We start from the raw sequence: 230,686 nt of genomic DNA, 5'->3' as shown, positions 1-230,686 counted from the left end.
CGACGGCCGGTCCGGAACGATCTCCGGGGAACGTGTTCGCGAGCACCCTCCAACGTCTTGTATTGTTTGCGGCGGAGGATTCGCCTAGTGGCCTAGGGCGCACGCTTGGAAAGCGTGTTGGGGGCAACCCCTCACGAGTTCGAATCTCGTATCCTCCGCCATTGCTCTCACCGGGCAATACGTCGAAGGCCCCCGCAGCTTGCTGCGGGGGCCTTCGACGTTGATGGTCTTCTCAGTTCTGGTCTCGCCTTGCCGTCGCCGGGGCGAGTCACAGGACATCGCCTTCACTCAGAAGCGGGTTTCTGCCGACTCAGGACGCAAGCGTCCCCCGCGATCCACCATTCTGGGTCTCGCCCATGCCATCGACGCCGGCACAGCCATCACGGTCGAGTACGTCGCCGCCTCAAACAACCGAACCGTACGTACCCTCAGCGAGCTCGTGCTCGACCCGCCCTACCTGTATGCGTGGTGCCACCTGCGCGACGACGAACGGGTCTTCACCCTCTCCCGCATCCACGGCGTCATGCCCGGGTAGCCGGGATCCGCGTCGTGGCTCGGTGTTCGGCCGGCCACTGCGGCGATGCCCCACGACCAAGCGCTGCGACGAGCCGCCACTACGATCGCCGACCATGGACTGGGTCGAGCGCACCGCACAGTTGAGGCAGTGGACGAGGAGCGGGACGCGGGCTCCGCACAAGCCGTTGCTGTTCCTGTACGCGCTCAGCCGGTTCCAGCAGGACGCCGATGACGAGCTGCGGTACAGCGCCGTGGAGGAGGACCTGCGGGGACTGCTCGCCGAATACGGTCCTGGTAACCGGACGACGCCCGCCTATCCCTTCCATCACATGGTGAGTGACGGCGTGTGGGAGGTGCGCACCGAGCGCGGGCCGGGCAGCCCCGGGACCGGGGTCAGGGAACTGCGCGCAACCGGCGCCGCTGGGCGGCTGACGCCGGAGCTAAGGGCGGCGCTGCGGCGGGAGCCGTCTCTTCTCGGCCGGATGACACGGGTGCTGCTCGATCTGAACTTCCCGCCCTCCCTCCACGGCGAGCTGTGCGAAGCCGTCGGCCTGGAGCTGGAGGAGGCCGAGACCGCACTGCTCTCGGCCGCGCGCAGGCAGCGGGACCGGCGGATGCGGGAGATGGTCCTGACGGCGTACGAGTACCAGTGCGCCTTCTGCGGGTACGACGGCAGGATCGGCGCGGTGCCGGTCGGGCTTGAGGCCGCCCATGTGCGCTGGTGGGCGTTCGACGGACCGGACGACGTCGAGAACGGGCTGTGCCTGTGCTCGCTGCACCACAAGCTGTTCGACAAAGGCGTACTCGGTCTCGGCGAAGGCCATGGCAAGGGCCACCGCATCCTGGTCTCGCAGAGCTTCGTCGGCCACAGCACCGCCGCCCGCGAGCACGTCATCGCGCTCGCCGGCCGTTCGCTCATCGGCCCCCAGCCGGGCGTCCGCCCTATCGCCGCCACCCACCGTTCCTGGCACGCCAGCCAGGTCTTCTACGGCAGCCCACGTCCCGCCACGACCGCCTGACCGCCGACCTGGCGGTCACGAGAATTGCACTGGTAAGGAGCGCGATACCAAGAGTATGGTCGCTTATATGGCGACGAAGAAGGTAACGGTGACGATTCCCGAGGATCTCTTGGACGAGATCCGTGCGGAGGCGGCAGAACGGGGAATGTCGGCGTACGTCGCCGAGGCGCTGCGCTTCAAGCGCGACCGGGACCGACTGCGGGAGCTGTCGGACTGGCTGCAGGAGGAACACGGTCCTCTCACCGAGGAAGAGCGCACCACAGCGTTCGAGGAGTTGGAGGGCCTCGACGCCGAGCATGAGCGCCGGCGCGCCACCGGAACGCACGGCGCCGGAGAAGCCGCGTGAGGAAGCGGTCCGGCGAACCCGGGCAGCGGCCGCTACGCGTCTTCGTACTCGACTGCGAAGCCCTGTCCCTGGCCGTACGCGGCGACCGGAAGATGATCGCGTGGCTCGACCTCGCAGCCCGGGGTGAAGCCGAGGTGGTCACGTCTCCGATGACGCTGGTCGAGGCGTACGACGGCAGAACCACGGAGCAGCGCTGGGACTGGGTACTCTCCCGGCTCGAAGTCGCTGACATCGGGAAGGACGAGGCCCGCCAGGCCCGCCGCCTGCTGGCGGATGCCAATCTGCACGGCCACAAGTACGCGATCGACGCGATGCTCGCCGTCATCGCGCGCCAGCAGAAGGGGCAGGTCACCGTCTTCACCTCGGATGTGGACGACCTGGAGAGGTTGGTTCCGGAGTCGATCGTCGTCAAGAAGGTATGACCGGCCTCCGGCCTCAGTTCTGTATTGCCATCAAGGCCCGCGAAGGCGCGGTAGCGCGCTGGGCACGAGGGGGCAGGCGACGCACGCGCGGACAGTCTCCTCCGGGCGGGCCGAGGCCCGGTGGTGCATGGCCCACAGCCGGGCCTGAGTGGTACAGCGGATCGCAGCAGGTGTCCGACGGCCCATCCGTGGTCTCAGTTCTGGTCTCGTTCGCCTACGTACGGGGCCGTCCAACAGCCCATCCGTGTTGGGGGCAACCCCTCACGAGTTCGAATCTCGCATCCTCCGCCATTGCTCTCACCGGGCAATACGTTGAAGGGCCCCACCGCTTGCGGTGGAGCCCTTCGACGTTCCGGTCTCAACGAGACTCTTCGGAGCCCTTCGGTCCGCTCGCCTCGGTCTCCTGAGCCACTTCCACGCGGTCCACCGCACTGCGTCGTCGAGGATGCCGACCGCCCCGTGTCGGTACCGGGCCACTGACGGGCCGCCCCCTGGCGTCACGCGGACAGGACGTCGTCCTGCGCGACTTCTCCTTGCCCTCAGCCAGAAGCGCGCGCACCTCGCCCCACACGCGGAGTACGTCCCCGACTCCGGCGAGCAGCAGTCGACCCTGAGCCAGTAGGCATTTGGCGACCATCAAGGCAGCCATCGACCAGGAAACTGCAGCGAGCCATCACACGTCTCCCAACCGACGTGTGTCGGCGCCATCAGGCAGGGAGGCGCCTTGATACATCAAGAGATATACTTGCGGTACCAGCTGATATATCCGGAGGTGCCTCATGAGTCGCACAGTGATCGACCTCGACGACGAGCTGCTGGCCGACGTGGCTCAGGCGCTGGGGACCGGCACCAAGAAGGAGACGGTCAACACTGCCCTGCGCGAGGTGCTCGACAACCGTCGACGGGCTCTCGCTCTGACTCGGCTGCGGGCTGCAGCGGGCGAGGGCGCGTTCGATCTGGAGGTCTTCGAGGACAAGAGGGACTACCGGCGGTGAGCGCGGCACAGTTCCTGATCGACACCAGCGCGCTCGCCCGATTCTTCCGCGACGACGCCGAACAGTACGGATGGGATCAGGCCGCCACGGCAGGGCTCATCGCGACCTGCCCCGTCACCGAGCTGGAGTTCTTCTACAGCGCCCGCTCCGCCGCAGACCGTGCGCGCGGCATCGAGGACATGCGGCTGCTGTTCGGCTGGGTGCCCGTCGATGACCGCGCGTACGACCGCGCCTGGCAGGTTCAGGAGCTGCTGACCCAACGCGGTCAGCACCGCAGCGCGGGAACTGTTGACCTCGTCGTCGCCGCCACCGCGGAACTCCAGGGACTCACCCTCCTGCACCGCGACCACGACTTCGAATGTATCGCCGCAATCACCGGTCAAGCCATGCAGTGGTACGGCCCCGCGCCCGGAAAATGACCGGTCGGCGTACACCACTACGCGTCGGAGAGCAGCGGATCGTACGGGGTCGAGCGTTGGCGGCCCGACATGAAGGACAGGAAGTCCCGCACGAACGCGCTTCGGGAGTATCGCCCGTCGGCATCCACGACGGTTCGCCCGAAGCCCCTCCTGAAGAGGGCCCGGTACTCCTCGGCGTCGACGAACTGATCGCCGTCCGCGTCCGTGACGTCGAAGAGGACCTCGGCGACCCTGATCAGTGCCGGTCCTGCCAGGGACGGGACCGCGGCGACGTACTCCTCCTCGCTCACCCGTCCGTCCCCGTCGCTGTCCAGGGCCGACTGGAGCTCCCTCCACCACGCGGCGAACGCGTCGTACAGGCGGGTCTCCTCCGGCTCGTCCAGGTCGAGACGGGAGCAGAGCTCCCTGGCCATGGCGGCGAGATCGGGCCAGTCCAGCATGCCGTCCCCGGTCTGGTCCAGAACCTCGGTGAAGAATGCGCGGGCCCCCCGCTGGTTGTCCTCCCCGCCCGGGTCTTCCGGGGCACCCGGTTGTGCCGGAACCGGTGTGATCAGCCGGAACAGCGCGCCGGCCCGTTTCGTCCGGGCGCGCAGAGTGGTGAGCGTCTCGGCCCAGGGGCCTTCGCTGTCCGGTGACAGGTTGAGCAGGCCGACGACGTTCTCCGTCTGGACCCAGTTGTCGGGCAGGGCGCGGGCCAGGCGGGCGGCCATGTAGGCGCTCTGCATGAGGGTCTGCGCGCCCGGGATCTCCGGCAGGCCCGCCCGACGGCGGAAGACCTCGGGAAGGGACGCCACGGTGATGGTGCCGATGACCGGTCCCGCCAGCGCACGGCCGGTCGCCCAGAGTGTGGGCAGCCCCGCGAACAGCGGCGGGGCCGGCAGATGCTCGAAGAGCCTGTAGAGGATGGTGCGCAGTGCCTCCGTGTTCTGCAGTTCCTCCGCGACCATGCGGTCGTAGTACTGCCAGAACTCGGGCAAGGTGGGCGGGAGATGGCCCGCCTGGTCCCCCAAGGCGGCCAGGAAGGCCTGGAATTCGGCGTAGAGCCGTTCCATGGTGATCTGGTCCAGTGGCTGTCCGCTCAGCCGGCACATGGTGACGGAGCTCTCGAAGAGCGTCGCGACCACCCACGCCCGCACCTCGGGGTCCATCGCGTCGTAGGGCTGGTTCCTGGCGTCCGTGCCGCTCAGGCGTGCGTGCATGCGGTTGAGCCGTGCCGCCTCCCTCTGCCTGGTGTGTTCGTCGGCTCCGAACATGCGCTGCAGGCTCACGAGGGTGTTGCGCAGCCGTCGCCACGGGTGCACCACGAAGGAGGAGTTGTCGGCCAGTGCCGCGCCGATCTGCGGGTGGGCGGCTTCGAGCACCGTGGCTCTGACGACGGCCAGTGCCCAGCGGGGATCGTTGAAGAAGCGGTGGAACTGCGCCCCCGGGCCGAACAAGGATTCGGCCGGTGCTTCTATGGCCTCCCGGCCGGGGCCTTCGTACGGGTCCCCGGCACCGGGCCCGGTCCGCGTGAAGCGGCTGCTGTCCGTGTCCTTCACCTTTGAGGTCCTCCATTCGCTTGCGGTGCCACGCCGCCGAAGCGGCGGTCGCGGCGCCGGTATTCGTGCAGGCACTCCAGAAGGTGCGGCGCACGGAAGTCGGGCCAGAGCACCGGAGGGAAGATCCACTCGGCGTAGGCCACCTGCCAGAGCATGAAGTTGGAGATGCGCTGTTCTCCGGAGGTACGGATGACGAGGTCCACGTCAGGCGTGTCGGGCACCGGCAGATGCGCCGCGAAGCGGGCCTGGTCGACGGCGTCGGCCGGCACCCCGGCGCGGATGAGTGACCGCGCCGCGGCGACGATGTCCTGGCGCCCGCCGTGGTCGAACGCCACGGTCAGCGTCATGCCCCGGTTGCCCTCGGTGAGGGTCATCAGGTCGGCGAAGTCCTGGGCCAGAGGGGCGGGGATCCTCGGATCCTCAGCCCCCAGCAGCCGGCAACGGATGCCACGCGCGTGCAGCAGCAGCGCGTGTTTGCGCACCACGCGGCGTACCAGACGCATCAGGAAGTCGATCTCCTCGCCCGGGCGTTGCCAGTTCTCGGTGGAGAAGGCGTACAGGCTGAGCCATTCGACCCCGGCCGACCGCGCCGCCTCGATGACGTCGATCACCGTCGCCTCGGCCGCCCTGTGCCCGGACGTGCGCGGCAGGGAACGTTGCTGCGCCCACCGGCCGTTCCCGTCCATCACGCACGCGACGTGGCGGGGCACCGGGCGCTGCCGTTCCTCACCGGGCGAGCCCCATGGCTGTGCCGGAACCGCCGGCACGGCGGGGGCCTCGGGCCGCACGCCGACACGGTCGGGCGACCCGCCCGTGGCATGAGCTCGACCGGCCGGTCCTGCTGTACTTGACGTCACTGACGCGCCCCCTTCGACTCGCGACCGCCGGGCTTCGCCGGGACGGTGACGCCGTTTCGGAGGGCGGGGGCAGCCGGCCACCGGCCTGCGCGTCCCCCGACTGCTCCTCACTCAGCAGAGTGCCGGTGCCCGGCCTTCGGCGCACCGCGATGCCCGCATATTCACCCGTAGCACGTCAGTCGGAGGGCCTCGGGCGCCCTGTACGTGGCGCCCGGGGGCCCCAGAGGGTCCGGGGGCCCACACCGCTCCTGCGGGAACCGTTGGCGTCGCCGCGTCCGTGGCCCTGGGTCTGCGACAGTGACGACAGCTCCCACGCACGGTGGTGGAACGTCAGCCGATGAGTTCTCCCGGTGCGTGCGGTCTCATTACTGACATCCGACTCAGGAGGATCACGTGGGACAGTTGCTGAGGGTCCAGAACTTCACCGTCTCGAGCGACGGATTCGGTGCCGGTGAGCACCAGAGCCTCGAGAAGCCGTTCGGTGACGCGGATCCCGGGGCCCTGATGTCCTGGGCCGGCGCCACGGCGGGCTGGCCCAATCGCACCGACCCCGGGGGGACGAGGGGCCTCGACGACTACTTCACCCGGGACTTCGCGAACAACATCGGCGCCGAGATCATGGGCCGCAACAAGTTCGGGCCTCAGCGCGGGCCCTGGGAGAACGAGGAGTGGCGTGGCTGGTGGGGTGACGAGCCCCCCTTCCACACCCCGGTGTTCGTCATGACCCACCACAAGCGGCCCTCGTTCACCCTCTCCGACACCACGTTCCACTTCGTCGACGGCGACCCCGCCCACGTCCTCGAACAGGCACGGGAGGCCGCGCGGGGCCAGGACGTCCGGCTCGGCGGCGGGGTCACCACCGTCAGGCAGTTCCTCGACGCCGGCCTCGTCGACACCTTGCACGTGGTGGTCGCCCCGGTGAAGATCGGTGCCGGGGAACGGCTCTGGGAGTCACCCGACGAGCTGGTCGACCGGTACCACCTCGAGGTCGTCCCCAGCCCGAGCGGTGTGACGCACCACCTGTTCTGGCGAAGGTGACATGAGGCGGGCAGCCGGGGCTCAGCGCACTTCCTGGATGCGGATCTGGTTGCCCGCCGGGTCGCGGAAGGCGCAGTCGCGGACGCCGTACGGCTGCTCGGTCGGCTCCTGGATGACCTCGGCGTCGCCGGCCTGCAGCTTCTCGAAGGTGGCGTCGAGGTCCTCGGTGGCCAGGAGGATCCAGCCGTAGGTGCCCTTGGCCATCATCTCGACGACGGTGCGTCGCTCGTCCTCGGTGATGCCGGGGTCGGCGGCCGGCGGTGCCAGCAGGATGGACGTGTCGGGCCGGCCGGCGGGGCCGACCGTGATCCAGCGCATCGTGCCGGTTCCGACGTCGCTGCGCACCTCGAAACCGAGGGTGTCGCGGTAGAAGGCCAGGGCTGTGTCCGGGTCGTCGTGCGGGAGGACGCTCGTACGGATGTTGATGTCCATGGCGGTCACGCTAGCGGGGGTTCGGGGGCCCGGGCTTCTCGATTCCTGATCGGTCTGGTCACCTGTTTCGCCACGCACGGCGGTACTCCCGCGGCGTGGCTCTCCGCCTGGCGCCGGTAGGCGCTGGGCGGCATGCCGACCAGCTCCGTGAAGCGTGTGCTGAAGGTGCCCAGCGACGAACAGCCGACCTCGAAGCAGACCTCGGTGACGCTGAGGTCGCCACGCCGCAGCAGCGCCATCGCCCGCTCGATACGCCGCGTCATCAGATAGCCGTACGGTGATTCGCCGTACGCCCGCCGGAACTGACGGCTGAGGTGCCCGGCCGACATGTTCACGCCCCGGGCGAGCGCCTCGACGTCCAGCGGCTGCGCGTACTCCCGGTCCATCCGGTCGCGGACCCGGCGCAGCAGTGCCAGGTCACGCAGGTACTGCGCCTCGGAGGGTCTGTTCGTCACCTGCGCGATCGTGCCACGCCCGGCCGGAGCCGCGCATGCGTTCAGCGCGACGGGCGGGCACGGTCCCGGGATCGTGCGCGGCTCAGTGGGACTCCTTCTCCCACTCGAAACCGTCCGGGTCGGTGAAGGGGCCGATGTCGCTGCCGAGGGCGATCCGGTGCGATCCGGTGCCGTCCGGCGGGACGCCGGCGTCCTTGGCCAGGGCCCCGCGCCCGTAGAGCGCCAGCGTGACCGGGCTCGTGGGGGTGTCGAACTCGACGTACTTACGGCCGAAGCTCTTCCCCACGGTGAGGCCTTGGCCGACGTAGAACCGCTTGCTCGCGAGCACGTCCTCGGCTCCCAGCAGCAGCACGAAGCGGTCGATCTGCCGGGTGGCCGGGCCCTTGTCCTTCTTCGCGGAGGTGGCGATCTTCCAGAGCGTCCCGTCGGGGGCCCGTACGACACCGCCGTAACCCCAGAGCGACTTCGTGGCCGGCTTCACCGCCGAGGCACCGGCGTCGAGTGCGGAGCCGACCAGGCTGTCGACGGTGGACGGCTGGGAGACCGTGAGCGACAGCGTGAAGCCGCGGAAGCCGGTCGTCGGCGCCTCGGAAGCCCGTAGGCGCAGCTCAGGGCCCAGACCGAAGGCGGCGGAGTAGAAGGTTTCGGCGGCGGTGGGGTTGGCCACCTCAAGGGTGACGGATGCGATGGAAGCCATGGAACGAAGCTATGGCGACTCCGCGCCGCGCGCTTCTCGATTCCTGACCGGTCCCGGTCCGGGGCTGCCCGGTGGAAGTCCTGTGCTGTCCGGGGCCCGGGGCCGGTGCCCCCCCGTCTCCGGCCATGTGGTGCTGCCCCCCCGGTCAGGCGACGCCGGGAGCGTCGAAGTAGTGGCCCTTCTCCAGGTCTTCCAGAAGACCGGGGCGGGTCGGCCGCCAGTCCAGCAGTTCGCCGGTGAGCGCGTGCGACGCCGGGGCGTCGAGACCGAGGAAGTCGGCCAGCCAGGAGAAGTGGGCCGCCGCTCCCTCCGGGGCGACGGACACCACCGGCACGCCGAGCCGGCGGCCGATCACCTCGGCGATGTCCCGGACAGCGATGCCCTCCTCCGCGACCGCGTGCAGCACGGATCCGGCGGGGGCCTTCTCCACTGCCAGCCGGAACAGCCGCGCCGCGTCGAGGCGGTGGACGACCGGCCAGCGGTTGGCGCCGTCGCCGATGTAACCGGAGGCGCCCTTGGTGCGGGCGATGCCGACGAGGGTGGTGACGAAGCCGTTGTCGCCCTCGCCGTGGCAGGTGGAGAGCCGCACCACCGACGAGCGGATGCCGCGCGAGGCGAGTTCGAGCGTCGCCAGGGACGTGGCCGCCCTGACCGAGGACGGCGAGCCGTCGATCGCGGGCATGTCCCGCTCGGTCGCCACCCGGCCGGCGGCGAGACCGGCGGCGCCGGAGGCGATGACGAAGGGGCGGCCGGTACCCGCCAGCGCGTCGCCGAAGGCCTCGACGGCGCGGCGGTCGGCCTCGGCGGCTCCCCGGAAGTCACCGCCGAAGGCGATGTCGTGCTTGAAGGCGAGGTGGATCACCCCGTCCGACGCGGCGGCCGCGTCCCGCAGGACGTCGAGGTCGTCGACGGTGCCCCGCACCACCTCGGCACCGGCGGTGGTGAGCGCGGCGGCCGAGGTGTCGGAGCGGGCCAGCCCGACCACCTGATGCCCGGCGTCGAGGAGTTCGGGAACGACGGCGGAGCCGATCCAGCCGGACGCACCGGTCACGAAGACACGCATGGGACACTCCAGGGACTATCGATGTCAGTTGCTGACATCAAAGGTAGCAGCAGATGTCGGTCACTGTCATCACGTAGGATCGCTCCATGGGTAGATGGGAGCCGAACGCGCGCGGGCGCCTGGCGGAAGCGGCGTTGGAGCTCTACAGCGAGCGGGGCTTCGAGCAGACCACGGTGGCGGAGATCGCCAGACGGGCCGGTCTCACGGAGCGGACCTACTTCAGGCACTACGCCGACAAGCGCGAGGTGCTGTTCGGCGGTTCCGAGCTGCGCGACCTGCTGGTCGAGGCGGTCGCCGGTGTTCCGGAGTCCACGGCGCCGATCGACGTGCTGGTGGCGGTCCTCGACACGATCTCGGAGATGTTCGACGACCGCCGCGAGCACGCGCGTAAGCGGCAGGCCGTGATCGCGGCGAACGCGGAACTCCAGGAGCGCGAGCTGATCAAGCTCGCCTCGCTGTCGGCGGCGCTCGCCGAGACCCTGCGCGGGCGCGGCGTCCCGGAGCCCGCCGCGAGCCTGACCGCCGAGACGGGGATCGCCGTGTTCAAGGTCGGTTTCGAGCGGTGGATCGCGGCGTCCGAGGACCGCGCCATGGCGCCGGTGATGCGAGAGCTGCTGGACGAGCTCAAGGCCGTCGCAGCGGGCGGACACGGCTCGTAGGAGCACGTCGAGGGGCACGGCCGGAACCGGGAGGGCCACGGTCGGCGTCGGCGTAGATGTGTCTCGCACGTCACCGGGAGACACAGGACCTGCGGGTACGGAGGCGGATCATCGTGGTCGACGGGGCGCGTCGCAGTCGGTATCTCGGCCGGGTAGCTGTCGGTGCCTCGGTGTTCGTCTGCGGCGTCGCGGTGCCGGGGTTCGTGGACCGGGGCGTCGGTGGGTGGATCGTGGGCGGGCTCGGGGCGGCCCTCGGAGCGGCCCTTCTCATCAGCGGAATCGGCGGCCTGGTGTCACGGTGCGCGCGCACGTCCCCCGAGATGCCCTCTGCGGGGCACGGCCCCACGCCCCCGCCACCCCGTGAGCACCCGGCGGCACCGGTGCCCCGGCCTCGCGCGCAGGGACCGGTCACCGTCCGCAACAGCAAGAACGACACCGAGTTCCGTCTGCACCGGTCAGGGCTCGTCGTTCTGATCGCCTGGGCCCGCGTCGGCGGCGGCTCGCGCTGGAAGCCCCACCTGGACCTGCCGTGGGAGGACATCGCCGACCTGGCGTTCGACCACGGCAGCCACGATTCCGTGGTGTCGCTGTACGCGGTGCCCGTGGGCGGCGGCCCGCGGCAGCACATCGTGGACGCCCGCTCGTTCACACAGGGGCAGTGGCACGACGTCGCCCTGGCCGTCGAGGGCCTCAGCGGTGGCCGCCTTGTTCTGGACCTCGGACGCCGCGACCGCCTCGGCAGCCCGCGGGACACCTGAACCTGATCTCCCTCAGGTGCCGAGGGAGATGTCCCTGCTCACCCGGTCCGCCGACGCCAGCAGGCTCTGGCGGACCTGACTGGTGCGGTACATCCGGTCCGCGCGGAAGGAGACACCGAGCGACCCGACCGTCCCGTCGCCGCTGTGCACCGGCACCGCGATGCACACCGTGCCGAGGTTGTACTCCTCCCGGTCCATCACCGCCGGTACGGAGCGCGACGACTCGAGCTGCCGGATCAGCTCCTCCCGGTGCGTGATCGTGCGGGGAGTGAGGTCGGCGAGCGTGTGCCGCGTGAGGTATTCGACCCGGGCCTCGGCGTCCAGCTCACGCAGGACGCACTTGCCGAGCGCCGTGGCGTGCCCGGCGTCCTGGAAACCCACCCAGAGGTCGACCTTGGGCGTCTGCGGGCTGTCGACGATCTCGGCGATCGTGATCTCGCCCTCCTCGTAGAAGGTGAGGTAGGCGGCGGCCGACAGGTCGTCCCGCAGTGAGGCGAGGGCCGGGCGGACCAGGCCCGCCACGTCGCGCGCGAAGTGGTCGCCGTGCGGCAGGTCGCCCAGGACGAAGGAGCCGTCGTCGAGCCGGCGGAGGTAGCCGTCCCGCGTGAGGTCCCGCAGCAGCCCCAGCGCGGTGTCCAGGGGCAGCCGCGCCTGCCGCGCCAGCTCGTTCGCGGGCGCGCCCCCGTCGTGCGCCGCCACGGCTTCCATCAAGCGGAACGCGAGCTGGACAGAAGGGATCGGCGTGTGGCCCGCTCGGTCACCCATCCCACAAGCTTGGACCCGCGGGCGGGAGGCAGCAAGGCAGGACGCGGCTCACCGGCCGGTGAGCCCACCGGCCGGTGGGACGCTCAGTCCTCGCCCTCCAGGTCGCCCTCGGTCTCCAGGAACACCTGGCGCAGCGCTTCGAGGACCGCCGGGTCGGGCTTCGCCCACATCCCGCGGGACTCCGCCTCCAGAAGGCGCTCCGCGATCCCGTGAAGGGCCCAGGGGTTGGCCTGCTGGAGGAACTCGCGGTTCGTCGGGTCCAGGACGTACGTCTCGGTGAGCTTGTCGTACATCCAGTCCGCGACCACGCCCGTCGTCGCGTCGTACCCGAAGAGGTAGTCGACCGTCGCGGCGAGCTCGAAGGCGCCCTTGTAGCCGTGGCGGCGCATCGCCTCGATCCACTTCGGGTTGACCACCCGGGCGCGGAACACCCGGGACGTCTCCTCGACCAGGGTGCGGGTGCGGACCGTCTCGGGGCGGGTCGAGTCGCCGATGTACGCCTCGGGGGCGGTGCCCTTCAGCGCGCGTACGGTCGCGACCATGCCGCCGTGGTACTGGAAGTAGTCGTCCGAGTCCGCGATGTCGTGCTCACGGGTGTCGGTGTTCTTCGCCGCCACCGCGATCCGCTTGTACGCGGTCTCCATCTCGTCCCGGGCCGGGCGTCCATCCAGCTCACGGCCGTAGGCGTAGCCGCCCCACACCGTGTAGACCTCGGCGAGGTCGGCGTCCGTACGCCAGTCGCGGGAGTCGATGAGCTGGAGCAGCCCGGCGCCGTACGTCCCCGGCCGGGAGCCGAAGATGCGGGTGGTGGCGCGCCGCTCGTCGCCGTGTTCGGCCAGGTCGGCCTGGGTGTGGGCGCGTACGAAGTTCTGCTCTGCGGGCTCGTCGAGGGAGGCCGCCAGGCGGACGGCGTCGTCGAGCAGGCCGATGGTGTGCGGGAACGCGTCGCGGAAGAAGCCGGAGATGCGCAGCGTGACGTCGACGCGCGGGCGGCCGAGCTCCTCGTACGGGATCGCCTCCAGGCCGGTGACGCGGCGCGAGGCGTCGTCCCAGACGGGGCGTACGCCGAGCAGGGCGAACGCCTCCGCGATGTCGTCCCCGGCGGTGCGCATGGCGCTGGTGCCCCACAGGGAGAGGCCGACGGAGGTGGGCCAGTCGCCGTTGTCCGCGCGGTAGCGCTCCAGGAGCGAGTCGGCGAGGGCCTGACCGGTCTCCCAGGCGAGGCGGGAGGGGACGGCCTTCGGGTCGACGGAGTAGAAGTTGCGGCCCGTCGGCAGGACGTTGACCAGGCCCCGGAGGGGGGAGCCCGACGGCCCTGCGGGGACGAAGCCGCCGTTCAGCGCGTGGACCGCGTGGTCGAGTTCGTCGGTCGTCGCCGCGAGGCGGGGCACGACCTCGCGGGCCGCGAAGTCGAGGATGTCGGCGACGGCCTGCGGGTGTCCCGCCGCCACACCGGCGACGGCCGCCGGGTCCCAGTCCGCGTCGTCCATCGCCTGTACGAGTGCGCGGGCCTGCTCCTCGGTCGCGTCGGCGGCGGTGCGGGTGGCCGCCGACTCGTCCAGGCCGAGCGCCTCGCGCAGCCCGATCAGCGACGTCGTACCGCCCCAGATCTGGCGGGCGCGCAGGACGGCGAGGACCAGGTTGACGCGGTCCTTGCCGGCCGGGGCGGCGCCCAGGACGTGCAGGCCGTCGCGGATCTGGACGTCCTTGATCTCACAGAGCCAGCCGTCGAGATGCATGATGAACTCGTCGAAGCCCTCGTCCTCCGGCCGGTCCTCCAGGCCCAGGTCGTGGTCGAGCTTCGCGGCCTGGATGAGGGTCCAGATCTGGGCACGGACGGCCGGCAGCTTGGCCGGGTCCATCGCGGCGATCTGGGCGTGCTCGTCCAGGAGCTGTTCGAGGCGGGCGATGTCGCCGTAGCTGTCGGCGCGGGCCATCGGCGGCACGAGGTGGTCGACGAGGGTGGCGTGCACGCGTCGCTTGGCCTGGGTGCCCTCGCCGGGGTCGTTGACCAGGAACGGGTAGACCAGCGGGAGATCGCCCAGCGCGGCGTCGGGGCCGCAGGCGGCGGAGAGGCCGGCGTTCTTGCCGGGCAGCCACTCCAGGTTGCCGTGCTTGCCGAGGTGGATCATCGCGTCGGCGCCGAAGCCGTTGTCGTCGGCGGACGCGGCGATCCAGCGGTACGCGGCCAGGTAGTGGTGCGAGGGCGGCAGATCGGGGTCGTGGTAGATCGCGATCGGGTTCTCGCCGAAGCCGCGCGGCGGCTGGATGAGGATCAGCAGATTGCCGCGGCGCAGGGCGGCGAGCACGATGTCGCCCTCGGGGTTGCGGGACCGGTCGAGGAACATCTCGCCGGGCGCCGGGCCCCAGTGCTCCTCCACCGCCTCGCGGAGTTCGGCGGGCAGCGTGGCGAACCAGCGGCGGTAGTCGGCGGCGGGGATCCGGACCGGGTTGCGGGCCAGCTGCTCCTCGGTGAGCCACTCCTGGTCGTGGCCGCCGGCCTCGATGAGCGCGTAGATCAGCTCGTCGCCGTCGCCGGAGACCAGGCCCGGGATGTCCTCCTCGGGGCCGAAGTCGTAGCCCTCGGCGCGCAGTCGGCGCAGCAGCGCCACGGCGCTCGCGGGGGTGTCGAGGCCGACGGCGTTACCGATGCGGGAGTGCTTCGTCGGGTACGCGGACAGGACGAGCGCGATCCGCTTCTCGGCGGCGGGGATGTGGCGGAGCCGGGCGTGGCGTACGGCGATCCCGGCGACGCGGGCGGCCCGCTCGGGGTCGGCGACGTAGGCGGGCAGCCCGTCCTCGTCGATCTCCTTGAAGGAGAACGGCACGGTGATCAGGCGGCCGTCGAACTCGGGGACGGCGATCTGGGTCGCCGCGTCCAGCGGGGAGACGCCCTCGTCGTTCTCCTCCCAGGCGGCACGCGGGCTGGTGAGGCAGAGCGCCTGGAGGACGGGTACGTCGAGGCCGGTGAGGGCGCCCGCGTCCCAGGACTCGTCGTCGCCGCCCGCCGAAGCGGTGGCCGGCTTGGTGCCGCCCGCCGCGAGGACCGTGGTCACGATGGCGTCGGCGGCGCGGAGTTCGTCGATGAGTTCGGGCTCCGGCGTGCGCAGCGAGGCGACGTACAGCGGAAGGGGGCGGGCGCCGGCGTCCTCCACGGCGGTGCAGAGCGCCTCGATGAACGCGGTGTTCCCGCTCATGTGGTGGGCGCGGTAGTAGAGCACCGCGACGGTCGGTCCTGTGACGTCCCGGGCGGTCCGCTCCAGCGGGCCCCACGCGGGGGCCGGGGCGGGCGGCTCGAAGCCGTGGCCGGTGAGCAGCACGGTGTCGGAGAGGAAGCGGGCCAGCTGCTCCAGGTTGGCGGGGCCGCCGTGCGCGAGGTAGGCGTGTGCCTCGGCGGCGATGCCGATCGGCACGGTGGAGGCGGCCATCAGCTGGGCGTCGGGGGCCTGTTCACCGGTCAGCACGACGACGGGCCGGCCGGTGGCGAGCACCTGGTCGAGCCCGTCCTGCCAGGCGCGTACGCCGCCGAGGAGGCGTACGACGACGAGGTCGGTGCCCTCCAGCAGCTGCGGGAGGTCGTCGAGGGGGAGCCGGGAAGGGTTGGCGTAGCGGTAGCTGACCGGGCCCTGCGAGGCGCGGGCGCTCAGCAGATCGGTGTCGGACGTCGACAGGAGCAGGATCATGCGGCGTCAGCCCTTCCTCGGGGTGTCCACGCCCCGGGCAGTGTCGGATTGGGGTCTCCCCTGCTCGAGCGAAGCCGAGAGCTTGGGGAATGGAGTTCCTGACTCGCACGGCCGAGTGGGCCGGGCTCACAGTGGCGGGACCGCGCCGGATTCTCACCGGGCTTCCTCCGTGTCGCCGTCTGGCGATGGCGGGCCGAACGGACCGCCGCTAGGCATAGTAGGCGGCGGGTGGGGGGTCCTGACCAGACGGCCCCCGCCCTCACCGGGACGGTGACGGGTGTCCCGTAGGTCACAGTGACCGTAGGGGTGCGTCACGGTCACGGTCGGTATGCTCGCCGCCATGTCCGCCTCCCCCCTGACGTCCCGGTCTCCGGGCGACGCGTGTGCCCGGAGCAGCGGCGACGCCTGCCCCGGCGCGCTGCGTCTGCACCGGGCGGACGACGGCGCGCTGGCGCGGATCCGGATACCCGGCGGGGTGCTGACACCCCGCCAGGCGGAGGCGCTGGGGCAGGCCGCCGGGAGCTTCGGCGACGGTGAGCTGCATCTCACCTCACGCGGAAACGTCCAGCTGCGCGGGCTCGCCCCGGACTGCGGCGCCGAGCTGGCCGGTCTGCTGGCCACGGCCGGACTGCTGCCCTCCGAACGCCATGAGCGTGTACGCAACGTGGTCGCCTCCCCGCTCTCCGGGCTCGACGGCCTCGGGTCCGTCGACGTACGCCCTTGGCTGACCGAACTGGACCGCCTTCTGTGCGGCAGCGACAACGCGACGGCGCTTTCCGGACGTTTCCTGTTCGCGCTCGACGACGGCCGCGGCGATGTGGACGCGCTCGGCGCCGACCTGACCCTGCGGGGCCACGACGACGGCAGCGCGCTCCTGCGCATCGGCGACGGTGACGCCGTCCTCCGCGTCCCCTCCGCCGACGGCCCCCCGGCGGCGCTGACCGCGGCCGAGGCCTTCCTCGACTCCGCCCGTGACAGCGGCGCCTGGCGGGTCAAGGACCTGCCGGACGCCACGGCCGCCGCTCTGCCCGCCGAGGTCGTACGACGGCTCGGGCGGGACGGCATCGACGTCACCCCGGGGACGGTCCTCCCCCGCCCCCTCGAAGCCCTGCCCCCGGCCCCGGGCCCCGTTCCGGGCGACCGCGCCGGGGCCGCGTTCTCCGTCGGCGTACCGCTGGGGCGGCTGGACCTGGACCGGTGGCGGCTGCTGTCGAGCGCCGGGGAACTGCGCCTCACGCCGTGGCGAGGGGTCGTCGTCACCGGCATCGGGCCCGGCCGCGCCGCCGGCCTGCCGGCCGCCCTCTCCGGGGCCGGTCTGATCACCGGGCCCGGCTCCCCCTGGGCCGGTGTCGGGGCCTGTATCGGGCGGCCCGGCTGCGCGAAGTCGCTGGCCGACGTACGGGCCGACGCGGGGGCCGCCGTCGGGCCGGCCGGACGGCTCCCTGTGTACTGGTCCGGGTGCGAACGCCGCTGCGGCCATCCGCGGGGGGAGTGGATCGACGTGGTCGCCACCCCCGGCGGACACCGGATCTCCCATGTGCGGGAGGGCCGGGCCACCGAGGCGGCGACGGTCCGGGACGACCCGGCCGCGCTCGCCGACGCCGTGGCGGCGGCCCGGGGCACGCACACCTGACCACGACGTACCACCACCCCTGTTCGACCTGTTCGATGAAGAAAGCGACAGCACTGTGCATCAGTACGAGAAGGACGGACCGGCGATCTACCGCCAGTCCTTCGCCACCATCCGCGCGGAGGCGGATCTGGCAGGGCTGCCCGCCGACGTGAGCCAGGTCGCGGTCCGGATGATCCACGCCTGCGGCATGGTCGACCTCGTACGCGACATCGCCTTCTCTTCGAACGCGGTGGCCGACGCCCGTGCGGCCCTGCGGTCCGGCGCACCGATCCTGTGCGACGTGGCCATGGTCGCCAGCGGTGTGACGCGCAAGCGCCTGCCCGCGGACAACGACGTGATCTGCACCCTGTCCGACCCCGCCGTCCCCGGGCTGGCGGCGAAGCTCGGCACCACGCGCAGCGCCGCAGCCCTGGAGCTGTGGCGGGACCGGATGGGGGGCGCGGTCGTCGCCGTCGGCAACGCGCCCACCGCGCTCTTCCGGCTGCTGGAGATGATCGAGGAGGGCGCCCCGCGCCCCGCCGCCGTCATCGGTGTGCCCGTCGGATTCATCGGCGCCGCCGAGTCCAAGGAGGCTCTGGCCGCCCACCCTTCGGGTCTTGAGCACCTCGTCGTGCGCGGCAGGCGTGGTGGCAGCGCCATCGCCGCCGCCGCCCTCAACGCGATCGCCAGCGAGGAGGAGTGAGCGTGCCCGAGCAGCAGCAGACGACCGGCACGGGGCGGCTGTACGGCGTCGGGCTCGGCCCGGGCGACCCTGCCCTGATGACCGTGAGGGCCGTGCGGATCATCGGCGAGGCCGACGTCGTCGCGTACCACTCCGCCCGGCACGGCCGCTCCATCGCCCGCTCGATCGCGGCGGAGCACATCCGCGCCGACCACATCGAGGAGGCGCTGGTCTACCCCGTCACGACGGAGACCACGGACCACCCGGGCGGCTACCGGGGCGCGTTGGACGAGTTCTACACCGAGGCCGCGGCCCGCCTCGCGGCGCACCTCGACGCCGGGCGCACCGTCGCCGTGCTCGCCGAGGGCGACCCGCTCTTCTACGGCTCGTACCAGCACATGCACAAGCGGCTCGCGGACCGTTACGACACCGAGGTCATCCCCGGCGTCACCTCGGTCAGCGCCGCCGCCGCCCGTCTCGGCACCCCGCTCGTCGAGGCCGAGGAGGTGCTGACGATCCTGCCGGGCACCCTGCCCGAGGAGGAGCTGACGGCACGTCTGGCGGCCACGGACTCCGCCGTGGTGATGAAGCTGGGCCGGACGTTCCCCGCGGTGCGCCGCGCCTTCGAGGCGTCCGGCCGGCTGCCCGAGGCCCGGTACGTCGAGCGCGCCACCATGGCCGGGGAGCGGACCGGCGACCTGGCGGACACCGACGCGGACTCCGTGCCCTACTTCGCGGTCGCCGTGCTGCCCAGCCGGATCGACGCCCCCCGGCCCTCACCGGCAGCGGGCCCGGACAGCGGCGAGGTCGTCGTGGTCGGCACCGGGCCGGCCGGACCGCTGTGGCTGACGCCCGAGACACGCGGCGCGCTGGCCGCCGCCGACGACCTGGTCGGTTACACGACGTATCTGGACAGGGTGCCGGTGCGGCCGGGACAGCAGCGCCACGGCTCCGACAACAAGGTCGAGTCCGAGCGGGCCGAATTCGCCCTGGACCTGGCCCGCCGCGGGCGCCGCGTCGCCGTGGTGTCAGGTGGCGACCCGGGGGTCTTCGCCATGGCGACGGCCGTACTGGAAGTGGCCTCGCAGGACGCGTACACAGACATCGCGGTGCGGGTGCTTCCCGGAGTGACGGCTGCCAACGCCGCCGCCGCCAGGGCGGGTGCGCCGCTGGGCCACGACTACGCCACCATCTCCCTCTCGGACCGGCTGAAGCCATGGGAGGTCATCGCCGAACGGCTGCGCGCGGCGGCCACGGCCGACCTCGTCATGGCGCTGTACAACCCCGGTTCCCGCAGCCGGACATGGCAGGTCGGCAAGGCCCGTGACCTGCTGCTGGAGCACCGATCCCCGGACACGCCCGTCGTGCTCGGCCGCGATGTCGGGGGCCCGGCGGAGAGCGTGCGGACGGTGCGGCTGGCCGATCTGGACCCGGGCGAGGTGGACATGCGGACGATCCTCATCGTCGGGTCCTCCCAGACGCGCTGGGTGCGCCGGGGCGACGGACAGCAGATCGTCTGGACGCCGCGCCGCTACCCGGAGGACTGACGGCGGGCGCCTGCCGGCCGGTCACGGACCGGTGAGGCGCCGCAGCAGCGCGAGGGCCTCCCCGGGCGTCCCGGCCACGGGCACACCCGGGGGGACCGGCGGCCGCCCGACCACCACCACCGGGATTCCGGCCTCGCGCGCGGCGGCGAGCTTGGGGGCGGTGGCGTCACCGCCGCTGTCCTTGGTGACGAGGACATCGACGCGATGGCGCCGGATCAGCTCCCGCTCGCCCTCCAGGGAGAACGGCCCCCTGTCCAGCAGGACCTCCATCCGCGCCGGGTGCGGGGCCTCGGGAGCGTCCACCGAGCGCACCAGGAACCACAGCGGGTCCAGACCCGCGAAAGCCGCCAGCCCCATGCGTCCCGTGGTGAGGAAGACGCGTGACCCGAGCTCCGGCAGCAGCTCCGCCGCCCCCGCGAGGGAGTCGGTGACGTGCCACCGGTCGCCCTCCACCGGCACCCAGCCGGGCCGTCGGAGTGCCAGCAGGGGAACATGGACAGCGGCGGCGGCCGAGGCCGCGTTGAAACTGATCGTGCCTGCGAAGGGATGGGTGGCGTCGATGACCGCATCCACATGGTGTGCGCGGAGCCACTCGGCCAGGCCCTCGGCCCCGCCGAAGCCGCCGACGCGTACCTCACCGGGCGGCAGCCTCGGCCGGGCGACGCGCCCCGCGAGTGAGCTGGTCACCCGGATCCCGTCCGCCGCCACCAGGGACTCCGCGAGCCGGCGGGCCTCCGTGGTGCCTCCGAGTACGAGTACGTGCAAGGGCATCGGATCGGTCCGTCCATGAGCAGTGAGGCGCACGCCATCCATGAGCAGTGAGGCGCAGGGCGGGCGCACCGCCCAACTCAAGCACACCGGTCTGCGGCCCGGATGGACGACCGGGGCCTGTGCCACGGCGGCGGCCACGGCCGCGTACACGGCCCTCCTGACCGGCGAGTTCCCCGACCCGGTGACCATCACCCTGCCCAGGGGCCAGACCCCCGCCTTCGCGCTCGCGGTGGAGGAGCTCGCCGACGGCAGCGCCACGGCGGGCGTGGTCAAGGACGCGGGCGACGACCCGGACGTCACCCACGGCGCGCTGGTGCGGTCCACCGTCCGCCTGTTGCCCCCGGGGTCCGGAGTGGTGTTCCGGGCCGGCCCGGGCGTGGGGACGGTGACCCTCCCCGGGCTGCCGCTCGACGTCGGGGAGCCCGCGATCAACCCCGTCCCCCGCCAGATGATGCGGGACCACGTCGCGCGGGTGGCGGCGGAGCACGGGGGCACCGGCGACGTCGAGATCACGGTCTCGGTGGACGACGGCGAGGAGATCGCACGTTTCACGTGGAACATCCGCCTGGGCATCCTGGGCGGGATCTCGATCCTGGGCACGACAGGCATCGTGGTGCCCTACTCCTGCTCGGCCTGGATCGACTCGATCCGCCGCGGGGTGGACGTGGCACGCGCGGCCGGCCACCGGCACGTCGCGGGGTGCACGGGCTCGACCTCGGAGAAGACGGTGGTGGCCGAGTACGGGCTGCCGGAGATCGCCCTGCTGGACATGGGGGACTTCGCGGGCGCGGTGCTGAAGTACGTACGCCGGCATCCGGTGGAGCGGCTGACCATCTGCGGCGGGTTCGCCAAGCTGTCCAAGCTGGCCGCCGGGCATCTGGACCTGCACTCGGGCCGCTCTCAGGTCGACAAGCCGTTCCTCGCGCGGCTGGCGCGGCAGGGCGGGGCGAGCGAGGAGCTGGCGGCGGAGATCGAGGCCGCCAACACCGGCCTCGCCGCGCTCCAGTTGTGCACGGCCGCCGGGGTCCCGCTGGGCGACCTGGTCGCGGTGGCAGCCCGGGACGAGGCGCTGTCGGTGCTGCGGGGAGCACCGGTGGCGGTGGACGTGATCTGCGTCGACCGGGCGGGGGCCGTCGTGGGGCGCAGCGAAGCACACTGAGCCCCGGTGGCGCGGCCCGTCAGCAGCTGTGGCGGTCCCGCGCCGGGGAGTACAGGTGGCTGTCGCGGAACTGCTCCGCGCCCAGGGTCCGGCCGACCATGATCACGGCTGTACGGATCACTCCGGCCTCCTTCACCTGCTCCGCGATGGAGTCCAGCGTCCCGCGCAGGATGATCTCGTCCGGCCGCGAGGCCATGGCGACCACGGCGGTGGGGCAGTCCGCGCCGTAGTGCGGCAGCAGCTCGTCGACCACCCGGTCCACGTACCGCGCCGCGAGGTGCAGCACGATCAGCGCGCCGCTGCGGCCCAGCGTGGCCAGGTCCTCGCCCTCGGGCATCGCGGTCGCCCGCTGGGCGATCCGGGTGAGGATCACGGTCTGGCCGACCGTGGGCACCGTCAGCTCCCGCTTGAGCGCCGCCGCGGCCGCGGCGAACGCGGGCACGCCGGGCACCACCTCGTACGGCACGCCCGCCTCGTCCAGCCGTCGCATCTGCTCGTTCACGGCGCTGAAGACCGACGGGTCGCCGGAGTGCAGCCGGGCCACGTCGTGACCCTCCTCGTGGGCCCGCACCAGCTCGGCGGTGATCCGGTCGATGTCGAGCTGGGCGGTGTCCACCAGCCGGGCGTCCGACGGGCAGTCGGCGAGGAGTTCACGCGGCACCAGGCTGCCCGCGTACAGGCAGACCGGGCTGGCGGCGAGGACACGGGCGCCGCGCACCGTGATCAGGTCGGCGGCGCCGGGGCCCGCGCCGATGAAGTACACGGTCATCTGTCGTCTCCTGGAGCGTGCGGGGTTTTCTGTACGGACCACTGTGTGACGGGCATGGCCTGGCGCCAGCCGGTGAACCCGCCGACCGGCACGGCATGGGCCACCGAGAGCCTGACCAGGTCGCCGCCGAGCCGCCGGTACCACTCGGCGAGGAGTGCCTCCGACTCCAGCGTGACCGTGTTCGCGACCAGCCGGCCGCCCGGGGGCAGCGCGTCCCAGCAGGCGTCGAGCAGCCCCGGCGCGGTGAGCCCGCCGCCGATGAACACGGCGTGGGGCACGGGCAGTCCGGCCAAAGCCTCGGGTGCGCGGCCGGTGACCACGCGCAGCCCGGGGACGCCGAGCCGGCCGGCGTTACGGGCGATGCGCCCCGCCCGGACCGGGTCGCGTTCCACGGTGACGGCACGGCAGGACGGATGGGTCCGCATCCACTCCGCCGCGATCGACCCCGAGCCGCCGCCGATGTCCCACAGGAGCTCACCGGGGGCCGGAGCGAGTACGCCGAGGGTGGCCGCCCGGACATGGCGCTTGGTGAGCTGGCCGTCGTGCTCGTACGCCTCGTCGGGGAGCCCGGGTACGGCGCCGAGGCGCAGGGCGCCCGGGGTGCTCCGGCACTCCACCGCGATGACGTTGAGCGGGTCCCCGGCGGGGTGCTCCCAGGTGTCGGCGCTGCCGTCCAGGCAGTCCTCGGCGGCTGAGCCGAGCTGTTCGAGCACCCGCATCCGGCTGGGCCCGAAGCCGTGGTCCCGCAGCAGGGCGGCCACGGCGGCGGGCGTGGCCGCGTCCGCGGAGAGCACCAGCAGCCGGCGCCCGTCGTACAGCGCACCGGCCAGCCGGGCCGCGGGGCGGCCGACGAGGGTGACGGTCTCGGTGTCCTCCACCGGCCAGCCGAGCCGGGCGCAGGCGTACGACACGGAGGACGGGTGCGGCAGCACCCGGAGCGCCCCGGCGCCCAGCTCCTCGGTGAGGGCCCGGCCGATGCCGTAGAACATGGGGTCGCCGCTGGCGAGGACGGCTGTCCTGCTCCCCGTGTGCGCGGCGAGCAGACCGCGCACGGCGGGCCGCAGAGGCGACGGCCAGGGCACCCGCCGGCCCCGGCATACCGGCGGGAGCAGACCCAGTTGGCGCTCGCCCCCGATCAGGACCTCCGCGTCCAGGAGCACCGCGCGGGCGCTCTCCGGGAGGCCGGCCCAGCCGTCGGCGCCGATCCCCACGACGCTCACGGCGGACGCGGGCGCCGGGACGGCGGGCGGGGGCGACACGGGTGACACAGCCGGTACCTCGGGGGTTGGTGGGACGACGCAGCCGAACTCTACGGGGGCGGCTTCCGGACCCGTGCGGCGGAGTGATTCCGGAAATCTTCCCGCGTGGTGTCGAGAACCGCTCGCCGGCTCCGACGTCCCCTGTGAGGGTTGCCCACAAGGGGCGGCGACCGAGAAGCCGAGGAGCGACACCATGAAGTACCTCGTGATGGTTCAGGGTTCGCAGGCCGACTACGAGGCCATGAGCGGCAGGCCGTCGGCCGGGAGCCCGGCCTGGAGCAAGGAGGACGTGCAGGCGATGTACGCCTTCATGGGAAACCTCAACAACGACCTGGCCGAGTCCGGCGAGATGGTCGACGGCCAGGGCCTGACCGAACCCGCCAGGACCCGCTCGGTGCTGCCGGGCGCGGACGGCCGGCCGGTGATCACCGACGGCCCCTACGGGGAGACGAAGGAGCAGCTCGCCGGGTACTGGGTGCTCGACTGCGCGAGTCTGGAGAGGGTCACCGAGATCGCGGCGCGCATCCAGGAGTGTCCGCAGCCGGAGGGCGCGCCCGTCTACCCGGTGCTGATCCGTCCCATCGACGAAGGCGGGGACCCGGGCGCTCGCTGAGCAGGACGCCCGCGCTCCAGGCGGGAGCCGTGTGAACGAAGGGCCGACCGGCGTCGAGGACCTGCCGCGCCACCACGCGCCGCAGGTCCTCGGCGCGCTCGTACGCCGCTACGGCCACTTCGACACGGCGGGGGACGCCGTGCAGGAGGCGATGTTCGCCGCCTCCCGGCAGTGGCCGGCCCACGGGCTGCCCGACCATCCGCGCGGCTGGCTGATCAGGACCGCGCCGCGGCGGCTGACGGACCAGCCGCGGGCCGACTCCGCGCGGCAGCGGCGCGAGGAGAGGGCCGCCGCGCTCACCCCCCGCGACGCGTTCACGGCCCCGCCGCCCGGGGAGAGCCGCGCTCCGGCCGCCGACGACACCCTCACCCTGCTCTTCCTCTGCTGCCACCCCGAGCTCTCCCCCGGGGGGTGCCGTTCCGGCAGCCGGGCCCCGCCGGCCACGACCTGCGCCTGGCCGCACCGAGTCGCCGATCCCGGTCACTCTCGCGATCATCGAGTACATGACCAAGAGCGACAACGGCAAGGCCCGCACCGTGCGGATCGCCCAGGAGCCCGATGCGGACGAGCTGCTGGGCCGCAGTCCGCTGGCCGCCCTCGTCGGCATGCTGCTGGACCAGCAGGTACCGATGGAATGGGCGTTCACCGGCCCGTTCACGCTGGCACAGCGCATGGGGTCGGATGATCTGGACGCCCGGAAGATCGCCGCGTACGACCCGGACGCCTTCACCGAGCTGTTCACCACGAAACCGGCGCTGCACCGCTATCCGGGCTCCATGGCCAAGCGGGTCCAGCAGCTCTGCCAGTACCTGGTGACCGAGTACGACGGACGGGCGGAAGCGGTCTGGGCGGATGCCACCACCGGGGCCGAGCTGCTGAAACGGCTCAACGCGCTGCCCGGGTTCGGCACCCAGAAGGCGCAGATCTTCCTGGCGCTGCTGGGCAAGCAGTTCGACGTACGTCCGACGGGCTGGCGGGAGGCCGCGGGGGCGTACGGCGAGGAGGGCTCGCACCGCTCGGTGGCCGACATCACCGGCCCCGAATCGCTCGCCGAGGTGCGGGCGTACAAGCAGCAGGCGAAGGCGGCGGCCAGGGCGGGCCGGGCCAGGTGACCGCGGAAGCCCGCCCCACGACCGTCCACACCGGAAGGACTCCAGTGCGCCCCACACGTCGCAGAGCCATGGCGGCCGTGGCCGCCGCCGCCCTGGCCACACCGCTTCTCCTCGCCGCGTCACCGGAGCACGGTCACGCGTCCCCCGCCGCCGCATCCGCGTCGCGGGACCCGGCCGACGACGCCGAGGAGCTCTCGCGGCGGCTGGTCCGGGACGCGTCCGCCGACGACGCGTACCGCCACCTGGAGCGCTTCCAGGCGGCGGCCGACTCGGCGGACGGCCACCGCGCGGCCGGCTCGCCCGGTTACGACGCCTCCGCCGCCTACGTCCACCAACTGCTCCGGAAGGCCGGCTACAAGGTCGGCTACCAGGCGTTCGACTTCGTCTACACCGAGACGCTCGCCGAGAAGCTCTCCGTGGTCTCCCCCACCCCGCGCGACGTCTCGGTCAGGGCGATGACGTACACCGCCTCCACCGAGGAGGGCGGCATCACGGCGGCCCTCGCCGCCGTCCCGGCCGACGCCACCACCGGCTGCGAGGCGGCCGACTACGCGTCGGGCGGCTTCAACGGCAAGATCGCCCTCATCGAACGGGGCGGCTGCTCGTTCGCGGAGAAGCAGGCGGCGGCAGCGGTGGCGGGCGCGGACGGCGCGGTGATCTACAACAACACCGAAGGCGCCCTCTCCGGCACCCTGGGCGGTGCGGACGCGGGGAAGATCCCCACCGGCGGAATCACCCAGGACGAGGGGAAGAAGCTGGTCGCGGAGGTGGCGAAGGGCGAGGTGAAGGTCTCCCTGGAGATCCGTGAGTTCCGGGAGGACCGCGTCACCCGCAACGTCGTCGCCGAGACCCCCGGCGGGAACGCCGCGAAGACCGTCATGCTCGGCGCACACCTCGACTCCGTCACCGACGGCCCCGGCATCAACGACAACGCGTCCGGATCGGCGGGACTCCTCGAAGTCGCCCTGACACTGGCGGAGTCCCACCGGCCGCCCGCCAACAAGGTGCGGTTCGCCTGGTGGTCGGCGGAGGAGAACGGCCTGCTGGGCTCGGAGGCGTACGTCGCGAAGCTCTCCGGGGCACAACGCGAGAAGATCGCGCTCTACCTCAACTTCGACATGATCGCCTCGCCGAACGGCGCGCAGTTCGTCTTCGACGGCGACGACTCCGACGGGGTGGGCCAGGGCCCGGGCCCCGAGGGGTCCGCCCAACTGGAGCGCGACATCAACGCGTTCCTGGACAGCGAGGGCAAGCCGCACACCGGCACGGACTTCAGCGGGCGCTCCGACTACGGGCCGTTCATCGAGGTCGGCATCCCGTCCGGCGGTACGGACACGGGCGCCGAGGGCATCAAGACGGCCGCCCAGGCCGAGACGTACGGCGGGACGGCCGGCGTCGCGTACGACCCCTGCTACCACGCGGCCTGCGACGACCTGGGAAACATCGACATGGCGCACTTCGACACCAACATCGATGTGATCGCCCACGCGGTCGGCACCTACGCCCACGATCTGAGCTCCCTGGACCGCCCGGCCGCGTCCGCGTCCGCGTCCGCCTCCGGCGAGGAGCTCGGCGGCGGCCTGCGCCAGGGGCACGCCCACGGCGTCACCGGATAGCACGCGACGCGCACCCGACCGCCCCGGTGCGTCACCGTGCCGTCACCGCCCGGCCACCGGGGCACGCTCACAAACATCCCTCACACACATCACAGACGGTGCGCCGATCGGAGCGGATTCATACCGTTTTGACCGGCATCGCAGTCGTGTTCCCTGGCTGCGCCCGGAGCCCCTTGCCCGGTAGGCTTTCCGTGTGATCTTCAAGCGCATCGGAAATGGGCGGCCATATCCCGACCACGGCCGGGAAAGCACCCGACAGTGGGCGGATGTCGCGCCGCGTCCGGTCCGCCTGGACCAGCTGGTGACCACCAAGGGCCAGCTGGACCTCGAGACCCTGCTCGCCGAGGACTCCACGTTCTACGGCGACCTGTTCGCCCACGTCGTGAAGTGGCAGGGCGACCTCTATCTCGAGGACGGGCTGCACCGCGCCGTGCGCGCCGCTCTGCAGCAGCGCCAGGTGCTCCACGCACGCGTGCTCGAAATGGGCTGAGCCCGCCACTCCCACCCATGGCGCATTTCGGGCCTTTCGGGTGCTTTTATGCTCGTACGGGTGCCATAGGTTGATCGTTTAGTAGGCATCATCACCAGGTCGCACTACGCTGCGCCCATGAGCATGCTGACCCCTCCCGGCATGGGCGGAAAGTACCGCATCACGGGTAACACGTACCCCCGCATGCGCCGCCCCCGTCATCGCCGCAAGCTGGTCCTCTCGGTGACCGCCGCCGCGGTGGCCCTCGGTCTCGCCGGCTGGGGCACGCTCCAGGTCATCGACGTCTTCACCGGCGGCGACGGCCAGGCCAACGCCGCCGGCCGGCCGAAGGCCTGCCCCTCCCCGAGCGCCTCGGCGCCCGCGAAGGTGCTCCCCAAGCCGGCCGCCATCAAGGTCAACATCTACAACGCGACGCCCCGCAGCGGACTGGCCAAGGCCGCCGCCGACGAGCTCAAGAAGCGCGGCTTCGCCATCGGCAAGGTGGACAACGCACCGGCCGCGTACGACAAGAAGGTGCCCGGCACCGGAATGCTGCTCGGCGGCCCGAAGGCCATGAACGGCTCGTTCCCGGTGCTCGCCACACAGCTGCCGGGGGCCGCGCAGAAGACCGACACCCGCAAGACGGCGGACATCGACCTGATCATCGGTACGAAGTTCAAGGCGTTCAGCACGCCCGCGGCGGCGGCGACGGCCCTCACGGCCCTCACCGCTCCGTCCCCGGCGCCGTCCTCCTGCTGAGGCGGCCGGGTCCGGCCGGGCCCGGGCCCGGCCGGCGGCACCGACCGGGTCAGCCGGCGGTGCCGTACATCCGGTCCCCGGCGTCCCCGAGGCCGGGCACGATGTAGCCGTGCTCGTTGAGCCGCTCGTCGACCGAGGCCGTGACCACGGTGACCGGCGTGCCCGCCAGCTCGCGCTCCATCACCTCGACGCCCTCGGGCGCCGCGAGCAGCACGACGGCGGTGACATCGTCCGCGCCGCGCTTGATGAGCTCCCGGATGGCCGCGACGAGCGTGCCGCCGGTGGCCAGCATCGGGTCCAGGACGTAGACCTGACGGCCGGAGAGGTCCTCGGGCATCCGCGTGGCGTACGTCTCCGCCTGGAGCGTCTCCTCGTTGCGGATCATGCCCAGGAAGCCGACCTCGGCCGTCGGGAGCAGCCGCACCATGCCGTCCAGCATGCCGAGACCGGCGCGCAGGATCGGCACGACCAGGGGGCGCGGATGCGACAGCTTCACACCGGTCGTGGGCGTCACCGGGGTCTCGATGTCGACCTGCTCGGTCCGCACATCCCTGGTGGCCTCGTACGCGAGGAGGGTGACCAGCTCGTCGGCGAGCCGCCGGAAGGTCGGGGAGTCGGTGCGCTTGTCGCGCAGCGTGGTGAGTTTGTGCGCCACCAGCGGGTGGTCGACGACGTGGATCCGCATGCCGTCAACAGTAACCGGGCCCCGGCCGGGCTCCCCGCCGGTCCGCGTTGGCATCAAGCACCTGTTCGGGGGGAAGGTGGGGGCATACGGACCCAGGCTTGGGGTGGTGTGTCGATTGACCGACGGGGAGCAGCGGAACCGGCGGCAGGCCGGACGCGACGCGCGCGACCTGCCCGACGCGCAGGAGGACGTGCCGGACGCGCAGGAGAGTGACGTGGTACGCCGGAGGCGCAGGGCTCAGTTCCTCCGCGAGCTCCACGAGGCGAAGCAGCTCCGCGACCGGGTCCAGCCGCGCCGCGCCCGTGCGGCCCGTATGCGCCAACAGATGCGGATGCGTACGTTCCGCTGGTGAGGACGGTCGCCGGAGCAGCCGGACCGCCCCCGGAGGAGTCACGGAAGCAGCGCCGGCGGACGCGCACCCGGAATAACTGATGGCCGACGCAACGGTCGAAGAGGTCTCGCATCGCGCTCGTTTCTGCCACGATGCCGATTGGGCGGGGCCCAGAGCAGCCGGATGACCGTCTGCCCTCCCGTCGGACCGATTCACCTATGACCAGTGGGAGAGTCACGGTGTACTTCGCCGCACTGCTCGCGCGCACCGAAGACGGGTGGGAAGCGAGCGATACAGAGCTCGACGATGTGGAAACCCTGTCCGACCTGACGGATCTGGCCCGTGAGGCCTCGGTGGACGAGGACACGGTCCTCGTCTACATCGAGCAGGAGGACGCCTGGTTCGGCGTCGTCCGGGTGGACGGTGAGGAGGACCCCCGTATCTACGTCTCGGACGCGTCCGCCGCCGCCCGCTCCTCGTACGGGGAGATCCTGCTCACCGATGAACTGCTCGGCCGCGAACCGGGGGCCGAGGACGAGATCGCCGCACTCGAGGAGCTCGTCGACCTCGACGGGACGGAGGACGGCGAGCCGGACGACCCCCTGCCCGACGCCGACGGCGCCGGCGGCGCCGTCACCGAACCCGACCTGGATCAGGAGGACCCCGATGCCGTACCGGCGGGTCCGCTCGGCGATCTCGCGATCCTCGCCGACCTGGGCCTGTCCGAGAAGGATCTGCTGACCCTGCGCACCGACGCGCTGGCGGAGATCGCCGACGCGCTGGGAGCGGCCGACGTCCTGGAGGCCGTCCGTTAGGGTCCGCGGGTGAACGCACCACCACCCACCCCCTCCCCACCGCCTCCCCCCGATCCCGTGAGGGACCCGTGGCAGGCATCCATGCGCCAGGCCCTGGACGAGGCCGCGCAGGCGGCGTCGGCCGGCGATGTGCCGGTCGGCGCCGTTCTCCTGGATCCGGACGGCGCCCTGATCGCGACCGGCCACAACGAGCGCGAGGCCGTCGGCGACCCGACGGCGCACGCCGAGGTGCTCGCCCTGCGCCGGGGCGCCGCCGCTCTCGGCTCCTGGCGGCTGACCGGCTGCACGCTGGTCGTCACCCTGGAGCCCTGCACGATGTGCGCCGGCGCGCTCGTCCAGTCCCGGATCGCCCGGGTGGTCTACGGGGCGCGGGACGAGAAGGCCGGCGCCGTGGGTTCGCTCTGGGACGTCGTACGCGACCGAAGGCTCAACCACCGCCCCGAGGTGATCCACGGCGTCCTGGAGGACCGCTGCGCGGACCTGCTGACGACGTTCTTCCGGAAGCGCTGAGGCCGCCTCCCGGGCGCTCCGGCCCGTCGTCCGGGAATCGGATTTCGAACCAGGCCCCGGCATGGTCTAAGCTCTCTCTCGGTAGCGTGTCCGAGCGGCCGAAGGAGCTCGCCTCGAAAGCGAGTGTGGGGAAACTCACCGAGGGTTCAAATCCCTCCGCTACCGCAGATGATGAAGGGACCGACCCGTCCGGGTCGGTCCCTTCACTGCGTTCCGTGCCGCGTCAGCCGGCCCGTCGTGTCCTGACCCCGTCGGTCTCGAAGTCGTAGAGGTTCTGGTTGATGCGGAGGCCGTCGACCGCGCCGATCCACATGTGGTCGCGCCCCTTGCCCACCGCGGCCGTGTAGACGGTCGCTCCCGCGCCGCCGTCGTCGAGCGCGTCCTTCAGCTCCTCGAGGGAGCACTCCGCGGCCTGGTCGCAGGCGGGGGCCTCGTTGCCCGTGAGGTACCAGTAGCCGGTCGAGGTGGCGTCGATGAAGCCGCTCCACCGGTTCGTCACCGGGGCGGCCTCCGGCACCCACACCAGCGTGGAGTAGTTGTCGTTCGGAAGCGCGGCCAGGTTCGGATCGATCTCGAACCTGATGTTCGGCATGTTCTCGGGGCCTCCGTAGGACTCGTTCTCCCCTGTCTGGAAGACGTGGAAGCCGACCCTCCGCAAGCCCTGCACCGGATCGCCGAAGAAGTCGACCTCGTTGCCGAAGTCGACCTTCTCGCTGGGAGGGGTCAGCGAGGTGGAGTCGTCCGCCACCTCGATGCCCAGGCTGCCCCGTCCGTAGGGCGGCCTGGCGGAGGGACCCGTCACACCGAACGAGCCGAAGGGGCCGTTCCGCAGATCGGCGACGGGGGATCCGATCGTGTTGCGGGTGATCACGCCCCAGTGGTCGGAGCCGCGCTCGCGGTCCCCGCCGTTCCCGTCCGCGACGGCGGACGCTCCTGAGAGGGCCGAGGCGACGATCGCGGCCAGTGCTGTGACCGTGAGGGCTTTCCTCCGGGTCACGCCAAAGCGAGTGCTCACACTCACTCCTTCTGAGTAGTTGAAGGGCACCCGGCGTGCGCCGGATGCCCGACCGACGCGACGCACACCACCGGAACGTAACCCTCGGTGGCGGCGCAATCACCATATGTAGGCATATTCATCTCTTACGCAACGCACGATCGGCGTCGGCCACCGCCCTCCGCCCCGGCTCCAGGACCGTGGAGTCGGCGAACGGCCTCGGCCCCAACGGGAGAACGGTTCCGCGCCCGGGCGCCCATTCGGGGCCGGCCTGCCGTCGGGCGGGCGGGGCCCCATCACTCGGCAGCCCGGACCACGCCGCAAATAATTTTGCAGGATGTGCATCTTTGCCTACTATGCACGTTGTGCCGAAGACGACATCCGGACCCGGGCTACGGGAGCGCAAGAAGCAGGCAACGCGCAGGGCCATCGCCGAGGCGGCCGTGCGGCTCGCCGCGGAGCACGGCGCCGAGAACGTCACCGTCGAGGCCATCAGCGAGGCCGCCGGTGTCTCACCCAGGACGTTCTTCAACTACTTCCCCAGCCACGACGACGCGTTCGTGCTGGTCGACGACGAGGCGGGCGAGCGCATCAGGGAGTCCGTGCGCCGCGCCCCCGCCGAACGGCCCCCGATCGATGTCGTACGCGACGCCTTCGTCGCCGAGCTCGACGGGTTCGAGGCCCGCCATGAGTTGTGGGCCCTCCAGTCCAAGGTGCTCCAGCGTTCGCCCCACCTCATCCACCGCGGCCTGGAGGCCCACGTGGCGGAGGAGAAGGCCCTCGCCGTCGCCATCGGGGAATGGCTCGACGCCACCGGTGGCGTCACGGAAGGGCCGCCCGGAACCGCCGTCTTCCCCCGGCTCCTCGCAGCCGTCACCCAGACCGCCCTGCGGGTCACCATCGAGCACTGGTGCGACCACTCGGGCGAGACCGTACTCGCGGAGGTCTTCCAGGACGTCTTCGCCCAGCTGGCTCAGGGCCTCCCGCGGCCCTCGGCGTAGCCGCCCGCCGCGGCCTGGTCCCGCGCACCACCGACCTGTTCTGCTCACGTACCGAAGAAGGACACCGTGACCGCAACCGAGGCGCCCGAGCAGGCGCCCACCTCCATGACCAACAAGCAGATACTGCAGGCGATGTCCGGCCTGATGGCGGGCATGTTCGTCGCCATCCTCGCGGGCACGGTCGTCGCCAACGCCCTGCCACGCATCATCGCCGACCTCGGTGCGAGCCAGTCCTCGTACACCTGGGTCGTGACCTCCGAGCTGCTCGCCATGACGGCCACCGTGCCGCTGTGGGGCAAGCTCGCCGACCTGTTCAACCAGAAGCTGCTGCTCCAGCTCTCGCTCGGCCTGTTCGTGGTCGGCTCCCTGGTGGCCGGCTTCTCGCAGGACGTCGTCACCCTGATCGTCAGCCGCGTCATCCAGGGCATCGGCGCCGGTGGTCTGACGGCGCTGGCCCAGATCGTCATGGCCGCCGTCATCCCGCCGCGCCGGCTCGGCAAGTACGCGGGCATCTTCGGCGCGGTCTTCGCCGTGGGCACGGTCGCGGGTCCGCTGATCGGTGGTGTCCTCGTGGACACCTCGTGGCTCGGCTGGCGCTGGTGCTTCTTCATCGGTGTGCCGTTCGCACTGGCCGGGATCGTGCTGCTCCAGCGCACCCTGAAGCTGCCGACCGTACGCCGCAAGGTCAGCATCGACTGGCTGGGCGCCTTCCTGATCGTGGCCGGCGTCTGCGCGCTGCTGATCTGGACGTCCCTCGCGGGCAACAGCTTCGACTGGGCGTCCTGGCAGACGGCCGCGCTGGTGACCACCGGCGTGGTGCTCCTGGTGGCGGCGGTCTTCGTCGAGCAGAGGGCCGCGGAGCCGATCATCCCGCTGGACATCTTCCGCAACCGCACGGTGTCGCTCACGACCCTCGCGAGCTTCTTCGTCGGTGTCGCGATGTTCGCCGGGACCGTCTTCCTGTCCCAGTACTTCCAGATCTCGCTGGGCAAGTCCCCGACCGTCGCGGGGCTCATGAGCCTCCCGATGATCGGTGGTCTGCTGGTCTCCTCGACCGTCGCCGGACAGATCATCTCCGCGACCGGCAAGTGGAAGGTCTACCTGGTCTCCGGAGCCGTCGTCATGATGGCCGGCCTCGGACTGCTCTCGACCATCGACGCCGACACGCACTTCGGCCTGCTCAGCCTCTACATGGCGCTCATGGGCATCGGCGTCGGCATGCTGATGCAGAACCTCGTGCTCGCCGCGCAGAACGACGTGCCGGCGCACGAACTGGGCGCCGCGACCTCCGTGCTGTCCTTCTTCCGCAGCCTCGGCGGCACCATCGGCACCAGTGTGCTCGGCGCGATCCTCGCCAACCGGGTGGCCAGCGAGATGAGCAAGGGCCTCGCGGACAGCGGGCTCCCCGCGACCGGCGGCGGCCACAGCAGCGCCGTGCCCGACATGACCACGCTGCCCGAGCCGCTCAAGCAGATCGTCGAGCACGCGTACGGCGTCGCGACCGGTGACCTCTTCCTCATCGCCACCCCGTTCGCCTTCCTCGCCCTGCTCTCGGTGCTCTTCATCAAGGAGAAGCCCCTCAAGACGACGAGCGGCATGGAACGCCTCGCGGAGGAGGCCGCCGTGGGCACCGTCCCGGCACCCCGCGACGGTGAGGGTTCCGGCGTCCAGGACGCCGCCTCCGGCCCGGTCGGTCTGAAGAAGGACTGACCCGTACGGACGGACGACACGAAGGGCCCGGCGCGATGCGCCGGGCCCTTCGGGCGTCAGGTCGGGGGAAGCGGCATCGGGGGGACAAGCCGCTTCCCCCGGTGAGAACGGGGACCGTAGGCCCTCGCCGCGGTCGGGGGGAAGTCACGCGGTGGGGACCTCGTGGAGGTCCCGTTCCTCGGCCCGCGCATACCTGCGGGTGCTGCGGGCCCACACCCCATCCTCCTCCCCGGCGTAAGCCGCGCCCGCCGACAAAGGGCCCGAATCGACGGGTCCTTCGACCCTAAAAGCCACATCAGTGATCGGAAACGGCCAGCGGATTCGCGCGGACGTGCGGCTAGAATCACGCGACTGCACAGGTGATCGAAGGGGAGGGGCGGGGCTGTGGTGCAAGCGAGGAAGATCGCGCTCTACATGATTGTGGTCTTCGTGCTGTACACGATCATCACCTCTCCCGAGCGGAGCGCCGACCTCGTTCAAATAGGGTTCGAGGGTGTTTCGAGCGCCGCGCAGGGCGTCGGAGACTTCATGTCCGAGCTCGTGAAGTAGGAGATCCACCATGATCCGCCACCTGGTCCTGTTCAAGCTGAACGACGGCGTCGAGCGGGACGACCCGCGGGTCGTCGCGGGCGTGGAGGCCTTCCGGGAGCTCGGCGGGAAGATTCCCGAGCTGCAGTTCTGGGAGTGCGCCTGGAACATCACCGACCGGCCGATCGCGTACGACTTCGCCATCAATTCGGCGGTCGCCGACGAGGACGCGCTCAAGCGGTACGCCGAGCACCCCGAGCACCAGGCCGCGGCCGGCCAGTGGCGCGCTTTCGCCACTTGGGTGATCGCCGACTACCCCTTCTGACCCTTCCGGATCCCCGGTCCCGCCGGCCCCTCCCCTACGGGAGAGGGGCTTTTCGGCATGTTTAAACCAAAATACCCTCAACACGACTCTATGCGGTGCTTGCACACAGTGGACATGTCTTGTGATGCTATGACCGCTTTTGACGGATGAGTTGACCGTAGTTGACCGCAAAGGGGTGGCGACACCGTGCCGGCCAGTACAGCGCCTCAAGTCCCGCCCCAGAACGTCCAGACGGACGACATCCAGACCGAGACCCCCGACCCCACCACACCGGCGAGAACCCGGGGCGCGGACACCAGGGCGCTGACCCAGGTGCTGTTCGGGCGGCTCAAGGACCTCGAACCCGGCACCCCGGAGCACCACAGGGTGCGCACCGCGCTGATCGAGGCGAACCTGCCTCTCGTGCGCTACGCGGCGGCCCGCTTCCGCAGCCGCAACGAGCCGATGGAGGACGTCGTCCAGGTCGGCACCATCGGCCTGATCAACGCCATCGACCGCTTCGACCCGGAACGCGGCGTCCAGTTCCCCACGTTCGCCATGCCCACCGTGGTCGGCGAGATCAAGCGCTACTTCCGGGACAACGTGCGGACCGTGCACGTGCCCCGTCGGCTGCACGAGCTCTGGGTCCAGGTCACCGGCGCGACGGAGGACCTGACGACCGCTCACGGCCGCTCACCGACCACCGCCGAGATCGCGGAGCGCCTGAAGATCTCCGAGGACGAGGTCCTCGCCTGCATCGAGGCGGGCCGCTCCTACCACGCGACCTCGCTGGAGGCCGCCCAGGAAGGTGACGGGCTGCCCGGACTCCTGGACCGCCTCGGCTACGAGGACCCGGCACTGGCCGGGGTCGAACACCGCGACCTCGTCCGGCACCTTCTCGTCCAGCTGCCCGAGCGCGAACAGCGGATCCTGCTGCTGCGCTACTACAACAACCTGACGCAGTCACAGATCAGCGCCGAACTGGGCGTCTCCCAGATGCATGTGTCAAGGCTTCTGGCCAGAAGTTTCGCCCGACTGCGATCCGCAAACAGGATCGAAGCGTAACCGGAACGGGTAGACCCCAGAAGGGCCGCATCCGGGGGCGTAAAAGCCGCACACCCCCTGTTTCCTGCACGGTTTCGGCGCTGACTTGTCGACATGTCACTACAGCGTGTTGCCGACATGTGACATTCTGCTGGAACCGCGTTTGCCGCAGCCCCACCTCCGGTATTCAGGTGGAGGCTGCGTTCCTCCGATGGTCGTGGCCACCGCGACCGTCCGCGACCTCAAGGGGGTGGCATGTCCGCAGAACAGGGCAGCTCGAAGGTGCTCACGCTCACGAAGAGCGTGCCGGCACCAGCCGTGCTCACCAGCTCGCCGGAAGCCATCGACACCCGCACCCTGTCCCGCTCCCTGTTCCTGCGGCTAGCCGCGCTGGGTCCCGCCTCGGGCCCCGACGGAACGGACAGCCCTGAGCGGGCCTATGTGCGGGACACACTCATCGAGCTCAACCTCCCGCTCGTGCGGTACGCGGCGGCGCGGTTCCGGAGCCGTAACGAACCCATGGAGGACATCGTCCAGGTCGGGACGATCGGCCTGATCAAGGCGATCGACCGCTTCGACTGCGAACGGGGCGTGGAATTCCCCACGTTCGCGATGCCGACCGTCGTGGGGGAGATCAAGCGCTTCTTCCGCGACACCTCGTGGTCGGTGCGGGTGCCGCGCCGGCTCCAGGAGCTGCGGCTCGCCCTCACCAAGACCAGCGACGAGCTCGCACAGAAGCTCGACCGGTCACCGACGGTGCCGGAGCTGGCCAAGGCGCTCGGGGTCTCCGAGGAGGACGTGGTCGACGGCCTGGCCGTGGGCAACGCCTACACGGCCTCCTCCCTGGACTCACCGTCACCCGAGGACGACGGCGGCGAGGGCTCGCTGGCGGACCGCCTCGGATACGAGGACGCGGCGCTGGAGGGCGTCGAGTACCGCGAGTCCCTGAAGCCGCTGCTGGCCAAGCTCGCCCCTCGCGAGCGACAGATCATCATGCTGCGCTTCTTCGCCAACATGACCCAGTCGCAGATCGGCGAGGAGGTCGGCATCTCGCAGATGCACGTCTCCCGGCTGCTGACCCGGACGCTCACCCAGCTCAGGGAGGGGCTCATCTCCGACTGACCCCTGACGGGTCCGTACGGAGCGGCTCACCGGCCGCCGGGGCACCACGCACGCCGCCCCGGCGGCCTCGCCGTGCCCGGGCTTCCCGCGCCGCACGGACCCGCGGACGCTCCCGGCCCGCGCCCGACGCAGACCGCTCCCGCGCCGACGTGCGGCGCGGGAGCGGGTGCGGAAGGACGGCGTACACGCTCACGTGGGCGCCTGGCCGGTCCACGGGCCCCGGAGAGGGGCGACGGGCCGGCCGTGAAGGGGCGGGCGGGGGTCAGCCGAGCGCGAGCCAGGCGACCGCGCCGAGGACGACGATGACCGCGACGACGGCCACGATCACCCCGGTCTTCGAACCGGACGAGGTCGCGGCGGGCTGCTGCCTGCGCTGCGGCTCGCCCTCGTCGACGAAGGCGCGGAACATCTGCGTGCTGCCCGCCGGGTCGTGAGAGCCCTCGGGGCCCGGCTGCGGGGCGTGGGGGTTGTGTGCCATGGCCCAGGACACTAGCGAACGCGAGCCATCCGCCCAACCCCCGGGTCCACAGGGGCCGATGCCCTTCCGCCGCGCACACGGTCTCTTCACCCGTCCGCCGGAGCGCTCCGCACCGCCTCCACGCGCCCCCTCGCACCACCCTTTCTGTGGCGAGGAACACATCCGGCCGGGTGCCCACGCCTGTGCGCTGCACGCTTGACCCGGCGCCTACACAGGCTTTTGTTTCCCTTTACTTCTGCAAGGCCCATTTCGTTTGCCTGTGGCAACCAACTGCTTCTATCGTTGCCCTAAGCAACAAGATGACCTCGCGAGATGTCTGGAGGGTCAGTGGCAGCACGGAGCCAGTACGAAGAACTGGCCCGGCAGCTCAGCGCCGTCGGAGCCGTCAAGCGGGGACTCGCCCGCATCCTGCCCGCCGAGTGTCCCGGTGGCTCGGCCACCGTGCTGACGCTACTGGCCAAGTACGGGGAGATGCGGATCTCCCGCCTTGCCGAGCTCCTGGCCGTGAACATGTCGGTGACCAGCCGTCATGTGACTCACGCGGTCGAGAGCGGCTGGATCGAACGGTCCCCGGACCCGGCGGACAAGCGGTCCCGCATCCTGCGGCTGACCCCCGCGGGTGACGAACTGATCGACGAACTGAGCCGGCGGACGACGGAGATGTTCGCCGACCACCTCATCGACTGGTCCGACGACGAAGTCGGTCAGCTCAACACGTTGTTGTCCCGGCTGCGCGACAGTTTCTCCTGCCGCGGCTCCGGAGGGTGTGCCCCCGGGAGGCATGGCGGCGACTGCCGCGCCGGGCACTCCGACGACCCACACACCCGTACACCCGTGTAACAGAAGCAAAGAGAAGGAATTTAATGGCTACGACCACACCACCCGGTGTGCGGGGCGGCCACGCCAAGCACGGGGCTGCCGAAGCCCCCGCTGGCACGCCGATGACACACCGGCAGATCATGGAAGCGCTGACCGGGCTGCTGCTCGGCATGTTCGTCGCGATTCTGTCGTCGACGGTCGTCTCCAACGCCCTGCCCGAGATCATTTCCGACCTCGGCGGCGGACAGAGCGCCTACACCTGGGTCGTGACGGCCTCGCTGCTGGCCATGACGGCCACCACCCCGCTGTGGGGCAAGCTCGCGGACCTGTTCAGCAAGAAGCTGCTGGTCCAGATCGCCCTGCTCATCTACGTGGGCGGCTCCATAGTCGCCGGTCTCTCGACCAGCAGCGGCATGCTCATCACCTGCCGTGTGGTGCAGGGCATCGGCGTCGGCGGTCTCTCCGCCCTCGCCCAGATCGTGATGGCCGCGATGATCTCCCCGCGCGAGCGCGGGCGTTACAGCGGCTACCTCGGCGCGGTCTTCGCCGTCGCCACCGTCGGCGGCCCGCTCCTCGGCGGCGTCATCACCGACGTCAGCTGGATGGGCTGGCGCTGGTGCTTCTACGTGGGCGTGCCGTTCGCGATCATCGCCCTGATCGTGCTCCAGAAGACCCTGAAGCTCCCCGTGGTCAAGCGCGAGGGCGTCAAGATCGACTGGGCCGGCGCGTTCTTCATCAGCGCCGCGGTCTCGCTGCTGCTGCTCTGGGTGACCTTCGCGGGCGACAAGTACGACTGGATCTCCTGGCAGACCTGGACGATGCTCGGCGGCACCGTCGTGCTCGCAGCGCTGTTCCTGTTCATCGAGACCAAGGCCCGCGAGCCGATCATCCCGCTGCGCCTCTTCCGTAACCGCACCATCACGCTGGCCTCCGCGGCCTCGCTGTTCGTCGGTATCGGGATGTTCGCGGGCACCGTCTTCTTCAGCCAGTACTTCCAGCTGGCGCGGGACAAGTCGCCGACGATGTCCGGCGTCATGACGATCCCGATGATCGCCGGGCTCTTCCTCTCCTCGACCGTGTCGGGCCAGATCATCACCAAGACCGGCCGCTGGAAGGCCTGGCTGGTCTCCGGTGGCTTCCTGCTCACCGCGGGTCTCGGGCTGCTGGGCACCATCCGGTACGACACCGATTACTGGCAGATCGCGATCTTCATGTTCGTCATGGGTCTCGGCGTCGGCATGATGATGCAGAACCTGGTGCTCGCCACGCAGAACCAGGTGGCCCCGGCCGACCTGGGCGCGGCCAGCTCCGTCGTGACGTTCTTCCGTTCCCTCGGTGGTGCGATCGGCGTCTCGGCGCTGGGTGCCGTCCTGGGCAACCGCGTCACCCACTACGTCAAGGACGGCCTCGCCGACCTCGGCCCCGAGGGTGCCGCACTGGGCCACGGCGGAACCGGCGGCGGGGGCATCCCCGACCTGGACGCGCTCCCCGCCCCGCTCCGTACGGTCATGGAGGTCGCCTACGGCCACGGTGTCGCCGACGTCTTCCTGTTCGCCGCGCCTGCCGCGCTCGTCGCCTTCCTCCTGACCCTCTTCATCAAGGAGGTCGCCCTGAAGACCAGGGCGGGCAACGACACCCCCGCCGAGGGAGCGGCCGCGACGGAGTCCGTCGCGGCGCCCACGGCCGACACCGCGCTGATCGCCGAGGGAACGACCGGGGTCACCTCGGTCGACGTCCTGGAGGAGACGGCTGCCACGAAGGAGCTGACCATTCAGGGAACACCCGTACGCGGTGTGGTGCGGGGCGCCGAGGGCGCACCCGTGGCCCGTGCCGCAGTCACACTGATCTCGCTGGGCGGCCGGCAGCTGGGGCGCTCCGTCGCCCAGGCCGACGGCGGCTACGTCCTGGACGCGCCGGGCTCCGGCTCGTACGTCCTGATCGCGTCCGCCGACGGCTTCCAGCCGCAGGCGTCCACCGTGGTCGTCGGCGAGGAGCCGCTGGCCTACGACATCCTGCTCGCCGGTACGAGCGGTCTCTCCGGGACCGTGCGGACCGCCGAGGGCGGCAGCCCGGTCGACGGCGCCATGGTCGTCGTCACCGACGTGCGCGGTGACGTGCTGGCCACGGGCGTCTCGGGCGGCGCGGGTGAGTTCACCTTCGGTGAGCTGATCCCCGGCCCGGTGACCGTCGCCGTCACGGCCGCGGGCTTCCGTCCGCTGGCCCTGCCGGTGGAGGTCGGCGGCCAGGGTGTCACCCGGGTCGACGTGGCCCTGCGGTCCGGCGCGCTGGTGCGGGGTGTCGTCAAGGCCGGCTCCCGCCGGGCACCGCTGAACGACGCCCGGGTCACGCTGGTCGACGCGGCCGGCAACGTGGTCGCCACCTCGACGACCGGGGAGGACGGCGTGTACGCCTTCACCGACCTGGACGCCGGTGAGTACTCCGTGATCGCGACCGGCTACCCGCCGGTGGCGGGCTCGCTGACCGTGAGCGGCAGCGGAGTCGACGGTCACGACATCGAGCTCGCCCACCCGGGCGAGTAAGAGGGAAAGATCCGCAAAGACCCCTGGCGGGACAGCACTTCGAGCGGAGAGGCTGTGGCCGCCGGTGGAAATGGGCCCCGTGGCGGGAACGGCAGGCAGGGGACGGCCTGCCGATCCCGCCCCGGGGCCCGACTTATTGAGACCGCACGCACGTGCCGGTCGGTCTAAGTCGCTGCTTCACGAGTGATTTGAGCAAGGAGAGAACACGGGATGGGACTTCGCGCACAGGTACGTACGCGGGACGGCTGGGCGGTCCAGCACGCGGTCGTGACGGTGACCGACATGACGGGCACCCAGGTGCTCCGTGCCGCCGCCGACGAGAACGGGGCCGTCCGCACCGACAATCTCCTCCAGGCCGGCGCGTACACGGTGATCGTCACGGCGGTGGGCTACGCCCCCGCCGCGTCCACCGCGCTCGTCACGGCCAGCGGCCGCGTCGAGGCCGGGACCGTGGTGCTGGCCCGGCAGGGCGGCGTGGAACTGCCGCCTCCGGGCACCTGGTCGCTGGACCCGGTGCACTCCTCGGTGGCCGCGGTCGCACAGCACCTGGGCATCTCCAGCGTGCACGGCCGGTTCACCGAGTTCGGCGGCCGTATCGAGATCAACGAGGACGTCCAGAACTCCCGGGTGGAGGCCTTCATCGCCTCCAGCAGCATCGACACGGGCAACGCCATGCGGGACAAGCACCTGCGCTCGGCGGACTTCCTGGACGTGGAGACGTTCCCGGAGCTCACCTACCGCTCCCGTGCGCTGACCCCGGCCGGGCCCGACCGCTGGACGGTGCACGGCCTGCTCACCATGCACGGCATCGCGCGGGACGTGGACCTCGACCTCAGCTACCTGGGCACCGGGCCCGACCCGTGGGGCGGGGTGCGGGCGGCCTTCCACGCCACGGCGGAGCTGCGCCGCGACGACTTCGCCATGAACTACAACCAGGTGCTGCAGGCGGGCATCTCCGCGATCGGCACGACCCTGCGCGTGGAGCTCGACATCCAGGCGGTCCAGGGCGACTCCCTCCCGGGATAAGGCGGCCCGAAGTTAGGGTTGGCCGTATGGCACCCAACATCGCGACCAACACGACCGTGGAGCTCGGGGAACTGCTGGACTTCGTGCGGCCCCGGCACCGGGCGATCCTGCTGACCACCCGGTCCGACGGCCGCCCCCAGGGCTCCCCGCTCACCTGCGGCGTGGACGACGCGGGGCGGATCGTCGTCTCGACCTACCCCGAACGGGCCAAGACCCGTAACGCGAAGCGGGACGAGCGGGTCAGCGTGATCGTCCTGTCGGACGAGTGGAACGGACCCTGGGTCCAGGTCGACGGCTCGGCCGAGGTGATCGACTCACCGGATTCGGTCGAGCCCCTCGTCGAGTACTTCCGCAACATCTCCGGCGAGCACCCGGACTGGGACGAGTACCGGGCGGCGATGATCAAGCAGGGGAAGTCCATCATCCGGATCACTCCGGAGCGCTGGAGCCCGGTCGCCACCGGCGGCTTCCCCGCCCACCTGGCCGGCGGCGCCTGACCGATGGCCCCGCCCCACCCGGACCCGCTCGCGCGGGCCCGGCTGCTGACCTCCCCGTCCGTCGGACCGGCCGTGGTCCGTGAGCTGGAACGGATCACCGGCCGGCCGGCCGTACCGGTCCACGCCACCGCGCCCGACGTCCCCTTCGTGTACGTGGGGGACGTGCTGCCCGGCACGCTGCGGGTCCCGGGCCTGTTGTGGTTCCACAGCGTCAACGCGGGTACGGACGCGCTGCTCGCCGCCGGGCCCTGGCCCGAAGGGGCCCTGCTGACACGGACGGTGGGACGGATGGGCGAGCGGATCGCCCAGTACACGCTGGCCTGGATCCTCGCCGAGTGCCAGTCCGTGCCGGAGCACACCGCGCAGCACTCCAGGTCCGAGTGGCGCCGCCTCCCGTCCGAGCTCGCCGCCGGACGGACCGCCGTCATCCACGGCACCGGCCGCATCGGCTCCGCCGTCGCCGGCCTGCTGCGCGCCTGCTCCGTACGCACGGTGGGCGTGGGCCGCACCCCCCGCGCCGCGCCCGCGGGCTTCGACCGGGTGGTCCCGGCCGGCTCGGAGGAGGAGACGGCGGCGCTGGCGGAGGCCAGGTGGGTGGTGTCGGCCCTGCCCCTGACCGGTGACACGGAGCGCTTCTTCGACGCCGCCAGATTCACCGCGATGCGGGGCGCCACCTTCGTCAACGTGGGCCGGGGCGCGACGGTGGACATGGCGGCGCTGGAGGCCGCGCTGCACGGCGGGGAGGTCCGCCGCGCCGTGCTCGACGTGCTGCCCGACGAACCCGCGGCTCCCGGCGACCGCGTCTGGCGGCTGCCGCGCACGGTGATCACGTCGCACTCGGCCGGCATCACGGCCGACGAGGACGTCGTCGCCGACTTCGAGTCCTGCTGGCAGGCGGTCGCCGAGGGGCGCACACCGGCCCTGGCCGTGGACACCCGCCGCGGTTACTGAGGGCCGGGCTCGTCCTGCGGCCGGCGCGCCGCCTGTTCGCACGTCGCCTCGATGCCCGCGATCAGGAGGTCCAGCGCGAACGTGAAGTCCCGCTCGCGCATCTCCTCCACCGTCGCCCCGCCACGCGCGTCCATGAGGTTCTCCGAGGGCCGCATGGCCTGATGGATCTCCGGGTCCGCGCGGATCGTTCCCATCGCCCGCTCGAAGTACTCGTCCTGGGTGAGTCCCGCCTCCACCGTGCGCTGCACGAAGTGCCCCTCGGTGGTGCCGAATCCGTAGACGAACTGGAAGACGGCCGCCATCGCGCCCGTCCGCCGCTCCAGGGGCAGCCCGGTGGCCCGGACGACGTCCTGGACGGCGTACGAGAACAGCATCGAGTGCGGGCCGATGTTCAGAAAGCTGCCGATGAGGGCCGACACCCAGGGATGCCGGACGAACATCTTCCGGTAGCTGGTGGCCAGTTCACGCAGGCGGTCGCGCCAGTCGATGTCCTCCGCCGTGGCCGGAATCTCGCCGAAGACGGTGTCCAGGGCCAGTTCCAGCAGGTCGTCCTTGGTGTCGACGTACCAGTAGAGGGACATCGCCGTGACGTCGAGCTCGGCGGCGAGGCGCCGCATGGAGAACTTCGCGAGTCCGTCGGCGTCCAGCAGCCGGACGCTCGCCGCCGTGATCCTGTCCCGGTCGAGGCCGGCCGGCTGATCCGCCTTGCGGGTGCGCGACGGTGTCCGCCGGTCCAGCCACACACTGACCCTGGAAGGGTTCTTCACACGGTCTGCCGCGGACCCCATGGCGCACACTCCTCGTCTCGCGGTGGCTCTCCTGCGTACCGGCGCCCCCGTCCGATGCTATGCCCGTCACCTGGGGTTCTCAGTCGGCCTCCGTACGCTCCGCCCGCTTCAGCAGGACCGCGGCCAGCAGACCACCGGCCAGGACCGCCGCCGCTCCGGCCAGTTGGCTGGTCTCCAGGCCCGAGGCGAAGGCGTCCGTGACGCGCTCGCGCTCCGCCGCCCCGTCGGCTCCGGCGAGCACCGCGGGCAGGGAGGCGGCCCCGGCGACACCCGGGACGAGCGCGGCGAACCGGGAGTTGAGCACGGCTCCGAGCACGGCGACCCCGAGCCCGTTGCCGAACTCGGCGAGCGTGCCGTTCACCCCGGCGCCCACGCCCGCCTTCTCCGGCGGAATGGCGCTCATGATCGCGTTGGCCATCGCGGGCATGGCGAGCGCGACGCCCGCCCCCATGACGATCAGGCCGAGCAGCATGCCGCCGTAGTCCCGCCCTCCCAGCAGGGCGATCGCCCCGAGCCCGGCGGCCAGCAGGCTCATCCCGGCGGCGATGACGGCGGGCGTGCCCAGCTTCCCCACGAGCCGGGCGCCGAGCCCCGTGAGGTTGAGCGCGACGACGGTGAGGGCGAGCGGAGCCGTCCGCAGCCCGGCCTCCAGCGGCTCGTAGCCGATGACGAACTGCAGGTGCTGGGTCAGCAGGAAGAGTGAACCCGTCATCCCGAAGGCGACGAGGACCGCGCCCGCGACCGCACCAGTGAACCTCTGGTCGCGGAAGAAGCGCATGTCCAGCATCGGGTACGGGACATGGAGCTCCCACAGGACGAATCCGGTGAGGACGGCGGCCCCGGTGAAGGCCGTCAGCAGGACCGGGCCGGAGCCCCAGCCGTGCTCGGGGCCGGAGATGATCGCGTACACGACGGAGGCCATGCCGAGGGTGGAGAGCAGCGCCCCGACCAGGTCCGGGCGGTCGCCGTGGGGGTTCCTCGACTCGGGGACGAGCCGGACGACCGCGACGAGGCCGATGACGGCCACGGGGATGTTGACCAGGAAGATCGCGCCCCACCAGAAGTGGTCGAGCATCGCCCCGCCGATCAGCGGACCGGCGGCGAAGCCCAGCGAGCTCACGGTGGACCAGATGCCGATCGCCTTCACGCGTTCGGTGTCGTCGAAGATCTGCACCACGACGGCGAGGGTGGTCGTCATCAGCAGCGCGCCTCCGACACCCATCCCCGCGCGGGCGGCGATCAGCTGTCCGGAGGACTGCGCGAGCCCTGCGGCCAGCGAGCCGACACCGAACAGCGCGAGTCCGGCGACCAGCATCTTCTTCCGGCCGTAGCGGTCGGCGGCGCTGCCCGCGGTGAGGACGAGCCCCGACTGGACGAGCGCGTAGGCGTTGATCATCCACTGCACATCGGCGGTGGAGGCGTGCAGATCCGAGGTGAGCGAGGGGATCGCGACGTTCAGGACGGTGTTGTCGAGCAGCACGGTCAGCTGGGCGAGGCAGATGACCCCGAGGACCACCCAGCGCCGCGCGTGGCCGCTCCGGGGGGTGAGGTCGTTCTGCTCGGCGGTGGTCGCCGTCATGCGGGCTCCTGGTTCCGGTGCACTTGTACGGTGTATGGGAGATGGCTCCTGTACACCGTATGGCATTCCCTCTACGGCGTACAACACATATGCGTACGGCTCCGGATCCGCACCGGGGACGCCACAGGGCGGTGGCCCCGGAGCCTGTGCTCCGGGGCCACCGCCCTGCTACCGGGGTCTCAGCTCTTCGGCTGGGTGAGGTCGTAGAAGGTCGCGCCGCCCGCCGTGACCTCCTTGAAGTTCTCCTCCACCCACGTCGTGATCTGGGAGGAGGCGCCTTCGCCGCCGCCCATGCCGCCGCCGCCCGTGCCGCCCGAGATCAGGTAGTGGATCTCGCCGTCCTCCACGTACTTCTTGAACTGGGCGAGCGTCGGGGACGGGTCGCTGCCGTTGAAGCCGCCGATCGCCATCACCGGGTCACCGGTGGCGAGCTGGTAGCTCGCGGCGTTCTGCGAACCGATGGCCGCGGCGGTCCAGGTGTAGGCGTCGGCGTTCTGCTTCAGGAGCGTCCTGGCCTCGGAGTCGACGGAGGCGCCGTTGAGCAGACCGCCCATGCCTCCTCCGCCGCCCGCGCCGCCTTCTCCCATGCCGCCGCCGGGCATCCCGCCCTGCTGACCGCCGGGAGCCTGACCCTGGCCCTGACCCTGCCGGCCCTGGCCCGGGGTTCCGCCGGTCATGCCGCCCGCCGGCGCGTTGCCGGGAGCCTGTCCGCCCTGCGTGTTTCCCTGCGCCTGGCCGCCCGGCTGCGTGCCCTGCCCGGGCGGCTGCATGCCGCCGCCCTCGCCGCCGCCGGGACCGCCGCCCCGGCCGCCTCCGGGGCCGCCCATGCTCGCGCCCGAGGGACCGGCCGTGACGATCGAGCCCTGGTGCCCCGTGTTGAGCGTGCTGATCGTGTACGCCGTCGGCCCGGCCAGCGACGCCGCCAGCCCCAGACCCGCCACGCCCAGCACGAGCGTCCGGCCCAGCCGTGCGGCGAACAGCAGCCCCACGGCGCCCACGAGGCCACCGATGAGGACCGCCCAGCGCAGCCACGGGAAGTAGTCCGGGGTACGCCCCAGCAGGACGTACGCCCAGACGGCCGTCGCCGCGACGGTCACGCCGAGCGCGGCGCCCGCCCACCACTTGCTCCGCTCCTCCCAGAGGACCGTGGCGCCCATGCCCACCAGCGCCGCGATGTAGGGCGCCAGGGCCACCGTGTAGTACTGGTGGAAGATGCCGGCCATGAAGCTGAAGACGAAGGCCGTCATCAGCAGCGAGCCGCCCCAGGCGAGGAACGCCGCACGGGCCGCGTCGGTCCGCTTCGCCCGCCAGGTCAGCCAGATGCCCGCCACCAGCAGGATCAGCGCGGCGGGCAGCAGCCAGGAGATCTGGCCGCCGATCTCGGAGTTGAACATGCGGCCGATGCCGGTCTCGCCCCAGCCGCCGCCCTGTCCGCCACCGCCGCCACCGCCGACGCTGCCGGTCTCCTCGCCGTTGATGCGGCCGAGTCCGTTGTAGCCGAAGGTGAGCTCGAGGAAGGAGTTGTTCTGCGAGCCGCCGATGTACGGGCGTGAGGAGGCGGGCCACAGCTCGACGATCGCCACCCACCAGCCACCGGACACGATCATCGCCAGCGCCGTCAGGCCGAGCTGCCCGAACCGCTTCCGGACGGACACCGGCGCGAACACCGCGTACAGCACGGCGAGCGGCGGCAGGATCAGGAAGGCCTGCAGCGTCTTCGACAGGAACGCGAGACCCACCGCGACGCCCGCCCAGACCAGCCACTTCGTCCGGCCGCCCTCCATCGCACGCAGCACGCAGTAGACGGTGACGGTCATCAGGAGCGCGAGCAGCGCGTCCGGGTTGTTGAAGCGGAACATCAGCGCGGCGACCGGCGTCAGGGCGAAGACCACCATGGTGATCAGCCCGGCGGCGGCGCTGAAGCGGCGGCGCACGGCCCCGTAGAGGACACCGGCGGTGGCGACGGCCATCAGCACCTGGGGTGCGAGGATCGCCCAGGAGCTCAGGCCGAAGATCCGGACCGAGAGGGCCATCGGCCAGAGCGTGGCCGGGGGCTTGTCCACGGTGATCGCGTTGGCCGAGTCCAGCGAGCCGAAGAAGAAGGCCTTCCAGCTCTGGCTGCCGGCCTGTACGGCGGCGGAGTAGAAGGAGTTGGCGTAACCGGAGGCGCTCAGATTCCACAGGTACGCGAGCGCGACGACCAGCAGCACTCCCAGGAAGGCGGGCCTCGCCCAGCGCGGGTCCTCGGGCCTGCCCCGGCGGATGCGCCGCGACAGCGGCTCCCGACTGCCCGCGGTGTGCGCGGACGCCCCTGGGGTGCCGGGCGGAACCTGGAGGCGTTCGGAGTGGGTGGCGGCGGTCATCGGGCGTTCCTCAGTTCGTGTGCGGCACCCTGGCGGGCGTCCTGGTGGTCGGTGCGCCGGTCGGGGAAGACCCAGGCACGGAAGAGCAGAAACCGCAGCACCGTCGCCGCGAGGTTGGCCGCGATCAGCACGGCGAGTTCCGTGCCGTGCGACGCCGATCCGGACGCCGTCCCGAGGGCGGCGAGCGATCCGCTGGTGAGGGCGAGGCCGATCGCGAAGACGACGAGTCCCTGCGCCTGGTGGCGCACGGCCCCACCCCGCCCGCGCACGCCGAAGGTGAGCCTCCGGTTCGCCGCCGTGTTGGCGACGGCGGACACCAGGAGGGCGGCCGCGTTGGCGAACTGCGCGCCGACGCCCAGCCGGAAGAGGGAGTACAGGACGAGGTAGACCAGGGTGGAGAGCGCGCCCACGACACAGAACCCGACCAGCTGCCTGGCGAGTCCGCGCGGCACCCCCGGCACGGCCCGGTCGCGCGGGTCGTCCCCGAAGGGGCGCACCAGGCGGTCCAGCGGGAGCGCCCCGGTGGCCAGGGCCCGGCCCACCCGCCAGACCCCCTTGAGGTCGTCGGTCGCGGTCCTGACGATGTGCACGGTGGAGTCCGGGTCGTCGACCCAGTCGACCGGCACCTCGTGGATGCGCAGCCCGGCCCGCTCGGCGAGGACCAGCATCTCGGTGTCGAAGAACCATCCGGTGTCCTCGACCATCGGCAGCAGCCGCTGCGCGACCTCGCGCCGTATGGCCTTGAAGCCGCACTGGGCGTCACTGAACCTGGCGGCCAGCGAGGAGCGCAGGATGAGGTTGTAGGCCCGCGAGATGAACTCGCGCTTCGATCCCCGCACCACCCGGGAACTGCGGGCCAGGCGCGAGCCGATGGCCAGGTCGGAGTGGCCGGAGATCAGCGGGGCGACCAGCGGCAGCAGGGCGTTGAGGTCGGTCGAGAGGTCGACGTCCATGTAGGCGAGGACGGGGGAGTCCGAGTGGGACCAGACGGTCCGCAGCGCCCGGCCCCGGCCCTTCTCCTCCAGCCGGTACGACCGCACCTCGGGGATCAGGGCCGCGAGACGGGCCGCCACCTCGGGCGTACGGTCGGTGCTCGCGTTGTCCGCCACGGTGATCCGGAATCCGTAGGGGAACGTCCGCGCCAGATGGTCGTGGAGGCGCAGCACGCACGTTTCGAGGTCCTTCTCCTCGTTGTACACGGGGATCACCACGTCGAGTACGGGAGCGCCGACCGCCGCGGCCAGGAGGTGTTCCCGGGCCGGCAGGGTGCTCCAAGGAGTGTCGGTTCGCATGACACAGACACTCGCCAACCGCGCTGTCACGTCCGTGTGCTGAGCCTGTGGCCCGTCTGTGAGTGCGTCACGGGGGCACCGAACGTGTTGTTTTCCCAGGTCACAGCCTCGCTGCCGAACCCGTCCGGCCGGGGCGCGGAGGCATGGGCGGGGCTGTCCGTGGCTCCCCCGTACACCGCGTCGGCCGGCAGATGGACCGCGAACACCGTGTTGCCCGGCACCGACCGCACCTCGGCCAGCCCGCCGTGCGCGGCGACGACGGCCTGCACGATGGCGAGGCCGAGACCCGTCGACCCGGCGTGCCGGGAGCGCGAGGCGTCACCCCGCGCGAACCGTTCGAAGACACGCGGCTGCAACTCGGCCGGGATGCCGGGCCCGTTGTCCTGGACCTCCAGGGTCACCCAGGGCAGCTCCCTGCGCGCCTGCCGCAGGCGGACCGTGACCGTGGTCCCCGGCGGCGTGTGCGTGCGCGCGTTCGCGAGCAGATTGACCAGCACCTGCTGGATCCTCGTCGGGTCGGCCGAGACCGTCGTGGGCACCTCGGGCAGTTCGAGGCGCCAGTGGTGGGTGGCTCCGGAGGAGCCGCCGGGGGCCCGGTCCGCGACGCGGGCGTCGCTCACCGCGTCGATGACGAGCGGCGAGAGATCGGTGCTCTCGTACGAGAGCGGCCGGCCGGCGTCGAGACGTGCCAGGAGCAGCAGGTCCTCGACCATGCCCGTCATCCGTTCCGCCTCGGACTCGATCCGCCCCAGGGCATGCCGGGTGTCGGGGCCGGTGTTCTCCCGTCCGCGGCGCGTCAGTTCGGCGTATCCGCGGATCGAGGCGAGCGGTGTCCGCAGCTCGTGACTGGCGTCCGCGACGAACTGACGTACCCGCGTCTCGCTCTTCTGCCGGGCCTCCAGGGCCGAACCGACGTGCCCCAGCATCCTGTTGAGAGCCGCGCCGACCTGACCCACCTCGGTGCGCGGATCGGCCTCGGCGTCCGGCACCCGTTCGAGGAGGGCGACCTCGCCGCTGTGCAGCGGGAGTTCGGAGACCCGGGTCGCCGTGGCGGCCACCCTGCGCAGCGGACGCAGGGCGACACCGACCATGGCGGTACCGGCGATGCCCGCGGCGATGAGCCCGGCACAGGTGACACAGACCTCGACGACGATCAGGGTGTTGACGGCCTTGTCCACCTCGGCCGTGGGGATGCCGACCACGACGGACGTCCCGGCGCCCGACGGGACGACCTGCACGCGGTAGCCGCCCAGCCCGGGAAGCTCGACGTCATGGGCTTCGCCGTCCGGGGCCACGTCGGCGGCTTCGAGGGCGTCCTCCTGCGCGTCGGTCAGCTCCTCGGCGCTCTCCCGGGCGTCCGGGCCCTTGATCACCTTCGAGGTGGTGACGGAACCGCCGGAGACCACGGCACCGAAGGTGTCGGGCGTGCCCCTGCCGATGAAGGCCAGCGGCTCCTCGTCGTCCGCCGGACCGCCCCGGGCGATCTTGTCGCCGCCCGGCGGAGGCTGCTGGGCCACCCTGGCGATGTCGCGCAGCTGGCCGTCCAGCTTCCCGGCCATGTAGCTCTGGAAGGCGATCGCGGTGACCGAACCGATCACGGCGGCGACCACCGCGATGAGCGTCACCGCGTACACGACGAGACGGGTGCGGAGCGTCCAGGGGCGGCGCGTGCTCTTCCCGCTCACAGGGTCAGTCCCCCGGCTTGATGAGGTATCCCGCCCCACGCCGGGTGTGGATCATCGGCGTGCGCCCCGCGTCGATCTTCTTGCGCAGGTAGGAGATGTACAGCTCGACGACGTTGGCCTGACCGCCGAAGTCGTAGTTCCAGACCCGGTCGAGGATCTGCGCCTTGCTCAGCACCCGGCGCGGATTGCGCATCAGGAAGCGCAGCAGCTCGAACTCGGTCGCCGTGAGATGGATCGAGTCGTCGCCCCGGCTCACCTCGTGGCTGTCCTCGTCCAGCACCAGGTCACCCACGACGAGCGTCGAATCGCTGCGGACCGAGGCCGTACCGGAGCGGCGGATCAGCCCGCGCAGCCGTGCCACGACCTCCTCCAGGCTGAACGGCTTGGTGACGTAGTCGTCGCCTCCCGCCGTGAGCCCCGCGATCCGGTCCTCCACCGAGTCCCGCGCGGTCAGGAACAGCACGGGCACGTCGGAGAGCTCGCGCCGCAGCCGGCCGAGCACCGCCAGGCCGTCCATGTCGGGGAGCATCACGTCGAGGATCACCGCGTCGGGGCGGAAGTCGCGTGCCGTACGGACGGCACCCGCGCCGTCCCCGGCGCTGCGCACCTCCCACCCCTCGTAACGCAGGGCCATGGAGAGCAGCTCGGCCAGCGGAGCCTCGTCGTCCACGACCAGTACGCGGATGGGATTGCGGTCGGGCCTGAGCAGTTCTGTACGCCCCTGGGGCGAGGTCGTCGTCATGGCTCAAGCCTGTGAGACGGCCGTGAGAGAGACCTTTCGCCTGCCTGTGAATCTCCTGAGAAACGGCGTGCCCCGCCTACCGGAACAGCTCGCTCGCGTTCCCGTGGCAGACCGCCCGCAGCCAGGCGTCGCCCAGCCCCAGCCGTTCCAGGGCGTGCAGCTGGTGGGCGTACGGGTACGGGATGTTCGGGAAGTCCGTGCCGAGCAGGATCCGGTCCCCCAGATCGGCGAGCCGTCCGCGCTCCGAGGGCGGGAACGGCGCGAAGTCCTCGGTGAAGTCCGTGAACGCCATGGTCGTGTCGAGCCGCACCCCGGGGTGGGCCGCCGCCAGCGCCAGGAACTCCGCGTACTCGGGCATCCCCATGTGCGCCACCACCAGCTTCAGCCGGGGGTGGCGGGACAGCAGACGGCCGATCGGCCCGGGGCCCGTGTACGCGCCGGGCGCCGGCCCGGAGCCGCAGTGCGTCACCACCGGGATCCCGGCCTCGGCCAGCAGCCCCCACACGGGCTCCAGCAGCGGATCGTTCGGATCGTAGGCCCCGACCTGGAGGTGCGACTTGAAGACGCGCGCCCCCGCCTCGACCGCCTCGCGCACATAGGTCCCCGCGTCCTCCTCCGGGAAGAACGTGGCGGTGTGCAGACAGTCCGGCACCCGCGCGGCGAAGTCCGCCGCCCAGCCGTTCAGCCAGGACGCCATGCCGGCCTTGTGCGGGTAGAGCATCGACGTGAACCGGAGCACGCCGAACGAGCGCAGCAGCGCGAGGCGTTCGTCCTCGTCCCGCCGGTAGGTGATCGGCCACTCCAGCCCGGTCAGCGGACCCGCCGAGTCGAAGTAGGCCCACACCTTGCCGAGCACCCGCTCCGGCATGAAGTGCGTGTGGACGTCGATGATCCCGGGCAGCCCGAGCCGCTGCCAGAACCGCACGACATCCTCACGGTCACGGTCGTCGCCGCTCATCCGCCCCACCCGCCTCGACACGCCATCGGGAACGATCTCCGGCGACGATCTCAGAACAGCCCGTCCTGCACGCCACCGCCCCCCAGGGCCACGGTCGGCACACGGGTACCCGCCTGCGCGTCGGCGCCCACCAGGTCCCAGCCGGTGACGAGCCGCGTGTCCAGCACGACGACCCCCTCGTCCGCGGTCTCCAGGTGCAGATCGGGTCCGGCCGCGGCCACCAGCCGTCCTGCCACCACCCCGCCGTCCACCAGCCCGGTCACCACGCGCGCCGCCGCCCCCGCGCCGTCGAGCCCGAACGCCCCGGCGTGGTCGACGGCCACGAACGGCAGCCGCTCCAGCGCCTCCGGCCAGCCGGCGCCTTCCAGGGCGGCGGCCCGCCCGTACAGCTCCTCGACCTCGGCCGCCCGTTCCGCCGCCCCCGGCAGCTCGCCCCGCACCGCACGCTTGCGCGCGTACGGGATCCGGTCGGGCACCCCGAGCGCCGAGCGCAGCAGCTCCTCCGTCCGCCGGGCGGCCATCAGCGGGCCGCGCCCCAGCCAGCTGAACACCACGGCTCCCTGCTCCCGCAGCCGTGCGGCGTCCCGCGACTCCCCCGTGATCCCGACCTTGACCATGCCGGGCCCGAACCAGGCCAGATAGACGCGGTACGTGCGCGGGTCGTCGGCGATCGTGTCGGCGGCCACCGAGTGCGCCCGGTCCAGCCGCGCGCACTCCGCGCACCGCGCCCCCGTGCTCCGTACGGGCACCACGGCCCCGACCGGACACGGGTTGCCGCGCGCCCCCACGCAGTGCCGCTCACCCTCGGCCCGGAACGCGAGCTCCTTCCCGTACGCCAGGACGCTCTCCCGCCCCCGCCCGGACCCGTCGCTCCGCACCCACCCGAGCACGGGCTCGCCGTGGGGCCAGCGCAGGCCGGTGCACCGCCAGCCGCTCATGGGCCCCTCTCGGACGGGCGGTGGGAGCCTTCCCGGGCGGGGCTCCCACCGACGTGTGTACTGCCAGGGTAATTTCACGCGCACGGCCCGGCCGGCATCGCCCGTACGTGCTCACGCGCACGCTGACACCGTTGCCGCACTTCGCCGGTGTACGGGCTGTCGCGGGGCTAGGATCCGGTCCATGGCTCTGACCGTGGACGACGTGGACCGGTTCAAGGCCTTCATGCCCCGGCTCGAAGCCATCGCCTACCGCCTGCTCGGCTCCGCGAGCGACGCCGAGGACGCCGTGCAGGACACGTTCCTGCGGTGGCAGGCCGCCGACAGGGACCGCATCGAGGTCCCCGAGGCCTGGCTGACGAAGGTCCTCACCAACCTGTGCCTCAACCAGCTCACCTCGGCCCGCGCCCGGCGCGAGACATACGTGGGCCAGTGGCTGCCGGAGCCGCTGCTCCCGGGGGACCCGATGCTCGGCCCCGCCGAGACCGCCGAGCAGCGCGAATCCGTCTCGTACGCCGTCCTCGCCCTCATGGAGCGCCTCTCCCCCGACGAGCGGGTGGTGTACGTGCTGCGGGAGGCGTTCGGCTACCCGCACCGGAAGATCGCGGAGATCATCGACATCACCGAGTCCGCCGCACAGCAGATCCTGCACCGCGCCAGGAAGCACGTCGCGGAGGGCAGGGCCCGCACCGAGGTCGACGAGGCCGCCGCCCGGCGGATCGTCGAAGAGTTCATCGAGGCCGCCACCAGCGGCCGTACCGAACCGCTCGTGCGGCTGCTCACCGCCGACGCCGTCTCGATCGGCGACGGCGGTGGGAAGGTGCCGGCCCGCACCAAGCCGTTCGAGGGCGCCGTCGCGGTCGCGACATTCCTGCGGGGCCTGTTCAAGCCCGGCAAGGCCAAGCGCGCCCTGGCCGGCGGCTCACCCGGCGTCCACCTCACGACCGCCAACAACGGCCCCGCCCTCGTGGCGGTCGTCGACGGCCGGGTCATCGGCGTCATGTGCCTGGAGATCACCGCCGAGGGCATCGCCGCGATCCGCGCCCAGGCCAACCCCGACAAGCTCGAACGCGCGACCCGGCGGTGGGCGGCCTCCGACCACGGAGAACCCCTGCTCAACCTCTACTGATTCCGGTGTGACCTGCTTCACATCGCGTTCCTGTCAGGAAACGGCGGGCTGTCCGGTTCAAGGGGCAGACCCGCGCGAGACAGGAGCAGGGACATGAAGCACCGCATCATCGTTCTCGGAGCCGGATACACCGGAGCCGTCGCCGCCGGCCGCCTCGCAAGGCGACTGCGCCGCGAGGACGTCGCCATCACCCTCGTCACCGCCGAGCCCGACTTCGTCGAGCGCGTCCGGATGCACCAGCTGGCGGTCGGCCAGGAGCTCAGGCCCCGGCCCTTCAGCCAGATGTTCGCGGGCACCGGCGTCGAGCTGAGGCTCGCGAAGGTCACCGGTGTCGACGCCGACCGGGGAACCGTGGCCGTCGTCGACGCGAACGGCGCCGAGGAGCTGGAGTACGACAGCCTCGTGTACGCCCTCGGCAGCGGCTGGAACACCCAAGGCGTCCCCGGCACCGCCGAGCACGCCCACGAGATCGCGGGCCGCCCCGGGGCGCTCCGGCTGCGTGAGCGCCTGGCGAGCCTGGACGCCGGACAGCCCGTGGTCGTCATCGGAGGCGGCCTCACCGGCCTGGAGGCCGCGACCGAGATCGCCGAGGCCCGCCCGGACCTCGACGTCGCGCTCGCCGCCCGGGGCGGGCTCGGCGACACACTCTCGCCCAAGGGCCGGCAGCACCTGCGGAAGGTCTTCGACAAGCTCGGCATCACGGTGCACGAGCACACCGCCGTCACCGGCGTGGAGGCCGACCGCGTCCTCACCGCCGACGGCACGTCCGTCCCGGCCGCCGTCACCGTGTGGACCGCGGGCTTCGCCGTCCACCCGATCGCGAAGGCCACCACCCTGGAGGTCTCCGACACCGGTCAGATCGTGGTCGACGGAGCGATGCGCTCGGTCTCGCACCCGGACGTGTACGCCATCGGCGACGCGGCCCTGGTGAAGGGCCCCGGCGACAACCCGCTGCGGATGTCGTGCGCCTCGGGCATCCCCACCGCGTGGCAGGCCGCCGACTCCATCGCGGCGGGCCTGACCGGCGGCAAGCTCCCGGACACGCCGCTCCGCTACTTCAACCAGTGCATCTCCCTCGGCCGCAGGGAGGGCCTGATCCAGTACGTCACCGCCGACGACCGGGCGGTCCGGGCGGCACTGACCGGCCGGCTCGCCGCGTTCTACAAGGAGCTGGTCTGCAAGGGCGCGGCCTGGGGCGTCGCCAACCCGACCCTCGGTCTGCCGACCCGGCGCCGCCCCGTGGTGCGGAACCGGGCACGGGCAGCGGAGCCCGTCGCGGAATCGGCCTGACCCGGCCGGAGCCGCGACTCTCCAGGTGTGGCGCGGCCCGGTCCGCGAGGCGAGCTCGTCGCCTCGCACGACCGGGCCGCGCCACCGGCCCGCCGGGCGGAGAAATCCGGTGGCCCCGGCCCGGAGGCACCCATAGCATCCGCCCATGGCCGAAGACACCGGGACCGCGAGCGACCAACACGGCGCGGAAGCCCCGAGGGAGCCTTCATGGCGTGCCGGGCGGGTCGCGCTCTCCGCGGTCGACACGGACGACGCCGAACTCCTGCACGGGTGGCGATCCGACCCCGTGACCGCCTACGAGATCGGCGTATGGCCGCGCTCCGTCACCGCGATGCGCGAGCGCATCGAGCGCGACAGCGACAACGACGACCGCGACGACTTCCTCGTCCTGCTCCCTGACGGCACCCCTGTCGGCCACACCGCGCTGAGCGGCCAGAACATCGTCAACGGCACGGCAGAGGTCGAGCTGATGCTGGCCCCTGAGCACCGCGGGCGCGGCCACGGCACCCATGCGCTCGACGCCCTGGTCGACCTGGCGTTCGGCGAACTCCCCCTGTACCGCCTCACGGCGGAGACCCACACCGGCAACGCTCCCGCGCTCGCCGTCCTCGCGAAATCAGGCTTCGTGCGCGAAGGAACCAGCCGCGCCGCCTGCCTCCACCGCGGCAGGCGCCTCGACCTCGCCGTGTTCTCACTGCTCCGCCCGGAATGGGAAGCGCTCAACCGGCCCCGCGCCTGGGACTCCTGAGCGGGGTTACGGACGCTCCGATGTCACCCTCCGCTGCGGTCCGCGGATGTCGAGACCGCGCCACCGGCTCCGTCCCAGGGACATCAGCGGCAACCACTGCCGCACGAGGAAGCACACGGAATCACAAGGAAGCAGGAGAGACCAGCATGGCCATTCAGCGGATGGACAACGTGGGCATCGTCGTCGAGGACATGGATGCCGCCATCGCGTTCTTCGTGGAACTCGGTATGGAACTGGAGGGCCGGGCGGAGGTCCAGGGACCCGTCGCCGACCGGTGCACCGGACTCGACGGCGTCCACTGTGACATCGCGATGGTCCGGACCCCGGACGGTCACAGCCGGCTCGAGCTGTCGAAGTACCGCACCCCCGCGGCGATCAGCACCGAGCCGCGCGACAAGCCGCACAACATTCTGGGCACGCACCGCGTCATGTTCGCCGTCGACGACCTGGAGGACACCGTTGCCCGCCTGCGTCCCCACGGCGGCGAAGTCGTCGGCGAGATCGCCCGGTTCGAGGACAGCTATCTCCTCTGCTACGTCCGCGGCCCGGAAGGGATCATCGTCGGACTGGCCGAGCAACTTCGCTGAGAACTTCGCTGCTGGGTGCGGGCAACGCGAGAGGCCCTCAGGATTTCTCCTGAGGGCCTCTGGCCTGCTGTGCACTCGGCAGGATTCGAACCTGCAACCTTCTGATCCGTAGTCAGATGCTCTATCCGTTAAGCTACGAGTGCTTGTCCTCGGCCTGGGCCTCGGTCCCGCCTCCCGGGCTTTTCTGCCCCGTCGGCGTTGCGAGAACAACATTACATGACCTGCGCCGTGACGCGAAATCCATTAGCCATACCGCCCCTGAGCTGCGGAAACACGGTTCTCAGGCACGTTTCCCGCAGCTGTCCGGGGCCGGAGACGACCGAAGCCCCACGCCTGCGGCGTGGGGCTTCGGGTTCCTGCGGAGGCGGAGGGATTTGAACCCTCGATGGGCTTTAAGACCCAAACCGCATTAGCAGTGCGGCGCCATAGACCGGACTAGGCGACGCCTCCAGCACACCCCGCGCGAGCGCGAGTGGTGCGTGCAGATGATGACACAGTCGAGCGCGCTGTCACCAATCGCCGCTCACGGTACTAGGCCGGTGGGTGGCGAGGCAAAGCGCCCTGCGCCGGCAGCTCCGGTCCGGTGTACCCGCCGCACATCCGGCCCGAGGACCCCACCGTGCGACCGGTCGGGTGTTCGAGTGGGTGCGGCTGTTCCGGTCGGCCCCCCATGAGTTGCGCAACGTGCGGGCGTAAGGAGCGTTAGAGAGGACGAGGGCTCCGCCCTCCGTCCGTCACCCCCGTGTGCCCGGCCCGCGCCTTCACCCGGCGCGTGTGCCGGAGCAGGCCGGCGCGCTCCTGGGCGCGCCAGAACAACAGGAGCCCCGCATGCTGCGCCGTCTCACCCTCACCGCCGTCGCGTCCCTCGCCGTGCTGTCCGCCGCCGCGCCCGCCGCCACCGCGGTGTCCCCCCTTGTACCGCTGCCCCCGCTCCCCGTGCTCCAGGGGGACTGGCCGACGGCGCAGGACACGGAGACCCGGCTCACCGTGACCGTCTCGGAGTCCGGCAACCCGGCTGCCGACGGGGTCTTCGAGCTGGAGTGCGGCCCGGCGGGCGGCAGCCACCCGGAGGCGCAGCGTGCCTGCGACCTGCTGGACGAGGCCGCCGAGTCGGGGGGCAACCCCTTCGTCGCCACGGACCGCAACGCCATGTGCACCCAGCAGGCCGGCGGGCCGGCCGCCGCCCGCGTGCAGGGCACCTGGCAGGGCGAGGACGTCGACGCGCGCTTCAGCCGGGCCAACGGCTGCGAGATCTCGCGCTGGAACAACCTCGTGCCGGTGCTCCCCTCCGCGAGGTAGCCGGTTCGGCGGGGCGTGCGCCGGGGACTTCGGCCTGGCCGTACGGCGCACACCGGGGCGCGCACAGGCCGCCCCGGACGCCTTGCAGGCCGGGTTCCGGGGGTGTTCCCGGCAGCCTCCAGGCGCACGCCGGAGGGCATAGGAGCACGTCAGAGGGGGCGCTCGTCGTCACACCCCGGGCCACCGGCGTACACCGTGTGCACAGAACCTTGGTGAGAGCTCCCCCTCATCCGCCGCCCGCCACGCGCTCCCTGCCTTTAGACTCCTCCAGTGACAGCCTGAGGCCCGAGGGGCAGGATGGGGCCCGCTGTCGGCAAGGTGCGGTATTCAGGGAGGAAGCGTCTCGTGAGCAGCAGGCCATCCCGAGGCACTGCTCGCCTCGCAGCCATACTCGACGCCCTCCCGGACGGGCTCCTGCTCGTCAACTGCAACGGCACGGTCGTCAACGCCAACACCATCGCCCTCGAGATGTTCGAGACCCCGGGCACCGCGCTCGTGGGCCGCGGACTGCTCGATCTGCTTCCGGAGTTCGACTCCAGGCTGATCCCGGGGTCGATGCGCAGGCCGGACGCTGCGGACGAGCAGGGCAGGACGAAGCCGACGCGGATGACCGCGCGCCGGACCGACGGCGCCGAGTACCCGGTCGAGGTCACCAGCGCCTCCCTGGACAGCGGCCAGGCCGGTTACAACGACATCCACTCCAGCTACACCGGTGACGAGCTCCTCATGCTCGTCGTGCGGGACCTCTCCGGCACCGTCGACACCGAGGCCGAGCTGGCCCGTTCGCAGCGCCAGACCGAGATGATCCTGCGGGCCGCCTCCGAGGGCGTCGTCGGCACGGACACGGACGGCCGGGTGGTCCTGGTCAACCCCGCCGCCGCCCAGATCCTCGGCTTCCGGGCCAGCGACCTCGGCGGCAAGGAGCTCCACCCGCTGATCCTGCACTCGCGCGCGGAGGGCGACCCGTTCCCGTACGAGGAGTCGCCGCTCGCCGACACCCTGCGGTCCGGCCGCAAGCACCGCGTACGCGGGCAGGTGCTCTGGTCCAAGAGCGGCGGCCAGGTCCCCGTGGATCTGACGACCGCCCCCGTGCGCGACGGGGACCAGCTGGTCGGCGCCGTGATGACGTTCACCGACCGCAGGCCCTACGAGGAGCTGTCGCAGCAGCACACCGACGAGGTCTCCGGGCTGACCGAACGGCACGCGGCCGAGATCGCCCGGCTCACCGAGAGCCACCGGGCCGAGATCGCCGAGCTCACCGAACGGCACGCGGCGGAGTCCGCCGACCGGACCGAGCGGTACGCCTCCGAGCTGGAGGAGCAGGCGGAGCGTCTCACCGGGCTCGAAGCGCGGCACACCCAGCTGACCGCCGTGCTGGGCGAGTCCCTTCGGGGTCCGCTGGAGGAGCTGCGCGGCGAGCTCTCGGCCCTCGCCGCCGACCCGGCAGGCCAGCTCTGGCCCGAGGCCAACCAGATCCTGCACCACCTCGCCGCAGGCTATGCGCGCATGACGACGCTCGTCGACAACGTACTGAGCTATCAGCGCCTGGACACCGGCGCCGAGGAGCTCGTCAAGCAGACGGTGCTGCTCGACGCCGTGGTGACCGCGGGCATCGACGGCGCCGTCGAGCTGATCGGTCCCGGACGCGCCCAGTTCGCGGTGCACGCCCCGCCGATCGAGGCCGAGGTCGACGCGGGCCGGATGATCACGGCGCTCGCCCATCTCGTCGCCGACGTGGCCGGTGTCGACTCGACCGGCAAGGCCCGGCCGGTGCCGGGCGGCGGTTATGTCGACTCGACCGTCGTCGTGGCCGCGGCGCAGCGCGGTGACGTCGTACGGATCGAGGTGCGCGGGCCGTTCGCCGGGGGAGACCCGGTGCACGTGCCGATCGTGCGCGGGATCGTGCGCGCGCACGGCGGTGTGCTCCAGACGCACGAGATGGCCGGGATGAGCGGCAGCGCGTACGTCCTCGAGGTGCCGCTCGGCACGGGCGCCGGGACCGTCGTGCCCGAGCCGCTCCCGGCGCCCGAGGTCGCCGCCGTACCGGAACCTGCCCCGGAGCCCGCCCCGCAGGGCGGTCGGCGCCGGGCGCGCAGGGCGTCGACGGACGCGTTCCTGGACAGCCCCGTGGACGCGGGTCCGGCCGGTACGGAGTCCGGTGACACCGCGGCCGCGGAGCCGACCGGCCGGCGCAGGGCCCGCCGTGAGTCCCCGGCCCCGCAGGCGCGGCAGCAGGAACAGGACATGACCCCTCCTCAGCGGAACGAGGGCTCCGGTCGCAGGCGCGGCCGTCCCAGCCCCGCCGAGACGGGTGGGGAGCCCCGGCAGGCGCTGGCGCTGCCCGCGGCGGCCTCCGCACCCTCGGAGGGGTCCGTGGTCACCGCGGCCGAGGGCGCGCAGGGCGGTGGCGGCCGCCCGCAGCGGGGGCAGACGGTGCCGCCCCAGGGCGTGCCGCAGAACGCCTCCGGGCGCCAGGGCGGCGGCCGGGCCGCGCTGCCCGCACTCGCCTCGCCCGAGGCCCCCGCACAGCAGGACCAGCCGCGGCCGGAACAGCCGGCGCAGCAGCCCGGAGGGCGACGGGCCCGCCGTGCTCTCGCCGCCGCGCAGGAACGCGCCGCCGCGGCCGAACCCTCGGGGCCGCGTACCGCGTTCGCCCTGCCGCCCGCCGCGGCGGACCGTATCCCGCCGGTGGCTCCGGGCCCGCCGGTCGTGGCACCGCCTTCCGCCGCCCCCGCCTCACCTGCCCCGCAAGCGGTCCCGGCCGGTGCGCGGCCGGTACCGGCGGCTGCTCAGCCGCTCCCGGCCCCCGGTGAGGGCCCGCTGCCCGAGCGCCACGACGCCGTACGGAACACCCCGGACGCGGACCACACCCCGCCGCAGCCGCACCCCGTCCCGTCCGGCCGCCGGAGGGCTCGGCCCTCCGAGGCGCCGGAGACGCAGGCCCGGCCGGGCCATCCCGTGCCCGGCCAGCCGCTGCCCGCCGTTCCTCCGCAGCCCGACTGGGCGCGGAGCGGCGCCTCGGCGCAGGGCCCGGTCGCGGCGGCGCCCGAGGAGGACGTGAACCCGGGCGGGGACGAGTCCTGGGCGGGCCCCGGCAGCACCACCCACACCACGGGCACCGTCGCCGCCCCGGCCGGCCCCGCGCCGGAACCCGCGCCCGAGCCGGAGCCGCATCCGGCCGACGGTGACGCGCCGGCCCCCGTACCGGACGCGCGGCGCCAGCCGCTGCCCGCCGAGGCGCCCATGCCGGGATCCCCGGACTCGACCCAGGGCCGCGCCTTCAGCGTGCGGACGCTGGGTCAGGGCGTGCCCTTCGCGCAGCACCTCGCGCACCAGCAGAACCAGACGCTGGGCGGGGCCGGGAGGCGCCGTAAGCTCGCCGCCCCGCCGGACGCGGAGCGGCCTGCCCCGCCCGCCGTGGCTCCCGTACCACCGCAGCCCGCCCCGGCCCCCGTACCGCCGCAGCCCGGCGGCGCGCAGGGCGGCACCGTGCAGGGCTCCGGCTCGGGCCGGCTGCTGTCCACACCGGCGTCCGAGGGACGCTCGTACGCGATAGGGGCCCCCGACGCGGGAGCCGAGGGGCCCGAGCCGCTGGACGGCCCCGGTGGCGCCGTCGAGGTGGCGAACCGCCCGCAGCCGCAGCCCGTCGACGACGAACTGCCCCCGGAGCCGCTGGACAACCCGCGGCGGCTGCTCGTCTGGCCCGCCCCGGACGTCTCCACCCAGCAGGCCCTCAGCGACCGCGGCTACCGTCCGGTGATCGTGCACTCCCGCGAGGAGGTGGACGCGCAGATCGCGGCGTTCCCCGCCGCGCTGTTCGTCGACCCGCTGACCGGCCCGATCACCCGTACGGCCCTGCAGTCGCTGCGTCAGGCGGCTGTCGCGGCGGAGGTCCCGGTGCTGGTGACGGCCGGTCTGGGGCAGGCGACCAGGGAAGCGGCGTACGGCGCCGACCCGGCCGTACTCCTCAAGGCGCTCGCCCCGCGCGACAGCGACCAGCACCCGCCGAGGGTCCTGGTGATCGAGGAGCACGAGGAGATCGCGCTGGCGCTCACGGAGACGCTGGAGCGGCGCGGCATGCAGGTCGCCCGGGCGTCGGGCGACAGCGAGGCCGTCGACATCGCCACCAGGATGCGGCCGAACCTCGTCGTGATGGACCTCATGCAGGTACGTCGCCGGCGCGCCGGGATCATCGACTGGCTCCGCGCCAACGGCTCGCTGAACCACACCCCGCTGGTCGTCTACACCTCGGCCGGCATGGAGGAGTCGGACCTGCCGCGGCTCGCCTCCGGAGAGACGGTGCTGTTCCTCGCCGAGCGCTCCACCAGCGACGAGGTGCAGTCCAGGATCGTGGATCTGCTGGCGAAGATAGGGACGAACTGACGCCGGGAGGTCACCGGGCGCGTACGAAGAGGGCGGTTGCGGGAAGAGGGCGGTACGGGAAGAGGGCGGTACGGGAAGATCCGTACCGCCCTCGACGTACGCCGCGCTCCGGGCCGGCGGCCCGGATCAGAGCTGCGTGACGTCCAGCTCGCCGTCCGCGTACTGCCTGCGGATCACCTTTTTGTCGAACTTGCCCACGCTCGTCTTCGGCACCGCCGGGACGATCGTCCAGCGCTCGGGCAGCTGCCACTTGGCGACGGACTGGGCGAGGAAGGTCCTGAGCTCGGCGTAGTCGACGGTGGCGCCCTCCTTGAGGACGACGGTCGCGAGGGGACGCTCGCCCCACTTCTCGTCGGGGACGGCGACGACCGCGGCCTCGGCCACATCCGGATGCGCCATGATCGCGTTCTCCAGGTCGACGCTGGAGATCCACTCACCGCCGGACTTGATGACGTCCTTGGCCCGGTCGGTCAGCGTGAGGTAGCCCTCGTCGCTGATCACGCCGACGTCTCCGGTCTTCAGCCAGCCGTCCTCGCTGAACTTGTCCTCGGGGCGCAGTTCCCCGCCGTCCGTGCCGCCGTAGTACGCGGCGGCGATCCAGGGGCCGCGGACCTCCAGCTCACCCGCCGACTCCCCGTCCCACGGCAGGAGTTCCCCTCCGGGGCCGGTCAGCCGCGCCTCGACTCCGGCCGGGAACCGGCCCTGGGTGATGCGGTACGGCCACTCCTGCTCGTCGGTCAGACCGGCGGGCGGGTTGGACATGGTGCCGAGCGGCGACGTCTCCGTCATGCCCCAGGCGTGGCAGAGGCGGACGCCGAGCTTGTCGTACGCCTCCATCAGGGAAGGCGGACACGCGGCGCCGCCGATGGTGACGCGGGCCATGGAGGAGAGGTCGCGCGGCTTGGCGGTGACCTCGGCCAGCAGCCCCTGCCAGATGGTCGGGACGGCCGCCGCGTGCGACGGCCGCTCCTGCTCGATCATCTCGGCGAGCGGAGCCGGCTGCAGGAAGCGGTCGGGCATGAGCATGTTGACGCCGGTCATGAACGTCGCGTGCGGCAGCCCCCAGGCGTTCACGTGGAACTGCGGCACGACGACCAGCGTCGTGTCCTTGTCGGTCAGCCCCATCGACTCGGCCATGTTGATCTGCATGGAGTGCAGGTAGATCGAGCGGTGGGAGTAGACGACACCCTTGGGGTCCCCCGTGGTGCCGGAGGTGTAGCACATGGCGGCGGCCTGGCGTTCGTCGAGCTCGGGCCAGTCGTAGGAGGCCGGCCGGCCGGCGATCAGCTCCTCGTACTCGTGCACCCGGGGCGTGGCACCGTCGAGCAGGGAGCGGTCGCCGGGCCCGGACACCACCACGTGTTCGACGGAGGGCAGGTGGGGAAGCAGCGGTGCGAGCAGCGGCAGCAGCGAACCGTTGACGAGGACCACCTTGTCGTCGGCGTGCTCGACGACCCAGATCAGCTGCTCGGCGGGGAGCCGCAGGTTGAGCGTGTGCAGCACGGCGCCCATCGAGGGGATCGCCAGATACGCCTCGACGTGCTCGGCGTTGTTCCACATCAGGGTCGCGACGCGCTGGTCACCGTCGACACCCAGCTCGTCGCGGAGGGCGTGCGCCAGTTGCGCGGCACGCCCGCCGATCTCGGCGAAACTCCGCCGGTGCGGCTCCGGGTCGCCGGTCCAGGTCGTCACCTGCGACTTCCCGTGGATGGTCATCCCATGGGTCAGGATGCGGGTCACAGTCAGCGGTACGTCCTGCATGGTGCTCAGCACGGCGTCCTCCCGGTGGGCGCTACGCGGTGGTAAGGGTGCGCTGATTCTGCTCACATACCACGCGGTATGTCACTACTTCCGGGAGTACGAATCGGTGTCGGCCCGCAGAAACGAGCCGCGCGGGGGGGGTGCGCGAAGGGCGCGGTCACCGGCGCGGGCCTCCCGGTCAGCGGACCGGGCTGAGCTCCGGATCCTCACGGAGCTTCCCGAGCGCCCGCGACACGGCGCTCTTGACCGTACCGACGGACACGCCGAGCACCTCGGCGGTCTGGACCTCGCTGAGGTCCTCGTAGTACCGCAGCACGACCATGGCGCGCTGGCGGTCCGGCAGCTTGAGCACGGCACGCCACATCGCGTCGTGCAGCGACTGCTGCTCGGCGGGGTCCGGAGCGGGGGCGGCCTCCTTCTCGGGCAGCTCCTCGCAGGCGAACTCGTCGACCTTGCGCTTGCGCCACTGCGAGGTCCGGGTGTTCACCAGGGCGCGGCGGACGTATCCGTCGAGGGCCCGGTGGTCCTCGATCCGCTCCCAGGCGACATACGTCTTGGTGAGGGCGGTCTGCAGCAGGTCCTCGGCGTCGCTCGGGTTCGCGGTGAGGGAGCGTGCGGTGCGCAGCAGCACCGGGCCCCTGGCCCGCACGTACGACGAGAACGACGGATAGCGGCGGTGTCCTGCGGAGGCGGCGACCGCCCTGGAGGCCCCGGTGCAGACTGGCGTGGTCATGACTCCACGCTAGGAGCGGGCACGGTCGAGGGGATCGGCCCCAGGTCCCGAAGCCACGTCCGCCTCAGGTTGTAGGGGCCGGAGGGACTCCACCTCCTGAAGGTGGAGGGCGGGGCCGCCCGCGTCAGGGTCCTCACCCCCCGGGGAGTGCCCGTCCCCCTGCGGCGCAGGCGGCCCGCACGGCGTCGCCGCCGTGCGGGTCGCCGGGGTTCAGTTCGCCCAGAGCGGCGGGAAGATCACATAGAAGTTGTATGTGGACTGGTCGATGTACGTGAAGGGCGATCCACTCACCTGGACCGTGTTGTTGTGGTTGGAGGCACCGGCGCCTACGGCCTGCTGCTGCGAGGTGGACGAGTTGCCGGAGTTGTCGCCACCGACACCGCCCGACCCGATGGTCGCCACCCCCGCGTTCGATCCGTCGCTCGCGAACGCACCGTTGTCCGCTGCGGCAACCCCTCCGAACAGGGCGGCGGCCAGAGGCACGGCGGCGACGGCGGCAAGGGCGCGAGCAGTGCGGATACGTGCCATGTCAATTTCCTCCAGAAACCGAAAACGCGGCTGTTCCGAAGCGGCCGGCCGACCACTCCGATGCTGTTCACGACGTCGCGGAGCAGAACTGCCCACCGCATCCCCGGCGAACCGCCTCCGATCCGCGATTCCCCCGCACGTATGAGGAACGCCCGATAAACCTCCCGCACGAGAAGAGGCGTTCCGCCTCGCGCGGACCTGCCCCTCTTCCTTTCTTCGAACGCTTGTACGAAAATGGCTCCATGGCCACCACCGACCGGCAGACCGCCACCCTGGCCCTGGCCCACGCGCTCTCCGCCGCCGAGCGCGGGCTCCCCGTCTTCCCGCTGTCCGCCACCAAGCTCCCCGCCCTGCGCTCACCGCACCGCGACGAGGACCCTCCCGTGCACTGCCGGGGCGCCTGCGGGCTGCCCGGACACGGGGTGCACGACGCCACCACCGACCCGGCCGCCGTGCGCGCCCTCTTCGCCGCGGCGCCCAGGGCCACCGGGTACGGCATCGCCTGCGGGCGGGCGCCGCACCGACTCATCGGCATCGACCTCGACGTCGACACCACCCACGGCAACGACTCCGTCGCCGCGCTCCAGCACCTGGCCCTCCAGCACCTGTTCACCATCCCGGCCACCGTCACGGTGCTCACGCCCAGCGGCGGCCGGCACCTCTGGCTCACGGGCCCGTCCGGCGCCTCCGTGCCCAACTCCGCGAGCCGCCTCGCTCCCGGCATCGACGTACGCGGAGCGGGCGGCTACCTGGTCGGCCCGGGCTCGGTCACGACCCACGGCAGATACCGGCTCGCCCCCGGCTCGGCCCACCTCGCGCCCGCTCCCTGCCCCCGCGCCCTTCTGCGCCTGCTCACACCCCCGCCGCGCCCCCACCACACCACCGGCCGGACCTCACCCGGCCGGCAGGGGCAGGGCCTGGTCCAGTTCGTACGTGCCGCGCACGAGGGCCAGCGCAACACCCGGCTGTTCTGGGCGGCCTGCCGGGCGTACGAACACGGCTTCGGCGACGACCTCGCGGACGCCCTCACCGACGCGGCGATCGGCACCGGCCTCACCGAACAGGAGGCCCGCGCCGCGATCGCCTCGGCCGCACGCCTGACGTCCCCGCGACGGGACCTGTGACCGTCAGCCCGGCGAATCCATCGGCCGTGCACTCGACGGCGGGTCCCTCGGTCATGCGCTCGACGGCGGGTCCTTGGTCATGCGCTCGACGGCGGGTCCTTGGTCATGCGCTCGGAGGAACGCTGACACCGCGCCCGGCGGTGGCAAGGAGCGCGAGCGGCCCCGCACCTGTCGACAGGTGCGGGGCCTGGCCCCGGGAGCATCCCAGGGGCGTTGCTGCGGTCCGGAGAGGCCCTAGTCCTGGGCGACCGTCCGGCGCCGCTTCCAGAGGACCAGCCCGCCGCCCAGAGCCATCAGCGCGGCCGCGATGCCCGTGATCAGGCCGACGGGGATGTCGGAGCCGGTATGGGCGAGGTCGCCGCCCCGGCCCGGATCGCTGCCCCCACCGGTACCGCCGCCCGTGGCCGGCGGGGTGGACGGGGCGGGCCCCGGGGTGGTCGGCTTGTCGGTCGGCTTGCCCGGACCGGACGGGGACGGAGTCGGGTCAGGCCCCGGTTCGTCACCGCCGCCACCGACATCGGTCGACTCGGTGTTGCCGCCCAGGAGCAGCACGTTGCCGTCGTCGTCCCGGGCGTTGTCGGTCAGGGTCTTCACCGAGGTCTGCGTCTGCACCGGAAGGTGCGGGTGCTCGGCGGTGAACCGGGTCCCGCTGATGTTGCGCTTGGGCTGCTTGGAGAAGTCGACGCCCCCGACGATGTAGACCATCACGCCTTCGGCCGTGTCCACGTCGTACTGGAACTCGCCGTTGAGGAAGACGTCGCGGTACTTCTGGAACAGCTCGTCCTTGTCCCAGTCCTGGTTCGGCGCCCGCAGCGGCCACGCCTTCACGTCGTTGCTGTTGATGACCTTGCGGTAGTCGGTGGCCTCCTTCGCGTCCTGGAGACGGACCCACTCCGCCGCCACGCGGGCGGTGTAGACGCGGCGCAGGTCCGCGTACTGCGGGGCGGTGTTGATCGTCTTCTCGACCTCGGGAACGATCAACCGGTCGATCACCTGCTGCGCCTGGTCGCGCTCGGCCTCCGACGGATCGCAGATCTGCTCGCCGCCGGGGTTGGTGTCGAAGTCCTGCGGGGTGGACTTGAGCCGCAGGGGGGCGTCGAGGATGTAGATCCCGCCGTCCTGCTCGCGCACCGACGCGGTCTCCGGCTCGATCCAGTTGCGGATCCCCGCGAAGCACGGCCGGCCGTCCACCTTCGGCAGCGCGTCCCAGAACCGCTCGCCGAGGTCGGTCTTCGGGTCCATCGCCTTGAAGAAGTCGTGCTTCATCTGGAGATCGGCCTCCAGGAGGATCCGGCCGGCATCGGTCTTCCCGAACTGCTCGTCCATGACCCGGTCGGGTTCGTCCGGGTTGAGGTTCACCCAGAACTTGTCCGGGGTGAGCGCCAGCCACGTCAGGAAGGCGTCCGAGATCAGCTGCGCCTTCTCCTTACCGCCCCAGCCGGACTGCTCCTCGGGGTCCTCCTCGGCGGAGAATCCGTAGTCCAGCCCCTTGCCCTTGACGGGCTTGCCGACGTAGCGCAGTTCGAGCGTCGTGAAGTCCACGCCACCGGGGCTGCGCGGGGAGAGCCGGCTGGGGTCCGCCGCGTTCTTCCGGTTCAGGAAGTCGCCCATGGTCTTGGGCGTCGGGCGGGACTCGCGGATCAGGTCGTTCGCCCCACCGCCCGTGATGGCGGGCCTGCCCGGTGCCTGCAGGGCGGTCGACTTGGCGCGTACGCCGCCGCTGGGGGCCTTCTCCACCTTCTCCGAGCGGTAGTTGTACTCCGTGACCCGCCCCGGCGCGTTCTTGCTCAGCTCGTTCTTGAGATTGACCGCCGACTGCTTCTGCTGCTCCCCGTAGACGTACTTCATCGAAGTGTTCTTCCACTTCGGGTCCTTGGACCACGCCTTGTCCTTGGGGACCTGCTTGGGGTCGGGCTGCCCGTTGGACTTGATCTCCAGGATCTGCCCGGTCCGCGTGTTGTACGCGTCGAGCTTCCTCCGGTACTTCTTGCCGGTGTCCGGGTCCTTGAACTCCACCTCCTTCTGGCACATCCAGTCCGGCCCGGTCAGCGCGTGGTCCTTGATGACCTTCTTCTCGAACGCCTTGCCGCGCGGGTCGTTCCCCGCGTTGCGGATCAGACGGACGTCGCGCCAGTGGGTCCAGTCGTCCCACGTGCCGTTCGGGTTGGACTCGCGCGCCCGCAGCCAGGTCCAGTAGATGCGGTCGACCGGCTTGGTCTTCGGCGGCTGCTTCTCAAGATCCATCAGCCGGTCGATGTCCGCGTCGCTCGGCCGGTCAAGACCGTCCCACTGCTTGGCCGGGTTCTCGTACTCGTACGTGTCCCAGTAGGCCTTGGCCCGGGAGGCGTCGGCATCCGGGAGTTCGAGGATGGCCTCGAGGTCGTCGGCGAGGTCGTACAGGTCCTTGCACGGAATGCCAGGGTCCAGCCCCTGCGCCGGCGCGGGAGCCGCGCCGGCGGAACCGACCAGACCGGGCAGGCCGCCGAGGAGAAGGCCCGCCGCCGTGAGGACGGCTGCGGCCGAGGCCAGCCGCGCCCTCACGCGTAAACGTATCGCTTTCACAATTGTCGTCCCTGCTCATGGGGGCTGGGGACAGGTGCGGGACGGTGTCAGCCCCCGTGACATGACACCGCCAAAAACTCACACTAGGACGGCAACTGCGGTGCACAGCAAGCCTTTTGGGGTGCGACACGCCGAATGTTTCCTGATGGTGTCCTGCCCGGGAGACCCTAGGCTCCCCTCATGAGCCCTAGCCTGCGCGTCGCCTGGCGGCAGTCCACCCTCCGGATCATCCGCGTCCACCCGCCCTTCCACGCCCCCTACGACCAGCACACGGTCCACGCCGCACCGGCGCACGACCCGGTCCGCGCCCGCGCGGTCGTCGCCGGGCTCTCCACGGTCGCGTCCGTGGCCGAGGAACTCGAACCCCTGCTGCGCCAGGACGCGACCGGCCCGCGGTACACGGACGACCTCGACCTCGTCACCGTCGGGTGCTGGGGCGGGATCGTGCAGATCAGCGACCCGGCCTTCGGCGAGGACGGCGTTCTCTCCACCCACCTCGACGCCGCGTTCACGGCCCAGGTCGCGGAGCATCCCGAGGCCCGTATCACCGCGGTCTGCGAGATGTACTCGGCGGAGAGCTACGGCAAGTACCTCGCCCAGGTCCCCGGCCTGCCCCTCCTCTCCGCGGACGGCTGGGAGGACCAGGACACCACCGGCAGCCTCGCGGAACTCCTCCTGGCCGTCGGCGTCGCGTCCCCCGACAGCGACGAGGACGACGACCCCTACATCGACGCCGAGACACTGGACCCCCTCGCCGGCGGCCTGCACTCCGTCTACGCCGGGGAGAACCTGCAGGTCTCCTGCTTCCGGGTCACCCGCACCGAGGACGTCAGGGAAGCGCTCGACGACGTCTGGCTCGGGGACTGACAGCACCGGGCGGTCCGCCCGAGCAGGAAACGCTCAGCACAGGGCCAACCCGTCGAACTGCGGCGCGAGACCGCGCTTGGTCTTGAACTTCTGGCCGGACTTGAGGGTGTTGCAGTCGGAATCGGGGGCGAAGGACCACACGACCTTGACCCGCTTGGTCGTGGAGCACTTGTTCGTCACGTAGGCCGTCTTCGAGATGGTTCCCTCGTCGACGTTGACCTTGACGCACGTGGGGGCCGCAGCACTCGCCTGGACGCCGCCGGCGGACGTGGCGTGGGCCGTACCGCTCATGGCCAGCAGGGCGGCACCCGTGACTCCGACAGCTATGAACCGCTTGGCACGCGAGGAATTTCGCACTCGACATCTCCTGTTTGTTGCTGGTGGGGCTGCTGTGCACAGTAGGCCAGCCACGAGGCAGCCCTCCCTCCCTGTTGCAAGGCTCTGACATCCATGCAGCGAGACCGCAACCCGCCCGCCTCGACGCGTATGCGGGACATCGTGGAACGGCTCGCTGACGATGCGGCAGAGCGCTCCTGCCACTCCCCTCGGCTGGACACCGATCAACAGCTGGCCGCGTGACCCTTCCGTGTCCGTAGGGGCCGGGAAAGGCAAAGGCCCCCGACCATACGTACTGGTCGGGGGCCTCTCGCCTGCGGTGGGTGTGGGATTTGAACCCACGGTGACATCGCTGCCACGACGGTTTTCAAGACCGCCGGGGAGTTGGACCAGGCATACCCCGCGACCTGCGCAGAAGCGTCACCGACGCGTCCAGTTCGTAAGTGTGGCCCGCAGGTGGCCCACAAGGATCCCGATCCTCGGCAGCCCGTCTTTCTAGACGAGGCCGGGTGTTCGGACGCGGCCTAGCTTCTGTACGGGGTCGGCGTCGGCCAGCACGCTCAGGCCATGGCGCTCGCGCACGGGAACGAATCGACTACTGAAAGCAATCGCGTACGAGCTGCGCAGAACAAGCGCATGCATCAGGCAACCAAAAGGACGTGGGATCATCTTCACCATGCCGAACCTTGACGTCGCCCCTCGACCGCTGACCGTTGCCGGGCTGTTCGCTGGCATCGGCGGTGTTGAGCTCGGGCTTCAGGCAGCAGGCATGCAGACCAAGCTGCTCTGCGAGTGGTGGGAACCTGCGCAAGCCGTTCTCAAACACCGCTTTCCGGATGTCGCGCTCCACGACGACATCCAGACCCTGCAGGCCCTTCCTGACGTTGATGTGGTGACTGCAGGCTTTCCGTGCACCGACCTGTCCCAGGCCGGCCGGACTGCAGGCATCCACGGAAAAGCATCCGGGATGGTCAAGCATCTGCTTGAGCTCCTAGAGAACGCTTCTCCCCGATGGGTAGTCATCGAGAACGTACGCAACATGCTTGCCATCGACCGCGGCACAGCCATGGAGTACCTGGTCAGCGAATTTGAACGCCTTGGCTACACATGGGCCTACCGCCTGGTCGACTCTCGATTCACCGGCGTTCCTCAACGACGGCACCGGGTAATCCTCGTCGCATCGCGCACTGAGGATCCTCGCTCAGTTCTTTTTGCCGACGAAGCTCAGGAACGTCCCGAATCAGATTATAGCGAAGACGCTTTCGGCTTCTACTGGACTGAAGGCAATACCGGATTGGGGTGGGCGCAGGACGCGCTTCCCACCCTAAAGGGAGGATCCGGGCTCGGTATCCCATCATCACCCGCCATGTGGGTCTGCAATGCAGAGCCTGGCCGGGCCATTGTGACACCACGCATTGAGGACGCAGAAGAGCTTCAAGGCTTCCCCCGCGACTGGACCCAAGCAGCACTTGAGGTTGCCCGCCCCGGGGTTCGGTGGAAGCTTGTTGGAAACGCCGTGACGGTAGGTGTATCGACGTGGCTAGGGCATCGCCTTCAAAACCCCGGACATGTCGATGAGACCGGCCAACTCATCCTCCCAAAGGGAATGAAGTGGCCGACAGCCGCCTGGGGAAATTCAGACGAACGATGGTCGGTCTCGGCTAGCCTCTGGCCCGAAAAGCACCCCTATCGCAATTTGCTCGACGTCGTGGACGCCAGCAAAGCTGCTCCGTTGAGCCTGCGCGCTACTACAGGATTCCACACCCGCCTACTCAAGAGTCGGCTCCGCTACCGGGAAGAATTTTCCCAGGCCCTCAAGGAGCATTCCGAGTACATGGCTGGCAGCATTTCGGCCGCTTAGCTGAATTCCGAGGGCGCCGTACCTCAGGGACACAAGGGGTCATGCATTACCGGCAGAAGAAGTCAGCCGTGATTCACGCGCTCGGATACGGAACTTACCCCACCTGTATCCGAGCGCTTCAATAAACTCCGCGCCACTTACGGGCCGCAGCTATAGAATCACCACATGACGCCTGCGGAGACCCTGGGACATCTGTCCGAGCTGCTGGACAGGGAGCACGAGAAGCCTGTCAACAATAAGTACCATGCCGCGCGCGACTTTATGGCTAAACTACTCAAACTGCCATCTTCTCGCATTTACTTCACATACATCAGCAAAGCAGCCAATTTTAGCGTGCGTGCGGTGCAGTCTGATGCCGCGGTACAGGCGTCTGTGGTCGTTGCTCTAATTAAACTAAGGGGCAAAGACGAAGACGCAGCCACACATCGGGCGGCCCGCAAGCTTGCGCTAAGGACCGGTAAAACCCTATTGCTGCTGCAGCGCGCTTCCCCGGATAGCCTGCAGTGGAACATCATGGGCGGCTATTTCATGTCTGCCGACCTCAGGTCTAAAGGCACCGTGGACAACCTTGTTAACAACTTTGGCCCCATTCCATTTGAGCCGATCAATGTCAGCACCGATGAAGCAGTTTCCGGAGTTCTTGACTTTTTCGACAGGGTCGGGCTGAGTGGCGCAGGGGTCGGGGTCGCTCTTTCTCAACGGCAAGACATCTCCAGTATCGTCCAATTTGCGGCTGCTTCAAGTGCAGCTGGACTCTCAGCAGCAGAATCTGCGGTAATCGCTCAACGGCGCACACTGATTTCCGAACTGAAGCGCATGATCGCCGATCCAGCCACGACCGAAACTGACCTGCACCGCAAGATCAGAGGAAACTACTGGATCTTCGGCGGGCGATATACAGGGGTGGCTCGTGGATCAATCGTCCCGATGGACAGGTACGACATCCCCTTGTTCTGTGCCGACGGTTCACTGCATATCATCGAACTCAAAGGGTCATATATTCCAGACCTGGTGGAGCGCCATAGGCAGCATCTGATCCCCGGAGAAGAGGTACACAAGGCCACCATGCAGGCAGCAAACTATATCCGCCAGCTTGACGAGGGCGGCGCAGCTTTGGAAACCCTGTACAGGAATAGTGGCCTCAACTACGATCTCCGGCGCGGTCGAGCAACGGTCATCATCGGAAATCAAGATTTTGTGGACATCCCAGAGGATCCGGTACGGCAGGTCGGCGCCGTCACGAGGTCAATGATTGACCAGACAATTCGCACCTATGATTCACTCATCAATCGCATTGATGTGTTGACGTGGGCCGATTTGCTGGATTCCGCCGAACGGTCACTCCGCTTCGAAAGCGAAATCTCCACAGATTACGCAAGCACAGGAGGCGAGCCTGGCAGCAGCACGGGGGACCACTCCGGCGAAGAGCCTGATAACGACCAGAATCCCACACTGTTCGACTGAGTCACAGCATCTGCGACGTCACGTCCGGGTCGCTTCCACTGCCGCCACTATCGGATCGATAGGCCACGGAGTCAGGAATGGGGACACCGCTGCCCGGGAGTCCTCAGGGACAGCTCCCACAGGGAGACCTCCCCCGCCAACGTCCAACGTCCAACGCTGCGATGCCTGGAAGAGAGGACCGCATGGCCGAGTCATCCGTTCTGCTCCCCCGATACCCTGATTGTCACCAGACGACGACCCGGGAGAGTGCGCTGAGGATGGGACCCAAGACGCAGAGGGTCTACGAGACGATTCGAACCTGGATCGAGTCAGGCCGATACAGCGCCGGCGACAAACTGCCCTCGGAGCGGGCACTGAGCGCTGAGCTTGAAATCGGGCGCACCGCGCTGCGGCAGGTGCTCGCGCGGCTTGTTGGCGAGCACTTCATCAAGGCCCACGACCGCAGCTCCTATCGGGTTCTTGGTGGCGGCATCACTCCCACGCCGGCCGAGGGTGAACCCTGGAAGATCCATGGCTCCCGCTCCGTCTATGACAATCCCTGGGTCACTCTGGATCTCGTCGACGTGGAGCCGCCCGGGGTGGAGCGCTTCGAGCATCACGTTGTCCGGCTCTTTCGCGTGGCCATCACGGCCGTGATCGACGAGCAAGACCGCGTGCTCATGCTGTGGCGGTACCGCTTCGTACCGCAGCAGTGGGGGTGGGAGCTCCCTGGAGGCATCGTGGACGCCGGTGAGGACGCGGCCGCCACGGCTGTCCGCGAGACGGAGGAGGAGACGGGCTGGCGCCCGGGGCCCGTCGAACACGTTGTGAGCTACCAGCCGATGATCGGCATGGTGGACTCCCCCCACGAGATCTTCATCGCTCGGGGTGCTGAGAAGGTGGGCGACCCTACCGACGCGGAAGAAGCGGGGGAAGTCGCCTGGGTGTCCCTTGATGACATTCCGCGGCTGATGTCCGAGGGCAAGCTCATGGGATCCGGCACGCTCGTAGCGCTGCTCCACATCCTGGCGGCCCGCCCTAGAGGCGCCCGGTAAGGAGCTCCACACGTCGGCGATACCGCACGGAACCCGTGCGGTTCGCCAGCATCCTGGCCCGCTGTAGATGCGCCCTGGCGTCTTCCAGCTCTCCCCGGGCCAGATGCGCCTGGGTGAGATCACAGTGCAGCCCGGAATTGGCGCGCACGAACGACGCATCCGCGCCAGTCAATGAGGTGTACAACTCCTCCATGGCCGAGGCGTCCCCCAGCTTCACAAGAACGTTGCCGCGCCACCGCGACAGGTGGTCCGTGTTGAGGAAGATGCTCAGCATGTCCGTGTCGCGTAGCTCCCCATCATCGGGCAGCAAGGATGTCGCCCGATCGAGGGCCGCCCGTGCCTCTGACTCGTATCCGGCGGTCGCGCACAGTTCAGCCTCTGTGGCGGCAAGCCACGCCCGCAGCCGCGGCGACTGACGCTCCGGGTGGACGCGTTGCGCCTCTCTTGCCAGCTCAATTGCAAGCTGGGGACGGCCGGCCTCCGCGAGGACGTACGCCTGCTCACCCATGGCATGGGCCAGGTAGAGCGGAGAGTCGGCGTCCTGAGCCGCCTTCTTGGCTACCTCATACCTTCGCCAAGCCCTGTCCACGGCCCCGCTGTCGAGCGCCTGCCATGCGGCCAGAGTGGACGCCCCCGCGAGAGCTGCGGCAATGGGCTTCCGCACCCCCGGCAGCACCGCGAAAGTAAGCGCGTCTTCCATAGCCGCCAGGTGGCCGGCCATCTGGTCCACCAAGCCCGCCGCGCCCATCTGGCGGTCCATCGTGCGAAGCAGCTCCGTCTGCGCCAGGAATGACGGAACCAGGGTCTCGCTGAGACTGCCCGCAGCATCAATTCGGCTCAGCAGGTCCGCGTAACCGTCTGCCTGCAACTCCTCAATGTCGGCCACGCCGCGCAGCTCGCTGTCCGTGACACCCAAGAGCGGCCGGAGGATCGATGCGTACCGGTCCGTGACGGTGCGGCGCCCGTTTTCCCACTCCGACACGTACGTCTTGAGACTCGCGGCCGAAGCGATGTCTAAGAGCCGTTGCTCTGCGAATCGTCGAATCTCGTAGACCAACCGGTCTTGCGACCACCCGCGTCCAATCCTGGCGAGCTTCAACCCGTTAGTCACGCCGCCTCCGAAAAGTCGCAGGTGAAAGCCGGTTAACACCTCTGAGGTTAACCCCAGTTGGCTACCGAGACACCCACCTTTGGCCGTTCTCTGGAGACACGCACCGACACGCACCCAGTCCAAGGGTTGCATCTGGTGCGCACCAGATGCCATTCTGTTGGTGCGCACCAGATGGGGCTTCGGCTCCCCGGTCTGGTGCGCCTACAACTCCACAGCGTGATCCACCGCAGTACGACGGACGTGACCATTCCGGCCGAGGCGAGTGGAGACCAGCCGATCGAGACCGGGACCGCGCAGCAACGCGGACCTCACACCCCAGATGGGGGACACGCCATCGGCTCTAAAGAACCGCACGGCACACCTTCGAAGCTGCCACCTCAGACTTCCGGGATTTCGGATCTCCCCGGAACGAGCAGCGCCGTGCGAACAGGGGAACCGAACCGCTCCATTCAACGATTCCGCGGCGTCCATGACCGCTGCGGCCGGCTGCCTCCCCCGCCCGTCCGGGCCCCTTCGCGGGGCGCGTACGGGCGGGGCTGAGGGGAGCCGGAGAGCCCGGCCCCGAAGGGGGAGTTCGATGGAGATCGCTGCCGCTGTCGTCGCGGTCGTCGGCACGCTGCTTGGCGCCGGCGTCGTGGGCGTTCAGCAGTACTACGCGGCTCGTTCCCAGCGTCGTCAGGCGCTGCGTGATCGGGCCCTGACTGCCTTGTCCGAGCTGAGCACCGCGCTGGCGGATCACCGCCGGGCGATGTGGTCCCGCGAAGACCTGCGTTTGTCCGGTGCGGCTCCGGCCGACGTGGCCGCGGCTCGTGAGGCGAGCCACGTCACTCGTTCTGCTGTCACGGCTCCGCAGGTAGCCCTGACGGTGCTGCTGCCCCAGGTTCGCCTGGAGGTTGAAGCGGCGGTCCGTGCGGCGTATGCGATGCGCGGTGCCGCGAACGAGCAGGCGCTGGCGTCGTTTCGGGAGTCGGCCGTAGCCGCGGCCGACGCACTGACAGCCGCGACGGCTGTCGTTCTGTCCCGCCCCTGATCCACCCCAATAACGGCCGCACCCCCGGAGTAGCCGCTCCGAGGGTGCTTCGGGCCGTCCCACCGTTCAAGGAGAAAACGACCCATGAAGAACATCGTTGCTGGTCGCGAGCCTGTTACCGCGACCGAGTTCATCGAGCTGGCTCTGGGCATCGACCTGGAGCTGTTCACCGGTTCGGCCACCGAGTCACCGCTGGAGCGGGCGGCGCGGCTGGACGTCGCCCACGAGGTCCTCGCGGAGCTCCGCGAGAGTGACCCGGAGACCGCGGCCTACGCCGCGAGCCTGCTGCGGACGCTGCCGCTGAAGGCGCAGACGAGCGGCCGGCGCCCGTGCCGCACGGTCCGCCGCACGGCCAAGGCGACCGCGGTTGCGGGTTCGGCGGTGGCCGCATGATCCGCATCGTCACCAAGGTTCGGTTGGCCCGCCTGGCCGCCGAAACGGAGCGGGCTCGCCGTCGTGCGGTCGAGGTGCAGGAGAAGGCGGATGCCGTGTCCTCCACGTACTTCCGTACGGTCGCCGAGTTGACCGGCCGCGCCGTTCAGGCAGAGGAAGCCAAGGCCGCCTACGCCGACGTCGTCACCGCCCTGCGGGCCGAGCTGGACGCCCGGGACCTCCGGGAGGTTGTGCTGCTGGTGCGCTACGGGCAGCCGCACAGCATCCACCGCAGTGTTCACGCGGCTAAGGCGTGCGCGGGTACGCACGGCGCCGACCCTGCCTTCTGGCGGCCGTGTTCAGGGCCGCCGACGGCATCGGATGCCTGGGCCACGATCGCGTTCATCTTCGACGAGGCGGTGGACGCGTTCATGTGCTCGGTGACGCCGTCTCTGCCGGTGCCGGGGGGCGTGGGATGAACAGTGTTCAGATCCGTTCAGCGGAGAAGGCGCTGTCGATCGGCACGTGGCTGATCGTGGGCGGGGCGATGCTCTTCTCCATTTTGACGGTGACGCCGCTCATGGAGCGGCACACACCCGATGGATGGAAGTGGACCGCCCCGATCCTGCCCCTGGTGGTGGATGCCGCGGTCGTCATCGTGGTCCGGCTCGATGCCGTCTTGGCCCGCCTTGGTGGGCATGGTGGCCGGTGGCCGGTCGCGCTGCGGTGGATGACCGGGTGCATGACCCTGGCGTTGAACGTGGCCGACTCCGCGTTGAAAAAAGAGCTGGTCGGCGTGGCTGTACACGCGGTCGCCCCGCTCCTGCTCATCGTCACCGCAGAGACCGGGCTCGCCTACCGGCAGGCCATCACCGCCGCCCTGACCGCCCAGGAAGCCCGTCAGAAAGCCGAGCAGGCCGAACGCGAGCAGGCCGCCGCGCAACGCCGCGAGGCGGCCGAACGGCGGCAGCGCGAGGAACGCGAGCACGCCGCCCAGTTGGTGCGCGAGCAGCGTGAGCACGAAGCCTTGCTCGCCCGTGAACAGACTGAACGTGAGCAGTCGGCGCGGCGTGAGGAGCGCGAGCAGACCGAGGCCCGGGAGCGTGCCGAGCGAGAGGCCCGTGAACGCCGTGAACGCGAGCGTGAACAGCAGCAGGTAGAGCGTGAACGCCTCGAACGAGAGGCCGCCCAACGCCGTGCTGCGGAGGGTCGTGAACGCGAGGAGCGTGAACGCCGTGAACAGGCCGAGCAGCAGGAGCGGGCCGAGCGTAAACGCGCCGCACTCCTGGCGGCCGGCCCGCCCAAGGAGAAGCTGCTTGAGCCCCAAGCCCTGGAAACCGTGCAGGCGGCTTTCGCTGCGGGGCTCCCGGTCCGGGCTGCGGCCGGGCTCACCGGTTGGTCGATCGGCTGGATCTCCAGCCGCTATCAGGATCTGCGCGACCACTCGACAACCCGGGCGCTTGAAGGCGCAAGCCAGTGAGAGCGTTGCCGGTCTACCGGTGGCGCCTCGCACCGCCCGGCTATGCGACTGTCCGGCAGCTCCGCGCGCAAGGCCTCAGGCCGGGCGGGCAAGACGTCGCCGCCGTGCTCGAACGCCCCCGTAAGCGCCGGGGCCCGCTGGTCGCCTACCTCTACCGCATCGACCGGGCCAAGCCGGTCCGGTCGATGACCCCGGCCCGGCGGGCGGCACTCGCCAAGGCGAACGCCGCTCAGCAGGTCTGCCCGAAGTGCCGCAGGGACGCCGGGTATCGCATCCCGACGTCGCTCGGCATGTGCGTGACCTGCGCCTACCCCGAAGAACAGTGCGCCGCCTGACAGTCAGCAGGGCCCGGCCCTCACCACCACAGATCCGGCCGGGCCCCTAACTCCGCAAAGGAGTGCACTCAGCATGACCGACACCACCATCACCCCGGTAGTGGCCCCCGAGGCCACACCGAACACCCCGCCCCCCACGCCCGACCCCAAGCCCGCACCGGCCAAGGCCGAGGTGGAGCACACCCCGGGCGGCTGGCCGGTCGTCCCGCTCGCCGTGACCGGCACCAACGCCACCACCTCCCTCCTCGCCGCCGCCGCCCTCGTCGGAGGCCCGGCCGCCCTCGCGGTCGCGGCCACCGGCGCCGTCGTGCTCGGCACAGCTGCGGCGACCCGTAAGCACCGCGACAAGAAGAGGTTCCGCAAGGCCACCGGCCGCGCGTCCCGCTCCGCGACCGGCACGGGCTCGGCCGGCCGGACCTCCGGCCGGAGCGGGTCCGGTCGGGTGCCGGGCCAGTCCCGTAACGGGAGCGCCGGCACCAGTAAGAGCGCAGGTCGCGGTCGGGGGAAGTCCGGCCGCGGCGCTGCCGGTTCGCTGCTCAGCTCCGGCAAGTCGAGTCAGCCGAAGAGCAGCCCTTCCGCCCTCCGCAAGACGTCGGCCAAGCACGCTTCCGCCGGGACTGGCCCGGGGAAGTCGGCGGGCCGGGTAGGGCAGGTCAAGGCGCTGCGGAAGTCGGCCCGCACGTCGCCTGCTTCCCGGTCGGGCCGCTGGTCCGAGACCACCGGGGTACGTCGCTCGCTGGCCGATGCCCGCCGGGGTGCCAAGACCGCGGCCCGGTCAGCGTCCCTGGCCCGTAAGGGGCCGATCGGCCGGTCCGTGAGCAAGGCGGCGGGGAAGGTCGGGGGCGTCAAGGGCCAGGCGATCGAGCGCAACCGCCAGGCCCGCGACCAGCGGGCCGCCCGACAGGTCGCCGCCCAGCGTGGCGACGTGCGTAAGGCCCCGGCCCGCAGGAAGGCCCGCAAGGCGCTGCGGAGGTCCGCCGCCCGGTTCCAGGGACGGCGCCTGTTCGCCGCCCTGCTCGCCGGAGCCCTCGGGCTCATTGGGATGGTCTCCACCCCGCTGGGCCGGAAGCTCGGCTGGGCCTGGCTCCAGTGCCCCGGGCGTCGCCTGTACGCCCGGCTGACCCGCACCGCCGAGGAACAGCGCCACGACCGGGACGGAGCCATACGCGCCGCCCTGGAGAACGAGGAGGCCGCCGCCGACCAGGAGGCGACCGAGGACACCGAGCAGATCAGCGACACGGCCGAGCGCCCCGAGGGGCTGACGCCGGCAGCACCCACCACCACCCCGGATGAGGGAGAGAACGTGTCTGGTTTCCGGTTCGAGGAGTACGCCGCGGAGATGGAATCCGCGGCTGGTCAGTACGACCCCGAGAACGCCATGGAAATCCTGGCCATGGTCGAAGGACTCCCGGCGGCACTGACATCGGTGGCGAACGTGATGCGGGTCCTGGCCGAGCGGGCCGACTCCGAGTTCCCGCTGGAGAAGGACGTCGCGGACGGCTTCAACGACATCTTCGGCGCCGTCATGTCCGCCGTGGCGGTCGCGGAGGACATGGGGCCGCTGTTCCGTCAGTCCCACGAACAGGACATCGCCCGCCACGAGGACCCGCGCAACGGGTCCGAGGCCGAGAAGGGATGGAACGTCTGAGATGACCACCACCACACAGGCCAACTCTGGGCCGGTGTGGGACTGGGCTGCCGGTCACGGACCCGTGACCGGCGCCCTGTCCGCCACCACCGGATGCCTCGCAGTCGCCACCACTGGCGCCGCTACGTCCATGCCTGCGGGCTGGGTCCTCGCGGTCGGCGCGGCCGGGGCGATCGGCCACACCATCAGCAGCCTGCGCGAACGCCTCTCCGCCCGCACCATCGCGATGCGCTCCGCATCGTGGCTGGTCGGTGCGGGCTGGACGACGTGGGCCATGACCACCGGTCCCCTCACCTGGGCCGCCCTCGGATCCCTGGCCACGATCGGCGTCGGTATCGGCGCCGCCGCCCGCTCGACTCTCCTGTACGAGGAGGCGCGGGAGCTGGAGGCCATCGCCGCCGATGAGCGCCAGGTCAGCCGTGAGCTGTCGGCCGAGCGTCGTGCGATTGCTGCGGAGTGGGTGGACCGGGTTCAGCGGGTCTGCAACCTCACGCTGCGGATCCTCGCGGTGGAGATCTGGCCCACCGGCACCGGGTTCACCATCGACGCCGAACTCCCCGCCGGCGGGACGACGTACGACCGGATCGCGCAGCACTCCGCAGCCCTGTCCGCAGACGCCCGCCTGCCGCACGGCTGCACCGCGGTCGCCTCGCAGGGTGTTCACCAGGGCCGGGTACTCATCGACGTGACCACGGTCAACGTCCTCTCTGAAGAGCGCACCTACCCCTCGGACTACACCCCGCTGTCGATCTACACCGGGATCCCGTGGGGCTACCGCACCAACGCCGAAGAGATCTGCGTGTTCCTGCGCGAGCAGTGCGCCCTGGTCGTCGGCCCCACCGGATCCGGCAAGACCAACATGGTCCACGTCATCTTGGCCGGGTTCGCCCGCACCACCGACGTCCTCACCTGGGTGATCGACCTGAACGCCGGATCCGCCGGCCTGCCCTGGGTCCGCCCCGCATTCGACACCAACGGGGCCCCGATCGACGGAGTGCGGCCGGGCGTTGACTGGCTCGCCTCGACGCACGAAGAGGCGGCGCGGATGCTCGATGCGGCCCTGGCGATCGGCATGCGCCGCAAGGTCGCCTACCAGGACCTGATGGCTGAGCGGAACACCGACCAGCTCCCCATCAGCGCGAAGATTCCCCAGATCATGCTGGTCGTGGACGAGGGAGCGGAGATCCTGACCAGCACCGACCGGTTCATGAAGGACCTCGCGAAGAAGATCCTCGAAGTGATCCGCATGCTCCGAGCCATGGGCATACGCACCGTCCTCACCGCCCTGGGTGCCACCGGGTCCGTGCTGGGGAACCTGATGATCCGCCGCGAGGCCAAGGCCCGGGTCTGCCTCACCGGCGGTGAGGTGGAGGGCATGGACTTGAGCAAGGTCTTCCCCGGGGCCCGTGGGCTCCGTGTGGATCAGGCCCCGTACAAGGGGGCCGGGTTCATGGGGACCCCGGAGTCCGCGGCGGCGCTGTTCAAGAACTGGCGGATCCTGCCCAACCAGATCCGCGACATCGTCCACGCCACCACCGACATGCACCCCACCCTCGACGCCATCTCGGCCCAGGCCGGGGGCGACGCCTACGCGAACCGGTGGGCACCGGACCGCACCGCGTGGATGCGGGACACCGCCAACACCCCGGCCGCCGACACCGGGCAGGGCGGACGTTCCGCCGCGAGCGAAGGGCTGAACCTGTCCGCGCTCCGCAGCGAGCAGGCGGCCCCGGTGACGGATGAGGACGCGGCCGTACGCGCGTTCATGGAGCAGATCGATGCTCAGTTCGCCACCGCCCCCGAGCCCGGGAGCGTGCCGGAGCCCCCGGCCGCGGCCCCCGGGCTGAACCTGTCCGCGCTGCGTGACGGTGACGACGAGGGTGGCCCCTCGTGGGTGGCTGACGCGGTTGCCGCGATCAAGGCGGCAGGGCCGGTGGGCATGAAGCCGTCCGCTGTCGCCGATCTCGTCCGCCGCAGTCGCCAGGCCGTGCGGGCGGCGCTGAAGTCGGCGGCCGAGCGGGGTGAGCTGGTCTACCGGGACAACGGCCCGCACTCGGTCTACGTCCACCCCGACCACGCCTGAGCGGCTCACTGAGCGCTACTGGCTACTGGTTACTGCCAACTTGCCACTAGCCAGTAGAAGCCCCTTCTACTGGCAACCAGGGGCTTCAACAGGGCTGTTTCTGCTTGCCAGTAACCATTAGCCACTAACCACTACGACCACGCACCGTCACAACGCCATTCGGTCGGCACCCACCACCACGGGAGCCGCCCGACGCGTTGAAGGGAGCCCCTTGTGTACCCGGAGACCGCGTACGAGATCACCACCCTCACCCCCCAGCAGCCCACCGCACACCCCGCGATGCTGCCGACCGAGATCCCCCCGGGAGTCCAGATGGTCACCCTCCCCGGCGGCATCCGCACCCTCGCCTACACCCCGCAGCAGGCGCCGCCCGCGCCGCCGGTCCCGGTCGCGCAGCCGATCCCGACATGGGCCAAGACCACCGCACTCCTCACGCCGACGGTCGGCGGGGGCGTCGCCGCCGCCGGTATCGGCATCTCCTACGCAGCCCCGGGACTGATCGCCATGAGCCAAGCCCTCTGGGCCGCCGTCGCCCTCATCGCCGCCGCAGCCGTCGGCGTGCCGGTCCTGCTCCGGCTCGGCCGCAGCGCGGCCGGCACCGGGCGGGGGACGACGCACATCACGCAGAACATCAGCGCGTCCGGGATGTTCGGCAAGGCCAACGGCACCATCAACCACCACTAACCCGGGGCTGGTCGTGCCGCTCCTGGACTGGCGGGACGCCCGCCACTTCGACGCCTCCCGGGACCTGCCGTGCGTGCTCTGCGGCAAGCCCACCCCCATGCGCAGCCACGACCGCGAACCGGTCCACAAGGTGTGCGCCGAGGACTGGTGCGACCAACACCCCACGTCCACCCGCTTCCACAACTGACCGAGGAACCAACCCATGATCCGACTTCGCATCCAGCGCGCCACCTGGCCCCGCAATGCACTGATCCTCATCGACACCCCCCACCCCGACTGCCGTAGCTGCAAGGGATACGGCGGCATCGAGCACGAGTACGGCCACCCCGAGACAGGCGAGTACGACGGCAGCCACTGGGAGCCCTGCTCCTGCTGGGACGAGACGCGCCGCTGGACCCTGGTGCCGCTCCCGGACCGGCCCCGGTGGCTGCGCCGACACCGCACCCCCGCGGACCCGTGGGCCAGCAACGAACCGCCCTTCTAGACACGCCGAGGGCGGCCCCCTCTCACGCCAATGAAGCGGGGCCGCCCTCGTCCAGCAGCTCACTCACGAGAACTGGAGACATCCAGCATGACCCAACCTGTCCCGATCCGGCGAGCCCCGGGCCACCGGCCCCGCTTACTCGATCTCTTCTGCTGCGCCGGTGGCGCGGCCATGGGCTACCGCCGAGCAGGGTTCGAGGTGACCGGCGTGGACATCGCCGACCGCCCGAACTACCCCTTCACCTTCCACCGCGCCGATGCCCTCGAATACCTCGCCGCCCTCATCACGTCCGGCAAGATCGAGCAGTACGCGGCCGTTCACACCTCCCCGCCCTGCCAGGCCGGATGCGCCCTGACCGTGGGCACCAACGCCTCACGCGGCTGGGGGCGTACCCACGTCCAGCTCACCCCTGAACTCCGCACCCTGCTCGACGCAACGGGCCTGCCGTACGTCATCGAGCAGCCCACCGGGAAAGCCCCGGTCCGGCGGGACGTGTGGCTGTGCGGGGAGATGTTCGGTCTCGGTGTCCTGCGGCACCGCAACTTCGAGCTCGGTGGCTGGAGCATGCCGCAGCCGATCCACCCGAAGCACCGGGGCTACGTGCGCGGCCACCGGCACGGCGTCTACCGGGACGGGCCCTACGTCGCCCCGTACGGCGCCGGCGGCGGCAAGGCCACCGTGCCCGAGATGCAGCAGGCCATGGGCATCACGTGGACCGACGTCCGCGAGGAACTCACCGAAGCGATCCCGCCCGCCTACAGCGAGTGGATCGGGCGCGCGTTCATCGCCGACGCCCGGACCGGAGAGGCCGCAGCATGAGCACACACCTCCTGACCGCCGCCCTGGACGCGGCCGAGCGTGGGTGGCACGTCTTCCCCCTCCGGCCGGCCGACAAGCGCCCCGCGCTCCACGGTGAGGACGTCTGCCCCCTGATCGGGGACTGCGCCGGTGGTCACCGCAAGTGGGAAGACCGAGCCACCATCGACCCGGACCGCATCCGCCGGGCCTGGGCCGACCGCCCGTTCAACATCGGCATCGCCACCGGCCCGTCCGGGCTGGTCGTCGTCGACCTCGACATGCCCAAGCCCAAGAGCAGCACGGGCACGCCTGCCGGCGTGACGACCTTCGGGGCGCTCTGCGAGCGCACCGGACAGGACGTGCCCGCCACCTACCGGACCCGGACCGCGAGCGGGGGACACCACCTCTACTTCACCGCCCCGCCCGGGGTGCGGCTGGCGAACAGTGCGGGCAGGCTCGGCAAGCTGATCGACACCCGAGCCCACGGCGGATACGTCGTTTCCGCGGGGAGCTTCACCGCCACCGGCCCCTACACCGTCACCGACCCCACACCCCCCGCCCCGCTCCCGGAATGGCTGTACACCCTCCTGGCGCCCCGTCAGCCCACTCCACGGCTGGTGGCTGTGCCGTCATCGTCGAAGGCGTCCCGGTACGCCGCGGCGGCGCTGCGGGCGGAAACCGCGACCGTGCGGGCCGCTCAGGTGGGTGAGCGTGACTGGACGTTGTTGTCGGCGGCGCGAGCTCTGGGGCGGTTCATCGCGTGGGGCGACCTTCCCCGGTCGGTGGTCGAGGAGGCTCTTCAGGAGGCAGGGGAGTCGGCTGGCCTGTCCTCCCGCCAGTGCCGCTCGACCGTGCGCAGCGGTCTGAACTGGTCCGTCGCGCGCAACCCGCAGCGGAGGACGGCATGAACACCCCTCCCCGCTCCGCCCTGAAGAGCCTCCCCTCAACCACCACCGGCCCCCGCATCGCCGAACCGGCCCCGGGTGGATCCGGCGGTGGTGCGGCGAAGTTCGTCGCCGAAGGCGTCCGCGTTGCTGTTCTCCCTGACCCGCGCACGGTCACCGTGACCGGCATCCGGCCCGGTCTGAGCCTGCGCGGGCTCGGCCGCAAGGAGTTCCCTGCGGCGGACTGGCTGTGCACCTGCGGCCACCACGAACGGACCCGGGGCCGGCGCGCCGTCATCGAGCTGAACGCCCGCGCAACCGTCGGTCACTGCCCCCACACCACCACCCAGACCAGGAGGGGCGCCGCATGACTTCCCCCGCACAGCCCACGGCACCCATCGACGGTGCCGCGCTGCTCCAGGAAGTGGAGGCGTTCCACCGCCGGTTCAACGTCTTTCCCCGCGAGGCCGCCTACGTGGCTGTCGCGCTCTGGGACGCCCATGCCCATCTTCTGGACGCGTTCGACTCCACCCCGCGCCTCGCGTTCCTCTCCCCGGAACCGGGTTCGGGGAAGTCCCGGGGGCTGGAGATCGTGGAGACCTTGACCCCGAACCCCATGGTGGCAGTCAACGCGAGTGCTGCCGCGCTGTTCCGGGCTGTCTCCAGCTCGGAGGGGCGGCCCACGATCCTCTTCGACGAGATCGATACCGTCTTCGGCCCCAAGGCCGGGGACAACGAGGAACTCCGCGGCTTCCTCAACGCCGGCCACCGCCGTTCCGGCGTCACCTACCGGTGCATCGGCGACGGCGGCAACCAAAGTGTGCAAGCCTTCCCGTCCTACACGGCGGTCGCGGTCGCAGGGCTCGGCTCCCTCCCGGACACGATCCTGACCCGCTCCGTCATCATTCGCATGCGTCGCCGGGCCAGGAACGAGAAGGTCGAAGCGTTCCGGCAGCGGATCCACGAGAAGGAAGGGAACGCGCTGCGCGACCGCCTCGCCGGATGGGCCGACCAGGTGCGCGAGCAGATCACCGGAGCATGGCCCGAGATGCCCGAGGGGGTCACGGACCGGCCGGCCGACGTGTGGGAACCGCTCCTGGCCGTCGCGGACGCAGCCGGTGGAGACTGGCCCGCACGGGCCCGCAAGGCGTGTGTGGAACTGGTCGCCGCCGCGCAGGTCGACGACAAAGGCTCGCTCGGTATCCGGCTCCTGACCGACCTGCGCGACCACGTCATGGTCGGCGTGGACCGGCTCCCCACCATCGCTGTCATCGACCGCCTCAACGCGCTCGATGACGCCCCGTGGGCCGACATGGGCGGTCGCCCGCTGGACTCACGTCGCCTGTCGAAGATGCTCCGCGAGTACATGACCGGCGATAACGAACCGATCGTGACCCGCAACATCCGCACCGCCGGCGGCATCCTCAAGGGCTACTTCGCCGCCGACCTGGCCGACGCATGGGCCCGCTACTGCCCGCCCACCCCCCAGCAAGCGCTACATCCGCTACAGCCGCTACACCCCAGCTCAGAAGGGGTGCCCGCGTAGCGGCAACCCACAGATGTAGCGGCTACGCCCCCCGACGCCGTTCAGGCGCGTAGCCGCTACATCGCGCACGTCCGCTACAAAGAACAACCCGCTGACCTGCGATGTAGCGGATGTAGCGGATGTAGCGGACTTCCCAGGAGGGGGCCGAGGTGCCCCAAGCCACTTCCCCAAGGAGTGCACCGCCATGGCACGCCCGCAGATGCTCAAGCTCCCCGAAGTCCTCGCCGAGCTCAACATGAGCCGCGCCGCCTTCTACCGCCTGCGCGCCCGGGGTCTCGCCCCCAAGCTCATCAAGCTCCCCAACCACCAGGTACGCGTACGCCGCACCGACCTTGACGCCTGGCTCGCCAGGTACGAGGAAGCCGCCTGAGTCCGCACCGACCAGATCCGAGAGGGCCCGCCTAGGCGGGCCCTCTCTTCATGGAGAGACATGCTCACCTTCGACGTCGTCATCTGGTCCATCCGGCAACGCAAAGGCCGGCCGAAGCCCTGGGAGCTCCGTTGGCGCGTCGGCACCGAGGGTCATTCAAAGAGCTTCACCCTCAAGCCGCAGGCTGACGGCCGCCGCTCCCAGCTCATGGCCGCTCTGCGAGCAGGGCAGCAGTTCGACGAGGAGAGCGGGCTCCCCGAAAAGGAGCTTGCCGCGCTCGCAATGCCGACGTGGTACGAACACGCCAAGGCGTATGCGCTGATGAAATGGCCCGGCGCGGCAGCGAAGCACCGAGCGAGCATCGCGGAATCCCTCGCGGTTGTGACGCCCGTCTTCACTGTCGGCACCGGCACCCGCCCTGATGCCCGCGTGCTCCGTGCCGCCCTCTACCAGTGGGCGTTCCGAGCCGTGGACGGACCGAAGGATCAGCTCGTCTCGCGAGCTGACGCCCAAGAGCTTCCCGACAACGTCCGAAAGGCGTTGGACTGGGTGGGCAAGCATTCAATGCGGGTGGACGAAGCAGCGAAACCGGAGCACGTGCGCGGGGCACTGACGGCCCTCTCCAAGCTTCTGAACGGGAAGCCTGCGGCGGAGAACACTACGAACCGGAAGCGCATGGTGCTGAGCAACGCCTTCCGATACGCGGTTGAGGAACGAGCGCTCCTGACTCGTCACCCGTTCCTGTCGGTGGACTGGGCGGCTCCCAAGACCTCGGACGAAGTCGACTTCCGTTGGGTGCCGGGTCCTCGGCTCGCTCGGGCGCTGCTCGCTGCCGTGGCAGGGCAGAGCGACCGTGGCAAACATCTGGAGGCGTTCTACGGAGCCGTCTACTACGTGGCAACGCGCCCCGGTGAGGCCGTGGCGCTGCGGGAGTCGGATTTCGTCCTGCCTCCGGAGAGCGAGCGGGATGCCTGGGGAGAAGTGCTGGTGTCAGAAAGTCACCCCGAGGTCGGGGGCGGCTGGACCGACAGCGGGAAGTCCCACGACGAGCGCGGCCTGAAGCACCGGGCACGGAAGGCCGTACGCGCCGTCCCCGTGCCGCCTGTCTACGTCCACATGGTCCGGTCCCATATCGAGCGCTTCGGTATCGCGCCGGACGGCCGGTTGTTCCGGGCGGCACGTGGCGGTCGCCTCACGTCGAACGAGTACTCCGAGGTCTGGAGCGAGGCCCGCAAGACCGTGCTCAGCGAACAGGAGCTGCGCACCCCGCTCGCGGACGTCCCGTACGCGCTGCGGCACGCCGCGATCTCGCTGTGGATCAAGTCCGGCATGGACCCGGTGGAGGCCGCCTCCCGCGCCGGCCACAGCCTCGCGGTGCTCTACCGGTTCTACGCCAAACTCCTCAAGGGCGGGTCCGCAGCGGCCAACCGGCTCGTTGAGCTGGGTCTTCGCTCCGAGGAGTAGGGCCGATCCTGGCCCGCGCATGGCCCACACGCCCTGGTCAGCACCGGGAATCAGGGGCACGAGGTGAGACAAGGTGAGCACAGAGGGCGGGCCTCCGAACCGGAGACCCGCCCTCTGACCTGCTACTTCTCTGACCTGCTGCGGTGGGTGTGGGATTTGAACCCACGGTGACTCGCGCCACGACGGTTTTCAAGACCGTTCCCTTAGGCCGCTCGGGCAACCCACCCCGCGTCGTCGCCGGTCCCGGTGGCCCGGAGCCGGCTCGATGCGTGGAACAGCCTAGCCGGTCAGCTGTCGCCCTTGCGCTCGCCCAGGGTGAGTTCGGCCGTGGACGTCTTGCCGTCGCGCTCGTAGGTCAGCGTGACCTTGTCGCCCGGCTTGTGGGTCCAGATCTCGCCGATCAGCGTCGGGCCGCTCTCGACCGCCGTGTCGTTGAACTTGGTGATCTTGTCGCCGGCCTTCAGACCCGCCCGGTCCGCCGGGCCGTCCGGGGTGACGGCGGGGGTGCCGCCCGCGCCCTCGTCCGAGATGACGGCGCCGCCGGTCTTCTCCTCCATCGTCACCGTCGCGCCGATCACCGGGTAGACCGGCTGGCCCGTCTTGATCAGCTGTTCGGCGACGTTCTTGGCCTGGTTGACCGGGATGGCGAAGCCGAGGCCGATGGAGCCCGCCTGGGACTGGCCGACGCCGCCGCCGCTGGTGGACTGGATGGCGGAGTTGATGCCGATGACCGCGCCACCCGCGTCCAGGAGCGGCCCGCCCGAGTTGCCCGGGTTGATCGAGGCGTCCGTCTGAAGGGCGCTCATGTACGAGTTCTTGTTGCTGGAACCGTCACCGGAGGCGACCGGGCGGTTCTTCGCGCTGATGATGCCCGTGGTGACCGTGTTGGAGAGGCCGAAGGGCGCGCCGATCGCGATGGTGGAATCACCCACCGCGACCTTGTCGGAGTCTCCCAGGGCGAGCGGGGTCAGTCCGTCCGGGGCGTTCTTCAGCTTGAGCACGGCCACGTCGTAGCCCTGGGCCCGGCCGACGACCTCGGCGTCGTACTTCTTGCCGTTGGAGAACGTCGCGGTCAGCTGGCCGCTGTCCGCCGCGGAGGCCACCACGTGGTTGTTCGTGAGGATGTGGCCCTCCTTGTCGTACACGAAGCCGGTGCCCGTGCCGCCCTCGCCGTCGCCGGACTGCGCGTCGATGGTGACCACGCTGGGCAGCGCGCCCGCCGCGACGCCCGCGACCGTCCCCGCGTCACGCTTGAAGTCCTTCGGGCTGTTGGAGGCCGCGACCGTGGTCGAACCGGAGGAGCTGGAGTCGTTGCTGTCCGCGGCCCAGTAGCCGAGGGCTCCGCCGACGCCGCCGGCGACCAGTGCGGCCACGGCCACGGCGGCGACCAGGCCGCTCGCACGGCGCTTGCGCGGGCGCTCGGGCTCCGAGGTCTCCGGGGCTCCCCAGACCGGAGGGCTGCCGCCGTCGGCGTACGAGGGGATGGCGGGAGGGGGCGGCGGCCAGGCGGCCGAGCCGGCCGGAGGCTGCTGCGGTGACGGCGGCGCGTACGGGTGCTGCTCGTGCCCGGCGGCGGGCGGCTCGGCGCCTCCCTGGTGCGTCGCGGCCGGGATATGGGCCGTCGGCGCGTCCGACGGAGCGGCAGGCGGGGCCTCCGGGGCGGACGGACCGCCCTGCGGGGTGCCCTCAGGAGCGGCAGCCGGCACGGGAGGTGCGGACGGAACAGACGGTACGGACGGAACCGCGTTGCTCTCGTTGCCCTCGTTCTCGGTGCTCACAGCTCTTTACTCCTCGGTTCCACTCGGCATTCGGCAAGAGATCCGCTGTGCACGTGTCTGCAGTCAGCTTTTCCCACAGCACGTCAGGCCACTGTAAGCAGGACCTGTGCATCCGCACACCAATCTTTACATCAGGCAAAACGGTCCTCCACAACAAGGTGTCAGCGCCTGACGCGTCTCGGTGACACCATGACGCGGTGACCCACGCACGCCTACCCTCACCACAGCCTCCCATCCAGGTCATCGCCCACCGCGGCGCCTCGGACGACGCCCCTGAGCACACCCTGGCCGCGTACCGGAAGGCCGTCGAGGACGGGGCCGACGCCCTGGAGTGCGATGTCCGTCTCACCGCGGACGGGCAGCTCGTCTGTGTGCACGACCGCAGGGTGAACCGCACGTCGAACGGCCGGGGTGCCGTCTCCGCCCTGGAACTGGCCGATCTCGCCGCCCTCGACTTCGGCTCCTGGAAGAACCATGCGAAGGACCACGAGGAGTCCCCGGACTGGGACCCGGTGCCGGGTGAACTCACGTCCGTACTCACCCTGGAACGGCTCCTCGAGCTGGCCCACGACGTCCGGGCGGGCGGTCGTCCCCTCCAGCTGGCCATCGAGACCAAGCACCCCACGCGCTGGGCCGGACAGGTCGAGGAACGGCTGCTCCATCTGCTGAAGCGGTTCGGCCTGGACACCCCGCCCGCGGACGGGCCGTCCCCGGTACGCGTCATGAGCTTCTCCGCGCGCTCCCTGTACCGCATCCGGGCCGCGGCCCCCACCCTGCCCACCGTCTTCCTGATGCAGTTCGTCTCACCGAGGCTGCGCGACGGGCGGCTCCCCGCGGGATCCCGGATCGCCGGCCCGGGGATGCGGATCGTGCGCAATCACCCCGGGTACATCGAACGGCTGCACAGGGCGGGGCACCGGGTGCACGTGTGGACCGTGAACGAGCCGGAGGATGTCGAACTCTGCGTACGCCTGGGCGTGGAGGCGATCATCACGAACCGCCCGAAACAGGTCCTTTCGCAACTTGGCCGCTCTTAACATCAGTTACAGGGGGTGCACCGGCGCATTCGCTCCGCAATCGATCGTTACGAGTGCATCACTGACAGGGCTTTGGCCGGTTTCCGGCGCATGCCAGGGGGGCATCCAATCCGTGGCGTGGGGCAAAGGAGGTCTCGGGGGTGGCGTTTGTGGTGGCACAGGAAGTGCCCGCGTCGTCGAGCATGGCCGTACCCCATGGCCCTGCGGGCGTGGGGCAGGCGAGGCACTGCATGCGCGAGCAGCTGCGCAGCAACGGGGTCTCGGACACCGTGGTCGACGACGCTGTACTGATCCTTTCCGAACTCCTCAGCAACGCCTGCCGGCACGGCAGGCCGCTGGGGCAGCACTCAGAGGTGGGGGACGGCGACATCCGCGCCGCCTGGCGCGTGGAGAGAACGGGTGACCTGACCGTCGAGGTCACGGACGGCGGCGGGCCGACCAGGCCGGTCCCTGCCACACCGTCGGTCACCGCGCGCGGTGGGCGCGGGCTCAACATCATCAGCGCCCTCGCCCAGGAGTGGGGGGTACGGGACGACACCGTGGGCGAGGTCACCGTCTGGGCCCTCGTCTCCGCGGGCCCCGGCACGAGCGTCTCCGCGGGCCCCGGCACGAGCGGCTTCACGACGGCGGCCCCGGGCCCCGGGAGGTCCGCACGCCGCGGCCGGTCCGGTCTGGACGGACTGGACGGACTGGGCGCGATGAGCGGATTCGGCTCGCTGGACGGGCTGGAGCTCGCCGACGCTCTCGAAGCCTTCGACGACGCAGGCTGAGAGCAGGCCGGGAGCGGTTCGGCGCGCGGCTCGGTGGGACAGGCCGCGAGGGTGCCACGGCGGGTGTGCCCCGGCCGTCACAGGGACGGCTAGGCTCGCGCCCGAGACCGCACTGTCGCAATCGGGAGAACGCCCACCATGGCCAAGAAGCGCCCTCAGTCCAAGGCCGGGAAGCCGCAGCTCAAGGACGGTGAAATCCCGGTCGTAGGGGCTCGTGAGCCCTGCCCGTGCGGTTCGGGCCGCCGCTACAAGGCGTGTCACGGGCGCGCCGCCGCCCACGCCGTGACCGAGCTGGTCCAGCGCCCCTTCGAGGGAATCTCCGGCGAGTGCGACTGGATCGCTCTGCGCGAGCTGGTCCCGGCCGCCACCGTCGAGCTGACGCTGAAGGGCGGGCTCCCCGAAGGCGTGCCGTCCGTGTCGCTCGCGACCGTGCTGCCGATGGCCTGGCCGGCGCTGCGCCGCGACGACGGCTCCGTCCTCCTCGCCCTGCAGAACGACACCTCGTCCGGCGACCTCAGCCGCGATCTCGCGGACACCCTGCAGCGTGCGCTGGAGGCCGAGCCCGGTTCGCCGGTCACCGCCCGCCGGGTGCCTGCCGACGGTCCGCGCCTGCAGGACGTCCTCGACCCCGACGCCGCGTTCGAGCCGGTCGTGCACTCCGGCTTCGAATTCTGGGTCCCGGACGCCGAGAACGCCACGGCGGAGGTGTCGGCATCGCTGGAGCGTGCCAACGCGGCCGCCATCCCCACCACCCGGCTCTCCGGCGTGGACGCGGCCTACTGGTGCGAGACGCCGGACAAGAACCACCTGCGCTGGGTCATGCCGCACCCCGAGGAGCAGCTCCTCGACGCCCTCGCCCGGCTGCACGCCGCGGGCACCTCCTCGCTCGGCGAGGAGACCCGTCTGGTGGGCTCGTTCCGGGCGCACGGGCTCATGGTCCCGGTCTGGGACCTGCCGAGCGGGATGGGGGCCGAGGAGTGTGAGAAGCCCGCGGCGCAGTTCGCGGAGCGGCTCGCCGGGGCGCTCGCCTCGGACGCTCCGCTGACGGCCGACGAGCGCCGCGCACGCGGGGGGCTCACCAACCGCCAAGTGACGCTCAGCTGACAGTGACGAGACCGGGGACGCGACGGTGACTCCCGTCACAACTCCCCGTACCCGTCGGTAAATCGGTGTCCGAATAGGCGAGATCGAATTTGCTAACGGCAGATCTCTTGTTACGGTTCTGGAAGTCCGGTCGCTGGTGCATCCCCCGTCGCCAGCGGCCGGGCGTCCTCGTTTCCAGGCCCGGACGGCCGGGGCGCACGCCGGAGCACTCGGCTCATCGGCAGCCTGCGGCGACTGCCTGGCCCCCACGCGTATCCCGCCCTCGCGATCGGCCCCGCCACAGGCCCGCGCCCGTCAACTCCTGTGCACGGGGCCGGGACCGGCGCAGCGCCGGAGCGTCGCGCGCCCCAGGGCCCCTGACGCACCGGGCGTTCGCTTTCGGACAGAAATCCACGATGCCGCCGCGCACCGGGAAAGAGCCCACAGCACCTGGGAAACATTCACACCGGCACCACCGTGCGCACCGTTTCCGCAATCTGCGAAAAGGCCGCCAGAAAGCCTGCGGGCACCGGCTTTTGCCCGGATGCAATTACATCTTCCTGGTGCGGGCAGGCCGTCGGGCGCACGGAAACGGGCGGTCCCACACCCTGAACGAGTGAGCCGCCCGCTGTTCCCGCGTCAGTCGGTCAACCGCCGCCCGCTCAGTACGCGAGCCGGCTCCCGCCGTCCGGAGCGCTGTTGCTCGCCTCGACGAGCGCGTCCAGGACGGTTTCCACATCCGGGAGCCACGGCGTGGCCTTCCCCGTCTCCGGCGCGCGTTCCCAGCGCACCTGTCCCGTGCCCACCTCGGACGGGGGCAGGATGAGATAGCCGCCCTCCCCGTGGAAGCGCAGGGAGCTGGGCACCCGGTCCTTGGCGTGCAGCAGTTCGCCGAGCCGTTCCAGGGTGTAGGGCTCGACCAGCAGCGACCACCTGGTGGGGGTCGCCACCACAGGGCCGAGCCGCAGCCCCATGCCGTCGAGCGCGGTCAGGGCCCGGGCGCCGGCGACGGCCGGCAGGCTGAGTGCGCAGGGCGCCTGACCACCGGTGGCCAGTACGACGGGCGCGGTGGGCCGGTTGGTCCACCACCAGCGCACCATGCGCGCGTCGGTGGTCGCCGCGAGCAGGCCGGGGTCGAAGGGGTGTGCGCCGGGGACGGCGCACTCGGGATCGGGGCAGGCGCAGCCGCGGCCGCGTTCACCGCGTACGGCTCCCGTCGCCAGCCCTGCTCCGGGGAGCACGGGCCACTTCCGGACGGTGGCACAGGCCAGCGCCGCGTCGAGCTGGGCGGAACTTCCCTTGCGCCGGGGCCGGTGCCTGCGTCGCCTTCCGAGGATCTCGCGCATGAGCGCTCGTTCCTTTCCGTTGAACGCCGAGGTCCACATCACACCACGTGCTCGTTACACCACGTGTGCGTCTCTTCGCTGTGCGTGCTTGCTCATCGGGCCTGCGGTACGGACGGTCAGTCGGTGCCGAGCGTGAGCCGAGCCGAGCAGAGTGGAACCGAACAGAATGGAGCTGAGCCGAGTCGAACCGAGTTGAACCGAGCCGAGTCCATCAAAACAATCGCGCGGTCGGCGTGCGCGTCGCGCGTGCCGTCCCTTGTGCAACCCCGCCACTCGGGGCGGTGGGCGGGCGGCCGTCACCTGTAAGGACGCCCGGGCTCGCTGTCGGGTTCCGGGGCGGTCACAACTGCCCCCGGCCATCCACGACTACGTACCCCGCAAGACCGGGATGACGCTCCCTCCGGCATTTCACCCCGAGGGCTCTCCCTGTCGAGCACGCCCAGTCGATCGCAAAAAGCCGCCCGGGGGTGCATTTTTCGGCCAAGTTGGTTGCCTCACGGACACCATAAATACCGTAAGGACAATGCTGGACATCACCTCAGTTGTGCGTGTAGATGTGGGTGCGTGTACATGTGGTTGCACCGATAGCGGCGCAGAACGACATGGGGGTTTGCGATGCTATTCGACAAAACGCACCAGTCGGGAAGCCGATTGCCATGAGCGCCCCCCACCTTCCGAAAGTGGCTGGAATCGATCCCATGGTTCCCGTTTCAACGCACACTGCCGCGCCCCTGGAAGACGTGCCCGCCGCGCCAGGAGCCTTCATCCAGGACCGGCTGGCCGGCTGGGTCTCCGACCTCACCACGCTGCACGAACTCACCGAACGCCTGGCCGGGACCAGCACCCTGGACAGCGCTCTTCGTGAGCTCCTGACCGCCGGGGCGGCGCTCGTCGGCGCAGGCCGGGGGCTCCTCGTCCTCGAACCCGCCGACGGCCGCGGGCCGTCCCGCACGATCGGGCTCGGCCTCGCCCACGCCGACCTGGGACACATCGAGACGGTGCCCCGCAGCGCCACCGCGTACGGACGCTTCCTCGACGGTCTCCCGGACACCGACGCCCCCCTGGCCAGTCCCGACATCCTCGGCGACACCGGACTCGACCCCCGCTGCCGCGAGGTCGCCGCACGGCTCGGCTACGCCGCCAGCTACGCACAGCCCCTCTCCACCGAGACCGCCGGCCGGCTCGGTGCGGCCGTCTGGCTGTACGACGAACCGGCGGAACCCCTGGAACGCCAGTGCCATCTCGTCGGGGTCTACGCCCGCTACGCCGCGGAGCACCTCGCCCGCCTCCTCGAACTCGAACGCGCCAGGGCGGATGCCGCAGTCGTCGCGGAGGAGCTCCTCCCCAGCAGGCTGCCCCGGGTCCCGGGGGTACGACTGGCCGCCCGCCGCCGGGCCGGGCCCGCGGGCGGCGGCGACTGGTACGACGCGCTGCCCCTCCCGGACAACGCCCTCGGCCTGGCCGTCGGCTCGGTCGGCGGCTCCGGGCCTGCCTCCCTGGCCGCCACGGGCCGGCTCCGCGCCGGCCTGCGGGCCTACGCCGTGATGGAGGGCGAGGACCCCGTCGCCGTGCTCTCCGACCTCGAACTGCTGCTGCGGCTGACCGAACCGGCCTCCGCGGCGACCGCCCTGTACGCCTACTGCGAACCCGACCGGCGCACGATCGTGTTCGCCGGCGCCGGGCACACCCCGCCGCTGGTGACCGGCGAGCGGCGCACCGAATTCGTCGAGACGACCCTCTCCGCACCGCTCGGCATGCTGTCCTGCTGGGAGGCGCCGAGCGTGGAGTTCACGCCCCGGGCCGGCGAAACGGTGCTGTTCTACACCGACGCGCTGCTGCGCCGCACCGGCGACACCCGGGACCGGGCGTTCGCACGGCTGCACGCGGCCGCGGCCGGCGTGCCGAAGGTCCTGCGCCAGGATCCCGGAGCGGTCGCGGACCACGTCCTGCGGACCGTTCTGCCCGACGGCACGGACCGGAGCGGTGGCGCCGAGGACGTCACCCTGCTGGCCGCGCGCTTCGACTGAGACCACGGCCGCGGCACCGCCGAGGACCGCCGGGGGCGGCTCCGGATGTGTAAGAGGTCTTCCGGCACTGGGCCCCCTTCCGAACGCCCGTACGATGGAGAGGGCCCAGTGTCGTACAAGGAGGACAAAACGTGTCTGAGGAGCTCGCCCCGGAGACCCCGGAAACAGCAGAAGCAGAGCCGATCAAGCAGCGGAAGAACGGCCTGTACCCGGGCATTTCCGATGAGCTCGCCGAGAACATGAAGTCCGGCTGGGCCGACACGGAGCTGCACGGCCTGGAGCCGATCGCCCAGGCCCCGTACACCGCCGCCCGCCGCGCCGCGCTCTCCGCGCGCTTCCCCGGCGAGCGGCTCGTCATTCCCGCGGGCAACCTGAAGACCCGCTCCAACGACACCGAGTACGCCTTCCGCGCCTCCACCGAGTACGCGTACCTCACCGGTGACCTGACCCAGGACGGCGTCCTGGTCCTCGAACCGTCCGAGGGCGGGCACGAGGCGACGGTCTACCTGCTGCCCCGCTCCGACCGTGAGAACGGCGAGTTCTGGCTCGACGGCCAGGGTGAGCTCTGGGTCGGCCGACGCAACTCCCTCACCGAGGCCGAGCAGCTGCTCGGCATCCCGGCGAAGGACGTCCGCGAGCTCCCGGCCGCGCTGGCCGAGGCCACCGGCCCGGTGCGCAACGTCCGCGGGCACGACGCGGGCATCGAGGCCGCCCTCACCGACAAGGTCACCGCGGAGCGCGACGAGGAGCTGCGCGTCTTCCTCTCCGAGGCCCGCCTGGTCAAGGACGCCTTCGAGATCGCCGAGCTGCAGAAGGCCTGTGACGCCACGGCGCGCGGCTTCGAGGACGTCGTCAAGGTCCTCGACAAGGCCGAGGCGACGAGCGAGCGCTACATCGAGGGCACCTTCTTCCTGCGCGCCCGCGTCGACGGCAACGACATCGGTTACGGCTCGATCTGCGCGGCCGGCCCCCACGCCACCACGCTGCACTGGGTCCGCAACGACGGTGCGGTCCGCTCCGGCGAGCTCCTGCTGCTCGACGCGGGCGTGGAGACCGACGAGCTCTACACCGCCGACGTGACCCGCACCCTGCCCATCAACGGCACGTTCTCTCCGCTTCAGCGGAAGATCTACGACGCGGTGTACGAGGCCCAGGAGGCGGGCATCGCGGCCGTGAAGCCCGGCGCTTCCTTCCGCGACTTCCACGACGCCGCTCAGCGGGTCCTCGCACAGAAGCTGGTCGAGTGGGGCCTGCTGGGCGACCTGTCCGTGGAGAAGGTCCTGGAGCTGGGCCTCCAGCGCCGCTGGACGCTGCACGGCACGGGACACATGCTCGGTATGGACGTCCACGACTGCGCCGTCGCGCGCACGGAGGCGTACGTCGACGGGACCCTGGAGCCCGGGGTCTGCCTCACGGTCGAGCCCGGACTGTACTTCCAGGCCGACGACCTGACCGTGCCCGAGGAGTACCGGGGGATCGGCGTCCGGATCGAGGACGACATCCTCGTGACCGAGGACGGCAACCGGAACCTGTCCGCCGCGCTGCCGCGCCGGTCCGACGAGGTCGAGGCGTGGATGGCCCGGCTCAAGGGCTGACCCGGCCGGCGCGGAGGTCCGCGTCCCGTGCGACGGAGGGCGCGCTGCTCAGGACACCATGAGCAGCGCGCCCTCCCGCCATTTCAGGACCTTGTCGAAGCTCACCACCGCGCCGTGACCCGGCCGGTTGCCGAAGTGGACGTGATCGGCGAGCTCCTCGATCAGGCAGAGCCCGCGCCCGCTCTCGGCCGTGACCGGAGGGTGCACCGCGGTGCGCGTGTGCGAGGGGTCGCCCGCCGGCCGGGAGGCGGCCGGCTCTGCGGCGGTGCGAAGCGTGCGCCGTGGGGGGAAACCGGGCCCCGAGTCGGCGACTTCGATACGGCATTTCTCGCCGTCCAGATACGCGGTGACCCGGTACTGCCCGCAGGCGCGTCCGGGCTGTCCGCCACCGGGGGAGGCCGGGTCGGCGTCCGTGGCCTCACCCGCGTCCCGTAGACCGCCGCCGTGCTCCACGGCGTTCGCACAGGCTTCGCTGAGCGCGACGGAGAGGTCGTAGGAGATGTCGGGGTCCACCCCCGCGGTCTCCATGGTGCCGAGCAGGAAACGACGGGCGAGCGGAACGCTCGCAGCGTCGCGCCGCAAATGGAGTGACCACCACATGCTCATGCTCCAGCCTCCTGGCTGCGGCTCGACATACCGATACGTATTGCCGCGATCGGTGCTTCGTAAGCACCGATCGGCCACCACGGCGCTCATTCGGCGGATGCGGAAATTCCGTCCACCGGTGTATGCCCGGCCCGGACCACCGCCTCGGAGCGGCCCCGAACCACCCATGAACAGGTGCAACACCCCCTGATCACTGCCTGATGGGGACGGATGCCGACCTTCCGGACCTGCCGTACGGAGACGGGGGGCTCAGTGGGATGATGACCCGGCCATGTCTATGCCTGTCGCACGCGCCGGAGCCGGTATGCGGCTTTTGAGGACCGCGGTGTTCACCGCGGTCTGTGTCGTGCTCGCAGCCGCCGGACACGGCTTCGCCGCAGGCGTGGGCGTGCCCGGCTGGAGTCTGCTGGCGGGCTTCGCCGGAGTCTTCGCCGTCGCGACGGCGCTCGCCGGACGTGAGCGGACCCTCCTCTCGATCACCGCCGCCCTCGCGGCCGGGCAGATCGCCCTGCACATCGTCTTCGGGCTCGGGCGGCACGCACCGGCCACCGCGGCGGGGTCCGGGGACGACTCGCTGATCCGCTTCGCCGCGGGGCTGGTGTGCGGCGCCGGACCGGCACAGCTGAGCGCCGGCGAGGCACACCGCATCGTGACCACCGCGGGGCTGGACCCCGCGACCGTGGCCCAGGGGCACACACACCTGGCGTCCGGAGCGGCAGCCGCCCCGGATGCCGCTCCGACGCTCCTGGACACCCTGATGTCCGGCCTGCCGAGCCTCCCCATGCTCCTGGGACACCTGCTCGCCGCCCTCGCCACCGGCTGGCTGCTCCGCCGCGGCGAGATCGCTCTCTTCCGGCTGGCCAGGCTGTCGGCGCACGGCGGCCGGCAGCTCGCGGCCGCGGCCAGGCTGCGCGCGCTGCGGGCGGCGATGGCACTCGTACGCGCCCTGCGTGCGGGACTCCCGGGCCGGCCCACGACCGGGCCGCGCCCTCTCCGCAGCGCCGTCGACGCTCCCGCGCCGGCCACCGGGGACCCTTTGCAGCACATGGTGATCAGGCGCGGGCCGCCGCCCGTATACGTACGCGCAGCCTGACGCGACCCCTCGGCCGGGACTCCCGTGAAGAGGTGGTCGTGATGCCGTCGCGCCTCCGCGCGCCGGACCACCTTTTCCTCATGACCTGTGGAGTGATCCCTGCCATGAACGTTTCCCGCATCGCCCTCGCCGGCGGCGTCGCCGCGTCCACCGTCCTGCTGCTCGCGGGCACCGCCTCCGCCCACGTCAGCGTGCAGCCGCAGGGCGAGGCCGCCAAGGGCGGTTACGCCACCGTCAACTTCAAGGTCCCCAACGAGCGCGACAACGCCTCCACCGTCAAGCTCGAGGTCAACTTCCCGACGGACCACCCGCTGGCGTCCGTCAGCGCGCAGCCGGTGCCCGGCTGGAAGATCGAGGTCACCAAGAGCAAGCTGGCCGAGCCGCTCGAGGTGCACGGCAAGAAGATCAACGAAGCGGTCTCCAAGGTCACCTGGACCGCGGACGGCAGCGGTATCGAGGCCGGCTACTTCCAGCAGTTCCCGCTCTCGATCGGGCAGCTGCCCGAGGACGCCGACCAGCTCGTCTTCAAGGCGCTCCAGACGTACAGCAACAAGGAAGTCGTCCGCTGGATCGAGGAGCCCGCCGAGGGCGGCGAAGAGCCCGAGAGCCCTGCTCCCGTCCTCGCGCTGACCGCCCCGGCCGCCGACGCCCACGGCGCCACCGCCGCCGATGACAAGAGCGGCGAGGCGGAGGAGGCGAAGGAGACGACCGCGTCGTCGGACGACGCGTCCTCGTCGGGCACCGACAGCACCGCCCGCGTCCTGGGCATCGTCGGCATCGTCGTCGGCGTCGCGGGGGTCGCGTTCGGCGTCCTCGCCGGCCGCCGCCGCAGCGCCTGATCCCCGCCTGCTCCACCACCCGTATTCACAGATCAGGAATCAGCTCTCCATGCACAGCAAGAAGACGGTGCTGGCCGCGGCGTTCGCCGCCGCGGCCGCACTGACCCTGTCGGCCTGCGGCAGCGGAGGGGACTCGGCGGACAATGCCGTCGCCGACGTCTCCTCCTCGGCCGGGTCCAAGCCCGCGACCGTGCTCGACCAGCCGTTCACCAAGCCCGACCTCGTCCTCACCGACACCCATGGCAAGAAGTACGACCTGCGAGAGAAGACCAAGGGCAAGCCGACTCTCATCTACTTCGGCTACACCAACTGCCCCGACGTGTGCCCGCTGACCATGAGCAACATCGCCGTCGCGAAGCGGGCCCTGCCCAAGGCCGAACAGGACAAGCTCCAGGTCGTCTTCGTCACGACGGACCCCGAGCGTGACACCCCGGCGTCCCTGGGCAGCTGGCTCAAGGCGCAGGACCCCGACTTCACCGGTCTCACCGGCGACTTCCCGACCATCCAGGCGGGAGCGCGGCAGATCGGCATCGGCATCGACCCGCCGAAGAAGGAGAAGGACGGCACGGTCGTCTCGATGCACGGAGCCCAGGTCATCGCGTTCTCCCCGAAGACCGACAAGGGGTACGTGCTCTACAGCGAGGACACCACGGCCGAGGACTACACCGAGGACCTCCCGGAGCTCGTCAAGGGGGAGACTCCGTGAACCGCCGCACGGCCGTCGCCGGCGCACTGGCCCTCACCACCGGGCTCGCGCTGACGGCGTGTTCCTCCGACAGCGTGCCGCGGCTGGAGGTGACCGGGGCCTTCATGCCACAGCCCGTCAGCGACATGGCGGCCGGTTTCCTCCTCGTGAAGAACAGCGGCGACGCCACCGACCGGCTCACCTCGGTGACGAGTTCCCTCTCGGACCACGTCTCCATCCACGAGACGAAGAACCGGACGATGCGGATGGTCACGTCGTTCGAGGTGCCCGCCGGCGGCGAGCTCGATCTCGAACGCGGCGGGAACCACATCATGTTCACGGAGCTGAAGCAGCAGCCCAAGCGGGGAGAGACGGTCTCCGTGGAACTTCACTTCGAGAAGGCCGACCCCATCAAGGTCGACATTCCCGTGCGGGAGACCACCTACAACCCGAAGAAGCAGTGAGGTACTGACACCCCATGACGGCTACCGCCCCGCGCCTCGGGCCCTCCCCGATACGACGGCCGCTCGCCGCGGCCGCGCTCCTCGCCATGCTGATCAGCCTGCTGCTCGGCCTGGTGCTGGCCGGCGCGAGCCCCGCGTCCGCGCACGCCGCTCTCACGGGGAGCGACCCGCAGGACGGGGCGGTGGTCGCCACCGCGCCCCAGGACGTCACACTCACGTTCTCCGAGCAGATCGCCATGGACGACGACTCGATCCGGGTCCTCGACCCGAGCGGTGAGCGCGTCGACGAGGGCGCGCCCCGTGACCTGACGAACGGCGGCGCCGTGCGGTACGCCGTCCAGCTCCACAGCGGGCTGCCCGACGGCACGTACACCGTGGCCTGGCAGGCCGTCTCCGCGGACAGCCATCCGGTCTCCGGAGCCTTCACCTTCTCCGTCGGCGCCCCCTCGGAGACCACCGTGGCGCTGCCCTCGGGCGGAGCCGGCGGCGGGCTCGTGGGTGCGCTCTACGGCATCGCACGCTACGCCGCGTACGCCGGATTCATCCTGCTCGCGGGCGGATCGGCCTTCGTGCTCGCCTGCTGGCAGCGCGGGGCGGGCGCGCGTCCGCTGCAGCGGCTCGTCGTACGCGGCTGGGTCACGCTCACCGCGGCCACCCTGGCCATGCTGCTCCTGCGCAATCCGTACACCGGCTCCGGCAAGCTCGCGGACGCCTTCGACCTCGACGGCCTCCAGTCCGTCCTCGACACCAAGCCGGGGGCCGCGCTGGTCTCCCGGCTGCTGCTCCTGGGCGCCTCCGCCCTCTTCATCGCCGTCCTCTTCGGGGCGTACGCCAAGCGCGAGGACGAGAAGGAGAAGCAGGACCTCACCTTCGGACTCGCGACGGGCGGCGCGGTCATCGCCATCGGGATCGCCGGCACGTGGGCCCTGGCCGAGCACGCCTCGACGGGGATCCAGCCGGGCATCGCCATGCCCGTCGACGTGCTGCACCTCCTCGCCGTCGCCGCCTGGCTGGGCGGCCTCACCGCGCTGCTGGTCGCCCTGTACCGGACGCCGGACATCACGAGCAGTGCCGTACGCCGGTTCTCGCGCGTGGCGTTCGGCAGCGTGATCGTGCTCGCCGCGACGGGGCTCTACCAGTCCTGGCGTCAGGTCGGATCGTGGTCCGCGCTGACCGGCACCCGCTACGGGCAGCTGCTGCTCGTGAAGGTGGCGCTCGTCGCCGTGCTCCTCGGGGTCGCATGGATATCGCGGCGTTGGACGGGGCGGCTGACCGAGCGCACCGGCTCCGTGTCCGCCACCGACGGCACCGCTGCGGCCGCTCCGCCCGAATCCTCGGAACCGGTCGCCGCGGCCGACGAGGAGGCCGATCCGGAGCGTGCCGCCCAGCTCTCCCGGCAGCGGGCCGCTATGACGGCGACGAAGGAGAAGCGCGCCCGCGACGCCGATCCGGACCGTTCCGGACTGCGGCGTTCCGTGATGGTGGAGACGGGCATCGCCGTGGTGCTGCTCGTGGTCACGACGATCCTCACGTCCACCGAACCCGGCCGCACCGAGGAGGAGGCCGCGCGAGGCAACACCACGACGGCTCCGGCGCCGGTCACCGGTGGGCAGCTGAACCTGAGCCTGCCCTTCGACACCGGCGGCCGGAACGGCAAGGGGACGGTCCGTCTGGACATCTCGCCCGGCGGGACCGGCGCGAACAGCGTGCACCTCTGGGTCGACGCGCCCGACGGACGCCCGCTGGACGTCCCCGAGGTGAAGCTCGCCTTCACCCTGGAGTCCAAGGACATCGGCCCGCTGCCGGTCGTCCCCGACCACCTCACCGAGGGGCACTGGACCGCGAGCGGGGTGCAGATCCCGATGGCGGGCGACTGGAAGGTCGCCGTGACGGTGCGCACCTCGGACATCGACCAGACCACCATCGACAAGAACGTGAAGATCGGCTGAGCAGGGTGAGCAAGAAGAAGGACGACCCCACGGAGAACGGCACACCCGCCGCCCGCCGCGACGGACCCGGTTCCGGCGGCGCGAGCGTCGTATCCCGGCGCCGGCTGATCGGCGGCGCGGGCGCGGCCGGCGCGGCGGGCCTCGTCCTGGGCGCGGCGGGCGGTGCGGGCGGCTATGCGGCGACGCGAGGGGAGGCGCCGACACCGCTGACCACGGTGGGCTCGACCCAGGCGATGTTTCACGGGAAACATCAAGCGGGGATCACCACTCCGCTTCAGGCCCGCGGGCACCTGGTCGCCTTCGATCTGACCCCCGGCGTGGGACGCAAGGAGGCAGCCGCCCTGATGCGCCGCTGGTCGGCCGTGGCGGAACGCCTGATGGCCGGAGAGCCGGCGGGCAACGGCCGGGCCCACGACACCGGGGTGTCCCTGGACGCCGGCCCGTCCTCCCTGACCGTCACCTTCGGCTTCGGGCGGACCTTCTTCACCCGCACCGGCCTGACGGACCGCCGGCCCGCCGCCCTGGATCCACTGCCGGCCTTCTCCTCCGACCACCTCGACGCCAAGCGGTCGGAGGGCGACCTCTGGGTGCAGATCGGCGCCGACGACGGGCTCGTCGCCTTCCACGCGCTGCGCGCCCTTCAGAAGGAGGCCGGCTCGACGGCCCGGGTGCGCTGGCAGATGAACGGCTTCAACCGCACCCCGGGCGCGACGGACCGTCCGATGACCACACGCAATCTGATGGGCCAGGTCGACGGCACCAACAACCCGAAACCAAGCGAGAGCGACTTCGAGAAGCGGATCTTCGTGCCGTCCGGTGACTCATCGGCGTACGCCTGGATGGCAGGCGGTTCGTACGCCGTCGTCCGGCGGATCAGGATGCTCCTGGACGACTGGGAGGAACTCACGGTCGAGCGGCAGGAACAGGTCATCGGGCGGCGCAAGGCGGACGGCGCCCCGCTCAGCGGCGGCTCGGAGGACACCGAGATGGACCTGGACAAGGCGGGGCCGGACGGCAAGCTGCTGATCCCCGACAACGCACACGCCCGGATCTCCTCCCCCGAGAAGAACGGGGGCGCCGCGATGCTGCGCCGCCCGTTCTCGTACCACGACGGCATGTCCGACGACGGCACCCCCGACGCCGGTCTGCTCTTCGTCTGCTGGCAGGCCGATCCGTTCAAGGGGTTCATTCCGGTCCAGCGCAAGCTCGACCGGGGAGACGCGCTCTCACCGTTCATCCGGCACGAGGCGAGCGGCCTCTTCGCCGTCCCCGGGGGCGCCGCGTCCGGGGAGTACGTGGGGCAGCGGCTGCTGGAGGCGTGAGGCCGCGCGCGGCCTCACGCCCGTCCGCCGGGGCCGGGGCCTCGGCCCGTGCACCCTCCGGCGCGAGGCGCACGGCGCCGTCCGGCGGCCCATTAGGGTGACCGTATGTCAGCCACGCGCTACGCCTACCTCGGCCCCGAAGGCACCTTCACCGAGGTGGCCCTCCGTACGCTCCCCGAAGCCGCCACCCGCGAACTCGTCCCGATGGTCTCGGTGCCGGCGGCACTGGACGCTGTGCGGAACGGGGAGGCGGCGGCGGCACTCGTCCCCATCGAGAACTCCGTGGAGGGCGGGATCAGCGCGACCCTCGACGAGCTGACCACGGGCGATCCGCTGATGATCTACCGCGAAGTGCTGCTCTCCATCACGTTCGCGCTGCTGGTGCGCCCCGGCACGAAGCTGTCGGACGTCAAGACCGTCAGCGCCCACCCGGCCGCGCAGCCCCAGGTGCGCAACTGGATGGCGGCCCATCTGCCCGACGCGGTGTGGGAGTCGTCGGCCTCGAACGCGGACGCTGCCCGGCTGGTCCAGGAGGGGCGCTACGACGCCGCCTTCGCCGGTGAGTTCGCCGCGGCCACCTACGGCCTGGAACCGCTGGTGACCGAGATCCACGACGCGGAGAACGCCCAGACCCGCTTCGTCCTGGTGGGGCGGCCCGCCAGGCCCTCCGCGCCCACGGGGGCCGACAAGACCTCCGTGGTCATCTGGCTCGGCGACGACCGTCCGGGCGCCCTCCTGGAACTGCTCCAGGAGTTCACCGTCCGAGGCGTCAACCTGATGCTGATCCAGTCCCGGCCCACCGGGGAAGGCATCGGGAACTACTGCTTCGCCGTCGACGCCGAGGGACACATCGCGGACCGGCGCGTCGGCGAGGCGCTGATGGGGCTGAAGCGGATCTGCCCGAAGGTCCGGTTCCTGGGTTCGTATCCGCGCGCGGGGGTGACGCCCGAAGAGGTGAGTCCCTTGCAGATCGGGACGTCGGACACCGACTTCACCGAGGCCTCCGACTGGCTGGCCCGCAGCCAGGACGGCCGCGTCTGAAGCCTGTGGGAAGGGGCCGGCCCGAACACTGCCGGTCCTACCTGCAGATTTTCATTCCACGCACAAAGTTATCCACAGGCCATCCCTCCGGCCTGGGGACAAGTCGACACCGCAACACGACATGGTCGACAAATCGCCCCAGCACCCCTGGATCCCCCACGGGGTCACAGCTCCCCCCGTGTCCCTCCAATTCCGTTGATCAACTCATTGGAACGAGGAATACCCACCCGAATGAGTGCGCCGGTGAGGTTTGAGTTGCGGATCCCTGCCCCATCATGCCGCTTTCGGAACCATCGCTTCCGGCATCCACAGATCTTCTTCACAGCCTGTGGATAACTAATTGGATCGATGGGGCCCTGTGGACAACACGCCCGCCCGGAGCCCCCAACTCCCCTCCTGCGTACCGGTGATGCGTCAATCGACGGGACGCCCGGTTCCCTTTTCGTGGCAATAAGACCCTTTTATTGACGATCTTCACCCCACGGTCGACCCGCAGCTCCCCCAAGATTATTGATTCCGGCAATTCGGGCAAAGCGCCACGCTCGTCGATATCGGTTCGAGCGGTGGATCCCCGCACCGGTAGCCTTGAGGGGTGATTGACCTTCGCCTGCTCCGTGAGGACCCCGACCGTGTTCGCGCCTCCCAGCGCGCCCGTGGAGAGGACGTCGCGCTCGTCGACGCCCTCCTCTCCGCCGACGAGCTGCGCAGGTCGTCCGGCATCCGCTTCGACGAACTCCGCTCCGAGCAGAAGTCGCTCGGAAAGCTGATCCCCAAGGCCACCCCCGAGGAGCGCGCCGAGCTCCTCAAGAAGGCCGATCAGCTGAAGTCCGAGGTGAAGGCGGCCGACGCCGCACAGGACGAGGCGGACGCCGAGGCCAAGCGGCTGCTCCTGCTGCTCGGCAACATCGTCCACGAGGACGTGCCGGTCGGCGGCGAGGAGGACTTCGTCGTCCTGGAGACGCACGGCACGATCCGTGACTTCGGCGCGGAGGGCTTCGAGCCCAGGGACCACCTGGAGCTCGGCGAGGCGCTGGGCGCCATCGACATGGAGCGCGGCGCCAAGGTGTCCGGATCGCGCTTCTACTACCTGACCGGCATCGGCGCGCTGCTCGAACTGGCCCTGGTCAACGCGGCGATCGCCCAGGCCACCGAGGCCGGCTTCGTCCCCATGCTGACCCCCGCGCTGGTCCGCCCGCGCGCCATGGAGGGCACGGGCTTCCTCGGCCAGGCCGCGGAGAACGTGTACCACCTGGAGAAGGACGACTTCTACCTGGTCGGCACGTCCGAGGTCCCCCTCGCGGCGTACCACATGGACGAGATCATCGACGCCGACAAGCTCCCGCTGCGGTACGCGGGCTTCTCGCCCTGTTTCCGCCGTGAGGCGGGCACGTACGGCAAGGACACCCGGGGCATCTTCCGCGTCCACCAGTTCGACAAGGTCGAGATGTTCTCGTACGTCGACCCGGCGGACGCCGAGGCCGAGCACCGCAGGCTCCTGGACTGGGAGAAGCAGTGGCTCACCGGTCTTGAGCTGCCGTTCCAGGTGATCGACGTCGCGACCGGCGACCTGGGGTCCTCGGCCTCGCGGAAGTTCGACTGCGAGGCGTGGATCCCGACCCAGGGCAAGTACCGCGAGCTGACGTCCGCGTCGAACTGCGACGGTTTCCAGGCACGCCGGCTCTCCGTCCGTATGCGCGACGGGAAGAAGGTCCAGCCGCTGGCCACGCTGAACGGCACGCTCTGCGCCGTACCGCGCACGATCGTGGCGCTCCTGGAGAACCACCAGCTGCCCGACGGGTCGGTGCGTGTGCCGGAGGTCCTCCGTCCGTACCTGGGCGGGCGCGAGCTGCTGGAGCCGGTCTCCAAGTGACCTTCGCGTACAAGCTCGTAGCGACCGATCTCGACGGCACCCTGCTGCGCGACGACCACACGGTCTCCGAGCGCACCCGGGAGGCGCTGGCCGCGGTGACCGCGGCCGGCGCCGCGCACATCGTCGTCACCGGACGCGCTGTGCCGTGGACCCGGCACATTCTGGACGACCTCGGCTACAAGGGCCTGGCAGTGTGCGGCCAGGGCGCGCAGGTCTACCACGCGGGCGAGCACAAGCTGCTGACCTCCCTCACGCTGGACCGGCAGCTCGCGGGGCTCGCGCTGTCCAAGATCGAGGCGGAGGTCGGACCGCTCGCGCTGGCGGCGAGCCGTGACGGACTCGAGGGCGAGGTGCTGGTCGGGCCCGGCTATCAGGTGCAGGAGGGGCCGCTGCCCGCCGTCTTCATGAGCGACCCCGCCGAGATGTGGACCGCTCCGCTGAACAAGGTCTACATACAGCACCCGGAGCTCGACGACGACGCGCTGGCGCAGGCCGCCCGGCAGGCCGTCGGCAGCCTGGTGAACGTCGTCATGGCGGGCCCGGGGGTCGTGGAGATCCTGCCCCTGGGGCTGAGCAAGGCGACCGGGCTCTCGCTCGCCGCCCGCCGTCTGGGGCTCAAGGCGGCGGACACCGTGGCGTTCGGTGACATGCCGAACGACATCCCCATGTTCGGCTGGGCGCAGCACGGCGTGGCCATGGCCAACGCGCACGACGAACTGAAGGCCGTGGCGCACGAGATCACCGCGTCGAACGAGCACGACGGCATCGCGGTGGTGCTGGAGGAACTGCTCCGGACGACCACGCGCGCGTAGCTTCTGGCCCCGCTCTTCGAGCTCCGGTGTTCGAGCTCTGGTCTTCGGGCTCCGGCGGAGGATGCGCGGATCGAACGCGCGCGGGGGTCGCGCCCCGACGACGGCTTAGCAAGCCGCTGCCTTACCACTCGGCCAATCCTCCGGGGGGTGGCCGCGCGCGCGACGCGCAGCGGGGGCCACCCGGGGGTCCTGCCGCGAGCGACCGCGGGCAGCTGATGAAGCTACCGCGGTGCCGGCTGCGGACCGCCCTGTCGGGAACACGACGGACTCGGACTTCTGGTCATCGCCGCACTCCTCTCCCGGTCCTCACGGACGGCGCCTCCCCGCGCCGTCCCCCTCACTGTGCCGGAGACCGGAGTCCGGGGGCCAGCCATTTTCCGGCGGCCCCCGGACGTACGTCAGCCGCTCGTACGGCGGCCCAGATCCCTCAGCCGGTGGCCGAGGTCGTCCATGCGGGCATCCAGGCGGATGACGTCGTGCGAGACGTCGGTGAGCCGGATGCTGATCGCACCGACGACCTGGTGCGTGACATCGAGCTTCCGGTCGAGCGAGTCGAGCCGCTGCGACATCCGGCCGAGCACGGGGCCGAGCTCCTGGAGTGCGCTTCCCACGTCGGCGAGACAGCCCTCGATGCGGGTGACTCGCCGGTCGAGCGAGACGTAGGAGGCCCTGAGGTCCTCCTCCGCGTCGAGCAGGTGGGTCCGGACGCTGCGCGCGATGTCGCTGTCGCGAAGAAGCATGGCGACGTTGAGCACGGTCCTGCGGGTGTAGAGCCGGAGCTGGGTCGCTGCCTGTGGATAACTTCCCGAGCCCTCCTCCTTCCATAGCGACACCATGTCGCTATGGAAGGAGCGCAGCTCAGCGCCCCGCAGCACCGTCATGCCGTTGCTGCCCAACTCCTTCTGATGCCGGTCGGTCAGCCTCTTGACCGAGGTTGTGGATACTTCGAAGTACCGGGCCACCTCCTCTGTGCGAAGGTGAATTCCATCAGGGAGCATGACAAGGCCTTTGACCTTGTCGAGGACTTCGACGCGCCCCATCTGCTCGACCCGGAGGGCTTGGGATTCGAGCAGGGCGACTTCCGTGGGCATGCGTGTGCCTCTCGTGCGTGGGAACGACAAGGGGAGCCCTGTCCTCGGGCTGCGAGGGCGGAGGTCGCTCACGGTTGCCACTCACTCGATGACCGGCCGGGTGGGCGCTGCCTCACCGCTGCCGGCATTCCCCGAATTCACGAAAGCTCGACGCCACGGATTCCAGTTGCCTCCACGCACCCAATACAACGAGCCGACAAACGTACAGTCACGCGACCCGACCGCCCCGCACACGGAACAACCCCCGCCCGGTGGGCGGGGGTTGCAGGGAACGCACGGCGGCCGGTCTCACTCCTCGCCGGCGAGCTTCAGCGCCCGCAGCTTCTGACCCGCGTACCACGTGGCCACGACGGTCACGCCGACCAGCAGGAGGGTCGCGAGGGGCAGCCCGACGTCCGAGGTGATCACGCCTTCCCCGGCGACCTTCTCGGCGACGGAGAGGGACCACTGCTGCACACTGAGCGTCCTCGCCCCCGGCACCAGGCTGCCGAAGAGCGCCTCCCACACCAGCGCGTACACCAGCCCGAAGACGACCGCGTGCCGGCTGACCGTGCCGAGCAGCAGGAAGAGCGCGCTGTACGCGATCGAGGCGACCAGCGCCGCGATCGTGTAGGCGACGGCGATCTGCCCGCCGTTGCCGTTCATGATCAGCCCCGCGATCAGCGTGGGCAGCGCCGAGAACAGCATCGTCACGGCTACGGCCACGATGAGCTTGGTGAAGATGATCGTGGGCCGCTTCACCGGCTTGGCGAGCAGATAGACGATCGAGCCGTCGTCGATCTCCGGCCCGATGGCACCGGTGCCCGCGATGACACCGATGAGGGGGACCATCGTGGCGATGGCGAATCCGCCCAGCACCCCGGAGGCCACACCGTCATCGGCACCGGCGAACGCCCGTACCGCCACGGCGATGGCCACCAGCAGGACCGGCAGGACGAACAGGATGGCGGCCCGGCGCCGGCCGAGCAGGGCCCGGTAGGTGAGCCGGGCGACTGTGGGGTCGTACATGACGCTTCACAGCTCCTTTCAGGCCACTACTCAGGCCGCTACGAGATAGGAAAAGACCGATTCGAGGGACTCGTCGGACGGGGAGACGGTGAGCAGCCGGATGCCGTGCTCGCGCGCGACCTTCGGCAGCAGCGTCGTGAACCGTCCGAAGTCGACCGCCTGGATGCGCAGGGCCTTCTCCGTGACGTCGACCTCGATCCCCGCCGTCGAGGGGTCCGCGATGAGCGCGGCGGCGAGAGCCCGGTCGTCACTGGACCGGACGAGATAGCGGTGCGGCCGGTCCGTCATCAGCCGGCGGATCTTCCGGAAGTCACCCGACGCCGCGTGGCGGCCAGCCACGATCACCTCGATGTGCGAGGCGAGCTGCTCGACCTCCTCCAGGATGTGGGAGGAGAACAGCACCGTGCGGCCCTCCGCCCCCATCCGGCGCAGGAGCTCCATGAGCTGCATCCGCTGGCGCGGGTCCATGCCGTTGAACGGCTCGTCGAGGAGCAGCACCGAGGGGTCGTGGACCAGCGCGGACGCCATCTTCACGCGCTGGCGCATGCCCTTGCTGTACGTCGAGATCTTGCGGTCCTGCGCGTACTCCATCTCGACCGTGGCCAGCGCCTTGTGCGCGGCCGCGTCGCCCAGTCCGTGCAGCTCCGCGTTGGCGACGACGAACTCGCGGCCGGTCAGGAAGTCGTACATGCCCTCCCGCTCCGGCACGATCCCGATCGACTTGTAGACGGCCTCGTTGCGCCAGATCTGTGTGCCGTCGAGCGTCACCTTGCCGGTCGACGGCGCGAGGAACCCGGCCATCATGTTGATCAGCGTGGACTTTCCGGCTCCGTTGGGCCCGAGCAGCCCGGTGACTCCGGGACCCACAGTCATGCTCACGTCGTTGACGGCGACCACGTTGCCGAACCAGCGGGAGGTGTGGTCGATCTCGATGGTGGTCACAGCCCGACCCTCCGGTAGCGGCGCATCAGTACGGCGTACGAGCCGGCGACGAGCGCGAGAACAACGATCAGGTAGACCACACCGGCGGCGGCTCCGGGTCCTTCACCGCCGGGGAAGGCGGAGGAGGCCCCGAGGAACGCGGTCTGCACCCCGTCGATCAGCGTGATGGGCGAGAACAGCCCGAGCCAGGTGATGGCACCGGCCGAACCCGTCTCCCAGGCGATCGCCTGGACCGTGGAGACCGCACCGTAGGTGATGGTCAGTACGGCGATCACGGCGGCGACCCCGAAGCCCCGGCGCGGGGTCAGCGCGGCGACCACGAGTCCGAGACCGGCGAACAGCACGGAGAGCAGTGCCACCGAGACCATCCCCTGCCCGAAGCCCTTGGTCTGATCGGCGAAGTCGAACTCGGCCAGCAGCGAACCCACGTAGAGGATGACGAGGGGGAGCCCGGTGAGGATGAGCAGGGCGGACGCCATGGCGGCGAACTTGGCGACCACGTAGTCGACGCGCTCGATGGGGCGCGAGAAGTACAACGGCACACTCTTGAAGCGGAGATCCCTGGACACGGACTGCGGCGCCTGGGAGGCGATGAAGAGTCCGATCACGGCCTGGAGGTAGACCGCGAAGTCCGTGTAGTCGATGGGGAGCTTCGTCATGCCGGGTGCGTAGACGGCGACCGCGACGAGGATCAGCGCCACCAGGCACATCACCCCGCACAGAAGCATCGGCAGCACCTTGGACTTGGCGGACCTGCCCAGTCCGAACGAGCCCCGTAGGGACTGCGAGTACAGCGATCGGCGGGCGTAGCCCCGGCCGAGCCGTGCGCCGTCGTAGGAGCGGTATCCGATGTTGTGGATCCGGGAGGTGTCGATCCCGGCGGCGGTCCCGGTCTCAGCGCTCATCGCGACCGCTTCCCTTCTGCTGTCCGGCACCCGCAGTCGCGGCCACGGCCGCCCGCGGTGCCTCTTCGGTGCGGAAGACCTCGGCGATGTGGTGGCGCCGCTGTTCCATCCGGATGAGACCCAGCCCGAGGCCGGCGACGCTGTCGCGGACCACGTCGTACGTCTCCTCTCCCGTCGCCTCCACCAGCAGGATGTGGCCTGCGCCCGGCAGCCCCTCGGCGTCGAGTCCGTCGTGTCCGACGAGCTTGATCCCGGCCCCGGTGAGGGCCTGGCGCAGGGCGTCCGTACCGTCCGGGTGGGTGTCGCTGTCGGTGACCTCGACGGCCAGCGTCGTGGTCGTCTGGGTGAAGTCGCTGGTGGAGCTGGAGCGCAGCAGCGCACCGCCGTCGATGACGACGACGTGGTCGCAGGTCCTCTCGAGCTCTCCGAGGAGGTGCGAGGTGACCAGCACCGAGATGCCGAAGTCGGTGTGGACACGGCGGATCAGTCCGAGCATCTCGTCCCGGCCGACGGGGTCCAGGCCGTTGGTCGGCTCGTCGAGCAGGACCAGCTTCGGGTCGTGGACCAGCGCCTGGGCCAGCTTCACCCGCTGCTTCATCCCGGTCGAGTAGCCGCCGATGGGGCGGTAGCGCTCCTCGTACAGCCCGACGTGGCGCAGGGTGTCCGCGGTGCGTTCGCGTGCCGCGGTGGGCGGCAGCCCGGACATCCGCGCCATGTGGACGACGAACTCGGTCGCCGAGACGTCGGGGGGCAGGCAGTCGTGCTCGGGCATGTATCCGACCCGCTCCCGGATGGCGGCGCCCTCGGTGGCGACGTCGAGCCCGAGCACCGCGGCCCGGCCTTCGGTGGCGGGGGACAGACCCAGCAGGATCTTGATCAGTGTGGACTTGCCGGCCCCGTTGGAACCCACCAGGCCGGTTACACCCGGTCCGATGTCCAAGGAGAGCCGGTCAAGCGCGGTCACCCTCGGGAACCGCTTGCTCAGGCTTTCGGTTGCGATCACAGTCACGTCATCGACGGTAGTGGCGCCCGCCACAGGAGTCGTCAGACCAGGCGGCTGGATCCACGTCAGACTCGAGGCGTACGGACCCGTAGGGGCACCGTACGGGAGGACTCCCCGGGGCTGGGTCCTCCACACGGTGTTGTCCACAGGTTCGGGGCATCCCTTGACGCGACCGTACGTCGGTTGCCACATTCAGCCGTGTCACGTTACGGACGCGTACCGCGACGCCGGCACTGGACGAGGAGGCGGCGTGGAGCTGCGAGGGGCGCGTGAGCGCTGGGTGCGTACGGGCGGGATCGAGCTGTGTGTGGCCGAGCTGGGTGATCCCGAGCTGCCGACGATCGTGCTGGTGCACGGCTATCCGGACAGCAAGGAGGTCTGGTCCGAGGTCGCGGGACGGCTGGCGCAGCGATGGCACGTGGTGCTCTACGACGTGCGGGGCCACGGCCGGTCGACGGCGCCCGAACCGCTGCGCGGCGGCTTCACGCTGGAGAAGCTGACCGACGACTTCCTGGCCGTCGTGGACGCCGTCAGCCCGGACCTGCCGGTCCATGTCGTCGGCCACGACTGGGGCTCGGTCCAGTCCTGGGAATTCGCCACGGTGGAGCGGACCAAGGGCCGTATCGCCTCGTTCACGTCGATGTCCGGCCCCTCCCTCGACCACTTCGGGCACTGGATCAAGCGGCGGATGTCCCACCCGGACCCTCGCGGCGTGGCGCAGTTGCTCGGCCAGGGCGCCAAGTCCTGGTACGTGTACGCGCTGCACACACCGATCCTGCCCGAGCTGGCCTGGCGCGGGACGCTGGGGAGGCAGTGGCCGCGGATACTCCAGCGGATGGAGAAGGTGCCCGCGGACGGTTATCCGACGGCGTCGCTCCCACGGGACGCGGCGCACGGTGCCTGGCTCTACCGTGACAACATCCGGGCCCGCCTGCGCCGGCCACGACCGGACGCGTACGCGCATGTGCCGGTGCAGCTGATCACGCCGACCGGGGACGCGTTCCTCTCGCCGTCCCTCTACGACGAACTGGACGCATGGGTGCCCCGGTTGGTGCGGCGCACTTTGCCGGCGAAGCACTGGGTGCCGCGCACCAGGCCGGATCAGCTGGCCTCCTGGATCAGCGATTTCGTCGGCGGGGAGGGCTGCGGGGAGTCCGGCGAAAAGTCCGGCGGCCAGGACGCTCCCGCCGGGTCCGGCGCTCCGAGGCCGACGGCGACGGGCACCCATGCCGCCCGCTTCGGCGGGCAGTTGGTCCTGGTGACGGGCGCCGCCTCGGGGATCGGGCGCGCCACGGCGCTGGCCTTCGCCGAGGCGGGGGCACGGGTGATCGCCGTGGACCGGGATGCGGAGGGCGTAGCGCGGACGGCGGAGACGGCCCGGATGCTCGGTGCGGCTGCCGCCTGGGGCGAGGTGGTGGATGTCGCGGACGAGCAGGCGATGGAGAAGCTCGCGGAGAAGACCGCAGCCGAACTCGGCGTCGTGGACGTCCTGGTGAACAACGCGGGCATCGGGCTGGCGGGCTCTTTCCTCGACACGACGAGCGAGGACTGGAGGAAGGTCCTCGACGTCAATCTGTGGGGCGTCATCCACGGCTGCCGGATATTCGGCAGGCAGATGGCCGACCGGGGGCAGGGCGGCCACATCGTCAACGTCGCCTCGGCGGCGGCCTATCAGCCGTCACGCGCGCTGCCTGCGTACAGCACGTCCAAAGCGGCGGTGCTGATGCTCAGCGAATGTCTGCGCGCCGAACTGGCCGAGCGGTCGATCGGAGTCAGCGCCATCTGTCCGGGGACAGTGGACACCGGGATCACCGGGACCGCCCGCTTCGCGGGAGCCGACGAGGCCGAGGAGGCGCGGCTCCGGAAACGCGTGGCCCGGCTGTACTCGATCCGCAACTACCCCCCGGAGAAGGTGGCTCTGGCGATTCTGGCGGCCGTGGTGCACAACCGGGCCGTGGTGCCGGTGACGCCCGAGGCACGCGGCGCACGGCTGCTGTCACGGTTCAGCCCTCGCCTACGGCGTGGCATGGCTCGGGTGAAGCCACCCTTGTGACTTCGGCGGGTGGTTGGGTCCGCGAGCACCGTAACGTCCGTATGCGGCCTCACGGTTCCGACCGAGTCGTTCCTGTAATCGTCAACAACCGGGCTAGCAGGAGTACTTGGTTACATGACGTTCCATGAGGGTGAGTTACCGGACGTTCAGTGCCGAATCCTCGCCAAGGCACCTATTGTGTACCCGAATTGGGCAAATGCCTTATAATGGGCGCCACTTGTCCACAGACTCGCCAAATCCGCTGTGGATAACGCGAGTTGGCTGTGGATCAAACCTGTGCACGCCCATGAGTGCTGCGAACGCCGGGTGAAATCGAGGTGCGCCGGAAGAAGCGGCGCGGGCACTCTGTCGGGATGGACGAACGACGCACCGTCAAGGTGTCCAAGTACCTGTCGAAACATCTGCGGCATGAGCCGGACCGGATCGGAATCAGTCTCGATCCCCACGGCTGGGTGCCCGTGGACGAGCTGCTGCGGGCCTGCGCTAAGCACGGCGTCACCATCACCCGGGAGGACCTCGACCACGTCGTCACGGTCAACGACAAGCAGCGGTTCACCGTGGAGGGGGATCGCATCCGCGCGAACCAGGGCCACTCCGTCACCGTCGACCTCGGCCTGCCCCCGGCCGAACCACCCGCGTACCTCTATCACGGCACGGTCGCGCGAGCGCTCGACACCATCCGCACCGAAGGGCTCCGGCCCATGAACCGCCACCACGTCCATCTGTCGCCCGACCACGAGACGGCGGTCCGTGTCGGCGCCCGGCGCGGCACCCCGGTCGTCCTCGCCGTGGACGCCGGCGCCATGCACCGCGCCGGCCACCTCTTCCACGTCAGCACCAACGGGGTCTGGCTCACCGACTCCGTACCGCCTGCCTACCTGCGCCTGCGTGAATGACGCGTTCGCGGGTCAGCGCTCCATGCCGCCGAGGCCCGCACGCAGATCGCCGAGGTTCATGACGGGCTGGAGAGCGATCTTGGAGCCCGCGAGGAACAGGGGCTCCATGAGCTGCGGCATCTGGGCGGAGTCCCGATCAGGCCAACTGCCCCAGCCCTTCGGTGGCGATCGTCTCGAAGACGTCGATGTCCGCGGCGAAGTCCGAGTCCGGGATCGGCCAGTGGAGCACGATCTCGGTGAAGCCCAGCTCCTGGTAGCGGCCGGCGAAGTCGACGAAGGCGCCGAGAGACTCCAGCGGTCGGCCCCGGTCCGGGGTGAACCCGGTGAGCAGCACCTTGTCCAGTTCGGCCACGTCCCTGCCGATGCCAGCGCATGCCGTGCCGAGCTTGTCGATCTGGCCGCGGACGGCTTCCACCGACTGCTCCGGAGTGCCCTCCTCGTACAGCTTCGGGTCGCCCGTGGTCACCCACGCCTGCCCGTGCCGCGCGGCAAGCCTCAAGCCGCGCGGGCCGGTTGCGGCGACGGCGAAGGGGAGACGGGGGCGCTGGACGCAGCCCGGGATGTTGCGCGCCTCCTCGGCGGAGTAGTACGTGCCCCGCCCGCTCACGGCGTCCTCGGTGAGCAGCCGGTCGAGCAGCGGCACGAACTCCCCGAACCGGTCCGCCCGCTCCTTCGGCGTCCACGGCTCCTGCCCCAGGGCGGTCGCGTCGAAGCCGTTGCCGCCTGCCCCGATGCCGAGCGTGATCCGGCCGCCCGAGACGTCGTCGAGCGAGATCAGCTCCTTGGCGAGCGTGACCGGATGCCTGAAATTCGGCGACGTCACGAGGGTGCCCAAACGCATACGCCGCGTTACCGCCGCTGCCGCTGTCAGCGTCGGGATCGCGCCGAACCACGGCCCGTCGCGGAAGCTCCGCCAGGACAGGTGGTCGTAGGTGTAGGCGGCGTGGAAGCCGAGCTCCTCGGCCTTCTGCCACTTGGCACGGCCTCCCTCGTGCCAGCGGTCGACGGGCAGGATCACGGTGCTCAGGCGCAGGCTCATGCCCCGACCCTACGTCTGCCCAGGAATGCGTCCCTGGAGGGGCGGGAGGCATCCGCCCCTCCCCTGCGCGTGCTCCTCGTGGCGAGCCGTCGGCATATGCCGGTGTCACGTTCCGCAGTTCAAGGACTCGTGCACTCAGATGTGCGCCCCTCTGCACGCCCGTGCGGCTCCGTACGGGAGAATGGGCGGGTGACCTCAGCTACCGACTCGCCTCTGCCTGCCGTGACCCGGCTGATCGCCACCGATCTGGACGGCACTCTCCTACGCGACGACAAGACCTTGTCGGACCGTACGACCGCTGCCCTGGCAGCCGCCGAGGAGGCGGGGATCGAGGTCTTCTTCGTCACCGGGAGGCCGGCTCGCTGGATGGACGTCGTCAGTCCGCACGTGCAGGGCCACGGCATGGCCATCTGCGCGAACGGGGCCGCGGTCGCCGATCTCCACGGGGGACAGCTGATCAAGGTCTATCCGCTGGACCGCGAGATCGCCCTGACCGTGGTCGACATCCTGCGTGAGGCGGCCCCCGGGGTCTCGTTCGCCGTCGAACTGACCACCGGAATCCATTACGAGCCCGCCTACCCCCCGTTCCACATGGACCCGGGTGCCACGGTCGCGATCGCGGAGAAGCTGCTCCACGAGGAGGTTCCGGGCACCGGTGCTCCGGTCCTGAAGATCCTCGCCCACCATCCCGAGATGGCCCCGGACGCCTTCCTCGCGCTGGCCCGCGAACTCGCGGGGGAGCGCGCGTCGCTGACCCGTTCCAGCCCCACCGCACTGCTGGAGATCAGCGGCCTCGGGGTCTCCAAGGCCGCCACGCTCGCCGCATGCTGCGCCGAGCGCGGTATCGCCCCGGCCGAGGTGGTCGCGTTCGGGGACATGCCGAACGACGTGGAGATGCTGAGCTGGGCCGGCGCCTCGTTCGCCATGGGCAACGCCCACCCGGCCGCCGTCGCCGCCGCGTCCGGTGTGACGCTCACGAACGACGAGGACGGTGTCGCGGTCGTCATCGAGCGGATTCTCGCCGCTCGCTGAGCCCGTCGGACGAGACGGCTGGACTGCTGGACGACCGGGACGACCGCGACGACCGGGACGGCTGTCAGAGCGGGACCTGCCAGGTGACCGTCGTGCCGCTGTCGCCCTCCCCGGGCCCCGGGCCGAACCAGCTCGCGCCGCCCAGCGACTCGGCGCGCCGCGCGAGATTGCGCAGACCACTGCGCCGGCCGCCTTCCGGGATCCCCACCCCGTCGTCGACGACCGTCAGCCGCACCGCGTCCCGCCCGTCCGGCAGCACCGCCGTCGCGTCCACACTCACCTCGACGCGCGATGCCCGCGCATGACGGAAGGTGTTGGACAGCGCCTCCCGCAGAGCTGCGATGAGGTTCTTGCCGGCGAGCTCCCCCACCAGCGAGTCGACGGGGCCGAAAAAACGGTGCGAGGGCATGAACCCCAGGGGCACAGCGGCCATGTTGATCTCCCGCAGCACTCGGGTCCGCAGCCCCGAGGGCGCCTCGGCGGGTTCCTGCTGCAGCGCGAAGATGGCGGTACGGATCTCCTGGATGGTCACGTCCAGTTCGTCCACGGCCCGCCCGATGCCGGCCTGCACCGCGGGGACCGGCGAGCGCCGCTGAGCTCCCTCCAGCATGATCCCGGTGGCGAACAGGCGCTGGATGACCAGGTCATGAAGGTCCCGGGCGATCCTGTCCCGGTCCTCGTAGACGGCAAGCCTCTCCCGGTCCCGCTGGGCTTCGGACAGTTTCAGAGCCAGTGCGGCCTGCGCGGCGAAGTGGGTGGCCAGCGCCCGCTCCGCACGGGTGAAGGGCCGCCCGCCCCGGACCCGGGGGATGGAGAGCGCCCCCAGCACCCGCCCACCGCTGCGCAGGGGGAGCAGCATGTGCGGGCCGAACCGGTCGGCCAGTCTGGTCAGCATGCGGGGGTCGGTCGCCGAATCGTCCAGGAACACCTCCTCGCCCCGCAGGAGCGCCGCCACCACAGGGCTCTGCGGCGGGATGATCACCCCGAGGGAGGCGGACGGCTTGTCCCCGGCGACGGCGACGATCTCCAGCCCTCCCTGCGCGGCCGGAAGCAGCACGATGCCGGCCGCGGCGTCGGCGAGGCGACGCGCCTGTTCGGCGACGACAGCGAGTGCCTCGTCGGCGTCCCCGGCCGAGAGCAGGGCGGTGGTGACGGCCACCGAACCGTCGATCCACTGTTCGCGCTGTCGTGCGGCGTCGTACGTCCGCGCGTGGCCGATGGCGATACCCGCCTCCGTGGCCAGCACGCGCAGCATGTGCAGTTCGTCGTCGCCGAACGCCTCACCGCCGCGCTTCTCCATCACGTAGAGGTTGCCGAAGATCTTGCCCTGGACCCGGACCGGGACCCCGAGGAACGTACGCATCTTCGGGTGGGCGGCCGGGAAACCGGCGAAGCGCGGGTCCCCCTCCAGATCCTCCAGCCGAATCGGCACGCCCTCCTCGATCAGGGCGCCCAGCAGACCCGTATGCCCGTCGGGCGCCCGGCCGATCGCCCGGGCGACCTCCTTCGGCACCCCGTGGGTGATGAAGTCGCAGAGGCTTTCACCCGGCCTTTCGACGACGCCGATGGCGGCATAGCGGGCATGTGCGAGTTCGGCCGCCGTCTCGCAGATGCGCTCCAGCGTGGAGCGGAGTTCGAGGCCCGTACCGACGGACCTCGTCGCCTCCAGCAGCTGCGGGACGCGAGCGGTCAGCTCCGCGGAGAGCCCTCGCAGGCTGCCGGTGTTCTGCTGCGCGGCTCCCGGCGGGTCGTTCGGATCCTGCTCGGCCATGACCTGAGCCTAATAAGCACCGAATGGTCCGGAAAGTCGGAGCCGGAGCGCTCGACGTCCTCCGGCCGGTACCGGAACCCGCCGACCACTCCCCGACCCCTACCGGAGCCCGCTCGCCGCCCGCTCGTCGCCCTCAGACCCGTACGGGAAGCGGTCGCGTCCGCTCCGGCTCCGTGCGCACGGGCTCCTGTTCGCGTTCGAGCATCCGGCGCAGCGGGCCGTCCCGCTCGGCCAGAACGGCGTACGGCCCCTGCTGCACCACCCGCCCCCCGTCCAGCACCAGGACCTCGTCCACCGCGTCGAGCCCGGCCAGCCGATGGGTGATCAGCACGGTCGTACGCCCTTCGGTGGCAGCCAGCAGATCCGCGGTCAGGGCGTCCGCCGTCGCCAGGTCCAGATGCTCGGCGGGCTCGTCGAGCACGAGTACGGGGAAGTCGGCGAGGAGCGCGCGGGCCAGCGCCAGCCGCTGACGCTGGCCGCCCGAGAGCCGGGCCCCGTGCTCACCGACCAGCGTGTCGAGGCCGTCGGGCAGCGACCGGGCCCAGTCCAGCAACCGCGCCGCGGCGAGAGCCTCCCGCAGCCGGTCGTCCGTCGCGTCCGTGCGGGCGAGCCGCAGGTTCTCGCGGATGGAGCTGTCGAACACGTGGGCATCCTGGGCGCACAGTCCGACGAAGGTCCGGACCGTGTCGCCGTCCAGCGCGGACGCCTCGACGCCACCGAGGCGGTACGTCCCCTCCCGTGCGTCCAGGAAGCGGAGCAGGACCTGGGCGAGCGTGGTCTTTCCCGAACCGGACGGCCCCACGACGGCGACCCGCTTGCCGGGGTGGAGCGTCAGGTCGACGGAGTGCAGCGCATCGCGCTCCGCGCCCTCGTACCGGGCCGACAGCCCTCGTACGTCGAGCGGGAAGGGCGAGGCGGGCGCCTCGGCGGGGTCCGCCGGCTCCACGACCGGGACGGGAGCGTCCAGTACCTCGTAGACCCGCTCCGCACTCCGCTCGACCCGTTGGCGGTACTGCACCGCGAGCGGAAGTCCCGTCACGGCTTCGAACGCCGCCAGGGGCGTGAGGACGACCACGGCCAGTTCCACCCCGGCCAGCCGGCCGTCCCACACGGCGGGCAGCGCGACGATCGCCGCGCCCACCACGGTGAGCCCGCAGATCAGGGCGGAGAGCCCCCCGCCCAGCGCTGTCGCGGCCGCCGCGCGTGACGCGATCCGCGTCAGGACGCCGTCCGCCGCACGCACCTGCTCCCTACGGGCGGGCAGCGCACCCGCGACGGCCAGTTCCGCCGTGCCGCCGAGGAGATCGGCGACCCGGACGGCCAGCGTGGCCCGGGCGGGCGCGAGTTGGCGCTCGGCTCGACGAGCGAGCGTGCCGCTCAGCCACGGGACGCCCACGCCCGCGAGGAACAGCCCGCCGGCCAGCACGGCCCCCGCCTCCGGCAGCAGCCAGCCGGTGAAGGCGACAGCCCCCGTACCGACCAGCAGCGCGGTCGCCGCGGGCAGCAGCCAGCGCAGCCAGTAGTCCTGCAACGCGTCCACGTCGGAGACCAGCCGGGACAGCAGGTCACCCCGCCGCGTGGCCCGGAGACCGGCGGGCGCGATGCGTTCGAGCCCGCGGTACACCGCCACCCTGAGCTCGGCGAGCATCCTGAGTACGGCGTCGTGGGAGACCAGCCGCTCCGCGTAGCGGAAGACGGCCCGGCCCATGCCGAAGGCCCGGGTAGCGGTCACCGCGACCATCAGATACAGCACCGGGGGCTGCTCGGAGGCGCGTGAGATCAGCCATCCCGATACGGCCATGAGGCCCACCGACGACCCCACGGCGAGGCTGCCCAGCAGCAGTGCAAGACCCAGCTTCCCGTGCTGGGAACCCGCGGCCTCCCGCACCCGCGCCAGCACACGGCCCCCGGCCCTGGGGGCGGTGTCCCTGAGCAGCGCGGGCTCCCCCGCGTCCAGGCGCTCGAAGCCGTCCGAAGTGCGCTCGGCCTCGTCGGGCCCGCCCGAGGCGGCGGGAACACCGGAAGCCTGCGGCTCCACCCCGGGCTCCCCCGGCTCCAGGGTCACCACCCGGTCCGCGACCGTGAGCAGAGCCGGCCGGTGCACGACCAGCAGCACCGTGCGTCCCTCCGCCAGCCTCCGCACCGCGTCGACGATGCCCGCCTCCGTCTCGCCGTCCAGACTCGCCGTCGGCTCGTCGAGCAGCAGCAGAGGCCGGTCGGCGAGGAAGGCCCGCGCCAGCGCGAGCCGCTGGCGCTGGCCCGCGGAGAGCCCGGCGCCGTCCTCGCCGAGGGGTGTCTCCGCACCGGCCGGCAGCGCGTCCACGAAGTCGTACGCGTCTGCGGCCCGCAGCGCGGCCATGACCGCCGCGTCGTCCGCGTCCGGCCGGGCGAGGCGTACGTTCTCCGCGATCGTCCCGGCGAAGAGGTGCGGGTGCTGGGGCACCCAGGCGATCCGCTCGCGCCAGCGTTCGGGGGAGAGGGCCGAAAGATCGGTTCCGTCGACCCGGACCCGCCCCTCGTCGGGAGCCGTGAATCCCAGCACCACGCTGAGGAGCGTGGACTTACCGACCCCGCTGGGGCCGACCAGTGCGACGGTCTCCCCCTGCTCGACCACGAGGGAGGCGGCGTCCGGAGAGGGCTCGGCGCGACCTTGGTGCCGGACGGTCACCCCTTCCAGCTCCAGCCGCAGGGACGGAGGCACATCCTGGCTGCCGCCGGCCGCGGGCTCGGTCTCCAGCACGGCGAAGATCTCCTCCGCGGCCGAGAGCCCTTCCGCGGCCGCGTGGTACTGGGCACCGACCTGGCGGATCGGCAGATAGGCCTCCGGCGCCAGGATGAGAACCACCAGCCCCGTGTAGAGGTCGAGTTCTCCGTGGACCAGCCGCATCCCGATCGTCACCGCGACCAGTGCCACGGAGAGAGTCGCCAGCAGCTCCAGGGCGAAGGAGGAGAGGAACGCGATCCGGAGCGTCTTCAGCGTGGCCCGGCGGTATTGCGAGGTGATGCCGCGGATCGATTCGGCCTGCGCCTTGGCCCGGCCGAAGACCTTCAGCGTCGGCAGTCCGGCGACCACGTCGAGGAAGTGCCCGGACAGCCGTGACAGCAGCCTCCACTGACGGTCCATGCGGGACTGCGTGGCCCATCCGATCAGCACCATGAAGAGCGGGATCAGTGGCAGCGTCACCACGATGATCGCCGCCGAGACCCAGTCCTCGGTGACGATGCGGGCCAGCACGGCCACCGGGACGACGACCGCGAGGCCGAGCTGCGGAAGGTAGCGCGAGAAGTAGTCGTCCAGGGCGTCGACGCCCCGGGTGGCCAGGGCGATCAGCGATCCGGTGCGCTGCCCGCTCAGCCAGTCCGGCCCCAGACCCGAGGCGCGCTCCATGAGCCGGCCGCGCAGCTCGGACTTGACCGCCGAACTCGCCCGGTAAGCGGCCAGTTCGGTCAGCCAGGCCACGAACGCCCGCCCCAGCGCGACAGCGGCGAGCAGGAGCAGTGGCGTGCGGAGCCCGGAGACGGTCAGCCCGTCCTCGAACCCGCCCACCACCACTTCGGCGACGAGCATCGCCTGGGCGATGACCAGGGCGGCTCCGACCAGGCCCAGAGCCACCACGGCGGCCAGGAAGAACCGGGTGGCCCCGGCGTACCGGAGCAGACGCGGGTCGATCGGTTTCACGTGAAACAGCTCCCCAGTGAGCTCATGTCGTTCGCTCGTTCAGTGCGCGTCGGCGATGTGGTGCGTGCCGATGCGCTTGCGGAACACCCAGTACGTCCAGCCCTGGTACAGCAGCACCAACGGAGTGGCGATGCCGGCGCACCAGGTCATGATCTTGAGGGTGTACGGGCTGGAGGAGGCGTTGGAGACCGTCAGGTTCCAGGCGTCGTTCAGCGAGGACGGCATCACGTTCGGGAAGAGCGTCAGGAAGAGCATGGCGACCGCCGCCGTGATGGTCAGCCCGGAGAACGCGAAGGACCAGCCCTCGCGCCCCGCCGCGATGGCGCCGATGGCCACGACCAACGACACCACGGCGGTGATCATCGCCGCCAGGCTCCAGCCGTTGCCGTTGTCCGCCTGCGTCCACGCGAGAAAGCCCAGCGCGAGCAGCGCGGTGGCCAGGCCCAGCTTGAAGGCGAGCCCGCGCGCCCGCTCCCTGATGTTGCCGACGGTCTTGAGCGCGGCGAACACCGCGCCGTGGAAGGTGAAGAGGAACAACGTGACCAGCCCGCCGAGGACGGCGTACGGATTGAGCAGGTCCCAGAGGTTGCCGACGTACTCCATGTCGGCATCGATCTTCACGCCGCGGACGATGTTCCCGAAGGCCACGCCCCAGAGAACGGCCGGGATCAGCGAGGTCCAGAAGATCGCGTGCTCCCAGTTGGTCTGCCACCGCTCCTCCGGCCGCTTCGCCCGGTACTCGAAGGCCACCCCGCGCACGATCAGGCAGATCAGGATGAGCAGCAGGGGGAGGTAGAAGCCGGAGAACAGGGTGGCGTACCACTCGGGGAAGGCCGCGAAGGTCGCGCCGGCCGCGCTGAGCAGCCACACCTCGTTCCCGTCCCAGACCGGCCCGATCGTGTTGATCAGGACCCGACGCTCCTTGCGGTCCCGGGCCAGCAGCTTGGTGAGGACCCCGATGCCGAAGTCGAATCCCTCCAGGAAGAAGTAGCCGATCCACAGGACGGCTATGAGCACGAACCAGACGTCGTGGAGTTCCATCTCTCAGCTCCGCTTGATCTCAGTAGGAGAAGGCCATCGGCCGGTCGGCGTCCTGGTCGTGGCCGCCGATCCGGGTGGGCGGGTTGAGGTCGGCCTCGGTGAGCTCGGGCGGTCCGGCCTTGACGTACTTCAGGAGGAGCTTGACCTCGATGACGGCGAGCACCGCGTAGAGCGCGGTGAACCCGATCATGGAGGTGAGGATCTCCCCCTGCGAGACCCCCGGGGAGACCGCGTCTCGGGTCTGGAACACCCCGTACACCACCCAGGGCTGGCGTCCCGTCTCCGTGAAGATCCAGCCCCAGGAATTGGCGATCAAGGGGAAGAGCATGGTCCAGAGGGCTGTGATCCAGTACAGCTTGGCGAGCTTCGGGCTCAGCGCCTTGTTCCTGAAGAGGACCAGATTCGGTACGTCGTCCTCACCGGTCCGCAGCGCCTCCGGGAGCATGAACTTCTTCCGCGTCAGCCAGAGCCCCAGGATGCCGAGGCCGAAGGAGGCCATGCCGAAGCCGATCATCCACCGGAAGCTCCAGAACGCGACCGGGATGTTGGGCCGGTAGTCGCCCGGGCCGTACTTCTCCTGCTCCGCCTTGTTGATGTCGTTGATGCCGGGGATGTACGAGGTGAAGGTGTCGTCCGCGAGGAAGGACAGCACGCCCGGGATGGAGATCTCGACGGTGTTGTGCCCCTCGGCGACGTCTCCGACCGCGAAGAGCGAGAAGGGCGCCCCGTCCTCGCCCTCCCACAGCGCCTCGGCCGCTGCCATCTTCATGGGCTGCTGCTTGAACATCACCTTGCCGAGAAGGTCACCGCTGACGGCGGTCAGCAGGCCGGCGACCACCACGGTGACCAGGCCGAGCCGCAACGAGGTCCGCATCACCCGGATGTGCCTCTTGCGCGCCAGGTGGAAGGCGGCGATGCCGACCATGAAGGCGCCGCCCACGAGGAACGCGGCGGTGATCGTGTGGAAGAACTGGGCGAGCGCCGTGTTCTGGGTCAGCACATGCCAGAAGTCCGTGAGCTCGGCACGCCCGCGTTCCTCGTTGATCTGGTAGCCGACCGGGTGCTGCATCCAGGAGTTGGCGGCCAGGATGAAGAACGTCGAGAGGATCGTGCCGATGGACACCATCCATATACAGGCGAGATGGATCTTCTTCGGCAGCTTGTCCCAGCCGAAGATCCACAGGCCGATGAAGGTGGACTCGAAGAAGAACGCGATCAGCGCCTCGAAGGCGAGGGGAGCCCCGAAGACGTCACCGACGAACCGCGAGTAGTCCGACCAGTTCATGCCGAACTGGAACTCCTGGACGATGCCGGTGACCACACCCATGGCTATGTTGATCAGGAAAAGCTTGCCCCAGAACTTGGTGGCCCTGAGGTACTTCTCGTTGTCCGTGCGCACCCAGGCGGTCTGCAGGCCGGCGGTGAGCGCGGCGAGGGAGATCGTCAGGGGGACGAACAGGAAGTGGTAGACGGTGGTGATGCCGAACTGCCAGCGCGCCAGGGTCTCTGGTGCCAGAGCCAGGTCCACGACTCTTCTCCTTACGTCGCCGCGATCACGCCCCCAGGCCGCCCGTCGAACCACCCGATCATGGGAGGAAACGGGACGCGCTTGTGAACGCGTTCACATTCACAAGCAATTATGGCGCACCTGTATTCGATCTCGTCGGGTGGGGGGTGGTTTCCGGCCGACCGGCGCGAGCCGCCCGAACCGGCCAGGCCCCGGACCGTGCACCGGGGCCTGGGACCCGCGGAAGAAAGGCGGCCCCGGACCTCGGTGATCGAGGTCCGGGGCCACCGGGGGTACGGGTGACAGCCGCGCCGCTACAGCTCCCGGCCGAAGGACTCCGCCACCTTCAGGAACACGTCATTGGCCTCGGCCTCCCCGATCGTGACCCGCACGCCCTCACCGGCGAAGGGCCGCACGACCACGCCGGCCCGCTCGCAGACCCCGGCGAATTCGAGCGTGCGTTCCCCGAGCCGCAGCCAGACGAAGTTCGCCTGCGACTCCGGCACGGTCCAGCCCTGCCGCACGAGCCCCTCGTACACCCGGGAACGCTCGCCCACCAGCGATCCGACCCTGCCCAGCAGCTCGTCCTCGGCGCGCAGCGAGGCGACAGCGGCGTCCTGGGCGACCTGGCTGACACCGAACGGGACGGCCGTCTTGCGCAGCGCCGCCGCCACGGGTTCGTGTGCCACCGCGAAACCGACCCGCAGACCGGCGAGACCGTACGCCTTGGAGAAGGTGCGGAGCACCGCGACGTTGGGCCGGTCCCGGTAGATCTCGATCCCGTCCGGCACATCGGCGTCCCGGATGAACTCCTTGTACGCCTCGTCGAGCACGACCAGGACGTCGTCCGGGACACGGTCGAGGAACCGCTCCAGCTCCGCCCGGCGCACCACCGTGCCGGTCGGGTTGTTCGGATTGCAGACGAAGATCATTCGCGTCCGGTCGGTGACCGCGCCGGCCATCGCGTCGAGATCGTGCACCTCACCGTCGGTCAGCGGGACCTTGACCGACGTCGCGCCGCTGACCTGCGTGATGATCGGGTAGGCCTCGAACGAGCGCCAGGCGTAGATGACCTCGTCCCCCGGCCCGGAAGTGGCCTGGAGCAGCTGCTGAGCGACACCGACCGAGCCCGTGCCGGTGGCCAGGTGGGAGACCGGCACACCGAATCTGTCGGCCAGCTCGTTCATCAGGCCGGTGCAGGCCATGTCCGGATACCTGTTGAAGTCCGCGGCCGCGGCGAGCACCGACTCCATCACACCGGGCAACGGGGGGTACGGGTTCTCGTTGGAGGACAGCTTGAAGGCAACCGGCCCCTCCGCGGACGCCGGCTTGCCCGGTACATACGCAGGGACGCCGTCCAGCTCGGCGCGCAGCTTCGGGCTCGTCTCGCTCACCGCAGGTCCTCCTCGACCGTCCGTACACATCAATACTGCTCACCTTATGAGGATTGGGCACCTGTGCGAATGGCCAGGCTCCGAAATCGCCCTCCCGGACGGGAATCGCCCGCCTTGCGCCGCTCCGGCGGACCCCGGGAGGGGGGAGCGCCGCGCGTCTCGCCGCACGCCGGTCGCTCACTCCGTGGCGCGCATCCCTCGAACAGGTGAGTTGAGACCTCTTCGAGACATGGACCATTCAGCAGGTTCCTGCGCACCGATGCATGACACGTCGACACAGAAACCGTCAACGCCCTTGTTTTGCAAGGCATTTACGTCTTAATGATCATGCAGAAACGTGCCTGTCAACGTATGCATATGCGACCGGCCTGACCCGGCTCCGGAGCCCTACTATCGGCTCGCCATGACAGCAGCAGGGAAGCACCAGGTGAGCCGGACAGAGACGCCCCGGCGCAGCGGCCGGCAAGGACGGGCGGGGATCCGGGATGTAGCCGCAGCGGCCGGCGTCTCCATCACGACCGTGTCCGACGCCCTCAACGGCAAGGGCAGGCTCCCGGACGCCACCCGTCGCCATGTCCGCGAGGTCGCCGAACGGCTGGGCTACCGCCCGTCAGCGGCTGCCCGAACCCTCCGTACCGGCAAGTCGGGGCTCATCGGCCTGACCGTGACCACGTACGGGGATGAACCTTTCACCTTCACCGAATTCGCGTACTTCGCGGAGATGGCGAGAGCCGCCACATCGGCCGCGCTCGCCCGCGGCTACGCCCTCGTGATCCTCCCCGCCACCTCGCGCCACGACGTGTGGTCCAACGTCGCGCTCGACGGCACGGTCGTCATCGACCCCTCCGACCAGGACCCGGTGGTCACCGAACTCGTGCGCCAGGGGCTTCCCGTCGTCTCCGACGGCCGCCCCGCGGGCACGCTCCCGGTCACCGCCTGGGTCGACAACGACCACCGGGCGGCCGTCCTCGACCTCCTGGACCACCTCGCGGCCGCGGGAGCCCGCCGCATCGGGCTGCTGACCGGCACCACCACCGACACGTACACCCGACTCTCCACCACCGCCTATCTGCACTGGTGCGAGCGGGTCGGCCAGGATCCGGTCTACGAGTCCTACCCGGCCCACGACCCCTGCGCCGGCGCCGTCGCGGCGGACCGCCTCCTCGCCCGGCCCGACCGCCCCGACGCCGTCTACGGGCTCTTCGACCCCAACGGCACCGATCTGCTGGCCGCCGCGCGCCGCTACGGCCTGCGGGTCCCCGAGGACCTCCTGCTGGTCTGCTGCAGCGAATCCACGGTGTACGCGTCCACCGAGCCCCCCATCACCACGCTCTCGCTGAAGCCCCGCAGGATCGGTACGGCCGTCGTCCAGCTCCTCATCGACGCCATCGAAGGGGTCGAGCACGACGGCCCGGTGGAGCAGGTGATACCGACGGAACTCATCGTCCGGACGTCCTCACAACGGCGTCCGCCGCGCACCACCGTCAGCCCTCCGCGATCACCCGCCGGGGACTGAACGGATTAATCCGGACCAAACGGCCGATGAACCGGATGCTCGCGCGGATTCAACACCCCTGGTGCGTCACACAGCACGATCCGCATTCCTATGATGGGCGCACGACACCGCGGACCACCTCTACCAGGCAGGGCCCGTCAGGTGTACGGAGGCGCGACGGTGGTGGAGGGGTCGATGACTCAGGGGGCCGGTCAGGAACCCGTGGTGCGGACAGCGACGTTGCGTGACTTCCGCGTACCGCCGTATGCGCAGGTGCCCATGCCCGCGCCCTTGCCGCACCCCGGCAACGCCGTGGTGGGCGACGAACCGCCGGAGGGGTACACCCCCACCGAGCGCGATCTTCCCGTGATCAACCGTGGCGACACCGTGCGGATGGAGACCGTGGCGGAGGCCCGGCCCGCCGCCGACTCCGGCCGCGGTCCGCTGTACGTCGTCGGAGACGTCCACGGCTACCTGGACGAGCTCCTGGCCGCCCTGCGCGAGCAGGGCCTCGTCGACGCCGACGGCCGGTGGGCGGCCGGCAACGCCAGGCTCTGGTTCCTCGGCGACTTCACCGACCGCGGTCCGGACGGCATCGGCGTCATCGATCTCGTCATGCGCCTCTCCGCGGAGGCCGCGGCCGCCGGCGGGTACTGCAAGGCGCTCATGGGCAACCACGAACTGCTGCTGCTCGGTGCGAAGAGGTTCGGCGACACCCCGGTGAACTCCGGCGCCGGAACGGCGACCTTCCAGGCCGCCTGGCTGCTCAACGGCGGCCAGAAGACGGACATGGAACGGCTCCAGGACGTCCACCTCCAGTGGATGTCCCGGCTCGACGCGGTGGTCGAGGAGGACGGGCATCTGCTGATGCACTCCGACACGACCGCCTACCTCGACTACGGCTCCACCATCGAGGACGTCAACGACACGGTGCACGCCATTCTCACGCGGAACGACGCCGATGAGTGCTGGGACCTCTTCCGCAAACTCACCAAGCGGTTCGCCTTCCGCGACGAGGGCGGCGCCCAGGCCGTTCGCGAACTGATGTCGACGTACGGCGGGCAGCGCGTCGTCCATGGCCACAGCCCCATTCCGTATCTCCTCGGAGAGGTCGGAACGGAGGAGGGCGAGGACGTGGCACGGCCCGTGGTGGACGGCCCGCACGTCTACGCGGAAGGGCTCGCCATCGCCATGGACGGCGGGGTGACCATGGCCGGAAAGCTGTTGGTCGTCCAACTTCCCCTGCATGACTGACGGTCGTCGGGGAAGACGCATGACGACCCGACACCGTCAGCCGCTGGGCCAATTTCCGGAAACACCCTGTCACCCCGTGCCGTAGGCGCTCTACCATCGGCGTACCAGTCGCAGGCTCTCCTCCGTTTCCGCCCGATCGCCCGGCCCGTACGGTCGGTCAGGCCTTACGGAGCATCGGGGGATGCACATGAAAAGCGCTCCGCACCTGCTGGCCGAGGACCGCCCCGAGTACGAGCGGATCCTTGCCGACGCGCTGCGTCATGCTCACGAACGACCGGATCTGGACGGAATCGGCGACCGTCTCAACACGGAACAGCTGCGGACGATGGCGCTCAACGCCACGCCTCTGATCACCGCGGCGGCGGCCACCGAGTACGACCACTACGTGAAGGTCCGCGGCGAGCTGCGCGGCCCCGGCGACCCGGACGACCAGGCGTCCGTCCTCATCCCCGCCACGGAAGAGGCCGACCCCACGGGCGCCGGCACCCTCGCGATGATCGCCGTGCTGGCACCGGTCCTCGCGGGTACGGCCGCGCTCATATTCCTGGCCGTCGGCTACCCGCTGAAGGCGCTCAGTCCCGCCCCGGCCTTCGCCGGGACCATGGTCGCCGCCGGGTGGTTCTTCGCCGCCGTCGCCGCCGCGGCCATCCTCGTCGCCGCGGTGGGTCTCCTCGTCACCGCCCTGCGCAACGGCGCCACCGCGCTGCCGGCCGTGGACGAGGAGGAGGAACTCCCCGAGGACGTGGCGCGTGCCCGGGAGGCGTGGCGCCACGCGCTGCTGGAACGCGGAATCCTGCCCTTCCTCCGGGACGCACTGGCCGATCCGACCGCGGGGCCCGCCTCGCGCACACCGCACCGCTCGGCCAACCGGATCCCGAAGATCGGCTACAGCAGGCCGGACTTCTCCGGGCCGGAGGACGGCCCCTCGGCCGGCCCGCGCCCCACGTTCACCAGCCCCGACTTCACCAGCCCCGACTACGGCGGCCCGGAGCACCAGCCGGAGTGATCCGGCGGGACCCGGCACGGCAGAGGCCGGAACGGCGTGCTGCCGCTCCGGCCTCTTCAGACATCACGCCCGGTGAGGAGCTCAGATCCCCTGCGGGGCGAGCTTCGGGTTCGGGCCGTACTCGTTCACCTCGCGCACACCCTCGAGGCACATGAAGACGAGCAGGATGATGCCGCCCACGAGCGGGACGAACGAGATCAGGATCCACCAGCCGGAGCGGCCGGTGTCGTGCAGGCGGCGCACGACCACGGCTATCGTCGGGATGATCACGGCCAGCAGGTAGATGATGTAAGGAATCTGCGAGTCGATGGCCAGGCCGAGCAGGCTCAGGACGACCGCGATGATGAAGTTGAAGAGTACGAACATCCAGTACTCCTTGCGGCGCGCACGCCCGCCGAAGCCCGCGTAGTTCTTGAGTACAGCCAGGTACCAGTTCACTGTGCTTCCCTCCCCTGGCGCCCCCGTTCGGGACGCACACCAATTTCGGCCAAGCACAGCGGAAGGTAAAGCACAGATAAGGAAACGGTCAACTGCGTTCGGGCTGCCGCGGAAACTTACATCGACCTGCTGCACAGCCGTGTCCATACTGACGCCGAAAGTTCCTCGAGGGTGCGACAGGACGGTCCTGAACGGCCTGAACCAGCCATTGTGGGAACGCTTCATGCTCTATCGCCGCAATCTGACGATCAGACAAACGCCTGTTCCTGCACGGCCCTACTCCGTACGTCGGTCCGGTCCGGGAAAATCCGATGGCCCCTCGGCTCGGCCGCGTGACAGCCTTCGGGGTCATGGATGCGGACATCTGGAACACCCGGGTAGCGCAGAGCTACGACGAGTCCTCCGCCCACATGTACACACCCGAAGTCCTGGTCCCCACGGTCGACTTCCTCGAGCGCCGCGCGGGCCACGGTGCCGCGCTGGAGTTCGCCGTCGGGACGGGGCGGGTCGCGCTTCCGCTGAGTGCGCGGGGGGTCCGTGTGGCGGGAATCGAGAAGTCCGGGCCGATGGCACGTGAGCTCGGCAGGAAGCGCGGTGCCGACGGCATCACCGTGACCGCCGGAGACATGAGCACCGCCCGGGGCTCCGGGCACGTTCAGCCTGGTCTACGTCGTCTACAACGCCCTCACCTGCCTGCTCTCCCAGCGCGAGCAGGTCGCGTGCTTCCGCAACGCCGCGGAGCATCTGACACCGGGCGGCCGCTTCGTGGCCGAGGTCTTCATCCCCGAACTGCAGCGTCTGCCACCGGGCGAGACCTCCCGGCCGATCCACGTAGGCGAGCGGCACGTCGGCTTCGACACGTACGACCTGGTGGAGCAGCAGGTGGTCTCGCACCACTACTCGATCGCCGACGGCCGGGTCTCCACGTTCCTCTCGCCCCACCGCTACGTCTGGCCCGCCGAACTCGACCTGATGGCCGAGCTCGCGGGTCTGGAGCCGTCCGAGCGGTGGGCCGACTGGACCGAGGCGCCGTTCACGGCGTCCAGCAGGTCGCACGTCTCCGTGTGGAGGAAGCCGCCCACGCCGTGAGAACCGGACGGCCGGCAGGCGGTGCGCCACCGGACCGTGGCGGGGCTCCACGGGCCCCCGCCACGGTCAGCAGCTCAGTCCGCCAGCGGCAGGTACACGCGGTTGCCGCTCGCCGCGAACTCCCTGGACTTCTCCGCCATCCCCGCCTCGATCACGGCCTGGTCGTCGCCGTGCTCCCGCCGGATGTCGTGCGAGATCTTCATCGAGCAGAACTTCGGCCCGCACATCGAGCAGAAGTGGGCCGTCTTCGCCGGCTCGGCCGGCAGCGTCTCGTCGTGGAACTCCCTCGCGGTGTCGGGGTCGAGCGCCAGGTTGAACTGGTCCTCCCAGCGGAACTCGAACCGGGCGTCCGACAGGGCGTCGTCCCACTCCTGCGCCCCGGGGTGCCCCTTGGCCAGGTCCGCCGCATGAGCGGCGATCTTGTACGTGATGACACCGGTCTTCACGTCGTCACGGTTCGGCAGCCCCAGGTGCTCCTTGGGCGTGACGTAACAGAGCATCGCCGTCCCCCACCAGGCGATCATCGCCGCGCCGATGCCCGAGGTGATGTGGTCGTACGCCGGTGCGACGTCCGTGGTGAGGGGGCCCAGCGTGTAGAAGGGCGCCTCCTCGCAGATCTCCTGCTGGAGGTCGATGTTCTCCTTGATCTTGTGCATGGGGACGTGCCCCGGGCCCTCGATCATGGTCTGTACGCCGAACCGCTTGGCGACGGTGTTGAGCTCACCGAGCGTCCGGAGTTCGGCGAACTGGGCCTCGTCGTTGGCGTCGGCGATGGAGCCGGGACGCAGCCCGTCACCGAGCGAGTACGTCACGTCGTACGCCGCGAGGATCTCGCAGAGCTCCTCGAAGTGCTCGTACAGGAACGACTCCTTGTGGTGTGCCAGGCACCATGCGGCCATGATGGAACCGCCGCGCGAGACGATCCCGGTCTTGCGTCGGGCCGTCAGCGGGACGTACGGCAGCCGCACGCCGGCGTGCACCGTCATGTAGTCGACGCCCTGCTCCGCCTGCTCGACGACGGTGTCCTTGTAGATCTCCCACGTCAGCTCCTCGGCCCGGCCGTCGACCTTCTCGAGTGCCTGGTAGAGCGGGACGGTGCCGATCGGCACGGGGGAGTTGCGCAGGACCCACTCGCGGGTGGTGTGGATGTTGCGGCCGGTGGAGAGGTCCATGACCGTGTCGGCGCCCCACTTGGTGGCCCAGGTCATCTTGTCCACCTCCTCCTCGATCGAGGAGGTGACCGCGGAGTTGCCGATGTTGGCGTTGACCTTCACCAGGAAGCGCTTGCCGATGATCATCGGCTCGATCTCCGGGTGGTTGACGTTGGCCGGCAGGACCGCCCGGCCCGCCGCGATCTCCTCGCGCACGACCTCGGGTCCGACGTTCTCCCGGATCGCGACGTACTCCATCTCCGGGGTGATCTCGCCCCGGCGGGCGTACGCGAGCTGTGTCACGGGCCGGCCGTCGCGGCTGCGGCGGGGCTGGCGCGGGCGGCCGGGGAAGACCGCGTCCAGGTTGCGCAGACCGCCCCTCGGCGAGGTGTGCTTCAGCCCGTCGTCCTCGGGACGCGCGGGCCGTCCCGCGTACTCCTCGGTGTCCCCCCGGGCGATGATCCAGTTCTCCCGGAGAGGGGCGAGCCCCCGGCGCACGTCGGTGTCTGTGGTGGGGTCGGTGTACGGCCCGGACGTGTCGTACAGCGTCACGTCCTTGCCGTTGGTGAGGTGCACCTGACGGACCGGCACCCGGAGATCCGGGCGTGAGCCCTGGACGTAACCCTTGTGCCAGCCGATGGACTTCCCGGCCTCTTCGCCCTCCGCGTTCTGGGCGTTCTGTTTCGAGGCAGGCGTGCGTGCGTCCGCTGTGGTCATGAGACCTACTCCCTACGCCGGCATTACCCGGTAACAGGTTCGGCGGTCGGCGCAGCGTGTCCCGTACGGATATACGGAGGTCAGCGCCCTCTCAGCCCGGTGCTCCGAGCTCCCGCGTGTACAAATGTGCCTCCACGCTAACCTCCGCTCTGGCGTGCTGGCCAGAGGGCCTCCCCTGTTCTTGGGATGATCGCAGGGTGACGTCCCCCGGAAGCGCCCCCGAACCCCACGGCCCCGCAGCAGGCAGCACCCAGAGTCATGCGCACGGCCACACCCACAGCCACGGGCCTGCCGCACCCGTGTCCAAGCATCTGCGCAAGGTCATCGCGGCCGTGCTCATCCCCTTCGCCACCGCGGTCCTGGTCGGCCTCGTGGCCTTCTGGCCGGGCGGGGCGCCCGCCCATGAGCGCACGGGGGTCGGCTTCGACCGTCAGACCCAGGACGGGCAGGTCACCAAGGTCGTGGCGGTCGACTGCGCGGACGTCAACGCCTCGCAGGTACCGCCCACCGGAGACACCTCCACCGCGTCGGGACGCGAAGCCGTCAACGAGCAGTCGGGGGAGTGCAAGAAGGCCACGGTCGAGGTGACCACCGGCAAGGACGAGGGCCGTACGTTCGTCGAGGTCGTACAGCCCGACGCTCCCCGGCAACTGCGCGAGGGCCAAGGGGTGGTCGTCGCGTACGCACCCGACGCACCCCGGGACCTGCAGTACTCGGTGACCGACATCGACCGCTCGTTCCCGATGGCGCTGCTCGCCGGGATCTTCGCCCTCGTGGTGGTCGCGGTGGGCAGGCTGCGCGGTCTGATGGCCCTGATCGCTCTCGCCGTCTCCTTCGCCGTGCTGACCCTGTTCATCCTTCCGGCGATCCTGCAGGGCTCGAACCCCTTGGTGGTCGCGGTGATCGGGGCCAGCGCCATCATGCTGATCGCCCTCTACACCTGCCACGGACTGACGGCCCGCACCTCCGTGGCCGTCATCGGCACACTCATCTCGCTGCTGCTCATCGGGCTGTTGGGCTCGCTCTTCATCGGCTGGGCCAGCCTGTCCGGGAACACGGATGACAACACCGGCCTGATCCACGGCCTGTACCCGGACATCGACATGAGCGGCCTGCTGCTCGCCGGTGTGATCATCGGCTCGCTCGGTGTGCTCGACGACGTGACTGTGACCCAGACGTCGGCGGTCTGGGAGCTGCACCAGGCGGACCCGACGATGGGCGTGCGCCGGCTCTACCGGGCCGGAATCCGGATCGGGCGCGACCACATCGCCTCGGTCGTCAACACGCTCGTCCTCGCGTACGCGGGCGCGGCACTCCCCCTGCTGCTGCTGTTCTCGATCGCACAGAGCAGCGTGGGCACGGTGGCCAACAGTGAGCTGGTCGCCGAGGAGATCGTCCGCACGCTGATCGGATCGATCGGCCTGGTCGCCTCGGTGCCGGTGACGACGGTGCTCGCGGCCCTGGTGGTCTCCGCGGACCGCACGGGGCTCGGCGCGGAAGCCGGAGCTCCTGCACCCGCACGGACCGGGAGGGGACGACGCCGCAAGGCGTGAGCCGGGGCACCGGACGCATGGACCCGGGCCACCGGTGCTCGGTGGTCAGCCGGATCTTCCTTCTTCAGCCGGCGTTCTGTTCCTTGGCGAGGATGCGGCCCAGCGCCTCTTCCAGATTGCCGTCGAAGTCACCCAGCGTGTGCTCCTGCCCCAATGGCACCAGCTTGTCCGTCCGGTCGAGAAATGCCACAAGAGGTGCCGTGCCGGCCCTGAAGAGCGCACGGTCCGCGCCGACCTGAAGGCGGATGTGTACATCCGACAGCCCTTCGGGCTCGGTCGGGCCGATGTGCACATCGCCGTCACCACTGGGGCTGTTGAGACCGTCGAGCAGCAGCTCACGGCCGAATGCCCAGGTGACGGGGGCGTCACCTGGCAGGTGGAAGGTCATCCGGATCGCATACGGATCACTGACCTCGTACCGGAGCTCCACCGGAATACGGAAGGAGAGCTCCTCGGAGACGAGGAAGCTCATCATGACCTCTGCTTGAACCGACTCGCGCATCGTTCAACCCCGCAGTAGATGAAACTGGCCAGGAATGATCCCCCATGGCCCTATTGACGCCATCGTGGTGCACGCGATAGCAGATCACAAGGAGTGATTTTTCAGATACTGATAGAGAACACGAACGAGCGCAAGAGCGTGGTCACTTCGCAGCGTAGTTGTTCGACTGCGGGGAGCAACCGTTCCTCTTGGTGCAATGGGAGAGAAACAGCCATGGCCGCCACGGCGGAACCGACAGTGATCGGAATGGCCGCACAGACGGTTCCCACGGCGTACTCCTGCCGTTCGACGACAGGTTCCGTACGTTTCATCGATCTCAGCCGGTTCAGCAAGGTCTGACGGTCCCTTACGGAGTAACGCGTCAGCGGCCGGACCGGGTGCCGGTCCAGATGATCCTCGCGCGCACGCTCGTCGAGCTGCCCCAGAAGGCACTGCCCGAGGGCGTGGGCATGGCCCGTCTCGCGGAACGAGGCCCACTCGTGCACCGCGGGGACGGCCGGCGTCTCCGCCACGGCGACCATCTCGATCTCGCCATCCTTGTACAGGGCGCAGTACACAGGGGCACCGATGACGTCCGCCCAGTGGGCGAGCGATTCGACGATCACGCCGGGACGCGGCGTCGCGGGGCCTCCGCCCAGGCGCTCGGCCGCGGCTCCGAACAGGAAGACGCCGTTCTCCCTGCGGAGATACCCCTCATGGGTCAGGGTCCGCAGCAGGTGGTAGGCGGTGGGAAGGGGAAGCCCGGCCTCCCGGGCGAGCTGCTTGGCCGGCGCCCCGTCCCGGTGGGTGCCCACTGCCTCCATAAGTCTCAACGCCCGCTGAACCGAACCGATCAACGTCGGGACAGCGGTACTCGATGCCGTGGTCACAGGTCACCCCCAGGCATGGTGACGGGCTCTCGGCCCACCCGCGGGGGCCGCCCCCACGGGCCCGCCGCGAGCCTGGGGTCCGGAGACCGGACGGTCGCACAAACCACTGGGCAGGATGGTGACGGACCGTCATTTCCCAGCTGGCGGCAGCGGTACGCAACTGTATCCGTACGTTCAGTCACGAGTGAGGTTTCGACCGCGACTTAGCTCAGCTGGGCTAATCGCCGAATCTCGTTGCCGTCGCGTGGTCTTCGGAACACCGCGTGACCGGGCGTCCGGCCGCGCCTCCTACCAGTCGCTGCGCTCGGACGAGGACATGAACTTCCGCACGACGAAGATCAGTCCGCCCACGAGGACGACGAATACCAGCGCCTTGAACAGCAGTCCGATGACGAACCCGACCACGCTGGCGATCAGCCCGCCGAACACGACGATCGCGATGAGAGGCACCGCGACCCACTTCACCCACCAGGGCATCCCCGCGAAAATCTCCCGCACCGCCATCGCCGCTACCTCGTCTCTGTGAGTTCCTGCTTCGATGCTAGGGGCGCGGGGGTGGCCGGCGGGCGCCCGGTAGCCCTTGAAGTCCCCTGAGCGATCCCCTAGGGAACATCGGGACGCGAGGGGCCCGGCCCCCGGGAGAACCGGGTCAGCCCTCGGGCGGCGAGAAGATCACCATCACCCTGAGGTCCTCGGTGATGTGGTGGAACTTGTGAGCGGCTCCCGCGGGCACGTACACGACGCTCCCCCGCGCCACCTGCGTGGTCTCCGTACCGACCGTGATCGCGGCGCGGCCGCTCACGACGAGGTAGACCTCGTCCTGCTTGTGCGGCTGCTGCGGATCGAGGGCGCCGGCGTCCAGGGCGTACAGGCCCACGGACATGTTGCGTTCCCGGATGAACTGCAGGTAAGCGCCGTCGTTGGCAGCGCGTTCCGCCTCCAGCTCGTCCAGCCTGAATGCCTTCATCGTCCGTCCGCCCCTCGCACCCGTGCCGGTCTGTTCCGGCGGTGTCCGCCACAGATCATGTCTGCCACGATCAGACACATGAAGAATTTCGTAGTCAAGACGATCGCCAACGCGGGTGCGCTGGCCGTGGCCATCTGGTTGCTCCAGGACATCACGCTGACCGGTGACAACACCGGACGCAAGGTGCTCACCCTGGTCGTGGTCGCCTTGCTCTTCGGCCTGGTCAACTTCATCGTCAAGCCGGTGGTGAAGCTGCTCACCCTGCCCCTGTTCATCCTGACGCTCGGGCTGATCACGCTGGTGGTCAACGCCCTCATGCTGATGCTGACCTCGTGGCTGGCTGGCGTCATCGACGTGAACTTCCATGTCGAAGGCTTCTGGACCGCGGTCCTGGGCGGGCTCATCATCTCGGTGGTGTCGTGGGCGCTCAACGTGGTGCTCCCCGACGAGGACTGATCCACCCCTTGATGACACAGTGCAGGACGGACCGGTGGACGCCGGGGAGAGATGAGGTAGTGACATGAGCACCACGGGCGACGGGACACGGGCCGTACGGGCGGGCCTTCCCGAACCGGAGCAGTACGAGCCCACGCTTCCGGGCCCGGTCTTCGCCGCGCACTTCCATCTGTCCGGCGAGCCGGTCGGCCCCTACACCTACGGCCGGGAGACGAATCCGACCTGGACCCACCTGGAGCGCGCCATCGGCGAGCTGGAGGCGCCGGGGGAGCAGGTCGAGACCACGGTCTTCGCCTCCGGGATGGCCGCCATCTCGTCCGTGCTGCTGTCCCAGGCGCGGACGGGCGATGTCTTGGTCCTGCCGAACGACGGCTATCAGGCGCTCCCCCTGGTGCGGGAGCAGTTGGAGGCGTACGGGATCGAGGTGCGGACCGCGCCGACCGGCGGAGACGCGCAGCTGGAGCTGCTCGACGGAGCGAAGCTGCTGTGGATCGAGACCCCCTCCAACCCCGGCCTCGACGTCTGTGACGTGCGCAGGCTGGTGGAGGCCGCGCACGCCGCGGGTGTGCTGGTGGCGGTCGACAACACGCTGGCCACCCCTCTCGGCCAGCGTCCCCTCGAACTCGGGGCGGACTTCTCGGTGGCCAGTGACACCAAGGGCATGACCGGGCACGGGGACATCCTGCTCGGCCATGTGAGCTGCCTGGACCCGGAACTCGCGGCCGGCGTGCGGCGCTGGCGCAAGGTGGTCGGCGCCATCCCCGGCCCGATGGAGGCCTGGCTCGCGCACCGTTCGCTGGCCACGCTGCAGCTGCGGACCGACCGCCAGTGCGCGACCGCCCTGACGCTGGCCGAGGCCCTGTCCGAGCGGGCGGACGTGGCGGGGCTCCGGTACCCGGGGCTGCCCGGGGACCCCTCGTACGCGACCGCCGTGCGGCAGATGCGGCGCTTCGGCTCCGTGGTCTCGTTCGTGCTGGCGGACAAGGACACCGCGGAGCGGTTCCTGTCCGAGCTCCGCCTGGTGGACGACGCGACGAGCTTCGGCGGCGTACGCTCCACGGCCGAGCGCCGGGCGCGTTGGGGCGGGGACACGGTTCCGGAGGGCTTCATCCGGTTCTCGGTCGGAGCCGAGGACCCCGAGGATCTGCTGGCGGACGTGGAACGCGCGCTGGACGCCTCCGTGCGCTGACCTTTCCCTTCGGGGCCCATTCGGGGCCCTTCGGGTCTCTTCGGGGCCCTTCGGTCCCGGCAGGACCGGTCCGGGTCGGGCGTCCCCGTCAACCGGACCGGTCCTGCTCCGGACGGGTGGTCCGAGCCTCCCCCCTCGTGACTCGGACCACCCCGGTTCCTGCGCCGAGAACCGCTTGGACAAGGCTAGTTGACTCTGCGTCAGTGTCCAATCACAGTAGCGACAGCGGCCTATCGACATATTTATAGTTGGGGCCGTCGTGAGGGACGGTGCGGGACGGCACAGTGTGCGCGAGGGCGGAGGGGGCGGACCATGGACCTGGCCCTGCTGCGCACATTCGTCACGGTGCACCGGGCCGGATCGTTCACCCGGGCCGCCGCCCTGCTCGGGCTGTCCCAGCCGGCCGTCACGTCGCAGATACGCGCACTGGAGCGTCAGCTGGGCCGTCCGCTCTTCCTGCGCAGGGCCCGCGGGGTGACTCCGACGACCGTCGGCGACGAGCTGGCCCACCGGGCCGCCCCTCACCTGGACGCCCTGGTCGACATCGTCGAGGTGGAGCTCGACGCGGAGGCGGGGGCACGCACACTGCACCTGGCGGGCCCCCCGGAGTTCACCTCCGTACGGGCTCTGCCCGCCCTCACTCCGCTGATCTCCCAGGGGCTCGCGCTGCGCAGCACCTTCGTCGCGAACCCCGAGGACACCCTCGAAGGGCTGGCGGCCGGACATCATGATCTGGCCATCACCACCGCCCGGCCGCGCGGTGGGCTGCTGACGTCGACCACCCTCTGCGACGAGGAGCACGTCCTGGTCGCGGCGCCGCGCTGGGCAGGGCGCCTGGGTCCCGGCGCGTTGCGTCACAAGGGCTCCGTACTCCTGGAGCAGTTGCCGGTGGTCGAGGTGCACGAGAGCCTTCCCCTGGTTTCCCGCTACTGGGCGACGGTCTTCGACAGCCGCCCCGCGGCGTCCGCCGCCGTGATCGCGCCGGACCTCCGCGCGGTTCTGGAGTGCGCCGCAGCGGGTGCCGGCCTCGCCGTGCTGCCGCGCTATCTGTGTGAGGAGGCGTTGGAGCGGGGGGAGGTCGTGGCGCTGCTGGACCCTCCGGTGCCACCGCTGCGCACGTACTTCCTCATCGCGAGGACCGGCACACTCGGCCTCCCGCACATCGCGCGGGCGCACGAGTGGCTCGTGCGTGCTGCCGTGGACTGGTGACCGGTCGGCCGACAGGAGTTTCAGATCGGGTTTCCCGGGCCACTCTCTTGCCATGACCGAACGTCCAGTGGTCAAGCGCACAGCACGCGCCGTCCTCCTCGACGGCGATGACCTCATCCTGATCAAGCGCACCAAGCCCGGTGTCGATCCGTACTGGCTCACGCCGGGTGGCGGAGTCGAACCGGAGGACGACACCGTCGTCGACGCACTGCACCGCGAGGTCGATGAAGAGCTCGGCGCCAAGATCGTCGATGTCGTGCCCTGCTTCGTGGACACCGTCGAACATATCGCCGGCGGCGGCGTCAAAGGCGTGAAGGTGCAGCACTTCTTCGTCTGCCGGCTCGCCTCGATGGACCCGTCGCGTCGCCATGGACCGGAAATCGACGAACCATGCGGTGAGTACGAGATCGTCCGGGTCCCCTTCAGCCGCATCGGCATCGCGGCCGTACACCTCGTGCCCCTGTCGCTGCGGCACTACTTGGACGGCAACATCGAGGGCGTACGGGCGATGCACGCACCCGACCTGGGCTGAGACGGGCGGAGAGGACATGCGGCGTAGGCGGGACGCCCCCCGCCTACGCCGAGGCCAGTAGCCAGGGATACTCCCGCTGTCAGATGACCGCTCACTCCGCGCTTGGCACCGTGTTTCACGTGAAACCACTCAAGCGTCCTGTGCGCCGCAGCATCCTCGTCGCCCACGTAGCGGTATCCGTGAGCTGGCTGGGCCTCACCGTAGGGCTGCTGACTCTCGGCCTCACCGCGTTCCTCACCCACGACGCCGCGATGGCTCAGGCGGCCACCCGCGCCATGAAGGTCTTCGGTGACTGGCTCGTCGTGCCGGTCGCCCTGCTGTCCCTTCTCAGTGGTCTGCTCCTGGCGCTCGGCACCCCGTGGGGCCTGGCAAGACACCGTTGGGTCTGGACGAAGTTCTGGCTGACTCTGATCACCGCGGGGTTGTCGGTCTTCTCGCTCCGACCGGGCATCAACGAGGCCGCGGCCCGGGGTGCAACAGACATCGATCTGGTGATCGCACCCTCGGTGGCCACGGCCACGTACCTCTTCATCACCGCGATATCGGTACTGAAGCCGTGGGGACCGACTCGCCGGGGCCGACGGCTGCGTCAGGAGCATGCGCGGCAACCTGCCGACCGGGGGTGACCGAGCGCCGTTCGAGCACACCGGAGAGCACCGCCAGAAGCAGCGCGGCCGCTGCGAGGGCGGCGCCGACCCAGTTGGGCGCGGTGTAGCCGAACCCGGCCGCGATCACGATGCCGCCGAGCCACGCCGAGAGCGCGTTCCCGAGGTTGAAGGCCCCGATGTTGACGGCGGAGGCCAGGGTGGGAGCGCCGGCCGCCTGGTCGAGCACGCGCTTCTGGAGCGGCGGAACGGTCGCGAAGCCGAGAGCTCCGATGAGGACGATCGTCACCGCGGCGGCGATCTTGTTGTGCGCGGTCAGCGTAAACAGGGCCAGCACCGCGGCCAGGGCGCCGAGCGACACGTACAGCATCGGCATCAGATGGCGGTCGGCGAACTTCCCGCCGAGCAGATTCCCGCCGACCATGCCGAGCCCGAAGAGGACCAGCAGCCAGGTGACGGAGGACGTCGCGAAGCCGGCGGTCTCCGTCATCATCGGGGTGATGTAGGTGATCGCCGCGAAGACGCCGCCGAAGCCCAGGACCGTCATCGCCATGGCGAGCAGCACCTGGACATTGCGGAACGCGGCCAGTTCGTGGCGGATCCGCACCCCCTGAGGCTTCGGCTGCTCAGGAACGAGCTTCGCCACGCCGAGGAGGCCCAGGACGCCGAGCCCCGCGACGACGAAGAACGTGATGCGCCAGCCGAGGGTCTGACCGATGAAGGTCCCCAGCGGGACGCCTACGACGTTGGCGACCGTGAGCCCGGTGAACATCATGGCGATGGCGCCGGCCTTCTTCTCCGGAGCGACCAGATCCGCCGCGACGACTGATCCGATACCGAAGAAGGCGCCGTGGGCGAGTGAGGCGATCACCCGTCCGGTGAGCATCACACCGAAGCTCGGGGCGAGTGCGGACACCACGTTCCCCACGACGAAGAGCCCCATCAGGAGCATCAGCATCCGCTTTCTGGTCACCCGGGTGCCCAGAGCGGTCATCAGCGGAGCGCCGAGGACCACGCCCAAGGCGTAGCCCGTGACCAGGAAGCCTGCGGTCGGGATCGAGACGTGGAAGTCCGCCGCGACATCGGGAAGCAACCCCATGATCACGAACTCGGTGGTGCCGATACCGAATGCCCCGATGGCGAGGGCGAGGAGCGCGAGCGGCATGGGTGGAACCTTCCTGAAAGATTGCGTCTGCGCCTTACGAGCGTCCACAATAATTGCGTACGCTCTTTAATTGCAAGCGCGGGCTATTGCGTGTGTGCCCTATCCTGGAGGGAAGCAGCTGAGGGAAGCGGCTCCCGACGGAGGAGAGACCATGACAGCGACAGATCCCGCCCTGACGGCCCTCGCCCAGAGCTGGTGCGCCCTCTCCCTTCTCCACGGGAAGATCGAGGCCCGCATCGAACGGGCCCTGCAGACCCGCCACAGCCTCAGCGCGCGTGAGTTCTCCCTGCTCGACGTCCTGAGCCGCCAGCACAGCGGTACCGGTGGACACCTGCAGATGAAGCAGGTGGCGGATGCCGTGGTGCTGAGCCAGAGCGCTACCACGCGGCTGGTCACCCGTCTCGAGGACCGGGGGCTCCTCACCCGCTACCTCTGTGACACAGACCGTCGGGGCATCTACACGGACGTCACCGAGGCGGGTCTCACGCTACTGAGCGAGGCGAGGCCGACCAACGACACCGCGCTGCGCGCCGCTCTCGACGAGGCTGCCGAGAACCCGGAACTCGCCCCGCTGGTCCGGACGGTCGAGGCACTGAAGGTCCCCGCCTGACCGGGCCCGTTTGCGTAGTCTGCCGATCATGAGCGATCTCGACATACGTCCTGCGTCACCCGCGGACATCCCCGCCATCGTGGCCATGCTCGCCGACGACCCGCTGGGTGCGCAGCGCGAGTCCCCGGACGACCTCACGCCGTACCACGCCGCGTTCCGGCGGCTCGACGGCGACCCGAACCAGCATCTGACCGTGGCCGTGCGCCAGGGCCGCGTCGTGGGCACCCTCCAGCTCACGATCGTGCCCGGGCTCTCCCGGCGTGGTGCGACCCGCTCCGTCATCGAGGGCGTCCGCGTCCACGCGGACGAGCGTGGCAGTGGCCTCGGCACGCAGTTGATCCAGTGGGCCGTCGACGAATCCAGGCGTCAGGACTGCCAGTTGGTGCAGCTGACCTCGGACGCCACCCGCACGGACGCCCACCGTTTCTACGAGCGGCTCGGCTTCACCGCGAGCCACGTGGGCTTCAAACTGGCCCTCTGAACCACAGAGCCCCGGACAGCGCGGCAGGCAGGGAGATCACGTGCACCGCATCGACGACGAGCAGCGCAGGATCAGGCTCGGCCGGCGGCATCTGCTGGCGCCGTCCGCGCGGGCCACGTCCGCCGTCGCGGTGGCGGACGCCGTCGTCGCCCTGCACGCGACCGATGCCGCCACCGTCTTCCTCTCCGTCTGCGCGCGGCTGACAGACCCCGGGGTCGGGGAGGTGGAACGGGCGCTCTACGAGGACGTCTCACTGGTGCGGCTGCTCTCCATGCGCAACACGTTGTTCACCGTGTCCACGACGGCCGCACCCGCCATCGACGCGTCGAGCGCACGTGCCGTGGCCGCCAGGGAGCGACGGCGGCTTCTCAAGCAGCTGCGGGAGGACGGCCAGGGGCTGGACGAGCGGTGGCTCGCCGACACCGAGCTCCAGACGCTCGCAGCCCTGACCACTCGGGGCCACGCCACGGGGAGCGAGCTGTCGGCGGCCGTACCGGCTCTGCGCACGAAGATCACTCTCTTCCCCGGGACAAGGCAGGAGGCGGTGCAGGGAGTAGCCACCCGGGTGATCCGGGTGCTGGCCGCCGACGGGCGCATCCGGCGGGACCGGCCGCGCGGTTCATGGACCTCCAGCCAGTTCCGCTGGACGGCAGCCGAGCCATGGCCCGCCTCGGACCCCGCCGAGGCCCGGGCGGACGTGGCCAGGCGCTGGCTCCTCTCCTACGGCCCCGCGACCGAAGGCGATCTGAAGTGGTGGACCGGCTGGGGCGTCCGTGAGACACGCACGGCCCTGGCTGCCGTCGGCGCGGAGGAGGTCCGGCTCGACAACGGGTCCGTCGGCTGGGTCGCTCCCGGGGATCTCGCCACCGAACCTTCCCCCGAGCCCTGGGCTGCCCTGCTGCCGGGCCTGGACCCGAGCGCGATGGGCTGGGCCGACCGCGGCTTCCACCTGCCCACCGGTCATCGAGCCGCACTCTTCGACCGCGCCGGCAACATCGGCCCCACGGTGTGGTGGAACGGCGGGATCGTGGGTGGCTGGGCCCAGCGCGCGGACGGCGAGCCCGTGTGGCGCCTGCTGTCCGACGTGGGACGGGAGGCTTCACAGCTCATCGAGGCAGAGGCGGACCGGCTGTCGGCGTGGACGGGCGACGCCCGGATCACCCCACGCTTCCGTACGCCTCTGGAACGCGAACTGACGGCCTGATTCCGTGCCGCCAAGGGTGTTTCACGTGAAACACCGACCCGCGCCGCTCAGAGGGCGAGCCCTCGCCAGCCGCCCTCGTCCACCCCACCGGGAATCGCCGCGCTCCGGTCGTACGGCTCCCGGGTGAAGACGAACGACCCCAGGTCGAGATGGTCCACCGTGCCGTCATCGGCGCGTACGACCCTGAGCGTCTCCCCCGCGTAGTAGCCGTTGAGGCCCGTCCAGGTCCCGTCGGGACGTGCCTGGAACCGGGCGGCTCGACCGGCGCCCCGCAACGGCTGGAACTCGAGGCCCCCGTCCGCGAGCAGCTTCAGGGCATGGACCTGGGTGCCCCAGTACCAAGGTCCGGTCAGCGCCAGCAGCTCTTCGTCGACCTCGGGCAGCGGGCGCCACGGCTCCGGGATCCTCGGCTCCGCGTCCGCGACGATCTGCACGAGATCCGCGGCCACCGTACCGGTCAGGGGGCCTGAGGTGGCGTTGGAGAGAACCACGGCCGCCACGTCGTCCTCGACGCTGAACCACAGCGTGGCCAGGAAGCCGGGGAGTGATCCCGAATGGCCGAGGAGCGTGCGGTTCGCGCGCCGTACGGCCTGAAGACCGAGGCCGTACGCACCGGTCCAGTCACCCGCTTCGGGCGGAGCGGCGGGAGCGCGCATCTCCGCGACCGAGGACGCATGGAGCACCCGCTCGTCGCCCTGGGCCAGGAAGGCCGCGAAGCGCAGCAGGTCCGTGGTGGTCGACCAGAGTTGACCGGCCGGCGCCATCAGTCCGAGGTCCTCGGCCGGCTCGGGCATCATGACATCGGCCCACGGGTGGACGGCCCAGCCGCCCGCATGGGGGGCATGCGCCTCCGGGGTCGTACGGTCCATCCCCAGCGGTTCCAGGATCTCGCGGCGCAGCACCTCCGCCCAGGACTCCCCGCGCAGCCTCTCCACGAGCGAGCCGAGCAGCGTGTAACCCGGGTTGGAGTAGTGGTGTCCATGGCCGGACGGGTGGATCAGCGGCCTCTCGCCGAGCACGTCCGCCAGCTCGGGCCGCGTGGAACCCGGGGTCCTCTCCCACCACGGGGCCGGTGTCTCGGCAGCCAGACCTCCACTGTGTCCCAGCAGTTGGAAAACGGTCAGGTGCCCGGCGTCCGTGCCGGGCAGGTGCTTCTCCAGGGGATCGTCCAGATCCAGCAGGCCCTCGTCGCGCAGGCGCATGACCAGCACAGCGGTGAACGTCTTGGTGATGGAGCCGATCCTGAACTGCGTATCGCCATCGGGCTCATGGCCGTCCACGCAGCTGCGGGCACCGCTCCAGGCGACCTTCCCCTCCCTCTGCACCGCGGCGACGAGGGAGGGGGTCCGGCCTTCGGACTGCGCGGTGGCGACACGGTGCAGCAGGGCACGCCGGGTGTTGGGGAGCAGAGCTTCGGAAGAGGTCATGCCCAAGCATGACCTGCGCCTCATCGGCTTGACGAACGCATTTGGCCCGCTCCGTTCTGCCCGGAGCCAAGAACGGCCCACACCGTTCTGCCCGGGGCTAAGGACGGCCCGGCCGGGCTCGGCCGTCACTACAGTCCCGTCTCATGACGACGGTCACCACACGCACGGTCCACTACCCCGCCGACGGCCTGACGATGATCGGGCACCTCGCGCTCCCCGCCGGTGCCGGCCGGCGGCCCGCGGTCCTGATCGGTCCGGAGGGGCCGGGCCTGAACGACTTCCAGCGCCGCCGGGCGGACGCCCTCGCCGAACTGGGTTACGTGGCGCTGGCCTTCGACCTCCACGGCGGGCGCTGGTTCACCGACCCGCAGGAGATGCTGGCGCGCGTGACTCCCCTGCTCGCCGATCCCGCCCGGATGCGGGACATCGGCCACGCGGCACTCGATGTGCTGCGCGCCGAACCACGGACCGACCCCGACCGGATCGCCGCGGTCGGCTACGGCACCGGGGGCGCGATCGCGCTGGAACTCGGGCGTGACGGCGTCGACCTGCGCGCGATCGGGACGGTCAACGCACTGACCACGGGACGCCCGGGCGAGGCGGCGCGCATCCGGTGCCCCGTGTGGGCGGGGGTCGGATCGGAGGACCCGATCATGCCCCCTGAGCAACGGGACGCCTTCACCGCCGAGATGCAGGCCGCGGGCGTCGACTGGCGGCTCGTGGTCTACGGCGGGGCCCTGCACGCCTTCCATCACCCGCCGGTGGACCAGACCGTGCTCCCCGGCGTCGGCCACCACCCGCAGCACGCGCGGCGGGCCTGGCGCGACATCGTCGGCCTGCTCGCCGAGTGCCTGCCCGTGCCGGAGTCGTAGGACCTCGCGGGCCAGTGCATACGGCCCTTCCGCGCCTCCAGTCTGTCTCCCTTCCCGTGTCAGGCGCCCCCGTTGCGCGTCCGTACCACCGCTGTGCCGCCCTCGACAAGGTCGCGCAGCTGGGAGCGGGCGGTGATGCCCAGCTTGGGGAAGCTGCGGTAGAGGTGTGAGCTGACCGTGCGCGGGGAGAGGAAGAGCTTCTCGCCGATCTCGCGGTTGGTCAGCCCACGGGCGGCGAGCCTGATGATCTGCTGCTGTTGTGGCGAGAGTTCGGCGAGGGCGTCGGGGGCCGTGTCCGTGACGTCGAGGCCCGCGGCCCGCGCTTCGGCCCGCGCGCGCTCGATCCACGGGCGGGCGCCGAGACGCCGGAAGGTCTCCAGAGCCTCGGTGAGCGGCGCCCGGGCCTCTGCGATGCGACGAGAACGCCGCAGCCACTCACCGAGGTCGAGCAGGGTCTGGGCGCGTTCGAAGGGCCAGTGCTCGAGCACCGGGTCGGCCAGGGCGGTCCGGAAGTGCGGCTCGGCGTCCTCGGGATCGGCCAGCAGGCCACGGGCCCGGCCGATCAGTGCGCGCAGCCGGGGCGAGACGTCCTCCCCGAGCGACCGAGCGCAGCGCTCGACGATCGCTGCGGCTTCCTCCCGGTGGCCGCAGCGCACCGCCGCTGCGGCCAGATCCGCGACGACAGGGTACGAGGAGTGGTAGTGCACGGGCGCGCCGTCGGCCGTGAAGACCATGCGGAGCTGTTCGTACGCGGTCTCGTACGCACCCTCCGCGGCGGCCGCGGTACCGAGCGCACGACGGGCGTAGACGAGGACCGAGCGGCTTTCCAGCGGATCGATCATGGCCAGCGCCTGCTCGGCCCTGGCGTGGGCCGCCGCCGCGTCACCCTGGTAGGCCAGCACGGTGGCATCCACGGTGGCCGCACAGGCCACGGCGTGGTCCAGGCCGGCCGCTCGGCCGACCGCGGTGGTGCGGGCGCAGGCCTCACGGGCCTGGTCCCACCGTCCTCGTTCCGTGTAGGCCCAGGCGACCGCGCCGCCCAGCCCCTCCGGCAGCCCTCCTTGTGCCTGCGAGCGGTCGAACGCCTCGTCGAAGGCTCGGACGGCCTGCGGGGTCTCGTCCAGCAGCCACGCCATGATCCCGAGGGTGGTGAGCTGCTCCGGCCGCGTTTCCGCCTCGACGGCCAGCCGCGGGAGCAGGGAGACGAGTTCGGCCCGATCGGTGAAGGGGTCCGTCACGGCCCGCGCCCAGATGCGCAAGCCGGCGGGTGCGGTGGCCTCTGGAATACGCCCCAGGAGTTCCTGGACGCGGTGGCGCTGGGTGTCCTCTCCGGAGTAGAAGCGGACCACCGCGGCGCCCGCCAGGAGGTCGAGCGCGGCGGCGGGCTGGTGGGCCGCCAACTGCTCGGCGGCGTTGGCCAGTCGGGAGAAGACCGTGGTGTGGCGCACGGTCAGGACCGCCAGTCGTCCGGCCTGCACGGCGGCGGACGCCAGCAGCGACGGGTCGTCGGTGCGCGCGCGTGCCGCGGCGACCAGCTCCTCCACCCAGACGAGGTCACCCGTGAGCACCGCCGCTGACGCGGCTTTGACCAGCAGCCGTGCGCTTTCCTCCCGCCGCGGTGCGAGTTCCGCCGCGCGCTGCAGAGCCTTGGCCGCCGCCGCGTGGCCGCCGCGGCGCCGAGCCCGGCCGGCGGTCCGCTCCAGCAGCGCCGATACGGCCGCGTCCGGGCCCGGGCAGGCGGCGGCCAGATGCCAGGCCCGCCGGTCCGGCTCGTCCCGCAGCAGCTCGGCGAGCGCGAGGTGGGCCTCGCGTCGGGCACCCGAGGACGCGGCGTGGTAGACGGCGGACCGCACCAGCGGGTGGCGGAACCGGAGGTCCTGGCCGGTCCGCCGGACCAGCCCGGCTTGCGAGGCAGGCAGCCAGACGTCGTCCGCGGCGTGCGGCAGCCCGGCCGGGACGGCGGTCCAGGAGTCGACGCTGTCCATCGCGGCCAGGAGCAGCAGGGCGTGTGCCGTGGCGGCGGGGAGCCCGTGCAGACGGGTGACGAAGAGCCGGTCGAGGCGATCAGTGACCGGGAGCGGCCCTGCGGCCGGTGGGGCCGCATCCGTGTCCTGGGCGGTGACCGCCCTCGTGAGTTCCACCAGCGCCAGGGGGTTGCCGCCTGCCTGGTCGAGGATCCGCGCCCTGACGCGGCCGGTGGGGCTCGTCGGCTGGAGGTCCAGTAGCCGGTCGGCCGCGTCGCTGTCGAGCGGTCCCAGGGTGAGCGTCGGCGCTCGGCCGTCGAATCCGGGGAGGAGACCGCCGCCGCGTACGGCGATCAGCATCGTGACCGGTTCACCTTCCAGCCTTCGGGCGACGAAGGCCAGAGCGTCCAGGGAAGCACGGTCGAACCACTGCGCGTCGTCAAGCACCACGACCACGGGTTGTCGGTCGCCCAGGGCCGACAGAAGGCTCAGCACGCCGACCCCGATGAGCATGAGATCGGGTGCGATCGACTGCCGGCGTGTGACCGGCCCTGTGCCGAAGGCCTCCTGTATCGCCGCGCGCTGCCTCTCCGGCAGTCGGTCCACCTCGGCCGACACCGGACGCAGCAACTGATGCAGGGCGGAGAACGCCAGGCTCGACTCCGACTCGCTGCCCTCGGCATGCAGTACGCGAGCGCCACCGGCTTCGGCCCGGCGCACCGCACGCTCCAGCAGCGCGCTCTTACCCGTACCCATGCCGCCGACCAGCATCAGCACCGGGTCGGCCGACGCCGGGTCCACCGCACGAAGGAGGCGTCCCAGTTCGGCGTCCCGTCCGACGAGCGGTTCTCCCGGATCCGGCACCGGCCTCGTGACCGCACCGGGGTCGCCTGTGCGCTCGTCCACGGGGTCTCCAGGAATTGTGGCTCTTCGTACGGAGCCGCCTCACCCAGGCTACAAGCGGCCCGATCCCCCGCGCCGGCTGCGCCCAGGTGCAGTCACCTGACGGATACCTCGCCCGCCGAGCCCGCTCGTACGGTTCAGGAAATCCTCCGAACCCCCAGGACGCCCCATGGACCACATCACTCTCGGCAACATCAGCATCACCCGGGTACGGGAATACTTCGGCTCCGTCGAGATGACGCCCGACACCTTCTTCCCGGAAGGCCCGAAGGAGGTGTGGGACGACGGCGCCTCCTGGCTGACCCCGCACTTCCTGGATTCCGGCACCAACATCGTGAACTCGGCGATCCAGACCTGGCTGGTGCGCAGCGAGGGCAGGACCATCCTCGTCGACACCGGCGTGGGCAACCACAAGGAGCGCCCGTACGCACCGGTCTGGAGCCACCTCGAGACGGATTTCCTGGCCGGTCTCGCCCGGGCCGGAGTCGGTCCCGAGGACGTGGACATCGTGATCAACACGCACCTCCACGTCGATCACGTCGGCTGGAACACCTATCTGGACGGCAGGCGATGGGTGCCCACGTTCCCCAACGCCACCTATCTGATGCCGAAGGACGACTTCGACTTCTGGGACCCCGAGAACGGCCACAAGCCGCTGCTCGGCCGAGGAAACCAGAACGTGTTCGAGGACAGCGTCGCCCCGGTGCACCGGGCCGGGCAGACACTGCTGTGGGAGAACAGCCACCGGATCGACGCCGGCCTGCGCCTGGACTCCGCTCCCGGACACACCCCCGGTTCCTCCGTCCTGACCCTCACCTCCGGGACGGACCGCGCGGTGTTCGTCGGCGACATACTGCACAGCCCGGTGCAGATCCTGGAACCGGACGTCAACAGCTGCTTCTGCGAGGACCCCGCGGGCGCCCGCGCCACCCGCCGCAAGGTGCTCGGCTGGGCGGCCGACAACAACGCACTCGTGATCCCGGCGCACCTGGGCGGTCACGGCGCCGCCGAAGTGGCGCGTGAGGGCGAGAAGTTCGCCATCAAGGGCTGGGCCCCCTTCGCCCCGTACACCGAGCAGGACTGAGACCCCGAGGAAGGGCACCACCATGAAGCACCACCCCGGCCCCATCGTGACCACGGCGCAGGGAGCGGTCCGCGGCCTGCGCCGGGGCGACATCACCGTCTTCATGAACATTCCCTACGCCGCCCCGCCCCGCGGCGCCGGCCGGTTCGCCCCACCGAAGCCCCACGATCCGTGGGACGGCGTTCGGGACGCCACTGTGCCGGGACCCAACGCACCGCAGTCCGAGCGCAAGCTCGGCCGCCTGGACATGTCCCCCTACTTCGGGTCCGGATGGAGCCGGGGGGAGGACTACCTCACCGTCAACGTCTTCACACCCGACACCGCAGGGACGGACCTGCCCGTCATGGTGTTCGTCCACGGCGGCGGATTCGTCGCCGGGTCGACCCGTTCCGCTCTCTACGACGGATCTTCCTTCGCACGTGACGGCGTTGTCCTCGTCACCCTCAACTACCGGCTGGGCATCGCCGGGTTCCTCGACGTCCCCGGCGCTCCCGCCAACCGCGGCATGCTCGACGTCGTCGCGGCGCTGCGCTGGGTGCGCGAGAACGTCGCCGCCTTCGGCGGTGATCCGCACAACGTCACCCTCTTCGGCCAGTCCGCCGGAGCGACCGTCGTCGGCGGCGTCCTCGCCATCCCCGAAGCCGCGGGCCTCTTCCGCCGGGCGATCGTCCAGAGCGGCAGCGGCCTGGGGGCGTTCACCACCGAGCAGGCCGCCCGCGTCACCCGGGCAGCGGGCGAGGCCCTGGGCATCGCCCCCGCGATCGGCACGTTGGCGGAGATCTCCGACGAGCGCCTGGTCGAGGCCGCCTCCGGGCTCGCCGGGATCGACCTGCGGACCGAGACCCGTCACGACCCGCTGATCGGGCTGAGCCCCTTCAGCCTCGTCCTCGACACGCAGCCCGCCGAATCGGTCGCCGCAGGCCTCGGCGCCGACGTCGACCTGCTGATCGGGACCAACACCGAGGAGGGAAACCTCTACCTGGTCCCGGTGGACGGGTACGCCACCTCGACCGCCGCCGATGTCGACGCGGCGGCGGCGCGCTCCCACCCCGATCCGGAGCAGCTCGTCGCCACCTACCGCAAGACACGCCCTGAAGCGTCCTCCGGGGAGCTGCGCTCCGCCGTCATGGGCGACGCGCTGTTCGGTGCGGGAAGCTGGGCCCTGGCCGGCGCCCATGCCGCCCGGCCTCGGTCCGCCACCTACGCCTACGAGTTCGCCTGGCGCTCCCGGTCCCTGGACGGACAGCTCGGCGCCACCCACGCGGTCGAGCTGCCCTTCGTCTTCGACCTCGCGCACCTTCCCCGGCTGCACGGCCCCGCCGCCCTGCTCGGCCCCGGCATTCCCCCTGCGGATACAGCCGACCGCACGCACGCGACCTGGATCCGGTTCGCCAGGACCGGCGACCCAGGCTGGGACCCGTACGACACCCGGCGCAGGGCCACCATGCGCATCGACGCCGAGTGGACCCAGGTCGACGACCCCCGTAGCGAGGAACGACTGGCCTGGAGCTGACTCCTCGAGTCCGTCGTGCCCGCCCACGCCGGAGAGTGGGGGCGGCGGGACCCGCCTGCGTCAGGTCTGCGCCATGTCCACGAAGCGGGAGTAGTGCCCCTGGAAGGCCACGGTGATCGTCGCCGTCGGACCGTTACGGTGCTTCGCCACGATCAGGTCCGCCTCGCCCGCGCGCGGTGACTCCTTCTCGTACGCGTCCTCGCGGTGCAGCAGGATCACCATGTCGGCGTCCTGCTCGATGGAGCCGGACTCACGCAGGTCGGAGACCATCGGCTTCTTGTCCGTGCGCTGTTCGGGTCCACGGTTCAGCTGGGACAGCGCGATGACGGGGAGCTCCAGCTCCTTGGCGAGGAGCTTGAGGTTTCGGGACATGTCCGAGACCTCCTGCTGCCGGCTCTCCGCGCGCTTGGCACCACCGGACTGCATCAGCTGCAAGTAGTCGATGACCACGAGCTTGAGGTCGTTGCGCTGCTTGAGGCGACGGCACTTCGCGCGGATCTCCATCATCGAGAGGTTCGGCGAGTCGTCGATGTAGAGCGGGGCGGCCGACACGTCCGGCATGCGACGGGCGAGCCGCGTCCAGTCCTCGTCGGTCATCGTCCCGGAGCGCATGTGGTGGAGCGCCACCCGGGCCTCGGCGGACAGCAGACGCATCGCGATCTCGTTGCGCCCCATCTCCAGGGAGAAGATCACGCTCGGCAGGTTGCTCTTGATCGAGCAGGCCCGGGCGAAGTCCAGGGCGAGGGTGGACTTACCCATGGCGGGGCGGGCGGCGATGACGATCATCTGGCCGGGGTGCAGGCCGTTGGTCAGGGAGTCCAGATCGGTGAACCCGGTCGGGACACCTGTCATCTCGCCGCTGCGGGAACCGATGGCCTCGATCTCGTCGAGGGCACCTTCCATGATGTCGCCGAGCGGGAGGTAGTCCTCGCTGGTCCGCTGCTCCGTGACGGCGTAGATCTCGGCCTGCGCGGAGTTGACGATCTCGTCGACGTCGCCGTCGGCCGCGTATCCCATCTGGGTGATCTTGGTGCCGGCCTCGACGAGACGCCGGAGCACAGCCCGCTCGTGGACGATCTCCGCGTAGTACGACGCGTTGGCCGCGGTCGGCACGGACTGGACCAGCGTGTGCAGATACGGGGCTCCGCCGACCTTGGTGATCTCGCCGCGCTTGACCAGCTCGGCCGCCACCGTGATCGGGTCGGCCGGCTCCCCCTTGGCATAGAGGTCGAGGATCGCCGTATAGACGGTCTCGTGGGCAGGACGGTAGAAGTCGTGGCCCTTGATGATCTCCACGACGTCCGCGATGGCGTCCTTGGAGAGCAGCATGCCGCCGAGGACGGACTGCTCGGCGTCGAGATCCTGCGGAGGCACCCGCTCGAAGCCGGACGACCCGCCGTCCCAGCCGCTCTCCCGGCCCCGCTCGTGCTGCTCGTCGCGCCCCTTGCCCTCACCGCGGCGCTGACGGGAAACGGGCAGACGGTCACTGGGACCGACATCGGCCCAGGGATCGTCCAAAGGCTCGGGAATGCTCACCGGGCCACCTCCTCCCGTCCGCTTCGCGGACCTAGCCGTGCCACTCTTTCTTACGGCACGGCACCGACAAACAAGACGCCCGACTCCGGTTCCGGCGCGTCAAGTTCTGCGGATTTCCATGCCGGAACGGAGTGCGGGCGCCGCACCACGGTAGGCCGGTCCGCACCGTCAGCCAATCTGGTTATCCACAGGGCATGTGGATGACGGACCAGATGCTGTGGAGAACTCGTCCGATCCTGTGCACGGACCGGGGGACAGCACTGTGGACAAACTCATACCCGCCCACCAAAGAGGCCCCTGACCTGCCGTTTCTCAATCCACCGGCTGTGGGGGAGAAAAACTTTTGCCCTCAGCTCAAGATCACAGGAAACGGTCTTCCGGCGAACCGGGAAACCCAGGCAAGGTAAGGATCTCAACGGCATTGCATCTCTTACCTGTGGAAGATTAGATTTACCCCCATGACCCAGGCGCACACGGCACAGCCGCCCTCCCGCCGCCGGCACGACCGCGAGATCATCGCACTCGCCGTCCCGGCCTTCGGCGCGCTCGTTGCCGAGCCCCTCTTCGTCATGGTCGACAGCGCCATCGTCGGCCATCTCGGCACGCCCCAGCTGGCCGGCCTGGCCGTCGCCGCCGCCCTTCTGACGACCGCGGTGAGCGTCTTCGTCTTCCTCGCCTACGCCACCACAGCCGCGGTCGCCCGCCAGGTGGGCGCAGGAGATCTGGCGTCCGCCATCCGCCAGGGCATGGACGGCATCTGGCTCGCCCTGCTGATCGGTGCCGCTGTCGTCGCAGTCACTCTCCCACTGGCTCCGTGGCTGGTCGACATCTTCGGGGCCTCCGACACCGCGAGCCCGTACGCCACGACATATCTGCGGATCTCCAGCCTCGGCATCCCCGCCATGCTCGTGGTACTCGCGGCGACAGGTGTCCTGCGCGGATTGCAGGACACCCGGACACCCCTCTACGTAGCCATCGGCGGATTCGCGGCCAACGGAGCCCTCAATGCCGGGCTCGTCTACGGGGCCGGGCTGGGGATCGCGGGATCCGCGTGGGGCACCGTCATCGCCCAGGTGGGCATGGCACTCGTCTACCTGATCGTGGTGGTCCGTGGAGCGCGTCGGCACGGCGCGTCGCTGCGCCCCGACGCGGCGGGCATCCGAGCGAACGCCCAGGCAGGCGTGCCTCTCCTGATCCGTACGCTTTCGCTGAGGGCGGTCCTGATGATCGCGACCGCCGTCGCCGCCCGTCTCGGCGACACGGATATCGCCGCGCACCAGATCATCCTGTCTCTCTGGAGTCTTACGGCCTTCGCGCTCGACGCCATCGCCATCGCCGGGCAGGCCATCATCGGCCGCTATCTGGGGGCGGACGACGCCAAGGGCGCCCGCGAGGCCTGCCGCCGGATGGTGCAGTGGGGGATCGGGTCGGGGGTCGTCCTCGGCGTGATCATCGTGCTCGCACGGCCGCTCTTCGTCCCACTGTTCACCGGCGACACATCCGTAAAGGACACCCTGCTGCCGGCACTGCTGGTCGTGGCTCTCTCCCAGCCGATCTCCGGGGTGGTCTTCGTCCTCGACGGCGTACTCATGGGGGCAGGGGACGGCCGCTATCTCGCCTGGGCCATGGTCCTGACCCTGGCGGTCTTCGCTCCTGCCGCTCTCCTCGTCCCCACCTTCGGAGGAGGCCTCACCGCCCTCTGGGGGGCGATGACGCTCATGATGACCGTCCGGCTGGTGACGCTGTGGATGCGTATGCGGTCAGGCCGCTGGATCGTGACCGGAGCAACGCGCTGAACCGCGTCACCTGAGCAGGAACCGGGTGGTGCCGTTTCACGTGAAACCGCGCCTCCACGCGACACCGCAGCCCGGTTTCACGTGAAACGACACGTGACCCTGAGACGACGCGTAGAACGACGAAGGGCCGCACCCAGGGGTGCGGCCCTTCACCTAGCTCTGCTGAGCTGTGCCCTTAGGCAGCAACGACCTCGATACCGAGCTTCGCGGCAACCTCGGGGTGCAGACGGACGGACACCTGGTGTCCGCCGAGCGTCTTGATCGGCGAGCCGAGCTCGACGCGACGCTTGTCGACGTCCGGACCACCGGCGGACTTGATCGCCGAGGCGATGTCAGCCGGGGTGACGGAACCGAAGAGGCGGCCGGCGTCGCCGGAGCGAACAGCCAGACGGACCTTCACGGCCTCGAGCTTGGCCTTGATCTCGTTGGCCTGCTCGATCGTCGCGATCTCGTGGATCTTGCGGGCGCGGCGGATCTGCGCCACGTCCTTCTCGCCGCCCTTGGTCCAGCGAATGGCGAAGCCACGCGGAACCAGGTAGTTACGGGCGTACCCGTCCTTGACGTCCACGACGTCGCCGGCGGCACCGAGGCCAGTGACCTCGTGGGTGAGGATGATCTTCATGATTCGGTCACCCTTCCCTTATCGCGCGGTGGACGTGTAGGGCAGCAGCGCCATCTCACGGCTGTTCTTGACTGCCGTGGCGACGTCACGCTGGTGCTGCGTGCAGTTGCCGGTGACGCGGCGGGCACGGATCTTGCCGCGGTCGGAAATGAACTTCCGCAGCATGTTCGTGTCCTTGTAGTCCACGTACTGGGTCTTGTCCTTGCAGAACGCGCAGACCTTCTTCTTAGGCTTGCGCACAGGCGGCTTCGCCATTGTGTTTCTCCTGTGTGATCAAGAAGTGGGGTACGAGCAGCCCTAGAAGGGCGGCTCGTCCGAGTAGCCGCCGCCGGAACCGCCGGAGCCGCCGGAGCTTCCGCCCCAGCCGCCCCCGCCGCTCTGCTGGCCCCCGCCCTGCTGGCCGCCGGCAGGTGCGTTGGTGGCCCACGGGTCGTCGGCGGGAGCACCGCCACCGCCCTGCTGGCCACCGCCACCGGGACCGCCGCCCCAGTTGCCGCCACCCTGCTGGCCGCCGCCGTATCCACCCTGGCCGCCGCCCTGGCCACCGCGACCTGTGGTCTTGGTGACCTTGGCCGTGGCGTTCTTCAGGCTGGGGCCGACTTCCTCGACGTCCAGCTCGTAGACCGTGCGCTTGACGCCCTCACGGTCCTCGTAGGACCGCTGCTTCAGCCGGCCCTGCACGACGACGCGCATGCCTCGCGTAAGCGACTCCGCGACGTTCTCCGCCGCCTGACGCCAGACCGAGCAGGTGAGGAACAGGCCTTCGCCGTCCTTCCACTCATTGGTCTGACGGTCGAAGATGCGGGGAGTGGACGCGACACGGAACTTCGCGACCGCCGCACCGGACGGGGTGAAGCGCAGCTCGGGGTCGTCGACGAGATTGCCGACGACCGTGATGACGGTCTCGCCTGCCATGGGTGAACCTCTCGGCGGGGATTGCTTCTGGCTGCTTGCTACTCGAACCCGATGACCGCTGAGCTAGATGCTCAGTGGGTCTCGGGACGGAGGACCTTGGTCCGGAGGACCGACTCGTTCAGGTTCATCTGTCGGTCGAGCTCCTTGACGACCGCAGGCTCGGCCTGCAGGTCGATGACCGAGTAGATGCCCTCAGGCTTCTTCTTGATCTCGTAAGAGAGACGACGACGGCCCCAGGTGTCGACCTTCTCGACCTTTCCGTTGCCCTCACGGACGACGGAGAGGAAGTTCTCGATCAACGGGGAGACTGCGCGCTCCTCGAGATCGGGGTCGAGGATGACCATCACCTCGTAGTGACGCATGTGGAACCCACCTCCTTTGGACTCAGCGGCCACGGTCGTTCCGTGGCAGGAGGGTCGTGATGCGTAAGCATCAGTGTCTCCGAGTAAAACAGCCGCCACTGACAACGCCCGTCTACAGAATCGAGGGGGGCCGCAGTGCTGGCTCAAGGCAGACACCGGTGCAGACCGTACAGACTACCCGCAGACCGGCTTCCGGTTGAAATCCGGTGTTCAGGGCGCACAATCAAGACAGATGCGGTGTGAGAGGCGCTACATCGCACCGCCCTTCCCGCCAGGAGGTACTCCATGGCACAGACAGTCCGACCTGCCGGCAACCGGTCCGCCCCGAGCCGGGTGACGCATGCCCGTTCCGCTACCGGGTCCCTCTTCGCCACGGACGGCAAGCCGCACCCGCTCCAGGAAACGCTGATGGTGGTGACCGGGGTCCTCGGCGTCCTCGCGTTCGTCACGGCGATGTTCCACAGCCTGCATCTGCTCAGCTCGTGGGCCGGTCTGATCGGCATCCTGACCGGCATCTACGGCCAGTACATCTCCAGGACCACCTGGGAGCGGTTCGGCCTGATCATGGGGATCGGCGCGTCCGCCGTCGGCTTCTACCTCGGTATGGCGCACGGCGGCCTCTTCGGCGGCGTCATCACCTGACCGGCAGAGCCGGGGCCGGCCGTCCCACGCGGTGCACGGCCGGGCAATCCCGCGGGGGTGGCGCCCGGTCCGGTCCTGACGGGCCGGACCGGGCGCCCCTCGGTCACAGTAGGCTTCGGCGCGAGAGCCGGAGCCCCTGACCGATGGGGACACACCTGCCGAGGAGCGCCCCGCATGAGCCTGACCCTGAGGACCATCAGCCGAGAACAGCATCTGGCGTACATCCAGAATCTGCCCTCGGCCAGTCACTGCCAGGTCCCGGCGTGGGCTGACGTGAAAACCGAATGGCGCTCGGAGAACCTGGGCTGGTTCGACAAGAACGGCGAGATGGTCGGCGCCGGGCTGGTGCTCTACCGCCAGCTGCCCAAGATCAAGCGCTACCTCGCGTACCTCCCCGAGGGCCCGGTCATCAACTGGTACGCCCCGAATCTGGACGAGTGGCTCCAGCCGATGCTCGCCCACCTGAAGCAGCAGGGTGCCTTCTCGGTCAAGATGGGCCCTCCCGTGGTCATCCGCCGCTGGGACTCGGCCGCCATCAAGTCCGGCATCCAGGACCCCGACGTGAAGCGGCTGCGGGACGTCGAGGCCAGCCACATCGAGCCGCGCGCCTTCGAGGTCTCGGACCGGCTGCGCAAGATGGGCTGGCAGCAGGGCGAGGACGGCGGCGCCGGCTTCGGCGACGTACAGCCCCGCTACGTCTTCCAGGTGCCGCTGGCCAACCGCTCCCTCGAGGACGTGCTCAAGGGCTTCAACCAGCTCTGGCGGCGCAACATCAAGAAGGCCGACAAGGCCGGCGTCGAAGTGGTCCAGGGCGGCTACGAGGACCTCGCCGAGTGGCAGCGGCTGTACGAGATCACCGCCGTACGCGACCACTTCCGGCCGCGCCCGCTCTCGTACTTCCAGCGCATGTGGTCGGTGCTCAACTCCGAGGACCCCAACCGGATGCGGCTCTACTTCGCCCGGCACAACGGTGTGAACCTGTCGGCTGCCACGATGCTCGTCGTCGGCGGACACGTCTGGTACTCCTACGGCGCCTCGGACAACATCGGCCGCGAGGTCCGCCCCTCCAACGCCATGCAGTGGCGGATGCTCCGCGACTCGTACGCGATGGGCGCGACCGTCTACGACCTGCGCGGCATCAGCGACTCGCTGGACGAGACCGACCACCTCTTCGGCCTGATCCAGTTCAAGGTCGGCACGGGCGGGGAAGCCGTCGAGTACGTCGGCGAGTGGGACTTCCCCCTCAACAAGCTGCTGCACAAGGCGCTCGATATGTACATGTCGCGCCGCTGAGCGCATCCTGACCACCATCCCTCAGCTCCTTCCCTCTCTCACCCCCACCGCAGCCACCAGAAAGGTTCCGGGCCGGCCATGGCGCTCTCCCTCTACGTCGACACCGCGCGCTGGCGGGCGCACCAGAAGACCGTCCTGGACCAGTTCCCGGACCTCGTACCCGTCTGCAAGGGCAACGGCTACGGCTTCGGACACGAGCGCCTGGCCGACGAGGCGATCCGCTTCGGCTCCGACACGCTGGCGGTCGGGACCACCTACGAGGCCGCTCGCATCAAGGACTGGTTCAGCGGTGACCTGCTGGTGCTCACGCCCTTCCGCCGGGGCGAGGAGCCGGTACCGCTCCCCGACCGCGTGATCCGTTCCGTCTCCTCCGTGGACGGTGTGCACGCCCTGGTCGGCGCGCGCGTCGTCATCGAGTGCATGAGCTCGATGAAGCGCCACGGTGTGAGGGAGGAGGAGCTCGGTCAGCTGCACGCGGCCATCGAGGACGTACGCCTCGAGGGCTTCGCGCTGCACCTGCCGCTCGACCGCACGGACGGATCGGACGCGGTCGAGGAGGTCATCACCTGGATGGACCGTCTGCGCGCCGCCCGGCTGCCGCTGCACACGATGTTCGTCAGCCATCTGCGGGCCGAGGAGCTGGCGCGGCTGCGGCAGCAGTTCCCGCAGACCCGCTTCCGCGCGCGCATCGGCACACGGCTCTGGCTCGGCGACCACGAGGCCACGGAGTACCGCGGCGCGGTGCTCGACGTCACGCCCGTCGTCAAGGGGGACCGTTTCGGCTACCGCCAGCAGAAGGCCGCGTCCGACGGATGGCTGGTCGTCGTCGCCGGCGGAACCTCCCACGGGGTCGGCCTGGAGGCACCGAAGGCCCTGCACGGAGTGATGCCGCGTGCCAAGGGCGTCGCCCGCGCCGGGCTGGCCACGGTCAACCGCAACCTGTCGCCGTTCGTCTGGGCGGGCAAGCAGCGCTGGTTCGCCGAGCCGCCGCACATGCAGGTGTCCATCCTCTTCGTGCCCTCGGACGCCCAGGAGCCGAGGGTCGGCGACGAACTGGTGGCTCACCTGCGCCACACCACCACCCAGTTCGACCGCCTCGTGGACCGGTAGCCCGGCCCTCCCTCAGTCGGAGGCCGTTCTTCCGGCGGTGCCCCACTCCACCCGCGGTCCTTCGACCGCGGGTGCTGTGTTCCGGTCCGGGTGCGGGCCCACTTGCAGGAATGCCTTCCGGTCCGGCGCCCCGTCGAGCACCCCGCCCGAAGGATCGTCGGAGCCGTCGAGCCTGACGGGGTCCCGCTCCGGCCTCAGGATGTCCCGGACGATCAGGGCGCAGAGGTACAGCGTTCCCGCCAGGTGCAGGGCGATCGCGACCTGGTAGCCGTCCTGCGGCAGCCCCTGGTGCTTGTCCCCGCTCGTCGTGTACGCGAGGTAGAACCAGATCCCCAGGAAGTACATGACCTCGCAGGCCTGCCAGACGAGGAAGTCCCGCCAGCGGGGCCTGGCGAGCGCGGCCAGAGGGATCAGCCAGAGCACGTACTGCGGTGAGTAGACCTTGTTCGTCAGGATGAACGCGGCCACCACGAGGAACGCCAGCTGGGCGAAGCGCGGCCGGTGCCGGGCGGTCAGTGCCAGCCCCGCGATCCCCGCGCACAGCACGGCCATCAGCAGCACCGAGGCCGTGTTCACCGTGTCCACGTCGATGGGCCGGCCGGTGCGCTGGGTGATGATCAGCCAGAAGGAGCCGTAGTCGATCTGCCGTTCCTGGCTGAACGTGTAGAACTTCTTCCACCCCTCGGGGGCGTACAGCATCACCGGCAGGTTGACCACCAGCCAGGCCGCGGCCGCCGCGAGGAGCGCCGTTCCGTACTCCCGCCACTTCCCGGCCCTCCAGCACAACACCAGCAGGGGTCCGAGGAGCAGCACGGGGTAGAGCTTCGCGGCGGTGGCGAGGCCGATGAGGATCCCGAAGGCCACGCTCCTGCCGCGCGACCACATGAGCATCGCCGCGGCGGTCAGCGCGACGGCGAGCAGATCCCAGTTGATCGTCGCGGTGAGCGCGAGCGCGGGTGCGAGCGCTACCAGGAGACCGTCCCAGGGACGGCGCCGGTGCGTACGGGCTACGCACACCGCGATGACCACGGCGCAGATCATCAGCATGCCCGCGTTGACCATCCAGTACATCTGCTCGCGCTGCTGTGCGGGGTCCGAGGACGGCGTGAGCGTCAGCCAGGACGCGACCTGCATGAAGAGGCCGGTCAGGACGGGGTACTCCAGGTACGCCATGTCGCCGTTCAGCCGGTCGAAGTACGGCACGAGGCCGTCGGCGAAGCCGCGTCCGACGTAGAGGTGCGGGATGTCCGAGTAGCACGCGTGCGCGTACTGCGAGCTGGTTCCGCGGAACCACGCCCAGTCGTAGCAGGGGATCTTCTGCACCATGCCGAGTGCGAACATCCCGATCGCCACGAGCGCGATGACGCGCACCGGGGTGAGCGGTCCCGATCCGAACCGCGCCCAGCGGCCCGCGGGCCCGCCGATCAGTTCGCTGCCCGCCGCGGCGATCTCGTCCTGTCGCGTGGGCGGTACGACGGACGGCTCCTGGTGCACGCTCGTGTCTTCTGCGCTTGGCATGCCGCACATCCTGCCGTACGGGGCTGTGTGCGGGCGTTGCCCACGTCCGGAACACACGAAGGGCCGTCGGCACCTGCCAGGTGCCGACGGCCCTTCGCGTACGTGCCCGGAGGGCCCCTCACGGGGCTCCCGGAGGGCGCGTGGCGTCGTCCACGCCGCCCTGAGGGGTGCTAACCGCCGCCGAAGATCCCGCCGCGGCCGTTCTCCTCGCCCTCGGTCGTGCCCTCGGTCGCTCCTTCGGTCGTCCCGGTGTCCGTCCCGCCGTCCGTGGTCCCGGCGTCCGTCCCACCGTCGGTCGACCCGTCGGTGGTCCCTTCGGTGCCGTTGCCGTTGCCGTTGCCGTTGGTGGTTCCGCCGTCCTGGTCGTTCCTGCACTCCCAGTCGAGCGGCGCGCACGTCTCGCTCGGCGAGGGGGTCGGGGACGACGGTGTGGCAGACGGCGTCGGCTCCTCGCTGGACTCCGAAGGCGAAGGCGTCGGGCTCGGCGTCGGGCTGGGGCTGACCGCGCCGCCGCCGTAGAGCGTCTCGCCGATCGGTTCCGGCTTCGGGAAGTTCACGACCTTCGTGCCCTTCACCGCGTCGGACATGTAGTCCTGCCAGATCTGGGCCGGGAACGAGGCACCGTGGATCGACTTCTCGCCACCCGTGCCGTACATCTCCAGGAACTCGCGGTTCTTCTTCGTCTCGTCGTCGTCCATCCGGAACATGCTGACGGCCGTCGAGATCTGCGGGGTGTAGCCGACGAACCAGGCCGACTTGTTGCCGTCCGTGGTACCCGTCTTGCCGGCCACGTCACGTCCTGGGATCTGGGCCGGAGTACCCGTCCCGTTCTCGACGACGTTCTTCAGCACGTCGGTGACGTTGTCCGCGACGACGCTGGGGAAAGCATTCTTGGTCACCGTGTCGTGCTGGTAGATGACCTCACCCTTGTGCTTGACCTCGATGACCGAGAAGGGCTCACGCTGCTTGCCGCTGGTGGCGAAGGTGGAGTACGCGCCGGCCATGCGGATGGCGCTCGGCGAGGACGTCCCGATGGAGAACGAGGGGAAGTTCGAGTCCGCCAGGTACTCGTCGTCGCGCAACCCCGCAGCCAAGGCGGCGTCCTTCACCTTGTCGGTGCCGACGTCCATGCCGAGCTGGACGTACGGGGAGTTGGCGGACTCCTGCATGGCGTAGCGGAGGGAGATGTCTCCGTAGTCGTGGTCTCCGTCGTTGGTCTGGAGCCACTCCTTGCCTTCCTTGTTCTGCCAGACCGTGCCGTCGTAATTATTGATCTTCAGCTTGTTGTCGCCGTTGTAGATGCTCTTCGGCGAGACGGGCGTGCGCTCCGAATCGCTCTGGTCCTCGGGAAGTTCGGGATTGCGTTTCCCGTGCTCCATCGCGGCCGCCAGCACGAAGGGCTTGAACGTCGAACCGACCTGCGCACCAGTCGCGTCGGCGTTGTTGGTGTAGTGCTGCGTCGCGTCCTGGCCGCCGTAGGTGGCGATGATGGCGCCCGTCTTGGTGTCCACCGACGCACCGCCGAACTCGACGTGGGTGTCCTTGTCGGGCCGCTTCTCGGGGTCGATCTTGGCGGCGTACACCTTCTTGATCGACTTCTCGAGATCGGAGACCTTCTTCTTGTTGAAGGTCGTGTGAATCTCGTAGCCGCCCTGGGCCAGTTCCTTCTCGGTGACGCCCTCGTTGTTGTGCGCGAGGAAGTACTTCGTGGCGAGATCGACGAGGTAGCCGGTCTGGCCGCCCAGCTTGGCGTCCTTCTTCGGCGGGTCCGGCATGGGGAACTCGGTGAAGGTCTCGCGCTTCGCCGCGCTCAGCCGGCCGTCCTTGACCTCCTCGTCGAGGATCCACTTCCAGCGCCGCTCGGCCCGCTCGCGGTTCTTCTCCGCCGTGGCGTTCACCGGGTCGACGTCGGGGGCACCCGCGGGGTCGTAGTAGCTCGCGCCCTTGAGCAGCGTCGCCAGGAAGGCGCACTCGCTCTCGTTGAGCTTCTCGGCGTCCTTGCCGTAGTACGTACGCGCAGCCGCCTGAAGCCCCGAGGCACCCCGTCCGTAGTAGGAGACGTTGAGGTACCCCGCCATGACCTCCTTCTTGCCTCTCGTCTCACCGACCTTGAGCGTGATGAAGAGTTCCTTGACCTTCCGGCTCAGTGTCTGGTCCTGGGAAAGCATGGAGTTCTTCACGTACTGCTGGGTGATCGTGGAACCGCCCTGGGTGTCACCTCCCCGGGCCATGTTGTAGACGGCGCGGGCGATACCCATGGGGTCGATGCCCCTGTCGGACTCGAACGACTTGTTCTCGGCCGAGATGACGGCGTTCCGCATCGCCACGGGGATCTGGGCGTAATCGATCTCCTGGCGGTTGACGGAACCGCCCGTGGCGACCATCTGGGTGTTGTCGTCCCAGTAGTAGACGTTGTTCTGCGCGGTGGCGAGGTCCTTGATCTCGGGCGGCACCACCAGCGCGTACGCGAGGCCGGCCGCTCCCATCAGCAGGCCCAGGAAGCCCACGCACAGGCCGGAGACCAGCCTCCACGACGGAACCCAGCGGCGGAAGCCGTACTTACCGGCCCGTGGGTAGTCGATGAAGCGCTTCCTGCCGGAGTCGGCGCGACCCCGGGCCCGGCCTTCGTGACCGCCGTTGTCGCCACCTCCCCGACGCCTGCCTCCGCCGCGCTGGGCGGCGCGACGCGCCTCGGCACGGCTGCCGTAGACCGGCTCGTCACCCTGCGCTCCGGAAGGTGATGCTGAGGTTGCTCTGCGTGACGATTCGGTGCGGCGTCCAGCAGGCTGTTGGGCGGCTCGTCTGGCCGCTGCGCGCCCGCCACCTTGCGGTTGCGACGTTTTGCGACGGTGCTCGCTCATCGAACGACTACTCCTCGGGCAGGCGAGAGCGCCTGGAAGCGGCAGTTGAGATCCGGTCCCCCCGAATTACGGACAAGCCGTGCGGAAGGCTCACCCGCAGTACATCCGACAGTCCGCGATAACTGACGCTCGGCGGCGTCTCACGGTTCCCGGTGGTCTGCATGCCGCACAGACTACGCACGGTCAAAAACCTCCGGGGACCGAACTTCACCCCAAATTACGCAAGTCACTCCCTATGAATCGGGGATGTGACGCCGCTCACGGACCCCCCTCTTGTCGAACATCACGAGCCGATCTATCGTGCTGATGTATCGAGTCGATACATCAGCACGGCATAAGGTGGGTCCGACGGCCCGTGGACGTACCAGGCGGAGGAGGAGGCGAAGATGAGCAGACGCTCCGGCATCCTCGAATTCGCCGTACTCGGCCTGCTCCGCGAGTCACCCATGCACGGGTACGAGCTGCGCAAGCGCCTCAACACGTCGCTGGGGATCTTCCGCGCCTTCAGCTACGGCACCCTCTACCCCTGCCTCAAGACGCTGGTCGCCAACGGCTGGTTGATCGAGGAACCGGGAAGTGTTCCGGCGCTGCCACCTGCCACAGGCCGTGGGGTCGCCCCCTCGTCCTCGCTGGCCGGGCGCCGCGCCAAGATCGTCTACCGGTTGACGGCAGAAGGTAAGGAGCACTTCGAGGAGCTGCTCTCGCACACCGGTCCGGACTCCTGGGAGGACGAGCACTTCGCGGCTCGTTTCGCCTTCTTCGGACAGACGGAGCGCGAGGTGCGCATGCGCGTGCTCGAAGGACGCCGCAGCAGGCTGGAGGAGCGCCTCGAAAAGATGCGCGCGTCTCTCGCCCGCACCCGTGAACGACTCGACGACTACACGCTTGAGCTGCAGCGACACGGCATGGAGTCCGTGGAGCGCGAAGTGCGCTGGCTGAACGAGCTCATCGAGAGCGAGCGGTCGGGACGGGATCAGCGACGATCCTCGCCCGAGGGCTCCACTCAGCACGACACATCAGGAGAGACGGGCGGCCTGCCCCGGCACCGGGACGACACCCGGCCGGATCCGTCCGACGACACCAAGTGATATCCCCGCAGATCCGCAAGGCGTCATCGGGGAACACCGAGAACACACAGGGAGCAATCGGCATGGGTTCGGTTCGCGTAGCCATCGTCGGCGTGGGCAACTGCGCCGCCTCGCTGGTGCAGGGCGTCGAGTACTACAAGGACGCCGATCCGGCCGGCAAGGTGCCCGGTCTGATGCACGTCCAGTTCGGCGAGTACCACGTGAGCGACGTCGAGTTCGTCGCCGCCTTCGACGTCGACGCGAAGAAGGTCGGCCTCGACCTCGCGGACGCCATCGGCGCCAGCGAGAACAACACCATCAAGATCGCCGACGTGCCGAACACCGGGGTGACCGTTCAGCGCGGCCACACCCACGACGGCCTGGGCAAGTACTACCGCGAGACGATCGAGGAGTCGGCCGACGCCCCCGTCGACATCGTCCAGGTCCTCAAGGACAAGCAGGTCGACGTCCTCGTCTGCTACCTGCCCGTCGGTTCCGAAGTGGCTGCGAAGTTCTACGCGCAGTGCGCCATCGACGCCAAGGTCGCGTTCGTCAACGCTCTCCCGGTGTTCATCGCCGGCACCAAGGAGTGGGCGGACAAGTTCACCGAGGCCGGTGTCCCGATCGTCGGCGACGACATCAAGTCCCAGGTCGGCGCCACCATCACGCACCGTGTGATGGCGAAGCTCTTCGAGGACCGGGGCGTCGTCCTGGACCGCACGATGCAGCTGAACGTCGGCGGCAACATGGACTTCAAGAACATGCTCGAGCGTGAGCGCCTGGAGTCCAAGAAGATCTCGAAGACGCAGGCCGTCACCTCACAGATCCGTGACCGCGAGCTCGGTGCGGACAACGTCCACATCGGCCCCTCGGACTACGTGGCCTGGCTGGACGACCGCAAGTGGGCGTACGTGCGCCTCGAGGGCCGCGCCTTCGGTGACGTTCCGCTGAACCTGGAGTACAAGCTCGAGGTGTGGGACTCCCCGAACTCCGCCGGTGTCATCATCGACGCCGTGCGCGCTGCGAAGATCGCCAAGGACCGCGGCATCGGTGGCCCGATCCTCTCGGCCTCCTCGTACTTCATGAAGTCCCCGCCGGTCCAGTACTTCGACGACGAGGCCCGCGAGAACGTCGAGAAGTTCATCGCCGGCGACGTCGAGCGCTGATCCAGCGAATCACTGCCGCACGCTTCTCCATGTCGGGGGGTCCCCGGGCAATCCGCCCGGAGGCCCCCCGCATGTGTGACCCTTGCACACATGCCTGTCGTGCGTGATCTGGGCGTACTCCTGCGCCTTCGGAACTTCCGTCGCCTGCTCGCCGTACGACTTCTCTCCCAGTCGGCCGACGGCGTCTATCAGGTCGCACTCGCCACGTACGTCGTCTTCTCGCCGGAGAACCAGACCACGCCTGGTGCCATCGCGTCCGCCATGGCTGTGCTTCTGCTCCCGTACTCCCTGATCGGCCCGTTCGCGGGAGTCCTGCTCGACCGCTGGCCGCGCCGTCAGGTCTTCCTGTACGGGAACCTGCTGCGTGCCGCACTGGCCTGCTGCACGGCTCTGCTGCTGCTGAGTTCCGTGCCGGACTGGCTCTTCTACGTCTCCGCCCTCTGCGTCACCGCTGTCAACCGCTTCGTGCTGGCCGGACTTTCGGCGGCCCTCCCCCGTGTCGTCGACACCGAGCGACTGGTCCTCGCCAACTCCCTCTCCCCGACGGCCGGGACGCTGTCCGCCACTGTCGGCGGGGGCCTGGCCCTGGGCATCCGGCTACTGACGGACGGGTCCGACGCCGCCGTGGTCCTGTTGGGCGCGGCCCTCTACCTCCTCTCGGCACTGGCCTCTCTGTCCTTGCCCCGCACGCTCCTCGGACCGGATCGGGACCTGCACCATGTGCCACTGCGCGAGGCACTCGGCACCACCGCCCGGGGGCTCGTCGCGGGGTTGCGCCATCTGGCCGAGCGACGAGACGCGGCGCACGCGCTCGCGGCCATAACGGTGCTCCGCTTCTGCTACGGAGCGCTGACGGTGATGGTGCTGATGCTGTGCCGCTACGCCTGGTCCGACAGCGAGTCCGACGGCCTCGCCCTCCTCGGACTCGCGCTCGGCGCGTCGGCGGCGGGGTACTTCGTCGCCGCGCTCATGTCCCCGTGGGCGGTCGGACGCTTCGGACGGTACGGATGGATGGCGGGATGCGCCGGGGCAGCCGCAGTCCTGGAGCCCGCATTGGGGCTCCCGTTCACCCCCGGGCCGATGCTGGTGGCGGCGTTCGTCCTGGGGCTGGTGACCCAGGCGTCGAAGATTGCGACGGATACCGAGGTGCAGACCTCCGTCGACGACGCTTATCGCGGCCGGGTCTTCTCGCTCTACGACGTGCTGTTCAACGTCGCCTTCGTCGCCGCCGCCGGAGTGTCCGCCCTCGCACTCCCCCCTGACGGGCGGTCCGTCGTCGTGGTGCTGAGCGTTGCCGTGCTCTACGCCATCGTCTCGATGGCCATGATTCACCGGCGACGGGTGAGCATCGCGCTCCAGCGCGCACACATCAAGGAATGAGGGGCGATGTTTCACGTGAAACATCGCCCCTCACCGACTGCTTTGCCCCCCCTTGGCGCCCGGCCATGTTTCACGTGAAACATGGCGGGCTCCTCAGCCCTGCGCGGCCCACCACTCCTTGAGGGCGGCGACCGCGGCATCGCGTTCCATCGGGCCGTTCTCCAGCCTCAACTCCAGCAGGAACGAGTAGGCCTTGCCGATCACCGGACCGGGCCCCACACCCAGGATCTTCATGATCTCGTTGCCGTCCAGGTCGGGCCGGATCGCCTCCAGCTCCTCCTGCTCCTGCAGTTGAGCGATGCGCGCCTCGAGCCCGTCGTAGGTGCGGGACAGGGCGTTCGCCTTGCGCTTGTTCCGCGTCGTGCAGTCGGAGCGCGTCAGCTTGTGCAGGCGGCCCAGCAGCGGCCCCGCGTCCCGCACATACCTACGGACCGCGGAGTCGGTCCACTCACCGTCGCCGTATCCGTGGAAGCGCAGATGCAGCTCCACGAGCTTGGAGACGTCCTTGACCATGTCGTTGGAGTACTTGAGCTCGGTCATCCGCTTCTTGGCCATCTTGGCCCCCACCACCTCGTGGTGGTGGAAGGAGACGCGGCCGTCCTTCTCGAAGCGCCGCGTCCTCGGCTTCCCGATGTCGTGGAGCAGGGCCGCGAGGCGCAGCACGAGATCCGCACCGTCCTCCTCCAGATCGATGGCCTGTTCCAGGACGGTCAGGGAGTGCTCATAGACGTCCTTGTGGCGGTGATGCTCATCACTTTCCAGGCGCAGTGCAGGGAGCTCGGGCAGCACCCGGTCCGCCAGACCTGAGTCCACGAGGAGCCCCAGTCCCTTACGGGGGTGGTCGGAGAGCAGCAGTTTGTTGAGTTCCTCACGGACCCGCTCGGCCGAGACGATCTCGATTCGCCCCGCCATGTCCGTCATGGCCTGTACGACGTCGGGAGCCACCTCGAAGTCCAGCTGCGCGGCAAAGCGAGCGGCACGGAGCATGCGCAGCGGATCGTCGGAGAAGGACGCCTCAGGTGTGCCCGGAGTGCGCAGGACGCGCTGAGCCAGGTCGTCGAGGCCGCCGTGCGGGTCGATGAACTCCTTCTGCGGCAAGGCGACGGCCATGGCGTTGACCGTGAAGTCACGGCGTACGAGGTCTTCCTCGATCGAGTCGCCGTAGGAGACCTCGGGCTTGCGCGAGGTCCTGTCGTACGCCTCCGACCTGTAGGTCGTCACCTCGATCTGGTAGCCGTCCTTCTGCGAGCCGACGGTGCCGAACGCGATTCCGACCTCCCAGACCGAGTCGGCCCAGGGCCGGACGATCTTGAGTACGTCCTCCGGGCGGGCGTCGGTCGTGAAGTCCAGGTCGTTTCCGAGCCTGCCGAGCAACGCATCGCGGACGGACCCGCCGACCAGGGCGAGGCCGAATCCGGCCTCCTGGAATCGGAGAGCGAGGTCATCGGCGACGGGGGACACCCGCAGCAGTTCGCTGACTGCGCGGTGCTGCACCTGACTCAGTGCACGGGGGCTGTCTTCGTTGGCGTTCGGCACAACAGAAAAGGGTACGTGCACCGACCGGCCCGGGCGTCATCGTTTCTTGCGTCCCTGCGAGACTCTGCCGATCATGTGGCACGGTCCCCGGCACTCAGGCATCGGGCGCATCGTTACCATGCGGGGACGCAGATACCGGCAGAGCCGGCACCAGCTGACGACGACGAGGGACGGATACGCGTGGCCGAGGCGGCAGACTCTCAGGGGATGAATCCCTCCCCTGCCCGCCGGTGGCTCCGGCGCACAGCCTCCTTGATCGTCGGGGCACCGCTGATCGCCGGCCTGCTGGCCGGTCCCGCAGCGCCCTCGGCTCAGGCCCAGGAGGCCACGAAGGCCCCGGCCGGTTCGCGCACCGTCGATGTGTCCCTGGACACGCTCGCGCCCAGCGCACCGGTCGAGGGCGACACGCTCACCATCTCCGGCACCCTCACGAACAGAGGGAAGAAGACGGTCACGGACTCGGAGGTCGACCTGCGCGTCGGGCCGAGGCTGTCCGGCAGGGGCGCGGTCGACGAGGCCGCCAAGCGCACCGGGTACCTGCCCGGGAGCGACCCGGCCAAGCTCGGCGGCGCGTACACGCTGAAGGTCCCGGAGCTCGCGGCCGGGGTCAGCCGGGACTTCACCCTCGCCGTCCCGGTGGACAAGCTGGACCTGGGTGCGGAGGGCGTCTATCAGCTCGGGGTGTCGCTCACGGGCCGCACCACCGACTACGCCTACGACCAGGTGCTCGGCATCCAGCGGACCTTCCTGCCGTGGCAGCCGGAGGACGCGGACAGCAAGACCGGACTCACCTTCCTCTGGCCTCTGATCGCATCGGCACATGTCACTGCGGAGACGGGGTCCGACGAACAGCAGACCCCCGTGTTCGCCAATGACGATCTGGCTCTCGAACTCGCTCCGGGCGGCCGTCTGGAACAGCTGGTCTCGCTGGGACGACAGCTCCCCGTCACCTGGGTGATCGACCCGGACCTGCTGGCCTCCGTCGATGCGATGACGAAGAACTACCGCGTCAAGGTGGGCGACACCACGGTCGCGGGGACGAACCAGGCCATCGCCAAGAAGTGGCTCACGGACCTGCAGGCGGCGGTGAAGGACGGGAAGGTGGTGGCCCTGCCGTTCGCCGACCCGGATCTCGCGTCCATCGCCCACCGCGGCAAGAACGTCTCGGGTGCCCTCAGCCATCTGCAGACGGCGACCGAGGTCGCGGGCACGACGGTGGAGACCGTCCTCCATGTGAAGCCGTCCACCGACTTCGCCTGGCCCGTGGACGGTGCGATCGATCCCTCGGTCGTCGACGTCGCCACCTCCGCCGGGGCGCACAAGGTGATCGCCCGCAGCGACAGCCTTCAGGAGACCGGCGGGCTCCCCTACACGCCGACGTCGGCGCGACCGATCGGCGGTGGCACCACCGCCGTCGTCTCCGACCACCGGCTCTCCACCGCGTTCACCGGCGACATGTCCAAGGCCGGTGCCTCGACCCTGGCCGTGCAGAAATTCCTGGCCCAGACGCTGGCGGTGACGGAACAGGCCCCTGACAAGGAGCGCAGCATCGTTGTCGCCCCGCAGCGGACTCCCACCGCTGCTCAGGCGCAGAGCATGGCGCGCGCGCTCCAGGCCCTCACGACCGAACACTGGACACAGCCACTCGACCTGACGGCGGCAGCGGAGCAGAAGCCCGACGCACAAGCCATCACCAAGGTCCCCAGCGCTTCCCGGTACCCGAAGAAGCTGCGAAGCCAGGAGCTGCCCACCCAGGCGTTCCAGGACATCAGGACGACACAGGACTCGCTCGACAGTTTCCAGGTCATCCTGACGCAGCCCGACCGGGTGGTGACCCCCTTCGGGAACGCGATCAACCGCTCCGTGTCGACGTCGTGGCGTGGCAAGCCGCTGGAGGCGCAGCGGTACCGTGACGACATCCGCACCTATCTGCAGGGCCTCAGCAACGAGGTCCAGCTGATCACGAAGTCGGATGTGACCCTCTCCGGGCGCAGCGCCACGATCCCTGTGACCGTGCAGAACAAACTGGTCCAGGGCGTCGACCACCTCGTCCTCCGTCTGACGTCGGGCAACTCCACCCGGCTCAAGCTCAACGACGGCGGAGCGGTCGCCGAACGACGCGTCGAGATCGCCGGCGGACACAGCCAGTCCGTGAAGTTCGACGCCTCGGCCAACGCCAACGGCCAGGCCCAGGTCACGGCGCGGCTCTTCACCGCGGACGGCGTGCCCTACGGCGAGGAGATGACCTTCACCGTGAAGGTCTCGGAAGTCACACCGACCGTGCTCCTGGTGATCGCCGGCGGACTGCTGCTGCTGGTCCTGGCGGGCATCAGGATGTACACCCACCGCAAGCGCACCGTCGCGGGCGGCGCAGTGGAGAACAACGGCGGCGAACCCGAGCAGCCGAGTGACCCGACGCCGGACACCGGTCCGGAAAGCGGGAACCCGTCCGGCCCGGGTGAGAAAGTGGACCGTTGAGCGATGTCTGTCGGGGCCTGTCGGCCGGGGACAATGAGGTGGGGTTTCGATGAACGCGCCGTACGACGGTGACCGCGGCCAGGGCGCGGGCGGAGCTGGGTCTTCCAGCGGTCCGCCGGTGCCGCCGGGCGCCGGGCAGGACGGAGAGGCACCCGATCCGTACCTGCAGCACGCGTACGACCACGACCCGTACCGTGCCCAGGACCTCGCCGCGCAGGACCCGGTGGCCGAGGCGCTCTACGACCGCGCCTCGCATCCTCCGCCGCCTCCGGGCACCTACCAGGAGCCGCAGGCCCTCTACCAGCAGCCTCCCGCTGCCCAGTACGCCCCCGACCCCCGGATCTGGGCCCAGACGCCCCCACCGGAGCCCGCAGGCCCGTCCCGGCACCTTCCGTACGGGGACCACGCGGCGACCACCCAGTACGTAGGTGTGGACGACCTGGTCACTCAGGCCTCCGGCGACCGTGGGGAGCAGGACGCCTTCGCACACCTCTTCCGCGACCAGGAGGGGTCGGGCCGGCCTCCCGGCCCTCCCGCCGAGCCCGAGCCGGCTCCGGCACCCGTGCCACCGAAGTCCGGAGGCCGTGCCGCCGGGATACTGAAGTCCAGTGCGGTGATGGCAGCCGGCACCCTGGTGTCCCGGCTCACCGGCTTCGTCCGCAGCCTCGTGATCACCGCGGCGCTGGGCGCGGCCCTGCTCGGTGACAGCTACACCATCGCGTACACCCTGCCGACGATGATCTACATCCTCACCGTGGGCGGCGGGCTGAACTCGGTCTTCGTTCCCCAGCTCGTCCGGTCCATGAAGGACGACGAGGACGGCGGCGAAGCCTTCGCCAACCGGCTGCTGACGCTGGTCATGGTCGCCCTCGCTGTGATCGTCGCCCTGGCCGTCTTCGCTGCGCCGTGGCTCATCCACACGATGTCACCGACCATCGCGAACGATGCTGCGGCGAACAGCGTGGCTGTCACCTTCGCCCGCTACTGCCTGCCGACCATCTTCTTCATGGGCATCCATGTGGTGATGGGCCAGATCCTCAACGCCCGCGGGAAGTTCGGGGCGATGATGTGGACCCCGGTCCTGAACAACATCGTCATGATCTTCACCTTCGGCCTGTTCATCTGGGTCTACGGCACCTCGGCCGAGTCCCGGATGGGCGTGGAGACGATCCCGCCGGAGGGCGTCCAGCTCCTGGGCGTCGGCACGCTGCTCGGCCTGGTGGTCCAGGCCCTTGCCATGATCCCGTACCTCCGCGAGGCCGGGTTCCGCTTCCGTCCCCGCTTCGACTGGAAGGGCCACGGGCTCGGCAAGACGATCAAGCTCGCCAAGTGGACCGTCCTGTTCGTGCTGGCCAACCAGGCCGGTGTCGTCGTCGTCACGCAGCTGGCGACCTCGGCCGGAAAGCTCTCAGGCAAGGACGGCACGGGCTTCCTGGCCTACTCGAACGCCCAGCTGATCTGGGGCATGCCGCAGGCCATCATCACCGTCTCGGTCATGGCGGCCCTGCTGCCCCGCATCTCCCGCGCCGCCCATGACAACGACCCGGGAGCCGTCCGCGACGACATCTCGCAGGGTCTGCGCAACTCGGCGGTGGCCATCGTTCCGGTCGCCTTCACCTTCCTCGCACTCGGCCTGCCGATGTGCACCCTGCTCTACGCCTCCAGCGGCACCGAGGCCGCACGGTCCATGGGCTTCATCCTGATGGCGTTCGGCCTCGGCCTCATCCCGTACTCGGTGCAGTACGTGGTGCTCCGCGGGTTCTACGCGTACGAGGACACCCGCACCCCCTTCTACAACACGGTGATCGTGGCAGCGGTCAATGCCGCGGCTTCCGCCCTCTGCTACGTGATTCTTCCGGCGCAGTGGGCAGTCGTGGGAATGGCGGCCTCCTACGGGCTGGCCTACGCGGTCGGTGTCGGCATCGCCTGGCGACGGCTCAGCAGCCGACTCGGCGGGGACCTGGACGGAGCCCGTGTGGTGCGGACCTACGCCCGTCTCTGCCTGGCCGCGATCCCCGCGGCCGTGGTCGGCGGCGGCGTCGGCTTCGCTCTTCTGAAGGCCCTCGGCGACGGAGCCGGCGGCTCCGTGGTGGCATTGGTCTGTGGCAGCGTCATCCTGCTGGGCATCTTCTTCGTCGCTGCGAAGAAGATGCGCATCGAGGAGCTCAACGGCATGGTCGGCATGGTCCGGGGACGGCTCGGCCGCTGAATGCACTCCGAGCCGCACAACCATCGCTGGACACCGCGTGTCGTGCATAGCACCGGAGTGTGGGCACAATTGGCGTGACTGTGCAGGGCTGGCTGGCATCGCGCAACGGATGGGGAGGCAGGAACGACGGTGGCGGAACGTAGCACGGCTGCTGTCGACGTGGCCGACAACGGCGGCGACGAGCCGCTGACCGCCAAGGCGGACGCGGCCACGACCGACGGGACGGCACAAACCCAGGACGCGGAGGGCACGGGCCCGCAGGACGCGGAGAGCGGGCGCGACAGCTCGGACACCGTGCCGGCGTCGCCCGATCTGCACAGCGGTCACAAGCTGGCCGGACGGTACCGCCTCGAGGAGTGCGTCACCCGACTGGACGGATTCAGCAGCTGGCGTGCTGTCGACGAGAAACTGCGGCGCGCGGTGGGCGTCCATCTCCTGCCCGCCGATCATCCGCGCGCCCGCTCGGTGCTGGCCGCGGCCCGCTCCTCGGCGCTGCTCGGTGACCCGCGCTTCGTCCAGGTCCTGGACGCCGTGGAGGAGGACGACCTCGTCTACGTCGTCCACGAATGGCTCCCCGATGCCACCGAGCTCACGGCGCTGCTGGCCGCAGGCCCCTTCGAGGCCCACGACGCCTACCAGCTCGTGAGTCAGATCTCCCAGGCCATGGCCGCCGCCCACCGCGAAGGGCTCGCGCACCTGCGCCTCACCCCCGGCGCCGTACTGCGCAGCTCGACGGGCCAGTACCGGATCCGCGGCCTGGCCGTGAACGCCGCGCTGCGTGGCATCACCGCCGATCAGCCGCTGCGCACGGACACCGAGGCCATCGGCGCGCTGCTCTACGCAGCCCTCACCCGTCGCTGGCCCTACGAGAGCGATGCCTACGGTCTCACCGGGCTCCCCAAGGACCTGGGCCTGATTCCGCCCGACCAGGTGCGGGCCGGCGTCCACCGAGGTCTGTCCGAACTGGCCATGCGCGCCCTCGCCAACGACGGCGCGACCGCGTCGCGCCAGGAACAGCCGTGCACCACCCCGGACGAGCTGGCGAAGGCCGTCGCGGCCATGCCCCGCATCCTGCCGCCGGAGCCCTCCTTCACGGCGCCGCCGGAGTACCAGCGCACGACATACCAGCAGGGCACCTACGGGCGCCCGTCGGTCCGGCCCACCTCGGCGACCCAGCCTGTCATCGCGGCTCCTCCGCCCCCTCTCCAGAGCCGCACGGGCAGGGCGCTCAAGTGGGCCGTCTCCGCGCTGCTCATCGCCGCTCTGGGACTCGGCAGCTGGCAGCTGGCAGAGACCGTGCTCAACCGGGACAACGACTCCGGGGAACCGGCCCCGACACAGACCGCGGAGGACGGGGCCGACGACAACAACGCCGTCGAGCCCAGCAAGCCCGTCACCATCGTGGGGGCCAAGGACTACGACCCTCTCGGCATGGACGGCTCGGAGAAGCCTGCCTCGATAAACAACGTCTACGACGGGGACACGAGCTCCTACTGGAGCACCGACGGCTACTTCAGTGCCGACTTCGGACGGCTCAAGGAAGGCGTAGGAGTCGTTCTCGACCTCGGCAAGGTCCAGCAGGTGGGCGACGTGCAGGTGTCCTTCCTCGGCGGCAGCACCTCCGTCGAGCTGAGGACCACCAAGAGCTCGCCCTTTCCCCAGCTGCCCGACGGTTTCACCAAGGTCGCGGAGGGATCCGGGACGAAGGTGTCCCTCAAGCCCGACAAGCCGGTGCAGGCGCGGTACGTTCTGGTCTGGCTGACGAAACTGCCCATGGACGACGGTAATTACAGGGGTAAGGTCTCGGACGTCAAGATCACGAGCTGACGGCGACAGGGGAGGGGGCTCACCGTTGGACAACGCCAGGTTCGCCGACATCAGCGACCAGGATCTCCTGGCCCAGCACGTCGCAGGCGAAGCGGACGCCTTCGGTGAGCTCGTGCGGCGACACCGTGACCGCCTCTGGGCCGTGGCCCTGCGCACACTGGGCGACCGTGAGGAAGCAGCCGACGCCGTGCAGGATGCCCTGGTCTCCGCATTCCGTGCCGCCCATACCTTCCGCGGCCAGTCCGCCGTGACCACGTGGCTGCACAGGATCACCGTCAACGCCTGCCTGGACCGTGCCCGCAAGGCCGCCTCCCGGAAGACCGCACCGGTCGACGACACCGAGCGGCTCGACCAGCTCATGGAGCCTCACGAGTCCGCCGAGGCTCCCGCTGAGCGGCTGGACCTGCACCGAGAGCTCCTGGCCGCACTGGCCACCCTCCCCGCCGAGCAGCGGGCCGCGCTCGTCCTTGTGGATATGCAGGCCTACCCCGTCGCCGAGGCTGCCCGCATCCTCGACGTACCTACCGGCACCGTGAAGAGCCGGTGTGCTCGTGGCCGGGCCAGACTCCTCCCCCTGCTGACCCACCTGCGAACCAACAGAGAGGACGGCAAGGACGTCTCCATGGAAAGGAACCGGACGCAGGGGCCATCCGTCCCACCGGCGTCAGGACCAAGAGACGCAGGCGACGGTGATCCTGCCGGTGTAAAGGGTGGAGGTGGGCTCGCATGACATCCACAGCCGACACGGCTCAGCACCCCGACGTCTCCGAGATCTCCGACCTCACCGAAGGGCTTCTGCAGCCGTCCCGCGAGGCAGAACTCCGCCGCCACATCGACGCCTGCGAAGAGTGCGCCGACATCCACTCCTCGCTGGAAGAGATCCGCGCGCTGCTGGTGCGGGGAGGGCCCCTCCCTGAGCGCATGCCCGACGATGTAGCCGACCGGATCGACGCGGCGCTGGCATCGGAAGCTGCGCACGCCGCTGAGGCATCCGCCGCCGGGACTGCTGTTTCACGTGAAACAGGGGCAGACGGCAGCACGGCAGCCCTCCGGCCCGCGGGTCGCCCTCGTGGCGCCACTGGACCCGGCCGGAGTCCGGCCCGTCGTCGGCGCCGCACCGTGATCCTGGGCACCGCCTTCGGTGCTGCCGCAGTCGGCATGAGTGTCTTCCTGCTGTCCGTCCAGGTGTCCCAGGACTCAGCCGGCAAGATGGCTGACAGCGGAGTCAGCGCTGCGGAGCGGAGCCGAGAAGACTTCTCGGAGGGCACGCTGGAAGGCCGCGTCCATACGCTTCTGAGCGAGGCGGAGGCGTCCGAGGCCGTCGGCGATTCGGGCGAGCCGTCGATGGACACCAAGTCCTCTCCGGGGAATCCGTCCCCCGGCGCCGTCTCCCCCCGTGCCCCCTTGCGCGCACCGATCGTGGATGTTCCGCCCTGCGTCCAGCAGGGCACCGGCCGGAACGCACCTGCTCTGGCTGTGGAAGAGGGCAGCTACGAAGGGACGGCCGCCTTCCTCGTCGTGCTGCCCGATGCGACTGACTCCACTCGCGTCCAGGCCTATGTCGTCGACGCAGCCTGTGTGGATTCCACACCTGCGGCAAAGGGACAGCTGCTGCTCACACACTCCTACGCACGCCCCTGAGGACCTCGCCGGGAGCGGACCGGTATTTCGGGAATGCATGCCCCGTAGGATCCGTTGGGTGGGGTGAGAGTCGTGGAACCGACCCCAGTAGGCAGTAGGCAGTCTGCAGAGACGAGGAAGAACCCGTGAGCGACGTCCGTAATGTGATCATCATCGGCTCCGGGCCGGCTGGTTACACCGCCGCCCTGTACACCGCTCGCGCGTCGCTGAAGCCGCTGGTGTTCGAGGGCGCCGTCACCGCCGGCGGTGCACTGATGAACACCACCGACGTGGAGAACTTCCCGGGCTTCCAGGACGGAATCATGGGCCCTGAGCTCATGGACAACATGCGCGCCCAGGCGGAGCGCTTCGGCGCCGAGCTCATCCCCGACGATGCCGTCTCCGTCGACCTCTCCGGAGACGTGAAGACCGTCACTGACACCGCAGGCACGGTGCACCGCGCCAAGGCCGTCATCGTCACCACGGGATCCCAGCACCGCAAGCTCGGCCTGCCCAACGAGGACGCGCTCTCCGGACGCGGTGTCTCCTGGTGTGCGACCTGCGATGGCTTCTTCTTCAAGGACCAGGACATCGCCGTGGTCGGTGGCGGCGACACCGCCATGGAAGAGGCGACCTTCCTCTCCCGGTTCGCCAAGTCCGTCACGATCGTGCACCGTCGCGACTCCCTGCGGGCCTCCAAGGCCATGCAGGAACGCGCCTTCGCCGACCCGAAGATCAAGTTCGCGTGGGACAGCGAAGTGGCCACGGTCCACGGGGACCAGAAGCTCTCCAGCCTCACCCTGCGCAACACCAAGACCGGTGTGACCTCCGAGCTCCCGGTGACCGGCCTGTTCATCGCTGTCGGCCACGACCCCCGCACGGAGCTCTTCAAGGGCCAGCTCGACCTTGACGACGAGGGCTACCTCAAGGTCGAGGCTCCCTCGACGCGCACCAACCTGAAGGGCGTCTTCGGCGCCGGCGACGTCGTCGACCACACCTACCGACAGGCCATCACCGCAGCCGGTACCGGCTGCTCGGCCGCTCTCGACGCAGAGCGCTTCCTCGCCGCGCTCTCCGACGAGCAGCTCGCCGAGCCGGAGAAGACCCCGGCAGTCTGACTGCATCCCCCGAACCCCACACCCCGCGAAGTTAAGGAGGCCGCCGTGGCCGGCGCCCTGAAGAACGTGACCGACGACTCCTTCGATGAGGACGTCCTGAAGAACGACAAGCCCGTGCTGGTGGACTTCTGGGCCGCCTGGTGCGGCCCGTGCCGCCAGATCGCGCCTTCGCTGGAGGCCATCGCGGCTGAGCACGGCGATGAGATCGAGATCGTCAAGCTCAACATCGACGAGAACCCGGCCACCGCGGCGAAGTACGGCGTGATGTCGATCCCCACGCTGAACGTGTACCAGGGTGGCGAGGTCGCCAAGACCATCGTCGGCGCCAAGCCGAAGGCCGCGATCCTCCGCGACCTCGAGGGCTTCATCGTCCAGAAGTAAAGCCTGACTGTTTCACGTGAAACGGGCCCACCCCTCGGGGTGGGCCCGTTCTGCATGCTCGGTTCGTTCGGCGTTCTCCCCAGACACAGAGTGGATCCTCAAAGTCAGAGAGGGCGCAGCGCCGGCTCCTTCTGCACGGCTCCCAGCAGCCTGTCCAGCGCCAGCTCGACGTCTTCCTTCCAGGAGAGCGTCGTACGCAGCTCAAGCCTCAGCCGTGGATGCACAGGGTGAGGACGCACCGTCTTGAAGCCGACCGCGAGCAGGTGATCCGCCGGCAGCACACACGCCGGCTCCTTCCAGCGGGCGTCACCGAAGGCCTCGATCGCTTTGAAGCCACGTCGCAGCAAGTCCTTGGCGACCGTCTGTACCATCACGCGCCCCAGCCCTTGTCCTTGGAAGCCCGGCACGATCAATGCGGTCATCAGCTGCACGGCATCGGGGGAGACAGGACTGGTGGGAAACGCCGTGGAACGGGGGACGTACGCAGGCGGCGCATAGAGAACGAAGCCGGCCGCGACATCGTCCACGTAGACGGCCCTGCCGCAGGATCCCCACTCCAGCAGAACGGCGGAGATCCAGGCTTCCTTCTCGAGTTCGGGCCTGCCCGCCTTTACTGCAGCTTCCCCGCTGACCGGATCAAGTTCCCAGAAGACACACGAGCGACAGCGCCTGGGGAGATCCGGAAGGTTGTCCAGTGTGAGCGGTACGAGCCGTCGCCCCATGTAGGCGGTTCCTCACTTCCTTCGCCCGCCGCATCACGTGCGGATGCCAGCGCGCTCCGTTCTCGGAACAGGCTGCCGACGAACCCCCCGACAGCACCAAGCCCCAAACCGACTGTCACCAGGTGGCTGCGATTCACTGATCGCACGGCCCCCGCCTCCTCTGAGGTGGATCACGGTGGTGGATACGCCATACCAGAACGCATCGTATCCACCCAGAGGTGATGGGGATACCGAGAGACGGCAAAGGGCGGGCCGAGTTCCGGAGAACTTCCCGGAGCTCGGCCCGCCCTTGACCGTCCTGCCGACTCAGGCCTCGTCAGCCTCGACCTGCTCTTCCTCGATGCTGCGTTCCAGCACCCGTCCCTCACCCGGAGCAAGGCTGCCGAGAATGCGGTCCAGATCCTCCATCGAGGCGAACTCGACGACGATCTTCCCCTTCTTCTGCCCGAGGTCGACCTTCACCCGCGTCTCGAACCGGTCGGAGAGGCGGGAGGCAAGGTCGGTCAGAGCCGGTGAGACCCGGCCCCCCGCCCTGGGCCCCCGAGGCTTCGCGGAGCTCGTCGGTTCGGAACCCAGAAGGTTCACGATCTCCTCGACCGCACGCACCGACAGCCCCTCGGCCACGATGCGGTGCGCCAGCCGGTCCTGCTCCTCGGAGTCGTCCACCGACAGCAAGGCCCTTGCGTGGCCGGCCGAGAGGACTCCTGCCGCGACCCTGCGCTGCACCGGCGGGGAGAGCCGCAGCAGACGGAGCGTGTTCGACACCTGCGGACGGGACCGGCCGATCCGGTCCGCCAGCTGATCATGCGTGCACTTGAAGTCCTTCAGCAGCTGGTCGTACGCCGCCGCCTCCTCCAAGGGGTTCAGCTGAGCCCGGTGCAGGTTCTCCAGGAGTGCGTCGAGCAGCAGCTTCTCGTCGTCGGTCGCGCGGACGATGGCCGGGATGCGCTCCAGACCGGCTTCGCCGCACGCCCTCCAACGGCGCTCACCCATGATGAGCTCGTAGCGGTCCTCGTCGACCTTGCGTACGACGACGGGCTGGAGGAGACCGACCTCCTTGATGGAGGTGACCAGCTCGGCCAGAGCATCCTCGTCGAAGACCTCGCGAGGCTGCCTGGGGTTCGGCGTGATCGAAGGCAGGGGGATCTCGGCGAAGTACGCCCCGGCCGAGTCGGTCTGCTCGGTGGCGGCCTGCTCGCCGACGGGAGAACTCGGCTCAGGGACCAACGTGCCGGAAGGGAGCCCCGCCAGTTTCGCGGCAGCCACCCCACGCTCGGCGGTCAGGATGGGCGACGCGCCCCCCGCATTCGTGCCGGAAGCAGGGCTCGTGACCTGCTTCTCCTGCGGGGCTGCGGGAATCAGTGCACCGAGTCCACGTCCCAGCCCTCTACGACGCTCACTCACTGCATGCCCTCCGAATGGCTCTGCTGACTGTTCTGGATGCCCGTGTGGGCAGGCTCGCCCGCAGGGGCGTGCTGAGCCTCGTAATGCACTCCGACGCCTCTCAGCGCGATCTCACGGGCCGCCTCAAGGTAGGACAGGGACCCGCTGGAGCCCGGATCGTACGTGAGGACGGTCTGCCCGTAGCTCGGCGCCTCCGAGATACGCACGGAGCGGGGGATACTGGTCCGCAGCACCTCCTTGCCGAAGTGGGTGCGCACCTCCTCCGCCACCTGTGAAGCGAGCCGGGTTCGGCCGTCGTACATGGTGAGCAGGATCGTCGAGACGTGGAGATCGGGGTTCAGATGCCCCCGGACCAGGTCGACGTTGCGAAGCAGTTGTCCGAGACCCTCCAGCGCGTAGTACTCGCACTGAATCGGGATGAGCACCTCTGCTCCGGCCACGAGCGCGTTGACCGTCAGCAGACCGAGTGAGGGCGGGCAGTCGATGAGGATGTAGTCCAGCGGCTGGTCATACGCCTGGATGGCCCGCTGCAGCCGGCTCTCCCGCGCCACCAGCGATACCAGCTCGATCTCCGCACCGGCGAGATCGATGGTCGCCGGCGCACAGAAGAGGCCTTCGACGTCCGGAACCGGCTGAACCACCTCGGAGAGCGGCATGCTCTCCACCAGTACGTCGTAGATGGAGGGGACTTCCGCGTGATGGTCGATCCCCAGAGCCGTGGAGGCGTTCCCCTGCGGATCGAGGTCCACCACCAGGACGCGTGCGCCATGCAACGCGAGCGAAGCGGCGAGGTTGACCGTCGAGGTCGTCTTCCCCACACCGCCCTTCTGGTTGGCCACGACCATGATGCGTGTCCGGTCAGGTCGTGGCAGCCCCTCGCCGGCGCGGCCGAGGGCCTCGACCGCCAGCTGAGCCGCACGACCAATGGGTGTGTCGTCCATCGGCGGAGGTGTTTCACGTGAAACACCGTCCCCCAGGGACTCGGTACGGGGACCGGGGACCGGATCGGTCATCGGTCCCGCGATGTTGGCGTCGGACCGCAAGGATTCACTCTCCTCGACTTCAGGCTCGCAATGAACAGAGCCTGCCATGCTTTCGGGGTCATGAACCAGCGAGGCCGACTCTTCTGTGGATGAATCCGGTTCTGTGGACAACTCGGTAGCCCGTAGGGGCCTGCGGTCGCGCGGCGCGGCAGCCGCACGACCGCGACCGATGATTCCCTGCAGCAGAGAGCGACGTTTCACGTGAAACACGATGCCCGTGCAGCACAGTGGCGGGCTCCCGACACTCCGCAGGCTGCGTATATCGCTGCTTTCATGGAGCATCGGTGCAAAAAGGCCAGAAGCCCACTAAGGGCAGCAAATCAGGATCGCCGGACCGTCGCCCAGCCCGCGCTCATCGGCGTCGTCGCGTCCGGCCCACCCGTGCGGCCTTGGCCCGCTTTGCGGCGAACCTCACACCGCCCGGGCTCTCTCCGACCACCACACGGACCACCGTGGACGCCGGGTCGACCATGCCCTCACCGACCTGCAGCACCTCGGTCTCCACCACTCCGAGCTTGCTCAGAGCGGCCCGAGCCCCCTGGATCTCTTCCTCCGCCGTGCCGCCCTTGAGCGCAAGCATCTCTCCGTAGGGGCGCAGCAAGGGCACTCCCCATCCGGCGAGCCTGTCGAGCGGGGCCACCGCCCGGGCCGTCACCACGTGAACCGGCTGAAGTGTCCCCAGCACTTCCTCGGCCCGGCCGCGGACGACCGTCACATGATCCAGGCCCAGGAGCTCGACGACTTCCTGAAGGAAATTCGTGCGCCGCAGCAGTGGTTCCAGCAGCGTGATCTTGAGGTCGGGGCGTACCAACGCGAGCGGGATACCGGGAAGCCCGGCCCCCGAACCCACGTCGCAGACCGTGACACCCTCGGGAACCACTTCGGAGAGCACCGCACAGTTCAGCAGATGGCGTTCCCACAGGCGCGGCACCTCACGCGGGCCGATCAGCCCGCGCTTGACGCCCGCGTCCGCGAGGAGCTCCGCATACCTGACAGCCTCTGGGAAGAACTCACCGAATACCGCCTGCGCCTCCTTGGGCGCCTGAGGGAGCTCTGCTTCCTCCGTCACGGGGGACCGTCCTTCCGTACCGCTCTAGCACGCTGACTATCAGGCTGACAAAGATCGGCCCCGCCTGCGAACAGACGGGGCCGACAGTACAAGGATCCGGTCAGGCCGGGAGAACGACGACGAAGCGCTGGGGCTCCTCGCCCTCGGACTCGCTGCGCAGACCGGCGGCCGCGACCGCGTCGTGCACGACCTTGCGCTCGAACGGCGTCATCGGTTCGAGCTTCACCGGCTCGCCCGAGCTCTTGACCTCATCCGCGGCCTTGGCGCCGAGGGCGGCCAGGACCTCACGCTTCTTGGCACGGAAACCGCCGATGTCCAGCATCAGGCGGCTGCGGTCACCGGTCTCGCGGTGAACGGCCAGGCGCGTCAGCTCCTGGAGCGCCTCCAGCACCTCACCATCGCGGCCCACAAGCTTCTGCAGGTCACGCGCCGAGTCACTGATGATCGAGACCGCGGCCCGGTCCGCCTCCACGTCCATGTCGATGTCGCCGTCGAGGTCGGCGATGTCGAGCAGGCCTTCGAGGTAGTCAGCCGCGATCTCCCCCTCCTGCTCGAGGCGGGTCAGAGTGTCGCTGCCCTCAGCGGCCGTGGTGGTGGTGCCTTCCGTCACGGATGGACTCCTTCTTACTTCTTGGACGGGTGCTTGGGCCGCTGCGGGCCCTTGCGCTGTCCGGACTTGGCTTGGCGTGAGGAGCCGGACGCGGTGGCGCGCTTGGCCGCCGGCTTCGGCTTGTCGTCCTGCGGTGCGTCCTGCTTCTCCAGCGAGGTCTTGGATTCCGAGCCGGTGGAGCCGGTCCCCTTGTCCGTGCCGGGATGCGTGGCGGCGGTGTGGCGCTTCGCCTTGGTCTGGCGCTTGGGCTGCTGCCGCTTGGGCGCAGCACCACCCTCGGCCTCGAGAACGGCGGCTTCGCTCTTCGCGACCGTCCCGTCCTCCTGGGCCGCGAGGCCGAGCTTGCCCAGACCGGTGATGAACTTGCGCTCGATGTCGTTGCGGTCAGGACCCTTGGCGACGATCCGCTTGACGGTGTTGCGCCGGGTCCGGCCCCGTACCTCACCATGTGCGGTCACGCTCTTCAGCACACGGTTCAGGTACTGGTCCTGCGCCTTGCTGCCCGGAGTCGGGTTCTGGTTGATCACGTACATCTGCTGACCCATGGTCCAGACGTTGGTGGTCAGCCAGTACACGAGGACACCGACGGGGAAGTTGATGCCCATGACGGCGAAGATCAGCGGGAAGATGTACATCAGCATCTTCTGCTGCTGCATGTACGGCGTCTTCACCGTCAGGTCGACGTTCTTCGTCATCAGCTGGCGCTGCGTGAAGAACTGCGACGCGGACATCATCACGATCATGATCGCGGTCACGACACGGACGTCGGTCAGGGAGGCGCCGAGCGCCTGCACCTTCTCCTCGCTGTCCATGAACTTCGCGGCCAGTGGAGCGCCGAAGATGTGTGCCTGACGGGCGCTGTCCAGCAGGGGCTGGTCGATGACACCGATCGTCTTGCCCGAGGCGATGGCCGAGAGCACGTGATACAGGGCGAAGAAGAACGGGGACTGCGCCAGGATGGGAAGGCACGAGGAGAGCGGGTTGGTGCCCGTCTCCTTGTACAGCTTCATCATCTCTTCGGACTGACGCTGTTTGTCGTTCTTGTAGCGCTCCTGGATCGCCTTCATCTTCGGCTGGAGCACCTGCATGTTCCGGGTGGACTTGATCTGCTTGACGAAAAGCGGGATCAGACAGATCCGGATCAGGATCACCAGGGACACGATGGACAGGCCCCAGGCCCACCCCGTGTCATCGCCGAACAACGCTCCGTAGAGCTTGTGGAACTGGACGATGACCCACGAAACAGGCGTGGTGATAAAGCTGAACAGACTGGCAATCGTGTCCACTAATCAGGCTCCTTGAGCTTTGGGCGAGGTCTCTGTGGCCGGGCTCAGGGGTTCGGAGACCGACCCCCCGGAAGGCACATCGGCGGCGGAGTCCCCGCCCTTGCCGCCACGCACACAGTTGCGCAGCATTTCGTGCCAACGCGGACGTTTGCGTGGCGGTACGTGATCCACGCCGCCGGGTGACCACGGATTGCAACGAAGGATGCGCCATGCGGTCAGCGCTGTTCCCTTGATCGCACCGTGCCGGTCGATCGCCGTATATCCATAGTGGGAACACGACGGGTAGTAGCGGCAGACGGGCCCGAGAAGCGGGCTGATCGTCCACTGGTACAGCTTGATGAGAGCCAGCAGCGGGTACTTCATCGCGCACCCCCTCCCAGCAGCCGCTGAAGGGCGGCGTCCAGGTCTCGGGCCAGCTGTGCATGGTCGGCGTCACCCGATCCGGGCAACGCTCGTACGACAACAAGGCTACCGGGGGGCAGCTGAGCAAGCCGATCGCGGACCAGATGGCGAAGCTTCCGCTTCACCGCGGTACGGACGACTGCTCCTCCCACTGCTTTGCTGACAACGAAACCCGCACGCGGCGGGGGAACACTCTCCCCTGTCACGTGCGGGTCCGTAACACCGCTGCGTAGGTGCACGACGAGTAGCGGACGCCCGGCTCGGCGTCCTCGTCGTACCGCGGTCGCGAAGTCCTCGCGCCGCCTCAGCCGATTCTCGGTAGGCAGCACGTCATGGACCTGTTAGCGATCAGGCGGACAGGCTGCTGCGGCCCTTGCCACGGCGGTTCGCGAGAATCGCGCGGCCGGCACGGGTACGCATACGCAGCCGGAAGCCATGGGTCTTGGCGCGACGACGGTTGTTCGGCTGGAAGGTGCGCTTGCTCACTCGGGGGCTCCAGAAATGATTCGTGTGTTGGCGGGACATCGCCTGGCTGTCACCGTGCGCCCACGAGGAACTCGCGTAAACGCCTTAGTGCACCGCTTCACAATCACAGATCGTGATGTTTGCCCATCGGAGGCAGGCGGCAGCAGCCATCGACAACTCGACCTGGTCACGGTACGCGCGGCTACGCCATCCGGTCAAACCGGCCTCGCACCACCCCCTGCTGTACACAGCCTGTGGACAACAACTTGAACCGTGCGGGTCGGCCTGACTACCGTGGCTGAACTCCGGTTCTTTTCCTTCCTGCCTGCCGGGCCTCACCCGACCCGACCCATCCGTCCCGAGAAGCACACATTCGTGGGACATGCGAGAGAGCGTGCCTTGTGGCTGACGTACCTGCCGATCTTGCCGCAGTGTGGCCGCGAGTGCTGGAACAACTCCTCGGGGAGGGCCAGCAGGGCATCGAGCCGAAGGACAAGCAGTGGATCGAGCGCTGCCAGCCCCTGGCACTCGTCGCCGACACCGCACTGCTGGCCGTACCCAACGAGTGGGGCAAACGCGTCCTGGAGGGCCGGCTCGCCCCGCTGATCAGCGAGACGCTCACCCGTGAGTGCGGACGGCCGATCCGGATCGCGATCACCGTCGACGATTCCGCGGGCGAGCCCCCCGCTCCGCCGGCGCCCCCGATGCACCAGCCCCACCAAGGGCAGCAGTCCCACCGCTACCAGGGACCGCAGCACGACGAGCCCTCACGGAACGACGGGTACGACAACTACGGCCCCAGGTCCTCCGACGACGGCATGCCGACGGCCCGCCCCGCCTATCCGGACTACCAGCAGCACCGCCCCGAGCCCGGCGCCTGGCCCCGGGTCCAGGACGACCTCTCCTGGCAGCCCCGGCACGGCGGCTACCAGGACCGCGACCCGTACGCGAGCCCGCGCCCGCAGCAGCCGCAGCACGACTACCGCCCGCAGCCGCCCGAGCACCAGGGTTACGAGCAGCAGCGGGACAGCCGCGACCGCCACGAGCTCCAGGACCAGCAACCCCAGCACCGCCAGGGCGGCCCAGGGACCGGAAGGGCCGGCGGCGGCCACATGGGCACGCAGTCCGCACCCCCGCCCGGAACCGGTGAGCCGCACGCCCGGCTGAATCCGAAGTACCTCTTCGACACCTTCGTGATCGGGGCGTCCAACCGCTTCGCGCACGCGGCCGCGGTCGCCGTCGCCGAGGCACCCGCGAAGGCGTACAACCCCCTTTTCATCTACGGGGAGTCGGGGCTCGGCAAGACCCACCTGCTGCACGCGATCGGGCACTACGCGCGGAGCCTCTACCCGGGCACCCGGGTGCGGTACGTGAGCTCCGAGGAGTTCACCAACGAGTTCATCAACTCGATCCGCGACGGCAAGGGCGACACCTTCCGCAAGCGGTACCGCGACGTGGACATCCTGCTGGTCGACGACATCCAGTTCCTCGCGAGCAAGGAGTCGACACAGGAGGAGTTCTTCCACACCTTCAACACGCTGCACAACGCCAACAAGCAGATCGTGCTCTCCTCCGACCGGCCGCCCAAGCAGCTGGTGACACTGGAGGACCGTCTCCGCAACCGGTTCGAGTGGGGCCTCACCACCGATGTGCAGCCACCGGAGCTGGAGACGCGGATCGCGATCCTCCGTAAGAAAGCGGTGCAGGAGCAGCTCAACGCGCCGCCGGAGGTACTGGAGTTCATCGCGTCCCGCATCTCGCGCAACATCCGCGAGCTGGAGGGCGCGCTGATCCGGGTGACGGCGTTCGCCAGCCTCAACCGGCAGCCGGTGGACCTCGGTCTGACCGAGATCGTGCTGAAGGACCTGATCCCCGGCGGGGAGGACTCGGCGCCCGAGATCACCGCGCCGGCCATCATGGCGGCGACGGCGGACTACTTCGGCCTGACGGTCGAGGACCTCTGCGGATCGTCCCGCAGCCGGGTGCTGGTGACGGCACGCCAGATCGCCATGTATCTCTGCCGCGAGCTGACGGATCTCTCCCTGCCCAAGATCGGCGCCCAGTTCGGCGGGCGGGACCACACCACGGTGATGCACGCCGACCGGAAGATCCGGGCGCTGATGGCGGAGCGCCGCTCCATCTACAACCAGGTCACCGAACTCACCAACCGCATCAAGAACGGCTGACGAGCCGGCGGCGGCAGGACCGCCGCACAGCGCGCCCCGGGCGCCCCGCGAGGACCTCACGACGTCCTCGCGGGGCGCCCTTCTTCGTCACGGGCTGCTGAGAGCGGGCTCCAGAATCCGGCGCGCGACGTCCCCGGGACGGCCTTCGCGGCCACCGGGCGCACGTGTTCCGGCTCGATCCCATGGCCTCCGAAACGACTCCGGCCCTCCAAAGTGTTCGAATACGAGCCCCGGACCAGCGCTTCTCCACAGAAGGACGCGGAATCCGGCGTCCACAGCCTGGGGACTGCGAAGTTGTCCATATTGCGTCCACAGGGTCTGCTGTCGATACTCCATCAGGCCAGGTCACATGCCTGGGGATTTGTGGTCAACGATGATCCACAGCCTGTGGACAGAGATTTCGTCCACAGGGCCCCGATGATGTTGTCCACCGACCGCCCACAGGCACAGCCCTGTTGTCCCCAGCTTCTCCACACCCCTGTCCACTGTTCGGCAACCCGACACCGGCGTTCACTGCCGAGAGTGAAAGGCGTCACACGAGGGCCCTTGATTGAGCTGTGGGGAACGTGGGTAAAGCTGGGGACAGCCCTGGGGAGAAGTCACCCCGCCCTGTGCATCGGGTGTGCAGAACTTTCGCGTGTCCACAGAAACGCCTGGTTGTCCACCGGTGCCACCCACAGGGTCGGTGGACAAAAAACGGCTTCTGACCTGCGAAAACGACGTTATCCACGGTTTCCACAGGGCCTACTACTACTACCACTCAGAGTTAGCCAGGAATCCGCTTCGAAGTGGGGCCTGTGCACAACTTGAGTGGCGAGCTCCGCGAACCCGTTGGTGCGACTTGACCCCGAGCAGCAACGAGTGTCGGTGCCGTACGTCAGACTGGACCCCGGCGGCCTCCCCCAGCCCTTGGCAGGGAGCCCCGACCAGACGACGAAGGCCAGCAGGGCGAGCGAGCAACAGCAGGAGGCGGTTCCGGTGAAGATCCGGGTGGAGCGCGATGTACTCGCGGAGGCGGTGGCCTGGGTGGCCCGCAGCCTCCCGGCCCGTCCGCCGGCGCCCGTTCTCGCGGGCCTTCTGCTGAAGGCTGAGGACGGAGCCCTCAGCTTCTCGAGCTTCGACTACGAGGTCTCGGCCAAGGTCTCGGTGGACGCCGAGGTCGAGGAGGACGGCACGGTGCTCGTCTCCGGCCGCCTGCTCGCCGACATCTGCCGCGCTCTGCCGAACAGGCCGGTGGAGATCTCCACCGACGGTGTGCGCGCCACGGTGGTCTGCGGTTCCTCGCGGTTCACACTCCACACACTGCCTGTGGAGGAGTACCCGGCACTGCCGCAGATGCCGACCGCCACGGGCACCGTCCCCGGTGAGGTCTTCGCCTCCGCGGCGGCCCAGGTCGCCATCGCGGCCGGGCGCGACGACACCCTGCCCGTCCTGACCGGCGTCCGGATCGAGATCGAGGGCGACACCGTCACCCTCGCGTCGACCGACCGCTACCGCTTCGCGGTCCGCGAGTTCCTGTGGAAGCCGGAGAACCCCGACGCCTCCGCGGTGGCCCTGGTGCCCGCCAAGACGCTCCTGGACACCGCCAAGGCACTGACCAGCGGCGACACGGTGACGCTGGCGCTGTCCGGCTCGGGTGCGGGCGAAGGGCTCATCGGTTTCGAGGGCGCCGGCCGCCGTACGACCACGCGGCTGCTCGAGGGCGACCTTCCTAAGTACCGGACGCTCTTCCCCACCGAGTTCAATTCGGTCGCGGTCATCGAGACCGCCCCGTTCGTCGAGGCCGTCAAGCGTGTTGCGCTCGTCGCCGAGCGCAACACCCCGGTGCGCCTCAGCTTCGAGCAGGGTGTCCTCATCCTCGAGGCCGGTTCCAGCGACGACGCACAGGCTGTGGAGCGCGTCGACGCCGTGCTGGAGGGCGACGACATCTCGATCGCCTTCAACCCGACCTTCCTGCTGGACGGGCTCAGCGCGATCGACTCCCCGGTCGCGCAGCTCTCCTTCACGACGTCGACCAAGCCCGCCCTGCTCAGCGGCCGGCCGGCCGTCGACGCCGAGGCCGACGACGCGTACAAGTACCTGATCATGCCGGTCCGCCTCTCCGGCTGATCCGGCGGTCGTCCCTGTCATGGCAGTTTCCGGCGGGCAGGCTCAGCGCAGAGCGGGCCCTCCGTGCTGCACCCCGCCGTGCTGTCCCGGCCGGGCGTAGGCTCGGTCCTGGGTACGAATCGGCACAACGCTTAAGGAATCTCTGATGGAGCTCGGTCTCGTCGGCCTCGGCAAGATGGGCGGCAACATGCGCGAGCGCATCCGCCGCGCAGGCCACACGGTCATCGGTTACGACCGCAACCCGGACGTCGCCGATGTCCACAGCCTCGAAGAGCTTGTGGGCAAGCTCAAGGGTCCGCGCGTCGTGTGGGTGATGGTCCCGGCCGGTGCCGCGACCCAGTCGACCATCGACGAGCTGGCCGATCTGCTGTCTCCGGGCGACGTCGTCGTGGACGGCGGCAACTCGCGCTGGACCGACGACGAGAAGCACGCCGTCGAGCTGGGCATCAAGGACATCGGCTTCGTCGACTGCGGCGTCTCCGGTGGTGTCTGGGGCCTGGAGAACGGCTACGCCCTGATGTACGGCGGTACCGAGGAGAACGTCGCCAAGGTCCAGCCGGTCTTCGACGCGCTGAAGCCCGAGGGCGACTTCGGTTCCGTCCACGCGGGCAAGGTCGGCGCCGGCCACTTCGCCAAGATGGTCCACAACGGCATCGAGTACGCCATGATGCAGGCCTACGCCGAGGGCTGGGAGCTCCTGGAGAAGGTCGACTCCGTCACCGACGTGCGCGAGGTCTTCCGCTCCTGGCAGGAGGGGACGGTCATCCGCTCCTGGCTGCTCGACCTGGCGGTCAACGCGCTGGACGACGACGAGCACCTCGACCAGCTCCGTGGTTTCGCGGCGGACTCCGGCGAGGGCCGGTGGACGGTCGAGGCCGCCATCGACAACGCCGTCCCGCTGCCCGCGATCACCGCGTCCCTGTTCGCGCGCTTCGCCTCGCGACAGGACGACTCGCCGCAGATGAAGATGATCGCCGCGCTGCGCAACCAGTTCGGCGGCCACGCGGTCGAGAACAAGAAGTAACCGGCACCACAGCAGCACACAGCAGAGCACGCAGTCGGAAGGGTCGGCGACCATGCACGTCACGCATCTCTCGCTGGCCGACTTCCGCTCGTACGCCCGGGTCGAGGTTCCTCTCGACCCGGGCGTCACCGCGTTCGTGGGGGCCAACGGACAGGGCAAGACCAATCTGGTGGAGGCGGTCGGCTATCTGGCGACGCTCGGCAGCCACCGGGTGTCGTCCGATGCCCCCCTGGTGCGCATGGGCGCGGAGCGCGCCGTCGTACGGGCCGCGGTCACCCAGGGGGAGCGCTCGCAGCTGATCGAGCTGGAGCTCAATCCCGGCCGTGCCAACCGGGCCCGTATCAACAGGTCGTCGCAGGTCAGACCGCGTGACGTGCTGGGCATAGTGCGGACGGTGCTCTTCGCCCCGGAGGATCTCGCCCTGGTGAAGGGCGACCCGGGTGAGCGCAGGCGCTTCCTGGACGAGCTGATCACGGCGCGGTCCCCCCGCATGGCCGGGGTCCGCTCCGACTACGAGCGGGTGCTGAAGCAGCGCAACACCCTGCTGAAGTCCGCCGCCATGGCCCGCAGACACGGTGGCCGGTCGATGGATCTGTCCACGCTCGACGTGTGGGACCAGCACCTGGGCAGGGTGGCGGCGGAGCTGCTGGCGCAGCGGCTGGACCTGATCGCGACCCTGCAGCCGCTGGCGGACAAGGCGTACGCGGACGTCGCCCCGGGCGGTGGACCCGTCACCCTGGAGTACCGCAGCTCGATCGGTGCCGATGTGGAGCCCGCGCGCACCCGCGAGGAGCTGTACGAGCAGGTGATGGCGGCCCTGGCCGAGGCGCGCAAGCAGGAGATCGAGCGAGGGGTGACCCTTGTCGGTCCGCACCGCGACGACCTGGTGCTCGGCCTGCGCGGCATGCCGGCGAAGGGGTACGCGAGCCACGGCGAGTCCTGGTCGTACGCCCTGGCCCTGCGGCTGGCCTCGTACGACCTGCTCCGCACCGAGGGCAACGAGCCGGTGCTGGTGCTCGACGACGTGTTCGCCGAGCTGGACGCGCGCCGTCGCGAGCGGCTGGCCGAGCTGGTGGCCCCAGGTGAGCAGGTGCTGGTGACGGCGGCCGTGGACGACGACGTCCCGGGTGTCCTGGCGGGAGCCCGGTACGCCGTGTCCGCCGGTGCGGTGGAGCGGCTGTGAGCGGCCCGGACGAGCAGGGCGGCCTCCTGCCGGGGCAGGCGAAGCCGGCCGGAGCCGGGCCGGATCCGGTGAAGCCGCCGGAGGTGTCCGGCGTGGATCTGGCGCGTGTGGCCCTGCGCGCCGCGAAGGAACAGGCCCGTGCCCGGGGCGCCGCGGCGCAGCAGAAGAACCAGGCGAGGCGGGGCGGCGGTCTGCGGTCGGGCGCCCGGTCCGACGGGCGTGACCCGCTGCCTCTGGGGCGGGCGATCAACCGGCTGATCACCGAGCGGGGCTGGGAGACACCGGCGGCCGTCGGCGGTGTGATGGGCCGCTGGCCGCAGATCGTCGGTGACGATCTGGCCAACCACTGCGTCCCCGTGCGGTACGACGAGGATCCGGCCGAGCGGGTGCTGACCGTGCAGTGCGACTCGACGGCGTGGGCGACGCAGCTCCGGCTGCTGGCCCCGCAGCTCGTGGCCCGGCTGAACACGGACCTGGGCCACGGCACCGTGCGGATGATCAAAGTGCTCGGCCCGGGCGGTCCACCGCGCAGATTCGGCCCTCTCCGGACCCCCGGGAGCAAGGGGCCGGGCGACACCTACGGCTGAGCAGGCCTTTCCTCGTCCGGAGCCTTCGGGTACCGGACTGCGCCGAGGAAGGCGCGAGCTGCGCTTCACCCGCGTATGTCCTACTTCGCCGAGGACCCGGTGTTTCCGGTCTGTCCGGCTATGTGGCGGTTTGGTTCGCGTGGGGAGAGTGGAGCGTCCCTCACCGTAGCGGGAGGTTGACAGCCCGAAGCGCGCAAAGCCCTCGTGAGCCCCCCGGGGCCCCTTCCTGAATATGGGGAGTCGTCAGCCGCTCATTCAGGGCGGCACATGCGTACTCAGGCACCGGCAAACCCCCATTCATGTCGGCGCTACCGGTAGACTGGTGGACAATCCCGCTTCCTCGCGGGAGTCGTCGATACAAGCCGAACGACGCAGCCGCTCCCGCCTGCCGGAGAACGGCCTGTGCTGTGCCAGAAAGGGCGCTTCGTGGCCGATTCCGGCAACCCCAACGAGAACATCCCGTCCACAGCCGGTGGGCACGGCGAGGTCACCGCCTCGTACGACGCCAGCGCGATCACCGTGCTCGAAGGCCTGGACGCGGTCCGCAAGCGACCCGGTATGTACATCGGGTCCACCGGTGAGCGCGGTCTCCACCACCTCGTGCAAGAGGTTGTCGACAACTCGGTCGACGAGGCCATGGCCGGGCACGCGGACACCATCGACGTCACGATCCTCGCCGACGGCGGGGTGCGTGTGATCGACAACGGCCGCGGCATCCCGGTCGGCATCGTGCCGTCCGAGGGCAAGCCGGCCGTCGAGGTCGTCCTCACCGTGCTGCACGCCGGCGGCAAGTTCGGCGGCGGCGGCTACGCCGTCTCCGGCGGTCTGCACGGCGTCGGTGTGTCCGTCGTCAACGCCCTCTCCACACGGGTGGCCGTGGAGGTCAAGACGGACGGCTACCGCTGGACCCAGGACTACAAGCTCGGTGTCCCGACAGCCCCGCTGGCCCGTAACGAGGCCACCGAGGAGACGGGTACGACCGTCACCTTCTGGGCCGACGGAGACGTCTTCGAGACCACCGACTACTCCTTCGAGACCCTCTCCCGCCGCTTCCAGGAGATGGCGTTCCTCAACAAGGGACTCACGCTCAAGCTCACCGACGAGCGTGCCGCGGCGAAGGCGACGGCGGGCGCGGACAGCGCCGAGGTGGTCGACGTCCCCGACGAGGAGTCGACCCGCACGGTCACGTACCACTACGAGAACGGCATCGTCGACTTCGTCAAGTACCTCAACTCCCGCAAGGGCGAGCTCATTCACCAGTCGGTGATCGACATCGAGGCCGAGGACAAGGAACGACTCCTCTCGGTCGAGATCGCCATGCAGTGGAACACGCAGTACACCGAGGGGGTCTACTCCTTCGCCAACGCGATCCACACGCACGAGGGCGGTACGCACGAGGAGGGCTTCCGTGCGGCGCTGACCTCGCTGGTCAACCGCTACGCGCGCGACAAGAAGCTGCTGCGCGAGAAGGACGACAACCTCACCGGTGAGGACGTCCGCGAGGGTCTGACGGCGATCATCTCGGTGAAGCTGGGCGAGCCCCAGTTCGAGGGTCAGACGAAGACCAAGCTGGGCAACACCGAGGCCAAGACCTTCGTGCAGAAGGTCGTCCACGAGCAGCTGACGGACTGGTTCGACCGGAACCCCAACGAGGCCGCCGACATCATCCGCAAGGGCATCGCGGCGTCCACGGCCCGTGTCGCGGCCCGCAAGGCGCGTGACCTGACGCGGCGCAAGGGGCTCCTGGAGAGCGCCTCGCTGCCCGGCAAGCTGAGCGACTGCCAGTCCAACGACCCGACGAAGTGCGAGATCTTCATCGTCGAGGGTGACTCCGCCGGTGGTTCGGCGAAGTCCGGCCGTAACCCGATGTACCAGGCCATCCTGCCGATCCGAGGCAAGATCCTGAACGTCGAGAAGGCCAGGATCGACAAGATCCTCCAGAACACCGAGGTCCAGGCGCTGATCTCGGCCTTCGGCACCGGGGTCCACGAGGACTTCGACATCGAGAAGCTCCGCTATCACAAGATCATCCTGATGGCGGACGCCGACGTCGACGGCCAGCACATCAACACCCTGCTGCTGACCTTCCTGTTCCGCTTCATGCGGCCGCTGGTCGAGTCCGGGCACGTGTACCTCTCGCGCCCGCCGCTCTACAAGATCAAGTGGGGCCGTGACGACTTCGAGTACGCGTACTCGGACCGTGAGCGCGACGCCCTGGTGGCCCTCGGCAAGCAGAACGGCAAGCGGATCAAGGAAGACTCGATCCAGCGCTTCAAGGGTCTCGGTGAGATGAACGCCGAGGAGCTCCGCATCACCACGATGGACGTCGACCACCGTGTGCTGGGCCAGGTCACGCTGGACGACGCGGCGCAGGCCGACGACCTGTTCTCGGTGCTGATGGGTGAGGACGTCGAGGCGCGGCGCTCGTTCATCCAGCGCAACGCCAAGGACGTCCGCTTCCTCGACATCTGAGTCGGCCGTACAAGCAAGCCGCAGCGCGAAAGGACTTTGACCAGCAATGGCCGACGAGAACACCCCTGTGATGCCCGAAGAGGAGCCCACCGTCCCGGGCGTCGGCATGCGTGTCGAGCCCGTGGGGCTCGAGACGGAGATGCAGCGCTCCTACCTCGACTACGCGATGTCCGTCATCGTGTCGCGTGCCCTGCCCGACGTGCGGGACGGCCTGAAGCCCGTCCACCGCCGGGTGCTCTACGCGATGTACGACGGCGGCTACCGGCCCGAGAAGGGCTTCTACAAGTGCGCCCGTGTCGTCGGTGACGTCATGGGTACGTACCACCCGCACGGCGACTCCTCGATCTACGACGCGCTCGTGCGACTGGCGCAGCACTGGTCGATGCGCATGCCGCTGGTGGACTCCAACGGCAACTTCGGCTCCCCGGGCAATGACCCGGCCGCGGCCATGCGGTACACCGAGTGCAAGATGATGCCGCTGTCCATGGAGATGGTCCGGGACATCGACGAGGAGACCGTCGACTTCCAGGACAACTACGACGGCCGCAACCAGGAGCCGACGGTTCTGCCGGCGCGCTTCCCGAACCTTCTGGTGAACGGTTCCGCGGGCATCGCGGTCGGTATGGCGACCAACATCCCGCCGCACAACCTGCGTGAGGTCGCCGCCGGCGCGCAGTGGTACCTGGAGCACCCGGAGGCCTCGCACGAGGAGCTCCTGGACGCCCTCATCGAGCGGATCAAGGGCCCGGACTTCCCGACCGGCGCGCTGGTCGTGGGCCGTAAGGGCATCGAGGAGGCGTACCGCACGGGCCGTGGCTCGATCACGATGCGCGCGGTCGTCGCGGTCGAGGAGATCCAGAACAGGCAGTGCCTGGTCGTCACGGAGCTCCCGTACCAGACCAACCCCGACAACCTCGCGCAGAAGATCGCCGACCTGGTGAAGGACGGCAAGGTCGGCGGCATCGCGGACGTCCGGGACGAGACGTCCTCGCGTACGGGCCAGCGCCTGGTCGTCGTGCTGAAGCGTGACGCGGTCGCCAAGGTCGTGCTGAACAACCTCTACAAGCACACCGACCTGCAGTCGAACTTCGGCGCGAACATGCTGGCGCTCGTCGACGGGGTGCCGCGCACGCTGTCGATCGACGCGTTCATCCGCCACTGGGTGACGCACCAGATCGAGGTCATCGTCCGGCGTACGAAGTTCCGGCTGCGCAAGGCCGAGGAGCGGGCGCACATCCTGCGCGGTCTGCTCAAGGCGCTGGACGCGATCGACGAGGTCATCGCGCTCATCCGGCGCAGCAACACCGTGGAGATCGCGCGCGAGGGCCTGATGGGCCTGCTGGAGATCGACGAGCTCCAGGCGAACGCGATCCTGGAGATGCAGCTGCGCCGTCTGGCCGCGCTGGAGCACCAGAAGATCACCGCCGAGCACGACGAGCTCCAGGCGAAGATCAACGAGTACAACGAGATCCTGGCCTCGCCCGCGAAGCAGCGTCAGATCGTCAGCGAGGAACTGGCGGCGATCGTCGACAAGTTCGGCGACGACCGGCGCTCCAAGCTGGTCCCCTTCGACGGTGACATGTCCATCGAGGACCTGATCGCCGAGGAGGACATCGTCGTCACCATCTCGCGCGGCGGTTACGTCAAGCGGACGAAGACGGACGACTACCGCTCGCAGAAGCGCGGCGGCAAGGGCGTGCGGGGCACGAAGCTCAGGGAAGACGACATCGTCGACCACTTCTTCGTGTCGACGACCCATCACTGGCTGCTGTTCTTCACGAACAAGGGCCGGGTCTACCGGGCCAAGGCCTACGAACTGCCGGACGCAGGCCGGGACGCGCGTGGCCAGCACGTCGCGAACCTGCTGGCGTTCCAGCCGGACGAGCAGATCGCCCAGATCCTGGCGATCCGCGACTACGAGGCCGCGCCCTATCTGATCCTGGCCACCAAGGGCGGCCTGGTGAAGAAGACCGCGCTGAAGGACTACGACTCCCCGCGTTCGGGCGGTGTCATCGCGATCAACCTGCGGGAGACCCAGGACGGCAGCGACGACGAACTGATCGGCGCCGAGCTGGTGTCGGCCGAGGACGACCTGCTGCTCATCAGCAGGAAGGCCCAGTCGATCAGGTTCACCGCGACGGACGACGCGCTGCGCCCGATGGGCCGCGCCACCTCGGGCGTGAAGGGCATGAGTTTCCGCGAGGGCGACGAACTGCTCTCGATGAATGTTGTCCGGCCCGGTACGTTCGTGTTCACTGCCACCGACGGCGGGTACGCGAAGCGGACCGCGGTGGACGAGTACCGCGTCCAGGGTCGCGGTGGTCTGGGCATCAAGGCCGCCAAGATCGTCGAGGACCGCGGATCGCTCGTCGGCGCGCTGGTGGTGGAGGAAGCGGACGAGATCCTCGCCATCACGCTCGGCGGTGGTGTGATTCGTACGCGAGTCAATGAAGTCAGGGAGACGGGCCGTGACACCATGGGCGTCCAACTGATCAATCTGGGCAAGCGTGATGCCGTCGTCGGTATCGCGCGCAACGCCGAGGCCGGTCGTGAGGCCGAAGAGGTCGACGGGACCGATGAGGCCGAAGGCGCCACGGTCGAGGCCGATGCCGCGAGCGTGGTCGAGGGCACAGTCGAGGGCACGGCGCCCTCGGCCGGGGAGCACGAGGAGTAGAGCGTGAGTGGAGCCACGGGCGCCGGTTCGGCCGCTTCCGGAGCAGGCGCGCACGGCGCCCGTGGCCCTGCCACGGACTCCCAAGGGGGCACTGTGACGGACACTCGGGGACCTCAGCCGCAGTACGAGGGTTACGCGACCGGGCCGTTGCCCGGTGAGCGTGAGCCCGCGGCGGGACAGGCGGGTCCCTACCACCCGCCGCAGGCGTACCAGTCCCCCGCGGGCGGTACGCAGGGCGGCGGAACTCAGGGCGGTGTACAGGGCGTGGGCGGAGCGCAGGCGACCCGGCTGCCGCGGACCGGGGCGCGGACCACTCCGCGTACCCGTAAGGCGCGACTGCGGGTGGCGAAGGCCGATCCGTGGTCGGTGATGAAGGTCAGCTTCCTGCTCTCCATCGCGCTCGGCATCTGCACGGTGGTCGCGGCCGCCGTGCTGTGGATGGTGATGGACGCCATGGGCGTCTTCGAGACCGTGGGCGGCACGATCAGCGAGGCCACCGGCTCGAACGAGAGCAACGGCTTCGATCTGCAGTCGTTCCTGTCGCTGCCGCGCGTCCTCATCTTCACCTCGGTCATCGCCGTGATCGACGTGGTGCTGGCCACCGCGCTGGCGACGCTGGGCGCGTTCATCTACAACCTGTCGGCCGGCTTCGTCGGTGGTGTGGAGCTCACTCTCGCCGAGGACGAGTAGGGCGCCGGGTATCGATTTTGGGACTGGCCCCGACGTGCGCTAATCTTCAGAAGTCAGCGCAGCAGCGCGGCGGGGCTATAGCTCAGTTGGTTAGAGCGCATCCCTGATAAGGATGAGGCCACAGGTTCAAATCCTGTTAGCCCCACCAGCACGAAGGCCCCTCACCGGTAACGGTGGGGGGCCTTTGACATCTCCGGCTGACATCAGCCGATCAATGGATCTTCCAGAAGCTCAGCGAGCATCGTCACGGCTTCCCGCTCTCCATCGCCCACGACGTGGGTGTAGACGTCCATGGTCATGCTGATCTGGCTGTGCCGGAGGATGGCCTGAGCGACCTTGGGATGCACCCTCAGGAAGGCCAGCAAGGGCCCGCAGGTGTGCCGAGCGAGCCGCACTGTGATCCGGCGGACCCCGGCCCGCCTCACGAGCGCGCCGAAGCTTCTGGAGAAGCCCACAGGGTCGATCATTCCGCCCCGGTCCGACGAGAAGATCAGATCTTGGCCCGCCTCCTGGCGCCAGCCGTCTCCCACGATCTTCCGCTCCAGGTCTTGCAGCTCCCGGCGCTCCTCCAGGGCGCGGGCGCAGAACTCGGGCAGCGGGAGCACAGCATGCGAGGACTCCGTCTTGAGGTCCTTGAGGACCAGGCCGACGCCCTTGACGCGCTGCACCTGCTTGAGCGGCGTGAACTGTCGCTGATAAAAGTCGATGTCCTGCCAGCGCAGCCCCAGCACCTCGCTGCGACGCAGGCCGAGGACGAGCACCAGGACGCAGGCCGCATAGAGCCGGTGCGCACGAGCCGAGCGCAGGAATGTGATGGCTTCCCGGGCGTTCCACGGCTTGGCTTCCCGCTTGGTCACCTTGGGCATGTCCACCAGCTCGGCGCCGTTGCGCGTCAGCAGCTCCTCTCGAACGGCCCGGTTCAACGCGTTCCGCAGGACCCGCAGCACCTCGAAGCGCGCGGCCGGCGGAACCTCCGTGCGCACCAGCTCGGCCATGAACGAGCGGAGCTGTGCCGGGGTGAGCCGGATCAAGGGCTTCTTGCCCAGGTGGGGGAACAGGTACAGCCTCACCTTCGCGCCAGTAGGCCAGCCACTCACCTAGCGTCCAGGTCCGCGAGGGCACCGGTACGCCGTTGTGCTCTTGGTCCTGGATCTTGCCCAGCTTCTCGGCCGCATCGTCGTACGACGAGCCGTAGACGAACTTCCGGACCCGGTGCCCGTCCGTGTTGGTCACGTACGCAGCGCCCTGGTAGCGCCCGTCCTTGAGCTTGGTGATGGTTCCCCCACCATTGGGGCGACGCTTGGCCATCAGGCAGCCTCCTCGAGGCGCGATGCGAGGAACGCGCGCAGTCCGTCAGCCGGGATGCGTCGGCTGCTGCCGATCGTCAGCGAGAGCAGGCGACGCGTTCGGATCAGGTCGTAGACCGTGGTCCGGCCGACCTTCAGCCGGGCCATAACTTCAGGCACTGTCAGCAGCTCGTCATCCCAGCCACCCCCCTTCGATTGCTTCGAGTTCGGCGCGTGCTTCGCGGGCGGTTTGGCGGTTGGTGTGGATGTCGCGGGCGATGGTGGCGGCGAGCCAGGATTCGCCGGGTGTGTGGCCGTGTCCGGTGTAGGTCCAGTGGGCGAGGGTCAGTGTGGAACCCTCCGGGGCGTCGTCCGGGTCGGGCAGACCCCGTTCGCGGCGTTCCTGGCGGGCGCGGAAGTCGGCCCGGACCTGTCGCAGTGCGCCGAGGGTGGTCGAGTAGCGGCGGGACTTGGTGGAGAAGTGGCCGCGGAAGCCGAGCATGTGGGCCCACTGCCAGAGCTTGCGTTCGGGGTAGGCGTCGTCCAGGTCGAAGCACGCTTCGATCAGGTGCCGGGCAGTCGCGGCCCAGGGCGTCAAGGTCGTTCGTACAGTGGCGCGCTCCACCTTGACGCCCTGGACCACGCCCGCTCCACGGTGTGTGGGTCGAAGGCGGACGGGATGGGAGCCGGGGTGAATGGTGGGTTGCGGAGCATGGGCGCGGTCCGGCATCTGTTTGCCAAGCTCAGATGGTGCTCAAGACTTCCGGCTTTGACTTCCACGCGCGGAGGCTGGCTGTCATGTTGATGCCTACGCGGGACCGTGGGTCGCTAACTGCGGCTACTTGAGAAGACCAGGGGGACTAGATGCTTTCAACGATGGGCACGGGAGCCATGATCGGCATAGCTGTCACGATGGTTGCCATCGCAGCTCTCGCCGTTGTTGTCGTCAAGCGGCTCGGTGCGCGGGGGCGGTAGACCTCCCAAGAGGCTCTGTCAAGGGCACCGTCCCTTGATGACATCAGCGGCTGACACCAACAAGGCCGGTCGTCGGCGAACCCCTCCGCACCCAGGCGCCAGGTCGGCGCAGCACCAGTCCGGAGCTGCCGTGGTGCAGGGGGCCCGTCGACCGACCTGATAAGGATGAGGCCACAGGTTCAAATCCTGTTAGCCCCACCAGCACGAAGGCCCCTCACCGGAAACGGTGGGGGGCCTTCTGCATGTCCAGGGGAGGCCGGGGCCGGCGGTGGAGGTGACCTGACCGCCGCCTGCTGTCGCCCCTGGGGGAACAGTCCGGGCCCTCCGGGAGGGACGCGGGGCGCCCTCCGGGGCCGCCCCGGCGGCTCCCCCCCCGGGCCGGCTCCGGCGGAGGCGCGTACGGAGGCACGGAAAAGGCCCCCGCCGGTGTGAACCGGACCAGGGGCCTGGGTGGCGTGCGCGGCGCCCTCAGGGTGGCAGCGGGGCCGAGTCCCCGGCGGGTGTGGCGCTGTGGGCGGAGCGGGTGCTGTTCGTCGCCTCGGCGGCGTCCGTGGTGTCGGCGGACAGCTGGCGGGTGGCGGGCGAGGAGCCGTGCGCCTCGGCGCGGATGCGCTGCTTCATCGTGGGTGGCAGCGCCCTGTCACGCGGAAGGGTCCATCGCACCGACGGCGTGGTCGCGGTTGCCGGGTTCGCACCCGTGTGCTCGTGGCTCGTGGCCGTCGGCTCCGCGGCCGCGGCCTGGGCGGTGGCGAGGCCCAGCGACGCGAGAAGCGCGAAGAAGGCGGTGATGAAGGCGGTCCAGATGCTCTTGACCCTGAAGGTGCTCATGGCCCCTCGCTTTCAGGTGGTCCGGTTTGCTTACCTTTCCGATGATGTGGATCCGGGCCCTGGAAACCGGGACCGACGCCCCCGGTGCGCCGATCTTCCGATGAACACCACTCGTATGGTTCAACCGGCCCGGAAAACCCGCCTCGGGGGTCCCGAGGGGGCTCGACAGGGGTCCGGAGCGGGCGGCGCCGGGGTGCCGGGGAGGTCACCGATCGGTATCGGTCGGTGTGTATAGTCGGGCCGCAGAAGTCCCTTACGTCAAGGAAAGACGAGGTCGCGCGGTGAAGAAGCTTCTCCTGGTCGCACTGGCCGCCATCGGCGGGCTCCTCGTGTACCGCCAGATCCAGGCGGATCGCGCCGAGCAGGATCTGTGGACGGAGGCGACCGACTCCGTGCCCGCAGGTTCAGGTGTGTGAGACGGAACAGTCTGCTAGAAGCCCCGGCCGCCGAGCGGCCGGGGCTTTCTGCTGCCCGGGACCCGCTGTTGCGGGACCGTGACGACCGCACTCTTGAGTTCACCTAAGCAAATCATTAGGTTGCATGCGTGAAGCAGCGGTGATGGCGGGTGGCCGAGGGGCCCCAGCCCGGTGCGGCCGTCGACAGCCTCGTGCAGGCGGCGCTTCCGAGGGGCGGTCCGCGCGGCGTACGGGCCGGCCGGCCGGTCCCGGGCACGGGGCCCGTCACCGGCGCAGGAGCCGGGCGGTACGAAGGCGGGCAATGACGGCAGTACGGCGGGGGCCGCAGACAGCGGTGGTACGGGCGGGGCAGGATGGACCGGCATCGCGGCCGCCGCCGGAGCGGGCGCCGCGGTCGCTCCGACCGCCGGGTTCCTGCTCGTACGCGGCCGACGCGGGGGCAGGTACGCAGACGACGAGGGGGAAGCGCGTGAACAGGCAGCGCAATAGGGGCCGGGTGACGCTCGCGACGTTCGCGGCGGTGTGCGCGGTGGCGGCGCTGCCGGGGCAGGCGCACGCGGCCGACGGCCCTGCGGCGTACACCTTCGATCCCGCGGCGGAGGCGGTCCGGGGTGCGGAGTCCAACGCCGACGCGGCGGAGCTGAAGCCGGGTTCGGTCTACAAGAGCTCCATCGGGCAGGGGCAGAAGCTCTACTACCGCCTGGAACTCGACGACAGGACGGATGCCTACGTCTCCGCCGTGGCGGTGCCGAAGTCCGGTGGGAAGGTCGCCTACGGCGACGGCATCACGATCAGCATGAGGGACCTCGACGACAACCAGTGCAGTTCCGAGGACGCGGACTTCGAGTCGGCGGAGTTCCCCCGCCCGATCGCCGCCTACGCCCACCGGACCGTGGAGAAGGACAGCACCACGTGCGCGGCGGGCGGCACGTACAACGTCCTGATCGAGCGGGAGAGCAAGGCGACGTCGTCCCCCGAAGCCTGGGACCTGGAGCTGCGCTTCGAGAACGAACCGGCGCTCAAGGACGAGAAGTCGATGCCGACCGTGGCGCCGGAGAACTGGCCCTCCGCCTCGCCGACGCCGCCCGCCGGCAGGCAGAAGCGGTCCGGCGGCAGCGGTTTCTACGACGCCACCAGCCTGGACACCGGTGAATGGGCCGACACGATCGCGCCGGGGCAGACCCGCTTCTACCGGGTTCCTGTGGACTGGGGGCAGCAGCTCTTCGCCACGGCCGCGCTGAGCAACAGCGGCAGGTCGACGGAGTACCTCGGCAACGCCCTGGCGCTGGCCCTGGACAACCCGGCACGCGGTCATGTGGACGACGCGACGCTGTCGTACTCCGGGACGCCCAACTCGGTGGCCCTGGACCCGCTTCCCCCGGTGGCGTACGAGAACCGCTACGACTCGGCGGCCGACGTCAGCGCCATGCGCTTCGCGGGCTGGTACTACCTGTCGGTGACGCTCTCGCCCGAGGTCGCCGAGCACTACGGGGACGGGGCCCTCGGGCTGACGCTCAAGGTGAAGGTCGTCAACGACAGCAAGGCGTCGCCCTACCAGGGGGAGGCCGGGATCTTCGGGGTCACGGAAGACGACAGGGACATGGCCGAGAGCGGCCGGAGCGCGCCCGAGGCCGGTGAGAGCGACACGATGAAGACGGTCGCCGCGGCGGGCATCGGCGCGGGTTCCGTGCTGGTGCTGGGGCTCGGGGCGTGGACCCTGCTGGCCAGGCGCCGGGCGGTTCCGGCCGCTGTGCCGCCGGGCGCGGGCGGTCAGCCGCCGTTCGGGGGCCCGCCGCAGGCATGGTAGGCCGCTCGGACGTCCGGGAGGGCGCTCAGGCCTGGGTGAGCGCCCAGATCCCCACCGCGAAGCAGATCAGCGCCACCACCAGCACCGGGACCGCCACCCTCGGGGGCGGTCCCGGCCGCTTCGCGGGGGCCGGTCGCGGGGCGGCCGGTGCGACGGGCTGGGGAGCCTGCGGGTGCTGCGCGGTGTACGGGCGTGTGGGCGTGGTCCCGTACGGCACGGCGGCCGTGGCGGCCTGGGCGAGATCGGGGCCGGCGTCGGAGGCGTAGGGGGAGGCCGTGTGGGCCGCCGGCGGGGCGGACGAGGGCACCTGCGGCTGCGCCGGGTGCGGGATCGGGGCGGGCTGCTGCGGGGGCGGAGCGAGGTGGAAGCTGCCTGTCTCCGACATCGACGAGGGAGTGGCGTACGGCTGTTGCCCCGGCGTGCCCTGCGGAGCGGCGTAGGGCTGCTGCCCCGGCGTCCCCTGGGGAGCGGCGTAGGGCTGCTGTCCCCGGCCCTCCGGCGGGTACGGCTGCTGCGACGGCTGGGGTGCGGGCGGCGGCGCCCCGACGGTCTGTGCGGGCGCCTGCGGCCCGTTGCCGGGTGTCCCGGGGCCGGTGGCGGGTCCTTCGGGGCCGAATCCCGCGGGGAGCGGGCCGATCTGATCGAACACCTCGACCCGCTCGTCGTCCGGGCCGGCCTCCGGAAGCATCTCGACCGCCGCGGTCAGCGCCTTGCGCGCCCCTGTGGCCGTACGGAAACGGGCGTGCGGGTCCGGCTGCAGCAGACCGGCGAGAACCTGCCACAAGGGCTCCGGCACGCCCCGGGGCGCGCCCGGGGTGCCGTGCGCGGCGAAGTACTCGATCAGGGCCTTGGAGTCCGGCTTCTGGCCCTGCAGCAGATAGAGCGCGACGAGCCCGACGGCGAAGAGGTCCGCCGGGAAGTCGGGCTCCGCTCCCATCATCTGCTCGGGAGCGAAGTAACCGGGCGTGCCCACCACGTAGTTGGTCTCCGTCAGTCGCGGCTCACCCTTCCGCATCGAGATGCCGAAGTCGGAGAGCCGCAGATGCGGCCGGCCCGTACCGGTGGCCTCCATAAGGATGTTGGCCGGTTTGATGTCACGGTGCACGACCCCCTCGGCGTGCACCGTGGACAGCCCGGACAGCAGCTGGTCGAGCAGGAGGCAGACGAACCGCGGGGGCAACGGGCCGTAGTCGCCGATGACATGGGCCAGCGAGCCGCCGCTGACCAGATCCATCGTGAACAGGACCTTGTCGTCGTCGGCGGCCCAGCTGGCCGGGGCGAGGACGTGCGGGTGCTCGATCCGCAGCGCCTGCTCACGGACGAAGCGCAGCAGCGTGTGCGCGTCGCTCTGCTGCAGGACCTTGGCCGCCACGTACCGGCGGCGCCGGTGGTCCCACGCGCGCCAGACGGCGCCGACCCCACCACGTCCGATCGGATCGACCAGCTCGTACCGACCAGCGAAGACCTCACCCATTGCGCTGCGCCCGCTCCCGTTCCCGTTTCGGTTCGTGCCCCGGCTGTCGGGATACTGCCACGGCCGGCCGCCCGGAGGGCGGCCCCGGGCCTCAGCTCTGGTGGCCTTCGTAGTGCGCGACCGCGTCCGCGGTGCGTCCCGCTCCGTACACCCTGAGGAACTCTGCCAGCTCCGGGTGGGCCGGGGCGAGGGAGTCCGCCGCATCGATGATGTCGCCGGCCGCGGCGACCGACCGCAGCAGCGACTGGATCTCACGGACCACCCGCCGCACGGTGGGGGCACCGCCCGTGGTGGAGGTGTGGCCGGTGTTGGTCAGGACCGAGCCGCCCTGCGACTTCTTGATCTCTTCCATCCGGTCGGTGGCCTCTCCCGCGCTGACGCTGCCGTCCGCCACCTGGCTGGCGAGCTCCTGAAGTGCCTGGACCCGCTGGACGACCGCGGGGTTGCCGATCTTGGCCCGCTGCCCGCTCATCAGCTGGGAGAGCATGGGGGCGGAGAGCCCGAGCACCGCCGCGAGGCGTGCCTGGTTGAGGCCGAGGTCGTCGATCAGCCTGCGGAAGAGCGCCCCCAGCGGCTCTCCGTACCAGCTGCGCTGGAGCTCCCGGGCTCTAGCCGTCGCCTCTTGCTGCGCTGCGTCCATTGCGTCTCCCCTTCGCTGCGGCTTCGCTGCTGCGAACCTCGTCGTGCATCTTACGGAGAGCCGTTGCGCGCCGGGAGCCCCAATCCTTTTGCAGGATTCGGGGGGTCACCCGGTACTCTGTTCTGCGACGGATGTCGCGGCGTGGTTTTGAGCCGGGGTGTCCGGCTTTTCGGGGCCTTAGCTCAGTTGGTAGAGCGCTGCCTTTGCAAGGCAGATGTCAGGAGTTCGAATCTCCTAGGCTCCACATCAGTAGAGGTCCCCTGACCTGCGGAAACGCAGGTCAGGGGACCTCTCTGTGTTTATAACGTCAGCACCGTGTCAGCACCGATCTGATTTACGGTGCCCCACATGGCGTACATCAAGAAACGGGACAAGCGCGACGGAACGGCCAGCTTCACGGTGATGTGGAGGGCCGGCGGAGCCCGTGGCGGCAAGCAGGAGTCCGAGGTTTTCGAGGACGAGACAGCCGCCGAGCGCTTCCGTGATCTGGTGAACGGGCACGGGCAGCAGTGGCCTCCGGGCTGGACCCGAGGTCACGGTTTTGTTGCGGACCGGCGGCGGGCGGACACCATGTTCGAGCCCTTCGCGCTCGCCTACGTCGATCGCCTCACCGGTATCCAGGGCGACACGCGGAGCAAGTACAAGAAGGAGATCAGGGAGAACATGGCTCCCTGGTTCGGCCCGTACTCCGTGGAGGACGGCGAGGGCAGCATTGTCCGGACGATGGTCCAGGACTGGGTCAACGACCTCGAAGCCGGGCGCCTCGCCCCGCTCGACCCGCGTGATCGGAAGCCCCGGACTGCCTATGCGCCGAAGACCGTCCAGAACAAGCACGGTCTTCTCAGCGCGATCATGCAGTCAGCTGTCGATGCAGAACCGTCACTGCGGGCGTCCAACCCGTGCGCGAAGACCCGTCTGCCCCGGCTCGACGGAGCCGAGGACGAAGAGGAGATGGTCTTCCTCGAACGCGAGGAATGGGCCTGGATCTACGAGTGCCTTCGCGACGACGCCAAGGATCTTGGCGAGACCATCGCGGAGACCGGCTTCCGGTGGGGCGAGGCCACCGCGCTTCAGCCGCGAGACCTCCGGCGTCGCAACGGGCGCCCGGCTATCCGCGTACAGAGGGCCTGGAAGAAGGACGAGGACGGCAAGTCCATCCTCGGCCCCCCGAAGACCCGGAAGTCGCGCCGCACCGTCGTCATCACGCACAAGCTCGACCGGATGCTTCGTCGCCGCGCGAAGGGCCTGGCTCCCAACGATCTGATCTTCACCGGCCCCGAAGGTGGCAAGTGGGACCCCGGTACCTTCCGGCGTCTGCGCTGGATACCCGCGATCGAGTTGGCCGCAGAGAAGTACGGCCTGATCAAGCGACCGCGCATCCACGACCTCCGCCACTCCCACGCATCGTGGCTGATCGCAGCGAAGGTGCCGCTGCCGGCCATCCAGGGACGACTTGGCCACGAGTCCATCACCACGACCGTGGACCGCTACGGCCACCTCCTGGACGCCTTGGACGACGAGGTCATGGCGGCCATCGAGTGGGCCATGGACCCGACGGCCCCGCTCCCCGGCTTCCTGGAGCGCTCCGGCCTGGCCGCCGCTACTGACGGACTCCCCCACGTGCCTCGCCAGCTCTCCGGACTGGCCCAGGAAACGTGGAAGGACGCCAGCGACATGCCGCAGGACGATGCAGAGCACGAGAACGACCCGGTCTTCGTCGTCACGCTGGGGGGCCGGGAGGTGCCGTTCGCGGACCGCGAGCACGCACAGGACGTCGCCGACCAGTGGAACGACGACCACGAGGAAGAGATCGCGACTATGCGGGCAGACGGTTGGTCAGAGGAGAAGATCGCCCGCCGCGGAGCTTTCGGCCCAGAGGAACGCGAGCGATGGACCGGCGGCGGCTCCATCTGGTCCCGGATGCCGGAGCGGCAGTTCGTGCACTACGCCTTGGCCTCGTACGAGGCCGACGGCACCCTGACGTACGAGCCGCTTCCGGTGTGTAGTCGGTGGACGTGGGAGTTCGAGCACGACGGCTTCACCACGCGGGCCGCAGAGTTCCGGACCGAGTTCCGCCCCCACGGCACCACGGAGGCGCACGCTCGGGGAATCATCAAGTCGGCCGTCGTCCGAGCCTTCGAGCAGGCCCGGATGGAGGCTCTGGAGGTGTGCGCCAAGCATCCGGATGCCGACCTGACGAGCACCGAGACGTGACGCGCCAGTTCCAGCCCGCCGATCGTAGGAGTGTGCTCTTCTTCACATGACTTCGGCCCGCTCCCCGATGGGGAGCGGGCCGAAGTTGTACGTGCTTCGCAGCGGGGAACCGCTCGTGGGTCAGCCCACGACCTCCGAGGTCGGGTAGCAGACCGTCTGCCACTGCTCGGGTACGTCGTCGGTACGCGACCAGCCGTTGACGGTGTCCGGCTTTGCCCGCTCGGCGGGGCCGATGATGAAACCGTTCTCGATCAGACGATGTCCGAACGACGCGGGGGCGAAGCCCGAGTCCGCCGGCCCCAGATCACGGACGACGAGTTGCCGCACAGGGTTGGGGTCCTCGACACGGACCTCCCATTCCTCGGAGGCAAGCGGTGCCACGATCAGGCGCCAGCGCCCGTTCAGCACGTACACGAGGGCGCGGTGGGGTCCAGCGGGTGTCACGTTTTCTCCACGTGGATCGGTCGGTGGTGGTCGGTCGTCACCAGAGGCTGAGGGGGCGGCCCGCCGCAATCGCCGCACGGATGCGTGCCGCGATCTCCGCTTCGGACTCCCCGCCGTTCCGGCCGGCCCGGATAGCAGTGCCTATGGCGCGGGAGCGTCCGGCCGGGCCGCGAAGGTCTGCGAGGGGGCTACCCGGGTTTCTGCGGCGGGCCAGCCATTCGGCACGGTTCTCCGCCGCTGTCCCCAGTCGCAGGTGCGTCGGCTGCTGGCAGGAGTGGTTGTCGCAGGTGTGGCAGACGGTCGGGCTGTCGGTGCCCCAACCGAGCCGAGGGATGACACCGTGCGCGAGCTGGTACCCGTAGAGGTGACCCGGCACCGTGCCGCGTCGCGTCCTGCCCGGCCGCGAGGCGGCCCTGAAGCTGGCGTGGCCGGTGCTGGAGATCCCGCCGAAGAAGAACCAGCAGTCCTCGGTTGACCCTGTTCGATAGACCTTTGCCCAGTACCTGGCTTGAACGGACTCGTTGGCAAGCCAGACTGACCACTCAACAGCCGGTATGCGCAAGGGCGTTGGCTCACCGATGAGGGCAAGTTGCTCATCAACGTGAACGGGCCCGGACTCGTTCACCGCCGCGAGCGGGAAGAGTCCGGGCCCAAGGTCGTTCTCAGGAGGCATCAGCCCGGCTACCGTCCCCTGTGACGGCCGGGGCCGGGGTGCCCGAGGCCGAAGAAGCCGCTTCCGCCGCATCGGCCCGAGGCTTCCGGGCCCGGGTGGGGCGGGGGCGCTCGGCACGGGCCCGCAGCGATTCGATGATCTCCTTCGCACGAGCGGCGGTAACAGGCTTCGCCTCGCGTTCCAGCTCCTCCGCCGGCACGCCCAGCAGTTCCGAGACCAACTCGGCATCGTTGCCGAACAGACGCAGAACTACAGCAGTAGCCTCCCGAGCCGTGGCGTCGGCCTCCTCCTTCGCCTTGGCTGCGTTCACCGCGGCCTCACGCGCGCTCAGCGCGTTCGTAGCTGCCATCTCCCGCGTCTTCGCCTTCAGCGCTTCAGCAGCGCGAACCCGTCGCCGCAGGTCCGCCGCGCTCACCGGTCCTGCCGAAGTGGTGCTCACCCGTGCCCCCAGTCCTGTTCGAAATCAGTGCTCGTCGCGCGCACCGTAGGCACAGGTCCGCGGACATCTCGAACCACGGGTTGGTTGGGTGCCGGCCAGAGCGAAAGGCTGCCTCCGGCGGGTCCTCCTCGGAGGGGGTGGGGGCTGATCGGTTGGGTGCCGCGCCGTCGTGGTGCGGGTGGTGAAGGCGGGGTTCCCTCCTCGGCCGGACACCCCAAGGGGCGTATCAGGAACCCGGGCACGGCGTCCAGGCCGAGCCGCTACGCGGTCGCTACGCGAGCCAGGACACCGCGCCCGGAACCCTGATACGGCGGAGCTGTCCGACCGAGGAGGGAACCCCGCCCAGGCCCGTTGTGGCCGGGACCGGCCGAGCGGGTGCGGGTCGGCGGAACGGGAAAAGAGCAGGTCAGGGCCTATATCTGGGTTGACCCAACCCCTAGAACGTGGTTTAATTAGTGATGTCGGAAGGGGAGGGCAACCCCCGACCGGCACACGGCAGGCCGACCGGCCGCCGACAACCTCTCTCACCAGGAGAACGACCGTGAGCACCACGAAGGCCCCCGCGAAGCTCGAAACCATCCGCGCTCTCCTCGCCAAGGCGGAGGACCCCCGCACGCCGGAGTCGGAGGCGGAGCTTGCCCGGAAGCGGGCGTTCGAGATGATGGCGAAGTACGGCGTCGAACAGGCGATGCTCAACGACGCCAACCCCGCCAGCGATGCCCCGACGGACCGCAAGATCGTTCTGGACAACCCGTGGGCGATGGAGCGGGTCCGCCTCATCAACCGAATCGCGCTCGCTCTCGGGTGCGAGCTGATCCACCTTGGCCGTGACGGCAGCGGCCCGGCCCGCCGGGTGCACATCTTCGGGTATGCGAGCGACCTTCAGCGCGTCGAACTGCTCTACACCTCTCTTCTGCTCCAGATGAACAGCGGACTGGCCGCTCAGTCGGTCCCGCCGGGCCAGGGGGCGCGTGCCTGGCGTCGGTCGTGGCTCCTCGGCTTCATCAACCGGGTGGGTGACCGCATCGAGGAGGCCGAGCGCGGCGCACGCGAAGAGGCCAGGGGCGAGACCAGCGCCACCGGCCGCAGCGCGGCCCTCGTGCTTGCGGACCGCAAGGCCGTCGTTTCGCGCAGCTACCACCAGGCTTACCCGCGTGCACGGAAGGGCGGCACCACCACCATGACCGGCAACGGGTACGGAGCCGGATGGATCGCGGGAAGCCGCGCCGACATCGGCGGTAAGCGGATCGGCCGCAGCACGGCCGGGTCCATAGCCGCGTAACCCCGACAGGGCCGGGGGTGGCCGTTCGCCGCCCCCGGCCGCCGAGCCCGCGACCCCTCCCAGGAGGCATAACCGTGCCGTCACGAAGGCCCCCGGCCACCCCCGCCCGCATCCTCACGGCCGCCGCCAACCACATCGAACGCGTCGGGCTCTACCAGGGTGACCACCTCTGGCAGCCCGGCCGAATGGGCGACACCGCCCCGTGCACCGTGCTGCACGCGTGGGAGCGCGGCGTACGCTCCGCCCGGCCCCGCTGGTCCGTACGCGGTGAGCCGTGGCACGTCTTCCAGCGCGCCCTGTTCGACTCCCTTGTGGTGCTCAGCAACCACATCAACGGCCGCCCCGTGTCCGGCGTCCGGTGGCGAAAGCTGAAGCTCACGGAGGACGCCTACCGGCGCACCCTGCTGTGGTGCTGGGGGGACGAGCCCGAGCGAACGACCGCCGAGGCCGCCGCGATGATTCGCGCCGCCGCAGCCCTGCACGCGAGTGACGGCGATCACAGCATCCCTGGTTGCCCCACCGTTTAGAACATGGTTTAATTAATGGTGTCGGAAGGGGGAGGGCAACCCCCCGGCCGACACCGTCACCGGGCCGAACGGCCCGAAGAACTCTCACCAGGAAGAAGAAGGACCGATGACGAACACCAAGACCCAGGCCGGCGTCCAGGCTGCCCCTGCCCCGTGGCCGACCTTCACGGTCGCCGAACTTGCCGCGCACCCCGGCAACGTCCGCGACATCGAGGCCCCGGCTGAACTGCTGGCCCACGTAAAGGACAACGGCGTCGTGGAGCCGCTGTACGTCGTCCGCACCCACGGCGACGTGCCGCAGATCATCGACGGGTTCCAGCGACTGGCCGCCGCCGTCGCCGCAGGGCTGGAGACCGTGCCGGTCACCCCCCGTCCCGTCATCCGGATCGACGCGCTCACCCCGCACCCGAAGAACGCCCGCGAAGACCTCGACCTGAACGCGCCGTTCGTGGAATCGCTCCGCGCCGAGGGGTGCCGCATCCCCGTCAAGATCCAGCGGCTTGACGGCGGAGTCCTCCAGGTCAACGACGGAAACCGCCGCTACCACGCAGCGACGGACGCGGGTCTCACCCACCTGCCGTACGAGTGGGAGGACGACGACCGTGACGCGGCCGGGCAGTTCCTCGACATGATCACGACCGCCCAGCACCGTAAGAGCCTCAGCCCGTCCGAGATGAACCAGGCCATGTTCAGCGCCGCCGAGGCGGGCGCGCAGGTCGGCCGCATCGCCAAGGCCGCAGGTGTTCGGCAGAAGGACGTCAAGACGCTGGTCAAGGTCAGGTCTGACGAGAAGTTGAGCGCCGCCGTGAGCGGCGCGGGCAGCTACGAGTGGACTTTCGAGCACCTGGCCGCGCTCTCGGAGTTCGCCGACGACGCCGAAGCGCTCGCCGCGATCACCGAGGCCGCCGCCGAGGATGACGCCGACGAGGGAGACGTTGACTGGGCCATCGCCATCGAGCGGACCAAGCGCGACAAGCGGGTCAAGGCGGAGGCGCACCGCGCGGAGCTGGAGACGGCCGGGCAGAAGATCAGGGACGCCGAGGAGCTGTCCGAGCGGGCCACGCCTGTGTGGCGACTGCGCGGCATCAGCACCGAGGAGCACGCCGAGTGCAAGGGGCTTGTGTGGGTGTTCGATGAGCGGCGGGGGGACCGGTACGAGCCTTACTGCTCCGCTCCCGGTCTGTACGGGCACACGGTGCCCGAGGGTGCAAGCGCCAGCGGCGGCACGATGACCACCGCCGACAAGGAGGCCGAGCGCGCCGCCCGCGCCGCCGTCAAGAAGGGGAACATCGACTGGGACGCGGCCGAGGCCCTGCGCCGGAAGTGGATCACGGACCTGATCAAGCGGCGGAACCTCCCGAAGAACACCACCAACACCCTGATCGGTCACGTCAATAACGCTCTTTTGAACGGCAGTTGGGGAATCTCCGACGATCTGAACAAGGAGGGCACCACCGAGATCCTGGCCGGATTCCTGGGCCTGAACACCGAGCAGGCCAAGGATCGGGGCAGTTTCGCCGGGCACGTCGCCAAGGACCCACGCCGGGCCCCTCAGCTCCAGTTCGCCGCCATCGCGGCCGTCCGGGAGAAGTGCGCGAACCGGTCGGCGTGGCGGACGGACAGCCAGCACGCCCCGTGGACGCGGAAGCCCACCGGCCGGTGGTTCCAGGTGCTCGCGTCCCTCGGGTACCCGCTCACGCCCATTGAGCAGTCGGTCGTGGACGAGGAGCCCTACGACCCGTCGAAGAAGAAGCCCCGCGCCGCGATCACGTCCGGCAGCGAGCCGGAGACCGAGCAGGAGACCGGCACCGACGAGGAGGCGAGCGAGCCGGAGGCCGAGGAGGGCGACGACCCTGCCAGCGACGACGAAGCCGCCGCCTAACCACCTCAGCCGCCCGAGGCCGGGGGCGGGAACTGCCCGCCCCCGGCACCCCAGGAGCCCCACAGTGACCCGTACAGCTCTGTTCGAGACCCACGCCGACGACCACGGTTGCGGATGCGTCCCCGCTCCCGCCGAGCCCGACCCCAGCACCACCGCCGACATCATGCAGGCCCGCGCCATCGCGTCCGGTCTCGCGGAGTTCGGTATCGGGCCCGCCCGCTGGTCCGCCGCCTACGACCACCAGGCCGCCGCCGTCGTCCTGCGCGTGGACACCCCGCGCGGACTGTACGCGCTCGCCATCCCGGCCCCCGGCCAGCCGTTCCCGGTCCGCCACCGGGGCGAGCGCATCGGCGCGCTGGACTGCCGCCGTACGTACGGCACCGCCGACAGCTACACCGCCGCCTTGTTCGCTGCGTTCCTGCGCGACCGCGCCGCACTCGACATCCCCGGCCGGGATGCTTGCCCTACCCCACAAAACATGGTTTAATTAATGGTGTCGGAGGGGGAGGGCAACCCCCCTCCGGTCCCACGGGCCGCCAGCCGGCCCAACCCCGGCCGTACGCGGAGGGCAACCCGCCCGGCCGGGCGCTCGATTCCTCTCTCACCAGCAGGAGCACTCACGATGACCAGCGCAGCCATGCGGTTTTCCATCCCCGCCACGGCCCAGTCCCGCGTCCGTCAGCTTGTCGAGGCCACCAACGCCCGCGCCGCCGTCCACCACCTCAGCGCGTACACGCTCGACATCTCCGCGCCCTTCCTGGCCGACTACCACGACACTGACGGCCGCCTGATCGGCAAGCGGCCCACCATCACCGTGACGATCTCCGGTGACATCCCCCGTCACCACGGCTGGACCGTCATTGCCCGCCTGGACCACGACGCGGAGGGCGAAACGATCACCAGCCTGTTCCCCGGTCTGCCCGAGCAGGACGCCGAGGCCGCGCGCCAGTACCGCGCCATCGAGAACTTCTGCCACGGGTGCGCCGTTGCCCGCCACCGCACCGCCACCTATCTCGCCCGCCACGAGAACGGCGAGATGCGGCAGTTGGGTACCACGTGTGTCGAGCCGTACACCGGTCTGCCGATCAAGGGCCTTGAGGCCCTTTGGCGGTTCGGCACGCTGAAGGACTCCGATTGGGACGGCGAAGAGGGCGGCATCCCGGCCGATCTCCGCGTCCCGGTGGCCGAGGTCCTGCGGGTGACCGCCGCCATCGTGAACACGGAGGGCCGCTTCTACAGCCGGTCCGAGCAGTGGAAGAACACCCAGCCGACCGCCGACGGCGTCGAAGCGTACTTCTTCGACCGCAAGGCCCCGATGGAATGGCGGGCCGACATCGACGCCGACCCCGACGCGCCGACCACCGCCGCCGCCGTCCGGGCATGGGCCGTCCAGGGATACGGCAGCCTCTCCGACTACCGCCACAAGGTGGGCCAGTTGGCGAAGGGCGAGACCGTCGACCCGCGCCACCTGCCGACGCTCGTGTCCGCCATCGCGGGTTGGTACCGCGACCAGGAGAAGGAGGCCACCGAGCGGGCCGCCCAGAACAGCAAGCCGCAGGGCACCGTGGGCGAGCGCATCACCACCCCCGCCACCGTTACCACCGTGATCGAGCTGGAGGGTCGGACGTACGGCTACCACACCCAGCGCCGCCGACTGGTGAAGTTCCAGGACCCGCAGGGCAACGTGTTCGTCTGGTTCAGCAGCGCCGCCGACGTCCCCGACCAGGGCGACGAGGTCGAGCTGACCGGCACGGTTAAGGACCACAGCATCTACGGCGAGACCGCACAGACCGTACTCACGCGGTGCCGCGTCGCCGCACGCGAACCGGTCGCCGCGTAGCAGGCCCCGGCCGGGCGGGAGGCACCGCCCGGCCGGACCCCGCCCGCCGGGCCGTGGGGTGGACGGCATCGAGCCGCCCACCCCACGCTCCGCCCATCACCGTCCGGGTCCGCCCGCGTCGGCGGCCGGCCCCGCTCACCGGCCCCGTACGAAGGGCGTCCCTCCGGGACGGCTCAGCCTGGCCCGGCTCGCAGCCGGCCGAGCCGTCCGGGCCGCAGGCGGCCCTCCCGGCCCGTCCGGACGCCGGGCCAAAACGGGCGTGCCCTGCGGGCACGACAGCACTTCCGTCGCGCTCCGCGCGACCACGGGCGGCACCTCCCCGACGGAGGCACCGTCCGCCGCCGACTGCACCACCGAGACCCCGAGGAACACCCCATGCCCGAGACCGCGTGCGCCATCCAACGTCAGGTCGCCCCGGCAGGAGACCCGTCTCCGCAGACCTGTCTTCAGGTCGCCCGGCAGGCCGCGATCCTCGCCGTCACGGCAGCCGACGAGGCCATGACCGCTGTGTGCCACAGCCGAGCCGGTGCCGCCGCCCGTCTGGAGGCGGTCATGCACGCGGCCCACAAAGAAGCCGTCGCGGCCGAGAAGTGGGCCGACCGCGCCGAGGAGTACGCCGACGACCCCACCATGCCGAACAGCGCTCTGCTGTACTGCGCCCGTGAAGCCGTCGACCATGCCGTTCGGGCTCAGTCGGCTGTCGGAGTCGAGACGACGGGAACCGACCTGCGGGCCGAGCTTGAGCGGAAGTTGACGGCGAACGAGTATGCCGAGCGGGAGACCGAACGCCGCCGGGAGGAAGCCGAACGGGAGGCCGAGGAACGCGCGGTCACCGGCATGGACCAGGAGAACCGCGACCAGGCGGCGAGGAACCGGTATCTCGCGGAGGGCCACGTCGCCGAACTCGGATGGACGGCCGGGCACGTCCGGGTGCTGGAGGCCGCCGAGTCCGGACGCTTGTACTGGCGAGACGGGCAAGCCCGGCAGGCAGCACGGCACGGCGTGTGGAACGGTGGCCGGCGGATCAGTCGCGAGCGGACCGAGGCCCTGTTCGCCGCGCGCTTCCTTGTCGTCGTCCCCCAGGAGGACGGCACCCGCCTACTGACACCGACTCCGATGGGTCAAGCCGCCCTTGAACTGGCTCGCCTCCATCCGGCCGGGCTCCACAACAGCGACCGGGCCGCCTACGAGTCACGGTTCGCCCGAGTCCGGCGACGCCACAAGCGCCGAGACGACCAGAAGTCCGCCGCCCGTGTACTCCCGCCCCTCGATTCCAGCGCGCGGAAGCTATACCGGAAGCCGCTCATGCTCACCGAACAGCAGGCCCGCGCCGAGCGCGACGCCGTCGATGGCTGGGAGGACGAGGGCGGCTACTGCCCCGGCACGGACACCCCGCGTCCGGCAGCCGGCCCCGCCGCGCGCCCGGCAGTCCGGATCATCCTGCCCCTGCACCGGCACACCGCCGTGCAGGGCGCCTTGTGGTGACCGCGGAGGGCACCGGTCGGCAGGCTGACCGGAGGCCGCTCAACCTTCCGGATGTGCGTCTCTCGAAGATCGACGTGACTGCAAAATCGAACACATGATGGAATTTGGATATGCGACGGACGACTCCCCCCGATCTCGACCGTGCCCAGGACGAGTGGCGCGCTACCTATCAGCAGCTCGCTGTGCGCCCGTGCACAGCGCTGCGCAGAAGGTTGATCCACCTGTCAGCGACCGTGCTGTTCCATCCGCACTGGCAAGGGCAGCGGTCGGCGGGGTGGGCGGCACTGCATGGCGCACGCCATGACCGATCCACCCTCTGAACTGCCCCGACACCGGAACACCTGCGACGGGTTGGTTGGGCGCCGGCCAGAGCGAAAGGCTGCCTCCGGCGGGTCCTCCTCGGAGGGGGTGGGGGCTGGTCGGTTGGGTGCGGGAGCGTTGTGGTGCGGGTGGTGAAGGCGGGGTTCCCTCCTCGGCCGGACACCCCAAGGGGCGTATCAGGAACCCGGGCACGGCGTCCAGGCCGAGCCGCTACGCGGTCGCTACGCGAGCCAGGACACCGCGCCCGGAACCCTGATACGGCGGAGCTGTCCGACCGAGGAGGGAACCCCGCCCAGGCCCGTTGTGGCCGGGCCCGGCCGAGCGGGTGCGGGTCGGCGGAACGGGAAAAGAGCAGGTCAGGGCCTATATCTGGGTTGACCCAACCCCTAGAACGTGGTTTAATTAGTGATGTCGGAAGGGGAGGGCAACCCCCGACCGGCACACGGCAGGCCGACCGGCCGCCGACAACCTCTCTCACCAGGAGACAAGGGATGAACATGCCGCTGACCGTCGCGGAGCTGGCCCACCCGATCGCGCTCGAACTCGGCGGGAACTGGCGACCGCAGCCCGCACGCCACGGCGTCAAGGAACTGGACCACGCCGCCACCTTCACCCACCTGGACGGCCGACAGCTCCACCTCTCCGAGCGGTTCGATGACCCTGGTCACCTGCACATCCGAGGCGCGTTCCCCGCCACCGACTACCCGTTTCGCAGGGGCGAGCGCGACACCGTCCGAGTCGCCATGACCGAGGACCCGGCGGACATCGCGGCCCGGATCGCCGCCGACCTCATCCCCACTCACCGTGACGTTCACGAACGAGTGAAGGAGCACAACCGCGCACAGGCCGAGATGCGCCGGGACGTCGAGGAAGCCGCACGCGACCTCTCCGAGCGACTTCCCGGAGCGCGAACCCGCATCGACGGTACAACGGCCTTTGTCTACATGAATCTTGAGCCGGGAGAAGTCCGTATCGGGCTCGACGGCGATGCGGTGAGCCTTGTACTCAACGATGTGCCCCGGACTATCGCCGACGCCGTTGTATTCGCGGTGAGTCGCTTTCTCCCCAGCGTCCAGACCTCCGAAGACGAGTACGGCGAATACGTCGACGGATACGCCCTCTAATCGCCCCATGAATCCCGGCGGTGCGCTCCCGTAGCGCGCCGCCCCCCACAGGGAAAGGCCCCGTGATGAGCGCCGACATATTCACCATCGAGCCGCAATGGATCGTCCAGGCCCCGCACCTGCGGTGCACCCTCAAGCGCGCCCTTGCTCTCCAAGCCGCACATAATGTTTGGTCCGGTACCGAACACATCAACAACGCCGTAGCAATGGCCTACGGCGATCAACTCCCGGACTCCGGCCGGTGGGAACTGACCCGTTCCCAACTCCGCACGCTCAAAATCGCCATCGAGTGGCGCAGGGCGACGCGCGCAGCCAGCGACAAAAAGACCGCCCCCGATATCCTCGAACACTGGACGAAAATAGAAGACGAGGTCATAGCCGCATACCGGGCCGTGAGCAACGAAGCAGGGTTGTACTGGATTTAAAGGGTTGCCGATCACCCAAGAACATGGTTTAATTAGTGGTGTCGGAAGGGGGAGGGCAACCCCCCGGCCGACACCCCCGAGGGTCAGCCGGCCTCGGACGCCGATCTCTCACCAGGAGGACCGCGACATGCCCCGTAAGCCGAAGATGACCGACGAAGAGCGCCGGGCCTATTCCGCCAAGATGCGCGGCGAACTCGAAGCCGTCATGGATCGCGCGTACGGCGCGATGGTCGGCAGCGAGGAATTCTGGGCCGCCGTCATGCGCACGGCCGCGAACCTGACCCACCCGGACCGCGACGACCGCAGCCCCACCAACTGCATCGCCATCGCCGCCCAGTGCCCGAACGCGACCCACGTACTCAGCTCCGGAGACTGGCGAAAGGCCGGACGCTTCCCGGTCAAGGGGTCCACCTCCCTCCGCATCTGGACGCCGATCAAGCGCCGGACCGAGGATGCCCAGGAGGCCACGGCCGCAGCCTCCGACGGCGGGCAGCGAGAGGCCGCAGGCGAGGCCGCCGAGAGCCAGGGGCGCAAGGTCTCCGGCTTCAAGGCCGGGCCGGTCTTCGACATCAGCCAGACGGACGGCGACGCCTACGAGCCGCCCGCCGCCGCCCCGCTCGCCCCCGAGGTCATCCGCGATGTCCTGGTGAACCAGTACCGCGACCAGTACCACGAGGACCCGGAGCAGGCCGGAGGGTTCGACTTCACCCAAGATGCCCCCGACAACGCCGTCCGCATCCTGCTGTACGGCCACGCATGGCGACGCATCACCGAGGCGGACGCCCCCCTTCCCGGCCAGCACGCCGCCGAAGTCGCCTCAGCCGCCCACGTCGCCGCGCTCATCCTCGGAATCGCCCCGGGCCCCGCCGTCATGCCGCCGCTCGCGGGCATCATCACCCAGGACAAGAAGCCCCCGGTGCACGAGTCCGCCGTCCGGGCCATCGAGACCGGCCGGGCTATCGCCCGCGCCGTCACGACGGCCGCCGAGCACCGCCGCGAACTTGCCGTGGCGGGTTGACCCAGACCCAGGAACATGGTTTAATTAATGGTGTCGGAAGGGGGAGGGCAACCCCCCGACCGGCACCGCCGCCGGGGCCAAACGGCCCCGGCGGAATCTCTCACCAGACAGGACACGACATGCTCACCACCGCACCGAAGCCGAGCGTGCAGGACTTCCCCACCGCGACGCTCGTGATCGGCGGGCCCTGGTTCCGGGGCCACCAGCTCGACACCCGCCCCGCCGTCGTCGTCGGCCCATTCGGCGGGCCGGAGTTCGCCGACGAGGCCACGATGGCGGTCGTCTGGTTCTTCACCCTCGGTGCCCCGCAGCCGGGCGACAGCGTCCAGGCGATGTTCCCCCACGAGCTGACCCCGCTTGACGACACGCTGACCACGATGCACCAGGACACGTTCCGCGACATCGTCGGCAACCTGCGCCGGGGACGGTTCGCCTACGACGACGGGGACGCGCTCCGCGCCGCCGTCCGCCAGGCATGGCGCGAGCGGACCGGACTGGCCGACGCCGACCCGGCCGCCCGGCACACGCTCCACCGCAGCTGACACCAGGGCCCGCCGGTCCGGGGGAGGGCAACCCTCCGGACCGGCAGGCCCCCGAGCACCCCAGCGGACACCCCTTCGGGGCGGCAGGACAGGTCCGGTGCGTTCACCGCCGCCGGCCGACTCCGCCGCAGGCGGCTCCGCCGACCGACGACGGGCACCGGACCGCAGCGGACGCGCCCCGCGGGGGCGCGACAGCCCCTGTCGTCGCGCAGGCGCGACGACCCGCGAGCCGATCGTCCCTCACGGCCCGCGCCGGTGGTGCAGCGCCGCTGCCAACGCACGGTCCGCCCTGCGGACGGACCAAACTCTCACCAGGAAAAGCCAGTTCAGTGACTATCGAGATCACCCACACCCGCCGAGAAGGAACCCTGATCGAGGGCACGAGCCGGGGCGACGGATCGGCCGAGATTCTGCGACTCCGCGAGTACGGCCGGACCCAGCGCCAGCCCTTCCGCTGGAGCAGGAACCTTGACTGCTGGTACCTCCCGCACAGCCGCGACCACGCCACCTACACCCCCTCGCTCGAACTCCTTGCGCAGCGACTCCGAGACGCAGGCTTCGAGGTCACGTTGGCCATCGACAACGCCGACCGCCGCTCGTTCTCCGACGCCGAGAAGGAACGGGAAGAGAAGGCCGAAGGCCGGGCGGAGAGGTTCGGCGGATACGCCGCCAGCGCCGCCCAGAGTTCCGAGGCCGCATGGAAGTCGAGCCACGAGATATCCGAGCGGTTCGCCTTCGGCCAGCCCATCCTCATCGGACACCACTCCGAGGGCCGCGCCCGCCGTGATCACGCGCGGATGGACAACGCGATGTGCAAGAGCATCAGTGAAAGCGACCGCGCCGCCCACTGGACCGGCCGGGCACAGGCCGCCGCGAACTACGAGCGGTTCAAGAAGGACCCCGGCCGCACGCTACGCCGTCTCGACAAGCTGCGGGCCGACCTCCGCGCGGTCGAGAAGTGGCAGCGCGGCGAGTCCGCCAAGGGGTTTTCCCGGAGTCCGGCAGACCCCGAGCTGGAGACCGAGCGCCAGGAGCTGACGGAGGAGATCGCCCACTGGGAGCAGGCCATCAAGGACGCCGAGGCCGAGGGCTTCAAGATGTGGTCGAAAGCCGACTTCACGCGCGGGGACTTCGTTCTCTATCGAGGCACTTGGTACGAGGTCCTGCGGGTCAACCCGAAGTCGGTGACGATCCCGCACATTCACAACGGCGTCGGTCAGCGTGTCGTTCGTGCGGCGGACAACCGTCACGACAGCTGGACGTGGACCGCTCCCTATGACGACGTGTCCGGGCGCAAGAGCGCCGACGAGATGCAGCAGTCGCCTCGGGCCGAGGCCGCCGAGCACCAGGAGCAGGCCCAACAGGATCCGCCGATCAAGGAGCCGGTACCGACGGCTGAAGCGTGCCCTACCAGCCACCCCAGCCCGTGGCACGCGAAAGCCCGGCGCTGGGCTCTACATCAACACGCGCCTCAAGGAAGGCCGACCCCGGCGACGGCTCCCGCCGAAAGGGCAAACGGACTGGAGGGCATGGCACTGGTGCTCATCACCTCGAAGAACTCCCGCCGTTCCCGCAAGCGCGCCTTGTGGGCGATGACCCGCCGTGAGGCAAAGGCAGTGTGCGGCGACCCCCGGACCTCCGGCCGCTCCTACATGCTCACCTGGACCGACCAGCCCGGCACCGAAGGCGCCGACTGGGAATGGGTCCCGGACAACGGCAGCCACGCCCCGGTCCTAGACGAGCTGGGCATCACTCCGCGCCGTGAATGGACCGCCGCCCCGCAGTCCCCGGCCGAGGCCGCCTAACCACGCCCCCACCCGTCCCCCGGCGGCCGAGCACGCTGGGGGGACGGGCCCCTCTCTCACCAGAACAGGGCACCACCATGACCATGCAACTCCTCGAACGGCCCGCGACCATCACCGTCCCCGACACCGAAGCGGGCAGGCTCATCGTCCCCGCGACCGAGGGCAGCACCACCGTCCCGACGTACCGCGTCGGCTCCCCCGACATCCAGTGCCGATACCCCGTGATCGTCGGCGAAGACCAGGTCATCGGCCGCGCCTACAGGTGGCACCGGGATTGGCTCGTCCTGACCACCGAGGGCGAACGCAACCTCCGCCGTCCGCCCAAGGGGACCCCTGGCACCGACATGGCCGCCGCCCATCTCGCGGATGAGTACGCCGCCGGTCGGATCGGCGCCGTTCCCCTGGACCAGGTGCTGGCCGAGGCCCCCACACCGTTGTGCGGGCCGGTCTCTCTCCTGCACCCGCGGATGCCGGTCAATGATCGCAACATTGAGGGCGCGCAGATCGCGTTCGCGGGACTCCGGGCCCACCACTGGCGGGCAGTCCTCACCGGGTTTCCCGGCAGCGATAACCACTGGTTCCTCAGCTGCGAATTGTGCCCGTGGGAAGGCCCGAAGTTCTGGTCACACCTGCGCGGACGCAACGGAGAGCCGCCGAGCGCGCGCCGTCACAAGGGTGGGTGCGTCGGGGAGGACAAGGTCCGCCGACTGATCCCCGCCTACCACTAGCAGCCGATCGAGGGGCGGCGGCAGAGCGCTGCCGCCCCCGCTTCCCGAAGGACAGCACCGTGCCGACACACCACACCCCTGAAAGCATCGTCATCGCCGACACTCCGACCGCGATCCTGGCATGGGCCGCCCGCCACATCGAACACGTCGGCATCCACCAGGGCGCGCGCCTGTTCGACGGTCCCGGCCGTACGGCCACGTTGCCGTGCTGGCCGCGCGGCGCTGTCGAAGTCGCCGCCGGCCACGGGCGCGGAGCCGCTGGCCGGACGTACGACTGGGACCGCATCTATCGCGCCCGCGACCAGGCGTTCGCCATCCTCGCGGAAACCGTCACCGGTCACCCCGTCGACGCCGACGACCCCGCCGCCGCTAAGGCCCTGCACCGCGAGGCCATCGACCGGTGGAGCGCCGAGCCCGGCCGTACCGCCGCCGACGCCGCCCACGCGTTCCGCACTGCCGCCGCCCGCGCCGAACACGCCCTGTTCTGACACCCGCCGCCCGCCAGCATCCCGAGTCATCGAAGGCCAGCACGATGGACGAGACGACAGAAGACCGCAGCACCACCAGGACGCCGAGCCGCCGAGGAGCCGCCACCCCCAGCCGGGACGGCGTCCACCGGCTCAACGTCCCCCTCCACCCCCGGCTCAGCGCGACCGAGCTGATCCGCGTACTCCTTGCGGCCCCGAAGGAATCCGACCTCTCCGCCCTCGACCCCGTACAGGTCCGGTCGCTCATCGCCGACGTGCTCACCCAGCACGGCTATGACGTGCTCGACCGATCGCCGTACTACCCGGAACTCAACCGCCACCAGGACGCCCGCCGCGCGGTGCGCCGCGCGTACGGGCCGCGGTTCCTCGACGCCCCCGCCGAACAGGCCGCGCTCGCTGACCCGCTCCGGGAAGTCCTCGCCGCCGGAAGCAGGACATCGTGACCGCCACCGTCGCCGAGCCGATCGGAGCACGAGCACGGCAGACGTACTACTGGCGAGTGCGCAACGCGCGGACGCGCCACCGCCCCGAGAGCGCCGTGCAGGCGTGGCACATCCAGCCCGGACACCCCGGCGGCGCGTACAGCGAGCTCGGCCACGAGCTGGACCCGCCCGCACACCACACCCCGACCCTGCTCTCCCGTAGCCGGCCGACCGGCCGCCGGGAGGACGAGCAGGAGTTCCGCGGCGGGTGCCTCGCGTGCGAGTGGGAAGGCCCCATGCACTCCGGCGACGGGTTCGGGGACGGTGACAACGAGGCGGTGGAGGACGCCCACGATCATGCGTTCCCCGACTGGCGGACACTACCGCCGATCACCACGGTCGAGGACCGGTGGGCCGTCCCGCGGAGCCGGAGCCGCTGGGCTCAGCTCACCGCCCGGTACCCGGCGGGCTGGCTCGACCAGGGCGCCCCCGTTGTGGCTTGGAGCCGGTACCGCCGCGAAGCTCACGCCCCGCCGCACGCGGGACGTCCCCGCTACGAACTCCACGTCACCCGGCCACCCACCGACCGGGGCCAACGCCCCGCAGATCAGGGAGCCCTCTTCTGATGACCACCGTCTCCCGGATTAGGGCCCCGCCCCGCTCGATCCAAAGGTGGTTTAATTACTCCGCCGTCAGCGGAGCGGGCAACCTCCGACCGGCCGTGCGTCCCACGGGGCGCGACGCACCCCAGACAACAGATGACGGCCAGCGCACAAGGGCAACAAGGCGCTGGCCGTCGGTGTCTCTCTCACCAGAAAGACCACACCATGCTATGTGACCGACACCCCGACTGTCCCCAGCCCGGCGACATCGCCCAGCTCAAGGGGGGTAACAGCATCGGCGCTGATCAGGCCGACACCTTCGTCATCGTCGAGGACTTCCCCCCGACCGGCCGGCACCTCGTACTCAACCTGCCCGTCGACCACCCCGGCCGCGCCGACTGGGCCGCCGCCGTCCCCCTGGCCGACATAGCCACCCTCACCCGGCTGGAACCGGCAGGCAGCCGTACGTGGACGCCGGCCCCGGACCCGGACGAGATCCAATGACCGCGCCGAGCGGTCACGACCCCGACCAAGAACAGGAGACGACCGTGTCCCCCAAGACCGGCCGCACGCTCTACTCACGCGCAGACCTGCGCAAGGTCCACGGCATCAGCGAACCTACGCTTCAAAACCTCTGGACCGACCGGGAGAACAACGGGCACCCGCCCGTCGCGGAGACCATCGACGGCGTCATGCACTGGGACGGCGACGTATGGGCGACGTGGCACCACGAGCTTCAGCGGCAGCGCGCCGCAGCCAGCACCACCAACCCGCCGAAGCTCGACGGCGACCCCGAAGAGATGGTGGGCCCGGCCGAGGCGGCGAAGATCTGCGGGTTTGCCGACTCCGCCACCGTCTCCCACTACGTCAAGAACCCGCCAGAGGGATGGCCGGCACCGGACGACTGGGACGAGCTTCCGACCCGGCGCCGCCCGAAGTGGAAGCGCTGGAGGCTGTGGCAGTACCTCGCGGACCGCAAGGGCCGCGGGCACGCCGGCGGACGGCCCACCGGCCGCCGCGGACTGGCCTACCCCTACCAGGGAGACGAGCGGCTGACCCTTGCCCGGCAGGCCATCGCGGCGAACCCCGGGGCGAAGAACGCCGACCTGATCCCCGAGCTTCAGGGGCAGACGGAGAAGACCTACTCCCGCCCGACCTGGAACCTGATCCTCAAGTCCGCCCGTGAGCATCCCGAGGAGTGACCCGTGCCCGACACCCGCTGTCCGCGCTGCGGCGGCCCGCTCGGTGAACGACCCGCCCGTTCCCGGCTGACCACCGACCGAGAGGTCTCCATCTGCACCACGTGCGGTACGGAGGAAGCCGTGCGCGAAGCCCAAGGCCAGGCGCCGGTGCCGTTCGGCGAATGGCCCCTGAACACGTAGCCGTCGGCCGAGCCACACGGCCAGCATGACGAAGGTCCCCGCTCCGACCCGGAGCGGGGACCTTCGTCATGTCACCAGGCGCTTGCGGGTCGGCAGGGCCCAACCAAGACCGCTCGACCCGATCGCAGGCGACAGATCAGCGGCTACGAGCCCCATCACTGGTCGGGAGCCCGCTCCGCCCTCCGGCCGATCGCCCGGGTGCGGGGCCGGAGTCTGACGTCCCGGTCCGAACCGGCTCTCCGCGTCGACCCCGTACGCCGGGGAGTCCGAGGCCATCCAGTACGCGCCCGACAACTCGGCGAACCGGCGGGAACCCGCCGGATACGAGGGGTGCTCCATACGCGGACCAACGACACAGCTCCGCGCAGGTGCCGCACCGACCTCGGATCGTCATACCGCCTCAGCGCGTATGGCGCCCCAGCCCGCGCACCCCGCACAGAGGTAACAGTCCAACAGGACATCAGGCTCCACGAGCCTGATCCGCAGGAACGATCAGGCCGCTCCTGTCCGTTCTTCCCGGTCGCTGCATCCGTGCGTCTGTGCTAGCTGGATGGTGAAGGAACGGGTGGGGCGGTGTCAGCCGGATTTACCCAGTTAGA

Annotated in this window: 209 protein-coding genes, 9 tRNA genes, 3 pseudogenes and 2 riboswitches; of the genes and pseudogenes, 140 read left to right on the top strand and 81 right to left on the bottom strand. The window is 70.0% G+C overall.

Going from position 1 to position 230,686, the window contains the following annotated elements; genetic code table 11:
• Positions 1-73 precede the first annotated feature (73 nt).
• The 7 genes from ACIP63_RS34015 (at position 74) to ACIP63_RS33985 (ending at position 3,717) form a co-directional block, all read left to right on the top strand.
• A tRNA-Ser gene (locus ACIP63_RS34015) sits at positions 74-161 on the top strand.
• A 62-nt stretch (positions 162-223) separates the two neighbouring features.
• A complete protein-coding gene (locus ACIP63_RS34010) occupies positions 224-535 on the top strand; it encodes a WYL domain-containing protein (protein WP_401523644.1) in 312 nt (103 codons plus the stop codon).
• A 94-nt stretch (positions 536-629) separates the two neighbouring features.
• On the top strand, positions 630-1,535 hold the full coding sequence (locus tag ACIP63_RS34005) for a phosphorothioated DNA-binding restriction endonuclease (protein WP_401523641.1): 906 nt from the start codon (positions 630-632) through the stop codon (positions 1,533-1,535).
• A 67-nt stretch (positions 1,536-1,602) separates the two neighbouring features.
• Positions 1,603-1,881: a CopG family transcriptional regulator gene (locus tag ACIP63_RS34000; RefSeq protein WP_173314244.1), complete on the top strand. Its 279-nt coding sequence runs from the start codon at positions 1,603-1,605 to the stop codon at positions 1,879-1,881.
• Complete coding sequence (locus ACIP63_RS33995; RefSeq protein ID WP_401523636.1) at positions 1,878-2,303, top strand: type II toxin-antitoxin system VapC family toxin; 426 nt, start codon at positions 1,878-1,880, stop codon at positions 2,301-2,303. Before ACIP63_RS34000 ends, ACIP63_RS33995 begins: the two co-directional genes overlap by 4 nt.
• Positions 2,304-3,082: 779 nt before the next feature.
• On the top strand, positions 3,083-3,298 hold the full coding sequence (locus ACIP63_RS33990; RefSeq protein ID WP_401523633.1) for a type II toxin-antitoxin system VapB family antitoxin: 216 nt from the start codon (positions 3,083-3,085) through the stop codon (positions 3,296-3,298).
• Positions 3,295-3,717, top strand: a complete 423-nt coding sequence (locus tag ACIP63_RS33985) for a PIN domain nuclease (RefSeq protein ID WP_401523630.1) — start codon at positions 3,295-3,297, stop codon at positions 3,715-3,717. The genes ACIP63_RS33990 and ACIP63_RS33985 overlap by 4 nt, the downstream gene beginning before the upstream one ends.
• Positions 3,718-3,734: 17 nt before the next feature.
• Here ACIP63_RS33985 and ACIP63_RS33980 read toward each other — a convergent pair whose 3' ends face one another.
• Together ACIP63_RS33980 and uppS are read right to left on the bottom strand one after the other, a co-directional pair.
• Entirely contained in the window at positions 3,735-5,174 is a 1,440-nt protein-coding gene (locus ACIP63_RS33980) for an oxygenase MpaB family protein (RefSeq protein ID WP_401523786.1), read from the bottom strand.
• 77 nt (positions 5,175-5,251) lie between these two features.
• Positions 5,252-5,965, bottom strand: a complete 714-nt coding sequence (uppS, locus tag ACIP63_RS33975; RefSeq protein WP_401523627.1) for a polyprenyl diphosphate synthase — start codon at positions 5,963-5,965, stop codon at positions 5,252-5,254.
• Positions 5,966-6,505: 540 nt separating this feature from the next.
• On the opposite strand from uppS, the gene ACIP63_RS33970 reads away from it, so the two are divergent.
• Positions 6,506-7,150, top strand: coding sequence for a dihydrofolate reductase family protein (locus tag ACIP63_RS33970; protein WP_401523624.1), 645 nt, complete (start codon positions 6,506-6,508; stop codon positions 7,148-7,150).
• Between the two features lie 21 nt (positions 7,151-7,171).
• Here ACIP63_RS33970 and ACIP63_RS33965 read toward each other — a convergent pair whose 3' ends face one another.
• The 4 genes from ACIP63_RS33965 to ACIP63_RS33950 all read right to left on the bottom strand — a co-directional run bounded on the left by ACIP63_RS33965 (position 7,172) and on the right by ACIP63_RS33950 (position 9,797).
• Positions 7,172-7,582, bottom strand: a complete 411-nt coding sequence (locus ACIP63_RS33965; protein WP_401523621.1) for a VOC family protein — start codon at positions 7,580-7,582, stop codon at positions 7,172-7,174.
• Between the two features lie 5 nt (positions 7,583-7,587).
• Positions 7,588-8,037 (bottom strand): helix-turn-helix transcriptional regulator, encoded by a 450-nt coding sequence (locus tag ACIP63_RS33960; protein WP_401523618.1) that lies wholly within the window; start codon positions 8,035-8,037, stop codon positions 7,588-7,590.
• A gap of 82 nt (positions 8,038-8,119) precedes the next feature.
• Positions 8,120-8,734 (bottom strand): glyoxalase, encoded by a 615-nt coding sequence (locus tag ACIP63_RS33955; RefSeq protein ID WP_401523615.1) that lies wholly within the window; start codon positions 8,732-8,734, stop codon positions 8,120-8,122.
• Positions 8,735-8,879: 145 nt separating this feature from the next.
• Positions 8,880-9,797, bottom strand: a complete 918-nt coding sequence (locus ACIP63_RS33950) for an SDR family oxidoreductase (RefSeq protein ID WP_401523612.1) — start codon at positions 9,795-9,797, stop codon at positions 8,880-8,882.
• An 86-nt stretch (positions 9,798-9,883) separates the two neighbouring features.
• On the opposite strand from ACIP63_RS33950, the gene ACIP63_RS33945 reads away from it, so the two are divergent.
• Positions 9,884-10,456 carry a TetR/AcrR family transcriptional regulator gene (locus ACIP63_RS33945; RefSeq protein WP_401523610.1) on the top strand — a complete coding sequence of 191 codons (573 nt, stop codon included), beginning with the start codon at positions 9,884-9,886 and terminating at the stop codon, positions 10,454-10,456.
• 56 nt (positions 10,457-10,512) lie between these two features.
• Positions 10,513-11,214, top strand: a complete 702-nt coding sequence (locus ACIP63_RS33940; RefSeq protein ID WP_401523607.1) for a hypothetical protein — start codon at positions 10,513-10,515, stop codon at positions 11,212-11,214.
• Positions 11,215-11,226: 12 nt separating this feature from the next.
• Here the strand turns inward: ACIP63_RS33940 and ACIP63_RS33935 are convergent, their stop codons facing one another.
• On the bottom strand, positions 11,227-11,979 hold the full coding sequence (locus ACIP63_RS33935; protein WP_401523604.1) for an IclR family transcriptional regulator: 753 nt from the start codon (positions 11,977-11,979) through the stop codon (positions 11,227-11,229).
• Positions 11,980-12,062: 83 nt separating this feature from the next.
• Positions 12,063-15,662 carry a cobaltochelatase subunit CobN gene (gene cobN / locus ACIP63_RS33930; protein WP_401523602.1) on the bottom strand — a complete coding sequence of 1,200 codons (3,600 nt, stop codon included), beginning with the start codon at positions 15,660-15,662 and terminating at the stop codon, positions 12,063-12,065.
• A gap of 92 nt (positions 15,663-15,754) precedes the next feature.
• Positions 15,755-15,830, bottom strand: a riboswitch (cobalamin riboswitch).
• A 160-nt stretch (positions 15,831-15,990) separates the two neighbouring features.
• Between cobN and cobG the strand changes: the two genes are divergently transcribed.
• From cobG to ACIP63_RS33915, 3 genes are read left to right on the top strand one after another with little or no spacing between them, the layout of a single operon-like run.
• Positions 15,991-17,295: a precorrin-3B synthase gene (cobG, locus tag ACIP63_RS33925; protein ID WP_401523599.1), complete on the top strand. Its 1,305-nt coding sequence runs from the start codon at positions 15,991-15,993 to the stop codon at positions 17,293-17,295.
• A 55-nt stretch (positions 17,296-17,350) separates the two neighbouring features.
• Positions 17,351-17,977 carry a precorrin-8X methylmutase gene (locus ACIP63_RS33920; protein WP_401523596.1) on the top strand — a complete coding sequence of 209 codons (627 nt, stop codon included), beginning with the start codon at positions 17,351-17,353 and terminating at the stop codon, positions 17,975-17,977.
• Positions 17,974-19,503, top strand: coding sequence for a precorrin-2 C(20)-methyltransferase (locus tag ACIP63_RS33915; RefSeq protein ID WP_401523593.1), 1,530 nt, complete (start codon positions 17,974-17,976; stop codon positions 19,501-19,503). Before ACIP63_RS33920 ends, ACIP63_RS33915 begins: the two co-directional genes overlap by 4 nt.
• 21 nt (positions 19,504-19,524) lie before the next feature.
• Here ACIP63_RS33915 and ACIP63_RS33910 read toward each other — a convergent pair whose 3' ends face one another.
• Positions 19,525-20,274: a cobalt-precorrin-6A reductase gene (locus ACIP63_RS33910; RefSeq protein WP_401523590.1), complete on the bottom strand. Its 750-nt coding sequence runs from the start codon at positions 20,272-20,274 to the stop codon at positions 19,525-19,527.
• 40 nt (positions 20,275-20,314) lie between these two features.
• Here ACIP63_RS33910 and ACIP63_RS33905 point away from each other — a divergent pair, with 40 nt between their 5' ends.
• Positions 20,315-21,433: a cobalt-precorrin-5B (C(1))-methyltransferase gene (locus tag ACIP63_RS33905; protein WP_401523587.1), complete on the top strand. Its 1,119-nt coding sequence runs from the start codon at positions 20,315-20,317 to the stop codon at positions 21,431-21,433.
• A gap of 19 nt (positions 21,434-21,452) precedes the next feature.
• Here ACIP63_RS33905 and cobM read toward each other — a convergent pair whose 3' ends face one another.
• Positions 21,453-22,202: a precorrin-4 C(11)-methyltransferase gene (cobM, locus tag ACIP63_RS33900; RefSeq protein WP_401523584.1), complete on the bottom strand. Its 750-nt coding sequence runs from the start codon at positions 22,200-22,202 to the stop codon at positions 21,453-21,455.
• A complete protein-coding gene (cbiE, locus tag ACIP63_RS33895) occupies positions 22,199-23,470 on the bottom strand; it encodes a precorrin-6y C5,15-methyltransferase (decarboxylating) subunit CbiE (protein ID WP_401523582.1) in 1,272 nt (423 codons plus the stop codon). The genes cobM and cbiE overlap by 4 nt, the downstream gene beginning before the upstream one ends.
• A 184-nt stretch (positions 23,471-23,654) precedes the next feature.
• Between cbiE and ACIP63_RS33890 the strand changes: the two genes are divergently transcribed.
• The 6 genes and pseudogenes from ACIP63_RS33890 to ACIP63_RS33865 all read left to right on the top strand — a co-directional run bounded on the left by ACIP63_RS33890 (position 23,655) and on the right by ACIP63_RS33865 (position 28,030).
• Positions 23,655-24,074, top strand: a complete 420-nt coding sequence (locus ACIP63_RS33890; RefSeq protein WP_401523579.1) for a YciI family protein — start codon at positions 23,655-23,657, stop codon at positions 24,072-24,074.
• A 31-nt stretch (positions 24,075-24,105) separates the two neighbouring features.
• Positions 24,106-24,480: pseudogene (locus ACIP63_RS33885) on the top strand (sigma factor); the annotation flags it as partial.
• Positions 24,481-24,577: 97 nt separating this feature from the next.
• On the top strand, positions 24,578-25,186 hold the full coding sequence (locus ACIP63_RS33880) for an HhH-GPD-type base excision DNA repair protein (RefSeq protein WP_401523576.1): 609 nt from the start codon (positions 24,578-24,580) through the stop codon (positions 25,184-25,186).
• Positions 25,187-25,254: 68 nt separating this feature from the next.
• On the top strand, positions 25,255-26,802 hold the full coding sequence (locus ACIP63_RS33875; protein ID WP_401523783.1) for a M28 family metallopeptidase: 1,548 nt from the start codon (positions 25,255-25,257) through the stop codon (positions 26,800-26,802).
• 193 nt (positions 26,803-26,995) lie between these two features.
• Positions 26,996-27,292 (top strand): type II toxin-antitoxin system VapB family antitoxin, encoded by a 297-nt coding sequence (locus tag ACIP63_RS33870; RefSeq protein ID WP_014155093.1) that lies wholly within the window; start codon positions 26,996-26,998, stop codon positions 27,290-27,292.
• A 141-nt stretch (positions 27,293-27,433) separates the two neighbouring features.
• Positions 27,434-28,030 carry a LytR C-terminal domain-containing protein gene (locus tag ACIP63_RS33865; RefSeq protein ID WP_401523781.1) on the top strand — a complete coding sequence of 199 codons (597 nt, stop codon included), beginning with the start codon at positions 27,434-27,436 and terminating at the stop codon, positions 28,028-28,030.
• Between the two features lie 49 nt (positions 28,031-28,079).
• Here the strand turns inward: ACIP63_RS33865 and upp are convergent, their stop codons facing one another.
• On the bottom strand, positions 28,080-28,715 hold the full coding sequence (upp, locus tag ACIP63_RS33860) for a uracil phosphoribosyltransferase (protein WP_325748007.1): 636 nt from the start codon (positions 28,713-28,715) through the stop codon (positions 28,080-28,082).
• Between the two features lie 115 nt (positions 28,716-28,830).
• Here upp and ACIP63_RS33855 point away from each other — a divergent pair, with 115 nt between their 5' ends.
• The 4 genes from ACIP63_RS33855 to ACIP63_RS33840 all read left to right on the top strand — a co-directional run bounded on the left by ACIP63_RS33855 (position 28,831) and on the right by ACIP63_RS33840 (position 30,536).
• Positions 28,831-29,067 (top strand): hypothetical protein, encoded by a 237-nt coding sequence (locus ACIP63_RS33855; protein ID WP_401523573.1) that lies wholly within the window; start codon positions 28,831-28,833, stop codon positions 29,065-29,067.
• A 218-nt stretch (positions 29,068-29,285) separates the two neighbouring features.
• On the top strand, positions 29,286-29,861 hold the full coding sequence (locus tag ACIP63_RS33850) for a hypothetical protein (RefSeq protein WP_401523778.1): 576 nt from the start codon (positions 29,286-29,288) through the stop codon (positions 29,859-29,861).
• Positions 29,862-29,942: 81 nt separating this feature from the next.
• Positions 29,943-30,371, top strand: coding sequence for a tRNA adenosine(34) deaminase TadA (gene tadA, locus ACIP63_RS33845; protein WP_401523571.1), 429 nt, complete (start codon positions 29,943-29,945; stop codon positions 30,369-30,371).
• An 80-nt stretch (positions 30,372-30,451) separates the two neighbouring features.
• Positions 30,452-30,536, top strand: a tRNA-Ser gene (locus tag ACIP63_RS33840).
• A gap of 58 nt (positions 30,537-30,594) precedes the next feature.
• Here the strand turns inward: ACIP63_RS33840 and ACIP63_RS33835 are convergent.
• Complete coding sequence (locus ACIP63_RS33835) at positions 30,595-31,386, bottom strand: hypothetical protein (RefSeq protein ID WP_401523568.1); 792 nt, start codon at positions 31,384-31,386, stop codon at positions 30,595-30,597.
• Between the two features lie 335 nt (positions 31,387-31,721).
• On the opposite strand from ACIP63_RS33835, the gene ACIP63_RS33830 reads away from it, so the two are divergent.
• The 6 genes from ACIP63_RS33830 (at position 31,722) to ACIP63_RS33805 (ending at position 37,074) form a co-directional block, all read left to right on the top strand.
• A complete protein-coding gene (locus ACIP63_RS33830; protein ID WP_401523566.1) occupies positions 31,722-32,366 on the top strand; it encodes a TetR/AcrR family transcriptional regulator in 645 nt (214 codons plus the stop codon).
• Positions 32,367-32,471: 105 nt separating this feature from the next.
• Complete coding sequence (locus ACIP63_RS33825) at positions 32,472-34,076, top strand: MDR family MFS transporter (RefSeq protein ID WP_401523776.1); 1,605 nt, start codon at positions 32,472-32,474, stop codon at positions 34,074-34,076.
• Between the two features lie 384 nt (positions 34,077-34,460).
• Entirely contained in the window at positions 34,461-34,625 is a 165-nt protein-coding gene (locus tag ACIP63_RS33820) for a hypothetical protein (protein ID WP_014155101.1), read from the top strand.
• Between the two features lie 10 nt (positions 34,626-34,635).
• The gene (locus ACIP63_RS33815) at positions 34,636-34,929 is read left to right on the top strand and encodes a Dabb family protein (RefSeq protein WP_401523563.1); all 294 of its coding nucleotides are present in this window, start codon (positions 34,636-34,638) and stop codon (positions 34,927-34,929) included.
• Between the two features lie 186 nt (positions 34,930-35,115).
• Complete coding sequence (locus ACIP63_RS33810) at positions 35,116-35,973, top strand: RNA polymerase sigma factor SigF (protein WP_073750855.1); 858 nt, start codon at positions 35,116-35,118, stop codon at positions 35,971-35,973.
• Positions 35,974-36,207: 234 nt separating this feature from the next.
• Positions 36,208-37,074 carry an RNA polymerase sigma factor SigF gene (locus ACIP63_RS33805; protein WP_362930695.1) on the top strand — a complete coding sequence of 289 codons (867 nt, stop codon included), beginning with the start codon at positions 36,208-36,210 and terminating at the stop codon, positions 37,072-37,074.
• Between the two features lie 262 nt (positions 37,075-37,336).
• On the opposite strand, the gene ACIP63_RS33800 is transcribed toward ACIP63_RS33805, so the two are convergent.
• Complete coding sequence (locus tag ACIP63_RS33800; RefSeq protein ID WP_401523559.1) at positions 37,337-37,552, bottom strand: hypothetical protein; 216 nt, start codon at positions 37,550-37,552, stop codon at positions 37,337-37,339.
• 327 nt (positions 37,553-37,879) lie between these two features.
• Between ACIP63_RS33800 and ACIP63_RS33795 the strand changes: the two genes are divergently transcribed.
• The 5 genes from ACIP63_RS33795 (at position 37,880) to ACIP63_RS33775 (ending at position 43,385) form a co-directional block, all read left to right on the top strand.
• Positions 37,880-38,392, top strand: a complete 513-nt coding sequence (locus tag ACIP63_RS33795) for a MarR family winged helix-turn-helix transcriptional regulator (protein ID WP_401523557.1) — start codon at positions 37,880-37,882, stop codon at positions 38,390-38,392.
• Between the two features lie 23 nt (positions 38,393-38,415).
• Positions 38,416-40,911, top strand: coding sequence for an MFS transporter (locus ACIP63_RS33790; RefSeq protein ID WP_401523554.1), 2,496 nt, complete (start codon positions 38,416-38,418; stop codon positions 40,909-40,911).
• A gap of 210 nt (positions 40,912-41,121) precedes the next feature.
• The gene (locus tag ACIP63_RS33785) at positions 41,122-41,937 is read left to right on the top strand and encodes a YceI family protein (RefSeq protein WP_401523552.1); all 816 of its coding nucleotides are present in this window, start codon (positions 41,122-41,124) and stop codon (positions 41,935-41,937) included.
• 26 nt (positions 41,938-41,963) lie between these two features.
• Positions 41,964-42,434, top strand: a complete 471-nt coding sequence (locus ACIP63_RS33780; RefSeq protein WP_401523549.1) for a PPOX class F420-dependent oxidoreductase — start codon at positions 41,964-41,966, stop codon at positions 42,432-42,434.
• A gap of 3 nt (positions 42,435-42,437) precedes the next feature.
• Positions 42,438-43,385, top strand: coding sequence for an NAD(P)-dependent oxidoreductase (locus ACIP63_RS33775; protein WP_401523546.1), 948 nt, complete (start codon positions 42,438-42,440; stop codon positions 43,383-43,385).
• Here ACIP63_RS33775 and ACIP63_RS33770 read toward each other — a convergent pair.
• From ACIP63_RS33770 to ACIP63_RS33735, 8 genes are all read right to left on the bottom strand, one after another.
• Positions 43,379-44,173 (bottom strand): TetR/AcrR family transcriptional regulator, encoded by a 795-nt coding sequence (locus ACIP63_RS33770; protein ID WP_401523543.1) that lies wholly within the window; start codon positions 44,171-44,173, stop codon positions 43,379-43,381. The two genes, ACIP63_RS33775 and ACIP63_RS33770, sit on opposite strands and share 7 nt — an antisense overlap.
• A 79-nt stretch (positions 44,174-44,252) precedes the next feature.
• The gene (locus ACIP63_RS33765; protein WP_401523541.1) at positions 44,253-45,752 is read right to left on the bottom strand and encodes an MFS transporter; all 1,500 of its coding nucleotides are present in this window, start codon (positions 45,750-45,752) and stop codon (positions 44,253-44,255) included.
• A gap of 179 nt (positions 45,753-45,931) precedes the next feature.
• Complete coding sequence (locus tag ACIP63_RS33760) at positions 45,932-48,115, bottom strand: ArnT family glycosyltransferase (RefSeq protein WP_401523539.1); 2,184 nt, start codon at positions 48,113-48,115, stop codon at positions 45,932-45,934.
• A complete protein-coding gene (locus ACIP63_RS33755) occupies positions 48,112-49,407 on the bottom strand; it encodes a glycosyltransferase (RefSeq protein WP_401523536.1) in 1,296 nt (431 codons plus the stop codon). The genes ACIP63_RS33760 and ACIP63_RS33755 overlap by 4 nt, the downstream gene beginning before the upstream one ends.
• A 26-nt stretch (positions 49,408-49,433) precedes the next feature.
• On the bottom strand, positions 49,434-51,092 hold the full coding sequence (locus ACIP63_RS33750; protein WP_401523534.1) for a sensor histidine kinase: 1,659 nt from the start codon (positions 51,090-51,092) through the stop codon (positions 49,434-49,436).
• Between the two features lie 4 nt (positions 51,093-51,096).
• The gene (locus tag ACIP63_RS33745) at positions 51,097-51,834 is read right to left on the bottom strand and encodes a response regulator transcription factor (protein ID WP_401523531.1); all 738 of its coding nucleotides are present in this window, start codon (positions 51,832-51,834) and stop codon (positions 51,097-51,099) included.
• Positions 51,835-51,910: 76 nt separating this feature from the next.
• Positions 51,911-52,792: an amidohydrolase family protein gene (locus tag ACIP63_RS33740; RefSeq protein ID WP_401523529.1), complete on the bottom strand. Its 882-nt coding sequence runs from the start codon at positions 52,790-52,792 to the stop codon at positions 51,911-51,913.
• A 50-nt stretch (positions 52,793-52,842) separates the two neighbouring features.
• Positions 52,843-53,730 carry a DUF2797 domain-containing protein gene (locus ACIP63_RS33735; protein WP_401523527.1) on the bottom strand — a complete coding sequence of 296 codons (888 nt, stop codon included), beginning with the start codon at positions 53,728-53,730 and terminating at the stop codon, positions 52,843-52,845.
• Between the two features lie 181 nt (positions 53,731-53,911).
• On the opposite strand from ACIP63_RS33735, the gene ACIP63_RS33730 reads away from it, so the two are divergent.
• The 4 genes from ACIP63_RS33730 (at position 53,912) to ACIP63_RS33715 (ending at position 57,481) form a co-directional block, all read left to right on the top strand.
• Positions 53,912-54,856, top strand: coding sequence for an RNA polymerase sigma-70 factor (locus tag ACIP63_RS33730; protein WP_401523526.1), 945 nt, complete (start codon positions 53,912-53,914; stop codon positions 54,854-54,856).
• A gap of 93 nt (positions 54,857-54,949) precedes the next feature.
• A complete protein-coding gene (locus ACIP63_RS33725) occupies positions 54,950-56,146 on the top strand; it encodes an NAD(P)/FAD-dependent oxidoreductase (protein WP_401523523.1) in 1,197 nt (398 codons plus the stop codon).
• 145 nt (positions 56,147-56,291) lie between these two features.
• Entirely contained in the window at positions 56,292-56,894 is a 603-nt protein-coding gene (locus ACIP63_RS33720; protein WP_401523520.1) for a GNAT family N-acetyltransferase, read from the top strand.
• A gap of 146 nt (positions 56,895-57,040) precedes the next feature.
• Complete coding sequence (locus tag ACIP63_RS33715; protein ID WP_401523518.1) at positions 57,041-57,481, top strand: VOC family protein; 441 nt, start codon at positions 57,041-57,043, stop codon at positions 57,479-57,481.
• A gap of 70 nt (positions 57,482-57,551) precedes the next feature.
• Here the strand turns inward: ACIP63_RS33715 and ACIP63_RS33710 are convergent.
• Both ACIP63_RS33710 and ACIP63_RS33705 read right to left on the bottom strand, forming a co-directional pair.
• Positions 57,552-57,624, bottom strand: a tRNA-Arg gene (locus tag ACIP63_RS33710).
• A gap of 216 nt (positions 57,625-57,840) precedes the next feature.
• Positions 57,841-57,931, bottom strand: a tRNA-Ser gene (locus ACIP63_RS33705).
• 378 nt (positions 57,932-58,309) lie between these two features.
• Here ACIP63_RS33705 and ACIP63_RS33700 point away from each other — a divergent pair.
• Both ACIP63_RS33700 and ACIP63_RS33695 read left to right on the top strand, forming a co-directional pair.
• Entirely contained in the window at positions 58,310-58,780 is a 471-nt protein-coding gene (locus ACIP63_RS33700) for an SSI family serine proteinase inhibitor (RefSeq protein ID WP_401523515.1), read from the top strand.
• 345 nt (positions 58,781-59,125) lie between these two features.
• Entirely contained in the window at positions 59,126-63,163 is a 4,038-nt protein-coding gene (locus ACIP63_RS33695; RefSeq protein WP_401523512.1) for a PAS domain-containing protein, read from the top strand.
• A 126-nt stretch (positions 63,164-63,289) separates the two neighbouring features.
• Here the strand turns inward: ACIP63_RS33695 and ACIP63_RS33690 are convergent, their stop codons facing one another.
• From ACIP63_RS33690 to ACIP63_RS33680, 3 genes are all read right to left on the bottom strand, one after another.
• The gene (locus ACIP63_RS33690) at positions 63,290-64,936 is read right to left on the bottom strand and encodes a long-chain fatty acid--CoA ligase (RefSeq protein WP_401523509.1); all 1,647 of its coding nucleotides are present in this window, start codon (positions 64,934-64,936) and stop codon (positions 63,290-63,292) included.
• 166 nt (positions 64,937-65,102) lie between these two features.
• Entirely contained in the window at positions 65,103-65,657 is a 555-nt protein-coding gene (locus tag ACIP63_RS33685; protein WP_401523506.1) for a SigE family RNA polymerase sigma factor, read from the bottom strand.
• Between the two features lie 210 nt (positions 65,658-65,867).
• On the bottom strand, positions 65,868-66,185 hold the full coding sequence (locus tag ACIP63_RS33680; RefSeq protein ID WP_401523504.1) for a hypothetical protein: 318 nt from the start codon (positions 66,183-66,185) through the stop codon (positions 65,868-65,870).
• A 242-nt stretch (positions 66,186-66,427) separates the two neighbouring features.
• Here ACIP63_RS33680 and ACIP63_RS33675 point away from each other — a divergent pair, with 242 nt between their 5' ends.
• On the top strand, positions 66,428-67,309 hold the full coding sequence (locus tag ACIP63_RS33675) for a bifunctional DNA primase/polymerase (protein WP_401523501.1): 882 nt from the start codon (positions 66,428-66,430) through the stop codon (positions 67,307-67,309).
• 234 nt (positions 67,310-67,543) lie between these two features.
• Here ACIP63_RS33675 and ACIP63_RS33670 read toward each other — a convergent pair whose 3' ends face one another.
• Positions 67,544-69,850 (bottom strand): LPXTG cell wall anchor domain-containing protein, encoded by a 2,307-nt coding sequence (locus ACIP63_RS33670; RefSeq protein ID WP_401523499.1) that lies wholly within the window; start codon positions 69,848-69,850, stop codon positions 67,544-67,546.
• 201 nt (positions 69,851-70,051) lie between these two features.
• Here ACIP63_RS33670 and ACIP63_RS33665 point away from each other — a divergent pair, with 201 nt between their 5' ends.
• A complete protein-coding gene (locus ACIP63_RS33665) occupies positions 70,052-70,738 on the top strand; it encodes a DUF6333 family protein (protein WP_401523496.1) in 687 nt (228 codons plus the stop codon).
• Positions 70,739-70,771: 33 nt separating this feature from the next.
• Here ACIP63_RS33665 and ACIP63_RS33660 read toward each other — a convergent pair whose 3' ends face one another.
• Entirely contained in the window at positions 70,772-71,095 is a 324-nt protein-coding gene (locus ACIP63_RS33660; RefSeq protein ID WP_401523494.1) for a hypothetical protein, read from the bottom strand.
• A gap of 299 nt (positions 71,096-71,394) precedes the next feature.
• Positions 71,395-71,476: transfer RNA gene (locus ACIP63_RS33655), tRNA-Ser, on the bottom strand.
• Positions 71,477-71,750: 274 nt separating this feature from the next.
• On the opposite strand from ACIP63_RS33655, the gene ACIP63_RS33650 reads away from it, so the two are divergent.
• The 3 genes from ACIP63_RS33650 to ACIP63_RS33640 all read left to right on the top strand — a co-directional run bounded on the left by ACIP63_RS33650 (position 71,751) and on the right by ACIP63_RS33640 (position 75,433).
• Positions 71,751-72,935 (top strand): DNA cytosine methyltransferase, encoded by a 1,185-nt coding sequence (locus ACIP63_RS33650; protein WP_401523492.1) that lies wholly within the window; start codon positions 71,751-71,753, stop codon positions 72,933-72,935.
• A gap of 165 nt (positions 72,936-73,100) precedes the next feature.
• Positions 73,101-74,399, top strand: a complete 1,299-nt coding sequence (locus ACIP63_RS33645; RefSeq protein ID WP_401523490.1) for a Shedu anti-phage system protein SduA domain-containing protein — start codon at positions 73,101-73,103, stop codon at positions 74,397-74,399.
• A gap of 257 nt (positions 74,400-74,656) precedes the next feature.
• The gene (locus tag ACIP63_RS33640) at positions 74,657-75,433 is read left to right on the top strand and encodes an NUDIX domain-containing protein (protein ID WP_401523488.1); all 777 of its coding nucleotides are present in this window, start codon (positions 74,657-74,659) and stop codon (positions 75,431-75,433) included.
• On the opposite strand, the gene ACIP63_RS33635 is transcribed toward ACIP63_RS33640, so the two are convergent.
• Positions 75,417-76,532, bottom strand: a complete 1,116-nt coding sequence (locus ACIP63_RS33635; RefSeq protein WP_401523485.1) for an XRE family transcriptional regulator — start codon at positions 76,530-76,532, stop codon at positions 75,417-75,419. The genes ACIP63_RS33640 and ACIP63_RS33635 overlap by 17 nt on opposite strands.
• Positions 76,533-77,121: 589 nt before the next feature.
• Between ACIP63_RS33635 and ACIP63_RS33630 the strand changes: the two genes are divergently transcribed.
• The 16 genes from ACIP63_RS33630 to ACIP63_RS33555 all read left to right on the top strand — a co-directional run bounded on the left by ACIP63_RS33630 (position 77,122) and on the right by ACIP63_RS33555 (position 89,722).
• A complete protein-coding gene (locus ACIP63_RS33630) occupies positions 77,122-77,574 on the top strand; it encodes a protein kilB (RefSeq protein WP_401523483.1) in 453 nt (150 codons plus the stop codon).
• A gap of 84 nt (positions 77,575-77,658) precedes the next feature.
• Positions 77,659-77,967: a hypothetical protein gene (locus ACIP63_RS33625; RefSeq protein ID WP_401523481.1), complete on the top strand. Its 309-nt coding sequence runs from the start codon at positions 77,659-77,661 to the stop codon at positions 77,965-77,967.
• Positions 77,964-78,425: a hypothetical protein gene (locus ACIP63_RS33620; protein WP_401523478.1), complete on the top strand. Its 462-nt coding sequence runs from the start codon at positions 77,964-77,966 to the stop codon at positions 78,423-78,425. The genes ACIP63_RS33625 and ACIP63_RS33620 overlap by 4 nt, the downstream gene beginning before the upstream one ends.
• Positions 78,422-79,426 (top strand): DUF2637 domain-containing protein, encoded by a 1,005-nt coding sequence (locus ACIP63_RS33615; RefSeq protein WP_401523475.1) that lies wholly within the window; start codon positions 78,422-78,424, stop codon positions 79,424-79,426. The genes ACIP63_RS33620 and ACIP63_RS33615 overlap by 4 nt, the downstream gene beginning before the upstream one ends.
• On the top strand, positions 79,423-79,761 hold the full coding sequence (locus ACIP63_RS33610; RefSeq protein ID WP_401523472.1) for an RRQRL motif-containing zinc-binding protein: 339 nt from the start codon (positions 79,423-79,425) through the stop codon (positions 79,759-79,761). Before ACIP63_RS33615 ends, ACIP63_RS33610 begins: the two co-directional genes overlap by 4 nt.
• Positions 79,762-79,834: 73 nt before the next feature.
• Positions 79,835-81,409 (top strand): hypothetical protein, encoded by a 1,575-nt coding sequence (locus ACIP63_RS33605; protein WP_401523469.1) that lies wholly within the window; start codon positions 79,835-79,837, stop codon positions 81,407-81,409.
• Between the two features lies 1 nt (position 81,410).
• Positions 81,411-83,492 carry a hypothetical protein gene (locus tag ACIP63_RS33600; RefSeq protein ID WP_401523466.1) on the top strand — a complete coding sequence of 694 codons (2,082 nt, stop codon included), beginning with the start codon at positions 81,411-81,413 and terminating at the stop codon, positions 83,490-83,492.
• 213 nt (positions 83,493-83,705) lie between these two features.
• Positions 83,706-84,176, top strand: coding sequence for a hypothetical protein (locus tag ACIP63_RS33595; RefSeq protein WP_401523463.1), 471 nt, complete (start codon positions 83,706-83,708; stop codon positions 84,174-84,176).
• A 13-nt stretch (positions 84,177-84,189) separates the two neighbouring features.
• A complete protein-coding gene (locus ACIP63_RS33590) occupies positions 84,190-84,363 on the top strand; it encodes a hypothetical protein (protein ID WP_401523461.1) in 174 nt (57 codons plus the stop codon).
• A gap of 15 nt (positions 84,364-84,378) precedes the next feature.
• Positions 84,379-84,660, top strand: a complete 282-nt coding sequence (locus ACIP63_RS33585; RefSeq protein ID WP_401523458.1) for a hypothetical protein — start codon at positions 84,379-84,381, stop codon at positions 84,658-84,660.
• Between the two features lie 87 nt (positions 84,661-84,747).
• Positions 84,748-85,479, top strand: coding sequence for a DNA methylase (locus ACIP63_RS33580; protein WP_401523455.1), 732 nt, complete (start codon positions 84,748-84,750; stop codon positions 85,477-85,479).
• Positions 85,476-86,366 carry a bifunctional DNA primase/polymerase gene (locus tag ACIP63_RS33575; RefSeq protein ID WP_401523453.1) on the top strand — a complete coding sequence of 297 codons (891 nt, stop codon included), beginning with the start codon at positions 85,476-85,478 and terminating at the stop codon, positions 86,364-86,366. Before ACIP63_RS33580 ends, ACIP63_RS33575 begins: the two co-directional genes overlap by 4 nt.
• A complete protein-coding gene (locus ACIP63_RS33570; protein WP_401523450.1) occupies positions 86,363-86,713 on the top strand; it encodes a hypothetical protein in 351 nt (116 codons plus the stop codon). The genes ACIP63_RS33575 and ACIP63_RS33570 overlap by 4 nt, the downstream gene beginning before the upstream one ends.
• Positions 86,710-87,888, top strand: a complete 1,179-nt coding sequence (locus tag ACIP63_RS33565; protein WP_401523447.1) for a DUF3631 domain-containing protein — start codon at positions 86,710-86,712, stop codon at positions 87,886-87,888. Before ACIP63_RS33570 ends, ACIP63_RS33565 begins: the two co-directional genes overlap by 4 nt.
• A 184-nt stretch (positions 87,889-88,072) precedes the next feature.
• Positions 88,073-88,258 carry a helix-turn-helix transcriptional regulator gene (locus tag ACIP63_RS33560; protein ID WP_401523444.1) on the top strand — a complete coding sequence of 62 codons (186 nt, stop codon included), beginning with the start codon at positions 88,073-88,075 and terminating at the stop codon, positions 88,256-88,258.
• Between the two features lie 60 nt (positions 88,259-88,318).
• Positions 88,319-89,722: a tyrosine-type recombinase/integrase gene (locus ACIP63_RS33555; RefSeq protein WP_401523441.1), complete on the top strand. Its 1,404-nt coding sequence runs from the start codon at positions 88,319-88,321 to the stop codon at positions 89,720-89,722.
• Between the two features lie 141 nt (positions 89,723-89,863).
• Here ACIP63_RS33555 and ACIP63_RS33550 read toward each other — a convergent pair.
• A tRNA-Ser gene (locus ACIP63_RS33550) sits at positions 89,864-89,948 on the bottom strand.
• Between the two features lie 61 nt (positions 89,949-90,009).
• Positions 90,010-91,500 carry a S1C family serine protease gene (locus ACIP63_RS33545; protein ID WP_401523438.1) on the bottom strand — a complete coding sequence of 497 codons (1,491 nt, stop codon included), beginning with the start codon at positions 91,498-91,500 and terminating at the stop codon, positions 90,010-90,012.
• A 197-nt stretch (positions 91,501-91,697) separates the two neighbouring features.
• Here ACIP63_RS33545 and ACIP63_RS33540 point away from each other — a divergent pair, with 197 nt between their 5' ends.
• The 3 genes from ACIP63_RS33540 (at position 91,698) to ACIP63_RS33530 (ending at position 94,411) form a co-directional block, all read left to right on the top strand.
• The gene (locus ACIP63_RS33540) at positions 91,698-92,537 is read left to right on the top strand and encodes a glycerophosphodiester phosphodiesterase (protein ID WP_401523436.1); all 840 of its coding nucleotides are present in this window, start codon (positions 91,698-91,700) and stop codon (positions 92,535-92,537) included.
• A 140-nt stretch (positions 92,538-92,677) separates the two neighbouring features.
• Positions 92,678-93,307, top strand: coding sequence for an ATP-binding protein (locus ACIP63_RS33535; RefSeq protein WP_401523434.1), 630 nt, complete (start codon positions 92,678-92,680; stop codon positions 93,305-93,307).
• Positions 93,308-93,445: 138 nt separating this feature from the next.
• Entirely contained in the window at positions 93,446-94,411 is a 966-nt protein-coding gene (locus tag ACIP63_RS33530) for a DUF5926 family protein (RefSeq protein WP_401523431.1), read from the top strand.
• Between the two features lie 641 nt (positions 94,412-95,052).
• Here ACIP63_RS33530 and ACIP63_RS33525 read toward each other — a convergent pair.
• Positions 95,053-95,736, bottom strand: coding sequence for a bifunctional DNA primase/polymerase (locus ACIP63_RS33525; protein ID WP_401523429.1), 684 nt, complete (start codon positions 95,734-95,736; stop codon positions 95,053-95,055).
• 602 nt (positions 95,737-96,338) lie between these two features.
• On the opposite strand from ACIP63_RS33525, the gene ACIP63_RS33520 reads away from it, so the two are divergent.
• Both ACIP63_RS33520 and ACIP63_RS33515 read left to right on the top strand, forming a co-directional pair.
• On the top strand, positions 96,339-97,763 hold the full coding sequence (locus tag ACIP63_RS33520) for a PP2C family protein-serine/threonine phosphatase (protein ID WP_401523426.1): 1,425 nt from the start codon (positions 96,339-96,341) through the stop codon (positions 97,761-97,763).
• A gap of 131 nt (positions 97,764-97,894) precedes the next feature.
• The gene (locus tag ACIP63_RS33515) at positions 97,895-99,358 is read left to right on the top strand and encodes an aminopeptidase P family protein (RefSeq protein WP_401523422.1); all 1,464 of its coding nucleotides are present in this window, start codon (positions 97,895-97,897) and stop codon (positions 99,356-99,358) included.
• A 48-nt stretch (positions 99,359-99,406) separates the two neighbouring features.
• On the opposite strand, the gene ACIP63_RS33510 is transcribed toward ACIP63_RS33515, so the two are convergent.
• Positions 99,407-99,964, bottom strand: a complete 558-nt coding sequence (locus ACIP63_RS33510; protein WP_401523420.1) for an ATP-binding protein — start codon at positions 99,962-99,964, stop codon at positions 99,407-99,409.
• A 271-nt stretch (positions 99,965-100,235) separates the two neighbouring features.
• Here ACIP63_RS33510 and ACIP63_RS33505 point away from each other — a divergent pair, with 271 nt between their 5' ends.
• The 9 genes from ACIP63_RS33505 (at position 100,236) to ACIP63_RS33465 (ending at position 110,039) form a co-directional block, all read left to right on the top strand.
• Positions 100,236-101,057 (top strand): hypothetical protein, encoded by an 822-nt coding sequence (locus tag ACIP63_RS33505; protein ID WP_401523417.1) that lies wholly within the window; start codon positions 100,236-100,238, stop codon positions 101,055-101,057.
• 104 nt (positions 101,058-101,161) lie between these two features.
• Positions 101,162-101,896, top strand: coding sequence for a YcnI family protein (locus tag ACIP63_RS33500; protein ID WP_401523414.1), 735 nt, complete (start codon positions 101,162-101,164; stop codon positions 101,894-101,896).
• Positions 101,897-101,945: 49 nt separating this feature from the next.
• Positions 101,946-102,602, top strand: coding sequence for an SCO family protein (locus ACIP63_RS33495; RefSeq protein ID WP_401523411.1), 657 nt, complete (start codon positions 101,946-101,948; stop codon positions 102,600-102,602).
• On the top strand, positions 102,599-103,045 hold the full coding sequence (locus ACIP63_RS33490; RefSeq protein ID WP_362930758.1) for a copper chaperone PCu(A)C: 447 nt from the start codon (positions 102,599-102,601) through the stop codon (positions 103,043-103,045). Before ACIP63_RS33495 ends, ACIP63_RS33490 begins: the two co-directional genes overlap by 4 nt.
• 14 nt (positions 103,046-103,059) lie before the next feature.
• The gene (locus ACIP63_RS33485) at positions 103,060-104,994 is read left to right on the top strand and encodes a copper resistance CopC/CopD family protein (protein WP_401523408.1); all 1,935 of its coding nucleotides are present in this window, start codon (positions 103,060-103,062) and stop codon (positions 104,992-104,994) included.
• Positions 104,995-104,999: 5 nt separating this feature from the next.
• On the top strand, positions 105,000-106,316 hold the full coding sequence (efeB, locus tag ACIP63_RS33480) for an iron uptake transporter deferrochelatase/peroxidase subunit (RefSeq protein ID WP_401523406.1): 1,317 nt from the start codon (positions 105,000-105,002) through the stop codon (positions 106,314-106,316).
• Positions 106,317-106,421: 105 nt separating this feature from the next.
• Entirely contained in the window at positions 106,422-107,357 is a 936-nt protein-coding gene (gene pheA / locus ACIP63_RS33475) for a prephenate dehydratase (RefSeq protein WP_401523403.1), read from the top strand.
• A 592-nt stretch (positions 107,358-107,949) separates the two neighbouring features.
• A complete protein-coding gene (gene serS, locus ACIP63_RS33470) occupies positions 107,950-109,227 on the top strand; it encodes a serine--tRNA ligase (protein WP_401523402.1) in 1,278 nt (425 codons plus the stop codon).
• Positions 109,224-110,039, top strand: a complete 816-nt coding sequence (locus ACIP63_RS33465) for an HAD family hydrolase (RefSeq protein WP_401523399.1) — start codon at positions 109,224-109,226, stop codon at positions 110,037-110,039. Before serS ends, ACIP63_RS33465 begins: the two co-directional genes overlap by 4 nt.
• Before the next feature lie 55 nt (positions 110,040-110,094).
• On the opposite strand, the gene ACIP63_RS33460 is transcribed toward ACIP63_RS33465, so the two are convergent.
• The 6 genes from ACIP63_RS33460 to ACIP63_RS33435 all read right to left on the bottom strand — a co-directional run bounded on the left by ACIP63_RS33460 (position 110,095) and on the right by ACIP63_RS33435 (position 114,988).
• Positions 110,095-110,181, bottom strand: a tRNA-Ser gene (locus ACIP63_RS33460).
• 256 nt (positions 110,182-110,437) lie between these two features.
• The gene (locus ACIP63_RS33455; protein WP_401523397.1) at positions 110,438-111,130 is read right to left on the bottom strand and encodes a hypothetical protein; all 693 of its coding nucleotides are present in this window, start codon (positions 111,128-111,130) and stop codon (positions 110,438-110,440) included.
• Between the two features lie 288 nt (positions 111,131-111,418).
• Positions 111,419-112,138, bottom strand: a complete 720-nt coding sequence (locus ACIP63_RS33450; protein ID WP_356708967.1) for an ABC transporter permease subunit — start codon at positions 112,136-112,138, stop codon at positions 111,419-111,421.
• Positions 112,139-112,168: 30 nt separating this feature from the next.
• Positions 112,169-113,080: an ABC transporter ATP-binding protein gene (locus tag ACIP63_RS33445; protein WP_401523394.1), complete on the bottom strand. Its 912-nt coding sequence runs from the start codon at positions 113,078-113,080 to the stop codon at positions 112,169-112,171.
• Entirely contained in the window at positions 113,077-113,985 is a 909-nt protein-coding gene (locus ACIP63_RS33440; protein WP_401523391.1) for an ABC transporter permease, read from the bottom strand. Before ACIP63_RS33440 ends, ACIP63_RS33445 begins: the two co-directional genes overlap by 4 nt.
• Positions 113,975-114,988: an ABC transporter ATP-binding protein gene (locus ACIP63_RS33435; RefSeq protein ID WP_401523773.1), complete on the bottom strand. Its 1,014-nt coding sequence runs from the start codon at positions 114,986-114,988 to the stop codon at positions 113,975-113,977. Before ACIP63_RS33435 ends, ACIP63_RS33440 begins: the two co-directional genes overlap by 11 nt.
• A gap of 250 nt (positions 114,989-115,238) precedes the next feature.
• Here ACIP63_RS33435 and ACIP63_RS33430 point away from each other — a divergent pair, with 250 nt between their 5' ends.
• Complete coding sequence (locus ACIP63_RS33430) at positions 115,239-117,041, top strand: SDR family oxidoreductase (protein ID WP_401523388.1); 1,803 nt, start codon at positions 115,239-115,241, stop codon at positions 117,039-117,041.
• Between the two features lie 353 nt (positions 117,042-117,394).
• On the top strand, positions 117,395-117,937 hold the full coding sequence (locus tag ACIP63_RS33425) for an RNA 2'-phosphotransferase (RefSeq protein WP_401523385.1): 543 nt from the start codon (positions 117,395-117,397) through the stop codon (positions 117,935-117,937).
• A 136-nt stretch (positions 117,938-118,073) separates the two neighbouring features.
• On the opposite strand, the gene ACIP63_RS33420 is transcribed toward ACIP63_RS33425, so the two are convergent.
• On the bottom strand, positions 118,074-118,976 hold the full coding sequence (locus ACIP63_RS33420) for an LLM class flavin-dependent oxidoreductase (protein ID WP_401523382.1): 903 nt from the start codon (positions 118,974-118,976) through the stop codon (positions 118,074-118,076).
• Positions 118,977-119,165: 189 nt separating this feature from the next.
• On the opposite strand from ACIP63_RS33420, the gene ACIP63_RS33415 reads away from it, so the two are divergent.
• Positions 119,166-120,008 (top strand): Cof-type HAD-IIB family hydrolase, encoded by an 843-nt coding sequence (locus ACIP63_RS33415; RefSeq protein WP_401523379.1) that lies wholly within the window; start codon positions 119,166-119,168, stop codon positions 120,006-120,008.
• Between the two features lie 64 nt (positions 120,009-120,072).
• Here the strand turns inward: ACIP63_RS33415 and ACIP63_RS33410 are convergent, their stop codons facing one another.
• From ACIP63_RS33410 to hisC, 5 genes are all read right to left on the bottom strand, one after another.
• Entirely contained in the window at positions 120,073-121,779 is a 1,707-nt protein-coding gene (locus tag ACIP63_RS33410) for a GAF domain-containing protein (RefSeq protein ID WP_401523376.1), read from the bottom strand.
• A 133-nt stretch (positions 121,780-121,912) separates the two neighbouring features.
• Positions 121,913-125,458, bottom strand: coding sequence for a thiol reductant ABC exporter subunit CydD (cydD, locus tag ACIP63_RS33405; protein ID WP_401523374.1), 3,546 nt, complete (start codon positions 125,456-125,458; stop codon positions 121,913-121,915).
• A 39-nt stretch (positions 125,459-125,497) separates the two neighbouring features.
• Positions 125,498-126,499, bottom strand: coding sequence for a cytochrome d ubiquinol oxidase subunit II (cydB, locus tag ACIP63_RS33400; RefSeq protein ID WP_401523371.1), 1,002 nt, complete (start codon positions 126,497-126,499; stop codon positions 125,498-125,500).
• A 19-nt stretch (positions 126,500-126,518) separates the two neighbouring features.
• The gene (locus ACIP63_RS33395; protein WP_401523368.1) at positions 126,519-128,027 is read right to left on the bottom strand and encodes a cytochrome ubiquinol oxidase subunit I; all 1,509 of its coding nucleotides are present in this window, start codon (positions 128,025-128,027) and stop codon (positions 126,519-126,521) included.
• 293 nt (positions 128,028-128,320) lie between these two features.
• On the bottom strand, positions 128,321-129,400 hold the full coding sequence (hisC, locus tag ACIP63_RS33390) for a histidinol-phosphate transaminase (RefSeq protein ID WP_401523366.1): 1,080 nt from the start codon (positions 129,398-129,400) through the stop codon (positions 128,321-128,323).
• Between the two features lie 403 nt (positions 129,401-129,803).
• Here hisC and ACIP63_RS33385 point away from each other — a divergent pair, with 403 nt between their 5' ends.
• The 3 genes from ACIP63_RS33385 to ACIP63_RS33375 all read left to right on the top strand — a co-directional run bounded on the left by ACIP63_RS33385 (position 129,804) and on the right by ACIP63_RS33375 (position 133,155).
• Positions 129,804-130,916 (top strand): LacI family DNA-binding transcriptional regulator, encoded by a 1,113-nt coding sequence (locus ACIP63_RS33385; protein ID WP_329230827.1) that lies wholly within the window; start codon positions 129,804-129,806, stop codon positions 130,914-130,916.
• 174 nt (positions 130,917-131,090) lie between these two features.
• Positions 131,091-132,149 (top strand): metallophosphoesterase, encoded by a 1,059-nt coding sequence (locus ACIP63_RS33380; protein WP_401523363.1) that lies wholly within the window; start codon positions 131,091-131,093, stop codon positions 132,147-132,149.
• Between the two features lie 181 nt (positions 132,150-132,330).
• A complete protein-coding gene (locus ACIP63_RS33375; RefSeq protein ID WP_401523361.1) occupies positions 132,331-133,155 on the top strand; it encodes a hypothetical protein in 825 nt (274 codons plus the stop codon).
• An 81-nt stretch (positions 133,156-133,236) separates the two neighbouring features.
• On the opposite strand, the gene ACIP63_RS33370 is transcribed toward ACIP63_RS33375, so the two are convergent.
• Positions 133,237-133,593, bottom strand: a complete 357-nt coding sequence (locus ACIP63_RS33370; RefSeq protein ID WP_401523358.1) for a DUF805 domain-containing protein — start codon at positions 133,591-133,593, stop codon at positions 133,237-133,239.
• Between the two features lie 350 nt (positions 133,594-133,943).
• On the opposite strand from ACIP63_RS33370, the pseudogene ACIP63_RS33365 reads away from it, so the two are divergent.
• Positions 133,944-134,682 (top strand): annotated as a pseudogene (locus tag ACIP63_RS33365) (class I SAM-dependent methyltransferase).
• Between the two features lie 74 nt (positions 134,683-134,756).
• On the opposite strand, the gene thiC reads toward ACIP63_RS33365, so the two are convergent.
• Positions 134,757-136,550, bottom strand: a complete 1,794-nt coding sequence (gene thiC / locus ACIP63_RS33360; RefSeq protein WP_401523355.1) for a phosphomethylpyrimidine synthase ThiC — start codon at positions 136,548-136,550, stop codon at positions 134,757-134,759.
• A riboswitch (TPP riboswitch) is annotated at positions 136,543-136,676 on the bottom strand. Its footprint overlaps the gene before it by 8 nt.
• Positions 136,677-136,747: 71 nt before the next feature.
• On the opposite strand from thiC, the gene ACIP63_RS33355 reads away from it, so the two are divergent.
• On the top strand, positions 136,748-138,103 hold the full coding sequence (locus ACIP63_RS33355; RefSeq protein ID WP_401523354.1) for a YibE/F family protein: 1,356 nt from the start codon (positions 136,748-136,750) through the stop codon (positions 138,101-138,103).
• 64 nt (positions 138,104-138,167) lie between these two features.
• Here the strand turns inward: ACIP63_RS33355 and ACIP63_RS33350 are convergent, their stop codons facing one another.
• The 4 genes from ACIP63_RS33350 to ACIP63_RS33335 form a co-directional block, all read right to left on the bottom strand.
• Entirely contained in the window at positions 138,168-138,605 is a 438-nt protein-coding gene (locus tag ACIP63_RS33350; protein WP_073750747.1) for an SsgA family sporulation/cell division regulator, read from the bottom strand.
• A gap of 101 nt (positions 138,606-138,706) precedes the next feature.
• Positions 138,707-139,474, bottom strand: a complete 768-nt coding sequence (locus ACIP63_RS33345; protein WP_401523352.1) for an IclR family transcriptional regulator — start codon at positions 139,472-139,474, stop codon at positions 138,707-138,709.
• A gap of 288 nt (positions 139,475-139,762) precedes the next feature.
• Positions 139,763-139,972, bottom strand: a complete 210-nt coding sequence (locus ACIP63_RS33340) for a DUF5326 family protein (protein WP_099173639.1) — start codon at positions 139,970-139,972, stop codon at positions 139,763-139,765.
• A gap of 151 nt (positions 139,973-140,123) precedes the next feature.
• A complete protein-coding gene (locus ACIP63_RS33335; RefSeq protein ID WP_362927564.1) occupies positions 140,124-140,441 on the bottom strand; it encodes a cupin domain-containing protein in 318 nt (105 codons plus the stop codon).
• Positions 140,442-140,519: 78 nt separating this feature from the next.
• Here ACIP63_RS33335 and ACIP63_RS33330 point away from each other — a divergent pair, with 78 nt between their 5' ends.
• The 5 genes from ACIP63_RS33330 to ACIP63_RS33310 all read left to right on the top strand — a co-directional run bounded on the left by ACIP63_RS33330 (position 140,520) and on the right by ACIP63_RS33310 (position 144,453).
• On the top strand, positions 140,520-140,897 hold the full coding sequence (locus tag ACIP63_RS33330) for a phage holin family protein (RefSeq protein ID WP_401523348.1): 378 nt from the start codon (positions 140,520-140,522) through the stop codon (positions 140,895-140,897).
• Between the two features lie 64 nt (positions 140,898-140,961).
• Positions 140,962-142,086, top strand: a complete 1,125-nt coding sequence (locus ACIP63_RS33325) for a cystathionine gamma-lyase (protein WP_401523347.1) — start codon at positions 140,962-140,964, stop codon at positions 142,084-142,086.
• Positions 142,087-142,398: 312 nt separating this feature from the next.
• Entirely contained in the window at positions 142,399-143,295 is an 897-nt protein-coding gene (locus tag ACIP63_RS33320; protein ID WP_401523345.1) for a LysR family transcriptional regulator, read from the top strand.
• Positions 143,296-143,347: 52 nt separating this feature from the next.
• The gene (locus tag ACIP63_RS33315) at positions 143,348-143,827 is read left to right on the top strand and encodes an NUDIX domain-containing protein (protein WP_401523342.1); all 480 of its coding nucleotides are present in this window, start codon (positions 143,348-143,350) and stop codon (positions 143,825-143,827) included.
• Positions 143,828-143,946: 119 nt separating this feature from the next.
• Positions 143,947-144,453, top strand: coding sequence for a DUF2269 domain-containing protein (locus ACIP63_RS33310; protein ID WP_401523340.1), 507 nt, complete (start codon positions 143,947-143,949; stop codon positions 144,451-144,453).
• Here the strand turns inward: ACIP63_RS33310 and ACIP63_RS33305 are convergent.
• Positions 144,359-145,597, bottom strand: a complete 1,239-nt coding sequence (locus tag ACIP63_RS33305) for an MFS transporter (RefSeq protein WP_401523338.1) — start codon at positions 145,595-145,597, stop codon at positions 144,359-144,361. The genes ACIP63_RS33310 and ACIP63_RS33305 overlap by 95 nt on opposite strands.
• A 151-nt stretch (positions 145,598-145,748) precedes the next feature.
• Here ACIP63_RS33305 and ACIP63_RS33300 point away from each other — a divergent pair, with 151 nt between their 5' ends.
• The 3 genes from ACIP63_RS33300 to ACIP63_RS33290 are packed head-to-tail and all read left to right on the top strand — an operon-like array spanning position 145,749 to position 147,892.
• Entirely contained in the window at positions 145,749-146,207 is a 459-nt protein-coding gene (locus tag ACIP63_RS33300; protein WP_393763694.1) for a MarR family winged helix-turn-helix transcriptional regulator, read from the top strand.
• A 28-nt stretch (positions 146,208-146,235) separates the two neighbouring features.
• On the top strand, positions 146,236-146,688 hold the full coding sequence (locus tag ACIP63_RS33295; RefSeq protein ID WP_401523335.1) for a GNAT family N-acetyltransferase: 453 nt from the start codon (positions 146,236-146,238) through the stop codon (positions 146,686-146,688).
• A 40-nt stretch (positions 146,689-146,728) separates the two neighbouring features.
• Positions 146,729-147,892, top strand: a complete 1,164-nt coding sequence (locus ACIP63_RS33290) for a winged helix DNA-binding domain-containing protein (protein ID WP_401523333.1) — start codon at positions 146,729-146,731, stop codon at positions 147,890-147,892.
• 47 nt (positions 147,893-147,939) lie between these two features.
• Here ACIP63_RS33290 and ACIP63_RS33285 read toward each other — a convergent pair whose 3' ends face one another.
• Entirely contained in the window at positions 147,940-149,319 is a 1,380-nt protein-coding gene (locus ACIP63_RS33285) for a serine hydrolase domain-containing protein (RefSeq protein WP_401523331.1), read from the bottom strand.
• A 143-nt stretch (positions 149,320-149,462) separates the two neighbouring features.
• Here ACIP63_RS33285 and ACIP63_RS33280 point away from each other — a divergent pair, with 143 nt between their 5' ends.
• Positions 149,463-150,191 (top strand): dienelactone hydrolase family protein, encoded by a 729-nt coding sequence (locus ACIP63_RS33280; RefSeq protein WP_401523328.1) that lies wholly within the window; start codon positions 149,463-149,465, stop codon positions 150,189-150,191.
• Positions 150,192-150,250: 59 nt separating this feature from the next.
• Here ACIP63_RS33280 and ACIP63_RS33275 read toward each other — a convergent pair whose 3' ends face one another.
• Positions 150,251-153,061, bottom strand: a complete 2,811-nt coding sequence (locus tag ACIP63_RS33275; RefSeq protein ID WP_401523325.1) for an AAA family ATPase — start codon at positions 153,059-153,061, stop codon at positions 150,251-150,253.
• A 166-nt stretch (positions 153,062-153,227) separates the two neighbouring features.
• Between ACIP63_RS33275 and ACIP63_RS33270 the strand changes: the two genes are divergently transcribed.
• Entirely contained in the window at positions 153,228-154,142 is a 915-nt protein-coding gene (locus ACIP63_RS33270; protein WP_401523322.1) for an MBL fold metallo-hydrolase, read from the top strand.
• 22 nt (positions 154,143-154,164) lie between these two features.
• On the top strand, positions 154,165-155,655 hold the full coding sequence (locus tag ACIP63_RS33265; protein ID WP_401523319.1) for a carboxylesterase/lipase family protein: 1,491 nt from the start codon (positions 154,165-154,167) through the stop codon (positions 155,653-155,655).
• A gap of 60 nt (positions 155,656-155,715) precedes the next feature.
• On the opposite strand, the gene dnaB is transcribed toward ACIP63_RS33265, so the two are convergent.
• Positions 155,716-157,173 (bottom strand): replicative DNA helicase, encoded by a 1,458-nt coding sequence (dnaB, locus tag ACIP63_RS33260; RefSeq protein ID WP_181011555.1) that lies wholly within the window; start codon positions 157,171-157,173, stop codon positions 155,716-155,718.
• Between the two features lie 476 nt (positions 157,174-157,649).
• Between dnaB and ACIP63_RS33255 the strand changes: the two genes are divergently transcribed.
• The gene (locus tag ACIP63_RS33255) at positions 157,650-158,987 is read left to right on the top strand and encodes an MATE family efflux transporter (RefSeq protein ID WP_401523317.1); all 1,338 of its coding nucleotides are present in this window, start codon (positions 157,650-157,652) and stop codon (positions 158,985-158,987) included.
• Positions 158,988-159,162: 175 nt separating this feature from the next.
• Here ACIP63_RS33255 and rplI read toward each other — a convergent pair whose 3' ends face one another.
• The 4 genes from rplI to rpsF all read right to left on the bottom strand — a co-directional run bounded on the left by rplI (position 159,163) and on the right by rpsF (position 160,886).
• A complete protein-coding gene (gene rplI / locus ACIP63_RS33250; RefSeq protein WP_014155197.1) occupies positions 159,163-159,609 on the bottom strand; it encodes a 50S ribosomal protein L9 in 447 nt (148 codons plus the stop codon).
• 18 nt (positions 159,610-159,627) lie between these two features.
• Entirely contained in the window at positions 159,628-159,864 is a 237-nt protein-coding gene (rpsR, locus tag ACIP63_RS33245) for a 30S ribosomal protein S18 (RefSeq protein ID WP_003967857.1), read from the bottom strand.
• A gap of 42 nt (positions 159,865-159,906) precedes the next feature.
• Positions 159,907-160,524 (bottom strand): single-stranded DNA-binding protein, encoded by a 618-nt coding sequence (locus tag ACIP63_RS33240; protein WP_401523314.1) that lies wholly within the window; start codon positions 160,522-160,524, stop codon positions 159,907-159,909.
• Between the two features lie 71 nt (positions 160,525-160,595).
• Positions 160,596-160,886, bottom strand: coding sequence for a 30S ribosomal protein S6 (rpsF, locus tag ACIP63_RS33235; protein ID WP_006604399.1), 291 nt, complete (start codon positions 160,884-160,886; stop codon positions 160,596-160,598).
• Positions 160,887-161,171: 285 nt separating this feature from the next.
• On the opposite strand from rpsF, the gene ACIP63_RS33230 reads away from it, so the two are divergent.
• The 3 genes from ACIP63_RS33230 to ACIP63_RS33220 all read left to right on the top strand — a co-directional run bounded on the left by ACIP63_RS33230 (position 161,172) and on the right by ACIP63_RS33220 (position 163,931).
• Positions 161,172-161,528, top strand: a complete 357-nt coding sequence (locus tag ACIP63_RS33230; RefSeq protein ID WP_401523312.1) for a hypothetical protein — start codon at positions 161,172-161,174, stop codon at positions 161,526-161,528.
• Positions 161,529-161,702: 174 nt separating this feature from the next.
• Positions 161,703-162,821 carry a peptidoglycan bridge formation glycyltransferase FemA/FemB family protein gene (locus tag ACIP63_RS33225; RefSeq protein WP_356709036.1) on the top strand — a complete coding sequence of 373 codons (1,119 nt, stop codon included), beginning with the start codon at positions 161,703-161,705 and terminating at the stop codon, positions 162,819-162,821.
• Between the two features lie 78 nt (positions 162,822-162,899).
• Positions 162,900-163,931, top strand: coding sequence for an alanine racemase (locus ACIP63_RS33220; RefSeq protein ID WP_401523308.1), 1,032 nt, complete (start codon positions 162,900-162,902; stop codon positions 163,929-163,931).
• Positions 163,932-163,943: 12 nt separating this feature from the next.
• Here ACIP63_RS33220 and ACIP63_RS33215 read toward each other — a convergent pair whose 3' ends face one another.
• Together ACIP63_RS33215 and ACIP63_RS33210 are read right to left on the bottom strand one after the other, a co-directional pair.
• Positions 163,944-165,449, bottom strand: a complete 1,506-nt coding sequence (locus ACIP63_RS33215) for a glycosyltransferase family 87 protein (RefSeq protein ID WP_401523305.1) — start codon at positions 165,447-165,449, stop codon at positions 163,944-163,946.
• Between the two features lie 170 nt (positions 165,450-165,619).
• Positions 165,620-168,310: a transglycosylase domain-containing protein gene (locus ACIP63_RS33210; protein WP_401523302.1), complete on the bottom strand. Its 2,691-nt coding sequence runs from the start codon at positions 168,308-168,310 to the stop codon at positions 165,620-165,622.
• Between the two features lie 386 nt (positions 168,311-168,696).
• Between ACIP63_RS33210 and ACIP63_RS33205 the strand changes: the two genes are divergently transcribed.
• From ACIP63_RS33205 to ACIP63_RS33195, 3 genes are all read left to right on the top strand, one after another.
• Positions 168,697-169,398, top strand: coding sequence for a helix-turn-helix transcriptional regulator (locus ACIP63_RS33205; protein ID WP_401523300.1), 702 nt, complete (start codon positions 168,697-168,699; stop codon positions 169,396-169,398).
• A gap of 62 nt (positions 169,399-169,460) precedes the next feature.
• Positions 169,461-170,543 (top strand): inositol-3-phosphate synthase, encoded by a 1,083-nt coding sequence (locus ACIP63_RS33200; protein WP_362927542.1) that lies wholly within the window; start codon positions 169,461-169,463, stop codon positions 170,541-170,543.
• A 90-nt stretch (positions 170,544-170,633) separates the two neighbouring features.
• Positions 170,634-171,923: an MFS transporter gene (locus ACIP63_RS33195; protein WP_401523296.1), complete on the top strand. Its 1,290-nt coding sequence runs from the start codon at positions 170,634-170,636 to the stop codon at positions 171,921-171,923.
• Positions 171,924-172,016: 93 nt separating this feature from the next.
• On the opposite strand, the gene ACIP63_RS33190 is transcribed toward ACIP63_RS33195, so the two are convergent.
• Positions 172,017-173,459 (bottom strand): CCA tRNA nucleotidyltransferase, encoded by a 1,443-nt coding sequence (locus tag ACIP63_RS33190; RefSeq protein WP_401523293.1) that lies wholly within the window; start codon positions 173,457-173,459, stop codon positions 172,017-172,019.
• A gap of 180 nt (positions 173,460-173,639) precedes the next feature.
• On the opposite strand from ACIP63_RS33190, the gene ACIP63_RS33185 reads away from it, so the two are divergent.
• From ACIP63_RS33185 to trxA, 7 genes are all read left to right on the top strand, one after another.
• Positions 173,640-175,937, top strand: coding sequence for a DUF6049 family protein (locus tag ACIP63_RS33185; protein ID WP_401523290.1), 2,298 nt, complete (start codon positions 173,640-173,642; stop codon positions 175,935-175,937).
• A 49-nt stretch (positions 175,938-175,986) separates the two neighbouring features.
• Positions 175,987-178,146 (top strand): murein biosynthesis integral membrane protein MurJ, encoded by a 2,160-nt coding sequence (gene murJ, locus ACIP63_RS33180; RefSeq protein ID WP_401523287.1) that lies wholly within the window; start codon positions 175,987-175,989, stop codon positions 178,144-178,146.
• 129 nt (positions 178,147-178,275) lie between these two features.
• A complete protein-coding gene (locus tag ACIP63_RS33175) occupies positions 178,276-179,973 on the top strand; it encodes a serine/threonine protein kinase (protein WP_401523284.1) in 1,698 nt (565 codons plus the stop codon).
• A 25-nt stretch (positions 179,974-179,998) separates the two neighbouring features.
• Complete coding sequence (gene sigM, locus ACIP63_RS33170) at positions 179,999-180,703, top strand: RNA polymerase sigma factor SigM (RefSeq protein WP_401523281.1); 705 nt, start codon at positions 179,999-180,001, stop codon at positions 180,701-180,703.
• Entirely contained in the window at positions 180,700-181,614 is a 915-nt protein-coding gene (locus ACIP63_RS33165; protein ID WP_401523278.1) for an anti-sigma factor family protein, read from the top strand. Before sigM ends, ACIP63_RS33165 begins: the two co-directional genes overlap by 4 nt.
• Before the next feature lie 125 nt (positions 181,615-181,739).
• Positions 181,740-182,711, top strand: coding sequence for a thioredoxin-disulfide reductase (gene trxB, locus ACIP63_RS33160; RefSeq protein ID WP_401523275.1), 972 nt, complete (start codon positions 181,740-181,742; stop codon positions 182,709-182,711).
• A gap of 45 nt (positions 182,712-182,756) precedes the next feature.
• Complete coding sequence (gene trxA, locus ACIP63_RS33155; RefSeq protein WP_362927534.1) at positions 182,757-183,092, top strand: thioredoxin; 336 nt, start codon at positions 182,757-182,759, stop codon at positions 183,090-183,092.
• Between the two features lie 104 nt (positions 183,093-183,196).
• Here trxA and ACIP63_RS33150 read toward each other — a convergent pair whose 3' ends face one another.
• The 9 genes from ACIP63_RS33150 to rpmH all read right to left on the bottom strand — a co-directional run bounded on the left by ACIP63_RS33150 (position 183,197) and on the right by rpmH (position 190,114).
• A complete protein-coding gene (locus ACIP63_RS33150; protein ID WP_401523271.1) occupies positions 183,197-183,814 on the bottom strand; it encodes a GNAT family N-acetyltransferase in 618 nt (205 codons plus the stop codon).
• A 306-nt stretch (positions 183,815-184,120) separates the two neighbouring features.
• Positions 184,121-185,218 (bottom strand): ParB/RepB/Spo0J family partition protein, encoded by a 1,098-nt coding sequence (locus tag ACIP63_RS33145; RefSeq protein ID WP_401523268.1) that lies wholly within the window; start codon positions 185,216-185,218, stop codon positions 184,121-184,123.
• On the bottom strand, positions 185,215-186,309 hold the full coding sequence (locus tag ACIP63_RS33140) for a ParA family protein (protein ID WP_401523768.1): 1,095 nt from the start codon (positions 186,307-186,309) through the stop codon (positions 185,215-185,217). The genes ACIP63_RS33145 and ACIP63_RS33140 overlap by 4 nt, the downstream gene beginning before the upstream one ends.
• 304 nt (positions 186,310-186,613) lie before the next feature.
• Positions 186,614-187,330, bottom strand: a complete 717-nt coding sequence (gene rsmG, locus ACIP63_RS33135; RefSeq protein ID WP_401523265.1) for a 16S rRNA (guanine(527)-N(7))-methyltransferase RsmG — start codon at positions 187,328-187,330, stop codon at positions 186,614-186,616.
• A gap of 100 nt (positions 187,331-187,430) precedes the next feature.
• The gene (locus ACIP63_RS33130) at positions 187,431-187,940 is read right to left on the bottom strand and encodes a R3H domain-containing nucleic acid-binding protein (RefSeq protein WP_104787401.1); all 510 of its coding nucleotides are present in this window, start codon (positions 187,938-187,940) and stop codon (positions 187,431-187,433) included.
• 14 nt (positions 187,941-187,954) lie between these two features.
• On the bottom strand, positions 187,955-189,226 hold the full coding sequence (gene yidC, locus ACIP63_RS33125) for a membrane protein insertase YidC (protein ID WP_401523261.1): 1,272 nt from the start codon (positions 189,224-189,226) through the stop codon (positions 187,955-187,957).
• 3 nt (positions 189,227-189,229) lie between these two features.
• The gene (gene yidD / locus ACIP63_RS33120) at positions 189,230-189,589 is read right to left on the bottom strand and encodes a membrane protein insertion efficiency factor YidD (RefSeq protein WP_362927529.1); all 360 of its coding nucleotides are present in this window, start codon (positions 189,587-189,589) and stop codon (positions 189,230-189,232) included.
• Entirely contained in the window at positions 189,586-189,957 is a 372-nt protein-coding gene (rnpA, locus tag ACIP63_RS33115; RefSeq protein WP_362927528.1) for a ribonuclease P protein component, read from the bottom strand. The genes yidD and rnpA overlap by 4 nt, the downstream gene beginning before the upstream one ends.
• 19 nt (positions 189,958-189,976) lie before the next feature.
• Positions 189,977-190,114 (bottom strand): 50S ribosomal protein L34, encoded by a 138-nt coding sequence (gene rpmH, locus ACIP63_RS33110; protein ID WP_003967884.1) that lies wholly within the window; start codon positions 190,112-190,114, stop codon positions 189,977-189,979.
• A 380-nt stretch (positions 190,115-190,494) separates the two neighbouring features.
• On the opposite strand from rpmH, the gene dnaA reads away from it, so the two are divergent.
• The 9 genes from dnaA to ACIP63_RS33065 all read left to right on the top strand — a co-directional run bounded on the left by dnaA (position 190,495) and on the right by ACIP63_RS33065 (position 203,166).
• Positions 190,495-192,279, top strand: a complete 1,785-nt coding sequence (gene dnaA / locus ACIP63_RS33105; protein ID WP_401523256.1) for a chromosomal replication initiator protein DnaA — start codon at positions 190,495-190,497, stop codon at positions 192,277-192,279.
• A 978-nt stretch (positions 192,280-193,257) separates the two neighbouring features.
• Positions 193,258-194,388 (top strand): DNA polymerase III subunit beta, encoded by a 1,131-nt coding sequence (gene dnaN, locus ACIP63_RS33100; protein ID WP_033296764.1) that lies wholly within the window; start codon positions 193,258-193,260, stop codon positions 194,386-194,388.
• Between the two features lie 145 nt (positions 194,389-194,533).
• Positions 194,534-195,412, top strand: coding sequence for a phosphogluconate dehydrogenase (NAD(+)-dependent, decarboxylating) (gene gnd, locus ACIP63_RS33095; RefSeq protein ID WP_124277886.1), 879 nt, complete (start codon positions 194,534-194,536; stop codon positions 195,410-195,412).
• Positions 195,413-195,464: 52 nt separating this feature from the next.
• Entirely contained in the window at positions 195,465-196,595 is a 1,131-nt protein-coding gene (gene recF, locus ACIP63_RS33090) for a DNA replication/repair protein RecF (RefSeq protein ID WP_401523252.1), read from the top strand.
• A 26-nt stretch (positions 196,596-196,621) separates the two neighbouring features.
• The gene (locus ACIP63_RS33085; RefSeq protein WP_401523764.1) at positions 196,622-197,182 is read left to right on the top strand and encodes a DUF721 domain-containing protein; all 561 of its coding nucleotides are present in this window, start codon (positions 196,622-196,624) and stop codon (positions 197,180-197,182) included.
• Between the two features lie 402 nt (positions 197,183-197,584).
• Complete coding sequence (gene gyrB / locus ACIP63_RS33080; RefSeq protein ID WP_401523249.1) at positions 197,585-199,654, top strand: DNA topoisomerase (ATP-hydrolyzing) subunit B; 2,070 nt, start codon at positions 197,585-197,587, stop codon at positions 199,652-199,654.
• Between the two features lie 46 nt (positions 199,655-199,700).
• On the top strand, positions 199,701-202,328 hold the full coding sequence (gene gyrA / locus ACIP63_RS33075) for a DNA gyrase subunit A (protein WP_401523246.1): 2,628 nt from the start codon (positions 199,701-199,703) through the stop codon (positions 202,326-202,328).
• A 93-nt stretch (positions 202,329-202,421) separates the two neighbouring features.
• On the top strand, positions 202,422-203,018 hold the full coding sequence (locus tag ACIP63_RS33070) for a DUF3566 domain-containing protein (RefSeq protein WP_104787387.1): 597 nt from the start codon (positions 202,422-202,424) through the stop codon (positions 203,016-203,018).
• Between the two features lie 71 nt (positions 203,019-203,089).
• Positions 203,090-203,166, top strand: a tRNA-Ile gene (locus tag ACIP63_RS33065).
• A 55-nt stretch (positions 203,167-203,221) separates the two neighbouring features.
• On the opposite strand, the gene ACIP63_RS33060 is transcribed toward ACIP63_RS33065, so the two are convergent.
• From ACIP63_RS33060 to ACIP63_RS33045, 4 genes and pseudogenes are all read right to left on the bottom strand, one after another.
• The gene (locus tag ACIP63_RS33060; RefSeq protein WP_401523243.1) at positions 203,222-204,049 is read right to left on the bottom strand and encodes a tyrosine-type recombinase/integrase; all 828 of its coding nucleotides are present in this window, start codon (positions 204,047-204,049) and stop codon (positions 203,222-203,224) included.
• Between the two features lie 276 nt (positions 204,050-204,325).
• The gene (locus tag ACIP63_RS33055) at positions 204,326-204,493 is read right to left on the bottom strand and encodes a helix-turn-helix domain-containing protein (RefSeq protein ID WP_401523762.1); all 168 of its coding nucleotides are present in this window, start codon (positions 204,491-204,493) and stop codon (positions 204,326-204,328) included.
• Between the two features lie 4 nt (positions 204,494-204,497).
• Positions 204,498-204,878 (bottom strand): annotated as a pseudogene (locus ACIP63_RS33050) (replication initiator); the annotation flags it as partial.
• Between the two features lie 869 nt (positions 204,879-205,747).
• A complete protein-coding gene (locus ACIP63_RS33045) occupies positions 205,748-206,107 on the bottom strand; it encodes a DUF6344 domain-containing protein (RefSeq protein WP_401523240.1) in 360 nt (119 codons plus the stop codon).
• A 281-nt stretch (positions 206,108-206,388) separates the two neighbouring features.
• On the opposite strand from ACIP63_RS33045, the gene ACIP63_RS33040 reads away from it, so the two are divergent.
• Complete coding sequence (locus ACIP63_RS33040; protein ID WP_003958712.1) at positions 206,389-206,523, top strand: DLW-39 family protein; 135 nt, start codon at positions 206,389-206,391, stop codon at positions 206,521-206,523.
• A 469-nt stretch (positions 206,524-206,992) separates the two neighbouring features.
• Positions 206,993-208,330, top strand: a complete 1,338-nt coding sequence (locus ACIP63_RS33035) for a hypothetical protein (RefSeq protein ID WP_401523237.1) — start codon at positions 206,993-206,995, stop codon at positions 208,328-208,330.
• A 25-nt stretch (positions 208,331-208,355) separates the two neighbouring features.
• Here the strand turns inward: ACIP63_RS33035 and ACIP63_RS33030 are convergent, their stop codons facing one another.
• Positions 208,356-209,804: a serine/threonine protein kinase gene (locus ACIP63_RS33030; RefSeq protein WP_401523234.1), complete on the bottom strand. Its 1,449-nt coding sequence runs from the start codon at positions 209,802-209,804 to the stop codon at positions 208,356-208,358.
• A gap of 91 nt (positions 209,805-209,895) precedes the next feature.
• Positions 209,896-210,444 (bottom strand): helix-turn-helix domain-containing protein, encoded by a 549-nt coding sequence (locus ACIP63_RS33025; RefSeq protein ID WP_401523231.1) that lies wholly within the window; start codon positions 210,442-210,444, stop codon positions 209,896-209,898.
• Between the two features lie 171 nt (positions 210,445-210,615).
• Here ACIP63_RS33025 and ACIP63_RS33020 point away from each other — a divergent pair.
• Together ACIP63_RS33020 and ACIP63_RS33015 are read left to right on the top strand one after the other, a co-directional pair.
• A tRNA-Ala gene (locus ACIP63_RS33020) sits at positions 210,616-210,688 on the top strand.
• Positions 210,689-210,792: 104 nt separating this feature from the next.
• Entirely contained in the window at positions 210,793-212,658 is a 1,866-nt protein-coding gene (locus ACIP63_RS33015) for a tyrosine-type recombinase/integrase (RefSeq protein ID WP_401523228.1), read from the top strand.
• Positions 212,659-212,778: 120 nt separating this feature from the next.
• Here the strand turns inward: ACIP63_RS33015 and ACIP63_RS33010 are convergent, their stop codons facing one another.
• Both ACIP63_RS33010 and ACIP63_RS33005 read right to left on the bottom strand, forming a co-directional pair.
• Positions 212,779-213,102 carry a hypothetical protein gene (locus tag ACIP63_RS33010; protein WP_401523226.1) on the bottom strand — a complete coding sequence of 108 codons (324 nt, stop codon included), beginning with the start codon at positions 213,100-213,102 and terminating at the stop codon, positions 212,779-212,781.
• Positions 213,103-213,764: 662 nt separating this feature from the next.
• Positions 213,765-214,190: a hypothetical protein gene (locus ACIP63_RS33005; RefSeq protein WP_401523223.1), complete on the bottom strand. Its 426-nt coding sequence runs from the start codon at positions 214,188-214,190 to the stop codon at positions 213,765-213,767.
• 565 nt (positions 214,191-214,755) lie between these two features.
• On the opposite strand from ACIP63_RS33005, the gene ACIP63_RS33000 reads away from it, so the two are divergent.
• The 18 genes from ACIP63_RS33000 to ACIP63_RS32915 all read left to right on the top strand — a co-directional run bounded on the left by ACIP63_RS33000 (position 214,756) and on the right by ACIP63_RS32915 (position 230,087).
• A complete protein-coding gene (locus ACIP63_RS33000) occupies positions 214,756-215,496 on the top strand; it encodes a DUF2786 domain-containing protein (RefSeq protein WP_401523220.1) in 741 nt (246 codons plus the stop codon).
• A 74-nt stretch (positions 215,497-215,570) separates the two neighbouring features.
• Entirely contained in the window at positions 215,571-216,023 is a 453-nt protein-coding gene (locus ACIP63_RS32995) for a DUF6197 family protein (protein WP_401523217.1), read from the top strand.
• Positions 216,024-216,129: 106 nt separating this feature from the next.
• Positions 216,130-217,905: a ParB/RepB/Spo0J family partition protein gene (locus ACIP63_RS32990; RefSeq protein WP_401523214.1), complete on the top strand. Its 1,776-nt coding sequence runs from the start codon at positions 216,130-216,132 to the stop codon at positions 217,903-217,905.
• A 64-nt stretch (positions 217,906-217,969) separates the two neighbouring features.
• Positions 217,970-218,392, top strand: coding sequence for a hypothetical protein (locus ACIP63_RS32985; RefSeq protein WP_401523211.1), 423 nt, complete (start codon positions 217,970-217,972; stop codon positions 218,390-218,392).
• Positions 218,393-218,527: 135 nt separating this feature from the next.
• A complete protein-coding gene (locus tag ACIP63_RS32980) occupies positions 218,528-219,745 on the top strand; it encodes a hypothetical protein (protein WP_401523208.1) in 1,218 nt (405 codons plus the stop codon).
• Between the two features lie 375 nt (positions 219,746-220,120).
• A complete protein-coding gene (locus ACIP63_RS32975) occupies positions 220,121-221,230 on the top strand; it encodes a hypothetical protein (RefSeq protein WP_401523205.1) in 1,110 nt (369 codons plus the stop codon).
• A gap of 812 nt (positions 221,231-222,042) precedes the next feature.
• The gene (locus ACIP63_RS32970) at positions 222,043-222,675 is read left to right on the top strand and encodes a hypothetical protein (RefSeq protein WP_401523202.1); all 633 of its coding nucleotides are present in this window, start codon (positions 222,043-222,045) and stop codon (positions 222,673-222,675) included.
• Positions 222,676-222,740: 65 nt separating this feature from the next.
• Positions 222,741-223,100 (top strand): hypothetical protein, encoded by a 360-nt coding sequence (locus ACIP63_RS32965; protein WP_381179781.1) that lies wholly within the window; start codon positions 222,741-222,743, stop codon positions 223,098-223,100.
• 127 nt (positions 223,101-223,227) lie between these two features.
• Positions 223,228-224,118: a hypothetical protein gene (locus ACIP63_RS32960; RefSeq protein ID WP_401523198.1), complete on the top strand. Its 891-nt coding sequence runs from the start codon at positions 223,228-223,230 to the stop codon at positions 224,116-224,118.
• A gap of 119 nt (positions 224,119-224,237) precedes the next feature.
• The gene (locus ACIP63_RS32955) at positions 224,238-224,660 is read left to right on the top strand and encodes a DUF6409 family protein (protein ID WP_401523196.1); all 423 of its coding nucleotides are present in this window, start codon (positions 224,238-224,240) and stop codon (positions 224,658-224,660) included.
• Between the two features lie 329 nt (positions 224,661-224,989).
• The gene (locus tag ACIP63_RS32950; RefSeq protein ID WP_401523193.1) at positions 224,990-226,465 is read left to right on the top strand and encodes a DUF3560 domain-containing protein; all 1,476 of its coding nucleotides are present in this window, start codon (positions 224,990-224,992) and stop codon (positions 226,463-226,465) included.
• Positions 226,466-226,542: 77 nt separating this feature from the next.
• Positions 226,543-227,193, top strand: coding sequence for a hypothetical protein (locus ACIP63_RS32945; protein WP_401523191.1), 651 nt, complete (start codon positions 226,543-226,545; stop codon positions 227,191-227,193).
• Between the two features lie 59 nt (positions 227,194-227,252).
• Positions 227,253-227,681, top strand: coding sequence for a DUF6197 family protein (locus tag ACIP63_RS32940; RefSeq protein WP_401523188.1), 429 nt, complete (start codon positions 227,253-227,255; stop codon positions 227,679-227,681).
• A 44-nt stretch (positions 227,682-227,725) separates the two neighbouring features.
• The gene (locus tag ACIP63_RS32935; RefSeq protein ID WP_401523186.1) at positions 227,726-228,124 is read left to right on the top strand and encodes a DUF6181 family protein; all 399 of its coding nucleotides are present in this window, start codon (positions 227,726-227,728) and stop codon (positions 228,122-228,124) included.
• Positions 228,121-228,729 carry a DUF6349 family protein gene (locus tag ACIP63_RS32930; protein ID WP_401523184.1) on the top strand — a complete coding sequence of 203 codons (609 nt, stop codon included), beginning with the start codon at positions 228,121-228,123 and terminating at the stop codon, positions 228,727-228,729. The genes ACIP63_RS32935 and ACIP63_RS32930 overlap by 4 nt, the downstream gene beginning before the upstream one ends.
• 201 nt (positions 228,730-228,930) lie before the next feature.
• Entirely contained in the window at positions 228,931-229,209 is a 279-nt protein-coding gene (locus ACIP63_RS32925) for a DUF6211 family protein (RefSeq protein WP_401523181.1), read from the top strand.
• A 44-nt stretch (positions 229,210-229,253) separates the two neighbouring features.
• Positions 229,254-229,907 carry a hypothetical protein gene (locus ACIP63_RS32920; RefSeq protein ID WP_401523179.1) on the top strand — a complete coding sequence of 218 codons (654 nt, stop codon included), beginning with the start codon at positions 229,254-229,256 and terminating at the stop codon, positions 229,905-229,907.
• Positions 229,908-229,910: 3 nt separating this feature from the next.
• On the top strand, positions 229,911-230,087 hold the full coding sequence (locus ACIP63_RS32915) for a hypothetical protein (protein ID WP_381179806.1): 177 nt from the start codon (positions 229,911-229,913) through the stop codon (positions 230,085-230,087).
• Positions 230,088-230,686: the final 599 nt, after the last annotated feature.

The organism is Streptomyces sp. NPDC088746 (genome assembly GCF_044751065.1).
In the GTDB taxonomy this organism is placed as follows: Bacteria; Actinomycetota; Actinomycetes; order Streptomycetales; family Streptomycetaceae; genus Streptomyces.
Note: the sequence above shows the minus strand (reverse complement) of the source record. Positions and strands in the feature narration are given on the sequence as shown.

Bases quoted from the DNA above. Each gene is read 5' to 3' on its own strand.
- ACIP63_RS34010 (WP_401523644.1), top strand. From the start codon at position 224: ATGGTCTTCTCAGTTCTGGTCTCGCCTTGCCGTCGCCGGGGCGAGTCA.
- ACIP63_RS34005 (WP_401523641.1), top strand. From the start codon at position 630: ATGGACTGGGTCGAGCGCACCGCACAGTTGAGGCAGTGGACGAGGAGC.
- ACIP63_RS34000 (WP_173314244.1), top strand. From the start codon at position 1,603: ATGGCGACGAAGAAGGTAACGGTGACGATTCCCGAGGATCTCTTGGAC.
- ACIP63_RS33990 (WP_401523633.1), top strand. From the start codon at position 3,083: ATGAGTCGCACAGTGATCGACCTCGACGACGAGCTGCTGGCCGACGTG.
- ACIP63_RS33965 (WP_401523621.1), bottom strand. From the start codon at position 7,582: ATGGACATCAACATCCGTACGAGCGTCCTCCCGCACGACGACCCGGAC.
- ACIP63_RS33955 (WP_401523615.1), bottom strand. From the start codon at position 8,734: ATGGCTTCCATCGCATCCGTCACCCTTGAGGTGGCCAACCCCACCGCC.
- ACIP63_RS33950 (WP_401523612.1), bottom strand. From the start codon at position 9,797: ATGCGTGTCTTCGTGACCGGTGCGTCCGGCTGGATCGGCTCCGCCGTC.
- ACIP63_RS33945 (WP_401523610.1), top strand. From the start codon at position 9,884: ATGGGTAGATGGGAGCCGAACGCGCGCGGGCGCCTGGCGGAAGCGGCG.
- ACIP63_RS33940 (WP_401523607.1), top strand. From the start codon at position 10,513: ATGTGTCTCGCACGTCACCGGGAGACACAGGACCTGCGGGTACGGAGG.
- ACIP63_RS33935 (WP_401523604.1), bottom strand. From the start codon at position 11,979: ATGGGTGACCGAGCGGGCCACACGCCGATCCCTTCTGTCCAGCTCGCG.
- cobN (WP_401523602.1), bottom strand. From the start codon at position 15,662: ATGATCCTGCTCCTGTCGACGTCCGACACCGATCTGCTGAGCGCCCGC.
- cobG (WP_401523599.1), top strand. From the start codon at position 15,991: ATGCTCGCCGCCATGTCCGCCTCCCCCCTGACGTCCCGGTCTCCGGGC.
- ACIP63_RS33910 (WP_401523590.1), bottom strand. From the start codon at position 20,274: ATGCCCTTGCACGTACTCGTACTCGGAGGCACCACGGAGGCCCGCCGG.
- ACIP63_RS33905 (WP_401523587.1), top strand. From the start codon at position 20,315: ATGAGCAGTGAGGCGCAGGGCGGGCGCACCGCCCAACTCAAGCACACC.
- cobM (WP_401523584.1), bottom strand. From the start codon at position 22,202: ATGACCGTGTACTTCATCGGCGCGGGCCCCGGCGCCGCCGACCTGATC.
- ACIP63_RS33890 (WP_401523579.1), top strand. From the start codon at position 23,655: ATGAAGTACCTCGTGATGGTTCAGGGTTCGCAGGCCGACTACGAGGCC.
- ACIP63_RS33880 (WP_401523576.1), top strand. From the start codon at position 24,578: ATGACCAAGAGCGACAACGGCAAGGCCCGCACCGTGCGGATCGCCCAG.
- ACIP63_RS33875 (WP_401523783.1), top strand. From the start codon at position 25,255: ATGGCGGCCGTGGCCGCCGCCGCCCTGGCCACACCGCTTCTCCTCGCC.
- ACIP63_RS33865 (WP_401523781.1), top strand. From the start codon at position 27,434: ATGGGCGGAAAGTACCGCATCACGGGTAACACGTACCCCCGCATGCGC.
- upp (WP_325748007.1), bottom strand. From the start codon at position 28,715: ATGCGGATCCACGTCGTCGACCACCCGCTGGTGGCGCACAAACTCACC.
- tadA (WP_401523571.1), top strand. From the start codon at position 29,943: ATGCGCCAGGCCCTGGACGAGGCCGCGCAGGCGGCGTCGGCCGGCGAT.
- ACIP63_RS33830 (WP_401523566.1), top strand. From the start codon at position 31,722: ATGCACGTTGTGCCGAAGACGACATCCGGACCCGGGCTACGGGAGCGC.
- ACIP63_RS33825 (WP_401523776.1), top strand. From the start codon at position 32,472: ATGACCAACAAGCAGATACTGCAGGCGATGTCCGGCCTGATGGCGGGC.
- ACIP63_RS33815 (WP_401523563.1), top strand. From the start codon at position 34,636: ATGATCCGCCACCTGGTCCTGTTCAAGCTGAACGACGGCGTCGAGCGG.
- ACIP63_RS33805 (WP_362930695.1), top strand. From the start codon at position 36,208: ATGTCCGCAGAACAGGGCAGCTCGAAGGTGCTCACGCTCACGAAGAGC.
- ACIP63_RS33800 (WP_401523559.1), bottom strand. From the start codon at position 37,552: ATGGCACACAACCCCCACGCCCCGCAGCCGGGCCCCGAGGGCTCTCAC.
- ACIP63_RS33790 (WP_401523554.1), top strand. From the start codon at position 38,416: ATGGCTACGACCACACCACCCGGTGTGCGGGGCGGCCACGCCAAGCAC.
- ACIP63_RS33785 (WP_401523552.1), top strand. From the start codon at position 41,122: ATGGGACTTCGCGCACAGGTACGTACGCGGGACGGCTGGGCGGTCCAG.
- ACIP63_RS33780 (WP_401523549.1), top strand. From the start codon at position 41,964: ATGGCACCCAACATCGCGACCAACACGACCGTGGAGCTCGGGGAACTG.
- ACIP63_RS33775 (WP_401523546.1), top strand. From the start codon at position 42,438: ATGGCCCCGCCCCACCCGGACCCGCTCGCGCGGGCCCGGCTGCTGACC.
- ACIP63_RS33770 (WP_401523543.1), bottom strand. From the start codon at position 44,173: ATGGGGTCCGCGGCAGACCGTGTGAAGAACCCTTCCAGGGTCAGTGTG.
- ACIP63_RS33765 (WP_401523541.1), bottom strand. From the start codon at position 45,752: ATGACGGCGACCACCGCCGAGCAGAACGACCTCACCCCCCGGAGCGGC.
- ACIP63_RS33760 (WP_401523539.1), bottom strand. From the start codon at position 48,115: ATGACCGCCGCCACCCACTCCGAACGCCTCCAGGTTCCGCCCGGCACC.
- ACIP63_RS33755 (WP_401523536.1), bottom strand. From the start codon at position 49,407: ATGCGAACCGACACTCCTTGGAGCACCCTGCCGGCCCGGGAACACCTC.
- ACIP63_RS33745 (WP_401523531.1), bottom strand. From the start codon at position 51,834: ATGACGACGACCTCGCCCCAGGGGCGTACAGAACTGCTCAGGCCCGAC.
- ACIP63_RS33740 (WP_401523529.1), bottom strand. From the start codon at position 52,792: ATGAGCGGCGACGACCGTGACCGTGAGGATGTCGTGCGGTTCTGGCAG.
- ACIP63_RS33735 (WP_401523527.1), bottom strand. From the start codon at position 53,730: ATGAGCGGCTGGCGGTGCACCGGCCTGCGCTGGCCCCACGGCGAGCCC.
- ACIP63_RS33730 (WP_401523526.1), top strand. From the start codon at position 53,912: ATGGCTCTGACCGTGGACGACGTGGACCGGTTCAAGGCCTTCATGCCC.
- ACIP63_RS33725 (WP_401523523.1), top strand. From the start codon at position 54,950: ATGAAGCACCGCATCATCGTTCTCGGAGCCGGATACACCGGAGCCGTC.
- ACIP63_RS33720 (WP_401523520.1), top strand. From the start codon at position 56,292: ATGGCCGAAGACACCGGGACCGCGAGCGACCAACACGGCGCGGAAGCC.
- ACIP63_RS33715 (WP_401523518.1), top strand. From the start codon at position 57,041: ATGGCCATTCAGCGGATGGACAACGTGGGCATCGTCGTCGAGGACATG.
- ACIP63_RS33700 (WP_401523515.1), top strand. From the start codon at position 58,310: ATGCTGCGCCGTCTCACCCTCACCGCCGTCGCGTCCCTCGCCGTGCTG.
- ACIP63_RS33685 (WP_401523506.1), bottom strand. From the start codon at position 65,657: ATGACCACGCCAGTCTGCACCGGGGCCTCCAGGGCGGTCGCCGCCTCC.
- ACIP63_RS33680 (WP_401523504.1), bottom strand. From the start codon at position 66,185: ATGGCACGTATCCGCACTGCTCGCGCCCTTGCCGCCGTCGCCGCCGTG.
- ACIP63_RS33675 (WP_401523501.1), top strand. From the start codon at position 66,428: ATGGCCACCACCGACCGGCAGACCGCCACCCTGGCCCTGGCCCACGCG.
- ACIP63_RS33665 (WP_401523496.1), top strand. From the start codon at position 70,052: ATGAGCCCTAGCCTGCGCGTCGCCTGGCGGCAGTCCACCCTCCGGATC.
- ACIP63_RS33650 (WP_401523492.1), top strand. From the start codon at position 71,751: ATGCCGAACCTTGACGTCGCCCCTCGACCGCTGACCGTTGCCGGGCTG.
- ACIP63_RS33645 (WP_401523490.1), top strand. From the start codon at position 73,101: ATGACGCCTGCGGAGACCCTGGGACATCTGTCCGAGCTGCTGGACAGG.
- ACIP63_RS33640 (WP_401523488.1), top strand. From the start codon at position 74,657: ATGGGACCCAAGACGCAGAGGGTCTACGAGACGATTCGAACCTGGATC.
- ACIP63_RS33630 (WP_401523483.1), top strand. From the start codon at position 77,122: ATGGAGATCGCTGCCGCTGTCGTCGCGGTCGTCGGCACGCTGCTTGGC.
- ACIP63_RS33625 (WP_401523481.1), top strand. From the start codon at position 77,659: ATGAAGAACATCGTTGCTGGTCGCGAGCCTGTTACCGCGACCGAGTTC.
- ACIP63_RS33620 (WP_401523478.1), top strand. From the start codon at position 77,964: ATGATCCGCATCGTCACCAAGGTTCGGTTGGCCCGCCTGGCCGCCGAA.
- ACIP63_RS33615 (WP_401523475.1), top strand. From the start codon at position 78,422: ATGAACAGTGTTCAGATCCGTTCAGCGGAGAAGGCGCTGTCGATCGGC.
- ACIP63_RS33605 (WP_401523469.1), top strand. From the start codon at position 79,835: ATGACCGACACCACCATCACCCCGGTAGTGGCCCCCGAGGCCACACCG.
- ACIP63_RS33600 (WP_401523466.1), top strand. From the start codon at position 81,411: ATGACCACCACCACACAGGCCAACTCTGGGCCGGTGTGGGACTGGGCT.
- ACIP63_RS33585 (WP_401523458.1), top strand. From the start codon at position 84,379: ATGATCCGACTTCGCATCCAGCGCGCCACCTGGCCCCGCAATGCACTG.
- ACIP63_RS33580 (WP_401523455.1), top strand. From the start codon at position 84,748: ATGACCCAACCTGTCCCGATCCGGCGAGCCCCGGGCCACCGGCCCCGC.
- ACIP63_RS33575 (WP_401523453.1), top strand. From the start codon at position 85,476: ATGAGCACACACCTCCTGACCGCCGCCCTGGACGCGGCCGAGCGTGGG.
- ACIP63_RS33570 (WP_401523450.1), top strand. From the start codon at position 86,363: ATGAACACCCCTCCCCGCTCCGCCCTGAAGAGCCTCCCCTCAACCACC.
- ACIP63_RS33565 (WP_401523447.1), top strand. From the start codon at position 86,710: ATGACTTCCCCCGCACAGCCCACGGCACCCATCGACGGTGCCGCGCTG.
- ACIP63_RS33560 (WP_401523444.1), top strand. From the start codon at position 88,073: ATGGCACGCCCGCAGATGCTCAAGCTCCCCGAAGTCCTCGCCGAGCTC.
- ACIP63_RS33555 (WP_401523441.1), top strand. From the start codon at position 88,319: ATGCTCACCTTCGACGTCGTCATCTGGTCCATCCGGCAACGCAAAGGC.
- ACIP63_RS33530 (WP_401523431.1), top strand. From the start codon at position 93,446: ATGGCCAAGAAGCGCCCTCAGTCCAAGGCCGGGAAGCCGCAGCTCAAG.
- ACIP63_RS33525 (WP_401523429.1), bottom strand. From the start codon at position 95,736: ATGCGCGAGATCCTCGGAAGGCGACGCAGGCACCGGCCCCGGCGCAAG.
- ACIP63_RS33520 (WP_401523426.1), top strand. From the start codon at position 96,339: ATGGGGGTTTGCGATGCTATTCGACAAAACGCACCAGTCGGGAAGCCG.
- ACIP63_RS33510 (WP_401523420.1), bottom strand. From the start codon at position 99,964: ATGAGCATGTGGTGGTCACTCCATTTGCGGCGCGACGCTGCGAGCGTT.
- ACIP63_RS33505 (WP_401523417.1), top strand. From the start codon at position 100,236: ATGTCTATGCCTGTCGCACGCGCCGGAGCCGGTATGCGGCTTTTGAGG.
- ACIP63_RS33500 (WP_401523414.1), top strand. From the start codon at position 101,162: ATGAACGTTTCCCGCATCGCCCTCGCCGGCGGCGTCGCCGCGTCCACC.
- ACIP63_RS33495 (WP_401523411.1), top strand. From the start codon at position 101,946: ATGCACAGCAAGAAGACGGTGCTGGCCGCGGCGTTCGCCGCCGCGGCC.
- ACIP63_RS33485 (WP_401523408.1), top strand. From the start codon at position 103,060: ATGACGGCTACCGCCCCGCGCCTCGGGCCCTCCCCGATACGACGGCCG.
- pheA (WP_401523403.1), top strand. From the start codon at position 106,422: ATGTCAGCCACGCGCTACGCCTACCTCGGCCCCGAAGGCACCTTCACC.
- ACIP63_RS33455 (WP_401523397.1), bottom strand. From the start codon at position 111,130: ATGCCCACGGAAGTCGCCCTGCTCGAATCCCAAGCCCTCCGGGTCGAG.
- ACIP63_RS33450 (WP_356708967.1), bottom strand. From the start codon at position 112,138: ATGTACGACCCCACAGTCGCCCGGCTCACCTACCGGGCCCTGCTCGGC.
- ACIP63_RS33440 (WP_401523391.1), bottom strand. From the start codon at position 113,985: ATGAGCGCTGAGACCGGGACCGCCGCCGGGATCGACACCTCCCGGATC.
- ACIP63_RS33425 (WP_401523385.1), top strand. From the start codon at position 117,395: ATGGACGAACGACGCACCGTCAAGGTGTCCAAGTACCTGTCGAAACAT.
- ACIP63_RS33420 (WP_401523382.1), bottom strand. From the start codon at position 118,976: ATGAGCCTGCGCCTGAGCACCGTGATCCTGCCCGTCGACCGCTGGCAC.
- ACIP63_RS33410 (WP_401523376.1), bottom strand. From the start codon at position 121,779: ATGGCCGAGCAGGATCCGAACGACCCGCCGGGAGCCGCGCAGCAGAAC.
- cydB (WP_401523371.1), bottom strand. From the start codon at position 126,499: ATGGAACTCCACGACGTCTGGTTCGTGCTCATAGCCGTCCTGTGGATC.
- ACIP63_RS33385 (WP_329230827.1), top strand. From the start codon at position 129,804: ATGACAGCAGCAGGGAAGCACCAGGTGAGCCGGACAGAGACGCCCCGG.
- ACIP63_RS33380 (WP_401523363.1), top strand. From the start codon at position 131,091: ATGACTCAGGGGGCCGGTCAGGAACCCGTGGTGCGGACAGCGACGTTG.
- ACIP63_RS33375 (WP_401523361.1), top strand. From the start codon at position 132,331: ATGCACATGAAAAGCGCTCCGCACCTGCTGGCCGAGGACCGCCCCGAG.
- thiC (WP_401523355.1), bottom strand. From the start codon at position 136,550: ATGACCACAGCGGACGCACGCACGCCTGCCTCGAAACAGAACGCCCAG.
- ACIP63_RS33350 (WP_073750747.1), bottom strand. From the start codon at position 138,605: ATGCGCGAGTCGGTTCAAGCAGAGGTCATGATGAGCTTCCTCGTCTCC.
- ACIP63_RS33335 (WP_362927564.1), bottom strand. From the start codon at position 140,441: ATGAAGGCATTCAGGCTGGACGAGCTGGAGGCGGAACGCGCTGCCAAC.
- ACIP63_RS33330 (WP_401523348.1), top strand. From the start codon at position 140,520: ATGAAGAATTTCGTAGTCAAGACGATCGCCAACGCGGGTGCGCTGGCC.
- ACIP63_RS33325 (WP_401523347.1), top strand. From the start codon at position 140,962: ATGAGCACCACGGGCGACGGGACACGGGCCGTACGGGCGGGCCTTCCC.
- ACIP63_RS33320 (WP_401523345.1), top strand. From the start codon at position 142,399: ATGGACCTGGCCCTGCTGCGCACATTCGTCACGGTGCACCGGGCCGGA.
- ACIP63_RS33315 (WP_401523342.1), top strand. From the start codon at position 143,348: ATGACCGAACGTCCAGTGGTCAAGCGCACAGCACGCGCCGTCCTCCTC.
- ACIP63_RS33305 (WP_401523338.1), bottom strand. From the start codon at position 145,597: ATGCCGCTCGCGCTCCTCGCCCTCGCCATCGGGGCATTCGGTATCGGC.
- ACIP63_RS33300 (WP_393763694.1), top strand. From the start codon at position 145,749: ATGACAGCGACAGATCCCGCCCTGACGGCCCTCGCCCAGAGCTGGTGC.
- ACIP63_RS33295 (WP_401523335.1), top strand. From the start codon at position 146,236: ATGAGCGATCTCGACATACGTCCTGCGTCACCCGCGGACATCCCCGCC.
- ACIP63_RS33285 (WP_401523331.1), bottom strand. From the start codon at position 149,319: ATGACCTCTTCCGAAGCTCTGCTCCCCAACACCCGGCGTGCCCTGCTG.
- ACIP63_RS33280 (WP_401523328.1), top strand. From the start codon at position 149,463: ATGACGACGGTCACCACACGCACGGTCCACTACCCCGCCGACGGCCTG.
- ACIP63_RS33270 (WP_401523322.1), top strand. From the start codon at position 153,228: ATGGACCACATCACTCTCGGCAACATCAGCATCACCCGGGTACGGGAA.
- ACIP63_RS33265 (WP_401523319.1), top strand. From the start codon at position 154,165: ATGAAGCACCACCCCGGCCCCATCGTGACCACGGCGCAGGGAGCGGTC.
- ACIP63_RS33255 (WP_401523317.1), top strand. From the start codon at position 157,650: ATGACCCAGGCGCACACGGCACAGCCGCCCTCCCGCCGCCGGCACGAC.
- rplI (WP_014155197.1), bottom strand. From the start codon at position 159,609: ATGAAGATCATCCTCACCCACGAGGTCACTGGCCTCGGTGCCGCCGGC.
- rpsR (WP_003967857.1), bottom strand. From the start codon at position 159,864: ATGGCGAAGCCGCCTGTGCGCAAGCCTAAGAAGAAGGTCTGCGCGTTC.
- ACIP63_RS33240 (WP_401523314.1), bottom strand. From the start codon at position 160,524: ATGGCAGGCGAGACCGTCATCACGGTCGTCGGCAATCTCGTCGACGAC.
- rpsF (WP_006604399.1), bottom strand. From the start codon at position 160,886: ATGCGTCACTACGAGGTGATGGTCATCCTCGACCCCGATCTCGAGGAG.
- ACIP63_RS33230 (WP_401523312.1), top strand. From the start codon at position 161,172: ATGGCACAGACAGTCCGACCTGCCGGCAACCGGTCCGCCCCGAGCCGG.
- ACIP63_RS33225 (WP_356709036.1), top strand. From the start codon at position 161,703: ATGAGCCTGACCCTGAGGACCATCAGCCGAGAACAGCATCTGGCGTAC.
- ACIP63_RS33220 (WP_401523308.1), top strand. From the start codon at position 162,900: ATGGCGCTCTCCCTCTACGTCGACACCGCGCGCTGGCGGGCGCACCAG.
- ACIP63_RS33215 (WP_401523305.1), bottom strand. From the start codon at position 165,449: ATGCCAAGCGCAGAAGACACGAGCGTGCACCAGGAGCCGTCCGTCGTA.
- ACIP63_RS33210 (WP_401523302.1), bottom strand. From the start codon at position 168,310: ATGAGCGAGCACCGTCGCAAAACGTCGCAACCGCAAGGTGGCGGGCGC.
- ACIP63_RS33205 (WP_401523300.1), top strand. From the start codon at position 168,697: ATGAGCAGACGCTCCGGCATCCTCGAATTCGCCGTACTCGGCCTGCTC.
- ACIP63_RS33200 (WP_362927542.1), top strand. From the start codon at position 169,461: ATGGGTTCGGTTCGCGTAGCCATCGTCGGCGTGGGCAACTGCGCCGCC.
- ACIP63_RS33195 (WP_401523296.1), top strand. From the start codon at position 170,634: ATGCCTGTCGTGCGTGATCTGGGCGTACTCCTGCGCCTTCGGAACTTC.
- murJ (WP_401523287.1), top strand. From the start codon at position 175,987: ATGAACGCGCCGTACGACGGTGACCGCGGCCAGGGCGCGGGCGGAGCT.
- ACIP63_RS33165 (WP_401523278.1), top strand. From the start codon at position 180,700: ATGACATCCACAGCCGACACGGCTCAGCACCCCGACGTCTCCGAGATC.
- ACIP63_RS33150 (WP_401523271.1), bottom strand. From the start codon at position 183,814: ATGGGGCGACGGCTCGTACCGCTCACACTGGACAACCTTCCGGATCTC.
- ACIP63_RS33140 (WP_401523768.1), bottom strand. From the start codon at position 186,309: ATGGCAGGCTCTGTTCATTGCGAGCCTGAAGTCGAGGAGAGTGAATCC.
- yidD (WP_362927529.1), bottom strand. From the start codon at position 189,589: ATGAAGTACCCGCTGCTGGCTCTCATCAAGCTGTACCAGTGGACGATC.
- gnd (WP_124277886.1), top strand. From the start codon at position 194,534: ATGGAGCTCGGTCTCGTCGGCCTCGGCAAGATGGGCGGCAACATGCGC.
- recF (WP_401523252.1), top strand. From the start codon at position 195,465: ATGCACGTCACGCATCTCTCGCTGGCCGACTTCCGCTCGTACGCCCGG.
- gyrA (WP_401523246.1), top strand. From the start codon at position 199,701: ATGGCCGACGAGAACACCCCTGTGATGCCCGAAGAGGAGCCCACCGTC.
- ACIP63_RS33045 (WP_401523240.1), bottom strand. From the start codon at position 206,107: ATGAGCACCTTCAGGGTCAAGAGCATCTGGACCGCCTTCATCACCGCC.
- ACIP63_RS33030 (WP_401523234.1), bottom strand. From the start codon at position 209,804: ATGGGTGAGGTCTTCGCTGGTCGGTACGAGCTGGTCGATCCGATCGGA.
- ACIP63_RS33025 (WP_401523231.1), bottom strand. From the start codon at position 210,444: ATGGACGCAGCGCAGCAAGAGGCGACGGCTAGAGCCCGGGAGCTCCAG.
- ACIP63_RS33015 (WP_401523228.1), top strand. From the start codon at position 210,793: ATGGCGTACATCAAGAAACGGGACAAGCGCGACGGAACGGCCAGCTTC.
- ACIP63_RS32990 (WP_401523214.1), top strand. From the start codon at position 216,130: ATGACGAACACCAAGACCCAGGCCGGCGTCCAGGCTGCCCCTGCCCCG.
- ACIP63_RS32980 (WP_401523208.1), top strand. From the start codon at position 218,528: ATGACCAGCGCAGCCATGCGGTTTTCCATCCCCGCCACGGCCCAGTCC.
- ACIP63_RS32975 (WP_401523205.1), top strand. From the start codon at position 220,121: ATGCCCGAGACCGCGTGCGCCATCCAACGTCAGGTCGCCCCGGCAGGA.
- ACIP63_RS32970 (WP_401523202.1), top strand. From the start codon at position 222,043: ATGAACATGCCGCTGACCGTCGCGGAGCTGGCCCACCCGATCGCGCTC.
- ACIP63_RS32965 (WP_381179781.1), top strand. From the start codon at position 222,741: ATGAGCGCCGACATATTCACCATCGAGCCGCAATGGATCGTCCAGGCC.
- ACIP63_RS32960 (WP_401523198.1), top strand. From the start codon at position 223,228: ATGCCCCGTAAGCCGAAGATGACCGACGAAGAGCGCCGGGCCTATTCC.
- ACIP63_RS32955 (WP_401523196.1), top strand. From the start codon at position 224,238: ATGCTCACCACCGCACCGAAGCCGAGCGTGCAGGACTTCCCCACCGCG.
- ACIP63_RS32945 (WP_401523191.1), top strand. From the start codon at position 226,543: ATGACCATGCAACTCCTCGAACGGCCCGCGACCATCACCGTCCCCGAC.
- ACIP63_RS32935 (WP_401523186.1), top strand. From the start codon at position 227,726: ATGGACGAGACGACAGAAGACCGCAGCACCACCAGGACGCCGAGCCGC.
- ACIP63_RS32925 (WP_401523181.1), top strand. From the start codon at position 228,931: ATGCTATGTGACCGACACCCCGACTGTCCCCAGCCCGGCGACATCGCC.